Consider the following 163,313-nt stretch of genomic DNA (forward strand, 5'->3'; position numbering starts at 1 on the left):
AAACGCTGGCCGCTAAGCAGGTCGCTGAACATGCGCTCAACTACGCTCCGATGACCGAAGCGCGCAATATCGCCCTGTTTCTGTCGGTGGATGGCGAACTGAATACCCGTCCGCTGATTGCCCGCCTCTGGCATCTGAAGAAAGTGGTTTATCTGCCGGTTTTACACCCCTTCTCTCCCGGTAATTTGTTGTTTCTGCGCTACTCGCCCGATACCCCATTGCTCAAAAATAAGCTGCGCATTCCTGAACCGCCGCTGGATATCCGGCAGGTGATCACGCTTGATCAACTTGATCTGATGATGGTGCCGCTGGTGGCGTTTGATCAGCATGGGCAGCGTCTGGGGATGGGCGGCGGCTTCTACGATCGCACCCTGCAGAACTGGCGGCAGCACGGTTTTTTGCCAGTAGGCCTGGCACACGATTGTCAGCAGGTGGATAGCCTGCCGGTAGCAGAATGGGATGTGCCTTTACCGGCGGTAATGACGCCGTCAAAACTCTGGCAGTGGGAGTAGAAGAGTCGCTTTGTCAGACAAGTGAAAACCCACATCCGGGCGCATCTGGCAGCAATGAAATAGCTCAACGCGCAGGGAACATGGTCAGAAGAGGAAAGCGTCGCGCCGCCCGGATAAAAACGCCGGGAGCGTTTTTGAACAACGCAACGCGTTGGCCCGGTTACGGGCGCACCTCAGGGACGAGGTGCGTAATCGCGCGGGCCGGGCATGCCATGGATGGCGGCTTTTGCATCTTTCCGATCTGGCCGTGTTCTCTTCGCAGTCTCGGTCTTACAGCAAATCGGGACAGCCTGTATTAACTACCTGAAGAGACGCGACTAAGCGCCTGTTCAGGTTGGTAGCGCTTAGTAAAGCAGACGAGCGCGGATGGTACCCGGAATCGCCTTCATCAGCTGCAGCGCGTTCTCGGCCACTTCCGGCTCTGCATCAATATCGATCACCACATAGCCCATAAACGGCGAAGTTTGCAGATACTGAGCCGCGATGTTGATGCCCTGCTCGGCAAAAATCTGGTTGATGGCCGTCAGCACGCCCGGACGGTTCTCATGGATATGCAGCAGACGACTGGCGCTGATACCGTGAATCGGCAGTGACACTTCGGGGAAATTCACCGCCGACAGGGTCGAGCCGTTATCGGAGTATTTCGCCAGCTTGCCCGCCACTTCAATGCCGATGTTCTCCTGCGCTTCTTCCGTCGAGCCGCCAATGTGCGGTGTCAGAATCACGTTGTCGAACTCACTCAGTGGAGAGATAAACGGCTCGCTGTTGGTCGCTGGCTCGCTCGGGAAGACATCGATGGCTGCGCCACCCACCTGTTTGCTGGCCAGCGCATCGCACAGTGCCGGAATATCTACTACGGTACCGCGTGAGGCGTTAATCAGCAGCGCGCCAGGCTTCATCTGCGCCAGCTGCTCTGCACCAATCATATCCTGCGTAGAGACGGTTTCCGGCACGTGCAGGCTGACAACGTCGCTCATGTTGAGGAGATCGGCCAGATGGCGTACCTGCGTGGCATTACCCAGCGGCAGCTTGTTTTCAATGTCGTAGAAGAAAACATGCATACCCAGGCTTTCTGCCAGCACGCCCAGCTGCATTCCGATATGGCCGTAACCGATAATACCCAGTTTTTTGCCACGCGCTTCAAATGAGCCTTTGGCAATCTTATTCCAGATGCCACGGTGTGCTTTCGCATTCGCTTCCGGGATGCCACGCAGCATCAGCAGCATTTCACCAATCACCAGCTCCGCAACCGAGCGGGTATTTGAGAACGGCGCATTGAATACGGGAATACCCCGGCTGGCAGCCGCCTGCAGATCAACCTGGTTGGTGCCGATACAGAAACAGCCAACAGCGACCAGCTTTTCAGCCGCCGCAAAAATCTCTTCAGTAAGCTGGGAGCGGGAACGGATACCAATGAAGTGTGCATCACGGATCGATGCTTTTAACGCGTCGGAATCCAGTGCGCCCTTATGGAATTCGATGTTGGTGTAGCCTGCAGCCCGCAGGTTCTCCAGCGCGCTCTGATGGACACCTTCCACCAGCAGGAACTTAATCTTATCTTTTTCCAGTGATACCTTTGCCATTTCCCGATCCTATTCAGCATTCAATGAGGACTACCATAAGCCAGCCTTCTGTCAAAATATCAAAAAAATCGCGTCGGGCAATACAAACGATTGCCCGGCCGCCAGCACGGCAGCGGCTGACGGCAGCACATTGCCGGACAAAATAAGGAGGTCGGCCTGGAAGAGAGTACGAACCCGCTGCCGATGACGGTTATGTGACATAAGTCACCAAATTTCACCGCAGCGAGAAAAGATGATTTGCGGGCAGAAATAACCGACGCCGGATCGACGCCGGACAGATCATTTTTTGATGGTTTTCACGCCATCAGGCCCGCCAATCAGCGCAATATCTGCGCCGCGCGCGGCAAAAAGGCCCACGGTAACGACGCCAGGCAAGGCGTTGATGGTTTTTTCCAGCTCAATGGGATCGAGAATGCGCAGATTATGCACATCAAGAATAATGTTGCCGTTATCGGTGACTACGTTCTGACGATACTCAGGTAAGCCGCCCATTTTCACCAGCTGACGCGCCACATAACTGCGCGCCATTGGGATCACCTCGACCGGCAGCGGGAAACGGCCCAGCACATCGACCTCTTTTGAAGCGTCAGCGATACAGATAAAGGTTTCAGCCACGGCGGCCACGATCTTTTCGCGCGTCAGCGCCGCGCCGCCGCCTTTGATCATCTGCATCTGTGGGTTGATCTCATCCGCGCCATCTACGTACACCGACAGCAGGTCAATCTCGTTCAGGTCGAACACCTGAATACCCAGGCTCTTCAGCTTCTGGGTTGAGGCATCCGAGCTGGAGACGGCACCTTCAATCTGATGCCTGACCGTGGCAAGCGCATCGATAAAGTGGGCAGCGGTGGATCCGGTACCCACACCAACAACGGTGCCCGGCTGCACGTACTCAAGTGCAGCCCAGCCAACGGCTTTTTTCAGTTCATCCTGGGTCATGGTATGTTTAAAACCTGTGCGACAACGAAGTGCGCGTAGTATAAAACAAGGCTTGCTGAAAATGCTCGGCTGACCGACGTGGATTTATCGCTTTGGAAGCCAGCCCACAAAAAACAAGAGAGCCATCACAGGTGATACTTTTGTGGCATAGTGACATCCATCCTGAAGGAGAGAGAAGAATAATGAAACGCCCGGATTATCGAACGCTTCAGGCGCTGGATTCAGTGATCCGCGAACGCGGATTTGAGCGTGCCGCTCAAAAATTATGTATCACTCAGTCAGCGGTTTCACAGCGTATCAAGCAGCTGGAGAATCTGTTTGGCCAGCCGCTGCTGGTGCGCACCGTGCCACCCCGTCCGACCGAACAGGGTCAGAAACTGCTGGCGTTGCTGCACCAGGTGGAACTGCTGGAGGAGGAGTGGCTGGGCGATGAGAACAGTGGCACCACGCCGCTGCTGCTGTCGCTGGCGGTCAATGCCGACAGTCTGGCCACCTGGCTGCTGCCTGCGCTGAAAGATGTGCTGGCAGATTCACCCGTCCGCCTCAATCTGCAGGTCGAAGATGAAACCCGGACCCAGGAGCGTCTGCGTCGTGGTGAAGTGGTGGGTGCGGTGAGTATTCAGCCACAGCCGCTGCCCAGTTGCCTGGTGGATCAGCTCGGTGCGCTCGACTACCTGTTTGTGGCGTCGCGTGACTTTGCCGATCGCTTCTTCCCCAACGGCGTCACCCGCTCTGCTCTGCTGAAAGCGCCGGCGGTGGCGTTTGACCATCTTGATGATATGCATCAGGCCTTCCTGCAACAGAACTTTGATCTCTCACCGGGCAGTGTGCCCTGCCACATTGTGAACTCCTCTGAAGCCTTTGTGCAGATGGCGCGACAGGGTTCGACCTGCTGTATGATCCCGCATCTGCAGATTGAGCGTGAGCTGGCAAGCGGTGAGTTAATTGATCTGACGCCAGGCTTGTGTCAGCGCCGGATGCTCTACTGGCATCGTTTTGCACCAGAAAGCCGGTTAATGCGTCGGGTGACCGATGCGCTGATTGCGCATGGACATCGGGTGCTGCGTCAGGATGACGTCGCAGCCTGAAAAGAAAAACGGGGCGAAAGCCCCGTTTTTACTGCTGACACGTTATGCCCCGAACGGCTGTAAGGATGGATTGGCTCAGGGAACAAGGTCAGATCCTGAGATTCATCGGCAGTCTTAACGGGGCATCAGCCCCGTTTTGCACTATGGCGTATTGGGCTTGATCTCAAACACCACATCAACCTGATCGTCAAAGTTGATGCTCTGCTGATCGTAGGTCTCCTGCGCCGAGGTATCTGCCGCTGCAGCCGCTTTATACATCCGGTTCATCGGCATCGGCTGATAGTTAGCGACCTGATAACGAATGCTGTAGATCGAGCCCAGCTTCGCGTTAAAGCCTTCAGCCAGCTGTGATGCCTGCTGAGTCGCATTTTTAATCGCTGCTTTACGCGCCTGCTCTTTGTAGCTCTCCGGATTTGCCACGCCTAACTCGACGCTACGCACCTCATTCAGACCAGACTTCAGCGCCCCGTCCAGCAGATCATTCAGCTTGTCCAGCTGACGCAGGGTTACCTGCACCTGACGCACCGCACGGTAGCCTTTCAGGACTGATTTACCTTCTTTGGTGTAATCATACTCTGGCTGGGTGCTCAGGTTTGCTGCATCAATATCTTTCTTCTCAATGCCGTTTTTCTGCAGAAAATCGAAATATTGTGCAACCCGGCTATCCGCCTGCTTTTTCGCATCTGCGGCATCTTTTGACGACACGTTCACCACGATAGAGAGCGTGGCGATATCGGGACGGGCATCGACCGTTGCCTTGCCTGAGGTCACCACGTGTGGCCCGTTCGGTAACTCATCAGCGTGTACGCCAGGCAATGCCCCGGCGCTCATGATTGCGGCCAGAGCCAATGCTTTCAGTTTCATGAAAGTCCTCCTTGAAAAGGTACTATGACGGCTTCCAACCGGCGAAGCCCAACAGCGCATTGTTATGCGCCATGCTTTGAGTGGTCATTATGGCAAAAGTTCGGCCTCCGCGCGGCAATAACCGCATCGGATCGACGCCGGGATCAAAATCCGGCAATGCCCTGGCGCGCCAGCTGCAGAGCGATAAACCACATCACCGCGCCCACCAGCAGGTTAATAATGCGCTGGGCTTTGGCGGTGCGCAGGCGTGGTGACAGCCAGGCGGCCAGCAGCGCCAGACCAAAGAACCACAGGATCGACGCGCTGATGGTGCCCAGCGCAAACCACTGACGCGCGGTGGTGGTCGGCAACTGACCGCCAAGACTGCCCAGCACCACAAAGGTATCGAGATAGACGTGCGGATTGAGCCAGGTGACGGCCAGCAGCGTCGCGATAATGCGCCCCCTGCTCTGCTTTAATGGCTCCCCGTCAGCCAGATCGGCGTCGCCGCGAAAAGCGCTACGCAATGCGCCCCAGCCATACCACAACAGAAAGGCTACACCCGCCCAGGTGATCACCATCAGCAGCAGTGGAGACTGGCTCAGCAAGGCGCTACCGCCAAAGATCCCACCGCAAATCAGCAGAATATCACTCAGCGAGCAGAGGGCCGCCGTCATCAGATGATATTGACGCTTAACGCCCTGATTCATCACAAAAGCGTTCTGCGGGCCCAGCGGCAGAATCAGCGCGGCGCCCAGGGCAAACCCCTGAAAATAGAGAGATAACACAGGATTATTTCCTCACATCGTTAGAGGAGGAGAAGTATAAAGAGAGAGGATGATTAGCGGAAATTGAAAGAATTAATCTGCGATTAGCAAAATGAATGGGCGACAGAGGCCGCCCACTGCAAGATTACTGTGGCTGAGTCTCTGGCGTAGTTGCGTCGGACTGTCTGACACGGTGCAGATGCACATCCATCTGCGGATAAGGAATACCAATCCCTTTTCCATCCAGCGCACGCTTAAAGTTCTTCAGCAGATCCCAGTAAACGTCCTGCAGGTCGCCGCTGTTGCTCCAGCAACGCACCACAAAGTTCATTGAGGAAGCCGCCAGCTCATTCAGACCGATCTGCACGCCTTTATCCTGTAACACACGACTGTCAGCGTCGACCACTTCACGCAGCAGCGTCAGAACCTGATCAACATCCGCATCGTAAGAGACGCCAATGATAAACTCATTGCGACGTACCGGCTCACGCGAAAAGTTGATGATGTTTCCGGCGATGATTTTACCGTTAGGCACCACCACTCGCTTGCCGTCGGCTGATTTGAGTGTGGTAGAGAAGATCTGCACATTCATTACCGTACCCATGATACCGCCCAGATCAACAAACTCACCGGCACGGAAGTGACGGAAAATCACCAGCAGTACGCCCGCCGCAAGGTTTGACAGCGAATCTTTTAACGCCAGACCCACAGCCAGACCGGCTGCACCGAGGATGGCAATGACCGAGGTTGTCTGTACCCCGATGCGCCCCAGTGCCGCGATCAGTGTGAAAGCGATAATACCGTAGCGCACCAGCGCCGACAGAAAGTCAGCAACGGTCGTATCAATGTGGCGTGCCTGCAGCAGACGATTAGTGGTGTTGGAGATGATGCGTGCAATCAACATCCCCACAACGATAATCGCAATGGCTGCGACAATGTTTACCGCATAGCTAATCAGAAGCTCCTGATTACGTACTATCCAGTTTCCCGCGTTATTGAGTTCACCGAGCATACCCGTATCCTGCATGTAACCATCCTGTAATTAAATTCCCAAGGGAAATGACACCACATTGTCAGAACCGCTCTGACAATCCCTGACAAAAGGGTAAACAATAAATGGCGGCGTGCCAAACCTGCATGACCTTTGACGCCATTCTGGCGAAAAAAGGTCAAAAAAAAGGCCCTTCCGGGCCTTTTTTGTACGGTAACGACGCTTCAGTTACAGCACGTCGACAGCGTTAAGCTCTTTGAAAGCCTGCTCAAGACGCACCACCATAGAGGCCTGGGCTGAACGCAGCCAGACGCGTGGGTCGTAGTATTTTTTGTTTGGCTTGTCAGCGCCTTCCGGGTTACCCAGCTGCGACTGCAGATAGCCTTCGTTCTTTTTGTAGTACTGCAGGATGCCGTCCCAGGTTGCCCATTGGGTATCGGTATCAATGTTCATCTTGATCACGCCGTAGCTGATAGACTCTTCGATTTCTGCAGCAGAAGAACCTGAACCGCCGTGGAAAACGAAGTCCAGCGCGTTGTGCGCCAGGCCATGTTTTTCACACACATATTTCTGCGAATCGCGCAGAATGGTTGGGGTCAGTTTCACGTTGCCTGGCTTGTAAACGCCGTGAACGTTACCGAATGAGGCCGCAATGGTGAAGCGCGGGCTGATAGCATTCAGTTTTTCGTACGCGTAGTTCACATCTTCTGGCTGGGTGTAGAGTGCAGATGCGTCCATGTGGCTGTTATCAACGCCATCTTCTTCACCACCGGTGCAGCCCAGTTCGATTTCCAGCGTCATGTCGAGTTTCGCCATGCGCGCCAGATATTTGCTGCTGATCTCGATGTTCTCTTCCAGTGACTCTTCTGACAGGTCGATCATGTGAGAAGAGAAGAGTGGCTTACCGTTTTTCTGGAAGTACTCTTCACCTGCGTCCAGCAGACCGTCGATCCATGGCAGCAGTTTCTTGGCACAGTGGTCAGTGTGCAGGATAACCGGCACGCCATACTGCTCAGCCATCAGGTGAACATGGTGTGCACCCGCGATAGCGCCGAAAATTGCCGCGCCCTGTGGTTTGTCAGTCTTGAAGCCTTTACCCGCGATAAATGCAGCACCGCCGTTAGAGAACTGGATGATGATTGGCGCTTTCACTTTCGCCGCTGCTTCCAGTGCCGCATTGATGGAGTCAGTGCCGACGCAGTTTACGGCTGGCAGTGCGAATTTGTTCTCTTTCGCAACTTTGAAGATCTTCTGTACGTCATCACCAGTGACAACGCCGGGTTTTACGAAATCAAAAATTTTAGACATGATTGTGTCCTGTTTCGTGACCGTTGTTCCCCTTGAGGAACGTCGATTTAAACGCCCAGACGGGCAAGACTTCAGGCGATGCCGCCAGGCATCGCCCCCAAAGGATTACTGCTTCGCACGCTCTTCCAGCATGGCAACTGCAGGCAGTTTTTTGCCTTCCACGAACTCAAGGAACGCGCCACCGCCGGTAGAGATGTAGGAAATTTTGTCTTCGATGCCGAACAGGTCGATAGCCGCTAAGGTATCGCCGCCGCCTGCAACGGAGAAGGCATCGCTGTCTGCAATGGCGTTAGCCACGATCTCGGTGCCTTTGCGGAAATTAGGGAACTCAAACACGCCCACCGGGCCATTCCACAGAATGGTTTTGGCATCCTTCAGGATGGCAGCCATCGCCTGCGCGGTTTCATCACCAAAGTCCATAATCTCTTCGTTATCCGCAACTTCCGAAACCTTTTTCACGGTAGCGGTCGCAGTTTCAGAGAATTCTGTGCCGACACGTGAATCAGTAGGAACCGGGATACCGTGCTGATCGCGCAGGCCTTTAGCCGCTTCAACGAAGTCTGGCTCATACAGAGATTTACCGACGTTGTTGTCGATAGCAACGAAGGTGTTGGCAATACCGCCGCCCACAATCACGGTGTCCGCGATTTTGACCAGTGATTGCAGCACGTCAAATTTGGTAGAAACTTTAGAGCCCCCTACCACAGCCACCAGCGGACGCTCCGGGTTGCTCATGACTTTACCCAGCGCTTCCAGTTCGGCAGAGAGCAGCGGGCCAGCACAGGCGATAGGGGCAAATTTGCCGACGCCGTGGGTAGAAGCCTGTGCGCGGTGCGCCGTACCAAAGGCGTCCATCACAAATACGTCGCACAGGGCAGCATATTTTTTAGACAGCGCTTCGTCATCTTTCTTTTCGCCTTTGTTAAAGCGAACGTTTTCCAGCACAACCAGTTCGCCAGCGCCGACTTCAACGCCATCGAGGTAATCTTTTGCCAGGGTTACGGTGGTGCCGCTAAGCTTGTCTTTCAGGTAGTTAACTACCGGCAGCAGCGAGAACTCTTCATTGTATTCACCTTCGGTCGGACGACCCAGGTGAGAGGTAACCATTACTTTCGCGCCCTGTTTCAACGCCGCTTCAATGGTTGGCAGAGAAGCACGGATACGTGCATCAGACGTCACTTTACCTTCTTTAACCGGTACGTTCAGATCGGCACGGATCAGAACACGTTTACCAGCCAGATCCAGATCGGTCATCTTAATTACAGACATGGTGAATCCTCTCGTTGATTCTCATAAGTTTTGCCAGACGCAAACCGCGTCTTACCTGAAACCGCTTGCGGCCATCGCTAACGTCGTGTCGAGCATTCGGTTAGCAAAGCCCCATTCGTTGTCACACCAGACCAGGGTCTTGATAAGGTGTTGACCGCTGACCCGCGTTTGTGTTCCGTCCACAATGGCACTGTGCGGATCATGGTTAAAATCTACTGAGACTAACGGTAATTCCGTATAGTCAACTATACCACGAAATGTCCCTTCTGCTGCGCTTCGCAACAGGATGTTAACGTCACACGCCGTCACCGCCTGATGCACAGAAACGCTGAGATCAATGGCTGTCACGTTAATCGTCGGGACGCGAACGGCTATCGCCTCGAAGCGATCGTTGAATTTCGGAAAAATACGGGTAATGCCTGCCGCCAGGCGAGTGTCCACCGGGATGATCGACTGACTGGCTGCACGCGTACGGCGCAGATCGCTGTGATAGGCGTCGATCACCTGCTGATCGTGCATTGCCGAGTGGATCGTGGTGACGGTGCCGGATTCGATGCCAAACGCATCATCCAGCAGTTTAATCACCGGGATAATGCAGTTCGTAGTACAGGAAGCGTTGGAGACGATGCGGTCACTGGCGGTGAGTGACTGCTGGTTAACGCCATACACCACTGTGGCGTCGAGATCGTTTCCGCCGGGATGAGAGAACAGCACTTTTTTGGCGCCAGCCTGAAGATGCGCTTCGCCATCAGCGCGCGAGCCATAGACGCCGGTGCAGTCCAGCACCACATCCACATCGAGTTCACGCCACGGCAGATCGGCAATGGCAGCACGGTGCAAAATGCGCAGGGTATCGCCACCTACCCACATTACATCGCGCTCCTGACGAACATCGAAAGCAAAACGACCATGGCTGGTATCGTATTTCAGCAGGTGCGCCATCCCGGTGGCTTCTGCCAGCTCATTAATCGCGACCACGGTGATCTCTGCACGTCGGCCCGTTTCATACAGCGCGCGCAGGACGTTGCGTCCAATCCGGCCAAAACCATTTATCGCTACCCGTACCGTCATTTCTCTCCTGCCACGTCAGACTGAAAAAAACGTGCCGTTAGCCTGAGCGTTTCACTGCATTTTGTACAGGAGATTCTTACCCGGCATTGTCCGAAACCAGGGGAATTTGCCTGGCGACTGAAACGGTTCAGCTACAATAATAGAAGGAAGGAATAACAGGAATGATTGTGATCAATCTGACTGCTTAAATTTGGATCTGCGTCACAAATTGAGGCAAAAGGCGGTTATTACTGCAGGAATAAAAAAGTAAAAGGGACGAAAATTTCGTCCCTCTGTTTTTACAGCCGGGCGGGAACAGGCCCGCCTGACCGGTTTTACGCCAGCAGCGCTTTCGCTTTCGCGACGACGTTGTCGACGGTAAAGCCAAACAGTTCGAACAGCTGATCGGCAGGTGCAGATTCGCCGAAGCTGGTCATACCCACGATAGCGCCATTCAGGCCAGTGTATTTGAACCAGTAATCAGCGATGCCCGCTTCGATTGCGACGCGTGCGCTGACCGCTTTTGGCAGCACGGATTCACGGTACTCATCGCTCTGCTTGTCGAAAGCATCCGTTGATGGCATAGAGACCACGCGCACTTTGCGGCCTTCGCTGGTGAGTTTGTCCCAGGCACCGACAGCCAGTTCAACTTCGGAACCGGTGGCGATCAGGATCAGCTCTGGCGTGCCATCGCAATCTTTCAGCACGTAACCGCCGCGCGCTACGTTAGCCAGCTGTGCCGTGTCACGCTCCTGCTGCGCCAGGTTCTGACGGGAGAAGATCAGTGCAGTCGGGCCATCTTTACGCTCAATGGCATATTTCCACGCCACCGCGGATTCAACCTGGTCACATGGACGCCAGAGGCTCATGTTTGGCGTGGTGCGCAGGCTCGCCATCTGTTCAACCGGCTGGTGCGTCGGGCCATCTTCGCCCAGACCGATAGAGTCGTGGGTGTAGACCATGATCTGACGGATCTTCATCAGTGCCGCCATACGCGCTGCGTTACGCGCATATTCAACGAACATCAGGAAGGTCGCGGTGTAAGGCAGGAAGCCGCCGTGCAGCGCCAGGCCATTGGCGATTGCGGTCATACCGAACTCACGCACGCCGTAGTGGATGTAATTACCCGCAGCATCTTCGTTGATCGGCTTAGAGCCCGACCAGATGGTCAGGTTGCTGGGTGCCAGATCGGCTGAACCGCCCAGGTATTCCGGCAGAATTTTACCGAAAGCTTCAATAGCATTCTGTGAGGCTTTACGGCTGGCGATCTTCGCCGGATTCGCCTGCAGCTGCTCAACGAACTTCTGCGACTCTTCCTGCCAGTTAGCTGGCAGTTCGTTGCTGACGCGGCGTTTAAACTCGGCAGCCAGTTCAGGATGAGCCTGTGCGTAAGCGGCGAATTTCTCATTCCATGCAGACTCTTTCGCCTGGCCCGCTTCTTTCGCGTCCCACTCAGCGTAGATATCAGACGGAATCACGAACGGCGCGTGGGCCCAGCCCAGCTGTTTGCGGGTCAGTGCCACTTCGTCATCACCCAGCGGTGCGCCGTGTGAATCATGGGTACCCGCTTTGTTCGGTGAACCAAAACCGATAACGGTTTTGCACATCAGCAGTGAAGGCTTGTCGCTGACGCTTTTCGCTTCCTCGATCGCTTTCGCAATCGCATCCGCATCGTGACCATCGACGCCGCGCACCACGTGCCAGCCATAAGCTTCAAAGCGCTTAGCGGTGTCGTCGGTGAACCAGCCATCAATGTGACCGTCGATAGAGATACCGTTGTCATCATAAAACGCCACCAGTTTGCCCAGCTTCAGCGTACCGGCCAGTGAGCAGACTTCGTGCGAGATACCTTCCATCATGCAGCCATCACCCATGAAGACATAGGTGTTGTGGTCTACGATGTCATGACCCGGACGGTTGAACTGTGCTGCCAGCGTGCGCTCAGCAATAGCAAAACCTACGGCGTTAGCGATGCCTTGCCCCAGCGGACCGGTAGTGGTTTCAACGCCCACGGTGTAGCCATATTCCGGGTGACCTGGAGTTTTTGAGTGCAGCTGACGGAAGTTTTCCAGTTCACTCAGGGGCAGATCGTAGCCGGTCAGGTGCAACAGGCTATAGATCAGCATTGAGCCGTGACCGTTAGAGAGCACGAAACGGTCGCGGTCAGCCCACAGCGGGTTGGTTGGGTTGTGGTTCAGGTAGCCGCGCCAGAGTACTTCAGCGATGTCCGCCATGCCCATTGGGGCACCCGGATGTCCCGATTTCGCTTTCTGTACTGCATCCATACTTAACGCACGAATGGCGTTGGCAAGCTCTTTACGAGAGGGCATTTTCTACTCCAGGTCGGATTAATGCTTCGCGCCTTAACTTATTGTTATTAATGAGTTACCGGGCAAAACAAGGAAAAAGTTGCCCATCAATGTACATGAAAATCAGGGCAAAAGTACATGCTGTAAAACGCTAAATGCAACCGCTTCGTATGGCTTTTCCAGCCAACTCTGCTAGCAAAGAGCAGACTGGCACGCTATAACCAAATCGTTTATTCACCTGTCTGAGTTTCAGGTGTTTGTTTTTCTTACCTTGTTATGAATGGGATACAGCATGAAAATCAAAAAAATGGTGTTAGCGCTTGGGCTGACGACGCTGCTGAGTGGCTGTCAGGGTTTAGACAATAATGCACTGATGCAGTCGGGCGCGCAGGCGTATCAGGCTTATACCCTCAGCGACGATCAGGTAAAGCAGCTGAGTGATAAATCCTGTGAGCAGATGGACAAAGATAATCAGATTGCGCCTGCTAACAGTGATTATCAGCAGCGTCTGAACAAGATCGCGGCGGCGCTGGGCGATAACATCAACGGCGTACCGGCTAACTACAAGGTTTATCAGACCAAAGATGTCAATGCCTGGGCGATGGCAAACGGCTGTATTCGCGTTTACAGCGGTCTGATGGATATGATGACTGACAATGAAGTGGAAGGCGTACTGGGTCATGAGATGGGCCATGTCGCGTTAGGTCATACGCGCAAGGCGATGCAGCTGGCGTATGCCACAACCGCGGCCCGCACCGCAGCCGCCTCGGTTGGCGGCGTGATTGGTTCACTGTCGCAGTCGCAGCTGGGTGAAATGGGTGAAAAACTGGTGAATGCGCAGTTCTCCCAGACACAGGAGTCACAGGCGGATGACTACTCCTACGATCTGATGAAGAAGCGCAATATCGATCCGATGGGCCTGGCCACCAGCTTTGAAAAGCTGGCGAAGATGGAACAGGGACGTCAGAGTTCGATGTTTGACTCGCATCCCGCCTCTGAAGCGCGCGCAGCGCATATTCGTGAGCGAATTGCTGCCGACAGCAAGTAATCCCGCCTCTGAGCGCGCATGCATCCGGCATCCGGCCTGCGCGCTCAGCCATGCGAAGTCTGCTAGCGCTTAAATATCTGATCCACCATCGTGCCCAGATCCAGCTTGTTATCATGCAGCGCCTGTTCATCCATATGTCCCTGCGGCGACATTTTATCAATCAGTTGCGGCAACAGCGCGGCCAGCGTACCCGATGCCCCTTTCACATCGGTGCCGAGTTTGTCGGCCAGTGACTGCAGTTCATCCTGACCAAAAGCAGACTGAATCTCACTGTGGCCAACCGGATGGTTATCGCCGGTGCCGATCCAGGAACCAAACACCTCACCCAGCCCGCCCTGCTGGAATTTTTGCAGCAGCACTTCAATACCGCCCTGCTCCTGCACCCAATGCCAGACAGCCTGTAACTGTCCGGGCGGATGCCCTTCACTCTGGCTGCCATCCAGTGCGCCAGCCAGTTCATCAAGAAAGCCCATGATTATCTCCACTACGCCATTTTTACGCTGTAAGTTTAGTTGCAGATAGAGGTTCGCGCCTGAACGGTTACCCGCCGGGGTCAGAAGGGAATCAGTTGGATCACAGCAAAGAGAGGAACATCACGGCGTCCGCCCGACGGACGGGACGCCGCGTTCAGCACCTGCCGGACTGAAGCCGGCAGGCAGCAGGCATCAGCCTTTGTTCACTGCCTGAACATGTAGCATATCCAGCGCCAGGGTAGCCGCCGCCAGTGCCGTCAGATCAGCATGATCGTAACCCGGTGCGACTTCCACCAGATCCATGCCGACAATGTTCATGCCCTGCAGGCCACGGATCAGTTTGGTCGCTTTATCGGTGGTCAGGCCGCCAATCACCGGCGTGCCGGTGCCAGGCGCATGCGCCGGATCCAGACAGTCGATATCGAAGGTCAGATAGACCGGCAGATCGCCGACGGTGCGTTTCACTTCGGCGAGGATATCGTCAACGCTGCGGTCATTGACCTGCGCCGCATCCAGCACGTTGAAGCCCAGGCTCTTGTCGAATTCGGTACGGATACCGATCTGCACTGAGTGCTGCGGATCGATCAGACCCTCTTTCGGCGCGGTAAAGAACATGGTGCCGTGGTCGAAGGTCGGGCCGTTGGAGTAGGTGTCGGTATGCGCATCAAAGTGCACCAGCGCCATTTTGCCGAAGTGTTTTGCATGCGCGCGCAGCAGTGGCAGTGTGACGTAATGGTCGCCGCCAAAGGTCATCATGCGCTTGCCATTGGCCAGCAGTTTTTCAGCATGGGCCTGCAATTTATCGGAGAGATCCTGCGAATCACCGAAGGCGTAAACCAGATCGCCGCAATCGACGACATTCAGACGCTGACGCAGGTCGAAATCCCACGGCCAGCGGCAGCCTTCCCAGGCCAGATTGGTGGAGATCTGGCGAATGGCGCCCGGGCCCAGGCGGCTGCCCGGACGACCCGAGGTCGCGGCATCAAACGGCACGCCGGTGATAACCCACTCAGCGTCGCTGTCGTAAGGCTGAAAATTCAGCGGAAAACGCATGAAACCAAAGGCGTTAGAAACCAGGGAGTTGTCGTACTGATTGCCAAGCGTGTTATACATAATTGCTCTCTCTATGTGCGTAAGTCGGGCCAGCCCGCAAACCCTTAAGGTTGAGATGAAAAAAATCCCCTCCGCGTCGTTAGGCCCGACGAGGAAGGGATTGAGTGAGTCAGATTATCGACATAGTTAACGGCAACTGCAATATGCGATTACCGGTCGCCAGGGTCGATTATTCATCTTCTAAATAGGTGTAGCCGTAGAGGCCGCTCTCGAACTCTTCCAGGAACTGCGCGCGCAGCTCTTCATCGAGATCGGATGCCTGAACCTGATTGCGGAACAGCGCCATCAGCTCGTTGGGATCAAGCTGCACGTAACGCAGCATGTCCGCCACGGTGTCGCCTTCATCGGAGAGCTGCACTTCCACATCGCCATTTTCGCGTGCGTAGACATCCACCGCTTCGGTGTCACCAAACAGGTTATGCATGTTGCCCAGAATTTCCTGATAAGCACCCACCATAAAGAAGCCCAGCATAGGTGGGTTATCTAGGTCATATTCCGGCATCGGCATGGTCGTCGCGATACCGTCACCATCCACGTAGTGATCGATGGTGCCATCGGAGTCACAGGTGATGTCGAGCAGCACGGCACGGCGCTCCGGCTTCTTGTTCAACCCTTCCAGCGGCAGTACCGGGAACAGCTGATCGATACCCCACGCATCCGGCATTGACTGGAACAGCGAGAAGTTAACGTAGATCTTATCCGCCATTCGCTCCTGCAGTTCGTCGATGATTGGACGGTGTGCACGGTTGCTCGGATCAAGATGCTGCTGAATATAGTGGCAGATGCTCAGATAGAGCTGCTCAGCCCAGGAACGCTGCTTGAGATCGTAGGTACCTGATGAGTAGCCGGTATGGATATCAAACAGATCCATCTGGCTGTCATGCAGCCATTCACGCAGCGAACGGCGGGTACTTGGCTCGTGCATCTCCTGCCAGGTTTCCCACATGCTGAGGATCGGACGTGGCGCATCGGCATCCGGCGTTTCAGGTTCGCTGAACTCGTTGCGCTCCACACCAATGATGTTAGAGACCAGTACCGTGTGATGCGCGGTTACCGCACGACCCGACTCGGTGATCACCGTCGGATGCTCCAGACCGTGCTCATCACAGGCGGCACCAATCGCCCAGATCACGTTGTTGGCGTACTCATTCAGGCCGTAGTTGACCGAGCAGTCAGACTGCGAGCGCGTTCCTTCGTAATCGACACCCAGACCGCCGCCGACGTCGAAACATTTGATGTTAACGCCCAGCTTGGCCAGTTCGACATAGAAGCGCGCCGACTCACGCACACCGGTTGCGATGTCGCGGATATTGGACATCTGCGAACCCAGATGGAAATGCAGCAGCTGCAGGCTGTCGATGCGACCCGCTTCACGCATGATCTCAACCAGTTTCAACACCTGGGTGGCTGACAGGCCAAACTTCGACTTTTCGCCGCCGCTCGACTGCCATTTACCGGAGCCCTGCGAAGCCAGACGCGCACGGATACCCAGACGCGGCACCACATTCAGACGCTCTGCTTCTTCCAGCACCAGCCGCACTTCGGTCATCTTCTCCAGCACCAGATAGACCTTGTGGCCCATCTTCTCGCCGATCAGCGCCAGACGAATATATTCGCGATCTTTATAGCCGTTACAGACAATCACCGAACGGGTCTGACCAGCATGCGCCAGCACCGCCATCAGCTCGGCTTTTGAGCCCGCTTCCAGTCCCAGCGGTTCGCCGGAGTGGATCAGTGACTCAATCACGCGTTTGTGCTGGTTAACTTTAATCGGGTAAACCAGGAAGTAGTCGCCTTTGTAACCGTAGGATTCACGCGCACGTTTAAAGGCGGCGTTAATAGAACGCAGACGGTGTTGCAGAATCTGCGGGAAGCAGAATAAAGCGGGCAGACGCTGGCCCTGCGCTTCGCGCTCTTTAACCAGACGAGCTAAATCGACGCGCACGTCAGGACGATCCGGATCGGGGCAGACACTGATGTGGCCCAGTTCGTTAACGTCGTAATAGTTGTTGCCCCACCAGGCGATGTTGTATGTACGCAACATTTTGCTCGCATCCTGATCGTTCATTGCAACCTCCTGCATAGAGCGGAGTGTACCCTGTTCGCCAGCTGACGAACCTTTGATATTCTTCATGTCGTCAGACATCACGAACCTCAATTTTCCGTTGAAAGATGAAACTGTTAACCGGCTTTATGGCCGCTAATCTGAAAACCTGTTGCCACATTAAACGCAATGTCCTGTTCACCTGACGTTACCGTCAGCGCGATTCACGCATGAGAGTTAAGTGTAAAACACCCGGGCCATCTCCGTTTAAACAGAGAACATTTAACTGATCTGTATTGACCATGGATAACCTGCGTCGTTCCGCTGCGCGAGCGCAGAGAAGAGACAAAACTGGTAGAACAGAAATAAAGATTAGCCCGCGCCTGTGTCGGTAAAATTACCGCATCGGACATCGCGTCGGCAGGAAAGAGAAACAGATGGGAGGCAGGAGAGAGCCAGCGCAGCGCCGCAGCGCAGAGAACCGGAAGAAGAAAAAGCGTGGTTCATTACTTGTATCACCTCCGCATATGCCAGGGGCACATGGAAAACAACCTGGGTGAAAGCCAGACCAGAGTCTGACAGGCGCGACGCAAACAGTGGCGTCATCCTTGCTGCTGCTATCAAAGCAGCGGCGTTTTATACAGTTTACAGCCGTAAAATGCAAAAATATTATCGGGGAATTGCGTGCAGCGTCAGCAAATTATGCCGATAACAGAGACAGGTTAAATGCTGAAACAGAAAAAGGGCTGGTAATTGGTTTACCCTCTATCCTAAAATAGCCGTCCAGATGGTTTTCCATCTAAACAGGTTATTATCCAGGCGGTGTTGGCCTGCTGTGCTGACACAACCTCACTGCTCGCGGCTTTGCCTGAAGGGGCGTCAGGTTAGACCACCTCACTGGCGCTATGCAGTCGTACTCAAACCATATTTAAGGTAAAGAACAGAATGGCTAAACACCTTTTTACGTCCGAGTCTGTATCAGAAGGACATCCCGATAAAATCGCCGACCAGATCTCCGATGCTGTGCTGGATGCGATCCTTGAACAGGATCCCAAAGCGCGCGTGGCCTGCGAAACCTACGTTAAAACCGGTATGGTGCTGGTTGGCGGTGAAATCACTACCAGCGCCTGGGTCGATATCGAAGAGATCACCCGTAAAACCGTACGTGAAATCGGCTATGTCCATTCCGATATGGGCTTTGACGCCAACTCCTGCGCGGTATTAAGCGCGATTGGTAAACAGTCTCAGGATATCAATCAGGGCGTTGACCGTACCGATCCGCTGGAACAGGGCGCGGGCGACCAGGGCCTGATGTTCGGCTATGCCACCAACGAAACAGACGTGCTGATGCCTGCGCCGGTGACCTATGCGCACCGTCTGGTACAGCGTCAGGCTGAAGTGCGTAAAAACGGCACCCTGCCGTGGCTGCGTCCGGATGCCAAGAGCCAGGTCACTTTCCAGTATGACGATGGCAAAATCGTGGGCATCGATGCAGTTGTGCTCTCTACCCAGCACGCTGAATCCATCAGCCAGAAAGATCTGCAGGAAGCGGTGATGGAAGAGATCATCAAACCGGTTCTGCCTGCAGAGTGGCTGAGCGCCTCGACCAAATATCACATCAACCCAACCGGTCGCTTTGTGATCGGCGGTCCGATGGGCGATTGCGGTCTGACCGGTCGTAAAATCATCGTGGACACCTACGGCGGCATGGCACGTCACGGTGGCGGTGCGTTCTCGGGTAAAGATCCGTCTAAAGTTGACCGCTCTGCAGCCTATGCGGCGCGTTACGTGGCGAAAAACATCGTCGCGGCCGGTCTGGCTGACCGTTGTGAAATCCAGGTCTCCTACGCTATCGGCGTGGCTGAACCCACTTCCATCATGGTGGAAACCTTCGGCACCGAGAAAATCTCTACCGAACAGCTGACGCTGCTGGTGCGTGAATTCTTCGACCTGCGTCCCTATGGTCTGATTCAGATGCTGGATCTGCTGCACCCAATTTATAAAGAGACTGCAGCCTACGGTCACTTTGGTCGTGAACATTTCCCATGGGAAAAAACCGACAAAGCTGCCCTGCTGCGTGAAGCGGCTGGCCTGTAAGGTTACCGGTTGCTGATAAAAACCCTGCCACTGCGGCAGGGTTTTTTATTGCCTTTTCAGCCCCATTACTAACCGGAGCAATTTTGCTCCCGCTACCCTTCTGAACGACAAGCCAGCGCCGTTTCTGGCGAGGGCGTGACGACAAAAAAAACGCATCTGCCCGACTTCTTCTTCACTCTGCTGCAAATTTTCAGTTCTCAGCTACACTTCTTTTCGCTTTTTCTGACGACTAAATGTTAGCGATTACAAATTGAAATGCTTTGTTTATCCGATATTTAGGAATTAACGCACGTAGTTATTCTGCTGAAAATGCGTTATTTTCAGCGTCGTCTGATAGCCAGTAAATAGAGCATTGTCAGAAACTTAATGAGTGCTATACCTCACTGGTTAATTAATCTTTCCGGGAAAAATATGCTGAATTTCAGGGTTTCAGCGTGTGTAAGCGATTACACTGATGTGATCAGGTTCACTTTTTTCCGGCAAAAGGTTTTTTAACATTGATAAAAACAATGATGGATAAACCTGGAGGCTAAAATGCCTGGCAATACACACAAAAGCAGAACTTCAAATAAGGCGATGACCTTATTTGTCTGCTTTCTGGCGGCCCTTGCGGGTCTGCTGTTCGGTCTGGATATCGGCGTTATCGCCGGTGCTCTGCCGTTTATCGCAAAGGACTTTAACGTCACCCCTCATCAGCAGGAGTGGATCGTCAGTTCCATGATGTTTGGTGCGGCGGTCGGTGCTATCGGCAGCGGCTGGATGTCATCCCGCCTGGGCCGTAAAAAAAGCCTGATGGCCGGTGCGATTCTGTTCGTTATCGGTTCACTCTGGTCGGCGATGTCGCCAAACCCGGAAATGCTGATCAGCGCCCGCGTTCTGCTGGGCCTGGCAGTCGGTATCGCCTCTTATACTGCCCCGCTTTATCTTTCTGAGATCGCTCCGGAAAAAATTCGCGGCAGTATGATTTCGCTTTATCAGCTGATGATCACTATCGGTATTCTTGGCGCTTACCTTTCCGATACAGCGTTCAGCTTTACCGGCAACTGGCGCTGGATGCTGGGCATCATCACTATCCCGGCACTGTTGCTGCTGGTCGGCGTTTTCTTCCTGCCAAACAGCCCACGCTGGCTGGCGGCGCGAGGCAACTTCCGCGATGCACAACGCGTACTGGATCGTCTGCGTGACACCAGCGAGCAGGCAAAACGTGAGCTGGAAGAGATCCGTGAAAGCCTGAAGATCAAACAGTCTGGCTGGGGTCTGTTCACCAGCAGCAGTCACTTCCGCCGTGCGGTCTATCTCGGCATCCTGCTGCAGGTGATGCAACAGTTTACCGGCATGAACGTCATCATGTACTACGCGCCAAAAATCTTTGAAATTGCAGGCTTTACCAACACCACCCAGCAGATGTGGGGTACGGTGATTGTGGGTCTGGTTAACGTACTGGCGACCTTTATTGCCATTGGCCTGGTGGATCGCTGGGGTCGTAAACCTACCCTGATTCTGGGCTTTATGGTGATGGCAGCCGGTATGGGCGTTCTGGGTACGATGCTGCACTTCGGCATTCACTCGGCGGGCGCACAGTACTTTGCGGTAGGTATGCTGCTGATGTTCATCATCGGTTTTGCGATGTCAGCCGGTCCGTTGATCTGGGTACTCTGTTCCGAAATTCAGCCGCTGAAAGGCCGCGATTTCGGTATCACTGTCTCCACCACCACCAACTGGATCGCGAACATGATCGTGGGTGCGACCTTCCTGACGATGCTGAATACGCTGGGCAATGCGAACACCTTCTGGGTCTACGCACTGCTTAACCTGTTCTTCATTCTGCTGACTGTGATGCTGATCCCTGAGACCAAAAACGTCTCGCTGGAACACATTGAACGTAACCTGATGGCAGGTAAAAAACTGCGCGACATCGGTTCACGCGACTAACTTTACCCGGTAAAAAACGCGGTAAAAAAAACGGCGGGGTTTCTCTGGAAACCCCGCCGTTTTTATTTGTTCAACGCCCCACTACGCGGTGGTTACCCGCGTTACCGGCAGGGGCCGCCGTATGCAGCAGAGCGCCAGCGCCATAATGAAAATGGTCGCGGTCTGATTATAAGGCAGCACCGAATCGGTCAATCCGGTGGTAAACAGCGCCACCATCGGCAGCGCCACGCCGCGCAGGTCACACTTCTTCAGCCAGCCCGCCAGCACCGTCAGATAGAGCAGCGCCAGCGACGCCGTACCCAGCCAGCCCTGCAATGACGTCACTTCGAGAAACTCGTTGTGCATGTTGTATTTAACGTTGGTGAAGCCTTCAACATTGAGAGGATAGTGCGCAGTGATGAACTGACGCGCCTCAGTGGTGCGCGCATCCGGCGTCGCAAAACCGCCATGATGCTCAATAAAGTTGACCGCTCCGCCCCAGATGGCGACACGTGCGCCCAGCGAGGTCGAACTGTTTGAACCAAAGTTCTCAATATCCTGTACCCCCTCTACCCAGCGGTTGCTGGTCATCAGAATCAGCACCGCCATTACGCCAACCAGCAGAGCGCTAATCCGCCAGTTAGTCAGCAGCGACAGCCGGTAGGTCTGCACCAGGAACAGCAGCCCCACGGCAATCAGCGCAATCAGCGTCACACGGGTGCCGCACAGGTAGAGCAAGGCAAAGGTCACAGCCAGTACAGCGACATCGGCCACCTTCCAGTAAGCGTGCGTCTCAAAGCGGCTCAGCCAGAGCCAGGCACAGTAGATAAAGAGAATCATGTAGGAGGACATGGAGGCGGCTTCGGTGGTGAGCTTGATGCGGATATTCTCAGTGTAGAGATGTTCGTGGATACCAAAGCCCAGCGTAATCAGCAGTCCGAGAAGGATGAGCCCTTTTCCGACGCGTAGCGTAGTCAGGGAGACCCGATCCCCATAAACAGCCAGACTGAGCAGCACAAAGGCTCCCATCAACAGCCGCTTCGCCCCCAGCAGATAGTTGCCCATATTAGTGATGGCATCGCTTGAGGGCGCGGTCTCAATCCCCTTCACATGAATCGCCCAGAACAGACGAATCAGGGCAAAGATAATCAGCACAGCAAACAGAGCGATATAAAAACCGTTCTCTTTAAAGTCCACCCGCCGGCGCACCAGGCCATACAACACGGACGCAATAGAGAGATAAGAGACCAGATAGAATATTTTTTGCGGCAGGCCGGTAACAAACATATTCAGCGACAGCGCCAGGCAGAGCGCAATAACTGAAAAATTAGCCATTAACGTTAATCCATTGCGACTGATTTTATTCGTCATGCTTAACCTCAGTAAGGCGGTTAAACACACTCATCAGGTGCTTCATATAATTTTCCTCGTAAAAACCGGTGATGCTCGCTTTAATAACCTGATGATCAGGGAAGTGGAAATCCCCGTTCATAGCGTTGAGAATCGTGGCCAGCGCCATGCTGTCATGGGTGGGATAGAGCTGACCATTAATACCGTTCTGAATAATTTCCGCCGGGCCGCTGATACAGTCAGATGAAACACAGTAGACACCGCGCGACATCGCCTCCAGCAGGATCAGCGGAAAGCCTTCGAAGTTAGAGGTCATAACCAGGCAGGTGACCTGTCTGATATGGCGGATGACATACTCCCAGGCATTCTCCTGCCAGCCATGCCAGGTGATGCGATCCTGAATGCCAAGTTGCGTCACGTAGTGCTGACATTGCGTCAGATCTTCACCGTCACCCACTATCTCCAGCGTCCAGGGCGCATCCAGTTGCTGCAGGGCATCAAACAGATCTTTAAGCTGTTTCTGCCGCTGATAATGGACGCGACCAATGTAGAGAAACTTCAGCGCCTGGGGTCTGCCGATTACCGTGTCATTGCGTTTGATCGGGTTATAGATCACGTCAACGTCAGTGGCGCGTGCGCCCAGTTCCACCAGCTGCTCTTTAATCTGATTACTGATCGCAAAATGGTGATCGGCACGCAGCAGATAATGGGGACGATAACGTTCACGCGGAGGCAGGTGCATCCAGCTCGACAACACGATTTTGCGTCCTGAAAGCGTGATCGCCCGGCGCGTCATCATGCAGGGAATGGTGTTGAGGGTCAGGACATGATCGGGCTGATAACGACGAAAGAAGGCGGCCATTCTCAGCGTATGAATAAGATTTTTTATTTTCTTATTCCGCAGCGTGCAGACACTTTCCGCCAGAACGGCATTGGCGGTCCAGGCGCGGGATTGGCTCTCCTCTCCGCTGTTGATAATAAACAGCCCTGCTTCGGTACCGGCTTCCGCATTCAGGGCGGTGATCAACTGACCTGTCACATTTTCCATACCACCACGACCGGCCATCAGATCCGTCACCAGCACAATCCGTTGTTTCCTGACGTTATCATTATTTTTCATTGGTTTATCCATGCCCTGTGCCGTTCGCTTTTCATCCATCCACTCTGCGGTGAATGTCTTTAATAGAATATTCTAAAAAAGAGCATAACAATATTTAAACCAGAAATTTTCCCCCAGCCAGAACTGCACTTGTTGCTGACGACGTTGAGTTCCTGCGCGGCGGCGATTATTCTGAGCGCCATGAAAACGCCTCGTCTCCCCATTGCCCTGCAGCAGGCCGTGATGCGCTCGCTGCGCCAGTCGCTTGAACGTGCTAATCAGGCGCTGAAAACCCATTACCCGGAACCGAAACTGCTTTACCAGCAGCGCGGTACGGCGGCGGGTACCGCCTGGCTGGCGTCCTGGGAAATTCGCATCAATCCGGTGCTGCTGCTGGAAAACCAGCAGGCATTTATCGATGAAGTGGTGCCGCATGAGCTGGCGCATCTGCTGGTCTGGAAGCAATTTGGTCGCGTTGCGCCGCATGGCAAAGAGTGGAAGTGGATGATGGAGCAGGTGCTGGGCGTTCCGGCACGGCGTACTCACCAGTTTGAGATCGCATCCGTGCGCCGCAACACCTTTGCCTACCGCTGTCAGTGCCAGCAGCATCAGCTGACGGTGCGCCGCCACAATCGTATATTGCGCAAAGAGAGTGAATATCGCTGCGTGCACTGTGGCAGTCTGCTGACTGCGGGTGAATTTGTCGCGTCCTGAGAACAATCCCCATTCCGCCCTATTCCACATTCTGTTAACCTGCCGCCCTTTTTCGTACAGAGTAGAAAGCTGGAATATGTCTCGCATACTAAGTCTGGCGGTTGCGCTGCTGTTTGCGCCCGCCGCTGACGCCCTCAATCTGAATAACTATCATCAAAATAACTTTCAGCAGGCCAAAACCTTTGCGGCGGCGATCAACGCCGATGCGCCGGGTTCTTTTTACTGTGGCTGTAAGATTCAGTGGCAGGGAAAAAAGGGGATTCCCGATCTCAACAGCTGTGGCTATCAGGTGCGCAAAAACGCCAATCGCGCCGCACGCATTGAGTGGGAACATGTGATGCCCGCCTGGGAGTTTGGTCATCAGCGTCAGTGCTGGCAGGATGGCGGCCGTAAAAACTGCAGCAAAGATCCCGACTACCGCCGCATCGAAACCGACCTGCACAACCTGCAGCCTGCGGTGGGTGAAGTGAATGGCGACCGTGGCAACTTCGCCTACAGTCAATGGAACGGCAGCGAGCAGCAGTACGGCCAGTGTGAGATGAAGATCGACTTTAAACTCAAACAGGCGGAGCCACCCGTGCGGGCGCGTGGTGCCATTGCCCGCACCTATTTCTATATGCGTGACCAGTATCATCTGCGTATTTCGCGCCAGCAGACGCAACTGTTTACCGCCTGGAACAAGCTCTATCCCGTAACCATTTGGGAGTGCGAACGCGACCAGCGCATTGCAAAGGTTCAGGGCAATCACAATCCTTACGTGCAGCAGGCTTGCCAGCGCTAAAATCCCTGCCCTACACTAGCTCTTTTTCCAATGACGCCGCTGCAGCGCGGCGTCCGGTCTCAGGAACCTTATGCGCATACCTCGCATCTATCACGCCGGGCCATTAAGCATCGGCAGTGAAATTACCCTGGATGAAGATGCATCCAATCATGTGGGCCGGGTACTCCGGATGACGGCTGGTCAGCGTCTGGAACTCTTTGATGGCACTAATCTGACTTTTGCAGCAGAGATCACGCATGTTGATAAAAAGCGTGTAAAAGTATCGGTCACAGAGAGCCAGCCGGACGATCGTGAGTCACCGTTACATCTGCATTTAGGTCAGGTGATGTCGCGCGGTGAAAAAATGGAATTCACTATCCAGAAATCGATCGAACTGGGCGTGAATGTCATTACACCCTTGTTTTCCGAGCGCTGTGGCGTAAAGCTTGATGCTGAGCGTCTGGCGAAGAAGATCCAGCAGTGGCAGAAAATTGCTATTGCCGCCTGCGAGCAGTGCGGCCGTAATCGCGTGCCGGAGATTCGTGAAGCGATGACGCTGGAAGCCTGGTGTGCAGAAGCGGACAGCGGTCTGAAGCTTAACCTGCATCCGCGCGCCAGTCACAGCATCAACACGCTGCCACAGCCTGTTGAGCGGGTAAGGTTGCTGATTGGCCCTGAAGGCGGTTTGTCTGCGGACGAAATTGCGATGACGGCGCAGCACGATTTTACTGACATTCTGCTTGGCCCACGGGTATTGCGAACCGAAACTACCGCGCTGACGGCTATTACGGCACTTCAGGTGAGGTTTGGCGACCTGGGTTAAGCGATACTTTCAGCGGAAAGAGAGCAGGCATGATGTCCTGACCGATCGGCCCACTGCAGACCGAACCAGACGAGGCGGTAAATGCCGCCTCACCGAGGAGATAATAATGATTAAGCTTGGCATCGTGATGGACCCTATTTCGTCCATCAATATTAAAAAAGACTCCAGCTTCGCTATGCTGCTGGAAGCACAGCGCCGTGGTTACGAAATTCACTACATGGAGATGCACGATCTCTCCCTGCGCGGTGGCGTGGCCTCTGCCCGCACCCGCCTGCTGACCGTCGAGCAGAACCCTGAGAACTGGTATCAGTTCGGCAGCGAGCAGGTAATCCCGCTGGCTGACCTGAATGTGGTGCTGATGCGCAAAGATCCGCCATTCGATACCGAGTTCATCTATGCGACCTACATTCTGGAACGCGCTGAAGAGCTGGGTACGCTGATCGTGAACAAACCGCAGAGCCTGCGTGACTGTAACGAAAAGCTCTACACCGCCTGGTTTGCCGAATTTACGCCTGACACCCTGGTGACCCGCAGTAAAGCGCAGCTGCGCGCCTTCTGGCAGGAACATGGCGACATCATCATGAAGCCGCTGGATGGCATGGGTGGTGCGTCGATTTTCCGCGTGAAGAAAGATGATCCTAACTTTGGCGTGATTACCGAAACGCTGACTGAGCATGAGAGCCGTTTCTGCATGGCGCAGAACTACATAGCGGCGATCACCGAGGGTGACAAACGCGTGCTGGTCGTCGATGGCGAGCCGGTGCCTTACTGCCTGGCGCGTATCCCGCAGGGCGGAGAAACGCGTGGCAACCTCGCCGCCGGTGGTCGCGGTGAAGCGCGTCCGCTGAGCGAAAGCGACTGGGAAATTGCGCGCCGGGTTGGCCCGACGCTGAAAGCAAAAGGGCTGATTTTTGTCGGTCTGGACATCATCGGTGATAAACTGACTGAAGTTAACGTGACCAGCCCAACCTGCATTCGTGAAATTGAGGCTGCGTTCCCGATCTCCATCACCGGCATGTTGATGGATGCCATTGAGAAGCGCCTGGGCTGAGCATGACGCCGGGGCGAAGCTCCGTGATCAACCCAATACCGGTGCGGTCGTCGCGTGCCGGTTATTTTTTTGGTACATCGTGTGAGAATGAATTTACAACATCACTTTTTGATTGCCATGCCTTCATTGCAGGATCCTTTCTTCAAACGTTCCGTAGTCTATCTCTGCGAACATAACGAAGAGGGTGCAATGGGACTGATCATCAATAAACCTATGGAAAACCTGACGGTTGAAGGCATTCTGAAGAAGCTGAAAATCTCTGCTGACGATCGCGATCCGGCGATCAAGCTGGATAAACCGGTGTTTACCGGCGGCCCGCTGGCGGAAGATCGTGGCTTTATCCTGCACTCCGCACAACGCACCTTTACCTCCAGTATTCGTGTTTCCGATAACACGATCATCACCACGTCCCGTGACGTGCTGGAGTCGATCGGTACGGCCTCTCAGCCCACTAACGTGCTGGTCGCGCTGGGTTACTGCGCCTGGGAAAAAGATCAGCTGGAGAATGAGCTGATGGAAAATGCCTGGCTGACCACGCCCGCTAACAGCAATATCCTGTTCCAGACGCCGATTTCAGAGCGCTGGCGCGAAGCGGCGCGCAGTATTGGCGTCGATATTCACAACATGGCCAGCGACGCCGGACACGCCTGATGTCAACTCAAACTCTGTTAGGATTCGACTTCGGCACCAAAAGTATTGGTGTCGCCGTAGGTCAGGAACTCACTGGCAGCGCCCGTCCGCTTACTGCGCTGAAAGCGCAGGATGGCATCCCGGACTGGCTGGTAATCGAAAAACTGCTGAAAGAGTGGCAGCCCGATTTCGTGGTGGTGGGATTACCGCTGAATATGGATGGCACCGAGCAGCCGCTGACCGATCGCGCACGTAAATTTGCCAACCGCCTGCACGGGCGCTTTGGCATCCGCGTGGAGCTGCAGGATGAACGACTCAGCACGGTAGAAGCGCGTGCAGGCCTGTTTGAACGCGGCGGCTATCGCGCGCTCAATAAAGGATCGGTCGACTCACAGTCTGCTGCCATCATTTTGCAGGACTGGTTCGAAAACCATTACTGACATCCTCACTCAATCAGTCCGGCTGCCTGACGCGCCAGCCTGCTCTGCTCAAACGTCTGCATACCGGCCTGTGCGCCGGTTTGTAATAGCGCAGGGATCTGGTGCATCTTGCCTTCTCTGATCAGATTGGTGATGCCCGGTGTGGCGATCAGTACCTCAAACAGTCCGATGCGCGAACCGGCAACTGATGGCACCAGCCGCTGTGCAATTACCGCTTTCAGGCTGCCCGCCAGCTGAGTACGCACCAGCTGTTTCTCCTCTGCCGGAAAGACATCAACCAGCCGATCTACCGCCTGCGCCGCGCCACGCGTGTGCAGCGTCGCCAGCACCAGATGTCCGGTCTCCGCAGCAGTCAGTGCCTGACGAATAGTGTCGCTGTCGCGCAGTTCGCCCAGCAGGATGACGTCGGGATCTTCACGCAGTGCTGCCTTTACTCCCAGCGAGAACGAACCGCAGTGCAGGCCGATTTCACGCTGCTGTATCAGCGACTGCTGGCTGTGATGAATAAATTCAATCGGATCTTCCAGCGTGATGATATGGCGCGCCTGCTGGCGGTTCAGCGCATCGACCAGCGCCGCCAGCGTGGTTGATTTACCGCTGCCGGTCGCACCCGTCACCAGAATCAGCCCATCCTGCTGCTCCAGCAGCGTCGGGACAATGGCGGGCAGTTGCAGGCTCGCAAGCGTCGGGCATGCCGTGGCGATGATGCGCAGTGCCAGTGACAGGCCGTTGCGCTGCATAAAGAGATTCGCGCGCAGACGCTGACCATCGGTTAGGCTCAGAGCGAAATCGAGCTGCCCTGCGCGCTCCATCTCCTGACGCTGCGGGTCACTGAGCCAGCGGGCCATAAACTGCGCCATCCATGCGCCAGAAAGCGGGCACTGCTGCGGAATCGCCTCCAGCCTTCCCTGTCGCCGCCAGTAGGGCAAATGTCCGCTGCAAAGGTGCAGATCGGCGGCATTATGCTTTACACTAAGCCCCACCATTTCATCCAGATTCATAATTTCTCCTGACTATGACCTCAATCCAGCAGAACCTACAGCAAGTGCGGCAGCGAATCGCTGCTGCTGCCGCGAGTTGCGGCCGCGCACCAGAAGAAATTACCCTGCTTGCAGTCAGTAAAACCAAACCTGCGAGCGCGGTCGAAGAAGCCTTTGCCGCTGGTCAGATTGCCTTTGGTGAAAATTACGTTCAGGAAGGGGTTGAAAAGGTTCAGGCACTGGCCGCACATCCTGAGCTGGAGTGGCACTTCATCGGCCCGCTGCAGTCCAATAAAAGCCGTCTGGTAGCGGAACATTTCGCCTGGTGTCATACCATTGACCGCCAGCGCATCGCGCAGCGGCTCAACGATCAGCGGCCTGCTTCGCTGCCACCGCTGAATGTGTTAATTCAGGTAAATATCAGTGACGAGAACAGCAAATCTGGCATCATGCTGGAGGCCGTTTCCGGGCTGGCGGAGCAGATCGCTGCCCTGCCGCAACTGCGGCTGCGCGGATTAATGGCGATTCCTGCAGCAGAGAGTGATTACACACGGCAGCTGGCGGTGTGTCAGCAGATGGCGGAAGCCTTCCGCCAGCTGCAACAGCACTATCCGCATGCAGACACGCTTTCGCTGGGAATGAGCGATGACATGGAGGCGGCAATCGCCGCAGGCAGTACGATGGTGCGTATCGGCACCGCCATTTTTGGCGCACGAAATTATGCGCACAACTCACAACAATAACAGAGGAACTTCATGTTAACACTGACGTTTTTAGTAAAAACGCTGATCGATCTCTACGTCATGGTGCTGCTGTTACGCATCTGGATGCAGTGGTCCCGCTGCGATTTTTACAATCCAGTGGCGCAGTTTGTCGTAAAAGTGACACAGCCGATTGTTAAGCCACTGCGCCGTATACTGCCGGCACTGGGCCCGATTGATACCGCCTCGCTGCTGCTGGCATTTGTGCTGACTACGCTGAAATACCCGATTTTATTGCTGATTCAGGTGGGCGTCTTCTCAGTCGACCCAACCAATCTGCTGGTCGGCCTGCTGTCGCTGGTAAAATCTGCCGGCTATCTGGTCTTCTGGGTAATCATCGTACGCTCCCTGATGAGCTGGATCAGCCAGGGCCGGGGTCCTGTCGACTATCTGCTGGTGCAGTTAACCGAGCCGATGATGGCCCCTATTCGCCGTATTCTGCCTGCGATGGGCGGCATCGATTTCTCAGCGATGATCGTCATCCTGGTGCTGTATGCCCTGAACTTTCTCGGCATGGACCTGTTCCCGGGTCTCTGGTATCTGCTGTAAATGAATCAAACTGGAACTGTTATGCAAAAAGTTGTCCTCGCAACCGGCAATCCCGGCAAAGTGCGTGAACTGGCGGAGTTACTCTCCGCCTTTGGTCTGGATATCGTCGCACAGACCGACCTTGGGGTTGAATCGGCGGAAGAGACCGGCCTGACCTTTATTGAGAACGCGATTCTCAAGGCGCGTCACGCGGCGCAGATCACCGGATTACCGGCTATTGCCGATGATTCTGGCCTGGCCGTTGATGCGCTGGGCGGCGCGCCCGGTATCTACTCGGCACGCTACGCCGGTGAAGAGGCCAGCGATCAACAGAACCTGGAGAAGCTGCTGCAGGCGCTGGAAAACGTGCCGGACGGTCAGCGCCAGGCACAATTTCACTGCGTGCTGGTCTATCTGCGTCATGCGGAAGATCCGACCCCGCTGGTGTTCCACGGCAGCTGGCAGGGTGAGATCACCCGCGCCGCCGCTGGAGCCGGTGGTTTTGGTTACGACCCGATTTTCTTTGTCCCGGCGCTGGGTAAAACCGCGGCCGAGCTGAGTAAAACGGAAAAAGGTGCCGTTTCTCACCGGGGTAAAGCATTGACGCTGTTGCTGGAAGCGATGCGTAATGCCTAATCTGCCGCCGTTAAGTCTCTATATCCATATTCCGTGGTGCGTACAGAAATGTCCCTACTGTGATTTTAACTCCCACGCGCTGAAAGATGAGGTGCCGCACGTTGAATACGTGCAGCACCTGCTGCGCGATCTGGAGATCGATTTACCGCTGATCAATGGCCGGGAAGTGCGCACGATCTTCATCGGTGGCGGCACGCCCAGCCTGCTGAGCAGCAGCGCGATGCAGATGCTGATGGACGGTGTGCGGGAGCGTCTGACGCTCTCACCCGACGCGGAAGTGACCATGGAAGCCAATCCGGGCACCGTGGAAGCGGACCGGTTCAGCGCCTACCAGCGCGCCGGTATCAACCGTATTTCGATTGGCGTACAGAGTTTCAGTCCGCAAAAGCTGCAACGTCTTGGCCGCATTCACGGTCCGGAAGAGGCGGTCCGCGCCGCTGAACTGGCAGAGTCGCTGTCGCTGCGCAGTTTTAACCTTGACCTGATGCATGGCCTGCCCGATCAGTCGCTGGAGGAGGCGCTCGACGATTTACGTCAGGCGATTGCGCTTAATCCGCCGCATCTCTCCTGGTATCAGCTCACGATTGAACCCAACACGCTGTTTGGCTCACGCCCGCCGGTGCTGCCGGATGATGATGCGCTATGGGATATTTTCGAACAGGGCGATCAACTGCTGCAGGCTGCCGGTTATCAGCAGTATGAAACCTCCGCCTACGCGAAGCCGGGTTATCGCTGTGAACACAACCTCAACTACTGGCGCTTTGGCGACTATCTGGGGATCGGGTGTGGCGCACACGGCAAGCTGACTCAACCGGATGGCCGCATAGTCCGCACGGTCAAAACCCGTCATCCGCGTGGATTTATGCAGGGGAACTACCGCGAAAAGCAGTATGACGTTGCCGATAGCGACAAGCCGTTTGAATATTTCATGAACCGCTTTCGCCTGCTGGAAGCCGCGCCGCGCGACGAGTTCAGCCGCTACACGGGTTTATCAGAGCAGGTGATCCGTCCGCAGATGGATGCTGCGATTGCCGCGGGTTACGTGACTGAAACCGCGGAGCAGTGGCAGATTACGGAGAAAGGGAAGCTGTTCCTGAATTCGCTGCTGGAGCTGTTCTTAGCGGAAGAGTAACAAAAGCGCCTCAGCCCGACAGGCTGAGGCGTTGACCTATTTTTTCAGTGCGCCGGTAAGCTGTTTACGCTGATCTTCCAGCGAAATAACGCGATTACACACCTCGTGACCGAAGTTCTGGAAATCCTGCTCCTGCTTGCTCCACTCAGCCTGAATCGACTGCTGCAAACCGCCCAGATTACCCATAATCGCCTGCAGCGGATTACTGCCGCCGCTGCCCTGCTTAGTGCCCATCTCGTTCAGGCTATCCTGCATCACGCCGCCCAGCGTCGACTGCACCAGCCTTTCACCTTCGGCGCGTACCTGATCAATCGCCTGATGGTGGAACGTCAGCCCATCTTCACGGTGTTCAATGATGCGGTTCATCTGCTGTTTCAGCTGACCATTCAGCGTGGTCAGGCGATTACGCACGTTGCTGTCGGTGCCCAGTTTTTCAACGATAACCTGATCCAGTGCCGCACGCCCTTTCTCCAGACGTGATGTCGCACCGCTGTCGATCCACGGCAGATCGCGACGCAACGCGTTCTGATAGTCGATCGCTTTCTGGCGTCCGGCCGTATCGAGCGTGACCTTCTGTCCATTGAATTGCACGTCGCCCTGCGGCGAGATTTCCATATTGCCGTTGGCACCGACCACCTGCACGCTCTGCGGCTTAATCACCACATCGTCCTGCGGCTTAACGCTGCATTCATAGGCTGCCTGAGCCTGGGTTGCTGCCACCAGCAGCACAGCAAGAAGCGCTTTACGCATCATATCTACTCCCTAAGATCGGGTCTGAAACCCTCTGATCGGGCCTCAGCCCGACACTGTGTGACGACTTAGTCCCACCAGACGTCAAAGAGTTCAGTCATCTTAACGTCCTGCAGCTTGCGATCTTCCAGCCATTTACGGACCAGAGCACGATGCTCATCGGTGCATTTGCCGGTTTTCTGCAGGCAAACCAGACCTTCCCACACCAGGTAACCGCTGCCATCGAAGGCCAGGCCGTTAGGGTCGATCGCTTCATTGATGAACTGGTTCAGCGTCTCATCAATTTCGCTTTCGCTGGTGCCTTCCGGGAAGCGCCAGGCAACCGAGAAGCCCAGTTCCTGAAACTCATCGATGTGCAGTTTTTTACGTAAACGGCGGCTGCGTTGTGTGGCCATTATTTCACCCTCTCAAACATTAAATCCCATACGCCGTGGCCTAAACGCTGCCCGCGCTGCTCAAATTTGGTCAGTGGACGCGTCTCAGGACGCGGCACATAATTCTGTTGTTCTGACTGGTTGCGGTAACCATCGATGCTGTTCATCACTTCCAGCATATGCTCCGCGTAGGCTTCCCAGTCGGTGGCCATGTGGAAGACGCCGCCCGGCTTCAGTTTACGCATCACCAGCTCGGCGAAAGGCACCTGGACGATACGGCGTTTATTGTGACGCGCTTTATGCCACGGATCGGGAAAGAAGAGCTGAACCATGCGCAGCGAGTTATCCGGAATCATCTTCTCCAGCACTTCCACCGCGTCATGGCACATCACCCGAAGGTTCTTCACATCGGCTTCTTTGGCGGCGGCCAGACAGGCACCCACGCCCGGCGCATGCACTTCAATACCCAGGAAGTTCTGCTGCGGCGTGTTCTCCGCCATTGTTACCAGCGAAGCGCCCATACCAAAGCCAATTTCCAGCGTCACCGGGGCTTCGCGACCAAACAGCGCGGGCAGATCGACAGGCTCCGGCTGATATTCCACCCCCATGACCGGCCACAGGGTGTCCAGCGCCTGCTGCTGGCCTTTGGTTAAGCGGCCCTGGCGGCGCACAAAGCTGCGGATCCGGCGTAATGGCCGCCCGTTCTCATCAAATTCTGGGGTGATGACGTCATTAATCATGTAAAAGCCTGCTGGTTAGCCTGTTCCGGGAAACGGGCATTATGCAAAGTTCATAAGCAGAAGCAAGCCTTTGCAATCTTCCGGTTTACACCCAGGTGCGCATGTGCTGGAATTCCTGCCTGAGTGTAGAGTAAACACGGAAAATTTCCTTCTTATGATGCAAGCGCCGCAGTTCGCGCAACAGGTGCTGGACTGGTATCAGCGCTTTGGTCGCAAAACCCTGCCGTGGCAGCTGGAGAAAACGCCTTACAAGGTGTGGCTCTCCGAAGTGATGCTGCAGCAAACCCAGGTTGCCACGGTTATTCCCTATTTTGAACGCTTTATGGCGCGCTTCCCCACGGTCATCGATCTGGCTGCGGCTCCGCTCGATGAGGTATTACATCTCTGGACTGGCCTCGGCTACTACGCCCGTGCGCGTAATCTGCATAAAGCCGCAAAGCAGATTGTTGAGGTTCATCAGGGCGAGTTTCCGCGTAATTTCGATGATGTCTCTGCCCTGCCCGGCGTAGGCCGCTCCACGGCGGGCGCGATCCTGTCGCTATCACTGGGGCAGCATTTCCCGATTCTGGATGGCAACGTCAAGCGCGTGCTGGCCCGTTGCTATGCCGTCAGCGGCTGGCCGGGTAAGAAAGAGGTCGAAAAGCGGCTCTGGCAGATCAGCGAAGAGGTCACACCCGCCGAGGGCGTCAGCCAGTTTAATCAGGCGATGATGGATCTGGGTGCTATCGTCTGTACCCGATCAAAGCCGAAGTGCGAAATCTGCCCGCTGAACAGCGGTTGTGAGGCCTATGCCAGCAGCAGCTGGGCGAGCTATCCCGGTAAGAAGCCTAAGCAGGTGCTGCCAGAGCGCAGCGGCTGGTTCCTGATGATGCAGGATGGTGATGATGTCTGGCTGGAGCAGCGCCCGCCTGTGGGCTTGTGGGGTGGTCTGTTCTGCTTCCCACAGTTCACTACGGAAGCGGCACTGACCGACTGGCTGGCGGCCCGCGGCATCCAGGCAAAACCGCAGCAGCTTACTGCGTTTCGTCACACCTTCAGCCATTTCCATCTCGATATCGTGCCAATGTGGCTGACATGGCCTTCTGTCGGGGCGGCGATGGATGAAGCAGGCGGTCTCTGGTATAACTTAGCGCTGCCACCATCTGTGGGATTAGCCGCACCCGTTGAGCGCCTGTTACACGAGCTGCGCCATCCCCGACAACTGGCTTTGAACAGTTGTGAGATTAATGAGGAAGAATAATGAGCCGCACCATTTTTTGTACTTTTTTACAGCGCGACGCGGAAGGACAGGATTTTCAGCTCTACCCGGGCGATCTGGGTAAGCGCATTTACAACGACATTTCTAAAGAAGCCTGGCAGAAGTGGATGGCGAAACAGACCATGTTGATCAACGAGAAGAAGCTCAACATGATGAATCCCGAAGATCGTAAAGTGCTGGAGAAGGAGATGATCAATTTCCTGTTCGAAGGTAAAGACGTTCATATCGAAGGCTATACACCGCCAGAAGCGTAAACATTCCGGGCCTCATCGCTGAGGCCGGTTATCCAGGTCAGGCTTGCATTCCCAATGAATAAAAAATTAATCGCCCTGCTGGTGATAGCACCACTTTTGGTTTCCTGTTCCGGGTCAAAGAAACAGCAGTCCCACGAGGAGTGGGTAAAAGATACCAACGCCTTTGATATTCTGATGGGGCAGTTTGCTCATAATATTGAGAATATCTGGGGTATCAATGAGGTCCTGATCGCCGGCCCCAAAGATTACGTCAAATATAGTGACAACTATTACACCCGCAGCCACATTAACTTTGAAAGCGGTAAGCTGACCATCGAGACGATTTCTGGCACCGATCCTATGGCCAGCCTGCGTCAGGCGATCGTGACCACCCTGCTGATTGGCGAAGATCCGGGTAATGTCGATCTCTACTCTGACGCCAACGATATTGAAATCAGTAAAGAGCCGTTGCTGTATGGACAGGTGCTGGATAATACCGGTCAGCCGATTCGCTGGCAGGGTCGTGCGGAAGCCTTTGCTGACTATCTGATTCAGCATAAATTGCAGCGCCGCACCTCGGGTCTGCATGTGATTTACACCATTTCGATTCCGATGGTGCCGAATCACCTGGATAAGCGTGCGCACAAATACCTGCCGATGGTGCGTAAAGCCGCCGATCAATATGGTGTCGATGCCTCATTGATTCTGGCGATTATGCAGACCGAGTCGAGCTTTAACCCCTACGCCGTGAGCCATTCTGATGCGCTGGGTCTGATGCAGGTGGTACAGCATACTGCCGGTGTTGACGTGTTTCGCATGAAGGGTAAATGGGGCAAGCCGAGCCGCAGCTATCTGCTGGATCCGGAGAACAATATTGATGCGGGTACCGCTTATCTGTCGCTGTTGCAGCGTAACTATCTGGGCGGCATTCAGGATCCGGTGTCACGCCGCTATGCAGTAATCACCGCCTATAACGGCGGTGCAGGCAGCGTGCTGCGCGTCTTCTCCAGCGATAAAGATCGGGCGTTTTCGATGATTAACGGCATGTCACCGAGCAAGGTTTATTCGACCCTGGCGAACCAGCATCCGTCGGCGGAATCGCGTCGTTATCTTTATAAGGTGAGTACCGCGCAGAAGAGTTATCGGGGATTCTGATTGGCTCAGCGCTAAAGCGGGGAGTGTTCGCTGCGCGAATGGGCCTGGGTATAGCGCCTGGCTGCCGGCTAATACTGAGCGGGTTCCACCCGCCAGGCGGTCAGGCGTGCAGCGCCTGAAGCTGGGAGTGTTCGCTGCGCGAACGGGCTATGAGAAGGTTTCGTTCGCTTAGCAGCGAGTATGCACTGAGCGGGTTCCACCCGCCAGGTGGTCAGGCGTGCAGCGCCTGAAGCTGGGAGTGTTCGCTGCGCGAACGGGCTATGAGAAGGTTTCGTTCGCCTGGTAAGCCGGGCAGTTTCAGATTTGCCTCTGCAGGCGACCGACAAGGGGGCGCCAGTCGCCGCGCCCCCTTGACCCCGGGCTCCGGCCTGCTTCACCGCCGCTTCGCGGTTCCTTTGCTACTTCAGGATTTCTCACGGACCGGCGGGACGCGCCATCCATGGCGCGAACCCGCCTCTTCGCGACATCCCTGTCGCTCGTCCTGAAATCCCTCATCCGCTCAGCGGTTCTGACGGCCTCCCCACCCCCTCGCTGTTATCTCTTCTTTTTATGTTGGGTTCGCTGTCGCTGTGAGTTTGGGATTGCCTCTGACTTTTGGCTCAGCAAACAGTATGTTATTCAACTCTACCCGCTATTATCTCGTTTTCAGGTCACTAAGATTGTTGCGGTGAACTTCAGGAATTGAGACTGGCTTTCAGACCATCAGACAACTCAGCACCAAAGAAAACATAAAGAAATCACAGGCGGGGGTTTGGGAGAGGCGTCCGAAGCGCTGAGGAACAACCGCAGGCCAGGATGAGCCGACAGGACGTCGGCGAAAGGACGGAACGAGCCAGGGATGGCGAGTCCGGACGGTCCGTCGGCCGCAGGGCGTGACGAAGGCACTCCGCACAGCGGGGCGCGCAGGCAGCCGGACGCCGGGATTGTTAAGGGGCGGGCGTCCGCCCCTTGACGCGTCCGCCTGCTCAGGCAACCTGAAACTCCCCATCGCCTGGCGGGCGGAACCCGCTCAGTGTTAGCCCGCTGCTAAGCGAACGAAGCTTTCTCATAGCCCGTTCGCGCAGCGAACCCAGGACCTGCCCGGCGTAACCCCCTCACTGTTAGCCCGCTGCTAAGCGAATGAAACCTTCTCAGCCCCGTTCGCGCAGCGAACAAAAAGGCAGGCGGGCCGCTACCCACCTCTGCCCACGCTCAGATCAGCGTCCCACTATCATATTGGCCACCAGATACTTCCGTCCCTGGTCATCCTCTTCGGTGTAAACGCCCTGCAGCTCTGGTGAGAAGCCAGGCAGCAGATTAAGCCCCTCTTCCAGCGCCAGGAAGTAACGCTGCACCGCGCCGCCCCAGACTTCCCCCGGGACTACGCACAGCACACCCGGTGGATAAGGCAGTGCACCTTCCGCGGCAACCCGGCCTTGCGCTTCGGCTATCGGCACCAGCTCCACTTCGCCGCGAATATAAGCCTGATGCGCATCCTGCGGATTCACCCTGACCGGCGGGAACTCCGCGGCGCGGAACATCAGGCGCTGCAGATCCTTGACGTTGTGACTGACGTAAAGGTCGTGCATCTCCTGACAGAGGCGACGCAGGGTATATCCGGCATAGCGTTCGGCATTTTTACGGTAAATGGTCGGCAGCACTTCGGCCAGCGGCGCATCCTCTTTAACGTGCTGCTCGAACTGCGCCAGCATCGCCACCAGATTCGCCATCTTCTCCGGACTCTCTGCCGGAGTCAGCAGGAACAGGATTGAGTTGAGATCGCACTTCTCCGGCACAATGCCGTTTTCGCGCAGATAGTTCGCCAGGATGGTCGCCGGAATCCCGAAATCACTATACTCACCGCTGGCCGCATCAATCCCTGGCGTAGTCAGCAGCAGCTTGCAGGGATCCACCCGATACTGATCGCGCGCATAACCCGCGAAACCGTGCCACTTCGCCTGCGGTTCAAAGCTGAAGTAGCGCAGATCGCGGGCGATCGTCTCAGTGGGCGCATCCTGCCAGCGCTGACCATCCACCGTCTCCGGCACAAACGGCAAGATCATCTCACAGCGATCCAGGATGGCTTTACGCGCCTCAATACCCAGCGTGACGCACTCATCCCACATACGACGCCCCGCTTCCCCCTGATGCATTCTGGCGTTGATATCCAGCGCGGCAAACAGCGGATAAAACGGACTTGTTGATGCGTGCAGCATAAAAGCGTTATTCAGTCGCTTATGCGGGCAGAAGCGGCGCTGTCCGCGAATGTGATTATCTTTTTTATGGATCTGCGAAGTCTGCGAAAAACCTGCCAGCTGCTTATGCACTGACTGCGTGACAAAAATGCCGGGATCGTTCTCATTCAGTTGCAGGGTCAGCGGCGAACAGCCTTCCATCAGTGGAATGAACTGCTCATAGCCGAGCCACGCGGAATCAAACAGGATGTAATCACACAGATGGCCGATGCGATCCACCACCTGGCGCGCGTTGTAGACCGTGCCATCGTAGGTGCCCAGCTGGATAATCGCCAGACGGAACGGCCGCTCTTCAGCCGCGCGCTGCGGAGCCACGGCCGCGATCTGCTCGCGCAGATAAGCCTCATCAAAGCAGTGTGCGTCAATGCCGCCAATAAAGCCGAAAGGATTGCGCGTCGCTTCAAGATAAACCGGGGTCGCGCCCGCCTGAATCAGCGCGCCATGATGGTTCGACTTGTGATTGTTGCGGTCAAACAGCACCAGATCGCCACGGGTCAGCAGCGCATTGGTCACCACTTTATTGGCACTTGAGGTGCCGTTGAGCACAAAGTAGGTTTTATCGGCGTTAAACACTTTTGCCGCATACTTCTGCGCATCTTTAGCCGAGCCTTCGTGGATCAGCAGATCGCCCAGTTTGACGTCGGCATTACACATATCAGACCGGAAAACATTCTCGCCGTAGAAGTCATAAAACTGTTTGCCCGCCGGATGCTTTTTAAAGAACGCACCGCCCTGATGTCCGGGACAGGCAAAGGTGCTGTTCTGCATATCGACATAGCGGGTCAGCGTCTCGAAGAAAGGGGGCAGCAGCGCCGCTTCATACGCCTGCGCAGCCGCTTCCAGCGCGATCCACTCCTGCGGATCGCCATTCAGCTCACCGCTGACGCCGGGCAGGTGCATCACCTCTTCTTCAAACGCGTTAGCGACAAATACCGGCAGATTAAAGCCGGTATGACGCAGCAGCGCCAGCACGCCGCTGCGGGTATCCGCCAGCGAGACGACAACCGCCGCCACATCGGTGAAGTCGGTGTTATCCAGCGTCACCACGTCTCGCGCAGTGTTCAGGGTCAGGCTGGGCGCCACAGCGGCGCTGGCAGCAATTTTCAGTGGAGTCATAACAGAATCCCTAACGTCAGGGAGGAGGTGCCAGAAGCACAATTATGGGGACAGTGCCCCGGCGAATAATTAACAGTCAGAAGGCGTTCCGCAGCCCGTGGAAAGCAGATCCATAGCCGCTGCCTGGCTGGCCTCACCGCATGGTGAATAACAGAGATATCGGAAAAGAGGACAACCCGATGGGTGCCGGAAAAAGCGAACGGTAATCCGGGCAGATGCGCGGTGAACCGGACATGGCGACGTCCTCAGTAATCAAGATGCAGGGTCAAAAAGTGGCGGTCATAATGTCATCTTTTTCAGGCACGGACAACCCGAACCAGGTAATTACTCAGTCACACCCCGTGTATGTAACAACATGATTTTTATAGTCTATTTATCATAAAAAATTCACAATACGACTAATTATATGAATTATATGCAGATTTATGCAGAAAGCACACCGCGCACTTTTCCAGCCAGGCCGCTGCCTTCACCCGCAGACGCGGCCATTGCCCTACCGGATTGCATCTGCCAGGCGTAAACTGATCTTCTCTTTCCCACTCTGCCGGAGGCTGCATGTTTAAGGCACTGGTCATTGAAAATGACGAACAAGGTTACCGTTCCCTGCTGAAAGATCTCCCCGAATCTCAACTGCCCGATCACGATGTCACGCTCGACGTCAGCTACTCATCTCTGAACTACAAAGATGCCCTGGCTATCTGTAACCAGGGCCCGATTGTGCGCCAGTTCCCGATGGTGCCAGGTATCGATTTTGTTGGCCGGGTGACGGCCAGCCGCCATCCCGATTGGAAAGAGGATGATGTGGCGCTGCTGACGGGCTGGGGCGTGGGCGAAAAACAGTGGGGCGGCCTGGCACAGAAAGCCAGCGTCAGCGGCGACTGGCTGGTGCGCCCGCCCGCCACGCTGAGTCCGCTGCAAACCATGGCTATCGGTACGGCGGGACTGACCGCAATGCTCTGCGTGATGGCGCTGGAAAAACAGGGCATCACACCTGAACAGGGGCCGGTACTGGTCACCGGTGCCAGTGGCGGCGTCGGCAGCTATAGCGTCAGCCTGCTGGCGCGTCTGGGTTATCAGGTAATCGCTTCCAGCGGGCGCGCCAGCGACCATACCTATCTGATCGAAACGCTGGGCGCGGCATCGGTCATTGACCGTGAAGAACTCGCCCGGCCCGGCAAGCCACTGGCAAAAGAGCGCTGGGCCGCCGCGATAGACAGCGTCGGCAGTCATACCCTGGCGAATGTGCTGGCTGCTACCCAGCGCGACGGCGCGGTTGCCGCCTGCGGTATGGCGCAGGGACTCGACCTGCCAGCCAGCGTCGCCCCCTTCATTTTGCGTGGCGTTACGCTGGCTGGTGTCGATAGCGTGATGTGTCCGAAGCCGCTTCGTCAGCAGGCGTGGCAGCGACTCGGTGAGCTGATGGATAGCGAACGGCTCAGTAAGCTGAGCCACGTGATCCCGCTAAGTGAAGCCAGAGAAGGTGCACAGGCATTGCTGGATGGCAAAGTGCAGGGCCGTCTGATTGTCGATTGCCGTTAATCCTGTTAAAGGCGCGTTTTCGCGCCTTTACCGATCGGCTCGCTGCAGCCGTTTTATGAGTCCTTCCAGCGCGAACTGCGTGCCCTGCTCCATCACTGATTTCGGATCGCCGCTGAACTGGTGGCACTCTGCCTCGTCCCTGCCATCGGGCAGGACCCAGCCAAACCAGATGGTGCCCGCCGGTGTACCATCTTCGCCGCCATCCGGCCCGGCATAGCCGGTAATGGATAATCCCACCGGCTCGCCGGAGCGGGCGCAGGCGCCCTGCACCATCTCCCGCGCCGTCTGTTCGCTCACCGCCGTATGCTGTTTCAGCGTGTCAGGGCGCACCCCCAGCAAACGGATTTTGGCATTTTCGCTGTAGGTGACAAAGCCGCTGGTATAAAAGTCTCCGCTGTTTTCCACCGCGGCCAGCGTCATGCTGATCAGCCCGGCGGTACAGGATTCGGCAGTCGCCAGATGAAGTCCGGAGGAGAGTAAAATATTCCCCAGTTGCTCAGCGGTCTGATCTAATGATTTTGCCATTATGGTCTCCTTGAATCTGTCCGGAACTCCAGGTATAGCGCAAAATCAGCGAATAAAACCGCGCAAGGCAATGTTTTTAAAGCGAAACGGTCTAAATACGCAGCTGGATATATGGCTGTCCACTCCCGGTATGCGCCACTACCTGCAGATCGGCCTGGTACCAGCGCGTCAGCGTCGCTTCCGTCATCACCGTCTGCGGCGAGCCTTGTGCCACCAGCCGGCCTGCGTGCAGCAGCAGTATGCGGTCGGCCCACAATGAGGCCTGATTAAGGTCATGTAACACGGTACAGACGGTGAGATCTCCGGCGCGCGTCAGCTGGCGCAGTAAACGCAGGGTTTGCTGCTGCCAGAAGAGATCCAGCGCCGAAGTCGGCTCATCCAGAAACAGCCAGCCGCGTGGTCTTCCCTCATGCCAGAGCTGTGCCAGCACCCGCGCCAGCTGCACCCGTTGCTGTTCACCGCCGGAGAGCTGGCGGTAATCGCGCTGCGCCAGCCCTTCACAACCGGTCAGCCGCATAACCTCAGCCACAATCTGCGACGTCTGCGCCTCCGGCCAGGGGGCACGGCCCATCGCCACGACCGACTGCGCCGACTGTGCAAAGGTCAGGTTGTTCTGCTGGCGCATCACTGCCCGGCGTCGTGCCAGCTGCTCACGCGGCCATGCCGTCAGCCGTCGATCGCCCAGCCAGCACTCACCCCGATCGGGCGACAGAAATCCCGTCAGCATCCGCAGTAGCGTCGATTTACCTGCGCCGTTTGGGCCAATCAGCGCCACCAGCTCGCCACCTGACAGCGTGACATCGAGATTATCGATAACGGTTTTGCCGCCGTGCGCGAGACATAACCCCCTGGCCTGTAAAATGTCCATCACTCCAGCCCTCGCTGCTGACGCAGAATCAGCCAGAGAAACCACGGACCGCCAATCAGGCTGGTCAGCAGCCCGACCGGCAACTCGGCCGGAACCACCAGAGTGCGCGCCAGCGTATCGGCCAGCAGCAGCAGAATCGCCCCCGCCAGCGCTGAGCCGGGCAGCAGCCAGCGATGATCGCCGCCAAAGCAAAAACGCATCACGTGTGGCACTACCAGTCCGACGAAGCCGATCACGCCGCTGACCGAGACCGCCGTACCGACCAGCAACGCACTGAGGATCAGCAGCTGATGCTGAGTACGCTTCACATTAACGCCCATGTAGTGCGCATCCTCTTCGCCCGCCTGCAGCAGGTTAAGGTGGCGGGCGCGAGTCTGTAACAGCAGTAAGGCTGGCAGAATCAGCAGCAGGCAGATCAGCAGTGCAGGCCACTGTGCCTGGCTGAGGCTTCCCATGCCCCACAGCGACAGCTGGCGCAGCTGCTGGTCGTTGCTCAGCCATGACAGCACGCCTACCGCCGCCCCGCACAATGCATTAATCGCAATGCCGACCAGCAGCAGCCGCGAAAGATTGCCGCGCGCCAGCCGACTGAAACTGAAAATCAGCAGTGTAACCAGCAAACTGCCGATAAATGCGGCGATCATCGGTAGCCACAATGCCAGCGGTGCCGGCAACGCCAGCGGAATAATGATTGCCAGCGCCACCGCCAGTCCCGCCCCGCTGCTGATCCCCAGCAGACCGGGATCGGCCAGTGGGTTACGAAAAACACCCTGCATCACTGCGCCAGAGACTGCCAGCGCCATGCCCATCACCACCGCCAGCAGCACGCGCGGCAGGCGAATATCCAGCCAGATCTGCCAGATAAGATCGCTGAGCGGTGCCTGCCACAGCGCCCGCACTGAAAGCGACATCGCCCCCAGATTTGCCGCCAGCATCATCGCCACCAGCAGGAAGATCAGCATCAGCACCAGGCCACGCAGCGCATTATCCTTAATCATGGTTCAGCGATTCCGCCGCCTGGCGCAATTTCACGATTGCCCGTGGCGTATCAAGGCCAAATCCCAGCAGTGCCATGGTGTCGATCACCAGCAGACGATGCTGCTGCCCGGCAGGCGTCAGCGCCAGACCCGGTAACTGCCACAGCTGCGCTTCGCCGCCCAGGGTTTTCAGGCCATCCTCGCCTATTACCACCAGATCCGGCGCGGCGGCGATCACCCCTTCCTGCGACAGTGCCTGATAGTGCGGCACAGAGCCCATAGCATTCTCCAGCCCGGCGCTGCGAATGGCACCATCGGCCGCAGTCTGATTTCCAGCCGCCATCGACTTCATGCCGCTGTTCGCCATGATGTAGAGCACTTTTACCGGCAGCGGTTGCTGCGGCAACTGGCGAATCTGCTGTGTCATTTGCTGCGCCAGTGCCTGAGCTTCGCTTTCACGCTGCAGCGCCTGGCCCACAGTGATAATTTTCTGCGGAATCGCCTGCAGGCTGCTGTCGCCGCTGACCGTGACCACCCTGACGCCCGCGCGGGCAATCTGTTGCAGCACCAGCGACGGTTGCGCCTGCGCGCTGGCGATCACCAGCGTCGGTTTCAGTGCCAGAATGCCTTCGGCGTTGAGCTGGCGCATATAACCCACGTCCGGCAGTCGGGCGGCCTGCGCCGGACGCAGACTGGTGCTGTCGCGCGCCACCAGCTGTGACTGAGCATCCAGCGCATAGATAATCTGAGTGACATCACCGCCAATCGACACCACCCGCTCCGCCGCCAGTGATGGCAGCGTCATCAGCAGCCATAACAGCATCGCTCTTTTCATGCCGCCGCTCCCGGCGTGCGGAGAGCGCCAATCTGCTCGCGCCAGCGTGACTGCTCTGGCGTACCTTCCGTGCGCTGACCGTAGAGCTGGGCGATCTGCGTGCCGTCGGCGGCGAACAGTTCCAGGCTGGTAACAAAGCCATCGCCCGTTGGCTTGCGTGTTACCCAGCTTTCGCTGATCTGATCAGCCATCAGATGCAGCGTGAACTGCGGGTTGAAGATATTGAGCCAGTTTTCCACTGGCTGCAGCTTCTCTACCCTGCCGGTGAAAATCTGAGTGCAGCCACGGTTGCCGACAAAAATCATAATTTCATTGCCCGCCTGCTGTGCCATCTGTAGCAGGCGCTCAAGCGCGTCGTTGCCGGTCTGCCAGGCGAGATCCTCACCCACCTCGCGAAACGCCTGCGCCCGTGACACCTGGTGGCGCTTCAGCAACGCGAAAAACTGATGAACATCGGTCATGGCGCGCCATTCACGGTCGATGGCGGTGGCATCAATCGTTTCCGTCAGGAGGGCAGCTACAACCGGCTCAACCACCAGCGGCGTCGCCGCAGCATCGGTAAAGTCGGCGATCAGCGCCTGCCACGCCGCCATGCTGGTCTGCTCCGTGACGTAAACTTTCAGCACTGCATCGCCATGGCGATCAAAAATCTGAATGCTGTGACGCACGCTCTGCCCGTCTCGCTCCTGCAGAGCAAAGGCGCTGCACCACTGACCGACGAACAGGCGCAGATCGAGCGCACGGGGATTAAGCACCAGGCCACCATGCGCGCCAATCTGCACATTGTGGTATTCACCCAGATGCTCATGTACCGCATAAGCGTTACGCGTAATGTTTTTGGTTTCGCCGACTGCGCCCAGTGCCTTCAGCAACGCCGGAAAATCGCGTTTCAGCGCCACGGCATCAACGCCGAGGCGTGCTTCACACAATTCCGCTTCGCTGATGCCGATCAGCGCGGCCAGGTCGCGGGCATATTGCTTCGGTTGTTCACCTTTAAGGACAAGATAGTGCTGATAAATCGGGTTCATGACTCAGGCTCTCTTAGTAGTGCCCTGCATCAGCGCAGGGCGACGGCTATCAAAAATCGACGTTAACACCTAACTGGAAAGTACGGCCCGGCATCACGGCCAGTGCCTGATCGTTGCGCTCCTGCTGAGTGGCGCTGGTCAGTTCACAGCTGCTGAGGTAATCCCGGTATTTGCGATCGGTTATGTTGTAAAGCCCGCCACTCAGCCTGACGTTATGCGCGACGCGCCAGTAAGCGGTCATATCCACCATGCCATAACCCGGCACCCGCATGTAATCGGTGCTGGAGTCGGTCAGGCTGCTGCCGTTGTTGGCGAAGCTTTCGCGGTTAGTCGCGCTGGCTTGCTTACCTTTGACAAAGGTAGCGGTAACAGCGGCACCGTAGCCACGCGCCTCATCATCCCAGGCGAGTCCGACGATCGCTTTCATCGGGGCAACACTCTCCAGGTCGATGTAGCGGTCACCAAGGTAGCTCGACTTTGCCGCGCCCTGCGTGTAACCAAACGCCAGATTGGCGCTCAGACCCTCGACCTCGCTGAACCAGCTGCCGAAGTTCACTTTACTGCTGATTTCAGCCCCGTAGATATAGGCTTTATCGCGGTTCTCCGCCTGATAGGTGGTGTAAATGTTGGCGGGCACATTGACGAACTGACCCGGATTAGCCGCCCGGCTGTAACGGGTAAAGGCAATAAAGTTTTTATAGTCGTTATAAAAAGCGGCAGCGTTAAGCGTGACGCCTTTTGCCACCTCTCCTTTTACACCCCACTCGTAGTTGTTGCTGGTTTCGGTTTTCAGGTCGGCATTACCAATCAGCGCATACTGCGCGGTGCCGGCATAGCTGGAGCCAAGGTTCCATGAGCCATACAGCTGCGTATCGTTGGGGAACTGCGCGCCACGGGTATATTGCAGATAAGTCATCAGCTTCGGTGTCAGATCGTACTGGAAGGCGATCGACGGCAATATCTGGGTGTCGCTGTTTGGCGATCCATAGAGCGCTGAGACTTCGCTGGCATCAAGCACGCTACTGTTCGTGGTCAGCGTCGCCACATCACGTGGTCGGGTGTTCTGATAGGCCACGCGCACACCCGGCACGATGGCCGCCCGATGTCCGTCAGCATCGAAGCTGATGGTATCCTGCAGATAACTACCCACGGTGTAGCTGCGACTGTCAGCCTGCGGCTGCATAATCGCAGTAAAAGCACTGGCGGGTGGTGACTGACGGAAAGGTCGTTCAGTATCCACCAGGCGCGCATTCAGCCCGGCACTCAGTTCATGTCGCCCGACGCTTTTAAGCGCGCGGGTGTCAAAACCGTAGCTGTCGCTGTTGTAGTCGGAATAAACGGTTTGCCTGGCGGTGGCACTCGACGGCATGCGGGTGTTGTCATGCGCCTGGGTCTGCTGCCAGTAAACGCGGGTCGTCAGGCTGTCGATCAGATCATTGTAAGGCGTGTATTCATCCGCCAGGCTGATGCCCCAGCGGCGGGTATCACTCTGCTGCTGCGCCGTTCCCCAGACTGTATTGCCTGAAGTGCTCCAGCTGTCGTAATGGCTGTGGTGGGTTTTGTGATAGTAATCGACCGTTGCGCTGAGCTTGTGAGCATCATTGGGCTGCCAGATGCCGGAGGTCATAAAGGCATCGGAGTGCCAGTTGGCGGGATACGCATCCAGCGTGCCGCTGTTATTACGGGTTTCCTGGCCGTCGCGGCGGCTGTAAACAAAGATGCCGCGCAGTTCATCGTCACCGGCAGCGGCGGTGATGCCGTTATGCCAGCTGCGACTGGATGAGTCATAGTCGCTCTGATAACTGAACGCGGTCGCTTTTCCGGGATGCAGGTAATCGTCGGGAGATTTATTACGGAACGAGACGTTGCCGCCAATCGAGGTGTTCGGCTGATCCACTGCTGTGGCACCCTTCTCAATCTCAATACGGCCAAACATATAAGGATCGATGTAATCGCGGCCAATGCCAAAGCTGTCGAGACCTGCGCGTCCTACATAGCTGCGGCCAGTGGCCTGCGGCAATGGAATGCCATCTACATCCAGACCGACGCGGTTGCTCTCGAGGCCACGAATGTTGTAGCCGGTATAACCGGCCCGATCAAAACCGCTCTTACCGGCTGATGAACCACCACGGGTACCGGTAGCACTGATTAGCGGTTCATAGCGCATGATCGATCCAAAGTCAGTGGCACCACGCTGTTGCAGATCGCTGGCAGAGAGCGAGGTTTTACTGCCTGCCGTTTTTTTGATTTCCGGTGCCGTCACCGTCATTACCGGTTCGGCACGGCTGCCATAGCGGTCAGAAAGGGTTAGCGTGGCAGATTCACTGCCCGCAGCATAAGTGCAGGTGGTATTGATGAAAGTGGCGAGCAACGCCAGTTGAGTCTGACGCGGTTGCGTCAATCTCCGAAAACGTGGTGACATAGGCGCGAATTACCTGATTAATTGTTAGTATTCGCTCACTTGCTTGCTGGCAACAGTAAAACGGCTCCGCATAAACGCCGTGAAAAGTCAGAACATCATGCTGGTGTAGTAATTATCGCCCGGAATTTAATGCAAGTGATAATCATTATCAATCTTATTTACATTTAGATATAAACCACAGCGCACAAATTGTTAACCCGAATGCATTGGCATTTATCAACACGTAAAGGAATAGAGTTATGGCGCAAAAACCTGTGGTTGTTATTCACTACTGTATGCAATGCAACTGGCTGATGCGGTCAGCGTGGATGGCACAGGAACTTCTGCATACCTTCGCTGAGGATCTGGCGGAGGTGACGCTGAAACCGGGCACCGGCGGTATCTTTGAGATTACGCTGGATGAGCATCTGCTGTGGGAACGTAAGCGGGATGGTGGCTTCCCGGATGCGACCACGCTGAAACAGCGTGTGCGGGACATCTGCTTCCCGGATCGGACGCTGGGTCACATCGACAAGCACAAAACTGAAGTCAGCTAAGTCCGCTATTAGCTGTGGGTGATTTTTTCTGCCGCGTCGTGCAGCGCCTTAATCAGCGTCTGCAGCGCGGCTTCTGAGATATCTTCCTGCGCAAGCCGCCGGTTCAGCGCGACTTTCAGTCCATGAATCGCCTGCTCAACAGCAGGAATGCTGCGGTTATTGACCAGAATCGCCAGCGTAGAAAGACGTGTAATCAGGCTGGTCACCGTTTCACGGTTCTCCGCCAGCTGCGCCTCTCCCGTTGCCGTCAGGCGGTAGGCTTTACGCGTTGCCTGCGCATCCACCACCTGAATTGCCTCCATCTCTTCCAGCAGCGTCAGGTTGGGGTAAATGATCCCTGGACTGGGCGAATACTCTCCCTTTGACAGCTCCTCAACAGACTTGATCAGCTCATAGCCGTGCGCGGCATTCTGCGCCAGGAAATGGAGCATCAGCAGGCGAATCTCACTCGCTTCCAGCATCTTTTCACGTCGCTTGCGTCGTCCGCTGCAACCGCCTGCGCGGGCAGTCTGATCGTCAGATAAAGTGGAAGTCGGATGCTGTTTCATGGCCTGCCCTGATGGGAAAAAGTGGGATTGATGGTAGTGCGCTGCCTGGCAAAACTCAATTGCCAGAGCGGCTTACTTCTGGTGCCAGTAGGCCACCGCCCGCACGAAGTCACTGTTGAGGCCGCGCTGCACCGTAAAGTAGTCACACAGCGCTTTAACAAACTCACCTTCGCCGGTCAGCCAGACAAAGTAATCTTGCGTCGGGATAGTGATCTGATCCAGCCGGGCAATCAGCTGACTGAGCTGCGCTTTCTGCATCTGACCGCTGCCAAGCCAGTTTGTCGTCACATCAGCCGTATCAGATAAATAGTCGCGGCCCGTCGCTTCATCGGTAAAGGCATAGAGATGCAGCGCCTGCGCCCGGGCGTCACGCTGACGGCGCGCAAAAGCCGGCAGCCCGGTTTCATCACAGACGTAGAGCTGGAATGCGTAATCGGTCGGCACCACCAGCGAACCGCGTGGGCCGCCGACAATCAACCGATCGCCAGGCTGCGCCTGCGTTGCCCAGTCACTGGCTACGCCCTGCTGATGAATATAGAAATCGAGGGTCAGCGAAGATTCACCATCAAATTCCAGCGGTGTGTAATCTCGCGCCTGCGGACGCAGCCCTTCGGGCCAGACAATCCCCGCATCGGTGATTTGTGGCAGAGCCAGTGTGGCCCCTTCAGCGGAAGGGAAGAAAACCTTAATGTGGTCATCAAAGCCTGGCGACGTAAAGCCCGCCAGATCGCTGCCGCTGAACCGGATACGCCAGAATTTACCGGCAATGTTAGTTTTACTCGCGACCTGAATATGGCGGAAACGCAGTTCATTACGGATGCGCTGGGGTACACGCTGATCGGCTGATACAGGCAAAATTTCTCTCCTCAAACGGGTTGGATGCCCGTGATTTAAGGGCATGCTTACTGTAATGAAATAAAAATCATTCTCATCTCAAGGCCGCAAGATTATCTATGATATATCTTAAGAACAAGAACGAAAAATGCGATCCCGCTGCTTAAGATATATTTTATGCCTGTGCAGGTGTGCGAAGTGCAGGCGGAGAGCAGCCCTGATAAGAAAGGTCAGAGAGAGGTAAGCTGCAGGTGCGGCGAGATTAGTGAGGCAGTAATATCAGGCTAAGGCTGTCCGGCTCCTGACGAGCCGGGCATGAGGTTGCGCCACAGATGCCGGCAGCGCATGACCACTTACAGTGTGTCGTTGAATCCGGAGAGGGAAGGATTGCTGCTGGTGTGTTCCGGCAGCTCACCATCACCCAGAATTTCATGCTGGGTGGCCTGGGAGTGCGGATGCAGTCCGGCAGGCGGTGAAAAAGGTTCAGCCTGTTGTGCCATCGCCATGACAGGCAATGCCAGGATCAGTGAAATCATTAAGCGTCGCATAGTTGTCTTCGTTTGTTTTTTTGACCAGAAAAGGCCTGAAATGCAGGTAAATATTCCAGCCCTTGCACAGATGCACGATGATTCAGGCATGGCAGGGTTTCAGGAGAGGATTTTACGCCAGAACGGCGAGTTATTTTATAAAATCGTGCGGTTTGTCACGGTTTACCGCACGAATTATGCATTAGGGGGCCGGGAGCCACTCGCCCTGCCCTTCTGGCTACGCCTGCATCACCGGAATAGAAAAAACGCCGCTCAGCCAGTCGGGCTTACAGTGCGCAAAATCGAGACGCAGCAGATCTTTACCCGGACGACGTGACACACCCAGTGCTGGCAGATGCTGATAGTAGATATCCTCGATAAAGCGTGTCAGCTGCTCCGGGCTGCCACTCCAGCGGATCGACGCATAAAGTCCACGTACCTCACTCCAGCTGGCGGTATTGTCACCCAGCAACCCGGCATGTTGCGGCTCCAGCGCCTGAAACAGGCTGATATTTTGCTGATCAGCAGAGCTATGGCCGGGGCCATACTGAAAGCCTAACCAGCCGTGCATTACGCGGCTGCCCGCCAGCGTCACCAGTTGCCGCGCCTGTTCGGCTACCCGGTGATCGCGATCGGCAATGTAATCGCCAAACTTACACTCCCACTCCAGCGTTTCTCCACACAGAGGCAGCTCTTCCTCGCGCTCCACCAGCTTTGCATGCTCTGCCAGCGATCGCACCAGAATGCGGCCATGGAAGTTTTTAACCGGCAAATGGGGAATACGGCGAAACGCGCCAGGCGTCAGCGAAAAGTGACCTTTGAATACCCGGGTGAAATTTTGTTGGTTATCAAAACCAAAACGTACGGCGATATCGATCAGCGTCATGCGCGTCAGACGCAGCGCCATAGCGGCCATCGTCAGACGTCGTTTACGGGTGTAAGCCGCCAGAGTCTGTCCGGTCATCTCCTTAAACATGCGCTGCATGTGCCATTTGGAATAACCTGACTTGAGGGTAATCTGATCGATATTAAGATCGTCGGTGAGATTGGCTTCAATCCATTCGACCAGATCGTTGATGTGCTGTTTTTTAATGGCCTGACTGAGCATGATGGCGATTTACGACGCGGGTTAGGACTGGGATTTCAGTTACAAAAGGATAACAAAAATCGCAAATTGGTGTAAGGAAAGGGTAACCATTGCGCGCCCGTTCAGGGCGTTTCCGCATTAATTGCTTAGGTTACTAACTAAAAAAGGCTGACTATCGTCAGCCCCGGACGGCTCAGAATTTAAAGCGATGGGAGCCTGAGCCACTGCTGGCTCAGACAGGCCATTAATGACTGCGCATTCCGGCCGCTGTCATCATCATGCGGAACAGCGAGGCGACAACGCCCAGCGCCAGCACGCTGGCGGCATAGATAAACACCAGCCACATCACCCGCTTCCACCACGGCGCTTTCGTCTCTTGATTGTGATTGTGGTCTTTCATGCTGCTGAGGCTTTTCATATCAATGATATCCTGCGTCTGCTTTGATTTTTCCACGGAACACGTAGTAGCTCCAGAAGGTGTAGCCCAGAATCATTGGGATAATCAACAGGCTACCCACCAGCATAAAGGCCTGGCTCTGCGGCGGCGAGGCGGCATCCCAGATGGTCACTGATGGCGGAATAATGTTTGGCCACACACTGATGCCCAGCCCGGAGAAGCCCAGGAAGATCAGCGCCAGCGTCAGCAGGAACGGTGAATAGTGCGCCTCGCGTTTAATGGCGCGCACAATGCCCCACGAACAGAGCAGCACCAATACCGGAACCGGCAGGAACAGGAACAGGTTAGGCTTGCTGAACCAGCGATGCGCGATATCCGCATGTGCAAACGGTGTCCACAGGCTGACGATGCCAATAACCACTAACAGCGCAATCACCAGCGGCGTAGCCAGCGCGGACATTTTACGGTGCAACTCATCCTCGGTCTTCATGATAAGCCAGGTGCAGCCCAGCAGCGCATAGGCTACAACCAGACCCACACCGCAGAACAGCGGGAACGGGGCCAGCCAGTCCATTGCGGAACCGGCGAAGCGGCGTCCCTCAACCGGAATGCCATCCAGGAACGCACCCACGGCCACACCCTGACTGAAGGTGGCGATGATCGAACCGGCAATAAACGACTTGTCCCAGAATGCCCGATGGCCTTCAACCGCCTTGAAGCGGAACTCAAAGGCGACACCACGGAAAATCAGGCCAATCAGCATGGCGGTCAGCGGAATCGACAGCGCATCGGTAATTACCGCGTAGGCCAGCGGGAACGCCCCGAACAGGCCTGCGCCGCCCAGCACCAGCCAGGTTTCATTCCCATCCCAGACTGGCGCGACGGTGTTAACCATCATGTCGCGCTCGCCAGCATCTTTATTGAACGGGAACAGCAGACCAATACCCAGGTCGAAGCCATCCATCACGATATACATCAGGGTTGCGAAAACGATAATCACAAACCAGATAACGGAAAAATCGATCATCTTAGTGGTCTCCATCCTTAAAGGTGGCGGCGGAAAGCGGACGCGCCGGCGTTTTCTTCTGACCAGGTCCACCCTCTTCGGTGATATGGCCTTCGCCGGTAACCGGTCCCTGCTTAATCAGACGCATCATGTAGTGATACCCCACGCCGAACACCGAGCTGTAGACCAGAATAAAGGCCAGCAGGCTGATGCTCATGTGCATATCCCCATGAGCCGAAACCGCATCAATGGTGCGCTGCACGCCATAGACCACCCACGGCTGACGACCGATTTCAGTGGTAAACCAGCCTGCCAGAATCGCAATCAGACCCGATGGCCCCATCAACAGTGCAAACCACAGGAAAGGACGCGACTCATAGAGACGCCCTTTAAAACGCAGCCACAGGCTGACCACGCCCAGCGTAATCATCAGCAGGCCCAGCGCCACCATCACGCGGAAGGACCAGAAGATGACCGTTGAATTAGGCCGGTCCTCTTTCGGGAAGGACTTCAGTGCCGGGACCTGCTTGTCCAGGCTATGCGTCAGAATCAGGCTGCCAAGATAAGGCACTTCCAGCGCATATTTGGTACGTTCCTGCTCCATGTCGGGGATCCCGAACAGGATCAGCGGTGTGGCTTCCCCCGGTGGGTTTTCCCAGTGCCCTTCAATTGCTGCGATTTTGGCAGGCTGGTGCTCCAGAGTATTCAGACCATGAGCATCACCAATCATCGCCTGAATCGGCGCGACAATCAGCGCCATCCACAACGCCATGGAGAACATCTTGCGGATAGCGGGATTGTTATTCCCCTTCAGCAGATGCCAGGCTGCCGACGATCCCACAAAGAAAGCACTCGCCAGGAACGCCGCCACGGACATATGGAACAGGCGATAAGGGAAAGAGGGGTTGAAGACGATTTTGAACCAGTCCTGCGGAACCACGATGCCATTCTGAATGATGTAGCCCTGAGGCGTATGCATCCAGCTGTTAGAGGCCAGGATCCAGAAGGTGGAAATCAGCGTACCGAGGGCGACCATGCAGGTGGCAAAGAAGTGCAGCCCGGGACCCACGCGATTCCAGCCAAACAGCATCACGCCCAGGAAGCCCGCCTCCAGGAAGAACGCTGTCAGGACTTCATAGGTCAGCAGCGGACCGGTGATACTGCCAGCAAACTCTGAGAAGCCGCTCCAGTTCGTCCCGAACTGATAAGCCATGACCAGTCCTGATACCACACCCATGCCGAAGTTAACGGCAAAGATTTTCGACCAGAAATGGTAGAGATCGCGATAGGTGTGATCGCGGGTCTTGAGCCACATACCTTCGAGCACAGCCAGAAAACTGGCGAGACCGATGGTGATGGCGGGAAAGATAATATGGAAGGAAACAGTAAATGCGAACTGAATCCTGGCCAGATGAAAGGCATCTAATCCGAACATTGCTTACCTCTTTGCCACATAGAACACCATGTATTTACTTATAATTAACAACTTAAGCCTGATGCGCTGGTTCTCTGCGCTTATTGAAATTCCCGACGCAAATTTAAAACTATTCGCGGCAAGGAAAAAGAAACAGTGGGGTTAATGAAAACTATAACAGTCTTTATTGATTCTGATCATTGTTTTTAACGGGAATTATTTATTTAAAAATAAGGCCTAAAGGTTAATCAGAGCGTGTTTATGTGTCGTTAATGTTACGGTATTTTGTACTTTAAAAATCGATCGTGCTAAAGCTAACCCTGCCTGAAAATCGCCTTCAACAGGCTGTTTTAAGACACTATTTTGTTATAAACCCTGATTGAAGAAAGGTCAAATTTTAGAGACCACAAATTAAATACCCTTATTTTTTAACAGGTTAAAGGAGTAAATGGTTACCTCTGCCGCTTTGTTTGCTTTTTTGCTTTTGCCTGGCTAATGCAGCTATAACCTCAGACAGAAAAAACGCAGAACGGCGCATTTAAGCGTCATCAGAGATGTTAATAAAATGAGTCAAAAAGAAGGTATGAATTAACAGTGTGCTGCGGGCAATCGATTATTCCGGGCCAAAAGTTCCTGAAACGATTTAATAACCAGCAACCGTACGATAAGACCAGGGGGATTATTTTCGCTGCCGTTACGTTATTAGCGTTTCAGAGCGTCAGATGACCGAAAAATGGAGTCAGAAATTTGTAATCAGAATACCCATGCCGTCACAGTCTGACGGCTGAAATGGGTGATTTTACTCAGCTGCGGGTTTTTCGCGCTGTGCCAGGATCCGGCTCAGGTTCAGCTCCAGCCAGTCAGCCAGCCCCACAACCTGTTCACCGACTTCGCGTCCAAGCGGGGTTAAACGATATTCCACGTGCGGAGGCACCACATCGTAGGCGATACGCTGCACGAAGCCATCTTCTTCCAGGTAGCGCAGATTCTGCGCCAGCATCCGCTCGCTGACGCCACCGACCGTCCGGCGCAACGTACTGAAGCGCAGCGTCTGGTTCTGCAGGGCCAGCAGAATTAATACGCTCCAGCGGCTGGTCACGCGTTTCAGCACGTCACGTGACGGGCAGTTAACGTTGAGCAATTCGCCGCGGATAAATTTTTCACTCATTTTTTCAGACATTTAACTTACCCACCTCAAACTAACAATTCTGTAAGTACTTACTAAAAATTAGTTTATACACTAGTCTGAATTTCACCAACAGCCACGGGAGTAATAACATGATTGCAGTAACAGGTGCCACCGGCCAGCTGGGCCGTATCGTTATCGATGCATTACTGAAAAAAGTCCCGGCGGGAGAAATTGTTGCCGCCGTCCGTACGCCTGCCAAAGCGGCCGATCTTGCGGCGCTGGGCGTCATTGTCCGCCAGGCCGATTATAGCCAGCCAGAGACGCTGGAGGCCGCTTTTGCAGGCGTGGATAAGCTGCTACTGATCTCCGGTAGTGAAGTCGGCCAGCGTGAAGCGCAGCATAAAGCCGTCATCGAGGCTGCACGAGCGGCGGGTGTGGGCTTTATCGCGTACACCAGCCTGCTGCATGCGGATACCTCGCCGCTGAGCCTGGGCGTTGAACATCGCGCGACAGAAGCGCTGCTGAAAGCCTCTGGCATCCCGTTCGCCCTGCTGCGTAACGGCTGGTACAGCGAGAACTACGCAGCGAGTATCCCACCGGCACTGGCGCATCATGCCTTTATTGGCGCAGCAGGCGAAGGCCGTATCGCCTCGGCAGCGCGTCAGGATTACGCTGAGGCGGCGGCAGAAGTGATGACCCGTGAGGATCAGGCGGGCAAAGTGTATGAACTGGCAGGCGATGACAGCTATACGCTGGCGCAGTTTGCTGCAGAGATTGCCGCACAGAGCGGTGAGAAGGTCGATTACGTCAATCTCTCTCAAAGTGAGTTTGCGGCGGCACTGAAAAACGCAGGCCTGCCAGAGGGCCTGGCGGAAATGCTGGCAGATTCCGATGCTGGTGCAGAGAAAGGCGGTTTGTTCGATGACTCCCGTCAACTGAGCCAGCTCATTGGTCGCCCCACCACCACCTGGCAGGCAGTCATTCGCGCGGCGCTGACGAACCGTTAATTCTGTCGTTCCCTGAGCGGGCAAGCTTGCCCGCTCCACTCACTTTTTGCCCGAATTCCCGTTGGGTATGCCACTTTCTGCACTCTTTGCGGCTGCGGTTTCTTTTACAAAATGTGAATAAACGCCAGTTTTCTTCAGGTTAAATTTTTTTATTCAGGTCGCTAAGAGATTCATCTGAAATACGTTTTTTGTGAACATCGCTATATTTGGTTGAATTGTCTGGAATTTATCCAAAAACCTCGATTAATCGACAATATTTATTACGTTCATCGATATTCTGCATTGTTGTTCCGCAGGATGAGAGGTCTATAATTTGTCCTTTGTGCAACCACGACCGCTCAGGAGGCCGTTATTAATACCCATCGCCAGCAACAAAATGCACTTGAAGAGGTTCGTGCCGGGGCGGAAGTTGAGTATCAATACGATCCTCATGAACTGAAGCTGGATCGCATGCAGGATTCTGAACCGGAGCCGGAGCTGATTGAAGGCTTGCCTGCGCCGGATGCGCTGACCCCTGCCGATCGTTATCTGGAACTGTTTGAACATGTTCAGATGTCGCGGATTTTTGAGGACAGCAAAACCTTCCCCGACTGTTCCCCTAAGTACGATCCGCTGGATGTGCTGATGCGCTATCGTCGACAGAAACGCAGCAGTGATTTTGACCTGTCGCGTTTTGTCGCCGATCACTTTTATCTGCCTGGCGTAAACGAAAGCTTTTATGTCTCCAACCCGGATAAAACGCTTAATGAGCATATCGACGACCTGTGGCCGGTTCTGACCAAAATGCCGCAGCAGCATATGCCGCACTCATCGCTGCTGCCGTTACCCAAACCCTATGTGGTGCCGGGCGGACGTTTTGGCGAAACCTACTACTGGGATTCTTACTTCACCATGCTCGGCCTGGCAGAATCGGGCCGCGATGATCTGCTGCGTCACATGGCGGATAACTTTGCCTGGCTGATCGATAACTACGGTCATGTGCCTAACGGCAACCGTACCTATTACCTCAGCCGCTCGCAGCCGCCAGTGTTTGCCCTGATGGTTGAGCTGTTCGAAGAAGATGGCGTACGCGGTGCTAAGCGCTATCAGGAACAGCTGATGAAGGAGTATCAGTTCTGGATGGACGGTGCCGGTTCGCTGATGCCGAACCAGGCTTATCGCCACGTGGTGCGGATGCCAAACGGCTCACTGCTGAACCGCTACTGGGATGACCGCGATACGCCGCGTGATGAGTCGTGGATAGAAGATGTGGAAACCGCACGCGAATCGAAACGTCCGGCCAGTGAAGTGTATCGTGATCTACGTGCCGGAGCGGAATCGGGCTGGGATTACTCCTCGCGATGGCTGCGTAACCCGAAACGGCTGTCGAGCATCCGTACCACGCAGTTTATTCCTATCGATCTGAACTCGTTCCTGTACAAGCTGGAGCTGATGATCGCTACTCTGTCGCACGCGAAAGGCGAAGAGCTGACCGCGCTGGCCTGGCAGAAAAAAGCCGAAGCGCGCAAGCGTGCGATTACCCGTTATCTCTGGGACAGCACTGCCGGTGTATTCCGTGACTATGACTGGCGTCGGGAGCGTTTCGGTGCCTTTACCGTCGCCTCCGTGGTTCCGCTGTTTGTCGGTCTTGCGACGCCGCACCAGGCGCACCTGCAATCGATCTCGCTGCGCCATCTGCTATTGAGCAACGGCGGCCTGCTGACCTCAATGGTGGAAAGCGGTGAGCAGTGGGATCGACCCAACGGCTGGGCACCGATGCAGTGGATGGCGGTTGTTGGCCTGAATAATTACGGTGAAGAGACGCTGGCGACGGAAGTGGCAGTGAACTGGCTCAACACGGTCAACAACTTCTATCAGTTGCACCATAAGCTGGTAGAGAAGTATGACATCAGCGGCGAGCGCGCCCGTCCTGGTGGCGGTGGTGAGTATCCGTTACAGGATGGATTCGGCTGGACTAACGGCGTTACACGTAAGCTGATGACAATGTATGGACATTTAATGGCTGACTGAGTATCGCAGCCGGTAAACCTTTAAAACGCAAAAAGCCGGGTTATCCCGGCTTTTTCATGTTTCATGCAGGCTATTCAGCGCTACTTCTTCGCTTCAGTGCCTGGTTGTGACGCACGTTGCAGGAACTGCTGTGTCACTTCAGGCAGGTGCTGCAGCAGCCACTCTGCCATCGCCACTTCCTGATCGCGGATCTCACTCAGTATGCGTACGCCCTGCGCATCACCGACCTGCTCAGCCGCGGCGATCAGACTGGTGTAGCTGGCGATCTCGGCATTCTCGAATACATAGCCACTGATGGCGCCCTTCACCACTTCATCTGAGTTAAACATCCCGCCCACGGCCTGGCCGGTGGCTGCCATTTTGCCCATGGCATCTTTCATCACAGAGTGATCAATACTGTGGCTATCGAGTAGCTGTTCCAGCAGAGTCAGCTGATGTTTGGTCTCATCCAGATGTTGCGCCAGACGCTGTTCCAGCGCCGGATAGTGTTCAAGACGACCTGACATCTTGCTCAGCATGCTTTCTGCTTGTTTTTCCATCGCATGCGCATCGCGCAGCCAGTCGTGATAATGTTCAATCGCAGTCATGTGTTACTCCTTAAGAGACAGTAATAGACTCGGCTACTGAGGTGAGCTTCTCATCCGTTTGCTTCTCTTCATTCAGGGTTTCTTCCAGCAGCTGCGCGGCTTTGGTGTAACCCAGCTTCAGCGCCAGCGCATGCAGCGTACCGTAGGTGGCAATCTCATAATGCTCAACTTTCTGCGCTGCACCGATCAGTCCCTGATCGCGAATCTCGCCCTTTTCGACCGAGTCGATAATTTCCTGCGCTTCTTCAACCAGACCTTCCAGCGCATGGCATTTCATTCGTTTGATTTTGACTTCAGGTGTCACTTCCACCAGTTCGTCGAGTCGTTCAATCTGAGCACGGGTCTCTTCCAGATGCTGATTAAACGCAGCGATAAGATTTTCGTCACTGGCTGCACGCGCCATTTTAGGCAATGCACGGGTTATCTGCTTCTCAGCGCTGTATACATCGGATAAGTCATGGATGAACAGGTCGTTTAACGTTTTCACTGTCATAAGATAGCCTCATTGATTAAAAAGCTGCGTCTGTAATAACGCAGCGCCAGTCATACCGTTGACACCTGAAAAGTCTAGTGGAGATTTTTAATATCGCACGCCACATCAGTATGAATTTAATACATAAGTGGCATGCAAAATGCATTTTCCTTTTTGCAGCAAACATTTAGCCGGAAAATTGTTTTATCTTTGCGGCTTCGCTAGCGGCGTTGTAATTGTACAAAGCAAGAAATCGTTGTATAAATTTTATAATATTTACTGCATAAAAAAGTACCAGTCTAAAACTTACCTGTACAAAGTTTTATTAATCCGTATAGCTTTAATCGAGCAGAAATAAAAAAACCGGAAGGGAAAACCCTTCCGGCTTAATTAACAGTTCCGGCCATGGCTAATGATTCAGCCCTGGCATAATTCAGATGGCAATTATCTTACAAAAGAACTAAATAGATTCAAAATGCCCGGCTAACAGAGTAACCCTGCCGTCACAGCAGTGTTAAAGACGTTCAGCTCCGGCGGCTAACCTTACCTCCCTTGCGCCCCGCTTCAATGGCACGTTCAGGATCATTCTTGAAGTTGCCGCCGCTTTTCTGGCCACCTTTGCGTCCTGCTTCAGCAGCACGCTCTTTGTCGGCCGCAAAATTCCCGGCCCCACCGCGATATTGAGTCATATGCGTCCTCTTTGAATTTTAAAAATTGGAATTTGCACAGCTAACGCTTCATCAGGCCGATTCAGCAACATAAATGTAGTCAGAAAATCGGACCGATCAAGTGAGATAAATAAAAAACCCGTCACAGTTCTGGCTTAATGAGCGTACTACCCTTAACCAGATTGATAACGGATTTCAACCATCGCTCTTTTCAATTCATAAAAAGAGCCGCGGCATGAAAAACCTTTATAACGAAAATCGCCGCGCCCTATTAATCGATCATTTTCAAAAAAAGTCCAATTGAAAAAAATATAAGCGAAACGGCAAAGTGATAATTTCATCAATATCAGGTAGTGAAGATGATCAACAAACGATCAATTTCCCCAAGCGAAGCGCTAAATAGAAATCTTGTGCCCTGCTTTAACGTTAAAAATAAGCGAAGCGAGACGCGTTGATGGCACCAGTAAAAAATAGCCTGAATCGATCAATAAACGATCAATTATGCTGATTTAATGAAAATTTTTATTAACAATAGAGGGCAGATTTAACGATGAAAGTTGAATATAAGCGAAGCGGATGAATTCATGCTTTCCGGGGGCAAAAAACGGGTTTTCGGAATAGTACTAAAAAGCATTTTCTGCGGGGATACGCATAAACTTTGCATGCCTGCGAAAAGGCAAACTCAACGTTATGAATGAGATGGCGCAACGTCATGAGGGAGATAGTGCGTTAATGGCACGCAAAACCCATGCCCTGTTCAGCAGATTCAGAGGGAGTCGGGGAACGTGGAATCAAAAGCGACACCGCGCTTGCCATTTTTCTTGATGCGATACATCGCTTCATCAGCTCGCTGCAGTGCAGTATCAAAGTCATCTTTTTCCTGCGCCTGAGACACACCGACAGACGCCCCAATGAGGGCATGCCCATTTGCCATATCAAAAGGTGTCATTACCGCGTCAAGACAGGCATGCGCCAGTTTCTTTACCCGCGGATGGTTCAGCGCCCAGGGTATTAACAACACAAACTCGTCGCCGCCCAGTCGGCCAATGATCACTTCTGCCGGGGAGAGTTCAGTAAACCGCTGACTTAACTGGATGAGGACGTCATCTCCGCTGCGGTGCCCCAGGGTGTCATTGACGTGTTTAAAGTTATCCAGGTCAATAAAGACCACGCAGAGCGGTCCCTGCGTTTTCATTTCACAGAAATAATTCTGCAGAGCATGGCGATTGTTGAGCAGCGTAAGGGGATCGTGCAGCGCCAGCAGGGCGAGCTGCTCCTCATATTGTTTCTCTTTGGTCATATCGATGTGAGTGCCGATCACTTTAACCGGCTCTCCGTGCGCATTCCATTCGCTGACCCGGCCCCGATCCAGCACCCATGTAATGCTGCCATTTTTGGCGATCATGCGGTGCAGAGCCTCGTAATAAGGCGCTTTCCCGGCGATGTGGTCGTTGAATGCCTGTAAAACGTCGGCGGCATCATCGGGATGCAGGCTCTCTTTCCAGGATTCAAAGTTGGCGTCGGTCTCTTTCGGCTGGAAGCCCAGCATCGCACCCCAGCGCCGGTTGAAGATCACCAGTTTGCCGCTGGGAATATCCAGCTGCCACAGGAACAGCCCGGTACCATCCAGCGCCGCATTGAGTTTTGTGCGGGCGTCATGCGCTATACGCTTCAGACGCGCATTGTGCTTTTTGAGGTTCTGTATCTGCAGACGCAGCGCTTCTTCTGACATGACCGTAAGGGAGCTGGAAAAAGGGCTATTGTGCCTGTCAGGCTGATTCTGTAAAGGGTGGCTTATAAAACACGATTAGCCGCGGTCAATTGCAGGCTGGACAGGATATCAGGCGGTGCCAGTCTGGCAACGCAGCACAGAGGCGAAGCGGCATAGTAATTTCGCCATGAAATCTGTTTGTGTTGCTACAGGGTTGAGAAGTGGAATGGGCGCGGGAGAGGTGAAATTCGGAATGTTCGGGGATGTGGCGAGTGCATCAAACCTTCGATGACGGGTTCGCCCCATAAACGCAAAAACCCGCCAGAGGCGGGTTCTTTAAAGATGGTGCCCGAACCCGGAATCGAACCAGGGACACGGGGATTTTCAATCCCCTGCTCTACCGACTGAGCTATTCGGGCAACGGGGCGCATTAAACCAAAGCGGCCCGGCAGCGTCAAACGCTTTTCACCAAAATCAAATCGACTGACCGCTTTTCCATCAACCCAAAGAGTGGGTTTGACCTGCCGCCATAAACCTCTCTGTTGGCCGGATATATTTTAGTCAGAAGGCAGGCAGAGTCTGCATTGTGACGCGAAATTGCCGATATAGCATGCGAGACCAACACTAATAATAAGGATCGCCATGTTTTCCACCATTACATCAGGTATCGCTTCCCGTCACAGCTGGCAGAAGCGTTCACACTCAGCGGCCACGCTAAGCTCTCTCAACGGCTCCATCGCCATGATTGAATTCTCCCCCGATGGCTCCATTCTCAGCGCGAATGCACTGTTTCTGTCGCGCATGGGCTACACGCTGGCGGAGATCGAAGACCAGCACCACAGCCTGTTTTGTACCGCCGGGCAGCTTGAGTCGCGGGACTACCAGGATTTCTGGCTGCGACTGAACCGGGGCGAAAGCTTCAGCGATAAGTTCCTGCGCGTGGCAAAAAACGGCCGACCGGTATGGCTCGAAGCCAACTATGTGCCGGTGCAGAACCGCCATGGCCGGGTGATTAAAATCGTCAAACTGGCAACCGACATCACCGATCATATCAACGATGCGCAGGAGCAGCGCGCCATTACCACCGCCATAGAACGGTCGATGGCGGTAATCGCTTTTAACCTCAAAGGTGAAGTGCTGAAAGCCAATGACAACTTCCTGAAAACCATGGGCTACCGTCGTGAGGAAGTAGAAGGTGTTCACCACCGTCGCTTCTGCTCACAGGCGCTGCGCGACAGCCGCGAATATAGCGAGTTCTGGCAGCAGCTGAACCGCGGCGAATTTGTCTCAGGTCAGTTTCCCCGGGTCAATAAACGGGGCGAGACGGTCTGGCTGCGCGCCACCTACAATCCGGTGTTTGACGAACAGGGCAGGCTCTACAAAATCGTGAAATTCGCCACCGATGTGACCGCGCAGGTGGAAAAGAATCAGCAGGAACATGATGCGGCACAGCGGGCTTATCACACCGCGCTGCAAACGGATGAAAGCACAAAGCTGGGTGCCGATGTTATCGCCAGCAGTGTGCAGACCATGAACGCCCTGGCGGGTGAACTGCAGGGGATCTCCGGTGATATTACCGGTCTGAGTGAATCCTCAGAGCGTATCGGTGCGATTGTAGAAGGCATCCGCCGGATAGCCGATCAGACTAACCTGCTGGCGTTGAATGCCGCTATTGAAGCGGCGCGAGCCGGAACCCATGGCCGCAGCTTTGCAGTAGTGGCTAATGAAGTCCGCACGCTGGCAGCAAACATCAACCGCGCCACCACCGACATCGAAAATCGGATACAGCAAAACCATCTGCTGGCAAGCCGGGCACTGAAAGGGATTGAATCAAACCTGAAGCGCGCCGATCAGGGCGTACAACTGGCCCAGGAGGCGGGCGGCGTGATTGCAGAAATCCGTGAAGGCGCAACCGATGTAGTACGCGCCATCGGCCAGGTGACCAAAACGCTTAAAGTCTGACGCTCTGCGGGGGCAACTGCCCCCTTTTAAGGTGTTGCCTGAACCGGCGCTTCTGGCGTCGGCGGGATAAAGATATGATCCAGAATCGCCCGCATCACGGGTGCCGCAGTAATACCTTCGTTGCCCCCATTTTCCAGAATTAACGCTACTGCCACTTTCGGGTCATTAAAGGGCGCAAAGGCGGTATAGAAGATATGATCACGCAGCCGTACCGGTATCATCTTCGCGTTATAGGTCTGGTTCTGACGCAGGCTGAACACCTGCGACGTCCCGCTCTTCGCGGCGATGCCATAAGGTGCCGTGTGGAAATATTTATAACCGGTGCCGTTGGGTGCGTTAGCCATGCCAAACATCGCGTGGCGTACCAGCGACCAGTAGGGTGAATGGGGATCGCCAATCTGCGCCTCGGGCTTCTGCGGACGATAGTTCTCCACCAGGGTGCCGCGCTGGGTTTTCTCCAGCAGATGGGGGGCAATGACCCGACCGTTGTTAATCAGCGCCACCATCGCTTTCACCATCTGAATGGGTGTCGCAATCCAGTAGCCCTGTCCGATGCCAACCGACACTGTATCGCCCTGATACCAGGGTTTTTTATGCACCTTCTGCTTCCACTCCCGGCTCGGCAGTAAGCCGTTGTACTCCTCATTCAGGTCGATGCCGGTCGATTTTCCATAGCCAAACTGGCTGAGCATGGTGTGAATGCGATCAATGCCCATCATGAACGCGACCTGATAGAAAAAGGTATCGGCGGACTCTTCGATTGCCCGGGTCACATCCAGCATGCCGTGCCCGCTCTTTTTCCAGTCGCGATAGCGCCGGTCCGTGCCTGGCAGCGTCCAGGTGGGCGCACCAAAGAATTGCGACTGCGGCGTAATCACATGAGTCAGCAGCGCCGACATCGCCATGTAAGGCTTCACCGTGGAGGCGGGCGGATAGAGTCCCTGCGTGACGCGGTTAATCAGCGGCAGATCTTTGTCCTGTAGCAGCTTTTTGTAGGCCTGATAGCTGATGCCTTTTACAAACGGATTGGGGTCGTAGCTGGGGCTGGAGACCATCGCCAGCACGGAACCGTCGTGCGGATCTTCAATCAGCAGCGCCGCACGCTGCCCCGCCAGCAGGCTTTCCACATACTGTTGCAGGTGCAGATCCAGCGTCAGCGTCAGGTTTTTACCCGCGACCGGCGGCACCTCTTTCAGCACCCGCACAATGCGGCCATGATTATCCACTTCCACTTCCTGATAACCCGGCTTGCCGTGCAGCAGCGCTTCGTAATAGCCCTCAATCCCCTGCTTACCAATGTTATGGTCAGCCGCATAGTTTTCGGCGATGCCTTCTTCATTCAGCCGTTTGTAGTCGTTATCGTTGATTTTCGACACATAACCGATCACATGCGCCAGATCCGCGCCATAGGGATATTCACGATCCTGGTAGGTCTCAAGGCTGGCGCCGGTGAAGTGAAACTGATTGACCGCAAAGCGGGCGACCTGCTCTTCGGTCAGCTCCTCTTTCAGCACCACCGGCTTGTAACGGCTGGTCTGCTTCAGCGCATGGCGGAAGGTGTCGATCTCGTCCGGCGTCAGATTAACAATCGGCGTGAGTGCCCGCAGCGTGGCGTCCATGTCGCTGATTTTGTAAGGCGTCAGCGTGATGGCATACCAGCTGACGTTTCGCACCAGCGGAATGCCGTTGCGGTCATAAATCAGCCCACGCGTCGGCGCAATGGGGATCATTTTGATGTCGTTCTGGTTAGAGCGCGTCTGGTAATAGCCATGGTCGCGCACCTGTAAGCGAAAAAGGTTTACGCCAAGAATGGTGAAACAGAGACAGACCAGAGCAAAGGCTATTGCAGCGCGGCGGGCAAACAGCTTCTCTTCAGCTTCGAAGTTACGAAAGTTCATCAGGGGGCATTATCAGGCGATTAATTATTATCTGTTATTGCGCACCATGATAAAGCGCGATCGCGGGTGTGCCAGCGCGAAGATGCACAAGCCTGACCAAAAGTGTGTCATTTGATGTGAATGTTACCGGAACGGCGAGGCGGGAAAATGCAGATCCCCCGGTTAAAGGGGATCTGCACAGGGGGATCGGGCAGCAGGCGGGAATGCCTGCCACGCTGATTAATCACCCAGCAGAACAGACTCCAGCGCAATCTTGATCATGTCGTTGAAGGTGGTCTGACGCTCAGCAGCGGTGGTCTGCTCATGCGTACGGATGTGGTCTGATACGGTGCAGATGGTCAGCGCTTTAGCACCGAACTCTGCAGCCACACCGTAGATACCTGCAGCTTCCATCTCAACGCCGAGGATGCCATATTTTTCCATCACGTCGAACATCTGCGGATCCGGGGTGTAGAAGAGATCGGCAGAGAAGATGTTACCTACGCGCGCTTCAACACCCAGGTTTTTCGCCGCATCAACCGCGTTACGCACCATGTCGAAGTCAGCAATCGCAGCAAAATCGTGATCTTTGAAACGCATACGGTTTACTTTGGAATCGGTGCAGGCACCCATACCAATCACGATGTCACGCAGTTTTACATCGGCACGCACGGCACCACAGGAGCCCACACGGATGATCTTTTTCACGCCAAAGTCGGTGATCAGCTCTTTGGTGTAGATGGAGCAGGAAGGAATACCCATTCCGTGGCCCATTACAGAGACTTTGCGGCCCTTATAGGTGCCGGTGTAGCCCAGCATCCCGCGCACGTTGTTCACTTCTACCGGATTTTCCAGGAAGGTTTCTGCGATGTGCTTTGCACGCAGCGGATCGCCAGGCATCAGCACGACGTCTGCGAAATCGCCCATTTCAGCATTAATATGAGGGGTTGCCATTGTTTAATCCTTATTAAATTGCTGATTTACAGCATGTTCTTGCCATAGTCCATCTCGGACAGGCCAAAGTAGTGTGCAATTGTCTGACCAATATCGGCGAAAGTTTCGCGGTAACCGAGCGAACCCGGCTCGACTTTCGGTCCGTAGATAAGAATCGGAATGTGCTCACGCGTGTGTTCAGTACCTTCCCACGTCGGGTCACAGCCGTGGTCAGCGGTCAGGATCAGAATGTCATCTTCTCCGACTAATTCCATCAGCTCAGGCAGACGACGGTCAAACAGCTCCAGCCCGCCCGCATAACCGGCAACATCACGACGATGTCCCCAGGTTGAGTCGAAATCAACGAAGTTAGTGAAAACAATCGCCTGATCCGGCGCGGTTTTCATCTCCTGAATTGTCGCGTCAAACAGCGCATCCAGACCGGTCGCTTTGACCTTTTTGGTAATGCCCTGCTCAGCATAGATATCGGCGATTTTACCCACGGAGATCACGTGACCGCCCTTCTCATCCACCAGCTTTTTCAGCATGGTGGCAGATGGTGGCTCAACAGCCAGGTCGTGACGATTGCCGGTGCGCTCGAACTGACCCGCTTTGTCGCCCACAAACGGACGGGCGATAACCCGGCCGATGTTGTAGCCACCCTCGGTCAGCTCTTTACGGGCGATTTCGCACAGCGCATAGAGTCGATCCAGACCAAAGGTCTCTTCGTGACAGGCGATCTGGAACACCGAGTCCGCAGAGGTATAGAAAATCGGCTTGCCAGTTTTCATATGCTCTTCGCCCAGTTGATCGAGGATCACCGTACCTGATGAGTGGCAGTTACCGAGATAGCCCGGCAGATCTGCACGCTCGACCAGTTTGTCCAGCAGTTCCTGTGGGAAGCTGTTCTCTTTGTCGCTGAAGTAGCCCCAGTCAAACAGTACCGGCACACCGGCGATCTCCCAGTGGCCTGACGGCGTATCTTTACCGGACGAAAGCTCGCTGGCGTAAGCGTACGCGCCGGTGATTTTCGCCTCGGGATCCAGACCTGCCGGGAAGCGGCCGGTCGACAGCTCTGCGGCTTTGCCCAGACCCAGCGCGGTAAGATTAGGCAGATGCAATGGGCCTTTACGTCCCTTGTCTGCTTCCCCCCTGAAACAGGCTTCGGCGATGTGACCTAACGTATCCGAACCTGCGTCGCCGAATTTATCGGCATCTTTACTGGAGCCAATTCCAAAGGAATCGAGAACCATAATAAAAGCACGTTTCATGCAAGTCTCCTGCGCATTGGCGCGTGACAAGTCAAAAAAAAGCGATCAGATCAGTATACCCGAATGCATTGCGGCTGGCACCGGTTACCGGTCAGTTAGCTGATATCGCTCACACGGCGATAGACAACCGGCGTCTCAGCCGGGGCGGAATCACCGAGCACCAGCGCGGCTTTGACCGCGGCGGCGGCCTGCTGCCATTTGTCTTCGCTGCTGGCGTGAATGATCGCCAGTGGACGCTGCGCATCGGCACGTTCGCCCAGGGTGATCATGTCGCTTAGGCCAACGCTGTAATCAATACTGTCGCTGGCACGCTGACGTCCGCCACCCATTGCCACCACCGCCAGCCCCAGCGCACGGGTATCCATGCTGCTGACGATGCCTGGCTGGTCGGCATACACCGGCTTGCTCAGCATTGGCGCGGGCAGATAAGCGTCGTAGCGTTCAACAAAATCGGCAGGTCCCTGCTGGGCAGCGACCATGCGACCAAACACCTCGGCCGCCTTGCCGTTATCCAGCACCGTCATCAGCTTCTGACGCGCTTCGGTGTCGCTGGCGGCCAGTTTGCCGGAGACCAGCATTTCGCTGCAGAGAGCCAGCGTCACTTCCAGCAGGCGCGGATTCCGCGCTTCGCCGGTCAGGAAGCGAACCGCTTCACGCACTTCCAGCGCGTTACCGGCTGAGGAGGCGAGAACCTGGTTCATATCCGTCAGCAGTGCGGTGGTCTGGCAACCAGCGCCATTGGCGACGCCAACAATCGACTGCGCCAGACTTTCTGACGCCTCATAGGTTGGCATAAACGCGCCGGAACCCACTTTGACATCCATCACCAGTGCATCCAGCCCTTCTGCCAGCTTCTTCGCCAGAATCGAGGCGGTAATCAGCGGGATCGAATCGACGGTGGCGGTGATGTCACGCGTGGCGTAGAAACGCTTATCCGCCGGTGCCAGCGAGCTGGTCTGGCCGATAATCGCCACACCCACCTGCTTAATGATCTCGCGGAAGCGGTCATCGCTCGGGAAGATATCGAAGCCCGGAATCGCTTCCAGTTTATCCAGCGTGCCGCCGGTATGACCAAGGCCACGACCCGAGATCATCGGAACATATCCGCCGCAGGCCGCGACCATCGGCCCTAACATCAGCGACGTCACATCGCCAACGCCGCCGGTCGAGTGCTTATCCACCACCGGGCCATTGAGATTAAGGGATTTCCAGTTCAGTACCGTACCGGAATCACGCATCGCCATAGTCAGCGCGACCCGCTCAGGCAGCGTCATGTCGTGGAAATAGATGGTCATCGCCAGCGCGGCGATCTGACCTTCCGAAACGGTGTTATCACGCACACCATTGATGAAGAAGCGAATCTCCTCTTCAGTCAGCGCATGGCCGTCACGTTTTTTGCGAATTATTTCTTGTGGCAGGAACAAGGTAACCCCCTGGTTCAGGGAAATCAGGATGGGGAACAGGCGGTCAGCGACCGCCTGAAAGATCAGTAACCCGCTTTGCTGGTGTCGCTGTCATGACCCAGGGTATTGAGCAGGCTCGCCAGCAGGCTTGATGCACCAAAGCGGAAATGACGCGCATCGGCCCAGTCGGCACCCAGCGTCTCTTCTGCCATTTTCAGATAGATCGCGGCATCTTCAGCGGTGCGCACGCCACCAGCGGGCTTAAAGCCAACCTGCTGGCTGACGCCTTTATCGCGGATCACGTTCATCATGATCTGCGCCACGTCAGGCGTGGCGTTAACCGGCACTTTACCGGTAGAGGTTTTGATGAAATCGGCACCGGCATCAATGGCAATCTCAGAGGCCTGACGGATAAGCGCTTCCTGCTTCAGTTCACCGGTTTCGATGATCACTTTCAGCAGCACATCTGCTTCGGCACAGGCGGTTTTACAGGCTTTCACCAGATCGAAACCGACCTGACTGTTACCGGCGATCAGCGCACGATACGGGAACACCACGTCCACTTCATCGGCACCGTAGGCGATAGCGGCGCGGGTTTCTGCCAGCGCAATATCAATGTCGTCATTGCCGTGCGGGAAGTTAGTCACCGTAGCGATGCGGATCTCCGGGGTACCCTGCTCGCGCAGCGTTTTACGGGCAATCGGAATAAAACGCGGATAGATACAGATTGCGGCGGTGTTGCCTGCCGGGGATTTGGCCTGATGACACAGAGCGATCACTTTTGCGTCGGTGTCGTCATCATTCAGGGTGGTTAAATCCATCAGTTTCAGGGCGCGCAGGGCAAGGTCTTTGATATCGGTCATGAGGCTCTCCAAAAGATCGGGGTGCAACCCACCGGCTCGCCGGCGGAATGTTATAATAATAACACTCTGGTGCGGCCTGATATGTGCCAGGAGTCACATAGGAATAAGAAATTAGTGCAACATTGCCACGTTTACTGTGACTAACATTACAGATAACAGGGCTTGGTGGTTATTATACGCCAGCGGGTGCAATGTTACTATTATCACATTTATGCGCAATGGCTGCAGGTCGGGTGAGACAGGAACGGTCAGTTGCGCAGCGCCGGGAAAGCGGGATCGAGCTGAAATAGCTGCTGACTGTTGTGCCACAGCGCATCGGCAATCTCCTCAGGTGACTCTTCACGCAGGCTGCAGAGCACCTCCCACACCTGACGCGCCCGCTCCGGACGATTAGGCTGGCCCTGAAAGCCCTGCAGCGGCATATCGGGTGCATCAGTTTCCAGCAGCAGCGAAGAGAGCGGCAGCCGCGCCACAGTCTGACGGGTTTTGCTGGCGCGTTCATAGGTAATAGTCCCGCCGATGCCAATTGCATAACCCAGCTTAATAAAAGCCTGCGCCTGCTGCAGGCTGCCTGCAAAACCATGCACCACGCCACGGCGCGGCAGATCGTAACGACGCAGAATCTGCGCCAGCTTGTCATGAGTGCGGCGCGAATGCAGGATCACCGGCAGCTGATACGCTTTCGCCAGCTTAAGCTGCGCCTCAAGAAAGCGTTGCTGCTTATCAAACTGCGGATCGTCGCGATAGAGATCCAGCCCGATCTCGCCGATCGCCACCAGCTTACGCGGCCGCTGTTGCAGTAAGGTTTCCAGCTGGTCGAGATGGGCCTCCTGATGATTTTCGATGACGATCGGATGCAGGCCCAGCGCGGCATAGAGCGGCGGATGCGCCGCGGCTAACGCGCAGATCCGCTCAAAGCGGCTGGCATCGATCGCCGGAACAATAATCTTTTCCACGCCCGCTTCTGCAGCACGTGCCAGGCTGCCAGAGATATCCCCTTCAAACGGCGGAAAATCGAAGTGGCAGTGCGTATCGATAAACTTCATGCCAGCGATCCTTTGTCGTAATCAGCATCATTATCCGCCAGCGGCGGTGTGATGATGAGGCGGGTATCGGGTGCATTGGCTGCCGGAGCAGGCGGCGTTACGATACGCGCCGTGGTCATCGGTTCCGCATCACTCAGCCACTGGCCCAGCGTGGCGAGGAAATAGCGACCGCAACGCCGTCCCAGATGATAATCCTGATTCAGTGAAGCGATGCGGCTCCCCAGCGCACTGCTGGCCAGCGCATGCGGCGGAAAGATTTCGATAATGCGCAAATCATCGGGCGGATTCTCAATGAACTGCTGAATTTCCCGATAACTCTGCTCATGCTTATTCAGCACGTTGATCATCGGCTGCAGTGCGCCGGTGCTGAGCCAGCGTTCCATCCGCTTAAACCATTTCGGGGTGTAGAACATCTGTGAGGGCACGGTGCGGATCACCACAATGGTATCAGCGCCACGGCGGGCGGCTTCACGCACCGGAATCGCATCGCTGATGCCGCCATCAAGATAGCTGATCCCTTCCAGACTGACTCCCAGCCGGTAAAAACCGGGAATGGCACTGGAAGCTTTAATCAGATCCAGCCAGTTATCAGCGGTCGGGTTGAAGTAGCCGGGCGTGTAGTCGTCACTGCGGCAGGCGCACATATAAAACTCGCGGCCGCTGGAGAACAGCTGTTCCGCGCTGCTCATCGCCAGCGGAAATTCACTGCGGGTAATATCTATCAGCCAGTCGAGGTCGATCAGATTGCCACCCCGTACAAAGCGCAGCGGATCAAAGAAGAGTTTACTGGTGGTATAGCGGGTAATCACACGCCGGGCATAGCCGGGCTGACCACAGACAAAGGCAGAAAGATTTTGTGCACCGGCAGAGGTGCCGAGCATCAGCTGAAAGGGGTTGAATCGGGCACGCTGAAATTCATCTAATACGCCTGCGGTGAAAATGCCGCGTTGACCGCCGCCTTCACAAACCAGCGCAATCTTCTGAGATTTAAACGGAGTCAGGGCCAGAGGTTCAATGGCGCCGAGCGTGACAGGAATGCGTATACCCACTGTACGAACCTCAAAAAGGGGTTCCGGGTCTGCTGGTGGATCGATCCGTTAATGACGGCAGCATTCCGGAGAACCAGTCATGTGTTCCTTTAACCGGCAGGCCAGCTGGGCTGGCTTACCTTGCAGCGATGTGAAGGTGTCCCTCTCTTCACGTCAGTCGCTACAGATGACTGGTCTCCGCTCTATGCTTTGCGTTGCATTACACTGCAGGACTCATCGGCTAAAGCTTTTTACGGCCGGTAAACAGGCTGATGAGGAACAGGATAATACCAACGACGAAGACAACTTTAGCTGCCCATGCTGCTGTGCCCGCTAAACCGCCAAAACCTAACGCTGCAGCGATCAGTGCGATCACCAGAAAAATAATGCCCCAACGAAACATAAGCCTCTCCTTACCCTATTTAAAAATCGAATATTTTAAAATCGATCTGCTTATTTCATCCCCGGATGGGTATCTTTTATTCGTACGGCCACAGAAGTGGCCGTACGCAAGCTTAAGATTTAACCGTCAGGTCATTCTTAACGCTTTTCACGCCTTCAATGGCTTTAGCAATGCTTTCTGCACGATCTGACTGTGCCTGATTAGCAACCTGCCCTGAAAGCTGCACAACGCCGTCGGTAGTCTCAACTTTTACGTTGCGCGACGGAACAATGTCATCCGCTAATAGCTTAGCTTTAATTTCGCTGGTCGTAGCGGCATCGCCCGCATAACCTTTCATTGATGATGCTTTGCTGTCTCTGACGTGTAGTTTGTCGCTGACGGATTTAACACCTTCGATTTTCTGCACCACAGCCACAGCCTTCTCAGCCTGATCCTGTGAGGTGACGAAACCGCTTAAGGTCACGACGCCGCTATGCGTTTTTACGGAGATATCCGTGCTTTTAATTGCGTCATCATCTACCAGTGCCGCTTTGGCTTTGGCGGTGATGCCGCTGTCGTCCATATAACCATCGACTTTTTTCATAGAACTATCGATTTTTGAACCCGCGCTGTCGGCTGTCTGTGACGCTTTCTGCGACATTGATTCGTCAGCCAGTGCGCTGCCGCTGATCAGTGCTGAGCCAATCATGGCGGCCATCAGGGTTTTAGCAATCTTAGTCTTGTTCATCGATATCTTCCTTCTATCAGTTAACTCACCCAAAAACTGTGGGCGCAACAGAGGCACACGTGCCGCTGCGTTACAGGACGTAAGGACAAGAGAAGTCTCTTCCGCCGTCCAATAGAGTAATCATAGACGGCATTTTGCAATTTGCCTGGCTAACTGGTTGATCACACGTCGAAACAGAAGAAAAACGGGGTTTTTAGGAGGAGTCTGGAAGGAAGAAAACAGGGCCACTCCCAGCTGGAATGGCCCGGAAACAGGCGATTAGTGCTCGCGCGTTTTGCGGAAACGGACGTCAGGGTAACGTTCCTGCGTAATATTAAGATTAACCATGGTTGGCGCGATATAAGTCAAATTATTACCGCCATCGAGCGCCAGGTTAACTTCGTTTTTACGCTGGAAGTCCTCAAACTTTTTCGCGTCGCTGCATTCAACCCAGCGCGCCGTCGAGACGTTGATCGCTTCGTAGATCGCTTCGACGTTATATTCGCTTTTCAGACGGGCGACCACCACGTCAAACTGCAGTACCCCGACCGCACCCACGATCAGATCGTTGTTATGCACCGGACGGAACACCTGTACTGCACCCTCTTCCGACAGCTGAACCAGCCCTTTCAGCAGCTGTTTCTGCTTCAGCGGATCACGCAGACGAATACGGCGGAACAGCTCTGGCGCGAAGTTCGGAATACCGGTGAACTTCATGTTTTCACCCTGCGTAAAGGTGTCGCCAATCTGAATGGTGCCGTGGTTATGCAGGCCGATGATATCGCCAGGATACGCTTCTTCAACGTGCGAACGGTCGCCCGCCATAAAGGTCAGGGCGTCGGAGATCACCACATCTTTGCCGGTGCGCACCTGACGCAGCTTCATCCCTTTTTCATATTTACCGGACACCACACGCATAAAGGCCACGCGGTCGCGGTGTTTCGGGTCCATGTTAGCCTGGATCTTAAACACGAAGCCGGTGAACTTCTCTTCTTTCGCTTCAACCGTACGGGTGTCGGTGTCACGCGGCATCGGACGCGGTGCCCATGCCACCAGGCCATCCAGCATATGGTCAACGCCAAAGTTACCCAGCGCGGTGCCGAAGAAGACCGGCGACAGTTTGCCGCTCAGGAAGGCTTCCTGCTCAAACTCATGCGATGCGCCCTGTACCAGCTCCAGCTCTTCACGCAGCTGTGCCGCCAGATCGTCACCGACTGCGGTGTCGAGGTCCGGGTTGTTCAGCCCCTTCACGATGCGGACATCCTGAATGGTGTGGCCTTTACCGGTCTGGTAGAGATAGGTCTCATCTTTGTAGAGGTGATAGACCCCTTTGAACAGTTTGCCGCAGCCGATAGGCCAGGTGATCGGCGCACAGGCAATTTTCAGCTCGCTTTCCACCTCATCCAGCACTTCCATCGGGTCGCGGATGTCACGGTCAAGTTTGTTCATAAAAGTCAGGATCGGCGTATCGCGCAGACGGGTAACTTCCATCAGCTTACGGGTACGATCCTCGACGCCTTTAGCGGCATCAATCACCATCAGACAGCAGTCAACCGCGGTCAGCGTACGGTAGGTATCTTCCGAGAAATCTTCGTGACCCGGGGTATCCAGCAGGTTCACCAGGCTATCGCGATAGGGGAACTGCATCACCGAGGTGGTAATGGAGATACCACGCTGTTTCTCCATCTCCATCCAGTCCGACTTAGCGTGCTGGTTTGAGCCACGGCCTTTTACCGTACCGGCGGTCTGGATAGCCTGTCCGAACAGCAATACTTTTTCGGTAATGGTGGTTTTACCGGCATCCGGGTGCGAAATGATCGCGAAGGTGCGGCGGCGTGCCACCTCTTCTAAAAAGGGATTAGACATGGAATTCTTCTCAATAGGCAGCGCAACTTACTGGCGCTGCTGATAAATCACGGTGGCCGGCAGAACCTTACCGGCGGGTAAACGGTGCCAAAAGCGATCTTTCATCGTTGGCGGGTCAGCGCGACGTTACATTGGCGTGAATTCCGGTTACCTGGTCAGCTTTAAGGCGGCATAGCATACAATATTTTGCGCGCGCGGCCTACAGGGAGAGGGGCAGGATTTCAGGGGCGGAGAATCGGGGAACGGTGGATGCTGCAACAAAGCGGGACGGATCTGCATCCGTCCCGCGTCCGTTATCCCAGCACTTTTCTGACGCAGGCTTTGAAGATCTGCACACCCATCTCCAGCGAGTTGAGATCAAAATGCATGTCGGGATGATGCAACCCTGGCGTCAGGTTGGTACCCAGGCCCCAGAAGCCCGCTTTAACACCCGGACGCTTCACCGGATAGTAGAAAAAGTCCTCGCTGCCTGGCGTGGTTCGGGTTGGCAGCGCACCCTCTTCGCCCAGCACCTCGACGATCGCGGCGCGGATCACCGCCGTCGCTTCATCATCAATCTCGGCGGCGGGCATCTCTTTTAATACGCGGACCTCGGCACTGGCACCCAGTGCCGCCACGCTGTGAGTAATGGCGCGCGTGACCTGCTCTTTCAGCAGCGTCATCGGCCCGTTCTCCTGCGAACGCAGATCCCAGACTACACGGGCTTCATCCGGCACTGAGTTGGTGACACCGGCATCGCACAGGAAGCGGGTCGCTTTGACGCTCCAGGTCAGGCCCGGCGAGAGGTGGATGGCGTTGACCGCCTGAATCGCCTGTACGGCAGCATCCAGCGCATTCACCCCAAGGTGCGGACGCGCCGCATGGGCGGGCTGGCCTTTGATAGTCGCTTCCAGCGTGCTGCAGGCTGAATAGAGCACCGCAGGCACCGCCTGGCCGACCACACACTCCTCCAGCGGACGCAGATGGAATCCCAGAATCATCTCCACATCATCCAGTGCGCCACCTTCGATCATTGAGAGCGCACCGGCACCCAGCTCCTCGGCGGGCTGGAACAGGATCTTCAGCCGGCCGCGTTTCACCGCGCCCTCCTGCAGCAGCGCCGTTGCCGCCGTCAGCACGACCGAAGAGTGACCGTCGTGACCGCAGGTGTGGCGCGCACACGGCACGCCATCAATGATGTGCCCCAGCGCATCCATATCCGCGCGCAGCGCCAGCACCGGACCCGGCACACCGCTGTCGATCTCGGCCACAATGCCCGTGGTGTTATTGATATTGCGCGTCACCTTCAGGCCCGCTTTCTCCAGCTGATCGGCGATGTAGGCCGAGGTTTTCACCTCCTGAAAACCCAGCTCCGGAATTTCGTGCAAATAGTGGTAATGCTCTAATACCTCAGACACAGCGTTACTCCTGAATAAACAGACGCATAACAGACATTGCGATCAGCGCATTGATGATGCTCACCAGCATCAGCAGCGGCCAGTAATTTTTTGGCACATCGGCCACGCCCAGCAGCCGTCCCATATATTGCAGCTGCGATCCCATCAGGAAAATCGCCGGGGCCAGAATCGTGATATCCGCGCCGGTCAGCAGCCCTTTAGTCAGCAGACTCACCGCTACGCCGGTACCCGCCGACGACGAAAGCCAGGCGGTGAGCAACACCGTAATCGCCTCGCCCGGCAGGCCGAACAGCCCCATCACTGGCGCAAAAACGTGCCCGAGAAACTGCATGATGCCGAGCAGATTGAGCACTTCTGCCAGCACATAGGCCATCACCACATTTGGCATCAGGTTGTGAATGGCGATGTGAAAGCCTTTACGCGCGCCGGTCACAAACACATCAAACGGATTACTGCTGGTCGTGATTTTATTTTCCATCGGCGAAATCCTTCTTATAAACACTGTTTAACACAGCGCGCGTTATCGCCGCACCGACAAATTTCAGCACGAACATTAATAACAGCGGAATAATAATCGGCAGCGTCATTGAGGCGAACAGCGCGGAGCCGATGGCGAAGTAATTATTGATTAAGCCAGCACCGGAATATTGCCAGGCACTCATCACCACTACCTCTTTTTTACCGATCTGTTTCTGGTCAGCCATCTCTTTGGTTAAAGCCGCGCCCGCGTCGGTACTTTGCAGGTCGGTGATTAACGCCAGACCGCAGTGGCCCGGCAGCCCCATCAGCGGCTTAAGCAGCGGCGTCAGCAACCGATGCGCCGCGCGAATCGCGCCGTAGTGGGTGAAGATTTCCAGCACGCCCAGCGCCAGCATCACCGTGGGCGTCAGCGACAGCGCAAACAGGAAACCCGCTTTGGCACTGAGCCCGCCTGCGCCAAGGAAGGTGTTGCTGGCGGGATCTTTCATGGTGCCAAAGCTGCCGCCCAGCGTGGTGAAGTCAAAGGCGCCCAGCCATGAAAGACCCTCGACGTTATAAAACAACCCTGAGAAAAACAGGATGGCAAAAATTAACGCGACATAACAGCCTTTGGTCGCCGTCATTTTTACCGGACTAACCACACTCTCATCTGACATTATTTTCTCCTGATAACCTGGCTTGCCGCCTGTTCCCTGCCGTGGCAAGTTTCAATATATGGAACTGAGTTCTAAGCATGATTTATGCCAGAGCCGATCGGCGCGCGATGATTAATGGCCCTGCTGTCACCACCGGGCGTTTAATCCACGCCATACCTGTTATGGCTCTGTGAAATATCTTTTCCTGACGGCAACGTGATATTTCCGGCGCGTCATCAGATGACCGCTATTTCTCCAGCTTCAGCGGCGGTTGCACCAGCAGGATAGCGACCGGGCGCACTATCATGGTGCTGAAATCGTGATTTTGTTGCCCGACAGGGAGGGATGCAGAATGAGAATCGCTCGCATTCAATTTGTGAAATAATTCTATTTAAATCAATCAGATAAATTGGCTTTTTTTGCGGAAAAGCCTTCGCTTTACTAACATATTTGATGCATAATTCACCGACTATACCTGTTTATTTAACATCTTCTTAAAAGGACTCGGCCATGCTGACTGCTGAAATGACTGGGCGTTTAAACGACCAGCTGAACCTGGAATTTTTCTCTGCCAATCTTTATCTGCAAATGAGCGCCTGGTGCAGCGACAAAGGCTTTGAGGGTGCCGCTTCCTTCCTGAAGATGCATTCACGCGAAGAGATGCAGCATATGCAGCGTCTGTTTGATTACCTGAGCGATACCGGCGGCATGCCGGTGCTGGGTACCATCGCTGCGCCGCCAGTCTCTTTCACCTCGCTGAATGAAATTCTGCAGCAGGCGCTGGAGCATGAACAGCTGATCACCAGCAAAATCAATGAACTGGCCCATGCCGCCATGACCTCACAGGATTACTCTACCTTCAACTTCCTGCAGTGGTATGTTGCTGAGCAGCATGAAGAAGAGAAGCTGTTCAAAACCGTGCTGGATAAACTGGCGCTGGTCAGCAACAGCGGCAACGGTCTGTTCCTGGTCGATAAAGATCTGGGCCGCATGAGCACCGAGAATCACGCAGAGTAGTTTCTGTTGGGGCCACTGAGGTAGAAGGCCTGGTCGCTGTGAGATCGTGCCTTCACAGGAAACAGGGTCAGATCGGAAAGACGCAAAAGCCTCCATCCCTGTCACACTCGGCCCCCGCTATTACGCACCTCATCCATGAGGTGCGCCCGTAAACGGGCCAACGCTTTGCGTTGTTCAAAAGCGCTCCCGGCGCTTTTGTCCCTGCCGCGGGACACTTTCCTCCTCTGCCCCTGTTCCCTGCTAACTGAACTTAAGCGTTGCTGCCCAAAACCTGATTGATTAGGCTTTGCCACCACGGCACCGCTATTCCAGCCGGTAACTCGCGGCTCTCTCGCCATTTACCCACAGTTCACGGCTTTCCCCCGCAGGCAGTAACAGCGCGATCTCCCGCCAGGCGGGCTGGTAATCTCCATGTTTTTCCACCGTCAGATCGATACGCGTGGCGCTGCTGCAGAGCGTCCAGCGAAGCCATAGCGCATTACCCTGTTGCCAGCCGTGGCTCTCGCCATCGTCATCAAACATTTCGCCTTGTGTCTGCACGCCTTCGGGGGCAGGCCATAATTGCCATTGCCGCACCGTGTCGCGCCGCGCATCGGTGGTGCTTTCGCACTCGCCCAGCGGAATTACCGCACCGGCCCTGACCAGCAGCGGCAGCCGATCCAGCGGCGCATCCAGCGTAATGGTCTCGCCGCCCGCAAACGCCTTGCCGCTGTGCCAGTCATACCAGCCGCCGCGGTTACGGGGCAGATAGACTTCACGACTGCGCGCGCCCTGCTCCACGACGCTGGCGACCAGCAGATCGCGCCCCAGCATAAAGTCATCACACTCCTGCCAGGTCAGCGGATCCTGTTCGTGATCGAGAAAGGTCGGGCGCAGCATCGGCTCATCTTCCACGCTGGCCTGCCACGCCAGGTTATAGAGGTAGGGCATCAGGCGATAGCGCAGCCGGATCGCCTCGCGGATCATCGGCATAACTTCCGGGTACATCCAGGGCTCATTCACCGTGTGATCGTCATTCCAGGAGTGGATAGTAAAGCGCGGGTGCATCACGCCATTCTGAACCCAGCGCACAAACAGCTCGGCATCCGGCTTATCGCCCGAGAAGCCACCGACATCGTGCCCGACGTTAAACAGCCCGGAGAGGCTCATCCCCAGTCCCATGCGGATGTTGTAACGCAGGGTTTGCCAGCTGGTGCGATTATCGCCGCTCCAGGTCTGCACATAGCGCTGCATCCCGGCGCAGCCGGAACGGGAGATCAGATAAGGGCGTTTGTCCGGTGCAAACTGCTGCTGGGCTTCCATTGAGGCGCGCATCATCAGCAACGGCATTACCGGCCGGATATGCTTGATGGCGATCGGCTGACCAAAACCGTGACAGCGCGCTTCGCCATCCCACACCTCATATTCATTGTTGTCATTCCAGGTAGAATCGATGCCCTTTTCCAGCAACTGCCGGGTGACATTTTCCTGCCACCAGCGCACCGCCTGCGGATGGGTGAAGTCGAGGTGCGATCCCTCATCGTCCCAGAACACCGAACGCTCAGGACGATCCTGCTCAGAGTCACGAATAAACAGACCCTGTGCGGCCACTTCCTGATAGCGCGGATGATCCTGCAGCAGGCAGGGTTTGATGTTGGCCGCCAGCTTCATTCCGGCAGTATGAAATGCGTCGCTCAGCGCATTGGGATTCGGGACTTTGTCGTAGTTCCAGTTGAAAACGTAGCGCTTGTTGTTAATCGAGGTGTAACCCGAAGAGAGCTGGAACGAGTCGCAGGGAATTTCATGCTCGCGACACAGGCGGATAAAGGATTGCAGATGCTGTTGTGCGTCAGGCGCGTCGGTGTAGTGCATGGTGGAGCCGCTGTAGCCCAGGCTCCACTTCGGCTGAAACAGGGTGTGACCGGTCAGACGCACAAAGGCTTTGGTGACATCGAGCAGCGTCGGGCCCAGCATCATGTAGTAATCAAGATCGCCCGCTTCGGCGCGGTAGCGTCGATAAGGGAGATGGTAGTTATCCAGCTCATTCCCCAGATCGAGCCAGCTGCTGCTCAGGTTGTCATAGAACAGGCCGAAACTGACGCCATCGCGCTGCGTCAGGGTAAACGGAATATGTTTATAGAGCGGATCGGTGCTGACGGCGTTGTAGCCCATGGCGTCGAGATTCCGCATCTCAAAACGCCGGTTAACGCGGTTCAGGTCACCGCTCTTCTCGCCCAGGCCATAAACCCGATCCTGCGGCTGGCGACGCTGATAGTGCTCGACCCCGTCGCCGTGCGCATTGAGCAGATAAGCACCGGTGTGACGATCGGCGGCCAGCGGCTGCCAGCTCTCACCATCAAACTGCTCCCAGCTCAGGCAGAGCGGCTGATGTACCGTAACACGCAGCCGTTGCGTGCTGATGCGCAGCTGCTGCGCATCGTGTTCAACCTTAAATGCCGGCAGCGTAAAGCCATCCAGCGCTTCACGGTCACGCCCCTGCCAGGGCACGTCGCTGACAGGGGCAATGCTCCAGGTGCGGTTCAGCGCCAGCTCACCGTCGCGCTTCAGCAGCACGCGCATCAGCTTATCCTCCAGCACGTAAAGCCGCAGGAAATGACGATCTTCGACCTTGAGTTCAACAAAGTGATCGGCCTGCTGATGCAGCGTCCAGTTCTTCAGGGTTTTCATCGCGATATCCTTATGGGTTAGCAGGGCGCTGGCGGCGTTCGGCGACCAGCATCACCAGGAAAACGGCACCAATCAGGTCAAAGAAGCCCATCGCCACAAACAGCGGATTGAAGCCGATGGTATCGGCGGTGACACCGATAATCAGCGAGAAGATAAAGCTGGCGATCCAGGCGCAGGAGCCGCGCATGCCGTTGACCGTGGCCATCTGGCGGCGATCAAAACGCTCCACCACCAGCGCGCTCAGCATGCAGGAGATCACCTGATGGCCGAAGCCACCGACGGAGATCAGGGCGATCGCCAGCCAGGGATCTTTTACCAGCGTCATCAGCGCCAGTGAGACCATCAGCAGTGCGCCGGTCACCGAACTGGCGACAATCGAATTGACGCGGGTGAGACCAAACCAGCGCACATAGATTTTGGTCAGATAGCCGCTGGCGACGCTGCCGAGGTCGGCGGCCAGAAACGGCAGCCAGGCGAACATCACGATCTGCTTGAGATCCATGCCGCGCTCATTGGCCAGATAGAGCGGCACCCAGAAGCTCAGTACCGCCCAGGCCGGTTCGGCCAGAAAAGCCGGAATAGCGATGCCGTAGAATTTCTTCTCTTTACCAATCACTTTCAGCGCGGTGAAGAACGGCAGTTTTTCCCCGATCGCTTCGTTGTCCTGATTAATAAAGGCGCGCTCCTCATCAGAGAGACGAGGATGGCTCTCAGGCGAGTGATAGCCCCACCACCAGAGTCCAACCCACAGCAGCCCCAGCCCGCCGGTCAGCAGGAAGGCGCCCTGCCAGCCAAACGTTATGTGCGCGACATAGATAATCGGTGGTGCCAGCATGGCACCAATTGAAAAGCCGACACCCGCCCAGCCCGCCGCGACCGGGCGCTCTTTTTTCGGAAACCAGTCACCGATCGCTTTGGCGTTAGCGGGCGTTGCCGCCGCCTCAGAGGCGCCCATGACAAAGCGCAGCAACGCCAGATGCAGCCAGCTTCCCGCGCCGGCGTGCAGCAGACAGGTCACCGACCAGATCAGCGCGCAGATCAGGAAGCCCATCTTCAGTCCGATCACATCGATCAGCCAGCCGCAGATTGGCTGAAACAGGGTATAGGCCAGCTGAAACGCCGCCACCACCCAGGAGTACTGTTCGGTCGTCATGTGCAGACTGTTTTTAAGTTCCGGTGCCAGAATGCCGAGTGAGTTGCGGGTGATGTAGTTGACGGTTACACCCAGCAGGAACATTCCCAGCATCCACCAGCGTAAATTTTTAATCACGCGCACCGTGCGGGAAGCACTGATGGGTTTGGTTGTTGATTCGAGGCTCATTGTGCCACTCCTGATTGCCATTGATGACGCACACCGCCTGCTGGCGTACCGCGTGTCCTGTAACGAACTTAGAAAAGTGCGAAACGTGGGTACAGACACTTTTTTGCAACGCTTTTCATGGCAGGCTGAATTCCGGCAGAAAATGGCACTGAAACGCTTATCTGACGCGATTTAGCAGGTTATGAAAATTTTTTCATCAGCAGATTTGAAGGCGATCACAGAATGAAACAAAGGCTGAAAGTAAGCGAGATTGCGGCACTCAGCGGCGTCTCCATCAGTACGGTGTCACGGGTGCTGGCGGGTAAAGCCAACACCCGGCCCGCCACTCGTGACAAAGTGCTGGCCGTGGCGCAGCAACAGGGCGTGCTGAACAACCTGCACAGCGGTCGCCTGCTGCTGAATAACCTGATGGTCTTTGCCCCGCCCCGCGCCTTTGATGTACGCAGTGACATCTTCTACTACAAAGTCATTCAGGGGATCAGCCAGGCGGTGGAGCCGCACGAGGTGCGGCTGCGCTATTGTCCGCTGGAAGAGGTGGAAAGTGATGCCGCGCTGTTTATCGACAAGATGCAGCAGACCGAAGCGGCACTGCTGATCGGCATTGATGATGAGCATATTCATCAGCTGGCGGCGGAGATGAACAAACCCTGCGTACTGATCAACGCCCGCGATCGCCGTATGCGCCTGCCGTCGGTCTCGCCCCATCATCAACTGATTGGTGAATACTCAGCGCGCTATCTGTTTGAGCAGGGACACCGGCAGATCCTGTCGCTGCATTGCTTGCGTCGCTACACCATGGAGCAGCGATTGCAGGGGGTGCGTGACGCCTGGCATGCCATGAACCTGCGGTTTGACAGCCGCCAGCATCTGCTGACCCTGAACAGCTTCAGCAGCAATGAAGCGGCGGAGCGGCTGAGTGAATATCTGCGCCACTGCCCTGATGCGCTGCGCCCGACCGCGATTCTCGCCAGCGGTGATTACATTGCAGCGGGTGCCGTCACTGCGCTGGCGCAGGCCGGTCTGCGGGTGCCGCAGGATATTTCGGTGATGAGTATGGATGGCTTTAACCTGGCCGCTATCCACGATATTCCGCTGACCTCGGTGCAGGTGCCGCGTGATGAGCTGGGCGCAGCGGCAGTGAGAATGTTGCAGGAGATGCGTCTGAATCCCGGCACGCCCACCGGCAGCCTGCTGCTGAATGGCAGGCTGGTGGTGCGCGAGTCGGTGCGGCGCATTCGCGATAATCTCAGCCATGCGCCCGTCCAGCAGCATGGCCTCTATGATTAACCCGGTATGGATTAATCCGTCGCGGATTAACCCAGCGTTTTCAGCCGCAGTTCCGACGGCTGAGGTCGTCCGAACAGGAAGCCCTGGAACAGGGTACAGCCCTCATCGCGCAGCTTAGCGAACTGCTCATCGCTCTCCACCCCTTCGGCGGTAATCTGGATATCCAGACTGCGACTCATGCCGGTGATGGCCCGGATAATCGCCAGCGCCTCGCGACTGTCACCCATATCATTGATAAAGGATTTGTCGATTTTGATTTTGTCGAACGGGAAAGATCGCAGATAGCTCAGCGACGAATAGCCGGTGCCGAAATCATCCAGCGCAATCTGCACGCCCAGCGCCTTGAGATTTTGCAGGGTACGGATATTACCCAGCGAATCATCCAGCAGCACCGATTCGGTGATCTCAACCTCCAGCCGCGCCGGATCGAGACCCGACTCTTTCAGCGCGCCTTCCACCACCGGCACCAGCGAGCTGTTTTTAAACTGCAGCGGTGAGAGGTTGACCGAGACCGACTGCTCCCCTTCCCAGCTCGCCGCTTCACGGCAGGCTTCGTAGAGCGCAAATGCCCCCAGCATATGAATCAGGCCGGTCTCTTCAGCAATCGGGATGAAGTCGTTGGGCATGATCAGCCCACGAACCGGATGATGCCAGCGCATCAGCGCCTCATAGCCAATGATGGTGCGGTTATCGCCGTTGGTGATGGGCTGATAGTAGAGCCGCAGATGCCCGCCGCTAATCGCATCGCGCAGATCGTTTTCAATCAGGCGTCGACTGCGTGCCACATCGTCCATCTCCAGCGTGAAATGCTCATAGCGGTTGCGGCCGTTGCGTTTGGCTTCATACAGCGCCATGTCCGCACAGCGCAGCAGCTGCTCCGGCGTATTGGTGATGGTGGTGCTGAGCGCAATCCCCACGCTGAGCCCGACCGACAGATTATGACCTTCAACGTTGACCGGCGGGCGAATCGCCTCAATCAGGCGCTGCGCCACAATGCTCGCCTCTTCACTACTGGCCACCGAAGGCAGCACGATGGCGAACTCATCACCTCCGATACGCGCCAGGGTATCCTGATCGCGCAGCGCGTTACGCAGACGCTTAGCCACACTGCGCAGCAACTCGTCGCCAATCTGATGGCCCAGCGCATCGTTCACATTTTTAAAGTTATCGAGATCAAGGCAGAGCGCGGCGGTCTGACGCTGTATCTGACCGGCAGTGCGCAGGGCTTCACTCAGACGCTGGCGGAACAGAATGCGGTTCGGCAGGCTGGTGAGGTTGTCGTGGTGCGCCATATGGTGAATACGGGCATCAGCGGCGCGCTGGTCAGTGACATCTTCCACCAGCAGCATCAGGTAGTTACGTCGCGCATCCTGACCATTAATCGCGGTGGCGCGGGTATGCAGAATGCGTTCGCCGCTGGCGGTCATCAGCAACTGCTCACGCTCATGCATGCCCTCACTACGCAGCGCAACATCCGCCAGATTATTAAAGTAATCGCTGAGTTCGGGCGACATACATTCGTGCGGGCGCTTGTTGACGATCAGCGATTTCGACAGGCCGAACAGCTGCTGAGTGCGGTCGTTAACCAGCAGGATCTCGCGGGTGATCGCATCTTCTACAATCACGCAGGAGGGAATGTTGGCGATGATGTTATCCAGGAATTTAGAGAGCGCGGTTTTCTGGGTGCTCTGGGCTTCAGCCAGATCCCGGGCGCGCAGCACCTGCTGCTCCTGCTCACGGCGTTCCGTGCGGTCGCGGGTGATCTTAGCGAAGCCAACCAGTTTACCGTCATCATCGTGGATCGCGTCGATGACCACATGCGCCCAGAAGGCACTGCCATCTTTACGGTAGCGCCAGCCCTCATCTTCAAAACGGCCGGCCTTAAGCGCGATACCGAGATTCGCTTCCGGGATGCGGTTCAGCCGCTCCTGGGAGCTGTAAAACAGCGAGAAGTGCTGACCCACCACTTCCTCCGCTTTGTACCCTTTGGCACGCTGCGCACCGGCATTCCAGTTCACCACCACGCCGTCGACATCGAGCATATAGATGGCGTAATCGGTGACCCCTTCAACCAGCAGACGGAAACGCTGCTCCTGCTCCCGTTGCTGGCTGCGGACGCGCTGCTGTTCGGTGCAGTCGCGGGTGATTTTAGCGTAGCCCAGCAGCTTGCCCTGATCGTCGCGGATCGTGTCGATCACCACATGCGCCCAGAAGGCGCTGCCATCTTTGCGGTAGCGCCAGCCCTCATCTTCAAAACGGCCGGTGCGATAAGCGGTTTGCAGGTTCTGCTCCGGGACACGGTTCAGGCGATCCTGCGCGCTGTAGAAGCGGGAAAAATGCTGGCCGACAATCTCTTCTGCTACATAGCCTTTGGCACGCTGTGCCCCGGCATTCCAGTTCACCACGTTACCGTCATGATCGAGCATATAGATGGCGTAATCGGTAACGCCTTCCACCAGCAGGCGGAAGCGCATCTCCTGCTCCCGCTCCTTGCGCTGCTGCTCCTGCTGCTGAGTGCAGTCGCGGGTAATACAGGCGTATCCCACCAGCAGACCGGCGTCACTGCGTATCGGGTCGATCGTCTCGTGCGCCCAGAAAGCACTGCCATCTTTGCGATAGCGCCAGCCTTCGCTTTCATGGTGTCCGGCAGTGGCCGCCATATCCAGTCCACGCTGCGGCAGGCCCCGGCGGCGATCTTCTTCGCTATACAACCGGGCGAAGCTGCAGCCAATCATCTCGTCTGGCGTATAGCCTATCGTGCGCTGAGCACCCTGATTCCAGCTGCCGATGATACCGTCAGGTTTTAGCATAGTGATGGCGTAATCATTCACGCTTTGTACCAGCATGCGATAGATGACATCAGAGTTATTATCCATTGTGATTAGCCTGCTGCTCTGTAGCCGGATGACGGCTTAGGAATGTTCTCAATAGGGTGCGCAGACTACAGCTGAAAAGAGCTGAGATAACAAGCGCATTAAGAAGATTAATCAATGTGTATAGAGGGTATATCGGCAGCGGCGAGTAAATGTTCAATGACACCGTCGTGGCGGCGCGTCAGACGACGCGTTCCCGGCGCAAGAAGAGAGAATAACGGTGTTGCAAGCAGATCATTGCCGGGCTTTGGCTCATCAGGACCTTGCTCGTGCAGCGGCGCGATGGCCAGGGCGCGCGCTTGTGCCGCCAGTGCCAGCGCGTCAATCTGCTGCGCCAGTCGCTGATTCCGGTCGCCACAGGAAGCATCGTAATCAACAGCCGTGTGCATGGCGGGCAATCAAACGGCAACAGCAGCGATTTGCGACGCCAGTCGCCCAAAGAGGTGATGCCACCCGCAATCGGCAGATCAAACCAGATCGATCCTGGCGAATGCCCGCGGCGACCGGTGAACAGATTCGGCGGCCCCAGCGCGCACTGGCCGCGCACTGGCCGCGCACTGGCCGCGCACTGGCAGGATGCGTCGCGCCTGAGCCGGCACGCCACTTTCTCCCCGCTGCAGCCAGGTAATATCACGGGCATAGACCGGCGGTGAACCGATGCCGGCACGGTTATTCAGCGCCGCCGCGTGATCCCCGTGGCTTACTGCTGGGCGGTGAGCGCCGCAATCGGCTGCCAGATCTCGGTTAATGCGCCCTCTTTGCCGGTAAAGGGATCCTGCGTCGGGAACGGCACTTTTTTCACCTGCTCCTGGGCCATTTTCAGCTTCGCGGGCTCATCGCGCAGCGTCTCCGGCGACATCCCGTGCGGATAGGCGCCAATCACCATAAAATCTTCGCTGGCGCTGACCTGCCGGTGGCCGACACCCGCCGGAATCAGGACGGCATCGCCTGCGCGAAGGGTCACCATCCGACCACTGTCGCCGCCAAACAGCACTTCCGCCCAGCCTTCAGCGACGCCAAGCAGTTCATGGGTATTAGGATGATAATGGGTATACGGAAAGATCGGATAGCGCCAGGCGGGCGGCCAGCCGTTCGCCTCAAAGGTTTTCTCAAACCACGCAGCGATCTCCTCCTCTTCCGGCACTACGCGCGGCCAGATAATCAGAGGTAACGGGTTATTGGGCACGCCGCCCGACGGGCTGGCGAGCATCAGATGCTGAGGATTGTCAGAAGCCCCGGCCGAGAAGGTGCCAGCGGCAAAGGACATCATTAATAGCAGACTGGAGGATGAGGCACGCATACAGGTTCTCCGATGTTTTTCTCAGTGTGGCAAACCTGCGGCACATTGCAATGTGCGCCAGACGACACAATTGAGATAATTGACTGATATTGCTGACTAAAGCCAAATGTGTCGTTAACTATAGGGTCGGCGTCTGTCTGCGTAACGGAGGGTAGCGGTTCTTACTGCGGCAAAGTGTTGCAAAATGTCAGGCAGCCGGACGCGCAGGCGCAGCAAACCAACGCCCAGGCGACGCCTGTATAAACTGTTATACAAAAAAAGCACAGATCTGTTTCTGATATGCTTGACTGTTATCTGTTGTAATAGCTAACAGATGACAGTGAGGTAACAAATGGACGCTATTAAACAAATCCTGATTGACGAGATCGCCCTGCTTAACCGCGAAGAACGTCGCGACAATTTGCCGCGCTTCAGCCTCTCGTTTCTGAAAAATCATCCTGGACTCTGGGCAGTGATGTACCTCTGCTACGGCCTGTGCGTGGCGCTGATCTTCACCACCGAGATGCTCGGCTGGCCGGCCTTCTGGTTTGCCACCGTGTTTGTGCTGGTGATGAGTGTGCTGATGCTGCTGGATATCAACCCGAAATATCGCTTTGAAGATATCGATGCGCTCGATCTGCGCGTTTGCTACAACGGCGAGTGGTATTACATTCAGCCGGTGCGCGAACAGGCCATATCACGCATTCTGTCGCTGCCTGAGACACCAGAACGCGTGAAGAGCGGTATCCAGCGTCTGCTGACGCAAAAAGGAGAAGTGGACTTCTATGATGTCTACTACCTGACCTGGGGCCATCAGGAAGCGGCGCGGGTTTAATCCGCCTGCCCTTCCGCCATCAGCTGACCCAGCGTCCCGATTGCCGCCTCGGCCCGACTATCCCACGGCCAGGCGGTATTTAACCTGAAGCAGTGTCTGAACTGCTCACCTGCCGAAAATAGCTGTCCCGGAGCAATACTAATCCCCTGCGCCAGCGCCCGCTGATAGAGCCGGGTCGTATTAATGCTTTCCGGCAGCGTCACCCAGAGAAAATAGCCGCCGCGCGCTTCGCTGACCGTGGCCTGCGGCGGCAGCACCTTCATTAACGCCTGGCGCACCATCTGCTGTCGCTTCGCCAGAATCTGTCTTAGCCGCTTCAGATGGGTATCGTAACGCCGCGTGGCAAGAAAATCGGCCAGCGCCAGCTGCATCGGCGCACTGGTAGAAAGCGTGCTCATCAGTTGCAGCCGCTGAATACGTTGCGCATGCTGCCCCGCTGCGACCCAGCCGACGCGAAATCCTGCCACCAGCGACTTTGAAAATGAGCCACAGTGCAGCACGTTCCCCTGACGATCCCAGGCTTTGGCTGGCAGCGGAGCCGCATCACCTGCCCAGAGTTCGGCATAGACATCATCTTCAATCATCGGCACCTGATAACGCGCCAGCAGTGCGACCAGCTGCTGTTTGCGTTCCGGCGTTAGGGTTACGCTCAGCGGATTCTGCAGGGTGGTCATCAGCCAGCAGGCTTTCACCGGCCAGCGCTGCAGTGCCTCCTCCAGCTGGACGAGGTCGATGCCATTTCGGGCATCGACCGGGATCGCCAGCGCCTTGAGCTTAAGCCGCTCTATCGCCTGCAGCGCGCCATAAAAACTCGGCTGTTCAATCACCACATAATCACCCGGCTCGGTCAGGGATTGCAGACTGAGGTTCAGCGCCTCCAGCGCCCCGCTGGTGATGACAATTTCATCTGGCGACAGAGTGATGCCCTGACGCGCATAGCGCTGCGCCAGCAGCTGGCGCAGCGTGGCGTTGCCGGGCGGCAGATTGTGCAGCGCATCGGTTGGGGTCAGATGATGAGAGACGTTAGCCAGCGAGCGCATCAGCTGGCGCTGAGGAAAGAGTGCAGGATCGGGAAAGGCGGAGCCAAACGGCACAATGGCGGGATCGCGCGTGGCCTGCAGTACATCAAACACAAAGTCGTTGATATCGACCTGCTCACTGATTGCCACGCTCAGCGGTGCGGGTGCTAAGGCACGCGGTGCCACGTAGTAACCCGACTGTGGACGGGAGACGATCCAGCCCTGACTCTCCAGCAACTCATAGGCATGCAGCACCGTCATCAGGCTGACGCCCTGCTGCGCGACCTGCTGACGCAATGACGGCAGACGGGTGCCCGGCAGCCAGATGCCGGCCTCTATCTGCTGCTGAATCTCATCCATCAATCGCTGATATTTCGCCACGGGTGACCTCTCCTTGTTTTACCGTGAATCATCTGACCGCGAGACTTTACCACGCACGGCGACCAATGGCAGGCGGCGTGAAGCGCTTTATCCGATTGCGCTGATTCTTCACGGATTCAGGCGCGTCAGATCGCAGCGACCTGCGGCGTCAGCGGCTGATCGGCTTCGGCTTCGGCTTCGGCTTCGGCTTCGGTAATCAGGCTCACATTCGCAACCGCCTCTTCAACTTCCGCCACCACAAAGTCAGCCAGCTCCGGTACCCGCTCTGCGGGAACCGGCTTGCCCAGCAGATAGCCCTGCAGCGTATTACAGCCCAGACTGGTCAGGAAGGCCTGCTGCTCAGGGGTTTCAACGCCCTCGGCCACCACTTTCAATTGCAGCGACTGCGCCAGCGCCACTATCGCCGACACGATAGTGGCATCTTCAGTGTGATGCTGCAGCTCATTCACAAAGGCCCGGTCGATCTTGAGCTCACTGGCTGGTAGCCGTTTCAGATAGAGCAGGCTGGAGTAGCCGGTGCCAAAGTCATCAATTGAGGCTTTCACCCCGAGTTGGGTCAGCTCAGTCAGAATACGTACGCTCTCATCGGGATCGCGCATCGCGGTGGTTTCTGTCACTTCCAGCGTCAGCAGTTCAGCCGGAATCTGATGTATTTCCAGCGCATTCACCACTGTCTCCACCAGATTTGATTGCTCAAACTGCAACGCCGACAGGTTCACCGCCACCGACCAGTGCGGATGGCCCTGCAGATGCCATTGACGCAGCTGGCGACAGGCTTCATGGATTACCCAGTTGCCGATACTGACAATCATTCCGGTCTTTTCTGCCATTGGCAGAAATTTATCGGGCGACAGCAGGCCGCGCTGCGGATGCTGCCAGCGCAGCAATGCCTCAAAACCGAGAATCGGACCGCTCGGCGCGCAATATTTTGGCTGATAGAACAGGCGCAGCTCATCATGATCCAGCGCCTGCCAGAGATCGTTATTCAGCTGAAGCTGGCTCTGGGCCTGAATGTTCATTGAGGGCTGAAAGAAGGTGTAGCCATTGCGGCCATTGTTTTTGGTGTGGTACATCGCCGCATCGGCGTTGAACATCAGCTCACGCTCATCCACGCCATCGCCGGGATAGACCGCGATGCCGAGACTCAGCGATACCACCAGCTCATAGCGTGAGATATCAAACGGACGATCCACCGCTTTGACCAGCTTGTCGGCGATAGCCGCCGCATCATTGGGATCGTCGATCTCCACCAGCAGCACAAACTCATCACCGCCGAGCCGCGCCAGCGTGTAGTAGCCGGTCATCTGCTGACTCATGCGCTCGGTCACGCCGACCAGCAGACTGTCGCCAATGTGGTGCCCGAATGCGTCGTTAACCGCCTTAAACCCATCAAGATCCATAAACATCAGGGCAAATTGCCTCTGCTCACGATTCGCTTTGTTGATCGCCTGCTCCAGCCGATCTTCCAGCAGGATGCGGTTAGGCAGCCGTGTCAGGTTGTCGTGCAGCGCCAGCTGTGCCAGCTCACGATTGGCTTCAGCCAGCGAACTGGCGAGAATCGAGGTACGCGCCTGCATCCGCGCATCCAGCATCGACACCAGCAAGGTAATGCCCAGAATCGAAATAGTGACCACCGTGACCAGAATCGCCAGCCAGTTGCTGTTGACGCCCTGCCCGATCGGATGACTGTGGGCAGGAAACTCTGCCGCCATCATGCCGGTATAGTGCATGCCGGCAATAGCACAGCCCATCACTACCGATGCGCCAATACGCAGCAGGGTGACCCGGCTGGTCTGTCCTTCCCGCAGGTTAAACGCCAGCCACAGCGCGGTGCCAGAGGCGGCCAGGGCGATCGCCACCGACAGCGCCACCCAGCCCCATTTCCAGACGATACCGGGAGAGAACATCAGCGCCGCCATGCCGGTGTAGTGCATCGCGACTACGCCGCTGCCGAGGATCAGCGCGCCACCCGCCAGGCGCGGCAAAGGCAGATCGCCACTGCAGACCAGCCACAGCGCAAATATCGACGCACAGACCGCGATGGCCGCAGAGAAGGCGGTGAGCCCGGCGTTGTAGCTCATGACCATCTCCATATTCATCGACAGCATGCCGATAAAGTGCATCGCCCAGATGCCGATGCCCATGGAAAAACCGCCGCCGAACAGCCAGACCAGCGCGACTTTGCCGGTTGAATGCACCACCCGCCCCGCCATATCTAAGGCGGTAAACGAAGCCAGCATCGCGACCAGAACGGAGACGATGACGATAAAAGAGTCGTACGAGGTCGCTAACATAGTGCATTCCCGCGAAAGCAGAGCGTGTGGTTGGGCAGAGGGTTTTAAAATTATTCTCTTAGTTATCGGCACAGCCCGGCGGTTAATGAGCCGCGAACCCTGCATCCTTCCACTCATTCTGAGTGATGAAATCTATCGTTGCTGTCAGCACAGTCAGCCGGACAGTGACGCCACCGGCTGTCGCAGTGAGGGAAAACGCAGCGCCTCAACCCGGTCCGCTGGCGTCGGCTTGCCCAGCAGATACCCCTGCAACGCATCAAAGCCTAAGCTGGTGAGCAAATGCTGCTGCTCTTCAGTCTCCACCCCTTCCGCCACCATGCGCAGATTGAGGCTCTGCGCCAGGGTGAGCATGGCGCTGACCACGGTCGCATCTTCACTGCCGGGCCGCAGGCAGTTGATAAAACTGCGATCAATTTTGAGTTCACTGGCATCCAGATCTTTAAGATGCAGCAGGTTGGCATAGCCGATGCCGAAGTTATCAATAGCGACGCTGACACCCGCCTGCTGCAATTCACGAATGCGCTGCTGGCTGAAAGCGGGATCGCGCATGGCAATCGCTTCAGTGATCTCCAGCATCAGCGCGCTGCCTGACAGCTGGTAACGCGCCAGGGTCTGCGTCAGGATAGTCAGCAAATCACGCTGGTGAAACTGCAACGCAGAGAGATTCACCGATACCGTCCAGTCACTGTGGCCCTGGTTGTGCCAGATCCTGAGCTGGCGGCAGGCCTCCCCGATCACCCAGTTCCCCAGCGCAATAATCTGACCGGTTTTTTCGGCGCGCGGCAAAAACAGCTCAGGCGTCAGCAAACCACGCTGCGGATGCTGCCAGCGCAACAACGCTTCGAATCCCATTAACCTGGTGCCGCCGGAACAGAATTTGGGCTGATAGAACAGCCGCATCTGCTCGCGCTCTATCGCCTCCCACAGATCGTTCGCCAGCTCCAGCTGATGCTGCGTCGCGGCGCTCATGGCCGGTTCAAACAGGCACCAGCCGTTTCGTCCGCTGTGTTTGGTGTGATACATCGCCGCATCGGCATTAAACAACAGCTCCTGCCGGTTGCGACCGTGCAGCGGAAAGATCGCAATGCCCGCGCTGAGTGAAACGTGCAGCACATAGCGGTCCAGTTCAAACGGCGCACTGATGACTTTCACCAGTTTTTGCGCCAGCTGGCAGGCTGCACTGCTATCGCACTCAGCCATCAGCACAAATTCATCGCCCCCCAGACGCACCAGCAGCATCGTGTGACTGAGCTTACTGCGTAGCCGTTCCGCCACGGCCACCAGCAACCGATCACCGACGTGATGTCCCCAGGTGTCATTGACCGCTTTGAAGCCATCAAGATCCATATAGATCACAGCAAAGTGATGCTCATTAAGCATTGCCTGTTTAATGGCGAGATCGAGCTGCTGCTCCAGCATCACACGATTGGGCAGCGTGGTCAGGTTGTCATGCATCGCCAGCTGACGCAATTCCTGATTAGCGCGATTGAGGCGGGTCGCCAGCCGCGTGGCGCGCAGCTGCGCATCCAGCATCGAACTCAGCAGAGTGATACCCAGAATCGTCAGGGTAATCAGCGTCACCCACACCGCCAGGCCCTGATTGCTGACGCCGTGCGGCTGCATCGTACTGCGGTGGCTGAACTGTGCTGCCGCCATACCAGCATAGTGCATGCCAGCAATAGCGATGCCCATCACCAGAGAGGCCAGCACACGCATCAGCAACAGACGGTGATCGCCCTGGCGCAGATGGAAAGCCAGCCACAGCGCCAGACCAGAAGCCGCAAGCGCAATCAGCACAGAGAGTGCCACCAGCAGGGCATTCCACTCCGGTTTTGGTTCAATCAGCAGGGCATACATGCCGAGATAGTGCATCACCACCACACCTGTGCTCAGGATCAGCGTGCCGCGCAGCAGCCGCGGGCGGGTAAGATGCAGGCCGCCCACCGTCTGGCCAAAAGCCAGCACAGACGCCAGGATCGCTACCAGCAGCGAGAGGATCGTCAGCCGCGTGTCGTAGCGCATCATCATCGGTAACATCATCGCCAGCATCCCGACAAAGTGCATTGCCCAGACGCCAATCCCCATTGCGATGCCGCCCACCAGCAACCAGAACCGGGCGCTCCAGCCACGGGATACGGCCACCCGTCCGGCGGTATCCAGAGCGGTAAAAGAGGCAATGAACGCCACGAGCAGCGAAACGCTGATCAGGACGCTATCCCACGTGACAGGCAACATGTGCAACTCCTCACCGCCCGCAGAGAAGCGGGTGCTGTGTACAGTCTGATAAGTGATTTAAAACACCCGGTGGGTGAACGTGATTGAATTTCGGTAATCGTGGTCCTGACGTCCAGGCAAAACGCACCCACAGACGCAGGCCATTTCTAACCCGCATCTTATTAGCCGCCCACAGAGCAAGCCGGTAAATCGTTATTATGTCTGATTGGTACAGGAACATATCACCGAGGCAGAAAGCATGCCAGATGCCAAAAAAACAAAGAATTTTGTTTTACCGCTTCGCCTTTACGCCTTGCTGCTACTGGGTTATCGGCCGCAGTGACGTTTTGATTAGTCAAAAACAAATGGCAAGGCTTCGCGTAACGCTTTAACTGATATATAGTAAGTAAAATTTATATAAATCATTATTCTTAAGTCTGCATTTTCTCTTAAGAGCGCGGCAATGCCCGCCTTGTTATTTTTATTTCCTTATTCTGGATTGAATCGTTAATAAACACCGGGTGAAAAAGCACTGACTCTGGATAATCCGTAAGGAAATATTATGAAACTCAAGCTTTTTCTGTTTGCCGCTGCAGGATTAACTGCCGCTGTTCCGTCATTAACCCAGGCGGCGACGACCTCGGGAACCATCAATGCCACGTTAACCCTGACCACCGGTTGTCTGGTGAACGGTCAGTCCGCTACGGCGGGCGTTAACTTCGGTACCCTGAACTTTGGTAGCAGCGCAGCCACTTTCGATACCCTGAACGCCACGCTGGTCGGTGCGGCTGGTAACGGTATTTTTGTGCGCTGCACCACCGGTCAGGACTACAACGTGGTGGTCACCAGCAGCAATGCTGCGCCGGCGACCATCTATGGCACCGCCTCTGCATCGCCGCGTTATCTGGTGCTGGGAGCGGATAATGCGCAGGGCATCGCCTATACCCTCTACAGTGACGCCTCCTTTACCACAGCAATCGCCAACAACACGCCCATCGCCGCCAGCGGTACCACCGATCCGACGCTGGGAACCAACTATGCCATCTATGGCCGGGTAGTCGGCGGCGGATTTAACCCCCTTATTCCTGCCGGAACCTATACCGATACGATTAACGTAGCCGTGAACTATTAACTGCTTTCGCGGGTAAATGCGGGTGGTTCTCTGGCGATCCTGCCTGACGATCGCATGCGGTCTGCCCCTGCTGACAGGGAGTATCAGCGCCTGGAGTCTGCCAACCAGCACTTTCCAGGTTACCGCGTCGATTGTGGCAGGCTGCGTGATATCCGGTACCAATACCGGCGTCTTTGGCACGCTTAATTTCGGTACGCAGTCTGGCGTGGCGGCGAATACCGTCAACGCCAGCTTTCTGCAGAGCACCTCGATTAATCTCGCCTGTACGCCGGGCACAACGCTGAGCATGAGCATTAATCAGGGCAACAATTTCACCACGACCCGTAACCTGAAGCTGCCCAATTTCAGCAATACCGTTCCCTATACGCTCTTTAGCAACGCCAGCCGCACTACGGTGATCCCCGTGAACCAGGCGGTGCCGTTGAGTTATAGCAATGCCAATAACATTACGCTGCCGATCTACGGTCAGCTACAACTGCCCGGCACTGCGCGCGCCGGCGTTTATACCGACACGCTGACCGTCACCCTGAGCTGGTGAGGTGATAGAAAACAAGGATATGATCATGAAGCCACTGCGCGCCCTGTTGCTGCTGTTAAGTTCCACCCTGCTCTCTCCGGCCTTCGCCGCGAATTCGGTCATGATCTGGCCCATCGATCCCGCCATTAATCCTGAAGAGAAAGCCAGCGAACTCTGGCTGGAGAATCGCGGTAACAGTACCACCATGATGCAGATCCGCGTCTTCAGCTGGCAGCAGATCAACGGCCAGGAGCAGTATCAGACTCAGCAGCAGGTGGTCGCCAGCCCGCCGATGGTGCGGATGGAGCCAGGCCAGAAACAGCTGGTCAGGCTGATTAAACAGACGCCGCCTGCGGCCGGTAAAGAACAGGCCTATCGGGTGGTGCTGGATGAGATCCCGACCTCGCGTAACCCCGGCGAAAATCAGGCCGGCCTGACCTTCCAGATGCGCTATTCGGTGCCGCTGTTTGTTTATGGCACCGGTCTGAACACGGACAGCGCTCGCCCGGCGCTGCGCTGGCAGCAGATCAGCGAGGGCGGCAGGCGCTGGCTCCAGTTAACCAATAGCGGCAGCGGTCATGCCCGGTTGAGCAATGTGGCGATTGGCGGCCGCAAACTGGGTGAAGGCTTATACGGCTATGTGCTCGCTGACAGCTATCACCGCTGGCCGCTTACCTCGCCGGTGAGCGGCGAACTCACCGCAGAGGTTAACAAGAGCCAGTGGCGCAGCGCTGCCCAGAAGTAAGCGCTGAATGAGACCATTTTCCCTGCATCCCTGCGCGCTGGCTGTGGCCAGCGTCATTTACGCTTTTACGCCGGATCCTGCGCTGGCGGAGACTTACTCATCCCTGCCCCCGCCGCCCAGCCTGCAGACCAGCAGCAATGGTCAGCAATATATGCTGGAGCTGGTGATTAACCAGCAGGAAAACGGCAACATTGTGCCGGCAGAGCAGCGCGACGGTCATTTCTGGATTCGCAGTGGCGATCTGCAGCGTGCTGGCCTGCCAGCGGATAAGCTGGGCCAGCAGCCGCAGGTCGATGTCAGCAGCCTGCAACCCATCAAAGTGGAGTATGACGCAGCGCGACAACGCCTGCTGCTGACCGTACCGCCTGACTGGCTGCCCGGTCAGGTGATTGGCGAGGCGAAGAACGGACCGCGCTATCCGGGCCGTACCAGCAGCGGCGCGCTGATTAATTATGATCTTTACGCCAGCCGCACGGATAACAGTGGCTCCCGCCTGTCTGCCTGGAACGAACTGCGGCTGTTTGGTGATGCCGGTCATTTCTCCACTAACGGCGTCTGGCAACAGCAGCTGGAAGGCAGTACCACTTATCAGGATGATGGCTATATCCGCTACGACAGCTGGTGGAGCAATGAAGACGAGAATGCGGCGGTGAGCTGGCGGGTCGGTGATCTGGTCACCGACTCGCTGGCCTGGAGCAGCAGCGTGCGTCTTGGTGGCATCCGCGTCGGTCGCGACTTCAGCGTCCGTCCCGATCTGGTGACCTATCCGCTGCCCGCTTTTTCCGGTCAGGCCGCCGTGCCTTCCACCGTTGATCTCTTTATCAACGGCTATCGCTCCAGCCAGGCGAACGTGCAGCCTGGCCCCTGGTCGATGACCAATGTGCCATTCGTTAACGGCGCGGGTGACGCCGTGATCACCACCACCGATGCGGTTGGCCGCCGCGTCACCACCACCATGCCGTTTTACGTCTCCAGTAACCTGCTGAAATCGGGGCTGTCGGACTACGCCTTCTCTGCCGGGGCAATCCGTGAAAACTACGGCATAAAGAACTTCGATTATGGTGAGGCAGCGGCCAGCGGCTCTTATCGTTACGGTATGACCGACTGGCTGACGCTGGAGAGCCACGCCGAAGGCAGCGAAACGCTGGCGATGGGCGGTCTGGGTGGTCAGCTGCGCGTCGGCAGCTGGGGCGTGGTTAACGGCGCGGTGGCGCAAAGTCAGCTCGATGGCGAGAGCGGCAGGCAATATAGCTGGGGATATCAGTACAACAACCGCTGGTTCAACATCGGCACTCAACAGACCCAGCGCAGCAGCGACTTCGGCAATCTGGCGCTGGTCGGCAGCCGTGCCGGTAGCCAGGCGGATAGCCGCTACGCACTCTCACGCCGCAGTGCTCAGTACAGCGCCAGCGTCTCACTGAACCGCTTTGGCAGCGTTGGCGCCGCCTTCATCGACATCACCGACGGTCAGGGCGATCGCACCCGGCTGTGGAACCTCTCATGGAGTAAAAACCTGTGGGGTAACAGCAGCCTGTATGTCTCGGCCAGCCGCGATCAGCAGGAGAAAAGCTGGACCGGGGCGATTTCGCTGGTGATCCCGTTTGGTGAACAGGGCAGCGTGGCCCTCAGCACCGAACGCGATCAGCGTGGCCGCGACAGTCAGCGCGTTTATGCCTCACGCGCCATGCCCAGCGACGGCGGGTTCGCCTGGGATGCCTCCTGGGCGAATCAGAGCGGAGACAGCGGCGATTATCGTCAGGGCAGTCTGCGCTATCGCAATAACCAGATCGACACTTCAGCGGGCTTCTATGGCGACGATGACAACCTTACCCAGTGGGCCGATCTCTCGGGTGCGCTGGTGTTAATGGACAACAGCGTCTTTGCCGCTAACGCCATCAACGACGCCTTTGTGCTGGTGAAAACCAACTATCCCGACGTAAACGTGCGCTACGAGAATCAGTCGATGGGACGCACCAATCAACAGGGCTATCTGCTGGTGCCCGCCATCAGCAGCTACTATCCGGCCAAATATGATATCGATACCCTCGACCTGCCGGCAGATATGACCACACCACGGGTTGAGCAGCGCTTTGCGGTGAAACGCCAGAGCGGTTATCTGCTCAACTTCCCGGTGGAAAAACTGCGCTCAGCCAGCGTAATCCTGGTCGATGCGCAGGGCCAGCCGCTGCCGGTATCAAGCCTGGTGCAGCGTCCCGATCATCCCACCGAGTATGTCGGCTGGGATGGCATCGTCTGGATGGAAGATCTCACCGCCAGTAACCCGATGCAGGTAGTGACGCCCGATGGCCGCCAGTGCGAAACCGAACTGCGCATCGCCAGCGGTCAGCCGCAGGCGCTGAAAACTTACGGCCCCCTGACCTGTGCGCTGCCCGCCCCTGCCGCAGGCAGCGCCCCCTCTCCCGCTGAATCTTTTACGTCCGGAAACCGACCATGATGAAATCTGTAATACTGGCTGGCCTGCTGCTGTTACTGCCGTCGCTGGGCTACGCCGCCTGCGCCCTGCCCGCATCGACCGCCAGTTTCGGTTCAGTCACAACCTTTGTGGCGAACACCACCATCAGTTCCACCACCACGAATGCCAACGTCAACTGTGGCGCGGGCGCCGGGCTGTCGCTGCTGGGCAATAACCAGATCACTTTTCAGCTGACGGGCGCCACCAATAGAAATGGCACGCGCGGGACGCTGAAACGCAGCGGTGATACCGGCAGCGATAATGTGCCGGTGCGGCTCTGCACCGACACGGCCTGCGCCACTGAACTGACAATTGGCGGCTCGCCGTTTGTCTATGGTTCGCAGACCCTGGTCAACCTGGCAGGCTTGCTGGGCAGCCTTAACTTCGCCATCCCGATCTATCTGCGCACCGTTCCCGGTCAGGTGGTCGCCGCCGGGACGTACCAGCTGACGCTGAATATGGCCGTGACTTATCGCATCTGCACCAGCATTGCGATTGGCAATGTCTGTTTAAGCGAGCAGAACGGCAGCGGTGTCATCCCGATTAATATCACCGCCATTCTTACCAATGACTGCACCACCATTACCGCGCCCAATATCAGCTTTGGCAGCGCGCCGCTGGTCGGCAGCTTCTCCGCCGTATCACAGACTATCAACGTGTTGTGCAGCAAAGGCAGCACCTATACCGTCGGGCTGAGCAACGGCAGTTATCCGGTGGGGAGCGTGAGGAATATGGCGAGCGGCACGAATCGGCTGAGCTATGAAATTTATAAAAGCACCACCAGCAATCGCTGGGGATCGGCAGGCACTGAACGCTGGAGCAGTACCACCTCAACGGCGGTATCCACGGATGGACTGACGCGCGGTTTTAACTACACCGCGCGCATCCTGACCACGCAGAACACGCCGCCAGCCGGGAACTACAGCGACAGCGTGGTGGTCGATTTGTCGTTTTAGAGTGAAGCACTGACCGGCGTGCCGCTGTGACGGATCTGATACTGCTTCACCATCCGGCCAATCAGCAACGTGCCGATCAGCCCACAGACTGCGGCAAAGGTCAGCCAGACGCCCGGCATCGCTTTGTCACCGGTGGCATGGATCAGGTAGCTGGAGATGGCAGGCGTAAAGCCGCCAAACAGCGCCGTCGCCAGACTGTAAGCCATCGAGAAACCGGCGGCGCGCACCTCAGCAGGCATGATCTCCGCCAGATAGACCACCATCGCACCGTTATAGCTGGCATAGAGAAACGACAGCCACAGTTCCGCTTCCAGCAGGTGGGCGAAGCTGGCCGATCCCACCAGCCAGTGCAGTACCGGCCAGGTGGTGACAATCATCAGCAGAGTAAAAATGATCAGCAGCGGACGGCGGCCGACGCGGTCCGACAGCGCCCCCATCAGCGGCAGCCAGAAGAGGTTTGAGACACCGACACAGAGCGTTACCAGGAACGCCTGCTTGTCACTCATCATCAACACCGTTTTACCAAAGGTCGGAGTAAAGGCGGTGATCATGTAGAACATCACCGTGGTGGTGACCACCATCAGCATCCCCGCCAGCACCAGCGCCCAGTTGCTGGCGACCGACCGCATGATTTCCGTCATGCTGGGATGATGTTTACGTTTGCTGAACGCTTCGGTCTCTTCCAGCATCCGGCGGATATAGAACAGGAAGGGCACAATCAGACAGCCGACCACAAACGGGATACGCCAGCCCCACTCCGTCACCGCCTCTTTCGCCAGCAGATGATTCAGCATCAGACCCAGCAGGGCGGCAAAGATCACCGCAATCTGCTGGCTGCCCGACTGCCAGCTGACGAAAAAGCCTTTGCGTCCTTTGGGCGCGACTTCGGCCAGATAGACCGATACGCCACCCAGCTCAACGCCCGCCGAGAAGCCCTGCAACAGCCGTCCCAGCAGGATCAGAATCGGCGCTGCCACGCCCAGGGTGGCATAGCCCGGTACCAGCGCAATGGTCAGGGTACCTATCGCCATTAAGCCAAGCGTCAGCAACAGCCCTTTACGACGACCATGATGGTCGATGTAGGCCCCCAGAATGATCGCCCCCAGCGGGCGCATCAGAAAGCCGGCACCAAAGGTCATCAGGGTCAGCATCAGGGAGGCAAACGGGTCATCACCGGGGAAGAAGGTTTTTGAAATGGCAGTGGCGTAGTAGCCAAATACCATAAAATCGTACATCTCCAGGAAGTTACCACTGGTGACGGTGAAGATAGTTCGGGCGGCACTTTTCGGCGGCTTTTGTAAAGACGGGGTGTGACTCATAACGGCTTCCTGTTGTTTTTTAGCCGTTTTAGCCTGCCTGACGCGGGATTAATGTGACCTGGCTCACCATTGCACTTTACAAATCTATGTACATAAGTAACAACCAATTAACAATTCAGTTCAGCTAGCATAAGTGATTGCCCTGGTCCTGATTTGCCTGATTTTATAGGGCTGAAGAGCAGCCATAAAAAAAGGCGACCTGAACAGTCGCCTTTTTCCTGAGCCGGATAACCCGCTATTTCTTCACGGTTTCCATGCCCATCAGACCAATTTTCAGATAACCCGCCGTGCGCAGCTTATCCATTACGCTCATCAGCGTTTCATAATCGACCGACTTATCCGCCTGGAAGAAAATGGTGGTCTCTTTGTTGCCCTGAGTCTGGTTAGTCAGCACGTTAACCAGCGACTCCGGTGTAACCTGATCGTTACCGACGTAAAGCTGCTTATCGGCTTTAATCGACAGGTAAACCGGCTTTTCCGGGCGCGGCTGCGGCGCGCTGGTTGAGGCGGGCAGATTGACGCGTACGTCGACCGTGGCCAGCGGCGCGGCCACCATAAAGATGATCAGCAGAACCAGCATGACGTCGATAAACGGCGTCACGTTGATCTCATGCATTTCACCATCGGTTTCCAGATCGTCGTTTAATCGCATTGCCATAAGAACTTACCCTAAGCGCAGTTTCTGAGCCGTCGCAGGACGCGGAACATCAGTGGCGACAATGCCCAGATCGATATCACGGCTCTGCAGCAGCATCACCTGAGCGGCGACATCACCCAGCGAGGCTTTATAGTTGGCGATCATGCGGGCAAAGACGTTGTAGATCACCACCGCCGGAATAGCAGCGATTAGGCCAATCGCGGTCGCCAGCAGCGCTTCGGCGATACCCGGTGCAACAACCGCAAGGTTCGTCGTCTGGGTTTTAGCGATGCCGATAAAGCTGTTCATGATGCCCCATACGGTGCCGAACAGGCCGATAAACGGCGCAACCGAACCGATGGTCGCCAGGAAGCCATTGCCCCGGCCTGCATGGCGGCTGAACGCAGCAACGCGGCGCTCAAGGCGGAAACTGGTGCGATCTTTGATCCCGTTGGTATCTTCCACGCCAGCCGACAGTTCAAGTTCATTCTGCGCATCATTCAGCAGCACCACACTGTGGCTGTGACCGGTAAACGACTGGGCAATGCGGGCAGCGTCATTCAGATTGCGGGCTTCGCCCAGCGCCAGATGCTCGCGCTTCAGGCGGCGCTTAGCGGCGCTGAGTTCGGCGTATTTGCCAAAGAAGATCGCCCAGGTCACCACTGAGGCCAATAACAGGCCAATCATGACCACTTTTACCACGATATCGGCATGTTGATACATGCCCCAAACGGAGAGGTCCGTTTGCATCAAATCACTGGCTACCACGCTGCTTCTCCAACTTCTGATTCAGGGATGCGAGACAAGCGCGAATAATAGCAAAACGACGGCGAATTGATAGTAGTTCTCATTAGTATTTACAAAGATGATCGCTGCCATTCACCCGCAATTAGCCAGGTTTAAACACTTTTTGCAAGGATGTTTCGAAAATGTGAAGCCGCATGAAAATTTATTAAAACATCGTTTCAAAATGTGATGGCATTCATTCAATCAGCATTGCCGCATTTTACTGGCGCGCATTTTCACTATGCTGGCTCCACACGGTCCTCTCCGGTTAGCCCCCGACGCCGGACGCCGTCCTACCTCAGCGGGAGATAAAATAATGAGAATGACGAAAACATGCCTGGCCAGTGCCCTGGCGGTGATGATGAGCGCGACTGCCACGGCACAGGTGATCAAAGTGGCTGAAGTCCAGCCTGCCGGTTATCCCACCGTGGTCGCCCTGCAACACATGGGCGACAAACTGAAACAGGCCACCGATGGACGGCTGGAGATGAAACTCTACGCCGGTGGCGTGCTGGGAGATGAAGATCAGACGCTGCAACAGGTGCAGCTGGGCGCAATCGACATGATCCGCGTGTCGCTGGCACCGGTCACTTCAATTGCCCCGGAAACCAGCGTGCTGACCCTGCCCTACATTTTCCGCGACATTGACCACATGCACAAAGTGCTGGATGGCGAAATAGGCCGCGAGATTGCCGACAAGTTTGATAAAGATCCCAACGCCCGCATGGTGTTCCTGGGCTGGACCGATGCCGGTGAGCGCAACATGATCACCAAAAAGCCGCTGGCAAAACCGGAAGATCTCAAAGGCATGAAGATCCGCGTGCAGAACAGCGCCATCTCGCTGGCAACGCTGAAAGCGATGGGCGCGAATCCGGTGGCGATGGGCGTCAGTGAAGTATTCAGTGCGATGCAGACCGGCGTGGTCGATGGCACCGAGAACAATCCGCCTACTTTTGTCGCTCATAACTATATGCCGGTGGCGAAGTACTACACCCTCAGCGGCCACTTTATCCAGCCAGAGATGATCCTGTTTTCAAAACGCGCCTGGGATCGCCTGAAACCCGAGGATCAGGCACTGCTGAAGAAGCTCGGCAAAGAGGCGCAGGATGAGGAGCGTCAGCTCTGGGCGACCTATACCGAAGAGTCGATCGCCAAAATGAAGGCAGGTGGCGTCACCTTCCAGCAGACGGACCGCGACTACTTCGTCAAAGCGACCCAGCCGGTGCGCGATCAGTTTGGCGGCAAATATCAGGATCTGATGACCCGGATCGCTGAGGTGAAATAACCCTTCCGCGCCACACTGCCGTGTGGCGTGCTTAATCAGGTATTAATTATGGCTGCTTATACACGTCTGATGGATGGGCTCTATCTGCTGTGCATGCTGATTGCCGCCGTGGCACTGATGATTATGGTGACGGTGATCCCCATCGGGATCTTCGCCCGTTACGTGATGAACGGTGCGCTCTCCTGGCCTGAACCAGTGGCCATTATCTGCATGATCATTTTTACCTTTATTGGCGCACCGGTCGGCTTACGCGCCGGGACGCATATTTGTGTCTCAATGATGACCGATCGCCTGTCGCCGGGACGGCAACGGTTGCTGCTGCTGGTCTGCGATGTGCTGATGATCATCACCTGCCTGGTGATCTTTCAGGCCAGCTACAGCCTGTGTGAAGCGATGTGGGTTCAGACCCTGGCCTCGCTGCCCGCCGTTACCTATGGCGAGATGTACCTGCCGATCCCGATTGGCGCGATCTTTACCCTGCTGTTTGTTATTGAGCGATTGCTGACCGGCGATCAGAGCCAGCGGCCGATTGTCACACTGGGTGGCACCCACTAATCCGGAGCAGAAGATGGATGCATTGATTTTGTTAGGCAGTTTGCTGGTACTGCTGCTGGTGGGGTTTCCGGTGGCATTTGCGGTCGGCCTGAGCGCATTTATTGGTGCCTGGTGGATCGATCTGCCGCTGGAAGCCGTGGTGATTCAGATTACCAACGGCATTAACAAATTTTCGCTACTGACTATCCCGTTCTTTATTCTCGCCGGGGCGATCATGGCGGAGGGCGGCATTGCTCGCCGGCTGGTCAACTTCGCCTATATCTTTGTCGGCTTTATCCGCGGTGGCCTGTCGCTGGTGAACATTGTCGCCTCAACCTTCTTCGGCGCGATTTCCGGCTCATCGGTGGCGGATACCGCCTCGATTGGCTCGGTGATGATTCCGCAGATGGAGGAGAAAGGCTATCCGCGTGACTTTGCCGCCGCCGTCACCGCCAGCGGCTCAGTACAGGCGGTGCTGACGCCACCCAGCCACAACTCAGTGATCTATTCGCTGGCGACCGGTGGGCTGGTGACTATCTCTTCCCTGTTCGTGGCGGGTATCCTGCCTGGCCTGATGCTGGGTGGCTGCCTGATGGTAATGTGCCTCGGCTTTGCCCGTAAACGCGGCTATCCCAAAGGGGAACGTATTCCGTTTCGCCAGGCGCTGAAAATCTTCTTCGACGCGTTCTGGGGATTGTTTACCGTGGTGATCATTATGGGTGGCATTCTCTCGGGTATCTTTACTGCCTCGGAGTCCGCCGCGATTGCCTGTATCTGGGCCTTTTTCGTCACCATGTTTATTTATCGTGACTTTAAATGGAACCAGCTGCATATCCTGCTGTTCCGCACCATTAAGACTGTCACCATCGTGATGGTGCTGATCGCCTTCGCCGCCGGGTTTGGCGCAGTGATGACCTTCATGCAACTGCCGACGATTATCACCGAGGCGTTCACCAGTCTGTCGGATAACAAGTATGTGATCCTGATGTGCATCAACATCCTGCTGCTGGTCGTCGGCACGCTGATGGATATGGCACCGCTGATTCTGATCCTGACGCCAGTCCTGTTGCCGGTCGCCACCGCGCTTGGCGTCGATCCGGTTCACTTCGGCATGATCATGCTGACCAACCTCGGGATCGGCCTGATCACCCCGCCGGTCGGTACGGTACTGTTTGTCGCCAGTGCGGTCAGTAAGCAGAAAATCGAGCAGGTGGTCAGCGCCATGCTGCCGTTTTACGGCATGCTGTTTATCGTGCTGATGCTGATTACCTATATTCCGGCCATTTCCCTCTGGTTACCGCGCCTGATGGGCGTGATGTAGCGTCGGCAAAATCGGGTCCAATCGCGGACCCGATTTTCATCCTGCGGCGCACTCTGATAATCACCATTGAGTCTCAACCCTGCTGGTCGTTTCGTGGTAACGTGAGGGCTTAGTCAGAAGCGGCAAAGGCGACTCATGACCACCAGAAAAATTGATACCACGCTCGTCAGTGCAGGACGCAGCAAGCGTTATACCCAGGGCTCGGTGAACAGTGTGATTCAACGGGCCTCCTCGCTGGTTTTTGATACGGTCGCGGAGAAGAAACGCGCCACCGCCGGTCGGGCAAAAGGCGAACTCTTTTATGGCCGTCGTGGCACCCTGACGCACTTTGCGCTGCAGGACGCGATGACGGAGCTGGAAGGCGGCGCAGGCTGTGTACTCTACCCCTGCGGGGCGGCTGCCGTGGCGAACGCGATTCTGGCGTTTGTCGAGGCGGGCGACCACGTGCTGATGAGTGGCGCAGTCTATGAACCGACCCAGGATTTCTGTACGAAAATCCTGACTAAGCTGCAGGTTTCAACAGGCTGGTTCGATCACTGCATCGGCAGTGAAATCGGTGAGCTGGTGCAGCCCAATACCCGGGTGGTTTTCCTTGAATCGCCTGCCTCTATCACGATGGAAGTTCAGGATATTCCGGCGATTGTGGCGGCGGTTCGCGCCAAAGCGCCCGAGGCGATCATTATGATCGACAACACCTGGGCGGCCGGTATCTTATTTGATGCGCTGGCGCACGGCATCGATATTTCGATTCAGGCGGGCACCAAATATCTGATTGGTCACAGCGATGCGATGATCGGCACGGCGGTCGCCAATGCGCGCTGTATCGACCAGCTACGCGAGAACTCCTATCTGATGGGCCAGATGGTCGATGCCGATACCGCCTACATGGCGAGCCGGGGGCTGCGTACGCTGGGCACCCGTCTGCGTCAGCATGAAGAGAGCGCGATTCAGGTGGCAGAGTGGCTGGCAGCGCGTCCCGAAGTGGCGCGGGTTAATCACCCGGCGCTGGCGCAGAGCAAAGGTCATCAATTCTGGCAGCGTGATTTTAACGGCAGCAGCGGCCTGTTCTCTTTTATCCTGCAGGAAAAACTCAGCGCACCCCAGCTGGCGGAATATCTCGATCACTTCCATCATTTCAGCATGGCCTACTCCTGGGGCGGCTATGAATCGCTGATCCTGGCGAATCAGCCGGAAGAGCTGGCCGCGATTCGTCTGGCGGGTGGAGTCGATTTCACCGGTACGCTGGTGCGACTGCATATTGGTCTGGAGCACGTTGACGATCTGCTGGCTGACCTGGACGCCGGTTTTGCGCGCCTGACGCGTTAATAAACTCAGGTAAAAGATAAACAGACGTTAAACAGAAGATGAACCGGGTAGCGGCCACCCGCAGAGTTTGCCGGGCTGCTGCTCATTTATTGTTAAAATTTATCCCAGACCGTTCAGGTCATCAGTGAGGTCGCTGCATTTATTGCGCAGCGCCGCGACCGATTGCCTGAATGCAGACGGATAGTTCCTTGTGACGTGATGGAATAGCAAATGGGTGTTTTACACGAAATTGTCCACGCGCTCTGGCATCAGGATTTTGCCGCGCTGGCAAATCCGGATGTAGTGTGGGTGGTGTACGGCGTGATGTTCCTGACGCTGTTTCTGGAAAATGGGCTGTTACCCGCCTCTTTCCTGCCGGGCGACAGCCTGCTGCTGCTGGCGGGTGCGATGGTGGCAAAAGGGGTAATGGATTTTGTGCCGACGATGGTGATCCTCACCACCGCAGCCAGCCTGGGCTGCTGGCTGAGTTATCTGCAGGGTCGCTGGCTGGGGAACACCCGGCTGGTGAAGAGCTGGCTGATGCATCTGCCTGCGCAGTATCACCAGCGCGCCTGGAATATGTTTAACCGCCATGGCCTGATGGCGCTGCTGGTCGGCCGTTTTCTGGCCTTCATCCGGACGATCCTGCCGACGATGGCGGGCATTGCGGGCTTGCAGAATGGTCGCTTTCAGCTCTTCAACTGGCTCAGCGGCGTGCTGTGGGTTGGCATCGTCGTGACATTTGGCTATGGCATCAGCCAGGTGCCGTTCATCAAGCGTCATGAAGATCAGGTGATGGCGATCCTGATGATACTGCCGATGGTGTTGCTGTTTCTCGGGCTGTTCGGCAGCATTCTGGTTATCTGGAAAAAGCGTCGGCAGAAACAGGCCTGACGTCAGCGCGTAGTATCAGGATCCGCCGCCACTCAGGCGGACGGATCCGCTACCGTCTGCCGCACACGATTCACCTCTTCCCCCGGCGTCACGCCAAAATAGCGCTTAAATTCCCGCGAAAACTGGGAAGGACTTTCATAGCCAACCCGCACCGCCGCCGCACTCGCTTTTAATCCATCGTGCAGCATCAGCAATCGCGCCTGATGCAGGCGATATCGCTTGAGATACTGCAAGGGCGACGTCTGCGTAACCGCTTTGAAGTTATGGTGAAAGGCTGAAACGCTCATGTTCACTTCCGCCGCCAGCGCATCGACGCTGAGGTTTTCCGCATAGTGATTTTCAATCCGTCGCAGGGCACGCGCGATCAGGCTGAATTGCGTCTGTCGGCTCACCAGTGAGAGCAGCGCACCACCAATCGGGCCAGTCAGCACGTAGTAGATAATTTCCCGCACGATGTGTGGCCCCAGCACCCGCGCATCGCGCGGCTGGGTCATTACATCCAGCAATCGCTCAGCGGCACACAGCATCGGTTCCGTCAGCCACGCCGAGTGGATCCCCGAGGTCTGCGGCTGCGGCTGGAACTGATCGTCATCACCGATTTCAATCAGCAGATCCTGCAGGCTGGCGGTATCGACATTAAGACACAGCCCGGCAATCGGCACCTCTGGCGAGGCCCAGGTTTCGCACTCCACCGGCAGCGGCACGGTGAGCATCAGGTACTTGCTGGCGTCATACTGAAACACGGTACTGCCGAGATAGCCGGTTTTGCTGCCCTGAAACAGGATCACAATGCCAGGCTGATACATCATCGGCGTACGGGGACGATATTGATTAGCGTAAATCAGCGACACATTTTCGACCGGGCAAAGACGGTCGTGACCGTGGGTCATTAACGTGACGACCTGCTGTGCCAGCCGGTGACACAGTGCATCGTGCGCCATAGCGACTCCTTTTACGGGCAAAAAGCCAGTGTGCCGTGCGAATGTCTGAATCACCAGTGAATTGGAGAATCAGGCGCTCGTTTACGTCACTGAAATGTTGCAAATCGTTTTTATCATGCAGCCCGATGCGTCTGTCCGTAAGCCGCTTCGATCAGAAGTTGTAGATAACTGAAACTAATAATACTTTAGGGTTTTCTAAGGTGCTTACAGTCACCATTTGCTGAGGTTCATTACCGATCCAACATACTGCTTCAATGTGGCAATCCTTCTGCTTTTTATATCCCAGAGAAATCAAATAGGCGTCAATTTCGCCTGAATTATCTGTATCATAATATTTTATTGCATAAACCTGTGAAGCTGGCCCCGTAATATTGGCAAAGTCAAAATTATATCGCGGAGAAATTCGTGGCATTTTTTTCAGGATGTCGGGGGTGTAGAATTCATATTCTCTCACATCCTGCTCGGTATAGTTTGCGCTTCCGGAGAATTCCATTTTTATATAAGGCCATATCCAGACCAGCACTGACATAATAACAATAATAATCATTGATACTATTTTAAATGACTTACGCATACGGTAATACCCCACCGGTTGCCTTATCTATATATGAACCATCAGTGCTGGCAATACCGACGATTCCCGAATGGAAGTCACTCCACGGTCTGACTGTCGTCATAAAATCCGGCAGAACACCTTTTCGGGGTTTCACATTGGGGAATTTTTCAGGATCGGGGAATAAAAGTGGCGAAAAGGAGTCGTTCTTCCAGGAACCGATCTTACCGTAATAATTCCATCTTTTTAGCGCCTCTGCTTTGCTGACGGGACGCAGCAGCTCAAAGAGATCATACAGGGTGACAACACGGTAAAAACCCAGCAAATCTGACACCAGATCTTCTCCACTGAAACCACTGTCTGTAATGCTAGTGATGGGAAATGATGCCTGCAATCCTTCAAACTTCCGGGCCAGAGACATCATCATGGCCAGCGCAATTCTTTTGCGTTCAAAATGGGAACGACCGCGTTTGATACGCCAGGTAATAAATTTACCCATCCTCATAGTTCTGGTTGGGTCAGTCATAGACTGCGAATAGGTAACATCGTAGTATTTCTTGCCTGAAGCCTCTCCGGAATCAATACTTCTCAAAAGCCTTCTTATATCGCTACCCTGAGCATGTCCCAGATCAATCCAGCCCAGTACTTCCGTATAAACCAGGCCATAGGGGACTCTGGCAGCAGCAGTTCCATCAATGATATCACTTCGTTTACTCATCTTTTAATTTCCCTATTTAACTAATGAGTTTCAGCAAAGCGTAATCATGCCACAGGAGAGAGATCACTTTAAGAAAAATGCGCTGGATATTTTCTAATCTGGCCGGGAAAGTTAATTATCATTAACCTGTCTTCTTATTTTGATATACATTAATAGAGACGTGTTGTCTTATTCGGGATTCTGTGTCGTCTGAAATTACTGTGCTATCACCCTCGCGAGACTAACGATACCGCTTTATTGTTATGGCACTACGACTATGCCCGAGTTGCCGCTCGCAAGCAGAATCTCCCGCTTCAGATATAAATGCTATGAGCCCCTGGCAAAACTGGACTATATCCTATAAGCAAGCCGGTTTAGTTCACGCCTGCAGAAAACCGGCATAAATACGATTCTGGCCAATTTCGAGCATGATTCGCTATAGCTAAGCAGGCTGAGAATTGTTGGCTAGACTTAAGCACAGTGAAATCTCACGGATTAACCGCAACGGAAAGGAGCAACTATGGCAGACCAACCCATTATCAAACTGCGCGATGGCAATATGATGCCGCAACTCGGACTCGGCGTATGGCAGGCCAGCATTGAAGATGCACGTCATGCGGTGCTGAAAGCGCTGGAGGTCGGCTATCGCTCAATCGATACCGCCGCCGCCTATAAAAATGAAGAGGCGATTGGCCAGGCACTGCAGGAAACCGACGTGCCGCGTAAAGAGATTTTCGTGACCACCAAACTCTGGAACGACGATCAGCAGAACGTTCAGCAGGCGATGGAAACCAGCCTGGAGAAACTGAAACTGGAGCAGGTCGATCTCTATCTGATGCACTGGCCGTGCCCGGAAAAAGACCATTATGTCGATGCCTGGAAGAAGATGATTGAACTGCAGCAGCAGGGGCTGACTAAAAGTATCGGCGTCTGTAACTTCCATGAGGCGCATCTGAAGCGACTGCTGGATGAAACCGGTGTCACGCCGGTAGTAAACCAGATTGAGCTGCACCCGATGCTACAGCAGCGCACGCTGCATGCGTGGAACGCACTGCATCAGATCCAGACCGAATCCTGGAGTCCGCTGGCGCAGGGCGGCAAAGGGGTCTTCGACCAGGAGATCATTAAGTCGCTGGCGAAGAAATATGGCAAAACGCCGGCACAGATCGTGATCCGCTGGCATCTGGATAGCGGCCTGGTGGTGATTCCGAAGTCGGTGACACCAGCCCGTATCGAAGAGAACTTTAAGGTATTCGACTTCCGCCTGGACAAGCATGAAGTGAGTGATATTGCGAAGCTGGACAGCGGCAATCGTCTGGGGCCGGATCCGGAAACCTTTAACTAAGGCTGAGTATCATCGGGTGAGCTCACCTTATCTGCCCTGCGGATGGGGCAGATAACGATTAACGCGGTCAGGCGGGCTTTCCCTGCCTGACCGCGCTGTTATGCGGTGGGCTGCACCACAAGCTGACCGGCAGTGCCACGGTCGGCCAGTTCCAGCGTCTGACTGTAGTAGACGAACGGGAAGTGATCTGACGAACTTTGCGGGAAAGTGACCATCAGTTCCACGCTGCCATCGACCCACACCGTATCTTTCCAGCCACGATCTTCGCCCATCGGCTGCGCACCATTCACACTTTTAATCAGGAACATCACGCCCTGAATATGCAGCGACTGTGGCCGGTCAGCATGCAGGATCCAGCGCTCAAAGGTGCCCTGCTGTGCCGTGGTGTCAATGCGGCTCATATCCCAGATCGCGCCGTTAATGCCCGGCATGCTGTCACCGATGCGGAATTCACGGGTGCGAACCGCCACGCCATCCAGAATCTGATCGGCCAGCAGCCGCATCGGCAGATTATCCGTCACCAGCGGCAGCAAGCCGGTTGGCCGCAGCGTCAGGATCAGGGTTGACGTCAGAATAGAGGATGGCTCAAAGAAGCCGCGCAGCCGATCCATAATGCCCGCCGCCGTGCCCGCGGTAATCGACACTTCATCGCCCTGCGACATATCCACCAGCACCTCGCGGCGTTCGCCCGGTGCCAGTGAAAGACGCTGCACCGCCACCGGCGCAGGCAGATAGCCCTGATCGCTGGCGATGACCATAAACGGACGATTGTCGCTGAGCACCATCTCGTAACGGCGCGCATTCGACGCGTTCAGCAGACGCAGACGCACCCAGCCGCGTGATACCTCCACAAACGGATTGCGTACGCCATTCACCAGCAGCGTGTCGCCCAGGAAACCACCATCCTGCGGCGGGTCATAGACCGGCGTGGCAAAGTTATCGAGCCGCTTGTCCTGAATGATAATCGGGAAGTCATCGACGCCGTAATGCTTCGGCAACGGCAACTGCCTGCCAATATCATCTTCCACCAGCCACATCCCCGCCAGTCCGTTGTAGATGTGCGGAGCCATGCGGTTCGGCGTGTTAGCGTGATACCAGCAGGTTGAGGCCGCCTGACGAATCGGCAGCACCGGCGACCAGTCAACACCGGCTGACATCATACGCGGCGCGCCACCCATCAGCGCACCCGGCAACTGCAGACCGCTGATAGTCATGGAGACCGGCTCGTTCAGACGGTTACTGTAGATCAGCTTAACGTCATCGCCGCTGTAAACCCGGACGGTTGGGCCAAGATAGAGGCCATTAATGCCCCACACCGGCACTTTGTTGTTGTCGCCATTAAAAGACCAGTGGCTGCGCTGCATGGTCAGGAACAGCGGCTGGCCGCGACGGGATTCCAGCAACGGCGGAACCGGAAGTGGCGTGTCGCCATTAGCTGAAGAAGCGGCACGCGCCGCATGAGGTAGTACACTGGCGCTAAGCGCCGCTCCGGCAGAAAGCTGGATGAACTGACGTCTGCTGAAAGACATAAAACTTCTGACCCTTTACGCGTGGCGCTAAGCGCCGACCCTGTTTTTATTGATCTGTTTTTGCTGTGCTGCGTTCACGGCGGGCGGACGTGCTCCGCCGTGCGGCATCCCTGCAGGATAGTTCGGCGAATGGTTCGCCGGTCAGATATTTCCGTTTTTTTCGCGTTCTGCGACTTCGGCGTTCAGCTCTTCCAGCTTTGCCGCCATCAGTTCGCGACAGTGGGTCGCCAGCTTACGCACCGACGACGACTCGAAAGCCTTTACATCAATCGGTGGCAGCATCTCAACGATTACCAGCCCGTTTTTCCAGCGATTGAGGTTGATCTTGCCATGCGTATTAGAGACCACAATCGGAATGATCGGCACACCCGCTGCTACAGCGGCGTGAAAGGCACCGGTTTTAAACGGCAGCAGGCCACGGCCACGGCTGCGCGTCCCTTCCGGGAACATCCAGATGGAGATGCGCTTACTGTTAAACTCATCGACCAGCTGACCGATCGTGCCGCGTGCTTTTGCACGGTCATCGCGATCAATCAGCAGGTTACCGGTCAGCCAGTAGAGCAGGCCAAAAAATGGCACCCACAACAGGCTCTTCTTGCCCACCGTGACCGTGCAGGGCTGCACCATTTTAGCCGCGGTGACCATGTCGTAGTTGTTCTGATGGTTCGCGATGTAGATCGCATTACCATAATTCTCAGCACCTTCCGGTCTGCGCAGTTCTACTTTAAGGCCAAACACCGTCGACAGTTTGCCGAACAGGTGGCCAAATGTGGCAACGTGACGCGGATTGCGCGGTGAAAACAGACACCAGATACAGCCAGATATACAGACTAAGATCGAATAGATGACCACAATAATGGCACGCAGAATCAGTAACATAGTTCCCTCATTGAGCCACGGCTGACGCGATGTCAGCCGGGTAGTTTACGCTTCGCTATCCGGGCTCGCCGGACGCGCAGGCGCATCCAGTTCAACACGATCAATTTTTTGCAGGCCGCGCGGTAGCAGCGTGCCGCGACGTCCACGATCGGCGCGGAATTTCTGTAGCTCTTCACTGCGCAGCAGCATTTTACGCTTGCCCACATGCAGCGTGATAGCGCTGCCCGGCGGTAAAATCATCAGCCAGGCCAGTTTGTCCTGACCGGCGGCCGCTTCTGCGGATGGAATCGAGATGATTTTGTTGCCCTTGCCTTTCGACATCTGCGGCAGCTCCCCGACCGGGAACATCAGCATCCGCCCCGCCTGGGTGATCGCCAGCAGCATGTCATCTTCATGATGGACGGCCATCGGCGTCATCACGCGAGCGTTTTCCGGCAGCGTCAGCAGCGCTTTACCGGCGCGGTTGCGCGACACCAGATCGCTGAAGGTACAGATAAAGCCGTAACCCGCATCTGAGGCCATCAGCAGGCGCTGGTCATCCGGTTCCATCAGCACCTGTTCAACTACCGCACCCGGCGGTGGCGTCAGCTTACCGGTCAGCGGCTCGCCCTGACCGCGCGCGGAAGGCAGCGACGTCGGATCCAGGGTGTAGCTGCGGCCAGTAGAATCGATAAAGGCCACTGGCTGATTGCTCTTGCCGCGTGCCGCGGCCAGATAGCTGTCGCCCGCTTTGTAGCTGAGTCCGGCAGGATCAATATCGTGGCCTTTGGCGCTGCGCACCCAGCCCATCTGCGACAGCACAATGGTAACCGGTTCAGACGGCACCAGCTCGGTTTCGCTCAGGGCTTTGGCTTCTTCACGCTCACGCAGCGGCGAACGGCGATCGTCGCCGTAGCTGGCGCTGTCAGCCTGTAACTCTTTTTTCAGCAGAGTGTTCATCTTACGTTCAGAGGCCAGCGTGGCCTGCAGCTGATCGCGCTCTTTTTCCAGCTCCGCCTGCTCGCCACGGATTTTCATCTCTTCCAGTTTTGCCAGGTGGCGCAACTTCAGTTCGAGGATCGATTCGGCCTGGGTTTCGCTGATGCCAAAACGTGACATCAGAACCGGCTTCGGCTCATCCTCAGTACGGATGATCTCGATCACTTCATCAATGTTCAGGAACGCAACCAGCAAACCTTCCAGGATATGCAGGCGACGCAGCACGCGATCCAGCCGGTGATTCAGACGACGTTTCACCGTATCGCGGCGGAACACCAGCCATTCGGTCAGGATCTCATGCAGGTTTTTCACCGCCGGGCGGTTATCCAGCCCGATCATGTTGAGGTTAACGCGGTAGCTCTTTTCCAGATCGGTGGTGGCGAACAGATGATTCATCACCTGATCGAGATCGACGCGGTTGGAGCGCGGGACGATGACCAGGCGGGTCGGGTTCTCGTGATCCGACTCATCACGCAGATCCTCCACCATCGGCAGCTTTTTATTGCGCATCTGGTTCGCAATTTGCTCCAGCACGCGCGCGCCCGACACCTGATGCGGCAGCGCGGTAATCACCGCCTCGCCCTCTTCCTTCTTCCAGACCGCACGCTGGCGAATCGAGCCACGACCGGTCTGATAAATTTTGCGGATTTCGTCACGCGGCGTGATGATCTCCGCCTCTGTAGGATAATCAGGCCCCTGGACAATATCCAGCAGCTGTTCCAGCGTGGTTTTCGGCGAGTCGATCAGCGCGATGGTCGCCTGAGCCACTTCGCGCAGGTTGTGCGGCGGAATATCGGTCGCCATACCCACGGCAATGCCGGTGGTGCCGTTCAGCAGAATATTGGGCAGGCGCGCCGGCAACATCTTCGGCTCCTGCAGCGTGCCATCAAAGTTCGGCTGATAGTCGACCGTCCCCTGACCCAGCTCACCCAGCAGCAGCTCGGCATATTTAGACAAACGGGATTCGGTGTAACGCATCGCCGCGAATGACTTGGGATCATCCGGCGCCCCCCAGTTACCCTGGCCATCGACCAGCGGATAACGGTAGGAGAACGGCTGCGCCATCAGCACCATCGCTTCATAGCAGGCGCTGTCGCCGTGCGGATGGTATTTACCCAACACGTCACCCACGGTACGCGCCGATTTTTTGAATTTTGCGCTGGCGCTCAGTCCCAGTTCGGACATGGCGTAGACGATCCGTCGCTGAACCGGCTTTAATCCGTCGCCAATGTAAGGCAGGGCGCGATCCATGATGACGTACATCGAATAGTTTAAGTACGCATTCTCGGTGAATGTGTGCAGGGCAAGACGCTCTGCACCATCCTGAGTCAGTTCACTCATTAATTTCTCATCCTCACATCGTGGCCCACAACGGCGGGACACCCGGCGGTGGTTTGGCGAGGATAGTACCTTATTCGCTGGTGTTAGTCACAGGGGAAGCGCGGGACAGCAGGCGTCCCGCCGCGCGATTTCCTGTGCCGGAGGCACGCCGGATTCAGACCGGCAAGTGACTGACCTGTGTGCGGAAGTGGATCAGGGCTTTGCCCCCATCCACTGGCGGGCAATATCACGATATTCGCCAGTGGCGGTGCTGAGATGCAGCCACTGATCGACATAGAGCTTCCAGCTGATATCGTCACGCGGAATCATGTAAGCCTTCTCGCCATACTGTAGCGGTTTGTCAGGATTGATCGCACAGAGCGTCGGGTAATGTTGCTGCTGAAAACGCGCCTCAGAGGCATCGGTGATCATCACATCCGCCTTGTTGTCCACCAGCTGCCGGAAGATGGTGACGTTATCGTGGAACAGCGTCAGTGAGGCCTGTGGCAGATGGCTGTGCACAAAGGCTTCATTGGTGCCGCCTGCCGGTTCAATCAGCCGCACGTCAGGCCGGTTGAGCTGTTCGATGGTCTGGAAGCGATCTTTATCACTGCAGCGCACCAGCGGGATTTTGCCATCCACATCCAGCGGCCGGGCGAACCAGGCGGTCTGCTGGCGTTTCAGCGTAACCGAGACGCCGCCGACGGCGATATCACACTGCTTTGCCAGGAAATCGGGCATCAGGTTTTTCCAGCTGGTTGGCACCCATTCCACTTTCGCGCCGAGCGAGGCAGCCAGCGCGTTCGCCATGCTGATATCCAGCCCTTCATACTGACCATCGGGTCGCAGGTAGCTGTAAGGCTTGTAATCTCCGGTGGTGCAGACCTTAAGCGTTTTAGAACTGAGGATGGTGTCGAGATGAGACTGTGCCTGGACAGCACTGCTCGCCAGCAGCAAAGCGAAGACTATTTTTTTCATTTTGATTTTTTCACGGTGAGTTTGCCTGCCGATGGTGCCATAAACCGGCGCATTGTTGCTGCCACAGCAAAAGTGTTGTGATCAACCTCCCATTTTTCTACGGGCGCAGCGCGCGTAAGCTAAGCGCCATATTCAGGAAATGAGGCAAACGATTCATGAGCAAGATTTTAATTATCGATGGCGGCAAAACCTTTGCCCACTCTAAAGGCGAACTGAACCACACGCTGACCGACGTTGCGGCCAGCCAGCTGCGTGATATGGGGCATGAGGTATCCGTGACCCTGGCTGACAGCGACTACGTGGTCGCCGATGAAGTGCAGAAATATCTCGATAGCGATGTGGTGATTTATCAGATGCCTGGCTGGTGGATGGGCGAACCCTGGACGGTGAAGCGTTACATTGATGAAGTCTTTACCGAAGGCCACGGCTCGCTCTACGCCAGCGATGGTCGTACCCGTTCTGATGCGGCGAAGAAATATGGTTCCGGCGGTCTGCTGCAGGGCAAAAAATATATGCTGTCACTGACCTGGAATGCGCCGCTGCAGGCCTTTACCGACCCGGAGCAGTTCTTTGAAGGCGTCGGCGTCGACGGTCTATATCTGCACTTCCACAAAGCCAACCAGTTCCTGGGTATGGAAGCGCTGCCGACCTTTATCTGTAACGATGTGATTAAAGCGCCGGACGTGCCACGCGATATCGCCGCTTATCGGACCCATCTTAGCCGCGTTTTTGCGTAAGATGGCTGGGGGATACTCCCTATTTTCCCACGAAAGAGGAATTCGCGAATGTTAACAGTCGTTGCTGAAATTTGTGTCAAACCCGGTCGCCGTCAGGCCGTGCTGGATGCCGTGAAAAAACTGATCCCGCTGGTTTTAGAAGAAGAAGGCTGCCATCAGTATGACGCGCTGCTGGACCATCAGGCGCAGGTGCCGTGGAAGCAGAACTCGCCAGACTCCATTTTTATGCTGGAACAGTGGGAAACTTTACGCCATCTGGAGCAGCATCAGCAGATGCCGCACATGGATGCGCATCGCGCCATCATTAAAGATGATGTGGTGGATGTGAAGATTCTGGTGCTGGAACCCAGCGCCTGATTAGTGCTGAAGGCTTAACCCCGGTTGGGTAAAAGGGGTCAGGCTGCTGACAACCTCAAACCTGAGTGCCTCTGGCAGCAATGAATTAGTTCAACGCAAAGGGAACCCGGTCAGAAGAGGAAAGCGTCCCGCGCCAGGGATGGCGCGGGTAGAGCGACCAGGGACTGGCTTGAGCGCCTTTCCGATCTGACCGTGTTCCCTGTGCAAGCACAATCTCACAGCAAATCCGGCCAGACTTGCCAGCATCTCCAAACCCCTGCCCTATGACAGGGGTTTTTTATTATGCCAAGAGAGATCACAGCAGCTTACGCCGATCAATCTCGGTGCGGAGAAAATCCAGGAAGCAGCCGATGCGCGATGAGAGCGTGGTATTACGGTAATAGACCGCATGCACCGGCAACCGCAGCTCGCGGGTTTCAGCGGGGAGAACCGGCACCAGCCGTCCTGCCGCGCAATCTTCCCGGCTGACAAAGTCGGAGAGGCGTGCGATCCCCTGTCCTGCCAGCGCCAGCTGCCGGATGGTTTCGCCGCTGGAGGCAGAGATTGTGGGCTTAATACGCATGAAATCGCCATCTGGCTGCCAGACCGGCCAGACATTGTGCGCCTCAAGATGGCTGAAGCCGATGATTTGATGCTGCGCGAGATCGGCAACGCTCTGCGGGGTGCCTGCTTTCGCCAGATAAGCCGGGCTGGCCATGAGCCGGATCGCACTGCTGCCAAGCATCCGGGCGCGCAGCGTAGAGTCGCGCAGTTCGCCGATGCGAATGGCAATGTCCGTTTGCTGCTCCAGCAGATCGATCAGGATATCGTCGGTATTCAGTTCAAGCTGGATCAGGGGATAGCGGGCGCGGAAATCGTCCACCAGCGGCACAATCACATGCAGCATAAAAGGGGTTGCGGCGTTTACCCGCAGCCGTCCTGACGGCATCTCGCGCCGCTGGGCTATCTGCTCTTCGGCCTGCTCAACCGAGGCCAGGATCTGGCGCGCATGCTCCAGAAACACCTGTCCCTCTTCGGTCAGCGCCAGACGTCGGGTAGTGCGATGCAACAGGGTGGTCTGCAGCTTGCTCTCCAGCCGGGACAACGCCCGGCTGATGCCCGAACTGGTCTGCCCCAGCTGGGATGCCGCCGCTGTAATGGAACCGCTGTCCACTACCGCCACCCAGGCACGTAACTCTTCCAGGGTAATTTTCACAAGGGTTACTTCTCTGCTCTCTGAATCTGCGGGGTTCTCTGAGGATGTGCTGGCTGAAGCACAAAGAGAACAGGACGCTTTCGCGTCCTGTTTTTTTACACTTCGATATCGGCCTTGTCGCCTTTTTCCTGCAACCAGTTACGCCGGTCTTCAGAACGTTTCTTCGCCAGCAGCATATCCATCATGCGCAGCGTCTGATCGATATCCTCTTCACTGATGGTCAGCTGTACCAGACGGCGGGTATTTGGATCCAGCGTTGTTTCGCGCAACTGCAAAGGGTTCATCTCACCCAGCCCTTTAAAGCGCTGAACGTTAGGTTTACCCTTTTTGCGTTTCAGCTGCTCCAGCACGCCCTCTTTCTCATCTTCATCCAGCGCGTAGTGAACCTCTTTACCGAGATCGATACGATAGAGCGGTGGCATGGCAACGTAAACGTGTCCATTTCTGACCAGTGAACGGAAATGTTTCACGAACAGGGCACACAGCAGCGTGGCGATATGCAGACCATCCGAGTCCGCATCCGCCAGAATGCAGATCTTGCCGTAGCGCAGCTGTGAAAGATCTTCGCTGTCGGGATCGATACCGATCGCCACAGAAATATCATGCACTTCCTGCGACGCCAGCACCTCATCAGAAGAGACTTCCCAGGTGTTAAGGATCTTACCTTTGAGCGGCATGATCGCCTGATATTCACGATCGCGCGCCTGCTTGGCCGATCCACCCGCCGAATCCCCTTCGACCAGGAACAGTTCTGTTTTATTCAGATCCTGCGCGGTACAGTCAGCCAGTTTGCCCGGCAGAGCCGGACCGCTGGTGAGCTTTTTACGCACCACTTTTTTGGCTGCCCGCATACGCCGCTGGGCGCTGGAGATCGCCAGCTCAGCCAGCTGCTCTGCCGTCTGGATATTCTGGTTCAGCCACAGGCTAAAGGCATCTTTTACCACGCCAGAGACAAAGGCTGCGCACTGACGAGAAGAGAGACGCTCTTTGGTCTGTCCAGCGAACTGCGGATCCTGCATCTTCACCGACAGCACATAGGCGCAGCGATCCCAGATATCTTCCGCCGAGAGCTTCACGCCACGCGGCAGAATGTTACGGTATTCGCAGAACTCGCGCATCGCATCCAGCAGTCCCTGACGCAAACCGTTGACGTGAGTCCCGCCCTGCATGGTTGGGATCAGGTTAACGTAGCTTTCAGTTAATAACTCACCGCCTTCCGGCAGCCACAACAGCGCCCAGTCAACCGCTTCAACATCGCCAGCAAAACTGCCGACAAACGGTTTTCCCGGCAGCGTCGGTAAGCCATTCACCGCTTCGCACAGGTAGTCAGTCAGGCCATCTTCGTAGCACCAGGTCTGTTCGGTATTGTTCAGCTTGTCTTTAAAGACGATCTCAACGCCAGGGCAGAGTACCGCTTTGGCTTTCAGCAGATGTGATAAGCGTGACACCGAAAAACGTGGGCTGTCGAAGAAGCTTTCATCCGGCCAGAAATGGACGCGCGTGCCGGTGTTGCGTTTAGCAACTGTGCCGGTGACCGTGAGATCCTGGACTTTGTCACCATTCTCAAACGCCATGTCATAGATTTCGCCATTACGGCGCACCGTGACTTCGACGCGTTTTGACAGGGCGTTAACCACCGAGATGCCGACGCCGTGCAGGCCGCCCGAGAACTGATAGTTTTTATTGGAGAACTTGCCGCCCGCGTGCAGGCGACACAGGATCAGCTCGATGGCAGGCACGCCCTCTTCCGGGTGAATATCCACAGGCATGCCGCGACCATCATCAATAACTTCCAGCGACTGGTCAGCGTGCAGAATCACTTCAACCCGCTTCGCGTGGCCGCCAAGCGCCTCATCGACGCTGTTATCAATCACTTCCTGACCCAAATGGTTGGGCCGCGTCGTATCGGTGTACATGCCCGGACGACGGCGAACAGGCTCAAGGCCAGTCAGGACCTCAATGGCATCCGCGTTATAGTTAGATTGACTCATCGTAAATGTCTGATTAGAAGGGTGAAATGGGGTGCGATTTCCGCATTACTCAGGGATGATTCAGACCAAGAAAGTTCAGAATCTGCGGGAAATGGCGCTCGAATCCAGTAAATGCATGATTTCCGCCCTCTTCTACCGTGTGACGGCACGCGCTGTAATAGTCGAGCGCCTGTCGGTAATCGAGAACTTCATCGCCGGTCTGTTGCAGCAGCCAGAGTAAATCGGGCGCTTCCAGCGGTTCAATCTGCATTACTTTCAGATCGTAAATGTGGCGTGACTCTAACACATATTGCTGGCCGGTGTAGGGATTCTGATTTTCGCCGAGGAAATCCGTCAGCAGCTCAAAAGGCCGCACCGCGGGATTGACGACTACCGCAGGCAGCATAAAGCATTGCGACAGCCAGGTGGCGTAATAACCGCCCAGCGACGAGCCTACCAGCCCCAGCGTTTCGCCACTGTGGCTCAGTACCAGATCTTCCAGCATTGCGGCGGCATCGGCCGGAAACGTCGGCAACTGTGGCACGATCATGTTGATCTCCGGATGCTGCGCTTCTAACCATTGCCGGAACTGCGTCGCCTTAGCCGACTGCGGCGAGCTGTTAAAACCATGCAGATAGAGCAATGCCGCCACGCGTCAGTATCCTTCTGAGTCTAAATCGGGACGAAAAACGTCGGTGTCGAGCCGGTTAACCTCGGTCTCAAGGCCGCCATCCGGATACAGCGTGAACCAGCGCCAGCCGGGAGCCACGGTGTCGATCGTAAAGCTGGTGCAGTGCGGTTTGAACTGAACGCAGGTTGAAGGGGTGGCCAGCACGCGACGACCGTGCCACTCAAGATCCAGCTCCTGATGAATATGACCACAGACCAGCGTCCGGGCTAACGGGTAATGCTGTAACACCGCATCGAGCTGATGTGAGTTGCGCAGGCTGTGCTGATCGAGCCAGGTACAGCCAGAGGCCAGCGGATGATGGTGCAGCAGGACCAGCGTATGACGTTGCGGATAGCGGGCCAGCGCATTATCGAGCCACTCCAGCTGATAATCGCTCAGCATCCCGTGCGGCACACCCGAGACCTGGCTGTCGAGCAACACAATCTGCCACTTCTCACCCACCAGCACCTGCTTGTGGGCATTGATATGAGCTGCTGCCAGCGTGTCGAACATCGCGGGCTGAAAATCGTGATTACCAGGCAGCCAGACGCAGGGCCGCGGCAAACGTGAGATGCCCTCAGCAAAATGCTGATAGGCTTCGATAGAGTGATCCTGAGCGAGATCGCCGGTGGCGATAATCAGGTCGTAGTCACGATGTTGCGCAATTATCGCATCCAGCACCGCTTTGTAGCTCGACCAGGTGTTCACCCCAAGCAGCGATTCATGTTTTCCCGCGAACAGGTGGGTATCCGTGATTTGCAAAATCCTGATTTTGGAACCGTTCGCTGCAGGAAGAGTTAGCAGGCTATCCAAAGCGTTTCCTTCGTCTCCACGCCATTTACTGCATTATACGCATCAGCAGACCGGAACTGCCATTGCGCCATGTGCCAGGCAGTAGCGCAGCCAGTCTGCGAGAAACTGGTTTATCTGATGTTTTTCATCGCGCTGATGCAATTTTTTATTAGGATAATCATAGCGCGCTTTGAAACGATAGATCTGTTGAGTTGAACACACTTCGGCGACCATCGCATCGTGATAGAGCCTGACTGACATCGAGGGCAGACTCCAGTAACTCACGGCAGGTGCGACCTGGCGGATCTCCACCAGTGTGGTGTAGCGTGTCGACTCCTGGATCGTCAGCTGATAACGGGCGCCACTTACCTGATAGATCACCGATTCTCCCGCCTCATCGTTACGCGGCAGCAGGCGGCGTAACTGGGCGAAATTGGTTTCGCAGAGCCGCATCATTTCGGGAAAGTCAGGGGTATAGCGCTGTTTCATTTTTGTATCCACTCTTCGCGTAGTTTCTCATGGTGCAACGCCAGCCATTGCAGAGCGATGACAGACGCCGCATTGTCGATTATCCCCTCTTCCACCCAGCGGTAAGCCTGTTCGCGGCTCACCACATGGACAAGAATATCCTCATTCTCTTCCTCCAGACCATAGCATCCCTCTGCCTGGCTGGCATCCACTTCCCCAATCAGCACCGACAGACGTTCGCTGGTGCCGCCAGGGCTGGCCAGATAGTTAAGCATGGGCTTAATCCGGCCGACCTCTAATCCTGCTTCTTCAACGGCTTCACGGCGCACGACCTGTTCGACAGACTCACCGGGCTCAATAATGCCGGCGACCATCTCCAGCAGCCAGGGTGAAGCACTGCTGTCATAAGCCGGGATGCGGATCTGTTCAATCAGCACCACTTCATCGCGTAAGGGATCGTAAGGTAGCAGCACGGCGGCATGTCCGCGCTCAAAAACCTCGCGCTGTACTTCCCCACTCATTTCGCCATTAAACTGGCGGTGGCGGAAGCGATAACGTACGACCGAAAAAAAACCATCATAGACGGTCTCGCGTGCAATAATTTCTACATCGTTTTTTGTGAAAGTCACAGGGGATTCTTTTTCTTCCGGCATCATCGGGTTCCTTGTGCAGATTGGGGTGGAGCGAAAAAAGCCTGTAATCGTGCTCTATGTAAGTGGTTCTTTCTGAATTATTTACGTAAATTAGGGGGAGAAGGCACGTTCAGCCAACTTATCTCACAGTTGCCCTCTGCTAGAATCGGCGATAATTTTTTGGCTTACCCGGCAGCGCACCCACCGCAATTTGCTGCAACAAAAGGAATGCAAATGAAAAAACTGCTCCCATTTTTTATTGGGCTGAGCCTGGGCGGTTTCAGCTTCGCCAGCCAGGCCGAAGACCTGCTTCAGGTTTACCAACAAGCACGTCTGAGCAACCCGGATCTGCGCAGCGCCGCTGCCGATCGCGATTCTGCCTTTGAGAAAATCAACGAAGCGCGTAGCCCATTATTACCCCAGCTCGGCCTGGGTGCAGACTACACCTATAACAGCGGCTATCGCGACGGTAGCGGTCTCCATTCCAACACGACCAGCGGCTCGCTGCAATTAACCCAGACTATTTTCGACATGTCGAAATGGCGCGCGCTGACCCTGCAGGAAAAAACTGCCGGAATCCAGGATGTGACCTATCAGGTGGCACAGCAGGATCTGATTCTGAACACCGCGACCGCCTACTTCAACGTGCTGAAAGCGATTGATACCCTTTCTTACACCGAAGCGCAGAAACAGTCGATCTATCGCGAACTGGATCAAACCACACAGCGCTTTAACGTTGGCCTGGTTGCCATTACTGACGTACAGAACGCCCGTGCGCAATATGACAGCGTGCTGGCTAACGAAGTGACCGCGCGTAATAACCTCGATAATAACGTGGAAACGCTGCGTCAGATCACCGGCATGGACTACATGTCGCTGGCTTCACTGAGCATTGATCGCTTCAGAACCGATAAGCCAGAACCGGTCAGCGCGCTGCTTAAGCAGGCAGAAAGCCGTAACCTGTCGCTGCTCTCTGCGCGTCTGAACCAGGATTTAGCCCGTGAGCAGATCCGCCAGATGGAAGCGGGTCATATGCCCACCATTGGTCTGACAGCCTCTACCGGCATGTCGAACAGCAAATATGGCGGCAGCCGTGCGAACCAGAGTCAGGGCTCTACTGACTCCATTACGGGTACTAACCAGGTAGGTCTGAGCTTCTCACTGCCACTCTATAGCGGTGGCAGCGTCACCTCTCAGGTGAAACAGGCGCAGTACAGCTTCGTCAGCGCCAGTGAATCGCTGGAAAGCGCGCACCGCTCTGCGGTTCAGACAGTACGCTCATCGTTTAACAACGTGAATGCCTCTATCAGCAGCATCAACGCTTATAAACAGGCCGTGGTCTCTGCGCAAAGCTCTCTGGATGCGTCAGAAGCGGGCTATCAGGTTGGTACGCGTACTATCGTAGATGTGCTGGATGCAACCACCGTGCTCTACAACGCTAAGCAACAGCTCTCTGATGCGCGCTATAGCTATCTGATTAACCAGCTGAATATCAGCTATGCGCTGGGTACGCTCAATGAGCAGAGCCTGCAGCAACTGAACAGCCAGCTGGGTAAAGAGATTCCGACGTCACCGGAAACGGTAGCACCGGAAAATGCACAGCAGACCGCGCGCGTGGATAGCGGTCCGGCGGCAACCGGCTCTTCTGAGGCAGCGCGTCCTGCGGCTCGCCACAGCAGCGGTAATCCTTTCGGCAATTAATGAGCGGACGGGCTGCTTTGCGGCCCGTCTCTCCGTTGAACGTATAACTAAGTAAAGATCCCTGTTGTATCAGGCCTCCAGCTTCAATTTTACCCCCCCATCACCTATTCTATGCGCTACCTTTGGGCACAGGATAATCATAATGAAACGCACAAAATCTATTCGCTATGCCGCTTTTCGCAAAAGCTGGCAGGCACGCCATTTAACGCCCGTTGCTATCGCCGTTTCGGCGGTATTTATGCTGGCTGGCTGTGAACAGAACGACGAAACGGTTTCGATGTACCAGAACGCTGATGACTGTTCAAAAGCCAATCCGGGCCAGAGTGCGCAATGTACTACCGCATTCAATGAAGCCAAAAAAGAGGCGGAACGCACCGCGCCAAAATATGCAACGCGTGAAGATTGTGTCGCTGAATTTGGTGAAAACCAGTGTCAGCAGACACCTGCTCAGGCGGGCGTGGGCACCACTAATGCCGAATCGCAGCAGAGTGGCGGCAGCTTCTGGATGCCACTGATGGCAGGTTACATGATGGGCCGCATGATGGGCGGTGGTTCGGGCTTTGCACAGCAACCGCTCTTCTCACCGAAAAATGCCCGCAGCCCGGCCAATGGTCAGTTTGTTGATGCATCGGGCCGTAATTATGGTGCAGCAACGTCCGGCAAAAGCATGACCGTGCCGAAAACGGCGCTGGCACCAAAACCGGCTACCACCTCCACCATTACCCGTGGTGGCTTTGGTGAAACCGTCGCGAAGCAGAACAGCATGCAGCGTAGCAGCGCCAGCGGCACTTCCAGCCGCTCAATGGGAGGCTAACGCCCCGATGGAACGCATTGCCATTTCAGAGCGCCCAGGCTGGCGCGAAAAAGCCACCGAGTTCGGTTTTCGTTTTCACACCATGCATGGTGAACCCTACTGGTGTGAAGATGCTTATTACCAGTTCACACTGGCACAAATCGAGCATCTGGAAGAGGTGACCGCTGAATTACATCAAATGTGCCTGCAGGTGGTGGAAAAAGTGGTTAACAGCGAAGCGTTGCTTGCTAAATTCCGCATCCCTAAACACACCTGGGACTTCGTGCGCGATTCATGGCATCAGCGTCAGCCTTCGCTTTACTCTCGTCTGGATCTCGCCTGGGATGGCAAAGGCGATGTAAAGCTGCTGGAGAACAATGCCGATACGCCGACCTCGCTGTATGAAGCGGCGTTTTTCCAGTGGCTGTGGCTGGAGGACCAGCTTAACGCTGGTCAGCTCCCCGCAGGCAGCGATCAGTTTAATAGCCTGCAGGAAAAGCTGATTGAACGCTTTGCCGCGTTACATCAGCAGCACGGCTTCAACTGGCTGCACTTCGCCTGCTGCCGTGATACCGACGAAGATCGCGGCACCGTGCAATATCTTCAGGATTGCGCCACCGAAGCGGGTCTGCCGAGTGAGTTTCTCTACATGGATGAAATTGGACTGGGCGAAAAAGGGGAATTTACCGACGCCCAGGATCAGGTGATTAGCAACCTGTTCAAGCTCTATCCGTGGGAATTCATGCTGCGTGAGATGTTCTCCACCAAGCTGGGCGATGCTGGCGTACGCTGGCTGGAACCGGCCTGGAAAAGCATCATCTCGAATAAAGCCTTGCTGCCGTTGCTGTGGGAGATGTTCCCGAATCATCCTAACCTGCTGCCCGCCTGGTTCGCGGAAGATGACGTGCCGCACATGGACAAATATGTGGTGAAGCCGCTGTTTTCACGTGAAGGTGCCAACATCCGCATCGTGGAAAATGGTCAGGAGATCGCCCGCGTCGATGGACCCTATGGCGAAGAGGGAATGATCGTCCAGCAGTTCCATCCGCTGCCTAAGTTTGGCGACAGCTATACGCTGATCGGCAGCTGGCTGATTGACGATCAACCGGCTGGTATCGGCCTGCGGGAAGATCGTGACCTGATCACGCAGGATCTTTCCCGTTTCTATCCGCACGCCTTTATCGGTTGATGCACCGCGCTAATAACAGGCCAGCTTCTGGCCTGTTTTCTTCTGGCTTCCCTAACCTACCTGAACCGACAACATGCTGATCGCACCCATCTCCATGCCATCAACCGGAATGCTGATGGCGTCATCTGGCTGACGTGCGCCAAGTATATAGAGCAGCGGCAGATAGTGCTCAGGTGTCGGATTAGAAAGCGCCGCGCCCGGATGATCCATAAAGTTAACCAGCGGATGAGAAGCAGCATCGCTCTGCACCGCCAGGTTATCGCGGACAAACTGTTCAAAACTGCTGGCCCATGGATAAACTTCACTGTTGCCATCCCAGCGCACTTTACGCAGGTTATGTACCACGTTGCCGCTGGCGACAATCATCACGCCCTGATCGCGCAGTGCAGCCAGTTTCTTGCCCATCTCAAAGTGCCATGCCGCGGGTTTGGTGCTATCAATGCTGAGCTGCACCACCGGAATATCGGCCTCCGGATACATCTTAATCAGGACGCCCCAGGAACCATGATCCAGTCCCCACTCGTGATCCAGCGTCACCGCTACGGGCGCTAACTGCTCAACCAGTTGCTGCGCCAGTTCAGGCGAGCCCGGTGCCGGATAGCGCATATCAAACAGCGCCTGCGGAAAGCCACCAAAATCATGAATGGTCTCAGGCTGTGCCATTGCCGTCACGGCGGTGCCGCGCGTATACCAGTGCGCCGAAACCGCAATAATCGCGCGTGGACGTGGCAGAGTATCGCCCGCGTGACGCCACGCCGCAGTATAGCGATTCTCTTCAAGGGCATTCATCGGGTTGCCGTGACCCAAAAACAGCGCTGGCATTCGTAACTGGCTCATTCGTGATCCCCGGGATCGAGTGTTTGATAGCCACTACGATACGCGCATCCGCTGCTTTATCACGCGGATAACCATGATGGTGATCATCAGGAAATTTGAATGAAATTTAATGTGGCGGGTTTAACAGCGTTTCGGCATGAAGGAGAGAGAAAAAGTCAGCGGTCAGCCCGCGCCATTCCCGGGAGACAGGATGAAAAACAGGCCCGACAGGAGCCTGTTTTTCGCCGCAGCCAGATTAGCTGGCGTGGCGTGTTTCGTGCGCGCGGCGCCAGGCGATCAGATCTTCGATAGTCACCACCGGCATGTTGTGCTGACGGGCGAACGCAATTGCTTCAGGCGCATGGGCCATAGTGCCGTCGTCGTTGGTCAGTTCGCACAGCACACCTGCGGGCTTAAAGCCTGCCAGCGTGACTAAATCGATGGTCGCTTCCGTATGGCCGCCACGGGTTAATACGCCGCCTTCGCTGGCACGCAGCGGGAAGACATGACCAGGGCGATGCAGATCGGTGGGTTTAGCATTGTCGGCAATGGCGGCGCGGATGGTGGTGATACGATCCTGCGCGGAGACGCCCGTGGTGACACCTTCTGCGGCCTCAATGGTCACGGTGAAGCCCGTGCCGAAAGAGCTGGTGTTGTTTTCCACCATCATTGGCAGATCGAGCTGCTGGCGACGCGCTTCGGTCAGGCAGAGGCAGACGATGCCGCTGCCATGACGAATAGTCAGTGCCATCTGTTCAACGGTCATGGTTTCTGCGGCGAAGATCATGTCGCCTTCGTTTTCGCGATTTTCATCGTCGAGTACCATCACACCGCGTCCCTCACGCAGGGCGGCGATAGCACGTTCTACACGCTGTTCAGGCGTGCCAAATTCAGAAAGTAGCGTCTGATTCATGGTAATAAAAACCTTAAAATGTATGGGTTACCAGAATCAGGGCGTGCTTAGGAGTGACGTCAAAAAGACGTGGCAATAACGTGAAGCAGACACAATTGTCCGACAGATGTCGTTACCCTCTCCCATCCGGACTGTAACCGTCGGCCCCGGAATTACACCGGATCTGCTGACCTTTACCTCTCTTTTCATAAAGATAAAGCGCTCGCGGGCTTTCAGCCGAAGCTGATTTACCGCCGGTGGGGAATTGCGCCCCGCCCTGAGAATAAGCACTTTAACTATAACGCCGATCGTTTGAGGCGGCAATCATCTATAGCGCAATTGCTTTTGCATTTCCTGCGTTACCGATTTGAGGTTTATCCTTTTCATTTCTGGCATTACACTTAACACTTATTACGTTGGTAAACACGCTGACACAGCTCCCCGTAACCAGGAAATCATCATGATCGACACGAAAAAAATTGAACAACTTGCCCGTCAGGTTCACGAAGCGATGCCTAAAGGTGTTCGTGAGTTTGGTGATGATGTCGAAAAGAAAATTCGTCAGGTTCTTCAGGCGCAGCTGACCCGGATGGATCTGGTCAACCGTGAGGAGTTTGATGTGCAGACGCAGGTATTACTGCGTACACGTGAGAAGCTTGCGGCGCTGGAGCAGCGTCTGGCGCAGCTGGAAAGCCAGAGCGGCGGTAGCAGCAGCACACCGCCAACGGCTACCGCGCCTGCCGCGACGGTGACTCCGGCTGTGACCGGTGTCGCCACGGCTAACACCGCCACTGCAGGTGCAGCGACATCCCCTGCCGCTTCACCGGCACCGTCAGCCATTAATCCTGCGGATGTGGTTAATACTGACAACGACAGTAACCACTAAGAATCAGTTTAGCGGGAGCAGGTCTCCCGCTGCCTTCTGGTGTTAACTGTCGCCGCGAATGGTTTTGATGATATTGGTGGTTGAGATGCCATCTTCAAAATTCAGCACCTGCACGTCACCACCATTGGCCCACACCTCTTTACTGCCCGCGATATCTTCCGGCTTGTAATCTCCCCCTTTGACCAGCAGGTCAGGGAGAATACCCGCAATCAGCCGCTGCGGCGTATCCTCTTCAAATACCACCACCCAGTCGACCGCTTCCAGCGCGCCCAGCACGATCATCCGGTTTTCCTGTGGATTCACCGGACGGCTTTCGCCTTTCAGACGTTTAGTCGACGCATCACTGTTCACCGCGACAATCAGTCGATCGCCGAGCTTGCGCGCATTGGCCAGGTAAGAGACATGACCGGCATGCAGAATGTCGAACACACCGTTGGTCATCACTACTTTTTCGCCACGGCGGCGTGCCATCTCCACCGCCGCTTTCAGTTCAGCCTCGGTCATGATGCCAAAGCCCTGTTCCGGACGGGCATGAATCGCATTTTCCAGCTCAACGGTGCTGACGGTCGACGTACCCAGTTTACCCACTACCACACCCGCAGCCGCGTTGGCCAGGAAACAGGCTTCTTCCAGCGAGTCACCTGCCGCCAGTGCCGCTGCCAGCACCCCAATCACCGTATCGCCGGCACCGGTCACGTCATAAACTTCCTGCGCCTGGGTCGGCAGATGCAGAGGCGCTTTGCCCGGCTGCAGCAGCGTCATGCCATTTTCTGAACGGGTCACCAGCAGCGCGGCGAGATCAAAATCGGCGATCAGCTGGGTGCCGCGCGCCACAATTTCCTCTTCGTTTTTGCATTTGCCGACTACGGCTTCAAACTCAGAGAGGTTCGGCGTAAGTAATGTCGCGCCACGGTAGCGGGCAAAGTCGGTGCCTTTCGGGTCGATCAGCACCGGGACGTTTGCTTCGCGCGCCAGAGCGATCATCGTCTGCACGCTGCAGAGCGCGCCTTTGGCGTAATCCGACAGCACCAGCGCACCCGCGGCGGCCAGTGACTCACGCATTTTCTGATGAATCGGCTCCGGATCGACCTGATCAAAGCCCTCTTCAAAATCGAGACGGATCAGTTGCTGATTGCGGGAGAGCACACGCAGTTTGGTAATGGTCGGATGGCTTTTGATCGCCACGAAGTCACAATGCACGTTGACGTCTTTCAGCGTGTTACTCAACACACGCGCCGCATCATCTTCACCAGTCAGGCCAATCAGTCGCGACGCGGCACCGAGTGCTGCAATGTTCATCGCCACGTTTGCCGCGCCGCCAGGGCGCTCTTCAACCGTGTCCACTTTCACCACCGGAACCGGCGCTTCAGGGGAGATACGGCTGGTTGGGCCATACCAGTAACGATCCAACATTACATCGCCAACAACCAGCACTGAGGCTTGGCCGAACGCGGGCAGAGTCACTTTCATTCCAGACACTCCAGACTGCATTAAAAATAGTGCGCGGATGATAGCACAGTTGCGATTTGTGCTATCAGCATCACGCCAGGATAGACGCAGGCGTTATCAGCCAGCGCTGCCAGCTGCTCAGAACCGTCTGCCGCTCCGCTGCATAGGCCTCTGGCTCAACATGACCGGGCTGTTCCTGCAGGGCGCGATGATGCAATGCGTCGCGCAGCGTCACATAAGCCTGCGTCAGCGCCTGTGCTTCATCGGCGGGCATTTTATGGTACTTCGCCATTAACTCAAAAATGCGCACATTGTCAGACCAGCGCGTCAGTTCAGGCTGCTCAGCGGCGTAGCGTAAGACAAGATATTGGGCGATGAATTCAATATCGGTGATGCCGCCCGCATCGGCTTTGATATCCCAGCGACCTTTATGTTTGTTGCTGAGGTGAGCGCGCATCTTTTCACGCATCTCACGCACTTCAGTTTGCAGCGCTTCGGCGGCACGTGGCAGCGACAGAATCGCCTGACGAATCACGCTGAAACGTTCACCCAGTGCCGCCTCGCCAAACACCACGCGTGCCCTGACCAGCGCCTGATGCTCCCAGGTCCAGGCTTCACTGCGCTGGTACTCTTCAAAGGCCTCAAAGGTACTGACCAGCATGCCCGCCGCGCCGGAGGGACGCAGGCGCGCATCCACTTCGTAGAGAATGCCGGAGGAGGTGCGGGTACTGAAAAGATGCATGATGCGCTGGGCAAGGCGCAGATAGAACTGACGGCCATCGATGCTGCGTTCCCCTTCTGTCACCGCGTCTGCCGGGCAGTCATGCAGGAATACCAAATCGAGGTCAGAACTGTAACCCAGCTCCCAGCCCCCCAGTTTACCGTAGCCCAGCACGGCAAAACCGCGTTCATGCTCATTACTCAGATGCGAAGGACGGCCATAACGCTGCACCATCATGTTCCACGCCTGGCGCACCACAGATTCGATAATCGCTTCAGCCAGCCAGGTGAGATGATCGCTGACTTTCATCACCGGCAGCGTGCCGGCGATGTCGGCGGCAGCAATACGCAGATGCTGTGCCTGCTTAAACTGCCGCACCGCTTCCAGTTGCTGCTCTTCGTCCTCGGTAGGGATGCGCAGCAGATACTGTCGCAGCTCATCGCGATAGGCATCGGTGGCAGTTGGCTGATAGAGCGTGGCGGGATCGAGCAGTTCATCCAGCAATAAGGGGTGACGCGCCAGCTGGCTGGCCACCATCGGTGAGGCGGCGCACAGGCGGATCAGGTGACGCAGCGCACCGTGATATTCGGTCAGCAGCTCCAGATAGGTGCTGCGGGTCAGCACGCCGAGCAGCAGCGGCGTCAGGCGGCTGAGCGTCACCGCCGCATCTTCACGCGGGCAGACTTCGCTCAGCAGACGCGGCATCAGCTGGTCCAGCGCCTGACGGCCACGCGGGCCGATGGTGCGCCGGTTGATATCCTGACGAAATGCCTCCAGCGTCTGGTGCAGCGTAAGCCGCTGCTCGTTACTGAGCTGCGGCACCAGCGGCGTCAGTTCGCTATCTTCCAGCTGGTCCTGCCACAGCACCTGAAACTCCGCCAGCTCACGCTGATCGCCAATTTCGGGGGTATCTTCGCCAATCAGCTCGTCAAAGATCGCGCGCACCGCCGCCATCTGGCCGTCGAGCCGGATCATCAGAGCATCCCAGTCGACACAATCCATCGCCCACGCCAGCCGGGCGCGATGCAGTTCATCCTCTGGCAGGGTCTGAGTCTGCTCGTCGCCCAGGCTTTGCAGCAGATTCTCCAGTCGCCGCAGGAAGAGGTAGGCCTCGCGTAGCGCATCGACCTGTTCCGCGGGCAGCAGGGCCAGGGTTTTAATCGCCTCCAGCGTCGGCAGCAGCGAACGCAGCTGTAACGAGCGCTCACGCCCGCCGCGAATCAGCTGGAATACCTGAACGATAAATTCGGTTTCACGGATGCCGCCCGCACCCAGTTTGATATTGTTCTTCAGCCCGCGTCGCCGCACTTCGCGGCTGATCATCCCTTTCATGTTACGCAGTGACTGGATCACGCTGAAGTCAATGTAGCGGCGGTAAACGAATGGTCGCAGCATCTGCTGCAGTTCAAGGCTCCAGCGATCGTGGTCATCACCCATCAGCCGCGCCTTGACCATGGCGTAACGCTCCCAGTCGCGTCCCTGCTCCTGGTAATAATCTTCCAGCGCGGCAAAGCTCATCACCAGCGGGCCGCTGTCGCCAAACGGGCGCAGCCGCATATCCACCCGATAGACAAAGCCATCCATGGTGGGTTGATCCAGCACTTTGATCAGCCGCTGCCCCATGCGGGTAAAGAACTGAGCGTTGTCGAGTTCACGCCGTCCGCCACGCGTTGTGCCGTTTTCCGGCCAGGCAAAGATCAGGTCAATATCAGAAGAAAAATTGAGTTCGCCGCCGCCCAGCTTGCCCATGCCAAGAATCAGCATCGGCTGCGCGTCGCCGTCCGCATTACAGGGCGTACCAAAATCACGACAGCAATCCTGATAAACCCAGTCACGCGCCCGGCTGATCAGCACTTCGGCTAATGCGCTGAGCTGTTGCAGGCTCTGTTCGGTTGTAGCGTGCTGCAGAGACTGCATCCAGGCGATGCGTACCAGCATACGGCGACGAAACAGCCGCAGTTCACGCATCAGGCTCACTTCACTGTCGATGCTGCTCAGCGCCTGATTGAGCCACGCAGAGTAGTGTTGCCACTCATCAGGCTGCGGCGGCTGGTCGAGCATCGCCTGCCACCAGTCGGGATGTTGTTGCAGGTTTTCCAGCACAAAATCGCTGAAAGCCAGTCCGGCAGCCTGCTCCGGGCTTAACGAAGCCAGCGGAACCCTAATCTGTCGGGCGGCCTCTTCGGCCTGGTCGCGTAGCAACGCGGGAAGTGCTGACAACATAACTCCCTCCTTGATGGCGTGACGGAATACCCGTTAGCGGCCAGCGCCGCTGGTGAGCCAGAACGGAGGCTGTTTCAACGCCTGCATCGCCAGCCAGGCTAACCCGGACGTCTGTTTTTCATGAATTGCCGACAGCAGCTGTTGCCATGGGTCGAGCCAGCTGACGACCGCCTCAGACGGATAGAATCCCGCCAGCAGGTGGACGGTAAGCAATTGACGCGCCAGACGGGTGGCTTTGTCCTGATACTCGTTGGGTTGTTTTACCGTGATGAACGTTTCTCTCAGATCGGCATTGACGCGGCTCAGCATAATGTCGCTGAAACGCTTAAACGAACCCTGCAGTCTGGCTTCCCCTTTGGCATCGATCCACTGACGCCACTGAGATTCAGCCAGCCAGTGTGTCAGCGCCAGCTGCGTCTCAACCGAGAGGGAAGATAAGCAGAAAGTGGCAGCATCCTGCTCTTGATTCACCAGCGTCTCTTCCAGCGTGGTCAGCTGCTGACGCAGCGCACTGCTGGCTTTACGCGGCACCAGCGCACCAAACAGGCTGAACGCCTGACGCAGCAGATCCAGCGCTTCGCGCACCGCATCCTGAGCCACCGCATTGCCGCGCAGCCAGACGTCTTCATGATACTGCCAGTGATGAAGTCCTGCCGACATCGCAGCTACCATGCCCTGCTCTACGGTGGCTTTGGCGCCGGCTTTCAGCAGCGGGAAAGGCTGTATCTGGCGCGGCGGATTACCCTGCGCCAGCTGATAGCCGCGGGCGGCTTTGCTCAGGCTGCCCATACGCAGACCGCCCAGCGCTACCAGCTGCTGTGCGAAGGCCAGCAGATCCTGACGTTCGCCACGTTTCAGCTCCAGCTCGATCTCGCACAGCGGTTCGCTGAGCTCACCCGCCGTGACCTCGCCCTGATCAAACGCCACTTCAATTTCACTGTTGCCTGTGGTGATCAGCCAGATCTCACGCTGGAAATGAGTGGTGAACAGGGGTTGCAAGCGCGGCTGCAGCGCCGCGACATCGGTGCCCTGCGGCCAGATCTCTGCCGGCAGGCGTGCAATGTCCAGAACCGGTTCGCTGAGTTCAACGTTATATTCCGGGCGCTGATGCAGTCCGCCGAGCGTCTGCCCCGCCGCTTTCAGCGTCATTTCATAACGCTGGTCAACGCCGCGGATACGCAATCCCATATCCCAGCGTCGTAGCTGGTTGTCGTCAGTTTCGAAGTAGATGTTGGTCAGCTCGCGAGCAGCCTGATGCTGATGCGGCAGAGTGGAGAGCAGTTCAGCCAGTTTCCCGGCCGCCTGTGGAGTTGCAATGAACTTTAGTTCGATTTCGATGGTCATAATTTTTTATTCACTACGCCGCTGGCACTTAAGAGGGTGTTTCCTGCATATTTCAGGCGATTATCAGCAGGTTACTCACGCTGTCGCCTGGAGGGCAAGGGGTTATCAGGCGAAGATTAATGCACAGAAGCCGCGCTGTCTCTGCTTTCTTTGCTCTTTCGCAGACCTTTTCGCACTCTCATGAGACCAGGATAGTTCTCATTCAGATTTATGCGAGGCCTCTCCAGACTGTGCCGGTAAATTTTTAGTCAGACTAAGCCAAACGAAATCGAATGAAAAAAATTACTCTCGCTGGACTCACTTTGCTGGCCCTTAGCACCCTTGCACCTGCCCATGCCGACGAAAAACGCTATGTTTCTGATGAACTTTCAACCTGGGTTCGTAGCGGACCGGGCGATCAGTTTCGCCTGCTCGGTAAGCTGAACGCCGGGGAAGAGGTGCAACTGTTACAGACCAACAATGACACGCATTATGGCCAGATCCGTGATTCGGAAGGCCGTACCACCTGGATCCCGCTGTCGCAGCTCAGTGCTAATCCGAGCCTGCGCACCCGGGTGCCTCAGCTTGAGCAGCAGGTGAAAGATCTGACCGCCAAACTGGATAACATCGACAACAGCTGGAACCAGCGCACGGCTGAAATGCAGAACAAAGTCGCCAGCAGTGACGGCGTTATCAACGGGCTGAAAGGCGAGAATCAGAAGCTGAAAAATGAGCTGATCGTCGCACAGAAGAAAGTCAGCGCCGCTAACGTTCAGCTGGATGATAAGCAGCGCACCATCATCATGCAGTGGTTTATGTATGGCGGTGGCGTGCTGGGCGTCGGCCTGCTGCTGGGCCTGTTACTGCCGCACATGCTGCCGCGCCGCAAGAAAAGCGATCGCTGGATGAACTGACACCATTTAGCCGGATTTGAGCAGGGGATCGCAGGATCCCCCTTTTCGCATGTCTGCAATCCGGGGAATCTGTGCAACAATAAAATGAGATGCACCGCTGATTTCAGGCGCGGGACGCACCCGGCGTGCAGGTTATTTCTTTTTCTCTGGAGTTTTGCGTGAAGACGTTTCTTGTTGGCGGTGCGGTGCGCGATGCGCTGCTGAATCTGCCGGTTACAGACAAAGATTGGGTGGTGACAGGTTCCACGCCCGAAGCCATGCTTGAGCAGGGCTATCACCAGGTCGGTCGCGATTTTCCCGTTTTCCTGCATCCCGTCAGTCGCGAAGAGTATGCGCTGGCACGTACCGAGCGGAAAAACGGGAAAGGCTACACCGGTTTTGTCACCTGGTCCGCGCCCGACGTGACGCTGGAGCAGGACTTACAGCGCCGCGATCTGACCATCAATGCGATTGCGCAGGATGAAAACGGCGAGCTGGTTGATCCTTATCACGGCCAGCGTGATATTGCCCTGCGCCTGCTGCGTCACGTCTCTGACGCCTTTAGTGAAGACCCGCTGCGGGTACTGCGCGTTGCGCGCTTTGCGGCGCGTTTTGCCCATCTCAACTTTCGTATTGCCCCCGAAACCCAGCAGCTGATGCAGCAGATGGCCGAAAGTGGCGAGCTGTCGAATCTCACTGCTGAGCGGGTGTGGAAAGAGACGGAAAAGGCGTTGAGCTCCCGTAATCCGCAGGTCTATTTTCAGGTCCTGCGCGACTGTGGTGCGTTGCAGGTGCTGTTTCCTGAGCTGGATAAGCTGTTTGGTATTCCTGCGCCGATTAAATGGCACCCGGAGATCGACACTGGCGTCCATACACTGATGACACTGGCGATGGCCGCCGCCCTCTCCAGTGAGATCGAGGTGCGCTTCGCCACGCTGTTCCATGACGTCGGCAAGGCGCTGACGCCGCCTGAGCTATGGCCCAGCCATCATGGTCATGGCCTGGCGGGCGTTCCACTGGTCGAGGCACTGTGCCAGCGACTGCGGGTGCCAAACGCGATTCGCGATCTGGCGCTGATTGTGACCGAATTTCACGACGTGGTGCACACCATTGAACGACAATCCGCCGCGTCACTGGTGGCCCTGTTTGACCGGATCGATGCCTGGCGTAAGCCACAGCGCGTTGAGCAGATGGCACTGACCAGCGAAGCGGATGCGCGCGGGCGAGCCGGGCTGGAGAGCATGCCTTATCCACAGGGCGACTATCTGCGTCGTGCTTTTGCGCTGGCGCAGGCGGTGCCGACCAAAGCGGTGGTCGACGCGGGATTTAAAGGTGCAGAAGTGCGGGAAGAGTTGACGCGACGACGGATTGACGCCGTCGCTCAGGGTCTGGCGATTACGCAGCCTGACTAGCAGGCTTTACATGAAGACCATGTAAACCGCGGCCGCCACAATAAAGCGGTAGATCGCGAACGAAACAAATGAGATGCGTTTGATCAGCTGAAGGAAGGCTTTAATCGCAATCAGCGCCACGATAAACGCCGTGACAAAGCCTACCGCAAACATCGGGAAATCCGCCATCGTCAGGAAGCCGATGCTCTTGTACATATCCAGTACGGTCGCACCCATCATCATTGGCACTGCCAGAATGAAGGAGAACTCCGACGCGGCATAGCGGCTCACGCCCATCAGCATGCCACCGGAGATGGTTGCACCGGAGCGTGAGAAGCCCGGCCACAGCGCTAAGCACTGGAAACAGCCAATCATCAACGCCTGACGATAGGTAATATCATCGACGCCCACCGCTTTCGGCTGTTTTGGCTTAAGGTATTCAGCAGCCAGCAGCAGCACACCACCGACCACCAGGGCGTACATCACGTTGATCGGATTAAACAGCGTTTTGATCTGATCGTGCAGCACCAGACCCACGACTACCGCCGGTACCATACCCAGCAGGATATGGATCAGTGACAGACGTCCGGTGCCCACACCTTCATGTTTGACTTCGCCAAAGTGGATGCCGATCAGCCCAAACAGACGGCGCCAGAACATCACTACTACAGCCAGAATCGATCCTAACTGGATCACAACTTCAAAGGTCTCGGCTTTTTCACCCTCAAAGCCCAGCAGGTGACCCACTATAATCATGTGCCCTGTGGAAGAGACCGGTAAAAATTCGGTCAGCCCTTCCACAACGCCCAGGATTGCAGCTACCCAAAGCTGATGAATATCTGCCATCAAATGTTTCCTCTATCCGTTTCAAAACCATTAAAAAGGCGGTAGCGCGTGGCTATCGCCTGAAATCATGTCGCTATCAGCCTGCATTAAACCTTAAGGTCTACACCATTTCGCCTGCTGTAACGAAACGGTACACGCTATGACAGACAGTAATTTGGTTTGGTTTCATTGTGATGGCAATCACATCGTATTTATTTAGGAATAGTCCCGCGCTCAATTCGCACGCCAACCTGCGCCGCCTGGGCTACAGCCCCCGGCTTGCTTACCTTTATGCGGACGCCAGGCGAATTGAAACGGTTCATCAACAGATCCGCGATTTCTTCAGCAACCCGCTCAACCAGCGCAAAACGACTGCCGGTAAGATGCGTCAGAATCGCCGAGGAGACATCCGCATAGCTGAGACAATCTTTCACATCGTCGCTGCTGGCCGCCAGACGATTATCCCAGGCCATTTCGACATCGAGCACCAGCTTCTGCTGTATGCCCTGTTCCCAGTCGTAAACGCCAATGGTGGTGAAGACCGTGAGTTGTTCTATAAATACGATATCCATGATGAGGGTCTCTGTTTTTGGCTAAGCCGGATACCACTTCCGGCGGATTATGCGTATTATCCACGGTTGATGAGATCAAAACGACCCTAAAGGGAACGGTACGGTGTTATGAGTGCTTTCGCGCTTGGTATGATTATTTTCGCGTATCTTTGCGGTTCGATTTCCAGTGCAATTCTGGTTTGCAAACTCGCTGGCCTGCCCGATCCGCGCACACACGGTTCCGGCAATCCGGGTGCCACCAACGTCCTGCGTCTGGGCGGCAAAACCGCAGCAGCCAGCGTATTAGTGTTTGATGTGCTGAAAGGGATGGTGCCGGTCTGGCTGGCCTATCTGATGCACGTGACTCCGCTCTATCTCGGCCTGACCGCCATCGCCGCCTGTCTGGGTCATATCTATCCGGTATTCTTTCACTTTCGCGGTGGCAAAGGTGTGGCGACGGCATTTGGCGCGATTGCGCCGATTGGCTGGGACTTAACCGGGCTGGTGACCGGCACCTGGCTGTTAACAGTCTTACTCAGCGGCTATTCCTCGCTGGGTGCCATCGTCAGCGCGCTGATTGCGCCTTTTTATGTGTGGTGGTTCAAACCGCAGTTCACCTTCCCGGTTTCTATGCTCTCCTGTCTGATCCTGCTGCGTCATCACGATAATATTCAGCGGCTGTGGCGGGGTCAGGAAGGCAAAATCTGGAAGCGCAAAAAGAAATCTCAGCCATAAAAAAAGCCGGCAAGCCGGCTTTTTTCACATCAGATGGCGGGCAGTTCCGCCAGCGGCCAGCGCGGTCGCACGCTGACGCTTAACTCTCCCCGCGTTCCGCCTTTTAACCGCACCATGCCCGCATACGCGATCATCGCACCGTTATCGGTACAGAACTCCGGGCGGGCGTAGAACACTTCGCCGCCGCGCTTTTGCATCATGATCGCCATCTGCTCGCGCAGTGTGCGGTTAGCGCTGACGCCACCGGCAATCACCAGACGCTTAAAGCCGGTCTGATCCAGCGCACGCTTACATTTGATCGACAGCGTATCCACCACCGCATCTTCAAAGGCGCGGGCGATGTCAGCACGGGTCTGAGCGTCATCATCATTGGCGCGGATGGTATTCGCGGCAAAGGTTTTCAGGCCGGAGAAGCTGAAATCCAGGCCCGGCCGATCGGTCATCGGACGCGGGAAGGTAAAACGTCCCGCCATGCCCTGCTGCGCCATCTTCGACAGCATTGGCCCGCCCGGATAATCCAGCCCAAGCAGCTTGGCCGTTTTGTCGAACGCTTCACCCGCCGCATCATCGATCGATTCACCCAGCAGCGCATATTCACCAATGCCGGTGACGCTAATCAGCTGCGTATGTCCGCCTGACACCAGGAGTGCAACAAACGGAAATTCCGGCGGATTCTCTTCCAGCATCGGTGCCAGCAGGTGGCCTTCCATATGGTGGACCGGCACGGCGGGGACTTTCCAGGCAAACGCCAGGGCGCGGCCAATGGTGGCACCGACCAGCAGCGCACCCACCAGTCCAGGGCCTGCCGTGTAAGCCACCGCATCGATCTGCTGCGGCTCCAGACCAGCCTCTTTCAGCGCAGCCTGAATCAACGGCACGGTTTTACGTACGTGATCACGTGAGGCCAGTTCCGGCACCACACCGCCATAATCGGCGTGCAGTTTTACCTGGCTGTAGAGTTGGTTAGCCAGTAATCCGGCCTCGTCATCATAGATTGCGATGCCGGTTTCATCGCACGACGTTTCAATACCCAGAATTCGCATTGCATCACCTCATTCTTGCGGCGCGCAGTTTATCACAGCAATTGGATGTGCAGCGCGGGCATCCGCCGTAAAAAGTCATTTTCTGTCGGCTAAAGAGTGCGCTATACTCCCGCCCCTGGAAAAACCGGCAGCCGCACAGGCAAACGCTCCTGTTGGTTTCAAATTATCCATGGTGCTTTACAAACCAACTTGAGTTGGAGTAAAATGCTGCACCATTTTGAAATGTGCTGGCGCCGCAGTCAGCAGCAAAAACCGAATTTTATCGAGGTGAGAGTTACATGCCGGTAATTAAAGTACGTGAAAACGAGCCATTTGACGTAGCACTGCGTCGCTTCAAGCGTTCATGCGAGAAAGCAGGCGTTCTGGCTGAAGTTCGTCGTCGTGAGTTCTATGAAAAACCGACTACCGAACGTAAGCGCGCTAAAGCGTCAGCAGTTAAGCGTCACGCCAAGAAACTGGCTCGCGAAAACGCACGCCGCACTCGTCTGTACTAAGTCGTTCCGGAGGCCCGCCTCCACCGCGTGATTCACGCAGACAGAGTCAAGTAAAAGGCCGTGCTTTCCGAAAGGAAGCGCGGCTTGTTGCCGTTTATGAGCTGAAAATCTGGGGCGTATGGCTGGACGAATTCCACGCGTATTTATCAACGATTTACTTGCCCGCACGGATATCGTGGATCTTATCGATGCCCGCGTTAAGCTGAAGAAGCAGGGTAAGAATTTCCATGCGTGCTGTCCTTTCCATAATGAAAAAACGCCCTCTTTCACCGTAAACGGCGAAAAGCAGTTCTATCACTGTTTCGGCTGTGGTGCACACGGCAACGCTATCGACTTTTTAATGAACTTTGATCGTCTGGAGTTTGTGGAAAGTATTGAAGAGTTAGCCACTTCCCACGGTTTAGACGTGCCTTATGAAGCAGGCAGCGGGCCCAGCCAGATGGAACGCCATCAGCGCCAGAGCCTGTATCAGCTGATGGAGAACCTGAACGGTTTTTATCAGCAGGGTCTGCAGCAATCCAGTGCGCAGCCAGCACGCGACTATCTTAATCGTCGTGGTCTGAGCGCCGAAATCATCAATCACTTCGCTATAGGTTACGCGCCAGCCGGCTGGGATAACGTTCTCAAGCGTTTTGGTAAGCAATCGGAAGATCGCGAGTCATTGATGGAAGCGGGCATGCTGGTCAGCAATGACAAAGGCCGTACTTATGACCGGTTTCGCGACCGCGTCATGTTTCCGATTCGCGATAAGCGTGGACGCGTCATAGGTTTTGGCGGACGCGTGCTGGGTAACGATACGCCGAAGTATCTGAACTCGCCGGAAACACCTATTTTCCATAAAGGCCGCCAGCTCTATGGCCTTTATGAAGCCGTTAAGAACCATCCTGAACCCGCCCGCCTGTTAGTGGTTGAGGGATACATGGACGTGGTTGCGCTGGCGCAGTACGGGATAGATTATGCCGTCGCGTCATTAGGCACCTCCACCACGGCTGAACACATTCAGTTGCTGTTTCGCAGTACCGACACCGTGATCTGCTGTTACGACGGCGACAGGGCTGGTCGTGAAGCGGCATGGCGTGCACTTGAGACCGCATTGCCTTACATGAATGATGGTCGTCAGCTACGCTTTATGTTTTTACCCGATGGTGAAGACCCGGATACGCTGGTACGCAAAGAGGGTAAAGACGCCTTCGAAGCGAGGATGGAGCAGGCGATGCCGCTCTCTTCGTTTTTATTTGATAGCCTGCTGCCGCAGGTGGATCTGAGCTCACGCGACGGAAAAGCGCGCCTGAGCACGCTGGCTTTACCGCTGATTACGCAGATCCCTGGTGAGACCTTACGTATTTATATGCGTCAGGAACTGGGGAATAAACTGGGTATCCTTGATGACAATCAGCTTGAAAAGCTGATGCCGAAGCTGGCCGCAAGCGGAACGACGCCGGTAGCGCCACCGCTTAAGCGTACCACTATGCGCGTGCTGATCGCGTTGCTGATTCAGAGTCCACAGCTGGCCACCCTGGTGCCTTCGCTTGATGGGCTGTCTGAGTCAAAAATGCCGGGTTTACCGCTATTTATTGAATTAGTGGGCCGTTGTAATGAGAATCCTGGATTGACCACCGGTCAGCTACTAGAGTTATATCGCGGAACAAATTTTAGTCAGACGCTTGAAACACTGGCGATCTGGAACCACATGATAGTAGATGAGGAAGCCGAAGCGGTGTTTCAGGACTCGCTGGCCAGCATCTACGACTCTGCTCTTGAAGAGCGCCTGGAATTTTTGATTGCGCGTGAGCGCACCCAGGGACTGAGCGCCGATGAGCGCCGGGAACTCTGGACACTCAGTCAGGCGTTTGCCAGAAAGTAACTGTTTTCAGCACGCTGCCCGTTCAGACACATGAAAGGGCAGATTGCCTGTTTTAGCGCTGCTGACACCCGTTTCGCTACCGTGAGTGATGCCGGTACCGAAATAGTCCGCAGCACAAAATTTAAAGGCCGCAGGCGTCGAAGTCAGTCTGGTCACCGCCAGCGCACAGCTTCCGGAGCGTACTGAAGTACGTGAGGAAAGCGCGCACTGTCGGGGAGCAGAATGGCAAGTAAGCCAGGCCATTAGCACCGAGTTTATACAAGCGGCTTAAGTGCCGAATACTGATGGGCAAAGCCCACGCCGCGACGAAGGCAGCGGCAAGAATTAAATGCCTTTACTGCTATTGTTGGCTCGCTGCCGACCGACACCAATCTAATTTAACAGAAGTGTGGATACCGTCTTATGGAGCAAAACCCGCAGTCACAGCTCAAGCTTCTTGTCACCCGTGGTAAGGAGCAAGGCTATCTGACCTATGCTGAGGTCAATGACCATCTGCCGGAAGATATCGTCGACTCAGATCAGATCGAAGACATCATCCAGATGATTAACGACATGGGTATTCAGGTGGTTGAAGAAGCCCCGGATGCCGACGATCTGATGCTGAACGAAAACAGCTCCGATACTGACGAAGATGCCGCGGAAGCTGCCGCTCAGGTGTTATCCAGCGTTGAATCTGAAATCGGGCGCACCACTGACCCGGTTCGCATGTATATGCGTGAAATGGGTACCGTTGAACTGCTGACGCGCGAAGGCGAAATTGACATCGCTAAGCGTATTGAAGACGGTATCAACCAGGTTCAGTGTTCTGTAGCCGAATACCCTGAAGCGATTACGTATCTTCTGGATCAGTACGACAAAGTTGAAGCAGGCGAATCACGCCTCTCCGATCTGATCACCGGTTTCGTCGATCCTAACGCAGAAGAAGATATCGCCCCAACGGCAACGCACGTGGGCTCTGAACTTTCTGAAGCCGATCGTAAGGACGATGAAGAAGAAGATGAGGAGGATGATGACAGCTCCGACGACGATAACTCAATCGATCCGGAACTGGCGCGCGAGAAGTTTTCTGACCTGCGTAAGCAGTATGAAACTACCCGCGCAGTGATTAAAAGCAAAGGTCGCAGTCATGCTGCCGCCGTTGCTGAAATCCAGAACCTCTCTGATGTCTTCAAGCAGTTCCGCCTGGTACCGAAGCAGTTCGATTACCTGGTAGGCAGCATGCGCACCATGATGGAACGCGTCCGTACGCAGGAACGTCTGATCATGAAGCTCTGTATTGAGCTGTGCAAAATGCCGAAGAAAAACTTCATCACGCTGTTTACCGGCAACGAAACCAATGAAACCTGGTTCAAAGCTGCTCTGGCCATGAACAAGCCGTGGTCTGAAAAGCTGCTGGAAGTGCAGGATGACGTAACACGTTCCCTGCAGAAACTGGCGCAGGTCGAAGAAGAGACCGGTCTGACCATTGAACAGGTCAAAGACATTAACCGTCGCATGTCGATCGGTGAAGCCAAAGCACGTCGCGCCAAGAAAGAGATGGTGGAAGCTAACCTGCGTCTGGTTATTTCGATTGCCAAGAAATATACCAACCGCGGTCTGCAGTTCCTTGACCTGATTCAGGAAGGTAATATCGGCCTGATGAAAGCGGTAGATAAGTTTGAATATCGCCGTGGTTACAAGTTCTCGACCTATGCGACCTGGTGGATCCGTCAGGCTATCACCCGCTCTATCGCCGACCAGGCGCGTACCATCCGTATTCCGGTGCATATGATTGAGACCATCAACAAGCTCAACCGTATTTCACGCCAGATGCTGCAGGAGATGGGCCGCGAACCTACGCCGGAAGAGCTGGCTGAACGTATGCTGATGCCAGAAGATAAAATCCGCAAGGTGCTGAAAATCGCTAAAGAGCCGATCTCTATGGAGACGCCGATTGGTGATGATGAAGATTCACATCTGGGCGATTTTATCGAAGACACCACGCTGGAGCTGCCGCTGGATTCTGCTACCTCAGAGAGCCTGCGTTCTGCGACCCATGACGTGCTGGCTGGCCTGACCGCGCGCGAAGCGAAAGTGCTGCGCATGCGTTTCGGTATCGATATGAACACTGACCATACGCTGGAAGAAGTGGGCAAACAGTTCGACGTTACGCGTGAGCGTATTCGTCAGATTGAAGCCAAAGCTCTGCGTAAACTGCGCCATCCGAGCCGTTCGGAAGTGCTGCGCAGCTTCCTCGACGATTAAGTCAGACAAAAACCCCGGTTCGCCGGGGTTTTTTATGCCTGCCTGTTACTGCCTCTCCCCTGCCCTGCGCAGATTCATTAGTTCCCCGTATGCAGTTCCACATAGAGCTGACGATACGCCTCTACCATCTCGTCCAGTGATGCGCGATTAAGGCCGCTGGGATTCGGCAACACCCATACCTGCGTTTTCCCCATGTATATCGGCTGTTTGCCCCATTCGACTTTGCTCTGCTTAAAAGCCCGACGAAACGCATCCTTACCAAGGATAGCCAGCGCTGCCGGCTGATAATCCAGCACCTTTTCCATCAGCCGTTTGCCACCATCGCGCAGCTCATCAGGCGCTAACTCACTCGCCTGCACTGTGGGCCGCTCAACCAGCATGGTGATGCCGCAGCCGGTCTCCGTTAATCGCTGCTCCTCTTCCGGTTTCAGCTGCTGTTGGGTGAATCCCGCCAGATGGATGACTTTCCAGAACCGGTTGCCGGGATGCGCAAAGTGAAACCCCTGATGGGCAGTTGACTGACCCGGATTAATGCCACAGAACAGCACATCGAGACCGGAGGTGATGATGTCGCGGATAGCATGTTCACTCATGCCGCCACCTCCAGCGAGCGCTGTTTCAGCGCATCGCGGCTGCGTTGCAGCATCTGGCTGGCCTGTTCTGCATCCGGACAGGCTCGCGCCAGCGCCAGCGCGCCAACCATCTCTGCCAGCATGCTGGAAGCCAGCGCTTCCGCATCCGGCAGCCTCAGCCCACGCAATATCTGCGTCAGACCGGCATGCATCGTACTAAAGCCCTGTGCGAAGATCTGCCGTGTCGGCTGTGGAAGATGAGACACTTCACTCACCAGAGCGGCTAATGGACAGCCCTGCGCCGGCGCATTGCGATGCGCCTCGGAAAGATAGCTATCAATAAAATCTGCCAGTTGCTGTGCTGGCTCTGTCACGGACTCCGCGAGCTTGAAGGTATCGGCTTCAGCAAACATATGCTTCAACACCTCCTCAACCAGCTCCTCGCGTGAGGAAAAATGCGCATAAAAACCGCCGTGTGTCAGACCGACCCGCTTCATTAGCGCCGCTACACCAATTCCTTCAGTGCCGGTTTCACGCATCACGCGCGCCGCCTCATCAAGAATACGCTGCCGCGTATGTGCTTTGCTGCTCTGCTTCTCCATCTCATCTCCTGCGGTGTCTGCTCCGTAGCGTCTGGCTATTATAGTAATTATTACGGTCATCATATTCCAGCTTGACGAAAGATATGATGGTCGTCATATTTATGGCTATTATGACGACCATCATACGAGGAAAAAGAGATGTCACAATCAGGCACAGCTTTAATCACCGGCGCATCCAGCGGTATCGGTGCGACCTATGCAAAACGACTGGCAGCACGCGGTTATGATTTGATTCTGGTCGCGCGCGATCAGGGGCGGCTCACCACCCTGGCTGATGCACTGGCAAAGCAGCACGATATTAAGGTGACGGTTATGGCGGCTGACTTAACGCACGAGCAGGATCTGCAACGCGTGGAGTCGGAGCTGGCAAACAACGCCCAGATTACACTGCTGTTGAACAACGCGGGCATGGGTGTTGAGGGTGAGTTTCTTGAGGCGGACATCTTGCGTATTAACAGCATGCTGGCGTTAAATATTCTGGCACCCACCCGTCTGGCACAGGCAGCTGGCCGGGCTTTCAAAGCGCGCGGTAACGGCATCATTATCAATATCGCCTCAGTGCTGTCGCTGGTGCACGAGATGTTCAATGGCGCCTATAACGCCACTAAGTCTTACGTACTGACTCTGACGCGTGCGATGCAGCGTGAACTCGCAGAGAGCGGCGTGCAGGTACAGGCGGTGTTACCCGGTGCGACCCGTACGGAAATTTTCGATCGCGCAGGCCAGTCTATTAATGAAATTCCGGCTGAAATGCTGATGGACGTTGATGAGATGGTGGACGCCGCGCTTGCCGGACTCGACAGTAAGGAGACGGTAACCATTCCGGCGCTGGAAGATCTGCAGATGTGGCACGATTACGATCAGGCACGTGGCACGATGGTTCCCTACCTTTCACGGAATCAATCAGCATCTCGTTATCGTCAGCGCTGAGTCAGCCATCAGCCATAACGACTGAAGTCCGGTTTTACTACAGACACGGAGAAGCATGATCCGTGCCTGTTTGCGACTTCGGGATAGCGGTTCGCCAGATTTGTTATAGAAATCAGCAGGTAAATCATTGCTGCTTATTTCAGCAACCGGTGGCTGAGTGCTGGATTGCCCTGAAGAGATACTTTATAATCCCCGCTCCGCTGGCCCCTTAGCTCAGTGGTTAGAGCAGGCGACTCATAATCGCTTGGTCGCTGGTTCAAGCCCAGCAGGGGCCACCAAATTTTAGTTGTTTTATCATATAGTTAAGCCACTCGCACGTTGAGTGGTTTTTTTATACTTGCTCTATAGTGTCCCCTTTTTGTCCCCTCAGTTTTTCTGGGACACCTGCATTGTCTGGAGTGGAGGTACTAAATTATGAAAAAATTGATTCCACAACCCGTAATCTCAGTTGTTGCAAATTGCATATCTACCATTGAAACCCATGCAACTCTGGATAATCTTTTCTCATACGCTGATGCGCCCGGAGAACCGCCAGCCGGTTCTAAACCAGCTAAGGCCTTGGAATGGTTAAGGCGTATAAATAAAGAAAGCGATAGTCCGCTTTTAGTACTTGGGCGTCTTATAGAAAATTATATTGAAACTCCAGACACTGAACCTAAAAATTACGATGATTTTGATACTATTCATCGGCGTAAATATAAAAAGGAAATAGTTGAAATACTCGGGCGATACGGCCTTGTTTATGTTATTGGTGGCATTATTACTGATGGCTCATCAATATCTTCTGTAAGCTTAAAAGATGCTATTAAAAACAGAAACATGCCCGCAATTGAAGCAGAGTTTAAACGCGCCCTTGAGCATGTAAACTCCGAACCCAAAGAATCCGTGTCAGCAGCATGCAATATACTTGAATCACTTTGTAAGATTTTCATAGCTGATGAAGGCATTGAAATGCCTGCCAAACAAGATTTACAAGGCGTCTGGAAGGTTGTTAAGAATGAATTAGGTCTTGACCCAAAAGTAATAGAGGATTCAGATCTACAGAGAATACTAAGTGGACTGTTTTCAATAACTGATGGAATAGGCGCTTTCCGAACCCATGCCAGCACGGCTCATGGCTCTGGTAGAAAATCATATAATGTTAAACCACGCCATGCTCGTCTGGCTGTAAACTCTGCTCACACACTAGTTTTATTTATTCTTGAAACTTGGGACGAACGAAAGTCGAAGAGCTAAATGTCTTAGGTACTTATAAATCACAAGTGGCGGCAATAAATAAACCTGCCGCCACTTAATTAAGTTTTAACGAATAACCCTAGGATTTATTGGTATTGAACAAAATAAACTAACCATCTGTCGTTGCACCTACGCTTTAAACGATAGGACTTGACCCTATGGCTACTTCTTTTTTAACAGCCCTTTCACCCACTCAATAAAATCTTCGACCACTTTACTCGTTGGTGTAGCCACTGAAGAGAGTACGCTATCTCCATCGTCTTTTTCAGTTGGATCCACTTCTGATTTAAACAATGCTTTCATAAGAGCAAGCAAAAGGGTCAAACCAACTCCTAAAATGAAAGCAACTAACGTGATCAATGGGCTAGCGGACAACCAATTTGTCGATTCGACAAGTTGGCGAGCAACATCACTCCGAATCGAATTGCCAGCAACATATTTTCCTTCTGCATGTTCAATACTCTCAGGAGGAGAAAGTAATTTTAAGGCTTCCACATGCTCTACACTAGGATTTTTAGTTGTATTTAGCGCGCCAGCAACAGCTTTTGAAATTGTACTTTTATAATTTAGAAGTCCTGTAGCCACCTTTTGGCTTAGTGAGAGGCCAGTACATAAAAACCAACCTGCCAATACCAATGTAAAAGCAAACAGAAACGCCCTCATCAAGCGACGATCATTAAAGTCCCTACTAATTCGGTCAAGGTATGCTTGTGTTCTGGCAGGGGTATTTCTCGGAGCACTGCCATCATTCTTAGCTCCTTCATCGTAGTCTTTACCTTCAGGAACGCCGTCTCCTGAGAGATCATTTTGTGCAGTTGAGTCTGTTTGCTGTGAGTTAGTCATGAAAAAGGCCACCGTAAATTTAGGTGGCCTTATATTAATTCAGCTAATTGATTTTTTGAACTTAAATTGGATAACCTAAGTTTTTAAGGCGCCAGTACATCGCCTTTTCTGATACATCGAAATAATAAGCAAGCTTATTAATATCAGTTACGCCTTCACGCTTAACAAGCATGTTCACCGCATCACCCGGCATAAGCAACTCTGCCGCAAAGCGATTTGCTTCAGTCTCTACCCACGGATTTTCCGGATTACTATTAGTCGAATAATCACGCAGGCAACGGCTATAGCGCGCAGTATGTCCTAAAACGTGATGCGCTAGTTCATGCGCAATGGTAAAACGTATACGGGAATGGCTATCGAACTTATTGTAACCAATCATCTTTCTGCCATCAGATAAGATTTCGGCCATACCACTCACGTTTGGATTTCGTTCTGAATTTAGTGGGAGTACATTGATTCCCAATTGTTGAGCGATTACGTCAGGATTAACAGGAAGTACCCCATCCCAATAGGAATCAAGTACAGATTTTACCGTCCTCGCTTCCATAGTGTTCCCCTTTCTAGTCTCACGACAGTAATCAAGAGCTTCACAGTGAAGCTCTTGCATCTAACTATACTTAACTATGCCATTAAATTTACCTCAAAGGTAACGAATTGTCACGAACACAATTATTTTTGAATTGCAAGCACTCAAGAAATGAGGTGTATAGGCTCAACCCTGTTTAGAAGGAGCTGTAAGTGACTATCTTATATGTCAAAGTTAATCCCCTCTGGCAATAGCCTGTATATAATAACAGTTATCTCTCATATTTTCAGTTGCGCAGTTTTAGCAGATACTGTCTCCAACCTTGCCCTGCCTGCTTTCGTCGTTAGCTTACGGCAACGTCAACCGATCCCTCACAGATCCCACATCGCGAAAAAAAACAAAAATAACTTTAAAAACAACAACCTGAAAGCATCATTAAATCTTATCTAGATTCAATAAACTGAAAAGTACTGAAATTCTTTTCACACTTTACAGTTGGCGCACTCTGGCAGAAAGCCAGCAATGGTGCGCTCCGGCGAGGCGATTTGTAGAAAAATTAAACTGAAAAATTTTTATGATGCAAAACCTGCAGGCGGGTGCGGTGTAGCGCCGATTTTGTCTGCCGGACGATTATTTTGCCGTGCTGACGCGCAGCCAGTGCCGCGCCGTGCGGATGATCTGTTTATGGTTGTCGTGCTTGAAGGGCGCGCCTTTGCGTGGCGCATCGTGCGCCTGAGGCGTTCTGGTGACGGGCAATAAAAAACCCGCTGCGATAGCGGGTTAGTGTGCTGGCTTACTTGCCTATGACGGGTGAATATTTCGTACTGAGCGCGGCGGCCTGCTGGCTGCTCTTTGCGATATCGCTGCTGTTCGTGGGCTGGCCGATTGACGGGTGCGTATGGCTGGCCAGCTGGTCAGCCAGCTGCTGCACTAGCGCCACGGTATCGAGCATCAGCTGGGCCACGTTAATCTTCTCTGAACCAATCCATACAACCGGCGCGATAATTTCCTGACGCGTCCCGGCAATGCTCTGGCGCAGCTGGCCAATTTTTTCAGTCAGTGCCTGACCGACTTTAATCGCAGCGCTGCCGGTGACGTCCGTTTCCGCATTGCTGCCCACTGTAATCAGCTGGCTCTGCTGCGTGGCCACGCTGTAATTGCCTGTCGTCACGTGCTGAATTGCTCCGGCCATCAGTGACGCCGTTCCGATCACCGTGGTCTTGTCCGTGGCTTTGACTGTCGTTTCCCTGCTGACCAGATCACGCGTTTCCGTATAGGCTTTAACTTCCCGGCTCATGGACGTTTCACGAATGGCCTGATCGGTCTGGCGTTCCCAGTCTCCCGCCTGTGTTACCCGCTGTGATACTTCCGCGCGCTGCTGCTGCAGCTGTTCGCCCGGCTTCACGTCCGGCAGGCTCGTCCCGCCCGGCATGGTCTGGCGCACAAACGGCTTGTCCGGACGTCCGCCGGTAAAACCGACCTCAACCAGCGTTCCCTCTGGCGGAAACTGAAACATACCGGAATCATTACCGGCCATCGGAACGGGCAGCGGCACGGCAGGATAAACCGGCGTGCTGCCATCCGGATTGCCGTCAGCGTCCAGCAGTTGCAGATCGACGGCATAGCGCGGCCTGAAGGGGTCAGCAAAGTTTCCGCTTTTTACCGCCTCAGTAGGGGCAACAACGCGCGCCATTTTGGGCAGGTGCAGGCCGCTGGCCAGCTCCGGGTAATGGCTTTCAACCTGCCGCTGTACCGGTGTTTTTTGTAGCGGCTGGCCGGTGATACGGTTTCGCGGCGTCCAGGTGATTGTCATGGTGTCGCCGCTCAGCTGCACCTTTGTCACGCGCTGGCCGTTCACCTCCACGCCCGGACGCAGTGACTGGATCACAGGTACGGTCATCGTATTGCCACCGGCAGTGGACTGGCTGAACTCCGGCGGTATATCCACCGGCTTACCGGCAAACAACGCCTTTTCAGCGCCGCCCAGATACATGCTGCCATCAGGTAGCTGATACCAGAGATAATCGGCAATCCCGAAGGCGCGCCCCAGACTGGCCAGCAGCTGAAATCCTGTGCCGCTGTGCGTGAAGTGCGGGATCGGCCTGTCGCTGTAATCTGCCTGCGGCACGGTAACGGTCAGACCGCTGTGTTCTTCCAGCCAGGCAGCAATCTGGCGAAGCGTCGGGTGCTGGAATGCGCACGGCCATGCGCGATCAAATACGCCGCACAGCTCCCGGATGAAAAGACGCTGATAGCCGGTTTCCGAAGGCTGCGAGCGCTCCACGTATCCGGTAAACCAGCGCAGCAGCCGGTCAGGATAGCCGGTATCAATGCGGACCATTTTGCCGGTGTAATCAGTGCTGGTCTTTGCCGTGATGAAGCCACGGCCACAGTTGCTAAGCTCCAGCACCAGAGCGGCATCAGTCAGATGCACTTCATCAGTTGACAGGTAAAGTCGGGTTACAGGTTTCATCGCTATTCCAGTGCGTCGTTTACCGGCTTAAGCACTTTGCGCTCAAACCACGTCATTTGTTCGTCGCTCTCGCCTGCGGCCTGCGGTCCGCCTTTGCCGCCGCCGGTCTGTTTGGTGGCCGTGGTTTTGCCGCTTGCACGCGCTTCGCGCTTTTCCTGAACGCTTACATGCTCCGTCAGGGTGAACGTTATCAGCCAGGCCATTTTTCCTTCCTGCTGCGGAGCGTCCACATTGCCGGTGAAAGTCGCCTCGCGAAAACTCACCGCGCGCGCCACCTCATGCGCCACGCGGTATTTTTGCCGCTGGCCGCTGGCGTCAGTTGCTGAAGCCAGCTCAAAAATACGCTTCAGCAGGGCAGCATCACTGAAGCCGATTTCGCCGCTGATCCTCAGCTCTTTTCCCTTGATGCCCTGCTCTGCCTTAGCCGTTGAACTGGTCTGCCCGGACTGGTCTTTGTCCTGAAAAGCCATTGATACGGTAACCCGCATATTTTTAAGCGGGATGCCCTCACCGTTAAGCGCCAGCGTCGGATTTGTACTCATGGATCATGCCTTTTATTCCTTTAAGATTGTCACCGACCAGCATCACGGCCGCCGAATACACAGCGGACGGCTGCGGAATATCTTTTTCCAGCTGCGTGAGCGTGGTCACCACGTCGCCGCCGCCGGTAAACACCCATGCCCGTGCGGTTTTGCCCTGCAGATCGCTCAGCCCGGCGGCAATCTCTGTCAGCATGGCATCACGTTTCTGGCCAAATGCGGCCAGCTGCGCTTTCAGTCCGTCAAGCCCGGCTGCTGCGCCTGCTTCACTCTGGGCCTGCTTCACGGCGGCGGCTGCAAACGCGGCGCGGCTGGATGGCACGGACAGCGGCACGGATGGCGGCAGCATCGTGTTCATACGTGCAGGCAGCTGCATCTTTTCCGTGGTCAGTGTGGCGGCAGACTGCGCCAGACGCTTCACCTGAACAAACGCCGGTGCCGGGAAAACCTCAGCAAGCTGGTTCAGTGATGAAATAAAATTGTCATGCGTCTGGCTGGCCACCATCAGAATAACCACGTCAGCTTTTCCGCCAATGCCTGCCAGCTTTTGCGCCAGATAGGCAGTGGCATTTACCGGACTCAGGTATGCACCGTTATCCGTTTGCTGCCCCAGCCCGTAAATCCACGGATGCACCGGAACCATGCTGCAGCTCAGTGCGGTCACCGAATCTGTCAAAGCCAGCCGTGCCTCACGCCACATCGTGCAGCTCCGGCCAGGCAATCTTATCCGGGTCTGAAACATCAAGCTCAATCAGATCAAGGCGGTAATTCTTAAGCGCCATCAGCCGCGCTGACTGCTCCGCGGTTGCCCTGCCCAGCTCAACCGCATCCGAAAGCGGGGACATTTCAGCAACCGCATCAGAAATAAGTGACAGGCGTTTTTTATCTGCCAGCTCAACCCGTTCAGTCTGAGTGTAAGTGCGGGGCACAATTGCGGAACCGTCAAACATCCATGAACCATCAATTGAGATATTCTCAGGCACCGCTTTTTTTTCGACTTCCGCAACGGAATATCCGCCAGGGTAAAGGCGTGATGCATCAAATCCGAAAGAACGAATGATGCCCTCGCTGTCGTAGCAGACTTTTAACGTGTCAGCACTGAAACGCATACGGTGAAAATACCAGTCCTCACCCTGTTCACTTTGAAAATAGAGCGCGGGGATCATTAAATCCGCATATTCCGGAATGTACTGTGTAAAATTTTTGAGTATTAACATCATGCTGTATGCCCTACATTCACCCATCCCATTGACGGGATATACTTCTGAATGGGACGGTAAAACACCGTATCCCCGCCGGGGTTATCACCTTCATAATTCCAGCCGGTCATCACACAACCACCGGGAACACGCTGCTGGCCATTTTTAACAATCTGAAATGCGCCTTCACCACCCAGGGCAACATCTGCAACCCTGTTAACCTGCGCATCATTCGCTTTATTCCAGGCATCGTTTGCTGTGCCTCTTACACCGTTGAGAGCGTTATTTACCTCGCCGATTTTGCCAACAATCCAGTTGTTCAGGTATCCGCCCCATACACCTCCGTAAAGGTTGCCATCGGTTGCAATAAATGCGCCGCCTGCGTTTAGCTGACCGGGTGCTCTTAAACTACCGTCGTTGCGAAATTCAAACGAATTTACCGAGCCATAACCATCTACCAGAACCTCTGCAAAGGCATAATTGCTGACAACCTCAACCATGCGGAAACATGCCGATGCGCCATCCTTGAAATCCATGTCACCGCCACGGTCTTTAAGACAGGCGCGAAACATAGGCGAATAGATACCCTGCCCCGCGTTACCATTTTTAGTTTTTGAAATTACGGTAACGCTGGATTCTTCACTCAGATTGCCGCCATTTTTAGAATAAGCGCCCGTCTGTGCAGCGTTTGGCGGATTGCCTGCAGTGAACATCTCGCCAATGTAGGTGGCGTCAACCGTCAGGTGTGGCTTCCCGTCAGTTCCCCAGTCAATAAATATCTGGTGATTTCCGGATGAGCGCTTGCCGCCATTAGCCTGCACCGCCATCCAATTACCTACCCGGTCAAGTTTCAGAGCTTCCCTGGCTTTGTTGATATCAGCCAGGTCTGAAAGGTTTTCTGACGCCTTCAGGCGCGCATTGGCATTATCGTTTGCCGCCTTTACAGCTTTAGGCGTTGCCGCTGCCGTTTCGCTGGCGCTGTCTGTTGCACTGCTCAGCTGCACGAAGCCTTTTTCTTTCAGTGTTGCATCAGGGTGATTGCGTGATTGCTCATGTTTTTTCAGCGCATCACTGGCCTGCTGATTGTCCAGCGAACCTTTAGGACGCAGGTCAGTGATGTTCCCGGCAGCGTCAATACTCGCCAGCGCTGACACGTAATGCTTCACACCGTCCTGCTCATAGTCAGCAAGATCAGCCGCCACTGTGATTTTGCTCTGCACGCCCCAGACGCTGGCCAGCGTCCCGGTAAAGCACACGTCCAGCCACACTTTTACCGGCTTCACACCGACCTTAATATTCTGGTCAGCGTCCAGCTGCGCACGCAGGCCGCCCACGTATCCCGCGCCATGTGTGACGTAATACTGCGTGCCGCTTCTACTGACCAGCCAGCCATCACCAAAAAACGCAGCCGGGCCATAGATATCGGTGTTTTCCAGCCGCTGGCGCTCATCCATTGCGCCCATGCGCGCGGTGAAATCAATCTGCCACGTTTCCGCTGGCGTACTGATACCCGTTTCCTGCTGTGCGCCGCTGTACTCCATCAGGAATGAACGTGTCAGAACGTTACCCTGCTGGCCCTCGCGGGTTTTCAGCTTCTGCTGTGCCGGGGCATGTACGATCATGGCCAGCGTGCCGGTTGCGCTGTTAATCAGGCCAATCCAGTTAAACGTAAAATCGCCCGTGTCCGCGCCCAGTACCACTGAATGCACCACCGCATTCTGATTAACCACGCCCTTGCGCGTGACCGCCTGACGGTGAACTATCTGTGCCTGCGGCGGGATGTCCTCGCTGCGGTCTACCGGCTTAGCGGGATCGAGGCCCGGCACGTTCGCAAAAATAAATTCATCCAGTAATACCGGCTCGCCGGTTTCCGCCTGGCGCGTTTCCACTGCTCAAATGCTGTCGTGATAACTGTCTGTGACATAATTTTCCCTTAAATTCCTACGCTGAACGTCGCGCTGGCCACGTCCGCCCCGGCGATGTGCGCCGGGTAAACCACATATTCACCCTGGTCCCAGCCTGCACGGATGGCGAACGGCTGCGAGGTGATCACCTCAAACTGATAACGGCGGCACGTCCTGCCGTACTGCTGGATTATCTGAAGCAGCAGCTGCGCGTTGTCCGCAATCTGGCTGTCTGAAACGCGCACCTGTATTACGTCCCAGTCAATGCCGGGCTGGCGCTCAACCAGCTCCACATACCCGATACCCAGCCGCTCAAAAATGCTGATAAACCCTGCCACTGACCCGGCATCACGCGCGTTAATAAACGCAAACGCTACGCGCCTGCGGAACAGTGAAAGCGGCTAACCGGTACTGAAGGCTGACAATTAATCTGACGCAAAAAACCATCAAGAATGGTTGGGTCTTCAGTGAGATCGATGATCGCCAACAGTTCAGGTAATGTCAGTTGGTGCGACTGGTCCGGATTCAGCTTGTTGCGCAGTGTGGCCGGTTGCATTCCTACTTTTTTAGCCAGATCCGTGACGTTATGAGCCAAAGAAAACTGGCGGCAGGCATCATCAAGGTAGTTTCGTACTGAAACTTTATAATCATACATGATTCGCACCTTGCGAATTGATAGCCTGAATTACGCGTGAAGCGAAATGCGGCATTCGCTTAACGCTTCAACAGTAAGGGCAGCCATGTTTACTTCGACTCGTGCACGCGGCTTATCACCTTTTCCGCGAATAGGTAAGCGGCCATCGCGAACCATGTCACGGGCAGTACCCATAGCGATGCCTGTCAGGCGGCAGTACTCTTCAAGGGGCAGGTAGGGCGTAGGGATGGTGATTGTAATGTTAGGACGCATAGGGCAAACTCCTGATTCGTTTGAATGCAGCAACATTCAACAATATTCACGTTTATCGAACTTACAACACGGAGACTAATTCGACTTAATCGAATTTGCAACCAATAAATGCGAAATACTGGAAAATTCACCCTACCAACTGATAGCGCATTGGTCTTAGATCGTGTTTGTGAGGCTTACGGCTTCAGCACATCCCTGCAGCTGGCAGATCATTTAGAAATGGCTGCAAGTAGCATGTCCGCCAGAAGAAAGCGCGGCACTTTCCCGGCGGATATTGTTGTGCACTGCGTACTGGAAACCGGGGTTAGCCTGGAGTGGCTTACAACTGGCGCAGGCAAAAAGTTTGAAGATGATTCGTCAGACATACTGAAACTACCGCGCAAAAAACTTATTGGTGGGAAGCTATTCGATTCAGGTTTTGTAATGCTTGATAAAGCATTCTTTCGTGAAGGTACACCATTACCTACAGATGCGTTTTGCCTTTTAGATGAGAACGCTCAATATATTATTGATAAGAAATTCTCTGAAATTTTTGACGGAGAATGGTTGGTAAATATTGAAGGTAAATTAAGTGTCAGAACGTTAGGCCGCATACCAATTAGAAAAATTAGAGTTAGCGGCATCGGTATGGCATTTGATTGCAATATTGATGATATTGACGTGATAGGTAAAATAGTTCTTACCTTTAAATAAGGAATTATCATGACAGCAAAAAAGACCACAGAAAAAAAAGAAAAGGATTTAGATAGTGACAATAATGAACAAAAAACTTGCTTTGTAATTATGCCAATTGCGGAGCATCCAAATTATGAACCTGGTCATTTTAAAAGAGTATATGATCATTTGGTTGCGCCAGCTTGTAGGTTAGCTGGTTATGAACCGATTAGAGCAGATGATAATGCTTCTTCAAATATGATAATGCATGATATCCTGCTAAAGATAGTTAAAAGCGAAATGGTTATTTGCGATTTAAGCACCAATAACGCCAATGTTTTCTATGAGCTAGGGTTAAGGCAAGCTTTTAATAAAAAGACAGTTTTAATCACTGACGGAAGAGAAAAAACTCCGTTTGATCTTTTAGGTTTTAGGTACCAACCATATTCACCAACATTAAGAATTGATACGGTAAGTGCTGAGATAAATAGAATTAGCGCAGCTCTCACTGCTACTGAGAACTTACAAGCCAATGAAGTTAACTCAATAGTGAAATTATTAGAGATTGATTCTGCAAATATAGAAATAGTTCAGCCAAACGAAAACCAAGCTTTCATGTTACAAATGTTCAATTCTCTCAGTGCGCAAATTTCAAATATCAAAAGCGCCCAAAGTAATAGAGATATTTACATTTATGGTGGAGAACGCAACGAGTCTAAATTAGTTGAAAATGAATTGAATGAAAAGTCATCTAAAAGCAAAGTCGTTTCCTTTTTAAAGTTAGAACAAGATGATTCACCCTTATTGCACAAATTAATTTTTAGGAGCATGAACAAAGAACTTGGTAAGTTTTTAGGATATGATCAATCAGGTTCAAATTTAGAATTCATTAATCAACTTGGTGAAATTAGCACGTTAACTAACACATCATTACAAAAAGCAGTTATTACTGGTCATATGTAAATGTCGATTAGAAAGCAAATTAATGGAAAATGGCTTTTAGATTTTTATCCTTTAGGCAAACCCAAAGATAAACCCAGCAAAAGAATTCGCAAAACTTTTTCAACTAAAGGCGAGGCCATTGCGTATGAAAATTATGTAATGGAGACATTAGTAGAAAAGCCCTGGTTAGATGGCAAAGAGGATCGCCGCAAATTATCAGAGCTTGCTCAGCAATGGTTCGATGAACACGGCATCACCCTTGACGATGGCGAAAAGCGACTCAGTGCAATGATGTTCGCATGTGAAAGCATGGGCAATCCGCTTGCCCATGAGTTCAGCGCAACCATGTTCTCTTTATATCGAAAAAAAAGACTGTCAGGTGAAATTGCCAGGACTGCGCGAGTGCAAAAGGTTTCGCCACGAACCATGAACTTAGAGTTGGCTTACTTCCGGGCGGTCTTCAACGAACTAAAGCTGCTGGGTCATTGGAAGAAAGATAACCCTCTTGAAAACCTTCGCCCATTTAAATCTGAAGAGGCAGAGTTATCTTATTTAGAAAATGATGAAATAGAAAGACTTCTAATTCAATGCATGAATAGTCAAAACAAAAGCACATATTGAGTAGTGAATATATGTTTACTAACAGGTGCTCGCTGGGATGAAGCAGAGTCATTAACATCAAAACAAATTAGAAATTCTAAAATTACTTTCTTAAAAACCAAAAGCAATAGAAACAGAACAGTACCTGTTAATCCATCTTTTATTGATGCACTTCCTAAGCCTGAAAAGCCAGGGCGACTGTTTGAACCCTGTTATTCAGCATTTAGAAAAGCTATAGAAAGATCTGATTTAAACTTACCTGACGGACAGCTTTCACACGTACTTCGACACACCTTTGCAAGCCACTTCATGATGAATGGTGGAAACATACTAGTACTAAAAGAAATTTTAGGTCACACCGATATAAAAATGACAATGCGATACGCTCATTTCTCACGAGAACACTTAGAAGAAGCCGTCAAATTAAACCCTATTAAAAGCAAATGGAGTTAATATGAGTATTTTCCAGAATGAAGATGAGATGCAATTGTGGATCGAAGAAGTTATGGAGGACTCAGAAGGATTAGGAGAAAGCATTGTCGACTTTGAATTGATAATAGATTACATCCCTCGAAATTACTTTGAAAAGAAAATTAAGGAGAGTTATCAACATTGCTACCCATCGTTGATGTTGACAGAGCTACTCACCAAAAATGAAAATATTTCATCGTCTAAAGGTGATGTATTAAAACCCGATATAATCGCATATGCCACGGAAAGAGAGTCTATTGTACTGATTGAATTGAAAAACATATCAGGACCAAGCCGCCAAGCCGGGACAGAATTATCCGCTTACTCTGGAGAACTTAAAGGCTATTTATCTCATCTATCAGACGGCGACATAATTAATGTAATAGTTTCTCCAATTTGGCCAACACTCTTGAAGCATTATATTTTCAATAATATTGTCTGGCAAAATAAAAACATGATTTGCCTTGAACCATGCATAGTTAATGAAGTCATAAAACTTAAACCACTTGAAATTAGCACTTTAATTCAAGCTGAAACTCCTTTGCAATTTAGTTCAGACCACCTAAGCGGTTATCACATTTGTCTTTATGATAATTCACAATACGCAAGACAGGATGTAAGAAAGCCTACTAAATTACATTCGCAAATCGAAGTTATTAAATCCACTTTGTCACGCATGGCTTCAGAAGGCGAAAAAGAAAATGGACATGGTTTTTTAATATTAACTAAAGAAAATAAAATAGGCGGCTATGGTCTAGCACCTTACATGATAACGTTAGTGAACGTAGCACCCTTCTCTTCAATTGAACGATATTTTCATGATGAAAACATAAAGACTCATGAAGACCTCCCAATGATTGGACAAAAATTCTATGGAATTTATACGTACTTTCAACCCAATGGTATGGGAACTAGCACTTCAAAAATTTTTAATTCTGGAAAAAGATATCTTAAAGAAATATGCAGACCTACAATAGAATCGATTAATACTTGGCGAACCTTGAAACTTGAGATTCAGAGCAAACGTAACGAAGCAATCTATTTTGAATCTTGGGGTATATTCAAAGAAAAAACTACGGAGATGCTGTTTGAAAAATATTCTAATAATGAATATGACTACACACTTAATTCAATCTCATTAGGTTTTGAAGTTATAGAAGAATTGATTGACGAGAACTATGAATTTATACATCTGCCACCTGTAAAGCCTTAGTCTAACACATAAAAGATGCCCCCTTTTTGTCCCTTCAAAACTCAAACGTTCAATCATATTCGTTAAAATTCGAATTTCAAATGCTAATTAAATCAGTAAGTTATTGTTTTATAAAGGGTGGGCATCGTTCTCATAATCGCTTGGTCGCTGGTTCAAACCCAGCAGGGCCACCAAATTTTAGCTTTAAAATCATCGATTAAGCCACTCTACTGAGTGGCTTTTTTGTTGCTCAATCAATGAGTGTCGCAACAGTGTCGCATGAGAAATCAGGCTGGGGCTGATAGTATCTGAGTCAGCGTCTGGTTCTGGTTCTGGTTCTGGTTCTGGTTCTGGTTCTGGTTCTGGTTCTGGTTCTGGTTCTGGTTCTGGTTCTGGTTCTGGTTCTGGTTCTGGTTCTGGTTCTGGTTCTGGTTCTGGTTCTGGTTCTGGTT

The 163,313-nt window shown here is 55.0% G+C and carries 147 protein-coding genes, 2 tRNA genes, 3 pseudogenes and 1 riboswitch (1 of these 153 running past the window's edge); of the genes and pseudogenes, 57 read left to right on the plus strand and 95 right to left on the minus strand.

The genetic code is table 11. The annotated features are described in order from the left end of the window. Positions 1–512, plus strand: the 3' portion of a protein-coding gene (locus tag AC0T7J_RS13355) for a 5-formyltetrahydrofolate cyclo-ligase (protein ID WP_473794999.1). 82 nt of this gene lie to the left of the window's left edge; only the last 512 of its 594 coding nucleotides appear in the window; its start codon lies off the left edge, out of view; its stop codon occupies positions 510–512. Positions 513–856: 344 nt separating this feature from the next. On the opposite strand, the gene serA is transcribed toward AC0T7J_RS13355, so the two are convergent. Beyond that, positions 857–2,095: a phosphoglycerate dehydrogenase gene (serA, locus tag AC0T7J_RS13360; protein ID WP_033780721.1), complete on the minus strand. Its 1,239-nt coding sequence runs from the start codon at positions 2,093–2,095 to the stop codon at positions 857–859. Positions 2,096–2,374: 279 nt separating this feature from the next. After that, entirely contained in the window at positions 2,375–3,034 is a 660-nt protein-coding gene (gene rpiA, locus AC0T7J_RS13365; RefSeq protein ID WP_010248819.1) for a ribose-5-phosphate isomerase RpiA, read from the minus strand. Positions 3,035–3,216: 182 nt separating this feature from the next. Between rpiA and AC0T7J_RS13370 the strand changes: the two genes are divergently transcribed. Further along, the gene (locus AC0T7J_RS13370) at positions 3,217–4,122 is read left to right on the plus strand and encodes a LysR family transcriptional regulator ArgP (protein WP_010248822.1); all 906 of its coding nucleotides are present in this window, start codon (positions 3,217–3,219) and stop codon (positions 4,120–4,122) included. 141 nt (positions 4,123–4,263) lie between these two features. On the opposite strand, the gene AC0T7J_RS13375 is transcribed toward AC0T7J_RS13370, so the two are convergent. From AC0T7J_RS13375 to tkt, 7 genes are all read right to left on the minus strand, one after another. Continuing rightward, positions 4,264–4,986: an oxidative stress defense protein gene (locus AC0T7J_RS13375; protein WP_010248826.1), complete on the minus strand. Its 723-nt coding sequence runs from the start codon at positions 4,984–4,986 to the stop codon at positions 4,264–4,266. Positions 4,987–5,129: 143 nt separating this feature from the next. Continuing rightward, positions 5,130–5,753: an arginine exporter ArgO gene (gene argO / locus AC0T7J_RS13380; RefSeq protein WP_062758387.1), complete on the minus strand. Its 624-nt coding sequence runs from the start codon at positions 5,751–5,753 to the stop codon at positions 5,130–5,132. 124 nt (positions 5,754–5,877) lie between these two features. Then, on the minus strand, positions 5,878–6,759 hold the full coding sequence (mscS, locus tag AC0T7J_RS13385) for a small-conductance mechanosensitive channel MscS (RefSeq protein WP_473794812.1): 882 nt from the start codon (positions 6,757–6,759) through the stop codon (positions 5,878–5,880). A 192-nt stretch (positions 6,760–6,951) separates the two neighbouring features. Beyond that, positions 6,952–8,031 (minus strand): class II fructose-bisphosphate aldolase, encoded by a 1,080-nt coding sequence (gene fbaA, locus AC0T7J_RS13390; RefSeq protein ID WP_473794814.1) that lies wholly within the window; start codon positions 8,029–8,031, stop codon positions 6,952–6,954. Positions 8,032–8,136: 105 nt separating this feature from the next. Beyond that, positions 8,137–9,300, minus strand: coding sequence for a phosphoglycerate kinase (gene pgk, locus AC0T7J_RS13395; protein ID WP_010248837.1), 1,164 nt, complete (start codon positions 9,298–9,300; stop codon positions 8,137–8,139). A 51-nt stretch (positions 9,301–9,351) separates the two neighbouring features. Then, on the minus strand, positions 9,352–10,371 hold the full coding sequence (gene epd / locus AC0T7J_RS13400; protein ID WP_473794816.1) for an erythrose-4-phosphate dehydrogenase: 1,020 nt from the start codon (positions 10,369–10,371) through the stop codon (positions 9,352–9,354). A 314-nt stretch (positions 10,372–10,685) separates the two neighbouring features. Further along, positions 10,686–12,680, minus strand: coding sequence for a transketolase (tkt, locus tag AC0T7J_RS13405; RefSeq protein ID WP_473794818.1), 1,995 nt, complete (start codon positions 12,678–12,680; stop codon positions 10,686–10,688). 271 nt (positions 12,681–12,951) lie between these two features. Between tkt and loiP the strand changes: the two genes are divergently transcribed. After that, complete coding sequence (gene loiP, locus AC0T7J_RS13410) at positions 12,952–13,707, plus strand: metalloprotease LoiP (protein WP_031592558.1); 756 nt, start codon at positions 12,952–12,954, stop codon at positions 13,705–13,707. A gap of 62 nt (positions 13,708–13,769) precedes the next feature. Here loiP and AC0T7J_RS13415 read toward each other — a convergent pair whose 3' ends face one another. The 3 genes from AC0T7J_RS13415 to speA all read right to left on the minus strand — a co-directional run bounded on the left by AC0T7J_RS13415 (position 13,770) and on the right by speA (position 17,439). Further along, positions 13,770–14,180, minus strand: a complete 411-nt coding sequence (locus AC0T7J_RS13415; RefSeq protein WP_473794819.1) for a YidB family protein — start codon at positions 14,178–14,180, stop codon at positions 13,770–13,772. A gap of 192 nt (positions 14,181–14,372) precedes the next feature. Further along, the gene (gene speB / locus AC0T7J_RS13420) at positions 14,373–15,293 is read right to left on the minus strand and encodes an agmatinase (RefSeq protein ID WP_010248847.1); all 921 of its coding nucleotides are present in this window, start codon (positions 15,291–15,293) and stop codon (positions 14,373–14,375) included. 169 nt (positions 15,294–15,462) lie between these two features. Beyond that, positions 15,463–17,439, minus strand: a complete 1,977-nt coding sequence (gene speA / locus AC0T7J_RS13425) for a biosynthetic arginine decarboxylase (protein ID WP_010248849.1) — start codon at positions 17,437–17,439, stop codon at positions 15,463–15,465. An 843-nt stretch (positions 17,440–18,282) separates the two neighbouring features. On the opposite strand from speA, the gene metK reads away from it, so the two are divergent. Together metK and AC0T7J_RS13435 are read left to right on the plus strand one after the other, a co-directional pair. Beyond that, positions 18,283–19,434, plus strand: coding sequence for a methionine adenosyltransferase (gene metK / locus AC0T7J_RS13430; protein ID WP_010248851.1), 1,152 nt, complete (start codon positions 18,283–18,285; stop codon positions 19,432–19,434). A 534-nt stretch (positions 19,435–19,968) separates the two neighbouring features. After that, positions 19,969–21,366, plus strand: coding sequence for a sugar porter family MFS transporter (locus AC0T7J_RS13435; RefSeq protein WP_033772546.1), 1,398 nt, complete (start codon positions 19,969–19,971; stop codon positions 21,364–21,366). A gap of 81 nt (positions 21,367–21,447) precedes the next feature. Here AC0T7J_RS13435 and AC0T7J_RS13440 read toward each other — a convergent pair whose 3' ends face one another. Together AC0T7J_RS13440 and AC0T7J_RS13445 are read right to left on the minus strand one after the other, a co-directional pair. Beyond that, positions 21,448–22,680 carry an O-antigen ligase family protein gene (locus tag AC0T7J_RS13440; protein ID WP_473794823.1) on the minus strand — a complete coding sequence of 411 codons (1,233 nt, stop codon included), beginning with the start codon at positions 22,678–22,680 and terminating at the stop codon, positions 21,448–21,450. 25 nt (positions 22,681–22,705) lie between these two features. Continuing rightward, the gene (locus AC0T7J_RS13445) at positions 22,706–23,854 is read right to left on the minus strand and encodes a glycosyltransferase (protein ID WP_473794825.1); all 1,149 of its coding nucleotides are present in this window, start codon (positions 23,852–23,854) and stop codon (positions 22,706–22,708) included. Positions 23,855–23,995: 141 nt separating this feature from the next. Here AC0T7J_RS13445 and AC0T7J_RS13450 point away from each other — a divergent pair, with 141 nt between their 5' ends. From AC0T7J_RS13450 to ruvX, 6 genes are all read left to right on the plus strand, one after another. Then, complete coding sequence (locus AC0T7J_RS13450; protein ID WP_473794826.1) at positions 23,996–24,508, plus strand: SprT family zinc-dependent metalloprotease; 513 nt, start codon at positions 23,996–23,998, stop codon at positions 24,506–24,508. Positions 24,509–24,584: 76 nt separating this feature from the next. Next, a complete protein-coding gene (gene endA / locus AC0T7J_RS13455) occupies positions 24,585–25,289 on the plus strand; it encodes a deoxyribonuclease I (RefSeq protein WP_473794828.1) in 705 nt (234 codons plus the stop codon). A gap of 70 nt (positions 25,290–25,359) precedes the next feature. After that, the gene (gene rsmE, locus AC0T7J_RS13460; protein ID WP_010248866.1) at positions 25,360–26,091 is read left to right on the plus strand and encodes a 16S rRNA (uracil(1498)-N(3))-methyltransferase; all 732 of its coding nucleotides are present in this window, start codon (positions 25,360–25,362) and stop codon (positions 26,089–26,091) included. A 106-nt stretch (positions 26,092–26,197) separates the two neighbouring features. Further along, a complete protein-coding gene (gene gshB, locus AC0T7J_RS13465; RefSeq protein WP_010248868.1) occupies positions 26,198–27,142 on the plus strand; it encodes a glutathione synthase in 945 nt (314 codons plus the stop codon). 87 nt (positions 27,143–27,229) lie between these two features. After that, positions 27,230–27,793 carry a YqgE/AlgH family protein gene (locus tag AC0T7J_RS13470; protein WP_010248870.1) on the plus strand — a complete coding sequence of 188 codons (564 nt, stop codon included), beginning with the start codon at positions 27,230–27,232 and terminating at the stop codon, positions 27,791–27,793. Continuing rightward, positions 27,793–28,212, plus strand: coding sequence for a Holliday junction resolvase RuvX (ruvX, locus tag AC0T7J_RS13475; RefSeq protein WP_137241350.1), 420 nt, complete (start codon positions 27,793–27,795; stop codon positions 28,210–28,212). Before AC0T7J_RS13470 ends, ruvX begins: the two co-directional genes overlap by 1 nt. 5 nt (positions 28,213–28,217) lie before the next feature. On the opposite strand, the gene AC0T7J_RS13480 is transcribed toward ruvX, so the two are convergent. Beyond that, the gene (locus tag AC0T7J_RS13480; RefSeq protein WP_473794831.1) at positions 28,218–29,213 is read right to left on the minus strand and encodes a type IV pilus twitching motility protein PilT; all 996 of its coding nucleotides are present in this window, start codon (positions 29,211–29,213) and stop codon (positions 28,218–28,220) included. A 14-nt stretch (positions 29,214–29,227) separates the two neighbouring features. Here AC0T7J_RS13480 and AC0T7J_RS13485 point away from each other — a divergent pair, with 14 nt between their 5' ends. From AC0T7J_RS13485 to hemW, 4 genes are read left to right on the plus strand one after another with little or no spacing between them, the layout of a single operon-like run. Then, positions 29,228–29,935: a YggS family pyridoxal phosphate-dependent enzyme gene (locus tag AC0T7J_RS13485; RefSeq protein ID WP_473794832.1), complete on the plus strand. Its 708-nt coding sequence runs from the start codon at positions 29,228–29,230 to the stop codon at positions 29,933–29,935. Between the two features lie 12 nt (positions 29,936–29,947). Then, the gene (locus AC0T7J_RS13490; protein WP_013358979.1) at positions 29,948–30,502 is read left to right on the plus strand and encodes a YggT family protein; all 555 of its coding nucleotides are present in this window, start codon (positions 29,948–29,950) and stop codon (positions 30,500–30,502) included. A gap of 21 nt (positions 30,503–30,523) precedes the next feature. After that, a complete protein-coding gene (locus AC0T7J_RS13495; RefSeq protein WP_473794834.1) occupies positions 30,524–31,117 on the plus strand; it encodes an XTP/dITP diphosphatase in 594 nt (197 codons plus the stop codon). After that, on the plus strand, positions 31,110–32,249 hold the full coding sequence (gene hemW / locus AC0T7J_RS13500; RefSeq protein ID WP_010248883.1) for a radical SAM family heme chaperone HemW: 1,140 nt from the start codon (positions 31,110–31,112) through the stop codon (positions 32,247–32,249). Before AC0T7J_RS13495 ends, hemW begins: the two co-directional genes overlap by 8 nt. A gap of 36 nt (positions 32,250–32,285) precedes the next feature. Here hemW and AC0T7J_RS13505 read toward each other — a convergent pair whose 3' ends face one another. The 3 genes from AC0T7J_RS13505 to trmB all read right to left on the minus strand — a co-directional run bounded on the left by AC0T7J_RS13505 (position 32,286) and on the right by trmB (position 34,113). Then, on the minus strand, positions 32,286–33,002 hold the full coding sequence (locus tag AC0T7J_RS13505; protein ID WP_124890317.1) for a YggN family protein: 717 nt from the start codon (positions 33,000–33,002) through the stop codon (positions 32,286–32,288). A gap of 65 nt (positions 33,003–33,067) precedes the next feature. Next, complete coding sequence (locus AC0T7J_RS13510) at positions 33,068–33,394, minus strand: YggL family protein (protein WP_473794837.1); 327 nt, start codon at positions 33,392–33,394, stop codon at positions 33,068–33,070. Then, positions 33,394–34,113 (minus strand): tRNA (guanosine(46)-N7)-methyltransferase TrmB, encoded by a 720-nt coding sequence (gene trmB, locus AC0T7J_RS13515; protein ID WP_473794839.1) that lies wholly within the window; start codon positions 34,111–34,113, stop codon positions 33,394–33,396. The genes AC0T7J_RS13510 and trmB overlap by 1 nt, the downstream gene beginning before the upstream one ends. A 154-nt stretch (positions 34,114–34,267) precedes the next feature. On the opposite strand from trmB, the gene mutY reads away from it, so the two are divergent. Genes mutY through mltC form a run of 3 tightly spaced genes read left to right on the plus strand, consistent with a single transcriptional unit; the run spans position 34,268 to position 36,759 of the window. Beyond that, positions 34,268–35,353, plus strand: coding sequence for an A/G-specific adenine glycosylase (gene mutY / locus AC0T7J_RS13520; protein WP_473794841.1), 1,086 nt, complete (start codon positions 34,268–34,270; stop codon positions 35,351–35,353). After that, on the plus strand, positions 35,353–35,625 hold the full coding sequence (locus AC0T7J_RS13525; RefSeq protein WP_003853409.1) for an oxidative damage protection protein: 273 nt from the start codon (positions 35,353–35,355) through the stop codon (positions 35,623–35,625). Before mutY ends, AC0T7J_RS13525 begins: the two co-directional genes overlap by 1 nt. A gap of 54 nt (positions 35,626–35,679) precedes the next feature. Beyond that, a complete protein-coding gene (mltC, locus tag AC0T7J_RS13530; protein ID WP_473794843.1) occupies positions 35,680–36,759 on the plus strand; it encodes a membrane-bound lytic murein transglycosylase MltC in 1,080 nt (359 codons plus the stop codon). A gap of 1,196 nt (positions 36,760–37,955) precedes the next feature. Here the strand turns inward: mltC and AC0T7J_RS13535 are convergent. Further along, on the minus strand, positions 37,956–40,109 hold the full coding sequence (locus AC0T7J_RS13535) for an ornithine decarboxylase (RefSeq protein WP_022623848.1): 2,154 nt from the start codon (positions 40,107–40,109) through the stop codon (positions 37,956–37,958). 555 nt (positions 40,110–40,664) lie between these two features. Between AC0T7J_RS13535 and acuI the strand changes: the two genes are divergently transcribed. Further along, on the plus strand, positions 40,665–41,648 hold the full coding sequence (acuI, locus tag AC0T7J_RS13540; protein WP_473794845.1) for an acrylyl-CoA reductase (NADPH): 984 nt from the start codon (positions 40,665–40,667) through the stop codon (positions 41,646–41,648). 27 nt (positions 41,649–41,675) lie between these two features. Here acuI and AC0T7J_RS13545 read toward each other — a convergent pair whose 3' ends face one another. The 6 genes from AC0T7J_RS13545 to AC0T7J_RS13570 all read right to left on the minus strand — a co-directional run bounded on the left by AC0T7J_RS13545 (position 41,676) and on the right by AC0T7J_RS13570 (position 48,303). Continuing rightward, positions 41,676–42,173, minus strand: a complete 498-nt coding sequence (locus AC0T7J_RS13545) for a CinA family protein (protein WP_010671076.1) — start codon at positions 42,171–42,173, stop codon at positions 41,676–41,678. 91 nt (positions 42,174–42,264) lie between these two features. Next, positions 42,265–43,041 carry a heme ABC transporter ATP-binding protein gene (locus AC0T7J_RS13550; protein WP_473794848.1) on the minus strand — a complete coding sequence of 259 codons (777 nt, stop codon included), beginning with the start codon at positions 43,039–43,041 and terminating at the stop codon, positions 42,265–42,267. After that, a complete protein-coding gene (locus AC0T7J_RS13555; RefSeq protein WP_473794850.1) occupies positions 43,041–44,039 on the minus strand; it encodes a FecCD family ABC transporter permease in 999 nt (332 codons plus the stop codon). The genes AC0T7J_RS13550 and AC0T7J_RS13555 overlap by 1 nt, the downstream gene beginning before the upstream one ends. Continuing rightward, positions 44,032–44,853: a heme/hemin ABC transporter substrate-binding protein gene (locus tag AC0T7J_RS13560; RefSeq protein ID WP_033772557.1), complete on the minus strand. Its 822-nt coding sequence runs from the start codon at positions 44,851–44,853 to the stop codon at positions 44,032–44,034. Before AC0T7J_RS13560 ends, AC0T7J_RS13555 begins: the two co-directional genes overlap by 8 nt. Further along, on the minus strand, positions 44,850–45,881 hold the full coding sequence (locus tag AC0T7J_RS13565) for a hemin-degrading factor (protein WP_473794852.1): 1,032 nt from the start codon (positions 45,879–45,881) through the stop codon (positions 44,850–44,852). The genes AC0T7J_RS13560 and AC0T7J_RS13565 overlap by 4 nt, the downstream gene beginning before the upstream one ends. Positions 45,882–45,930: 49 nt before the next feature. After that, positions 45,931–48,303, minus strand: a complete 2,373-nt coding sequence (locus tag AC0T7J_RS13570; RefSeq protein WP_473794854.1) for a TonB-dependent receptor domain-containing protein — start codon at positions 48,301–48,303, stop codon at positions 45,931–45,933. A gap of 239 nt (positions 48,304–48,542) precedes the next feature. On the opposite strand from AC0T7J_RS13570, the gene AC0T7J_RS13575 reads away from it, so the two are divergent. Then, positions 48,543–48,839 (plus strand): Rdx family protein, encoded by a 297-nt coding sequence (locus tag AC0T7J_RS13575; protein ID WP_010248912.1) that lies wholly within the window; start codon positions 48,543–48,545, stop codon positions 48,837–48,839. Between the two features lie 8 nt (positions 48,840–48,847). Here AC0T7J_RS13575 and AC0T7J_RS13580 read toward each other — a convergent pair whose 3' ends face one another. The 8 genes from AC0T7J_RS13580 to AC0T7J_RS13615 all read right to left on the minus strand — a co-directional run bounded on the left by AC0T7J_RS13580 (position 48,848) and on the right by AC0T7J_RS13615 (position 55,832). Beyond that, entirely contained in the window at positions 48,848–49,387 is a 540-nt protein-coding gene (locus AC0T7J_RS13580; protein WP_473794857.1) for a PadR family transcriptional regulator, read from the minus strand. Positions 49,388–49,459: 72 nt separating this feature from the next. Beyond that, the gene (locus tag AC0T7J_RS13585) at positions 49,460–50,242 is read right to left on the minus strand and encodes a siderophore-interacting protein (RefSeq protein ID WP_473794859.1); all 783 of its coding nucleotides are present in this window, start codon (positions 50,240–50,242) and stop codon (positions 49,460–49,462) included. Between the two features lie 332 nt (positions 50,243–50,574). Continuing rightward, positions 50,575–50,769 (minus strand): hypothetical protein, encoded by a 195-nt coding sequence (locus tag AC0T7J_RS13590; protein ID WP_010671084.1) that lies wholly within the window; start codon positions 50,767–50,769, stop codon positions 50,575–50,577. A 217-nt stretch (positions 50,770–50,986) separates the two neighbouring features. Then, a complete protein-coding gene (locus AC0T7J_RS13595; RefSeq protein ID WP_473794861.1) occupies positions 50,987–51,856 on the minus strand; it encodes a helix-turn-helix domain-containing protein in 870 nt (289 codons plus the stop codon). Positions 51,857–52,079: 223 nt separating this feature from the next. After that, the gene (locus tag AC0T7J_RS13600) at positions 52,080–52,253 is read right to left on the minus strand and encodes a DUF2474 domain-containing protein (protein ID WP_064689978.1); all 174 of its coding nucleotides are present in this window, start codon (positions 52,251–52,253) and stop codon (positions 52,080–52,082) included. A gap of 1 nt (position 52,254) precedes the next feature. Then, positions 52,255–53,259 (minus strand): cytochrome d ubiquinol oxidase subunit II, encoded by a 1,005-nt coding sequence (cydB, locus tag AC0T7J_RS13605; protein WP_473794863.1) that lies wholly within the window; start codon positions 53,257–53,259, stop codon positions 52,255–52,257. A gap of 1 nt (position 53,260) precedes the next feature. Then, a complete protein-coding gene (locus tag AC0T7J_RS13610) occupies positions 53,261–54,673 on the minus strand; it encodes a cytochrome ubiquinol oxidase subunit I (RefSeq protein WP_010671087.1) in 1,413 nt (470 codons plus the stop codon). 778 nt (positions 54,674–55,451) lie between these two features. Then, positions 55,452–55,832 (minus strand): winged helix-turn-helix transcriptional regulator, encoded by a 381-nt coding sequence (locus AC0T7J_RS13615; RefSeq protein ID WP_473794865.1) that lies wholly within the window; start codon positions 55,830–55,832, stop codon positions 55,452–55,454. Positions 55,833–55,930: 98 nt separating this feature from the next. Between AC0T7J_RS13615 and AC0T7J_RS13620 the strand changes: the two genes are divergently transcribed. Further along, positions 55,931–56,788 carry an SDR family oxidoreductase gene (locus AC0T7J_RS13620; RefSeq protein WP_473794867.1) on the plus strand — a complete coding sequence of 286 codons (858 nt, stop codon included), beginning with the start codon at positions 55,931–55,933 and terminating at the stop codon, positions 56,786–56,788. 351 nt (positions 56,789–57,139) lie between these two features. After that, the gene (gene treF, locus AC0T7J_RS13625; RefSeq protein ID WP_045139632.1) at positions 57,140–58,798 is read left to right on the plus strand and encodes an alpha,alpha-trehalase TreF; all 1,659 of its coding nucleotides are present in this window, start codon (positions 57,140–57,142) and stop codon (positions 58,796–58,798) included. An 80-nt stretch (positions 58,799–58,878) separates the two neighbouring features. On the opposite strand, the gene AC0T7J_RS13630 is transcribed toward treF, so the two are convergent. The 5 genes from AC0T7J_RS13630 to AC0T7J_RS13650 all read right to left on the minus strand — a co-directional run bounded on the left by AC0T7J_RS13630 (position 58,879) and on the right by AC0T7J_RS13650 (position 62,655). Beyond that, a complete protein-coding gene (locus tag AC0T7J_RS13630) occupies positions 58,879–59,385 on the minus strand; it encodes a ferritin-like domain-containing protein (protein WP_473794868.1) in 507 nt (168 codons plus the stop codon). A gap of 10 nt (positions 59,386–59,395) precedes the next feature. Beyond that, positions 59,396–59,878 carry a YciE/YciF ferroxidase family protein gene (locus tag AC0T7J_RS13635; protein WP_033758778.1) on the minus strand — a complete coding sequence of 161 codons (483 nt, stop codon included), beginning with the start codon at positions 59,876–59,878 and terminating at the stop codon, positions 59,396–59,398. Positions 59,879–60,381: 503 nt separating this feature from the next. Further along, a complete protein-coding gene (locus tag AC0T7J_RS13640; RefSeq protein WP_004571242.1) occupies positions 60,382–60,546 on the minus strand; it encodes a con-10 family general stress protein in 165 nt (54 codons plus the stop codon). Between the two features lie 745 nt (positions 60,547–61,291). After that, positions 61,292–62,257: a diguanylate cyclase domain-containing protein gene (locus AC0T7J_RS13645; RefSeq protein ID WP_473794870.1), complete on the minus strand. Its 966-nt coding sequence runs from the start codon at positions 62,255–62,257 to the stop codon at positions 61,292–61,294. Positions 62,258–62,579: 322 nt separating this feature from the next. Then, positions 62,580–62,655, minus strand: a tRNA-Phe gene (locus tag AC0T7J_RS13650). A gap of 223 nt (positions 62,656–62,878) precedes the next feature. Here AC0T7J_RS13650 and AC0T7J_RS13655 point away from each other — a divergent pair. Then, positions 62,879–64,198 carry a methyl-accepting chemotaxis protein gene (locus AC0T7J_RS13655; RefSeq protein WP_473794872.1) on the plus strand — a complete coding sequence of 440 codons (1,320 nt, stop codon included), beginning with the start codon at positions 62,879–62,881 and terminating at the stop codon, positions 64,196–64,198. A 26-nt stretch (positions 64,199–64,224) separates the two neighbouring features. Here the strand turns inward: AC0T7J_RS13655 and mrdA are convergent, their stop codons facing one another. From mrdA to AC0T7J_RS13720, 13 genes are all read right to left on the minus strand, one after another. Beyond that, a complete protein-coding gene (gene mrdA / locus AC0T7J_RS13660) occupies positions 64,225–66,096 on the minus strand; it encodes a penicillin-binding protein 2 (RefSeq protein WP_473794874.1) in 1,872 nt (623 codons plus the stop codon). Positions 66,097–66,315: 219 nt separating this feature from the next. Beyond that, positions 66,316–67,029, minus strand: coding sequence for a purine-nucleoside phosphorylase (gene deoD / locus AC0T7J_RS13665; protein ID WP_010248951.1), 714 nt, complete (start codon positions 67,027–67,029; stop codon positions 66,316–66,318). A gap of 26 nt (positions 67,030–67,055) precedes the next feature. Next, positions 67,056–68,279, minus strand: a complete 1,224-nt coding sequence (deoB, locus tag AC0T7J_RS13670; RefSeq protein WP_473794875.1) for a phosphopentomutase — start codon at positions 68,277–68,279, stop codon at positions 67,056–67,058. Between the two features lie 95 nt (positions 68,280–68,374). Continuing rightward, a complete protein-coding gene (gene deoA / locus AC0T7J_RS13675) occupies positions 68,375–69,703 on the minus strand; it encodes a thymidine phosphorylase (protein WP_473794877.1) in 1,329 nt (442 codons plus the stop codon). A 62-nt stretch (positions 69,704–69,765) separates the two neighbouring features. Further along, a complete protein-coding gene (deoC, locus tag AC0T7J_RS13680) occupies positions 69,766–70,545 on the minus strand; it encodes a deoxyribose-phosphate aldolase (RefSeq protein ID WP_473794879.1) in 780 nt (259 codons plus the stop codon). A 248-nt stretch (positions 70,546–70,793) separates the two neighbouring features. After that, positions 70,794–71,591: a TatD family hydrolase gene (locus AC0T7J_RS13685; RefSeq protein WP_473794882.1), complete on the minus strand. Its 798-nt coding sequence runs from the start codon at positions 71,589–71,591 to the stop codon at positions 70,794–70,796. Then, positions 71,588–72,640, minus strand: a complete 1,053-nt coding sequence (locus AC0T7J_RS13690) for a patatin-like phospholipase family protein (protein WP_033769872.1) — start codon at positions 72,638–72,640, stop codon at positions 71,588–71,590. The genes AC0T7J_RS13685 and AC0T7J_RS13690 overlap by 4 nt, the downstream gene beginning before the upstream one ends. A 220-nt stretch (positions 72,641–72,860) precedes the next feature. Then, positions 72,861–73,022, minus strand: a complete 162-nt coding sequence (locus AC0T7J_RS13695) for a DUF1328 domain-containing protein (protein WP_003848537.1) — start codon at positions 73,020–73,022, stop codon at positions 72,861–72,863. Positions 73,023–73,134: 112 nt separating this feature from the next. After that, positions 73,135–73,749, minus strand: coding sequence for a molecular chaperone OsmY (gene osmY / locus AC0T7J_RS13700; RefSeq protein ID WP_033772579.1), 615 nt, complete (start codon positions 73,747–73,749; stop codon positions 73,135–73,137). A gap of 258 nt (positions 73,750–74,007) precedes the next feature. Further along, positions 74,008–75,594 (minus strand): peptide chain release factor 3, encoded by a 1,587-nt coding sequence (gene prfC, locus AC0T7J_RS13705; protein WP_010671098.1) that lies wholly within the window; start codon positions 75,592–75,594, stop codon positions 74,008–74,010. A 293-nt stretch (positions 75,595–75,887) separates the two neighbouring features. After that, a complete protein-coding gene (locus tag AC0T7J_RS13710) occupies positions 75,888–76,991 on the minus strand; it encodes a M20 peptidase aminoacylase family protein (RefSeq protein WP_473794886.1) in 1,104 nt (367 codons plus the stop codon). A gap of 4 nt (positions 76,992–76,995) precedes the next feature. Next, complete coding sequence (locus AC0T7J_RS13715) at positions 76,996–77,469, minus strand: YjiG family protein (protein WP_473794888.1); 474 nt, start codon at positions 77,467–77,469, stop codon at positions 76,996–76,998. Further along, positions 77,459–78,127, minus strand: a complete 669-nt coding sequence (locus AC0T7J_RS13720; protein WP_473794889.1) for a nucleoside recognition domain-containing protein — start codon at positions 78,125–78,127, stop codon at positions 77,459–77,461. Before AC0T7J_RS13720 ends, AC0T7J_RS13715 begins: the two co-directional genes overlap by 11 nt. 489 nt (positions 78,128–78,616) lie before the next feature. Between AC0T7J_RS13720 and ftnA the strand changes: the two genes are divergently transcribed. After that, positions 78,617–79,123: a non-heme ferritin gene (ftnA, locus tag AC0T7J_RS13725; protein WP_010248984.1), complete on the plus strand. Its 507-nt coding sequence runs from the start codon at positions 78,617–78,619 to the stop codon at positions 79,121–79,123. Between the two features lie 303 nt (positions 79,124–79,426). Here the strand turns inward: ftnA and AC0T7J_RS13730 are convergent, their stop codons facing one another. Further along, the gene (locus tag AC0T7J_RS13730) at positions 79,427–81,790 is read right to left on the minus strand and encodes a glycoside hydrolase family 31 protein (RefSeq protein ID WP_473794891.1); all 2,364 of its coding nucleotides are present in this window, start codon (positions 81,788–81,790) and stop codon (positions 79,427–79,429) included. A gap of 10 nt (positions 81,791–81,800) precedes the next feature. Continuing rightward, positions 81,801–83,111, minus strand: a complete 1,311-nt coding sequence (locus AC0T7J_RS13735) for an MFS transporter (protein WP_031593879.1) — start codon at positions 83,109–83,111, stop codon at positions 81,801–81,803. A 222-nt stretch (positions 83,112–83,333) separates the two neighbouring features. Here AC0T7J_RS13735 and AC0T7J_RS13740 point away from each other — a divergent pair, with 222 nt between their 5' ends. Beyond that, the gene (locus tag AC0T7J_RS13740; RefSeq protein WP_473794893.1) at positions 83,334–84,398 is read left to right on the plus strand and encodes a LacI family DNA-binding transcriptional regulator; all 1,065 of its coding nucleotides are present in this window, start codon (positions 83,334–83,336) and stop codon (positions 84,396–84,398) included. A 26-nt stretch (positions 84,399–84,424) separates the two neighbouring features. On the opposite strand, the gene AC0T7J_RS13745 is transcribed toward AC0T7J_RS13740, so the two are convergent. The 3 genes from AC0T7J_RS13745 to AC0T7J_RS13755 form a co-directional block, all read right to left on the minus strand. Then, positions 84,425–87,274: a sensor domain-containing protein gene (locus AC0T7J_RS13745; protein ID WP_473794895.1), complete on the minus strand. Its 2,850-nt coding sequence runs from the start codon at positions 87,272–87,274 to the stop codon at positions 84,425–84,427. Between the two features lie 107 nt (positions 87,275–87,381). Further along, positions 87,382–87,660, minus strand: coding sequence for a hypothetical protein (locus AC0T7J_RS13750; RefSeq protein WP_473794897.1), 279 nt, complete (start codon positions 87,658–87,660; stop codon positions 87,382–87,384). A gap of 311 nt (positions 87,661–87,971) precedes the next feature. After that, positions 87,972–88,571: a cupin domain-containing protein gene (locus AC0T7J_RS13755; protein ID WP_473794898.1), complete on the minus strand. Its 600-nt coding sequence runs from the start codon at positions 88,569–88,571 to the stop codon at positions 87,972–87,974. Between the two features lie 331 nt (positions 88,572–88,902). Between AC0T7J_RS13755 and AC0T7J_RS13760 the strand changes: the two genes are divergently transcribed. Next, entirely contained in the window at positions 88,903–89,385 is a 483-nt protein-coding gene (locus AC0T7J_RS13760; protein ID WP_010249002.1) for a YlaC family protein, read from the plus strand. On the opposite strand, the gene AC0T7J_RS13765 is transcribed toward AC0T7J_RS13760, so the two are convergent. From AC0T7J_RS13765 to AC0T7J_RS13775, 3 genes are all read right to left on the minus strand, one after another. Next, positions 89,382–90,785 (minus strand): aminotransferase-like domain-containing protein, encoded by a 1,404-nt coding sequence (locus AC0T7J_RS13765; RefSeq protein WP_473794900.1) that lies wholly within the window; start codon positions 90,783–90,785, stop codon positions 89,382–89,384. The two genes, AC0T7J_RS13760 and AC0T7J_RS13765, sit on opposite strands and share 4 nt — an antisense overlap. 125 nt (positions 90,786–90,910) lie before the next feature. Further along, positions 90,911–93,079, minus strand: a complete 2,169-nt coding sequence (locus tag AC0T7J_RS13770) for a putative bifunctional diguanylate cyclase/phosphodiesterase (RefSeq protein ID WP_473794902.1) — start codon at positions 93,077–93,079, stop codon at positions 90,911–90,913. 153 nt (positions 93,080–93,232) lie between these two features. Continuing rightward, a complete protein-coding gene (locus AC0T7J_RS13775; protein WP_473794904.1) occupies positions 93,233–95,314 on the minus strand; it encodes a putative bifunctional diguanylate cyclase/phosphodiesterase in 2,082 nt (693 codons plus the stop codon). A gap of 541 nt (positions 95,315–95,855) precedes the next feature. Between AC0T7J_RS13775 and AC0T7J_RS13780 the strand changes: the two genes are divergently transcribed. From AC0T7J_RS13780 to AC0T7J_RS13800, 5 genes are read left to right on the plus strand one after another with little or no spacing between them, the layout of a single operon-like run. Beyond that, positions 95,856–96,425: a spore coat protein U domain-containing protein gene (locus AC0T7J_RS13780; RefSeq protein ID WP_473794905.1), complete on the plus strand. Its 570-nt coding sequence runs from the start codon at positions 95,856–95,858 to the stop codon at positions 96,423–96,425. Positions 96,426–96,441: 16 nt separating this feature from the next. Continuing rightward, entirely contained in the window at positions 96,442–96,963 is a 522-nt protein-coding gene (locus tag AC0T7J_RS13785) for a Csu type fimbrial protein (RefSeq protein ID WP_473794907.1), read from the plus strand. 25 nt (positions 96,964–96,988) lie between these two features. Further along, a complete protein-coding gene (locus AC0T7J_RS13790) occupies positions 96,989–97,687 on the plus strand; it encodes a fimbrial biogenesis chaperone (protein ID WP_473794908.1) in 699 nt (232 codons plus the stop codon). A 7-nt stretch (positions 97,688–97,694) separates the two neighbouring features. Further along, a complete protein-coding gene (locus AC0T7J_RS13795) occupies positions 97,695–100,142 on the plus strand; it encodes a fimbria/pilus outer membrane usher protein (protein ID WP_473794909.1) in 2,448 nt (815 codons plus the stop codon). Further along, complete coding sequence (locus AC0T7J_RS13800; protein WP_473794910.1) at positions 100,139–101,116, plus strand: Csu type fimbrial protein; 978 nt, start codon at positions 100,139–100,141, stop codon at positions 101,114–101,116. Before AC0T7J_RS13795 ends, AC0T7J_RS13800 begins: the two co-directional genes overlap by 4 nt. Here the strand turns inward: AC0T7J_RS13800 and tcuC are convergent. The 3 genes from tcuC to exbB all read right to left on the minus strand — a co-directional run bounded on the left by tcuC (position 101,113) and on the right by exbB (position 103,822). Then, the gene (gene tcuC, locus AC0T7J_RS13805; protein WP_473794911.1) at positions 101,113–102,435 is read right to left on the minus strand and encodes a tricarballylate/proton symporter TcuC; all 1,323 of its coding nucleotides are present in this window, start codon (positions 102,433–102,435) and stop codon (positions 101,113–101,115) included. The two genes, AC0T7J_RS13800 and tcuC, sit on opposite strands and share 4 nt — an antisense overlap. 235 nt (positions 102,436–102,670) lie before the next feature. Next, positions 102,671–103,093 carry a TonB system transport protein ExbD gene (exbD, locus tag AC0T7J_RS13810; RefSeq protein ID WP_010249013.1) on the minus strand — a complete coding sequence of 141 codons (423 nt, stop codon included), beginning with the start codon at positions 103,091–103,093 and terminating at the stop codon, positions 102,671–102,673. Positions 103,094–103,099: 6 nt separating this feature from the next. Beyond that, a complete protein-coding gene (exbB, locus tag AC0T7J_RS13815) occupies positions 103,100–103,822 on the minus strand; it encodes a tol-pal system-associated acyl-CoA thioesterase (protein ID WP_473794913.1) in 723 nt (240 codons plus the stop codon). A 352-nt stretch (positions 103,823–104,174) separates the two neighbouring features. Between exbB and AC0T7J_RS13820 the strand changes: the two genes are divergently transcribed. The 5 genes from AC0T7J_RS13820 to AC0T7J_RS13840 all read left to right on the plus strand — a co-directional run bounded on the left by AC0T7J_RS13820 (position 104,175) and on the right by AC0T7J_RS13840 (position 109,197). Further along, on the plus strand, positions 104,175–105,143 hold the full coding sequence (locus tag AC0T7J_RS13820) for a TRAP transporter substrate-binding protein (RefSeq protein WP_473794915.1): 969 nt from the start codon (positions 104,175–104,177) through the stop codon (positions 105,141–105,143). A 48-nt stretch (positions 105,144–105,191) separates the two neighbouring features. After that, on the plus strand, positions 105,192–105,698 hold the full coding sequence (locus tag AC0T7J_RS13825) for a TRAP transporter small permease (RefSeq protein ID WP_473794916.1): 507 nt from the start codon (positions 105,192–105,194) through the stop codon (positions 105,696–105,698). Between the two features lie 13 nt (positions 105,699–105,711). Next, complete coding sequence (locus tag AC0T7J_RS13830) at positions 105,712–106,998, plus strand: TRAP transporter large permease (protein ID WP_473794918.1); 1,287 nt, start codon at positions 105,712–105,714, stop codon at positions 106,996–106,998. Positions 106,999–107,133: 135 nt separating this feature from the next. Then, the gene (gene metC / locus AC0T7J_RS13835; protein WP_473794920.1) at positions 107,134–108,324 is read left to right on the plus strand and encodes a cystathionine beta-lyase; all 1,191 of its coding nucleotides are present in this window, start codon (positions 107,134–107,136) and stop codon (positions 108,322–108,324) included. 210 nt (positions 108,325–108,534) lie between these two features. Then, the gene (locus AC0T7J_RS13840; RefSeq protein ID WP_010249020.1) at positions 108,535–109,197 is read left to right on the plus strand and encodes a DedA family protein; all 663 of its coding nucleotides are present in this window, start codon (positions 108,535–108,537) and stop codon (positions 109,195–109,197) included. A 32-nt stretch (positions 109,198–109,229) separates the two neighbouring features. Here the strand turns inward: AC0T7J_RS13840 and AC0T7J_RS13845 are convergent, their stop codons facing one another. The 3 genes from AC0T7J_RS13845 to AC0T7J_RS13855 form a co-directional block, all read right to left on the minus strand. Next, a complete protein-coding gene (locus AC0T7J_RS13845) occupies positions 109,230–110,138 on the minus strand; it encodes an AraC family transcriptional regulator (protein ID WP_010249021.1) in 909 nt (302 codons plus the stop codon). Between the two features lie 151 nt (positions 110,139–110,289). Next, positions 110,290–110,712 carry a hypothetical protein gene (locus AC0T7J_RS13850; protein WP_473794921.1) on the minus strand — a complete coding sequence of 141 codons (423 nt, stop codon included), beginning with the start codon at positions 110,710–110,712 and terminating at the stop codon, positions 110,290–110,292. Then, on the minus strand, positions 110,705–111,409 hold the full coding sequence (locus AC0T7J_RS13855) for a hypothetical protein (RefSeq protein ID WP_473794922.1): 705 nt from the start codon (positions 111,407–111,409) through the stop codon (positions 110,705–110,707). The genes AC0T7J_RS13850 and AC0T7J_RS13855 overlap by 8 nt, the downstream gene beginning before the upstream one ends. A gap of 499 nt (positions 111,410–111,908) precedes the next feature. Between AC0T7J_RS13855 and dkgA the strand changes: the two genes are divergently transcribed. Next, on the plus strand, positions 111,909–112,733 hold the full coding sequence (gene dkgA, locus AC0T7J_RS13860) for a 2,5-didehydrogluconate reductase DkgA (protein ID WP_473794924.1): 825 nt from the start codon (positions 111,909–111,911) through the stop codon (positions 112,731–112,733). Positions 112,734–112,831: 98 nt separating this feature from the next. Here dkgA and ftsP read toward each other — a convergent pair whose 3' ends face one another. The 4 genes from ftsP to AC0T7J_RS13880 form a co-directional block, all read right to left on the minus strand. Beyond that, the gene (gene ftsP, locus AC0T7J_RS13865; RefSeq protein WP_473794926.1) at positions 112,832–114,262 is read right to left on the minus strand and encodes a cell division protein FtsP; all 1,431 of its coding nucleotides are present in this window, start codon (positions 114,260–114,262) and stop codon (positions 112,832–112,834) included. Between the two features lie 141 nt (positions 114,263–114,403). Further along, on the minus strand, positions 114,404–115,141 hold the full coding sequence (locus AC0T7J_RS13870; protein ID WP_010671121.1) for a 1-acylglycerol-3-phosphate O-acyltransferase: 738 nt from the start codon (positions 115,139–115,141) through the stop codon (positions 114,404–114,406). Positions 115,142–115,186: 45 nt separating this feature from the next. Then, complete coding sequence (gene parC, locus AC0T7J_RS13875; RefSeq protein ID WP_473794928.1) at positions 115,187–117,460, minus strand: DNA topoisomerase IV subunit A; 2,274 nt, start codon at positions 117,458–117,460, stop codon at positions 115,187–115,189. A 192-nt stretch (positions 117,461–117,652) separates the two neighbouring features. Then, positions 117,653–118,417 (minus strand): transporter substrate-binding domain-containing protein, encoded by a 765-nt coding sequence (locus tag AC0T7J_RS13880; RefSeq protein ID WP_473794930.1) that lies wholly within the window; start codon positions 118,415–118,417, stop codon positions 117,653–117,655. 155 nt (positions 118,418–118,572) lie between these two features. Between AC0T7J_RS13880 and AC0T7J_RS13885 the strand changes: the two genes are divergently transcribed. After that, complete coding sequence (locus AC0T7J_RS13885; RefSeq protein ID WP_473794932.1) at positions 118,573–119,154, plus strand: NAD(P)H-dependent oxidoreductase; 582 nt, start codon at positions 118,573–118,575, stop codon at positions 119,152–119,154. A gap of 48 nt (positions 119,155–119,202) precedes the next feature. Continuing rightward, positions 119,203–119,511, plus strand: a complete 309-nt coding sequence (locus tag AC0T7J_RS13890) for a putative quinol monooxygenase (protein WP_010249029.1) — start codon at positions 119,203–119,205, stop codon at positions 119,509–119,511. A gap of 295 nt (positions 119,512–119,806) precedes the next feature. Here the strand turns inward: AC0T7J_RS13890 and AC0T7J_RS13895 are convergent, their stop codons facing one another. The 6 genes from AC0T7J_RS13895 to nudF all read right to left on the minus strand — a co-directional run bounded on the left by AC0T7J_RS13895 (position 119,807) and on the right by nudF (position 125,259). Then, on the minus strand, positions 119,807–120,706 hold the full coding sequence (locus tag AC0T7J_RS13895; RefSeq protein ID WP_473794934.1) for a LysR substrate-binding domain-containing protein: 900 nt from the start codon (positions 120,704–120,706) through the stop codon (positions 119,807–119,809). 95 nt (positions 120,707–120,801) lie between these two features. Further along, on the minus strand, positions 120,802–122,697 hold the full coding sequence (gene parE, locus AC0T7J_RS13900; RefSeq protein WP_473794936.1) for a DNA topoisomerase IV subunit B: 1,896 nt from the start codon (positions 122,695–122,697) through the stop codon (positions 120,802–120,804). A 49-nt stretch (positions 122,698–122,746) separates the two neighbouring features. Next, positions 122,747–123,328: an esterase YqiA gene (gene yqiA / locus AC0T7J_RS13905; RefSeq protein WP_473794938.1), complete on the minus strand. Its 582-nt coding sequence runs from the start codon at positions 123,326–123,328 to the stop codon at positions 122,747–122,749. 3 nt (positions 123,329–123,331) lie between these two features. Beyond that, complete coding sequence (gene cpdA / locus AC0T7J_RS13910; protein ID WP_473794940.1) at positions 123,332–124,159, minus strand: 3',5'-cyclic-AMP phosphodiesterase; 828 nt, start codon at positions 124,157–124,159, stop codon at positions 123,332–123,334. Between the two features lie 42 nt (positions 124,160–124,201). Next, positions 124,202–124,627: a DUF1249 family protein gene (locus tag AC0T7J_RS13915; RefSeq protein ID WP_008925735.1), complete on the minus strand. Its 426-nt coding sequence runs from the start codon at positions 124,625–124,627 to the stop codon at positions 124,202–124,204. Beyond that, complete coding sequence (gene nudF / locus AC0T7J_RS13920; RefSeq protein ID WP_473795002.1) at positions 124,624–125,259, minus strand: ADP-ribose diphosphatase; 636 nt, start codon at positions 125,257–125,259, stop codon at positions 124,624–124,626. Before nudF ends, AC0T7J_RS13915 begins: the two co-directional genes overlap by 4 nt. 213 nt (positions 125,260–125,472) lie before the next feature. On the opposite strand from nudF, the gene tolC reads away from it, so the two are divergent. From tolC to AC0T7J_RS13935, 3 genes are all read left to right on the plus strand, one after another. Next, on the plus strand, positions 125,473–126,939 hold the full coding sequence (gene tolC / locus AC0T7J_RS13925) for an outer membrane channel protein TolC (RefSeq protein WP_473794942.1): 1,467 nt from the start codon (positions 125,473–125,475) through the stop codon (positions 126,937–126,939). A 142-nt stretch (positions 126,940–127,081) separates the two neighbouring features. Next, positions 127,082–127,753, plus strand: a complete 672-nt coding sequence (locus AC0T7J_RS13930) for a DUF1190 family protein (RefSeq protein ID WP_010249037.1) — start codon at positions 127,082–127,084, stop codon at positions 127,751–127,753. 7 nt (positions 127,754–127,760) lie between these two features. Further along, positions 127,761–128,921, plus strand: a complete 1,161-nt coding sequence (locus AC0T7J_RS13935) for a glutathionylspermidine synthase family protein (RefSeq protein ID WP_022623884.1) — start codon at positions 127,761–127,763, stop codon at positions 128,919–128,921. Positions 128,922–128,972: 51 nt separating this feature from the next. Here AC0T7J_RS13935 and ygiD read toward each other — a convergent pair whose 3' ends face one another. Together ygiD and ribB are read right to left on the minus strand one after the other, a co-directional pair. After that, positions 128,973–129,758, minus strand: coding sequence for a 4,5-DOPA-extradiol-dioxygenase (gene ygiD / locus AC0T7J_RS13940; protein WP_473794944.1), 786 nt, complete (start codon positions 129,756–129,758; stop codon positions 128,973–128,975). A 235-nt stretch (positions 129,759–129,993) separates the two neighbouring features. Next, the gene (gene ribB, locus AC0T7J_RS13945; protein WP_022623886.1) at positions 129,994–130,650 is read right to left on the minus strand and encodes a 3,4-dihydroxy-2-butanone-4-phosphate synthase; all 657 of its coding nucleotides are present in this window, start codon (positions 130,648–130,650) and stop codon (positions 129,994–129,996) included. Between the two features lie 110 nt (positions 130,651–130,760). After that, a riboswitch (FMN riboswitch) is annotated at positions 130,761–130,918 on the minus strand. A gap of 171 nt (positions 130,919–131,089) precedes the next feature. On the opposite strand from ribB, the gene ubiK reads away from it, so the two are divergent. Continuing rightward, on the plus strand, positions 131,090–131,515 hold the full coding sequence (gene ubiK, locus AC0T7J_RS13950; protein ID WP_473794946.1) for a ubiquinone biosynthesis accessory factor UbiK: 426 nt from the start codon (positions 131,090–131,092) through the stop codon (positions 131,513–131,515). A gap of 42 nt (positions 131,516–131,557) precedes the next feature. On the opposite strand, the gene hldE is transcribed toward ubiK, so the two are convergent. The 3 genes from hldE to AC0T7J_RS13965 all read right to left on the minus strand — a co-directional run bounded on the left by hldE (position 131,558) and on the right by AC0T7J_RS13965 (position 137,252). After that, positions 131,558–132,985: a bifunctional D-glycero-beta-D-manno-heptose-7-phosphate kinase/D-glycero-beta-D-manno-heptose 1-phosphate adenylyltransferase HldE gene (gene hldE / locus AC0T7J_RS13955; protein WP_473794948.1), complete on the minus strand. Its 1,428-nt coding sequence runs from the start codon at positions 132,983–132,985 to the stop codon at positions 131,558–131,560. 70 nt (positions 132,986–133,055) lie between these two features. Then, complete coding sequence (glnE, locus tag AC0T7J_RS13960) at positions 133,056–135,908, minus strand: bifunctional [glutamate--ammonia ligase]-adenylyl-L-tyrosine phosphorylase/[glutamate--ammonia-ligase] adenylyltransferase (RefSeq protein ID WP_473794950.1); 2,853 nt, start codon at positions 135,906–135,908, stop codon at positions 133,056–133,058. A 33-nt stretch (positions 135,909–135,941) separates the two neighbouring features. Continuing rightward, complete coding sequence (locus AC0T7J_RS13965; RefSeq protein ID WP_473794952.1) at positions 135,942–137,252, minus strand: CYTH domain-containing protein; 1,311 nt, start codon at positions 137,250–137,252, stop codon at positions 135,942–135,944. Between the two features lie 272 nt (positions 137,253–137,524). Here AC0T7J_RS13965 and AC0T7J_RS13970 point away from each other — a divergent pair, with 272 nt between their 5' ends. Both AC0T7J_RS13970 and AC0T7J_RS13975 read left to right on the plus strand, forming a co-directional pair. Further along, positions 137,525–138,145, plus strand: a complete 621-nt coding sequence (locus AC0T7J_RS13970) for a TIGR04211 family SH3 domain-containing protein (protein WP_008925741.1) — start codon at positions 137,525–137,527, stop codon at positions 138,143–138,145. Between the two features lie 158 nt (positions 138,146–138,303). Further along, positions 138,304–139,536, plus strand: a complete 1,233-nt coding sequence (locus tag AC0T7J_RS13975; RefSeq protein WP_473794955.1) for a multifunctional CCA addition/repair protein — start codon at positions 138,304–138,306, stop codon at positions 139,534–139,536. A gap of 6 nt (positions 139,537–139,542) precedes the next feature. On the opposite strand, the gene bacA is transcribed toward AC0T7J_RS13975, so the two are convergent. After that, positions 139,543–140,361: an undecaprenyl-diphosphate phosphatase gene (bacA, locus tag AC0T7J_RS13980; protein WP_337030956.1), complete on the minus strand. Its 819-nt coding sequence runs from the start codon at positions 140,359–140,361 to the stop codon at positions 139,543–139,545. Positions 140,362–140,552: 191 nt separating this feature from the next. Continuing rightward, positions 140,553–140,912, minus strand: coding sequence for a bifunctional dihydroneopterin aldolase/7,8-dihydroneopterin epimerase (gene folB, locus AC0T7J_RS13985; RefSeq protein ID WP_010249061.1), 360 nt, complete (start codon positions 140,910–140,912; stop codon positions 140,553–140,555). Between the two features lie 108 nt (positions 140,913–141,020). Here folB and plsY point away from each other — a divergent pair, with 108 nt between their 5' ends. After that, positions 141,021–141,626 (plus strand): glycerol-3-phosphate 1-O-acyltransferase PlsY, encoded by a 606-nt coding sequence (gene plsY / locus AC0T7J_RS13990; protein ID WP_010249063.1) that lies wholly within the window; start codon positions 141,021–141,023, stop codon positions 141,624–141,626. A gap of 29 nt (positions 141,627–141,655) precedes the next feature. On the opposite strand, the gene tsaD is transcribed toward plsY, so the two are convergent. Continuing rightward, entirely contained in the window at positions 141,656–142,669 is a 1,014-nt protein-coding gene (tsaD, locus tag AC0T7J_RS13995) for a tRNA (adenosine(37)-N6)-threonylcarbamoyltransferase complex transferase subunit TsaD (protein WP_473794957.1), read from the minus strand. A 278-nt stretch (positions 142,670–142,947) separates the two neighbouring features. On the opposite strand from tsaD, the gene rpsU reads away from it, so the two are divergent. From rpsU to rpoD, 3 genes are all read left to right on the plus strand, one after another. Beyond that, positions 142,948–143,163 (plus strand): 30S ribosomal protein S21, encoded by a 216-nt coding sequence (gene rpsU, locus AC0T7J_RS14000; RefSeq protein WP_001144069.1) that lies wholly within the window; start codon positions 142,948–142,950, stop codon positions 143,161–143,163. 118 nt (positions 143,164–143,281) lie between these two features. After that, positions 143,282–145,027 carry a DNA primase gene (gene dnaG, locus AC0T7J_RS14005; protein ID WP_473794966.1) on the plus strand — a complete coding sequence of 582 codons (1,746 nt, stop codon included), beginning with the start codon at positions 143,282–143,284 and terminating at the stop codon, positions 145,025–145,027. 402 nt (positions 145,028–145,429) lie between these two features. After that, positions 145,430–147,271, plus strand: a complete 1,842-nt coding sequence (rpoD, locus tag AC0T7J_RS14010) for an RNA polymerase sigma factor RpoD (RefSeq protein ID WP_010699749.1) — start codon at positions 145,430–145,432, stop codon at positions 147,269–147,271. A gap of 77 nt (positions 147,272–147,348) precedes the next feature. On the opposite strand, the gene mug is transcribed toward rpoD, so the two are convergent. Next, positions 147,349–147,864: a G/U mismatch-specific DNA glycosylase gene (gene mug, locus AC0T7J_RS14015; RefSeq protein WP_473794968.1), complete on the minus strand. Its 516-nt coding sequence runs from the start codon at positions 147,862–147,864 to the stop codon at positions 147,349–147,351. Beyond that, a complete protein-coding gene (locus AC0T7J_RS14020) occupies positions 147,861–148,445 on the minus strand; it encodes a TetR/AcrR family transcriptional regulator (protein ID WP_473794970.1) in 585 nt (194 codons plus the stop codon). The genes mug and AC0T7J_RS14020 overlap by 4 nt, the downstream gene beginning before the upstream one ends. 138 nt (positions 148,446–148,583) lie before the next feature. On the opposite strand from AC0T7J_RS14020, the gene AC0T7J_RS14025 reads away from it, so the two are divergent. The 3 genes from AC0T7J_RS14025 (at position 148,584) to AC0T7J_RS14035 (ending at position 150,611) form a co-directional block, all read left to right on the plus strand. Then, the gene (locus tag AC0T7J_RS14025) at positions 148,584–149,375 is read left to right on the plus strand and encodes an SDR family NAD(P)-dependent oxidoreductase (protein ID WP_473794972.1); all 792 of its coding nucleotides are present in this window, start codon (positions 148,584–148,586) and stop codon (positions 149,373–149,375) included. A gap of 202 nt (positions 149,376–149,577) precedes the next feature. Beyond that, a tRNA-Ile gene (locus AC0T7J_RS14030) sits at positions 149,578–149,653 on the plus strand. 136 nt (positions 149,654–149,789) lie between these two features. Beyond that, a complete protein-coding gene (locus AC0T7J_RS14035; protein WP_473794974.1) occupies positions 149,790–150,611 on the plus strand; it encodes an abortive infection family protein in 822 nt (273 codons plus the stop codon). A 162-nt stretch (positions 150,612–150,773) separates the two neighbouring features. On the opposite strand, the gene AC0T7J_RS14040 is transcribed toward AC0T7J_RS14035, so the two are convergent. Next, a complete protein-coding gene (locus AC0T7J_RS14040) occupies positions 150,774–151,454 on the minus strand; it encodes a hypothetical protein (protein ID WP_473794975.1) in 681 nt (226 codons plus the stop codon). A gap of 61 nt (positions 151,455–151,515) precedes the next feature. Further along, positions 151,516–152,001, minus strand: coding sequence for an ImmA/IrrE family metallo-endopeptidase (locus tag AC0T7J_RS14045; RefSeq protein WP_473794976.1), 486 nt, complete (start codon positions 151,999–152,001; stop codon positions 151,516–151,518). Between the two features lie 501 nt (positions 152,002–152,502). On the opposite strand from AC0T7J_RS14045, the gene AC0T7J_RS14050 reads away from it, so the two are divergent. After that, a complete protein-coding gene (locus AC0T7J_RS14050; protein WP_473794978.1) occupies positions 152,503–152,739 on the plus strand; it encodes a hypothetical protein in 237 nt (78 codons plus the stop codon). A gap of 34 nt (positions 152,740–152,773) precedes the next feature. Here the strand turns inward: AC0T7J_RS14050 and AC0T7J_RS14055 are convergent, their stop codons facing one another. The 8 genes and pseudogenes from AC0T7J_RS14055 to AC0T7J_RS14090 form a co-directional block, all read right to left on the minus strand. Continuing rightward, positions 152,774–154,453, minus strand: a complete 1,680-nt coding sequence (locus AC0T7J_RS14055; RefSeq protein WP_473794980.1) for a hypothetical protein — start codon at positions 154,451–154,453, stop codon at positions 152,774–152,776. A 2-nt stretch (positions 154,454–154,455) separates the two neighbouring features. Further along, positions 154,456–154,995: a baseplate complex protein gene (locus AC0T7J_RS14060; RefSeq protein ID WP_137241224.1), complete on the minus strand. Its 540-nt coding sequence runs from the start codon at positions 154,993–154,995 to the stop codon at positions 154,456–154,458. Continuing rightward, complete coding sequence (locus AC0T7J_RS14065) at positions 154,967–155,692, minus strand: hypothetical protein (protein WP_473794982.1); 726 nt, start codon at positions 155,690–155,692, stop codon at positions 154,967–154,969. Before AC0T7J_RS14065 ends, AC0T7J_RS14060 begins: the two co-directional genes overlap by 29 nt. Continuing rightward, positions 155,682–156,212: a tail fiber assembly protein gene (locus tag AC0T7J_RS14070; RefSeq protein WP_473794984.1), complete on the minus strand. Its 531-nt coding sequence runs from the start codon at positions 156,210–156,212 to the stop codon at positions 155,682–155,684. The genes AC0T7J_RS14065 and AC0T7J_RS14070 overlap by 11 nt, the downstream gene beginning before the upstream one ends. A gap of 854 nt (positions 156,213–157,066) precedes the next feature. Beyond that, positions 157,067–158,115: pseudogene (locus tag AC0T7J_RS14075) on the minus strand (phage tail-collar fiber domain-containing protein); the annotation flags it as partial. A gap of 9 nt (positions 158,116–158,124) precedes the next feature. Next, positions 158,125–158,496, minus strand: a pseudogene (locus AC0T7J_RS14080) (hypothetical protein); the annotation flags it as partial. Then, positions 158,469–158,750 (minus strand): phage regulatory CII family protein, encoded by a 282-nt coding sequence (locus AC0T7J_RS14085; protein ID WP_473794986.1) that lies wholly within the window; start codon positions 158,748–158,750, stop codon positions 158,469–158,471. The gene AC0T7J_RS14085 and the pseudogene AC0T7J_RS14080, both read right to left, overlap by 28 nt. Before the next feature lie 30 nt (positions 158,751–158,780). Then, positions 158,781–159,002, minus strand: coding sequence for a regulator (locus AC0T7J_RS14090; protein ID WP_208002748.1), 222 nt, complete (start codon positions 159,000–159,002; stop codon positions 158,781–158,783). Between the two features lie 108 nt (positions 159,003–159,110). On the opposite strand from AC0T7J_RS14090, the gene AC0T7J_RS14095 reads away from it, so the two are divergent. The 4 genes and pseudogenes from AC0T7J_RS14095 (at position 159,111) to AC0T7J_RS14110 (ending at position 162,882) form a co-directional block, all read left to right on the plus strand. Next, complete coding sequence (locus AC0T7J_RS14095) at positions 159,111–159,695, plus strand: phage repressor protein CI (RefSeq protein ID WP_473794988.1); 585 nt, start codon at positions 159,111–159,113, stop codon at positions 159,693–159,695. Between the two features lie 9 nt (positions 159,696–159,704). After that, positions 159,705–160,619 carry a hypothetical protein gene (locus AC0T7J_RS14100; RefSeq protein WP_473794989.1) on the plus strand — a complete coding sequence of 305 codons (915 nt, stop codon included), beginning with the start codon at positions 159,705–159,707 and terminating at the stop codon, positions 160,617–160,619. Beyond that, positions 160,620–161,651: pseudogene (locus AC0T7J_RS14105) on the plus strand (phage integrase). A gap of 1 nt (position 161,652) precedes the next feature. Next, positions 161,653–162,882 carry a hypothetical protein gene (locus AC0T7J_RS14110; RefSeq protein ID WP_473794991.1) on the plus strand — a complete coding sequence of 410 codons (1,230 nt, stop codon included), beginning with the start codon at positions 161,653–161,655 and terminating at the stop codon, positions 162,880–162,882. Positions 162,883–163,313 lie beyond the last annotated feature (431 nt).

The sequence above is a fragment of the Pantoea sp. E956-1 genome (assembly GCF_982223955.1).

Coding starts and splice junctions, on each gene's coding strand:
- serA (WP_033780721.1), bottom strand. CDS start 2,095: ATGGCAAAGGTATCACTGGAAAAAGATAAGATTAAGTTCCTGCTGGTG.
- rpiA (WP_010248819.1), bottom strand. CDS start 3,034: ATGACCCAGGATGAACTGAAAAAAGCCGTTGGCTGGGCTGCACTTGAG.
- AC0T7J_RS13370 (WP_010248822.1), top strand. CDS start 3,217: ATGAAACGCCCGGATTATCGAACGCTTCAGGCGCTGGATTCAGTGATC.
- AC0T7J_RS13375 (WP_010248826.1), bottom strand. CDS start 4,986: ATGAAACTGAAAGCATTGGCTCTGGCCGCAATCATGAGCGCCGGGGCA.
- mscS (WP_473794812.1), bottom strand. CDS start 6,759: ATGCAGGATACGGGTATGCTCGGTGAACTCAATAACGCGGGAAACTGG.
- fbaA (WP_473794814.1), bottom strand. CDS start 8,031: ATGTCTAAAATTTTTGATTTCGTAAAACCCGGCGTTGTCACTGGTGAT.
- pgk (WP_010248837.1), bottom strand. CDS start 9,300: ATGTCTGTAATTAAGATGACCGATCTGGATCTGGCTGGTAAACGTGTT.
- epd (WP_473794816.1), bottom strand. CDS start 10,371: ATGACGGTACGGGTAGCGATAAATGGTTTTGGCCGGATTGGACGCAAC.
- tkt (WP_473794818.1), bottom strand. CDS start 12,680: ATGCCCTCTCGTAAAGAGCTTGCCAACGCCATTCGTGCGTTAAGTATG.
- loiP (WP_031592558.1), top strand. CDS start 12,952: ATGAAAATCAAAAAAATGGTGTTAGCGCTTGGGCTGACGACGCTGCTG.
- AC0T7J_RS13415 (WP_473794819.1), bottom strand. CDS start 14,180: ATGGGCTTTCTTGATGAACTGGCTGGCGCACTGGATGGCAGCCAGAGT.
- speB (WP_010248847.1), bottom strand. CDS start 15,293: ATGTATAACACGCTTGGCAATCAGTACGACAACTCCCTGGTTTCTAAC.
- speA (WP_010248849.1), bottom strand. CDS start 17,439: ATGTCTGACGACATGAAGAATATCAAAGGTTCGTCAGCTGGCGAACAG.
- metK (WP_010248851.1), top strand. CDS start 18,283: ATGGCTAAACACCTTTTTACGTCCGAGTCTGTATCAGAAGGACATCCC.
- AC0T7J_RS13435 (WP_033772546.1), top strand. CDS start 19,969: ATGCCTGGCAATACACACAAAAGCAGAACTTCAAATAAGGCGATGACC.
- AC0T7J_RS13440 (WP_473794823.1), bottom strand. CDS start 22,680: ATGGCTAATTTTTCAGTTATTGCGCTCTGCCTGGCGCTGTCGCTGAAT.
- AC0T7J_RS13445 (WP_473794825.1), bottom strand. CDS start 23,854: ATGGATGAAAAGCGAACGGCACAGGGCATGGATAAACCAATGAAAAAT.
- AC0T7J_RS13450 (WP_473794826.1), top strand. CDS start 23,996: ATGAAAACGCCTCGTCTCCCCATTGCCCTGCAGCAGGCCGTGATGCGC.
- endA (WP_473794828.1), top strand. CDS start 24,585: ATGTCTCGCATACTAAGTCTGGCGGTTGCGCTGCTGTTTGCGCCCGCC.
- rsmE (WP_010248866.1), top strand. CDS start 25,360: ATGCGCATACCTCGCATCTATCACGCCGGGCCATTAAGCATCGGCAGT.
- gshB (WP_010248868.1), top strand. CDS start 26,198: ATGATTAAGCTTGGCATCGTGATGGACCCTATTTCGTCCATCAATATT.
- AC0T7J_RS13470 (WP_010248870.1), top strand. CDS start 27,230: ATGAATTTACAACATCACTTTTTGATTGCCATGCCTTCATTGCAGGAT.
- ruvX (WP_137241350.1), top strand. CDS start 27,793: ATGTCAACTCAAACTCTGTTAGGATTCGACTTCGGCACCAAAAGTATT.
- AC0T7J_RS13480 (WP_473794831.1), bottom strand. CDS start 29,213: ATGAATCTGGATGAAATGGTGGGGCTTAGTGTAAAGCATAATGCCGCC.
- AC0T7J_RS13485 (WP_473794832.1), top strand. CDS start 29,228: ATGACCTCAATCCAGCAGAACCTACAGCAAGTGCGGCAGCGAATCGCT.
- AC0T7J_RS13490 (WP_013358979.1), top strand. CDS start 29,948: ATGTTAACACTGACGTTTTTAGTAAAAACGCTGATCGATCTCTACGTC.
- AC0T7J_RS13495 (WP_473794834.1), top strand. CDS start 30,524: ATGCAAAAAGTTGTCCTCGCAACCGGCAATCCCGGCAAAGTGCGTGAA.
- hemW (WP_010248883.1), top strand. CDS start 31,110: ATGCCTAATCTGCCGCCGTTAAGTCTCTATATCCATATTCCGTGGTGC.
- AC0T7J_RS13505 (WP_124890317.1), bottom strand. CDS start 33,002: ATGATGCGTAAAGCGCTTCTTGCTGTGCTGCTGGTGGCAGCAACCCAG.
- AC0T7J_RS13510 (WP_473794837.1), bottom strand. CDS start 33,394: ATGGCCACACAACGCAGCCGCCGTTTACGTAAAAAACTGCACATCGAT.
- trmB (WP_473794839.1), bottom strand. CDS start 34,113: ATGATTAATGACGTCATCACCCCAGAATTTGATGAGAACGGGCGGCCA.
- mutY (WP_473794841.1), top strand. CDS start 34,268: ATGATGCAAGCGCCGCAGTTCGCGCAACAGGTGCTGGACTGGTATCAG.
- AC0T7J_RS13525 (WP_003853409.1), top strand. CDS start 35,353: ATGAGCCGCACCATTTTTTGTACTTTTTTACAGCGCGACGCGGAAGGA.
- mltC (WP_473794843.1), top strand. CDS start 35,680: ATGAATAAAAAATTAATCGCCCTGCTGGTGATAGCACCACTTTTGGTT.
- AC0T7J_RS13535 (WP_022623848.1), bottom strand. CDS start 40,109: ATGACTCCACTGAAAATTGCTGCCAGCGCCGCTGTGGCGCCCAGCCTG.
- acuI (WP_473794845.1), top strand. CDS start 40,665: ATGTTTAAGGCACTGGTCATTGAAAATGACGAACAAGGTTACCGTTCC.
- AC0T7J_RS13545 (WP_010671076.1), bottom strand. CDS start 42,173: ATGGCAAAATCATTAGATCAGACCGCTGAGCAACTGGGGAATATTTTA.
- AC0T7J_RS13550 (WP_473794848.1), bottom strand. CDS start 43,041: ATGGACATTTTACAGGCCAGGGGGTTATGTCTCGCGCACGGCGGCAAA.
- AC0T7J_RS13555 (WP_473794850.1), bottom strand. CDS start 44,039: ATGATTAAGGATAATGCGCTGCGTGGCCTGGTGCTGATGCTGATCTTC.
- AC0T7J_RS13560 (WP_033772557.1), bottom strand. CDS start 44,853: ATGAAAAGAGCGATGCTGTTATGGCTGCTGATGACGCTGCCATCACTG.
- AC0T7J_RS13565 (WP_473794852.1), bottom strand. CDS start 45,881: ATGAACCCGATTTATCAGCACTATCTTGTCCTTAAAGGTGAACAACCG.
- AC0T7J_RS13570 (WP_473794854.1), bottom strand. CDS start 48,303: ATGTCACCACGTTTTCGGAGATTGACGCAACCGCGTCAGACTCAACTG.
- AC0T7J_RS13575 (WP_010248912.1), top strand. CDS start 48,543: ATGGCGCAAAAACCTGTGGTTGTTATTCACTACTGTATGCAATGCAAC.
- AC0T7J_RS13580 (WP_473794857.1), bottom strand. CDS start 49,387: ATGAAACAGCATCCGACTTCCACTTTATCTGACGATCAGACTGCCCGC.
- AC0T7J_RS13590 (WP_010671084.1), bottom strand. CDS start 50,769: ATGCGACGCTTAATGATTTCACTGATCCTGGCATTGCCTGTCATGGCG.
- AC0T7J_RS13595 (WP_473794861.1), bottom strand. CDS start 51,856: ATGCTCAGTCAGGCCATTAAAAAACAGCACATCAACGATCTGGTCGAA.
- AC0T7J_RS13600 (WP_064689978.1), bottom strand. CDS start 52,253: ATGAAAAGCCTCAGCAGCATGAAAGACCACAATCACAATCAAGAGACG.
- cydB (WP_473794863.1), bottom strand. CDS start 53,259: ATGATCGATTTTTCCGTTATCTGGTTTGTGATTATCGTTTTCGCAACC.
- AC0T7J_RS13610 (WP_010671087.1), bottom strand. CDS start 54,673: ATGTTCGGATTAGATGCCTTTCATCTGGCCAGGATTCAGTTCGCATTT.
- AC0T7J_RS13615 (WP_473794865.1), bottom strand. CDS start 55,832: ATGTCTGAAAAAATGAGTGAAAAATTTATCCGCGGCGAATTGCTCAAC.
- AC0T7J_RS13620 (WP_473794867.1), top strand. CDS start 55,931: ATGATTGCAGTAACAGGTGCCACCGGCCAGCTGGGCCGTATCGTTATC.
- AC0T7J_RS13630 (WP_473794868.1), bottom strand. CDS start 59,385: ATGACTGCGATTGAACATTATCACGACTGGCTGCGCGATGCGCATGCG.
- AC0T7J_RS13635 (WP_033758778.1), bottom strand. CDS start 59,878: ATGACAGTGAAAACGTTAAACGACCTGTTCATCCATGACTTATCCGAT.
- AC0T7J_RS13640 (WP_004571242.1), bottom strand. CDS start 60,546: ATGACTCAATATCGCGGTGGGGCCGGGAATTTTGCGGCCGACAAAGAG.
- AC0T7J_RS13645 (WP_473794870.1), bottom strand. CDS start 62,257: ATGTCAGAAGAAGCGCTGCGTCTGCAGATACAGAACCTCAAAAAGCAC.
- AC0T7J_RS13655 (WP_473794872.1), top strand. CDS start 62,879: ATGTTTTCCACCATTACATCAGGTATCGCTTCCCGTCACAGCTGGCAG.
- mrdA (WP_473794874.1), bottom strand. CDS start 66,096: ATGAACTTTCGTAACTTCGAAGCTGAAGAGAAGCTGTTTGCCCGCCGC.
- deoD (WP_010248951.1), bottom strand. CDS start 67,029: ATGGCAACCCCTCATATTAATGCTGAAATGGGCGATTTCGCAGACGTC.
- deoB (WP_473794875.1), bottom strand. CDS start 68,279: ATGAAACGTGCTTTTATTATGGTTCTCGATTCCTTTGGAATTGGCTCC.
- deoC (WP_473794879.1), bottom strand. CDS start 70,545: ATGACCGATATCAAAGACCTTGCCCTGCGCGCCCTGAAACTGATGGAT.
- AC0T7J_RS13685 (WP_473794882.1), bottom strand. CDS start 71,591: ATGAAGTTTATCGATACGCACTGCCACTTCGATTTTCCGCCGTTTGAA.
- AC0T7J_RS13695 (WP_003848537.1), bottom strand. CDS start 73,022: ATGTTTCGTTGGGGCATTATTTTTCTGGTGATCGCACTGATCGCTGCA.
- osmY (WP_033772579.1), bottom strand. CDS start 73,749: ATGAACAAGACTAAGATTGCTAAAACCCTGATGGCCGCCATGATTGGC.
- prfC (WP_010671098.1), bottom strand. CDS start 75,594: ATGTCTAATCCCTTTTTAGAAGAGGTGGCACGCCGCCGCACCTTCGCG.
- AC0T7J_RS13715 (WP_473794888.1), bottom strand. CDS start 77,469: ATGGAAAATAAAATCACGACCAGCAGTAATCCGTTTGATGTGTTTGTG.
- AC0T7J_RS13720 (WP_473794889.1), bottom strand. CDS start 78,127: ATGTCAGATGAGAGTGTGGTTAGTCCGGTAAAAATGACGGCGACCAAA.
- ftnA (WP_010248984.1), top strand. CDS start 78,617: ATGCTGACTGCTGAAATGACTGGGCGTTTAAACGACCAGCTGAACCTG.
- AC0T7J_RS13730 (WP_473794891.1), bottom strand. CDS start 81,790: ATGAAAACCCTGAAGAACTGGACGCTGCATCAGCAGGCCGATCACTTT.
- AC0T7J_RS13735 (WP_031593879.1), bottom strand. CDS start 83,111: ATGAGCCTCGAATCAACAACCAAACCCATCAGTGCTTCCCGCACGGTG.
- AC0T7J_RS13740 (WP_473794893.1), top strand. CDS start 83,334: ATGAAACAAAGGCTGAAAGTAAGCGAGATTGCGGCACTCAGCGGCGTC.
- AC0T7J_RS13745 (WP_473794895.1), bottom strand. CDS start 87,274: ATGGATAATAACTCTGATGTCATCTATCGCATGCTGGTACAAAGCGTG.
- AC0T7J_RS13750 (WP_473794897.1), bottom strand. CDS start 87,660: ATGCACACGGCTGTTGATTACGATGCTTCCTGTGGCGACCGGAATCAG.
- AC0T7J_RS13755 (WP_473794898.1), bottom strand. CDS start 88,571: ATGCGTGCCTCATCCTCCAGTCTGCTATTAATGATGTCCTTTGCCGCT.
- AC0T7J_RS13760 (WP_010249002.1), top strand. CDS start 88,903: ATGGACGCTATTAAACAAATCCTGATTGACGAGATCGCCCTGCTTAAC.
- AC0T7J_RS13770 (WP_473794902.1), bottom strand. CDS start 93,079: ATGTTAGCGACCTCGTACGACTCTTTTATCGTCATCGTCTCCGTTCTG.
- AC0T7J_RS13775 (WP_473794904.1), bottom strand. CDS start 95,314: ATGTTGCCTGTCACGTGGGATAGCGTCCTGATCAGCGTTTCGCTGCTC.
- AC0T7J_RS13780 (WP_473794905.1), top strand. CDS start 95,856: ATGAAACTCAAGCTTTTTCTGTTTGCCGCTGCAGGATTAACTGCCGCT.
- AC0T7J_RS13785 (WP_473794907.1), top strand. CDS start 96,442: ATGCGGGTGGTTCTCTGGCGATCCTGCCTGACGATCGCATGCGGTCTG.
- AC0T7J_RS13790 (WP_473794908.1), top strand. CDS start 96,989: ATGAAGCCACTGCGCGCCCTGTTGCTGCTGTTAAGTTCCACCCTGCTC.
- AC0T7J_RS13795 (WP_473794909.1), top strand. CDS start 97,695: ATGAGACCATTTTCCCTGCATCCCTGCGCGCTGGCTGTGGCCAGCGTC.
- AC0T7J_RS13800 (WP_473794910.1), top strand. CDS start 100,139: ATGATGAAATCTGTAATACTGGCTGGCCTGCTGCTGTTACTGCCGTCG.
- tcuC (WP_473794911.1), bottom strand. CDS start 102,435: ATGAGTCACACCCCGTCTTTACAAAAGCCGCCGAAAAGTGCCGCCCGA.
- exbD (WP_010249013.1), bottom strand. CDS start 103,093: ATGGCAATGCGATTAAACGACGATCTGGAAACCGATGGTGAAATGCAT.
- exbB (WP_473794913.1), bottom strand. CDS start 103,822: ATGCAAACGGACCTCTCCGTTTGGGGCATGTATCAACATGCCGATATC.
- AC0T7J_RS13820 (WP_473794915.1), top strand. CDS start 104,175: ATGAGAATGACGAAAACATGCCTGGCCAGTGCCCTGGCGGTGATGATG.
- AC0T7J_RS13825 (WP_473794916.1), top strand. CDS start 105,192: ATGGCTGCTTATACACGTCTGATGGATGGGCTCTATCTGCTGTGCATG.
- AC0T7J_RS13830 (WP_473794918.1), top strand. CDS start 105,712: ATGGATGCATTGATTTTGTTAGGCAGTTTGCTGGTACTGCTGCTGGTG.
- metC (WP_473794920.1), top strand. CDS start 107,134: ATGACCACCAGAAAAATTGATACCACGCTCGTCAGTGCAGGACGCAGC.
- AC0T7J_RS13840 (WP_010249020.1), top strand. CDS start 108,535: ATGGGTGTTTTACACGAAATTGTCCACGCGCTCTGGCATCAGGATTTT.
- AC0T7J_RS13845 (WP_010249021.1), bottom strand. CDS start 110,138: ATGGCGCACGATGCACTGTGTCACCGGCTGGCACAGCAGGTCGTCACG.
- AC0T7J_RS13850 (WP_473794921.1), bottom strand. CDS start 110,712: ATGCGTAAGTCATTTAAAATAGTATCAATGATTATTATTGTTATTATG.
- AC0T7J_RS13855 (WP_473794922.1), bottom strand. CDS start 111,409: ATGAGTAAACGAAGTGATATCATTGATGGAACTGCTGCTGCCAGAGTC.
- dkgA (WP_473794924.1), top strand. CDS start 111,909: ATGGCAGACCAACCCATTATCAAACTGCGCGATGGCAATATGATGCCG.
- ftsP (WP_473794926.1), bottom strand. CDS start 114,262: ATGTCTTTCAGCAGACGTCAGTTCATCCAGCTTTCTGCCGGAGCGGCG.
- AC0T7J_RS13870 (WP_010671121.1), bottom strand. CDS start 115,141: ATGTTACTGATTCTGCGTGCCATTATTGTGGTCATCTATTCGATCTTA.
- parC (WP_473794928.1), bottom strand. CDS start 117,460: ATGAGTGAACTGACTCAGGATGGTGCAGAGCGTCTTGCCCTGCACACA.
- AC0T7J_RS13880 (WP_473794930.1), bottom strand. CDS start 118,417: ATGAAAAAAATAGTCTTCGCTTTGCTGCTGGCGAGCAGTGCTGTCCAG.
- AC0T7J_RS13885 (WP_473794932.1), top strand. CDS start 118,573: ATGAGCAAGATTTTAATTATCGATGGCGGCAAAACCTTTGCCCACTCT.
- AC0T7J_RS13890 (WP_010249029.1), top strand. CDS start 119,203: ATGTTAACAGTCGTTGCTGAAATTTGTGTCAAACCCGGTCGCCGTCAG.
- parE (WP_473794936.1), bottom strand. CDS start 122,697: ATGAGTCAATCTAACTATAACGCGGATGCCATTGAGGTCCTGACTGGC.
- AC0T7J_RS13915 (WP_008925735.1), bottom strand. CDS start 124,627: ATGAAACAGCGCTATACCCCTGACTTTCCCGAAATGATGCGGCTCTGC.
- nudF (WP_473795002.1), bottom strand. CDS start 125,259: ATGCCGGAAGAAAAAGAATCCCCTGTGACTTTCACAAAAAACGATGTA.
- tolC (WP_473794942.1), top strand. CDS start 125,473: ATGAAAAAACTGCTCCCATTTTTTATTGGGCTGAGCCTGGGCGGTTTC.
- AC0T7J_RS13930 (WP_010249037.1), top strand. CDS start 127,082: ATGAAACGCACAAAATCTATTCGCTATGCCGCTTTTCGCAAAAGCTGG.
- AC0T7J_RS13935 (WP_022623884.1), top strand. CDS start 127,761: ATGGAACGCATTGCCATTTCAGAGCGCCCAGGCTGGCGCGAAAAAGCC.
- ygiD (WP_473794944.1), bottom strand. CDS start 129,758: ATGAGCCAGTTACGAATGCCAGCGCTGTTTTTGGGTCACGGCAACCCG.
- ribB (WP_022623886.1), bottom strand. CDS start 130,650: ATGAATCAGACGCTACTTTCTGAATTTGGCACGCCTGAACAGCGTGTA.
- ubiK (WP_473794946.1), top strand. CDS start 131,090: ATGATCGACACGAAAAAAATTGAACAACTTGCCCGTCAGGTTCACGAA.
- hldE (WP_473794948.1), bottom strand. CDS start 132,985: ATGAAAGTGACTCTGCCCGCGTTCGGCCAAGCCTCAGTGCTGGTTGTT.
- glnE (WP_473794950.1), bottom strand. CDS start 135,908: ATGTTGTCAGCACTTCCCGCGTTGCTACGCGACCAGGCCGAAGAGGCC.
- AC0T7J_RS13965 (WP_473794952.1), bottom strand. CDS start 137,252: ATGACCATCGAAATCGAACTAAAGTTCATTGCAACTCCACAGGCGGCC.
- AC0T7J_RS13970 (WP_008925741.1), top strand. CDS start 137,525: ATGAAAAAAATTACTCTCGCTGGACTCACTTTGCTGGCCCTTAGCACC.
- bacA (WP_337030956.1), bottom strand. CDS start 140,361: ATGGCAGATATTCATCAGCTTTGGGTAGCTGCAATCCTGGGCGTTGTG.
- folB (WP_010249061.1), bottom strand. CDS start 140,912: ATGGATATCGTATTTATAGAACAACTCACGGTCTTCACCACCATTGGC.
- plsY (WP_010249063.1), top strand. CDS start 141,021: ATGAGTGCTTTCGCGCTTGGTATGATTATTTTCGCGTATCTTTGCGGT.
- tsaD (WP_473794957.1), bottom strand. CDS start 142,669: ATGCGAATTCTGGGTATTGAAACGTCGTGCGATGAAACCGGCATCGCA.
- rpsU (WP_001144069.1), top strand. CDS start 142,948: ATGCCGGTAATTAAAGTACGTGAAAACGAGCCATTTGACGTAGCACTG.
- dnaG (WP_473794966.1), top strand. CDS start 143,282: ATGGCTGGACGAATTCCACGCGTATTTATCAACGATTTACTTGCCCGC.
- rpoD (WP_010699749.1), top strand. CDS start 145,430: ATGGAGCAAAACCCGCAGTCACAGCTCAAGCTTCTTGTCACCCGTGGT.
- mug (WP_473794968.1), bottom strand. CDS start 147,864: ATGAGTGAACATGCTATCCGCGACATCATCACCTCCGGTCTCGATGTG.
- AC0T7J_RS14020 (WP_473794970.1), bottom strand. CDS start 148,445: ATGGAGAAGCAGAGCAGCAAAGCACATACGCGGCAGCGTATTCTTGAT.
- AC0T7J_RS14025 (WP_473794972.1), top strand. CDS start 148,584: ATGTCACAATCAGGCACAGCTTTAATCACCGGCGCATCCAGCGGTATC.
- AC0T7J_RS14035 (WP_473794974.1), top strand. CDS start 149,790: ATGAAAAAATTGATTCCACAACCCGTAATCTCAGTTGTTGCAAATTGC.
- AC0T7J_RS14040 (WP_473794975.1), bottom strand. CDS start 151,454: ATGACTAACTCACAGCAAACAGACTCAACTGCACAAAATGATCTCTCA.
- AC0T7J_RS14045 (WP_473794976.1), bottom strand. CDS start 152,001: ATGGAAGCGAGGACGGTAAAATCTGTACTTGATTCCTATTGGGATGGG.
- AC0T7J_RS14050 (WP_473794978.1), top strand. CDS start 152,503: ATGGTGCGCTCCGGCGAGGCGATTTGTAGAAAAATTAAACTGAAAAAT.
- AC0T7J_RS14055 (WP_473794980.1), bottom strand. CDS start 154,453: ATGAAACCTGTAACCCGACTTTACCTGTCAACTGATGAAGTGCATCTG.
- AC0T7J_RS14060 (WP_137241224.1), bottom strand. CDS start 154,995: ATGAGTACAAATCCGACGCTGGCGCTTAACGGTGAGGGCATCCCGCTT.
- AC0T7J_RS14065 (WP_473794982.1), bottom strand. CDS start 155,692: ATGTGGCGTGAGGCACGGCTGGCTTTGACAGATTCGGTGACCGCACTG.
- AC0T7J_RS14070 (WP_473794984.1), bottom strand. CDS start 156,212: ATGATGTTAATACTCAAAAATTTTACACAGTACATTCCGGAATATGCG.
- AC0T7J_RS14085 (WP_473794986.1), bottom strand. CDS start 158,750: ATGTATGATTATAAAGTTTCAGTACGAAACTACCTTGATGATGCCTGC.
- AC0T7J_RS14090 (WP_208002748.1), bottom strand. CDS start 159,002: ATGCGTCCTAACATTACAATCACCATCCCTACGCCCTACCTGCCCCTT.
- AC0T7J_RS14095 (WP_473794988.1), top strand. CDS start 159,111: ATGCGAAATACTGGAAAATTCACCCTACCAACTGATAGCGCATTGGTC.
- AC0T7J_RS14100 (WP_473794989.1), top strand. CDS start 159,705: ATGACAGCAAAAAAGACCACAGAAAAAAAAGAAAAGGATTTAGATAGT.
- AC0T7J_RS14110 (WP_473794991.1), top strand. CDS start 161,653: ATGAGTATTTTCCAGAATGAAGATGAGATGCAATTGTGGATCGAAGAA.